We start from the raw sequence: 186,035 nt of genomic DNA, 5'->3' as shown, positions 1-186,035 counted from the left end.
CAGCAGGATCTGCTCGGTGGCCAGGGTCGGATCGGGATCGACCCCGATCGCGCGGGCGAAGACGTTGGTGGATCCGCCGGGCACGATGGCCAGCTGCGGGGGCGGGGGGGGGGCCCCCCCCCCCCCCCCCCCCCCGGGCCCCCCCGCGGGGGGGGGGGGGGGGGGGGGGGGGGGGGCGGGGGGGGGGGGGGCCGGCCCCCCCCCCCCCCCCCCCCCCCCCCCCCCCCCCCCCCCCCCCCCCCCCCCACGACCACGCCGACGACGACGACCGCCACCTCGACGACCACGTCGAGCAGCACGCCCTCCAGCATCAGCACGAGCAGCACGCCGACCACGACCTCGACCACCCCGAGCCCGGCGCCGACCTCGGGCGGCAGTTCGCTGTGGTGGCTCTGGCTGGTGCTGGCCCTGGTGGTGCTGGCCGCGCTGATCACCGGCATCCTGCTGTACCGGCGCCGGCAGCAGGAGGAGGCCCGGCGGCAGCAGCAGGCCACCCTGGCCGCCCAGGCCGAGCAGCAGCGTCAGGACCAGCAGCGCCGCGCCGGGCCGGGCCTGCCGCCGGTGCCCCCGGTGCCGCCCGCCCCGCGGTCGACCTGGCCGGAGCAGCAGTCCTGGTCGCCGCCGCAGCAGGACCCCTACGGACTGCTGGCCGGCGACCCGGACGCACCCACCCGGCAGGTCGGCGGGCCGGACGCCCCCACCCGATGGACCCCGCCGCACGACCAGCAGGACCCGCGTACCCGGCTCATCCCGCCGGCCGGGTCCCCGCAGCGGCCCGGTCCCGGCCGTCCCGCACCCGACCAGCCCACCCAGCAGTGGTCGGATCCGTCGCTGCCGCCGGCCGGTCGCGGACCCGGATCACCCGAGACGCAGCGTTGGACTCCCGACTTCACCCAGAGCGGTCAGGACGAGCCGGAGCCGGAGCCGGACCAGGACCCACGCACGCAGCAGTGGCGGCCCGACTTCGACGACCCGGACGAACAGGAACCGCCGCGGCGCCGGTGACGCGGGGCGCGGTCAGCCGACGTGGTCGGCTAGGAGACCGAGCGCAGGGCGGGCGCGGTGCGGACGCGCTCCCGCACGGCGTCGGCGGCCGCGGTGGCCAGGTCGGCCGACAGGCCGGAACGCCACCGGACGACCAGCGGGACCGGCCGGGGCGTCGGCAGCGATGGCTGCGGCACCAAACCGTCCGGGGCGGGACCGACGTCGGCCAGCATGGCCACCCCCAGGCCGGCCCGCGCCGCGGCCAGCACACCACCCAGATTGGTCGCCTCGCAAGCCATCTCGGCGCGGGTGCCGTGCTCCGCGAGCGTCTCCAGGGCGCGGTTGCGGATGGCGCACGGATCGTCGAACGCGACCAGCGGCAGCCCCGCGCCAGGGGTCGGCGGTCGCCAGCCCGGGGCGGCGAACCAGCCGAGCGGCAGCATGCCGGCCTCGACGGTCCGTTCCCGGTCGGCCGCGCCGATGAGCAGGGCCAGGTCGACGTCGCCACGGTCGATCGCTGAGCGCAACGGGGTCCCGCGGTCGATGCGGAAACGGACCCGGCCGGCGTCGGGATCGGCGGCCAGGGCCGCGGCCAGCTGCGGGATGAGATGGTCGGCGCCGTGCTCGGTGGCGCCCACGACCAGGTCGGGATCGGCCTGCAGCGCCACCCGGCGGAGCATCTCGTCGTGCGCGGCCAGCATCCGGCGGGCCTCGGTGAGCAGCAACTCGCCGACCTCGGTGAGCCGGGTGGTGCGGCCGTCCCGTTCGGTCAGCGACTGACCGACCACCGCCTCCAGTCGGCGGATGTGCTGACTGATCGTCGACTGGCTCAGGTGCAGGGCCCGGGCCGCCCGGTGGTGACCGCCGCAGTCGGCCACGGCCACGAAGCTGCGCAGCGGGACGACGTCCAGCACCTTGCTCGTCCCGGGGTTGCCCACGGGGGTCAACGCTACTCGATCGATCGCGTCCGATGATCGGTCCGACCGGGAATCCTCACCGATGCGCTGCTGATCAGGTTGGACAGCCCGTTCCGGGCGCTGCCACAATGGGGGACATGCTGGCGGCGAGCGGGACGATGACCGACGGGGTACGCCCGTCGTCGGATCCGCACGCCGTCCCCGCGTCCGGCCGCCCCGCGCGCCTGACCCAGCGACGCACCATCGACCTGGCGCTGGTCTGCAGCGCAGGGTGTTGTCGAATGTGCAGCTGCTGAACGCAGCTCCTGCGCTCGGACGGCACTGACGCGCGTCCGCCCCGGATCCCTCGGTCGACCGAGCCGGACGGGGTGGTGCGTCGGCACCGAGCGGCCCGGGTCCGCCCCGGAGGAGCTCCGTCCGGCCCACGGCCCCGTCCGCGTGACCTCCGCGCGCTGCCGTCCGACCACCCGCAGCGCCGCTCGATCCAGAAGGAACCAGCCACCATGCCCCGATCGCAGTCCGCGAACCGCCAGATCAAGCTGGGTGCCGTGCTGTTCGGTGTCGGCGGGCCCGGCGACCACGACAGCTGGCGGAACCCGGAGATCCCCGGCGATGCCAGCGTCGACATCGACTGGTACATCGCCCGGGCCCGGCAGGCCGAGGCGGCCAAGTTCGACCTGGTGTTCATCGTCGACAGCCAGTTCATCACCCCGGACTCGCCGCCCCACTACCTGAACCGGCTCGAGCCGCTGACCCTGATGTCGGCGCTCGCGGTGTCCACCACCAACATCGGGCTGGTCGGCACGCTCACCACCTCGTACAACACCCCGTTCAACCTGGCCCGGCGCCTGGCGTCGGTCGACCTGATCAGCCGTGGCCGGGCCGGCTGGAACGTCGTGGCCACCGGGGACGGCGGCACCGCGGCGAACTACAGCCGGGACGAGCACTACGACTACGAGTCGCGGTACGCCCGGGCGCTGGAGTGCGTGCGGGTCGTCCAGGGCCTGTGGGACAGCTACGAGGACGACGCCTTCCCGCGGGACCGGGAGACCGGCCAGTTCGTGGACCCGTCCCGGCAGCACAAGCTGAACCACAAGGGCCGGTTCTTCCAGGTGCAGGGCCCGCTGAACATCGTGCGGTCCCGGCAGGGGCAGCCGGTGATCTTCCAGGCCGGTGACTCGGACGAGGGCCGCGATCTCGGCGCGGCCATCGGCGAGGGCATCTTCACCCACGCCCCGACCCTGGAGGCCGGCGTCGCCTTCGCCCGTGACATCAAGGCGCGGGCCGCGGCCAAGGGGCGCAACCCCGACCACGTGCTCATCCAGCCGGGCGTGCGGCCGTGGATCGCCGACACCGACGCCGAGGCGATCGAGGCCGAGCGCTACGAGCGGCTGCACAAGGACTTCGGCAAGACGCTGGCCCAGTTCGGCCGGCCGTTCGGCTGGCACGACTTCAGCCAGTACGACCTGGACGCGCCGTTCCCGGAGCTGGGTGACCTCGGCAACGACAGCTTCAAGACCCAGGCCGACCGGATCAAGGCGGTGGCCAAGGAGCGGAACCTGACGCTGCGGCAGGCCGTCACCTTCTTCTCCGAGCAGCACCGCTCGCCGTTCGTCGGTTCGCCGCTGACCGTGGCCAACACCATCGAGGAGTGGTTCCGGGCCGGTGCCTTCGACGGCCTGAACATCACCGTGACCATCCCCAGCGAGTTCGCCAAGTTCACCGACCAGGTGCTGCCGATCCTGCGCGAGCGCGGCCTGGTCCGGGCGGAGTACGAGTCGGACACCCTGCGCGGCAACCTCGGCCTCCCGGTCCCGGAGAACCGCTGGACCCAGGCCCGGCGGGCCACCGACGAGGCCGTGCGCGACACCCTCGTCGAGGCCTGACGACCGCTATCCCGAGCCGGTGCGCCACCTGCGCGCCGACCGGATCCTTCCCCCTGCGCGGCGTCGCCCGGCGCCGTCGACCGCGGCCGCGTGCGCCGCGCCCACGAGAACCTGGAGTAGCTCGACCATGAAGCGACTTGCCCGGAGCCGGACCCTCGCGGTCGGCGCGGTGTTGACACTGGTGTCGACCATTGGGCTGGCCGGATGTTCCTCCGACAGCGGCAGCGGCGGCGGATCCGGTGGTGAGGGCGGCACTTCGACGCTGCGCTGGGCGTTCAGCCTGCCGACCTCCTGGGACCCGGTCACCTCCAGCACCGGCAACGACATCAACACCCTGAGCCTGGTGTACGCCTCGCTGACCCAACTGGACGAGCAGGGCACGGCCGGCCCCGGCCTGGCCGAGTCCTGGGAGTACAACGCCGACGGCACCGAGGTCACCTTCACCCTGCGGCCCAACCTGAAGTTCAGCGACGGCACCGCCCTGGACGCCGAGGCGGTCCGCACCAGCCTGCTGCGCGGCAAGACGCAGGACAACTCGCTGCTCAAGGACCAGCTCTCCACCATCAAGGACGTCCAGGCCCCGGACGCCACCACGGTGGTCGTCCAGCTGCAGGCCCCCGACTACCAGGTGCCGCTGCTGCTGGCCGGCAAGACCGGGGCGATCGTCAGCCCCAAGGCGATCGAGGAGAACGTCAGCGGGCTGCCCACCGCGCCGGTCGGGGCCGGGCCGTTCAAGTTCGAGAGCTTCATCCCGGAGTCGCAGGCCATCATGGTGGCCAATCCGGAGTACTGGGACGCCGCGGACATCAGCATCGACCGGCTCGAGCTGACCGTGGCCCCGGATCCGGCCACCATCGTCACCGCCGTGCAGTCAGGGGCCATCGACGTGGCCACCCTGCAGCCCCGGCTCATCGACCAGGCCAAGTCGGCCGGCCTCGGCGTCGACATCAGCCCCACGCTGACCGTCAACCAGGTCGACGTGAACAGCACGCTGCCCGGCGTCGACGACCCCACCGTGGTCGAGGCGCTGAAGTACGCGGTGGACCGCCAGCAGCTGGTCGACGTCATCACCGCCGGTCAGGGCAAGGTCACCTACCAGCCGTTCCCGCCGGACTACATCGCCTACGACCCGGAGCTGGACGACCGGTTCGCCTACGACCCGGAGAAGGCCAGGGCGCTGCTGGCCGAGGCCGGCCACGGCCCGGACGACCCGCTGGACCTGACCATCACCGCCGCCGCGTACAACCAGCAGCAGGCCGAGCTGGTGCAGGCCCAGTTGCAGGTCGTGGGCGTGAACTCGACGATCAAGATCGTGCCGCCGGGGTCCTCGACCTGGCAGCAGGAGGTCTACCTGGGCCGCAACGCCCAGTTCGCGCTGGACGGCACCGTGGGGCGTGAGTCCCCGGTGCAGAACCTGACCGTGGTCTACGGCGCGCAGGGTCTGATGAACACCAGCAAGGTGGCCACGCCCGAGTTCCTGGCCGCCCTGGACAAGGTGCGCCAGACCCCGCTGGACGACCCGAACTACCAGACGGTGCTGCACGAGGCCGTCGCGCTGGGCGTCGAACAGAACCCGAGCTTCTCGACCTTCAACACGCCGCGGGTCACCGTCCGCAGCGAGAAGGTCTCGGAGCTGCCGCCGTTCATCTCGCAGTACCGCTGGGAAGGCGTCACGGTCCAGCCGTGATCCACCAGCAGCCCACCCCCCGTGTGTCCGATCGCCCGGAGGCCGCCCCGTCGGCACCCGGGCGGTCGGGCATCGGCTGTTCCGGACCCGGACGGCCGGCACCAGGACGGAAGGCCCAGCCATGGTGACCGTGCTCGGCGGCCAGACCACCGACGTCGCTCCCGGGGTTCCCGCGGTCGGCGACGGCCCGACCTCGCCCGGGACCGGCGGGTCGGGTCCCGGCCGCACCCGCGCCCTGCACGGGGTCACCGGACTGCTGCGCTGGGTGGTCCGCACCCTGCTGGTGGTCGTCCCGGTCTTCCTGTTCGCCACCTTCGTGACGTTCGTGCTCGGCGCGGTCAGCGACCTGTCCCCGGCCGGCGTGGTGCTGGGGGACGCGGCCACGCCCGAGCAGGTGGCCGAGGTCGAGGCGCGGTTCGGGCTGGACAAGCCCGTGGTGGTGCAGTACCTCGACTGGCTCGGCGGGCTGCTGCACGGCGACCTCGGTCAGTCCTGGTTCAACGGCATCTCGGTCAGCGAGCAGATCGGGCAGCGGCTCGAGGTCAGCGGCTCGGTCGCCGGCCTGGCCCTGATCATCGGCGTCGTCGGCGGCGTGACCCTCGGGCTGCTCGCCGCGCTCACCCGTGGGTCCTGGATCGACCGGTCCATCACCGTGGTCTGCACCTTCATCGCCACGATCCCGCCGTTCGTCATGGCGATGGCGCTCATCGTGGTGTTCTGCGTGGCCATCCCGCTGCTGCCGTCGGCCGGGTACGTCTCACCGACCGTCGACGTCGGCCGCTGGCTGGCCTGCATCATCCTGCCGGCCCTGGCCCTGAGCGCCGACGTGGTGGCCGACATCGCCCGTCAGTTGCGCACCGGTCTGGTCTCGGCTTACCAGGAGAACTACGTGACCGGCGCCCTGGTGCGCGGCCTGAGCCCCCGCCGCATCCTGTTCAAGCACGTGCTGCGCAACGGCTCCGGACCGGCCATCACCACCTTGGGGCTGCGCATCCCGGCGCTCATCGGCGGCGCCGTGGTCACCGAGAGCATCTTCGCCATGCCCGGGTACGGGCGGTTCGCAGCCGAGGGAGCGCTGCGCGGCGACGTCCCGGTCGTCCAGGGTGCCCTGGTCGTGGCCATCGTCCTGGTGCTGGCGTTCAACCTGGTCATCAACGCGATGCTGGTGCGGCTGCGCCCGGTGGCCGGACGGGGGATCTGATGATCCGTGCGGTGTGGCAGTTGCGGCTCGGCCGCATCTGCATCGTGGTCCTGACCCTGATCGCCCTGCTGGGCATCCTCGGCCCGATGCTGGCGCCCTACGGTCCCAACGACCAGGACGTGGCGGTGATGCTGCAGGGCCCGTCGGCCGCCCACTGGCTGGGCACCGACGACCTGGGCCGGGACGTGCTGAGCCGACTGCTGGCCGGTTCCACCCTGTCGCTGGTGGCCGCGCTCGAGGCGGTCGGCATCGGGCTGGTGCTGGGCGTGCTGCCCGGGTTGCTGTCCATGGTGTTCGGCCGGATCTTCGAGTGGGTCAGCCTGCGGGTCATGGACGCCCTCATCACCCTGCCGTTCATGGTGTTCGCGGTGGCCATGACCGCGCTGCTGGGCAACGGCCTGCACCAGGCCATGTTCGCCGTCGGTCTGCTGGTGGCACCGGCGTTCTACCGGATCACCCGAGCGGCGGCGATGACCGTGATCGGCTCGTCGTTCGTGGAGGCGGCCCGGCTCACCGGCCTGTCCGAGCTGGCCGTCATCCGCCGGCACGTGTGGCCCAAGGTGGCCCCGGCCATCGCGGTGACCACGGCCTCGATGCTCGGCACCGGCCTGGTCGTGGTGTCCTCGCTGACGTTCCTGGGCATCGGCATCGTCCCGCCCGAGCCCACCTGGGGCGGCATGATGGCCACCGACCTGAACTTCCTGTACCAGAAGCCGTGGGGCCCGCTGGTGCCCGCCGCGCTCATCATCATCACGGTGGCCGCGCTCAGCGGGCTGGCCGACGCCCTGCGCGACGCCACCGGCCAGTCGGGCCGGTCGCTGATCAGCGCCCGCCGCGCCAAGCAGGCCCGGGCCAAGGCGGCCCGGAACGCCGGTGGTCCGGTCGCCCCGGCCGGGCGGCCCGACGATCGGAGCACCGTCGATGCCTGAGACCACCACCCTGTCCGGCGCCGCGCTGCCGACCGCGGCCGGAGCGCCGGCCGGCCACACCGTCGTCGAGCCGGCCGTGCCGCTGCTGTCCGTCGACCACCTGACCGTGACCGCGTTCTCGCCCGACCACGACGGCGAGGTCACCCTCGTCGACGACGTGTCGTTCCACCTCGGTCGGGGCGAGACCTTCGGCATCGTGGGCGAGTCCGGCAGCGGCAAGTCGATGACCTGCCGGTCGGTGCTCGGCATCCTGCCCGCCGGGGTGCACACCGCACCCGGTTCGGCCGTGTCCTTCGACGGCACCGACCTGCTCGGCCTGTCGGACAAGCAGTGGATGTCGTTGCGCGGCACCCGGATCGCCGCGGTCTTCCAGGACCCTGGCTCCTACCTGAACCCGTCGATGACGGTCGGCGCGCAACTCGTCGAGGTGCTGCGGATCAAGGGCGGGCTGAAGCGCCGCCAGGCGCGCGAGCGGGCGCTCGAGCTGTTCGGTGACATCGGGCTGCGCAACCCGACCGCGGTGTTCCGGCAGTACCCGTTCGAGCTGTCCGGCGGCATGTTGCAGCGCGTGCTCATCGCCATCGCCATCTCCGGTGACCCGGACCTGCTCATCGCCGACGAGGCCACCACCGCGCTGGACGTGACCGTCCAGGCCGAGGTGCTCGACCTGCTGGCGGAGCTGCAGGAGCGGACCGGGCTGGCCCTGGTCGTCGTCTCGCACGACCTGGCCGTGGTCGCGCAGGTGTGCGAGCGGGTCATGGTGATGCAGTCCGGCGTCGTGGTCGAGTCCGGCCCGACCAAGGAGGTGCTGCACGACCCGCAGCACTCCTACACCCGTGAGCTGATGCGCGCTCACGCGGAGTACGGGTTGGAACGATGGGACGAGGAGCGGCCATGAGCCAGCCGAACGGTGCCCGGCCGGACGCCCCGGCGGCCGGCGCGGAGCTGCCCGACGAGGTGCTGACCGTGCGCGACCTGGTCGTCTCGCTCGGCCGCGGCCGGGCCCGCCGCGAGGTGCTGCACGGTGCGTCGCTGACGGTGCGGCGCGGCCGGATCGTCGCCCTCATCGGTGAGACCGGGTCCGGCAAGACCACCCTGGCTCGCACCGTGCTCGGCCTGGTGTCGCCCGACTCCGGGGAGATCCGGGTGGACGGCCGGCTGGTCAGCGGGCTGAGCGGCGCGGAGCTGCGCACGTTCCGCCGCTCCGGGCAGGTCCAGTACGTCTTCCAGGACCCGCTGCAGAGCCTCGACCCGGACCTGAGCGTGGGCGATTCCATCGCCGAGGGCCTGCTGGCCCGGGGCGAGGGCAACGCCGCCGCCCGGACCGACGCGGTGGCCGACGCGCTGCGCCTGGTCGGCCTGCCGGTCGAGCTGGCCAGCCGGCTGCCCGGCGAGATCTCCGGCGGTCAGCGGCAGCGGGTCACCATCGCCCGGGCCATGGTGCTCGGCCCCGAACTGGTGCTGCTCGACGAGCCGGTGAGCGCCCTCGACGCGGCCAACCGGGTGCAGATCCTCGACCTGCTGCAACGGCTGCGCGCCGAGCGCAACGTCGGGATGCTGTTCATCTCGCACGATCTCGGCTCGGTCGCCGGCATCAGCGACGAGGTCGCGGTGCTCTACCGCGGCGAGATCGTCGAGGTCGGCACCACCCGGCAGGTGCTCACCGATCCCCAGCACCCCTACACGCAGCTGCTGGTCGGCTCGGCCCCCACCCTGCACGGGGAGGGCCTGTCCCGCAGCGAGCGCGAACGGCTCCGGGCCTTGTTGCCCGCCTGATCCCGGCGCCACCCGCCGGGATCCGCCCGGATCCCGGCGTCCCCCAGTCCAGCGTTGTCCAGTCCCAGCGTTGTCCTCTCCAGAAGGGAAGTCGTCGACATGTCCGTCGTCACCTCAGCTCCGGCCGACCGCCTGACCTGGTCGCCGCCCGAGGGTGTTGCCGTGCGCGGCACCGTCCTGGTGGTGCCCGGCCGCGGCGAGACCGACACCGTGTACACCCGGTTCGGCACCCGGCTGTCGGTGGACGGGTACCGGGTCCGCACCCTCGACCCCACCCAGCCGGCCGACGCCGCCGTGGCCGAGCTCACCGAGCTCGCGGCGGCCGAGCAGCACCCGCTGGTCCTGGTCGGCTCCGACACCGGCGCCGACGCCGCCCTCCGGCTGGCCGCCGCGGCCGGCTCCGCCGTCGACGCGGTGGTCGCCGCCGGCGTCACCACCGGCGCCACCGACCCGGTCGAGATCGCCGACTGGGACGACGAACTCGACGCCCGCTCCGCCTGCCCGGTGCACCGCGGCCGGCTGGAGGGCGACACCGGCTTCGTCCGCGGCGCCTACGCCGGCGCCCCGGCCGAGACCGCGACCGAGGTCCCGGTGGTCGCCGCGCCGGTGCTGCTGGTGCACGGTGCCGACGACCGGATCGCTCCCGTCGCCGGCGCCCGCGCCGTCCGTGACGCCCTGCCGCAGGCCCGGCTCGTGGTCGCCGCCGCCGGCCGCCACGACGTGCTCAACGACGTCGCCCACCGCAGCGTGGCCGCCGAGATCGTCCAGTTCCTCGAGGCGCTGCGGCTCGATCCCGCCGCCGCCCCGGTGCTGCAGGACGACGCCCGATGACCGACACGGACCACGCAGCGCACACCCACCCGCACGACGAGCACGAGCACGAGCACCAGGACGCCAACGGGGTCTGGCACCGCGACCTGCGGGTGGTCCGGTCGCAGGACCTGACCGGCGAGACCAGCCAGACGATGGGCATGACCCGGTACGAGGCGATCTCGGGCAAGACGGTCGGCAGCGAGAAGCTGTGGACCGGCGAGACGCACGTCGGCCCGGCCACCAACTCCGGTGACCACCACCACGGCGAGGCCGAGACCTCGATCTACGTGGTGTCCGGCCACCCGGTGTTCGTCTTCGCCAAGGGCCAGGAGGAGATCCGGGTCGAGACCAACCCGGGCGACTACATCTTCGTCCCGCCGTACCTGCCGCACCGCGAGGAGAACCCGACGGACGAGCCCGCCGTGGTGGTCATCTCGCGGACCAGCCAGGAGGGCATCGTGGTGAACCTGCCCAGCCTCTGGGCGCCGGTGGAGCGGCCCGAGCAGGACTGACCCCAGGGTGCCCTGACGAACGAGGCCTCCGGAGCCGTGGTGGTTCCGGAGGTCTCGTCGTCGGCGCGACTGGTGAGATGGTCGGAGCCCGCGCTCGCTCGTCCCTCGCTCGCGCGACTCCTCCTAGATCACGGGTGGGTCATGGAGAGCACGTCCAGGGCGGCGTCCAGCTGCTCCTGGGTGACCTTGCCGTTCTCCAGGTGGCCGCGCTCGACGACGACCTGACGGATGGTCTTGCCCTCCTTGAGGGCCTGCTTGGCCACCGCGGCGGCCTCCTCGTACCCGATGTACTTGTTCAGCGGGGTCACGATCGACGGCGAGGACTCGGCGTAGGCCAGGCAGCGCTCGACGTCTGCCTCGATGCCGGCGATGCACCGGTCGGCCAGCACGCGGGAGACGTTGGCCAGCAGGCGGATCGACTCCAGCAGGTTGCGGGCGATGACCGGGAACATGACGTTCAGCTCGAAGTTGCCCTGCGAGCCGGCGAACGCGACGGTCGCGTCGTTGCCGATGACCTGGGCGCACACCTGCAGGGTGGCCTCGGGCAGCACCGGGTTGACCTTGCCCGGCATGATCGAGCTGCCGGGCTGCAGGTCGGGCAGCCGGATCTCGGACAGACCGGCGCGCGGGCCGGAGCCCATCCAGCGGATGTCGTTGCAGATCTTGGTCAGGCCGACCGCGATGGTGCGCAGCTGACCGGAGGCCTCGACCAGGCCGTCCCGGGCGCCCTGCGCCTCGAAGTGGTTGCGCGCCTCGGTGAACGGGAGGCCGGTCGCGTTCGACAGCTCGGTGATGACCGCGGCGGCGAAGCCGGGCGGGGTGTTGATGCCGGTGCCGACGGCGGTGCCGCCCAGCGGCAGCTCGGCCAGCCGGGGCAGACTGGCCTGCAACCGCTCGATGCCGTACCGGACCTGCGCGGCGTACCCGCCGAACTCCTGGCCCAGGGTGACCGGGGTGGCGTCCATCAGGTGGGTGCGACCGGACTTCACCACGCCGGCCCACTCGGCCGCCTTGGCCTCGAGCGCCTCGGCCAGGTGCTGCAGACCGGGGATCAGGTCGGTGACCACGGCCTCGGTGGCGGCCACGTGGATGGAGGTCGGGAAGACGTCGTTGGACGACTGCGAGGCGTTGACGTGGTCGTTCGGGTGGATCTGCACCGTGCCGGCCTGGTTGGCCAGGGTGGCGACGACCTCGTTGGTGTTCATGTTCGAGCTGGTGCCCGAACCCGTCTGGAACACGTCGATCGGGAAGTGGCCGTCGTAGGAGCCGGACGCGACCTGGTTCGCGGCGTCGGCGATGGCCGTCGCGCGCTCGGTGGAGATGACCCCCAGCTGCCCGTTCACGGTGGCCGCAGCCGCCTTGATGAGTGCCAGCGCCCGGATCTGGGACCGCTCCAGCCCGCGGAAGGAGATGGGGAAGTTCTCCACGGCCCGCTGGGTCTGCGCCTGGTACAGCGCGTCCTTGGGGACCCGGACCTCACCCATCGTGTCGTGCTCGATGCGGTACTCGACCTCGCCGTCGTGTTCAGCCATGGGCCAGAGGCTAACGGGGCTCGGAGGCCGGATGAGCCCCGGCGGAGCTGATCTGGGTCACACCCACCCAGGAGGGCGGCCGGCGCCCCGTCGATCGCGACCCGGGCCGGTCCCGGCGTGGGACCATGGCCGGGTGGCGAGACGACGGACCAGCACCGGACGCGACATGACCCTGTCGATGGGGCTGCTGGTGATCGTCGTGCTGCTCGCCGCCTGGCTGGCCGGCACGGTGGACTTCGCCCCGGGCGGTCCCAAGGACGGCCCCGCGCCCACGGCCGACGTGGTCGGCGGGCTGGCCCGCGCGGACGCCTCCACCGGGTTCGACGTGGTCACACCGGACGGTGTGCCGGGGGACTGGCAGCCCAGCGCCTTCTCGGTGATCGAGGCCGGCTCGGTCGAACCGCCGGCCGCACGCGCCGCGTGGATCACCCCGGCCGGCAGTTTCATCACGCTCATCCAGGCCCAGGGGGACACCGCCCGGGTGCTGGCCGCGGAGCTGGACGACGACCCGTCGGACGCGCGGAGCCGCACCGCGTCCGGCGTGCGGGCCGTGGACGGTCGGGACTGGACGGTCACCACCGGCCGGCGGGGCGAGGCCGCGTGGTACCTGACCACGCCCGCCACCGACTCGGCCGACCAGGTGGTCCTGCTCATCACCGGCAGCGCCACCCCGGACGACTTCACCGCGCTGGCCGCCGCGACCGGCCGGGCGATCGGCGTCCCGACCTCCTGACGCCGAGCTGGTCGCCGGACCGACGGCAGCCCCGGGTGGCCGGCGTCGCGGTCCTAGTCCTCGTCGGCGGCCTCGGCCCGGGCCAGCACGTCCTCGACCCGGCTGCGCGCCCCGGCGAGCAGCCGGGTGCACACCGCGGCCAGGTGCTCGCCGCGCTCCCACAGGGTCAGGGACTCCTCCAGGGAGAGGCCACCGGCCTCCAGTCGGCCCACCACGTCGGCGAGCTCGTCCCGGGCCGCCTCGTAGCTGACCGGGTCGCCCTGCTGGGCGGGGGCCTCGGCGGGCTCAGTGGGGGGCGTCGCGCGCGGTGCGGAGCGGCTCATCGGGATGTCTCCTGCTCGGGGGCGGCGCTCGGGCCGCCGGTCGCGTGCTCGGCGGGCGTTGCCGGGGTGCGGGTCTCGGCCGGCCGCGGCGGGCCAACCGTGCGGGCCAGCACCGAGCCGTCGGCCACCCGGATCCGCAGCGGGGTGCCGTCCGGGGCCTGGTCGACGGACCGGAGCACCGGGCCGCCCGGGTGCTCCGGGTCGAGCTGGACGACGGCGTAGCCGCGGGCCAGGGTGGCCGCCGGGCCGAGGACGGCCAGTTGCGCGCGGCGGTGGGCCAGGTCGCGGTCCTGCCGGTCCAGGGCGTGCAGCAGCGCGGTCCGGGCCCGGGTCTGCAGCCCGGTGACCTGGTCGGCACGCTGCTGCAGCGGCGCCAGCGGTTCGGTGATCGCCCACGACGTGGTCAACCGGTGCAGGCGCACCTGTTCGGTGGTGACCCAGCCGAGCAGCGCCCGCCGGGCGCGCTCCCGCCACTGCTGCACCCCGCGCAGCTCTGCGGCCACGTCGGGCACCACCCGCTTGCCGGCGTCGGTGGGGGTGGAGCACCGCACGTCGGCGACGTCGTCGACGATCGGATGATCGGGTTCGTGCCCGATGGCGGCCACGACCGGGGTGCGGCAGGCGGCCACCGCCCGGCACAGCGTCTCGTCGGAGAACGGCAGCAGGTCCTCGACGCTGCCGCCGCCTCGGGCCAGCACGATGACCTCGACGTCCGGGTCTGCGTCGAGCCGGGTCAGCGCCTCGATCAGGGTCGGCACCGCGTTCACGCCCTGCACGGTGGCGTGCTCGATCCGGAACTCGACCGCGGGCCAGCGGGCGCGGGCATTGGCCAGCACATCGGACTCGGCCGCGCTCGCCCGGGCGGTGACCAGCCCGACCGTCCTGGGCAGGAACGGCAGGCGGCGCTTGCGGGCCGGGGCGGTGAGGCCCTCGGCGGCCAGCAAGCGGCGCAGCCGTTCCAGCCGGGCCAGCAGCTCACCCAGGCCGATCGGGTGCAGCTCGTCGACCCGCAGCGACAGCGATCCGCGCGCCGGGTAGAACTCGAACTTGCCGTGCACGACGACCCGGGAGCCCTCGACCGGCGGCGCGTCCAGGGCCATGAGCACCGACCGGGAGCAGGTCAGCTGCAGCGACATCGGCACGGCCGGGTCGCGCAGGGTGAGGTACCCCACCGAGCTGTTCGGTCGCAGCGAGATCTGCGCGATCTGTCCCTCCACCCAGGCGGCGGGAGCCCGGGCGATGTACTCGGTCATCCGCTGGGTGAGTGCCCGCACCGGCCACGGGTACTCGCGGCTGGTCTCGGCGGCCGTGGCGGGCGGTCGGGACGGGGCACCGGGGGTTGACGCCCCGGGGGTCGACGCCCTGGGGGTTGAGGCGGCCGTCACCGGTCGGTGGTGCCCAGCGTGGTCAGCCGGTTGGTCAGCAGCGTCAGGAACGGCGCCCGCGCCTCGTGCTGCTGTTCGAACTCGAGCAGGTCCCGCACCTGGCTGGCGGACATCTCGCCCAGCCGGCCCTTGAGCTGGGCGAGCGTCAGGCTGGGGTAGTCCGGGACGGCATCCATCCGGGCGGTGCCGGACGCCAGCCCGGCCGGTGGTGCGGCGGGATCGATGACGGGGGGGTCGGCGACGACCGCGCCCTCGGCGGGCTCGGTGACGATCGCACCGGGTGCGGCACCGGTGGGAGCGGTCGGGGCGGCGGCGCGAGCGGTCCGGCGACCGCCGGTGCGGTGGGGGACCGGGGCGCCGTCGTCCGAGGGCGTTCCCGGCGCGACGGGGGTCGGTCCGGCGTCCTCGGTCGCCCCGGCGGGTGCGGTCGAGGCCGGCGTGGCCGGGACCGGTTCCCCGGCGACGGTGGTCGCTGCGTCGGCCGGGTCCATGGCGCCGGCAGCGTCGGCGGCATCGTCGGCGGCAGCGTCGGCGGCATCGTCCTCGTCGTCGTCGAAGCGGGCCCAGGCGGGGCTGTCCTCCTCCCGCCCGGTCAGGTCGGCGAGGAACTGCTCGCCCCGACCGGCGAGCGCGGCCAGCTCCTGCTGCACCTTCATCGACCAGCGCACGGCGCTGCCGGCCACGGTCACCGGCAGGGTCGGCAGTTCCTCGGGCAGTCGGCGGACCCGGTCGATCCCGGTGGCGAGCAGTCCGGCGGCGACGTAGACGGGCGTCGGCAGCGTGATGGCCATGGCCCCAGCCTGCCACCACGGCTGATCGATCGGGACGGCTGTTGCGCGCGTCCGACGGGTGGGAGGGCGCTCAGGATCCAGGAGTGCCGAGTCGGGCGGCGAGCGCGACCAGGTCGCGGGCCGGTCCGGCCGGCGGGTGGGCGCCGGAACGCCACACCGCGTGCAGTCGTCGGTGCAGGTCGAGGCCGGTCACCGGCACCCGGACGAGCCGGCCCAGGGCCAGGTCGTCAGCCACGGCCAGCACGCTCAGCACGCCCGGAGCGGTGCCGGCGACGATCGCGGCCCGGACGCCGGCGGTGCTGCTGGCCTCCAGCGCCGGGGCGACCGGGTGGTCCGGGTCGCGGAACGGGGCGAGCGCGGTGTCGAGCGCCTCCCGGGTACCGGAGCCCGCCTCCCGGCTGATGAGTGCGGTGGCCGCGAGCCGGGCCGGCGGGATCGAGCCGCCGGCCCACCGGTGCCCGGGCGGGACGACCAGCACCAGCTCGTCGATGGCCACGACCCGTGCGGGGAGGTCGACCGGTGGTTGCGCCGACTCGATGAACCCGAGGTCGACCTCGGCGTCGCGGACCCGCCGCACCACGGTCTCGCTGTTGACTGCGGCCAGCTCGATGCTGGTCGGTGCATGGCCGAGCGCGAGCTGATCGTCCCGCAGCGCCAGCAGCCATCGCGGCATCAGGTGCTCGGCCACGGTGAGGCTGGCCGCGACCCGCAGGTGGGCGTCCCGCTCCCCCCGCAGCGAGGTGATCCCGGTGTCCAGCTCGGTCGCGGCCCGGATCACCGCGTCCGCCCACTGCGCCAGCAGCCCGCCGGCGTCGGTGAGCCGGGAGCCGCGCCGGGTGCGGACCAGGACCGGGAAGCCGACGCGGCGCTCCAGCGCCCGGATCCGCGCGGACGCGGCCTGCTGGCTGATGCCCAGGGCGACGCCGGCCGCCCCCAGGCTGCCCGCGCGCTGGACGGCCAGCAGCAGCTGCAGGTCGGCCAGATCGGGCACCCGGGCGCTCAGCACACGGTCATGCAACCACACCAGTCACAACCAACGGTTGGGACATCACCATGATCCACCGGCTACCGGCGGACCGCGGCGCGGCCGAGGGTGGAGGCATGTCGATCACCGAGGGAACCCGCGTCCGGCCGGCCGCGGTCACCGCCGCCGCGGCCGGCCCGGTCGCGTCCGGGCTGGCCGGTCTGGTCCGTGGGGGGACGGCGCTGGCCCAGCTCACGCCGAACTGGTTCGCGGCGGTGATGGGCACCGGCATCGTGGCCAACGCGGCCGCCGTGCTGCCGGTCGGCGCCGGGATACACGACGTGATCCGTCCGGTCGCCATCGCCGTCTGGCTGCTGGCCACGGCGTTGCTCATCACGTTGGCCGCTGCGACGGCCGGACACTGGCGCTGGCACCGGGCCGCCGCCCGGGCCGCGATCGACCACCCGGTGATGGGCCAGTTCACCGGCGCGGCGCCGATGGCCGTGCTGACCGTCGGCGCCGGCACGGTGGCCTTCGGGTCGCCGCTGCTCGGCAGCACCGCGGCCGTGGCCGTCGGGGGCGCGCTGTGGCTCATCGGGACGCTGGCTGGACTGGCCACCTGCGTGCTGGTGCCGCTGCGCACGATGCTCCGGCCTGACGAGTCCCGCGGCACCCCGGTGCCGGCCTGGTTGATGCCGGTGGTGCCGCCCATGGTGTCGGCCAGCACCGCGGCCGCCCTGGTGCCCCACCTGCCCGCCGGACAGCTCCGGCTGACGCTGCTGCTGACCGGCTACGCCCTCTTCGGCATGACGCTGGTCGTCGGCCTGCTCACCGTGGGCCTGGTCTACGCCCGGTTGATGGGCCGTGGGGTGCTCGGCACGGTGGGCGCGGCGGCGGCGGTGCCGACCGTCTGGATCACGCTCGGGATGATCGGCCAGTCGGCCACCGCGGCGGTCCTGCTCGGCGCGCGGGCCGACGGGGTGCTGCCGAACGGGATGGCCGCCGGCGCCCATGCGTTCGGCCTGCTGTACGGGCTGGTCATCCTGGGGTTCGGCGCGTTCGTCTTCGCCCTCGCCGTCGGCGTGACGGTGCACACCGCCCGGACCGCGTTGCCGTTCTCGATGACCTGGTGGGCGTTCACCTTCCCGGTCGGTACCTGTGTCACCGGGGCGGCGGCGCTGGCCGGCACCACCGGGGCGACCGCGCTGGCCGCGCTGGCCGACGCGCTGTACGTCGGCCTGGTCGGGGCCTTGCTGCTGGTGGTGGCCCGGACGGCGCACGGCGTGGCGACCGGCCGGCTGCTGGGCGCGGTGTGACCGGTTCCGGTCGTCGCCGGACCGGTCTGCGGCCCGTCCGTCTCTACCATGGAGGCATGTCTTCCGACGGCCGTCGTGTCCTGCTCGCCCGTCCCCGTGGTTACTGCGCCGGGGTCGACCGTGCCGTGGTGACCGTGGAGCAGGCGCTGGACCGCTTCGGGGCGCCGGTGTACGTGCGCAAGCAGATCGTGCACAACAAGCACGTGGTGGCGAACCTGGAGGCGCGCGGCGCGATCTTCGTCGACGAGACGGACGAGGTCCCCGAGGGCGCACTCGTCGTCTTCTCCGCCCACGGGGTGTCCCCGGCGGTGCACCAGCAGGCCGCGGACCGGTCGCTGCGGGTGATCGACGCAACCTGCCCGCTGGTCACCAAGGTGCACAAGGAGGCCAAGCGCTACGCGGCCGAGGGCTACGACATCCTGCTCATCGGGCACACCGGCCACGAGGAGGTCGAGGGCACCCACGGTGAGGCGCCCGAGGCCATCCAGGTCATCAACGACGCCTCGGACGTCGACCGGGTGCAGGTCGCCGATCCGGACAAGGTGGTCTGGCTGTCCCAGACGACGCTGTCGGTCGACGAGACGCTGGACACGGTGGGCCTGCTCAAGCGCCGGTTCCCGCTGCTGACCCAGCCGCCCAGCGACGACATCTGCTACGCCACGCAGAACCGCCAGGAAGTGGTCAAGCAGATCGCCCCGGACTGCGACCTCGTCATCGTGGTGGGGTCGACGAACTCGTCGAACTCGGTGCGGCTGGTCGAGGTGGCGCTGGATGCGGGAGCCCGGTCGTCGTACCTGGTGGACGACGCCGGCGAGATCGACCCGGCCTGGCTGGACGGGGTGCGGACGGTGGGCGTGACCAGCGGGGCGTCGGTGCCGGACGACCTCGTCACCGGCGTCCTGGACTGGTTGGCCGAGCGCGGCTTCGGCGACGTCGAGGAGTTCACCGCGGCCACCGAGACGCTGACCTTCTCGCTGCCGCGCGAACTGCGCACGGTCGGCGCCCGCGCCTGAGGAACGGACCGCGCAGGGTGCGGTCCGGGGCCCGGTCGGTCAGGCCGGGTCGCGCGGCGCGAGGCGTCGCGAGGACGATCGGTTCGGCTGCGCCACGATCCGGATGACGCCGATGACCACGGCGGCGGCCGTCCCGACCAGCATGGTGGGGAAGCCGGCGACCACCCGCAGGGCGGTCGCGTACAGGCCGGTCTCGGCGAACACCGTGCTGCCCACCAGGATGGCCACGACCAGGACCAACGGCGGCTGCACCATCGCGGTGAACAACGAGTCCCGCCGGATGAGCAGGGCGGCCACCACGACGCCCGCGACGAAGCCGATCTGCAGTCCCCAGCCCAACGCACCGCTGGCCATGCCATCGACCGCGGCGCCCAGCAGCGAAGCGACCAGCGCGACGAGCACCGCGACCCACCAGTGGATGCCCGGCCGGGTGGTGACCGCGGAGGCGGCGGCCGCGACGGGCCGGGCGGTCGGCGGGTGAACACTCATCCCTCCACGGTAATGCCTGGTCCCCGCGACGGAGCCGTGTCGCCGACGGCGGTGTCCGGTGGCGCGGGGTCCGGCCACGGGTCGCCGAGCCCGGCGTCCCGGCCGGCCCGGTCGTGCGGGGGCCGGGGCCGGCGCGGCACCACGGTGAGCGGGACGACCTCCGGCAGCGGGGGCCCGGCCACCCCCAGGTCGGTGAACCGGCGGGCGGTGACCAGCACCCGGCTCTCGGTGGAGCCGACCAGGTCGTTGTAGGACTCGACGGCGCGGTGCAGTCCGGTGCCCATCCGGGTCAGGTGGCCGGTCAGCGTGCTCAGCCGGCGGTGGAGGTCGCGACCCAGCTCGTGGATCTGCGCCGCCGAGGCGGACAGGCGTTCCTGCCGCCAGGTGAAGGCGACCGTCCGCAGCAGCGCCATCAACGAGGTGGGCGTCGCGATCACCACCGATCGCTCGAACGCGTACTCCGCCAGCCCGGGGTCCCGGGTCATCGCCGCGTCCAGCAACGGCTCGCCCGGCACGAACATGACCACGAACTCCGGTGCCGCCTCGAAGCGTTCCCAGTACGCCTTGCCCGCCAGGGCGTCGACGTGGGCCCGCATCGCGCGGGCGTGCGCGGTCAGCAACGCCGCCTGGCGGGGCGGGTCGTCGGTGTCCAGGGCTTCCAGCCACGCGGCGAACGGCACCTTGGCGTCCACCGGGATGCAGCGGCCGCCGGACAGCCGGATGACCATGTCGGGCCGGACCCCGCGCCGCTCGTCGGCCGACCGCCCGCCGCCGGGTCGGTGCACCTGGGTGTCGAAGTCGCAGTGCTCGACCATCCCGGCCAGTTCGACGATGCGTTGCAACTGCACCTCGCCCCAGCGCCCGCGGACGGCCGGCGCCCGCAACGCCCCGGCCAGCGACCGGGTCTGCTGGCCCAGCTCGGTGGAGGTGCGCAGCAGCGCGGCGACCTGCTCACGCAGCCCGGCGTAGGCGCCGGCGCGGTCCCGCTCCACCTCGCGCAGGCGTTCCTCCACTCGGGCCAGCGCCTGCCCGGCGGGCGCGAGGACGGCGGCGACCTGGGTGACCGGGTCCGGCCGGTCGTCGCCGCGACCGGCCGTCCGGGACCGCCCCAGCAGGAGACCCAGCACCGTGCCGACCACCAGTCCGGCCAGCAGCAGCAGCGCCCCGACGAGCAGCGGCGAGGTCCCGGGGTCCGTCGTGGGCAGGCCCGGTTCGGCCAACCCGCCGGACAGCGCCGGCGGGGCGGGGGTCGTTCCGTCGATGAGTCGCACCAGGTCCACGCCGCGGAGCATGCCGGGGACCACCGACAAGTCCGGCCGTCCGCCCCGCCCCCGGCGCATCACCGCTGATCACCGGGGCGAGCTCACCGGCCCGGCGGCGGCCCGTCTGTATGCTCCGGGCGGGTCGGCCGGGTCGTCCCGTCAGGTCCGTCGCTCACCGGACCCGCGCCCGTCGAGTCCGCCGATCAGTGCCGCCGCCCACCCCGTCCGGTTCCGCCTCGTGGTCTGCGTTCCAGTCGCCTGCGCGCGCCGTGCCCGCGCCGGCTGGCCCCGGACCGACGGCGTCCTGCCCGCAAGGATCTCCTCGTGTCGAGTGATTTCATCGCGTCGGTCGACGACCCCACCGTCCTGCCCGGCGCGCTGCCCGGCCCGCCCGGTGGTCCGGGGCCGGGCGGCACCGAGACCCCGGCGGCGGGGCTGCACCACCGTCGTCCCGACGCCGGGCGCGGCCAGGGTCAGTGGGCGCTGGGCCATCGCGAGCCGCTGAACCCCAACGAGCGGGCCAAGCGGGACGACGACGGCCTGCACTGCCGGGCTCGGATCGAGTCGACGTACCGGCACACCGGCTTCGACGGCATCGATCCCACCGACCTGCGCAGCCGGTTCCGCTGGTGGGGGCTGTACACCCAGCGCGCTCCCGGCATCGACGGCGGCCGCACCGCGGTGCTGGCCCCCGAGGAGCTCGAGGACCGGTACTTCATGCTGCGGATCCGGGTGGACGGTGGCCTGCTGACGACCGAGCAGCTGCGCACCATCGGCACCGTGTCCTCCCGGTACGCCCGCGACTCCGCCGACCTGACCGACCGGCAGAACGTGCAGCTGCACTGGGTGCGGATCGAGGACGTCCCGGACATCTGGGCGGCCGTCGAAGGCGTCGGCCTGACCACCGCCGAGGCCTGCGGGGACACCCCGCGGGTCATCCTCGGCTCGCCGGTGGCCGGCATCGCCGCGGACGAGATCATCGACGGCACCCCCGCGATCCGGGAGATCGTGCGCCGGTTCGTGGGCACCGAGGAGTTCTCCAACCTGCCGCGCAAGTTCAAGACGGCGATCTCCGGGTCGCCCCGGCAGGACGTCGCGCACGAGATCCACGACGTGGCCTTCGTCGGCGTGGTGCACCCCGAGCACGGCCCGGGCTTCGATCTGTGGGTCGGCGGCGGACTGTCCACCAATCCGATGCTCGCGCAGCGGCTGGGAGCCTGGGTGCCGCTCAGCGAGGTGCCGGACGTGTGGGCCGGCGTCGTGTCGATCTTCCGGGACTTCGGCTACCGGCGGCTGCGCAACCGGGCCCGGCTGAAGTTCCTGGTCGCGGACTGGGGCGTGCGGCGGTTCCGGGAGGTGCTGGAGCAGGAGTACCTGCACCGGCCGTTGCTGGACGGGCCGGCCCCGGTCCCGGCCACCGGAGCCCGCGACCACGTCGGTGTCCACCCGCAGCGCGACGGGCGGTGGTACGTCGGCGTCAACCCCACGGTGGGCCGGGTTTCCGGGACCGTGCTGACCCGGCTGGCCGACCTGGCCGAGGCGCACGGCTCGGGACGGCTCCGCCTGACCAGCGACCAGGGACTGGTGCTGCTGGACATCGCCGCCGACAAGCTCGACTCGCTCACCGCCGGGCTGGCCGAGCTGGGGCTGTCCACCACGCCGTCGACGTTCCGGCGGAACATGATGGCCTGCACCGGGCTGGAGTTCTGCAAGCTGGCCATCGTCGAGACCAAGGCCCGGGGCATCGCGCTGGTCGACGAGCTGGAGTCCCGGCTCGGCGACCTGGACGTGCCGCTGACCATCAACCTCAACGGCTGCCCGAACGCCTGCGCCCGGACCCAGATCGCCGACATCGGGCTCAAGGGCATGATCGTCACCACGCCGGCGGGGGAGCAGGTCGAGGGCTTCCAGGTCCACCTCGGCGGCGGTCTCGGGCTGGACGCAGGGTTCGGGCGCAAGCTGCGCGGCCAGAAGCTGGCCGGCGACGACGTCGCCGACTACGTCGAGCGGGTGGTGCGGTCGTTCCAGGCGGAGCGGGAGCCGGGGGAGCGGTTCGCCCAGTGGGTGCAGCGCGCCGACGAGACGGCCCTGCGATGACCGAGCGATGACCGGGCGGCCGCGGTGACTGAGAACCGGGCTCCGGCCCAGTACTGCCCGTACTGCGGCGAGACCGACCTGTGGCCGCACGAGGCGTCGCACGGCGCGTGGCGGTGCCGCAGTTGCGGACGGGTGTTCGCGGTCCGGTTCATCGGGTTGGCTGGGGGTGGCGAGCCCGGTGCCGGCGCCCGACCCGCGGACGACGGGATCAGCTCGCCTGCTCCAGACGCCGGAGCAACCGGCTGACGTCCCCGCGCGAACACGGCTTGGGCAGGGTCTCGTCGGCAGCCGGGTGATCCTCCGGGTCGAGCATCGAGCAGATGACGATCCGGGTCCCGGCGTGCTGGGTGCGCAGCAACGGAATGAGTTGCCAACCGTCCAGCAGGCCACCGAGGATCAGGTCGACCACCGCGAGATCGACGATCACGCCGGAGGTCCGGGCCAGCGCCTCATCGGCGGACAGCGCAGCGATGACGGTGCGGTGCTCCCCACGGAACCAGATGCTCAGCAGTTCCAGCAGATCCGGGTCGTCCTCGACGATCAGCACCACCTCGTCGGGACCGCCATCGCACGCCGGCTCGCGGGGAGCACGCAGCGGGAACGACACGGGGACTCCAGTTCCGACCGGCTCACAGCGCCGAGCCCGACGACCGGACGCGCGCGATGGGCTGGGAGAGGCGGACCGCTGGTTGGGCCGATCCGGGGGCGTTGACTGCCCGCGCCGGGTCGGTCCAGTGTGCCGGGCCGCGGCGCTCCCCGGCCATCCCCGGACCGGGTGTCGCAGCAGCGCCGTCGACCCTTGCGTGGTCACTCCGCGTCACCTCGACGCGGGACGGGCGGTCCGCAGTGGACCGACCGGACCCGGTCCGGTTGCGCTGACCGAGGGTGCGCTCAGACCGGATCGGACAGGAAGGCCACGGCCGCGGCGGTGAGCCGGGCCGGGTCCTGCGCCCCGCACAGCTCCCGGACCGAGTGCATCGACAGCACCGGGATGCCGACGTCGACCGTGCGGATGCCCAGCCGGGTGGCCAGGATCGGCCCCACCGTCGACCCGCACGGCACCGTGTTGCGGGAGACGAACACCTGACTGGGCACGCCGGCCCGGGCGCACGCCCGGGTCCACGCGGCCGCCCCGGGGGCGTCGGTGGCGTACCGCTGCACCGCGTTGACCTTGAGCGCCGGACCGCCGTTGGGCAGGCACAGGTGCTCGGGCTCGTAGCGGTCCAGGTAGCCGGGGTGCACGGCGTGCGTGACGTCGACGGACAGGCACCGGGACTCGGCGAAGACCCCGGCGCGGACACCCGGAGCCTGGTCGCCGCCGGCCAACAGGGTGAGTACCGATCCCAGCAGCGGCCCGCCGGCGCCGGTGGCCGTGTCGCTGCCCACCTCCTCGTGGTCGAACGCGGCCAGCACCGAGATGGGGGCGTCCGGCTGCGGATCGGCCGCCCGCAGCTGCAGCAGCGCGTCGAGGCCGGCGTGCACGGACACCAGGTTGTCCAGCCGGCCGGCGGCGAACAGCTCCCGGTCGCGGCCGAGCAGCGCCGGCGGGCTCAGCTCCACGGTGATGAGGTCGTGCGCCGCGATGTCACCGGCGGCGACGCCCAGCTCGGCGGCCAGGAACTCGAGCAGGTCACCCGCGGCCACCCGGCCCAGACCCCACACCGGCGTCAGCTGCCGCTGCGGGTCCAGGGTCAGGCCCTGGTTGACGCTGCGGTCCAGGTGGATGGCCAACTGCGGCACCCGCAGCAGCGGTCGGTCCACGAACACCGGCAGCACCGTGCCGTCCCGCAGCACCACCCGGCCGGCCAGCCCCAGGTCCCGGTCCAGCCAGGAGTTCCAGAGCGCGCCGCCGTAGACCTCGACGCCGAGCTGTCGCCACCCCGCGACGCCGGTGTCCGGGTGCGGCTTGATGCGCAGTGCGGGAGAGTCGGTGTGCGCGGCGAAGATCCGCAGCGGCGCGCCCGCGGTGGCGCCCGCGGGCACCACCCAGGCGATGAGGGCCCCGTCGCGGACCAGCCAGTGACCGCCGGGTCGCAGCGGGTCGTCGCCCGGCGCGCCCGGTCGGGGCCAGCGGTGTTCGGTGAAGCCCTCGGCCCGCAGCCGGGTCGCCGCTTCGGCGACCGCGTGGAACGGCCCGGGCGAGGCCCGCAGGAAGGCGGCCAGGTCGGCCAGACCGGCGCGCTCGAGGTCGTCCTGGCCGGCGGCGGGGGCGGTCGTCATGCGGCGATCCTGGCAGAGCGGTCGGACGCGACCGCGACCTCGGGCGGTCCGGGAGCCGGCGACCGGGGACACTGGGGCGATGACGCAGCGTTCGGAGGTCACCGGGGCCGCGGGCCCGACCCGGTGGGACACCACCATGACCGGGCCGTCCTGGCAGGCCTACGTGGACCGGTTCGGCCGGGCCTTCGAACGGGGCGACGATCTGGAGGGCGAGGCCCGCTTCGTCGATGCGCTGGCGCCGCGGGGCGCGGCCGTGCTGGACGCCGGCTGCGGCACCGGCCGGATCGCCGCCGCGCTGCACCGGGCCGGCCACCGGGCCCTGGGCATCGACCGGGACGCCGGGCAACTGGCGGTGGGACGGGGGCGGTACCCGGGCGTCCCGCTGCTCGAGCTCGACCTGCTCGACGTGACCCCCGCCGCGTTGCGCGCGGCGGGGCCCCCGAGGCCTTCGACGTGATCGCGCTGCCCGGCAACGTGCTGGTCTTCCAGGCTCCCGGCACCGAGCGGGCCGTGCTGGCCCGGCTGACCGCGGTGCTCGCCGCGGGCGGTCGGCTCGTCGCCGGCTTCGCGACCGACCGGGAGTACCGCCTGGACGACTTCGACCGGGACGCCGCGGCGGCCGGCCTGACGCTGGAGCACCGGTTCGCCACCTGGCACCTGGATCCGTGGCCGGACGACCCCGGCCCGATCCCGGGCTGGGCGGTGAGCGTGCTGCGACGCACCCCGCCGGCCGACGTGCAGGACGGCACCGGACCCGGGACCGACGGCGCGGCGGTGACCGCATGACCGGGCCGGGATCGCCGCTGCCGCCGGTCCGGGTCGGTCTGGTCGGCGCGGGGCCGTGGGCCCAGCAGTTCTGGGCGCCGACGCTGGCCACCGGGCCGCGGACCCGGCTGACCGCCGTGTGGGCCCGCCGCTCGGAGGCGGCGACAGCGCTGGCCGACCGGTACCAGGCCAAGGCGTGCGCCTCGCTGGACGAACTGTTCGGCCGGTGCGAGGCGGTCGCCTTCGCGGTGCCGCCGGACGTGCAACCCGACCTGGCCGTGCGTGCGGCCGCCGCCGGGCGACACCTGTTGCTGGACAAGCCGTTGGGGCTGACCCTGGAGCAGGCCGATCGGGTCGCCGATGCCGTCAGGGTCGCCGGCGTGATCAGCGTGCTGAACCTGACCAACCGGTTCTCCCCGCTGGTGCGGGATTTCCTGGCCCGGGTCGCGCCGGCCGGTCCGGTGGCCGGGCAGGCCGTCTTCATCTCGTCGGCGGCCCGGGAGGGCGGGATGTTCGCGACGCCGTGGCGGCAGCAGCACGGGGCGCTGCCCGATCTGGCGCCGCACGTGCTCGACCTGCTGGACGCCGGGGTGGGGCGGATCGAACAGGTCCGCCGGGCCCCGACCCCACAGGTCGAACGGAAGCACGGCGGTGGCCGGACCGACTGGGTGGTGCTGGACGTGACCCACCGGGGCGGCGCGGTCAGCCAGGCCATCCTGTCCATCACCGCGCCGGTCGAGGGCATGACGTTCCGCACCTCGGTGCTGACCGCCGGCGGCGAGGTCACCCTCACCGACCCGGTGGCCGGCGACGACCCGGCCGCCCGTCGGGCGCTGACCGCGGAGTTCGCGGCGGCGGTGCGCACCGGCCGGCCGCATCCGCTGGACGCGGAACGGGGCCGGTACCTGGCCCGATTGACCGAGCAGGCCGTCACCGGCACCTAGACTCAAGGCCCGTGACGCTCACCCTCGGCATCGTCGGCCTGCCCAACGTCGGCAAGTCGACCCTGTTCAACGCCCTGACCAAGGCCGACGTGCTGGCCGCGAACTATCCGTTCGCCACCATCGAGCCCAACGTCGGCGTGGTGCCGCTGCCGGATCCGCGGCTGGACCGGTTGGCCCAGCTGTTCTCATCGGTCAAGACGGTGCCGGCCACGGTGTCCTTCGTGGACATCGCCGGCATCGTCAAGGGCGCGTCCGAGGGGGCCGGGTTGGGCAACAAGTTCCTGGCCAACATCCGCGAGGCGGACGCCATCTGCCAGGTCGTCCGGGTCTTCGCCGACGACGACGTGGTGCACGTCGACGGCAAGGTCGACCCGCTGGCCGACGTCGAGACGATCAACACCGAGCTGATCCTGGCCGACCTGCAGACGCTGGAGAAGGCGGTGCCGCGGCTGGAGAAGGAGGCCCGCAACGCCAAGGACCGCAAGCCGGTGCTGGACGCGGCCAAGGCCGCGCAGGTGCTGCTGGACTCCGGCCGGACGCTGTTCTCCGCGCCGAAGACCGGGTCGGACGCGATCGATCTCGGCCTGCTGCGCGAACTGTCGCTGATGACGACCAAGCCATTCCTGTACGTCTTCAACGCCGACGAGAGCGTGCTGACCGACGACGACAAGCGGGCCGAGCTGACCGCTGCCGTGGCCCCGGCCGACGCGGTGTTCCTGGACGCCAAGGTCGAGTTCGAGCTGCTGGAGCTGGACGAGGAGTCGGCGCTGGAGCTGCTGGAGTCGGTCGGCCAGGCCGAGCCGGGCCTGCATGCGCTGGCCCGCGCCGGCTTCCACACCCTGGGGCTGCAGACGTACCTGACCGCCGGCCCCAAGGAGGCGCGGGCCTGGACGATCAAGCAGGGCGCCACCGCCCCGCAGGCCGCCGGCGTCATCCACACCGACTTCGAGCGCGGCTTCATCAAGGCCGAGATCGTCGGCTACGAGGACCTTCTCGAGGCCGGATCGGTCGCCGCCGCCCGGGCCGCCGGCAAGGTGCGCATGGAGGGCAAGGACTACGTCATGCAGGACGGCGACGTGGTGGAGTTCCGCTTCAACGTCTGATCCACGGCTGGGCTCGCACGGTGCCGCGTGCGGTCATCCGGCGCGGCGCACCATCTCAGCGATCCACACGGGCGCGTAGGGCGAGGTGCAGTTCGGCGCAGTCGGGTAGTCCTTGAGGACCTCGAGTCGCTCACCGATGTCGATCGCCCGAGCCCGGTGCCGGGCGTGCGAGATGCCGATCTGGGCCAGGCAGTGGTTCATCGCCCACTGCAGTCGGTCCGGGGCGTCCTTCATCTCGGCCTCGATGACGTCGAGCAGCTCCGTGACATCGAGGCCCTCGGGTCGCCTGGCCACCCGTTCCGTGGTCATCGCCCACCCTGCGCTCGCGACCCCCGCGTCCGGATCCGTCAGCCAGGCCAGCCGCAGTGCTTCGGCGTGCGGACTCTTCCTGACCACGGAGCCCACCAGCCAGTCGTGCACTTTGGGCGTACGCGCGGCGCGGAGCATGCCGTCCAGTTCGTCTCGATCGAACTGTTTCGGCCGGCAGACCAGGACGGCCAGGAGCTTGGCTGCGCTGTCGTCGGTCGCCCACAACTCGCGAGCCAGGTCAGGTTGCGTCTTCAGGCGCTTGGCCACGGCCCGCAGGTGGCCCAGATTCACCGCGTGGTCGTCGCCGTGCCTGGCGTTCACCTCGCGGATCCTCGGGTCTTCCAGGGTGGCCAACTCGGCCAGCACCTCGTCGATGGGCGTTCCAGCGGTCGTCGTTCCGGCCACATCAGCTCCCAGTCGGTCCCGTGTGCCCGCAGCGTAGGTCAGGCCCGTTCCGGCGGTCGGTCGGGTGGCGTCACAGCCCGTTCGCCGCGGCCGCCCGAGCAATCCCGGCAGCACCGCCTCTTCGTTGCGCCGCCCGCAGCGGCGGCCATCGGCAGGAAGTGGCCCAGCAGCGGCGAGGTCGTGGCCAGGATCCTCAGCGGGTGCCCCCCGGGCGGACCCGGCCCTGGGCGGGAACCCGGGCAGGCCCGTCGAGCAGCACCCTGGCCAGCTCGGGTGGGCGCGGCGACGCGGTGCAGTCCCGGACGGCTCAGGCCGGGTCCGCCGCCGTCACTCGGCGCGCCCGGGCGCGCATCCCCACCTGGTGGATGAGCAGCGCGATCAGCAGTGCGGCGCATCCGACGGCCCCGATGGCCAGGGCCGTGTCGATCCCGGTGCCGGACGGGTGCAGGTCGGGGGCCATGTTGGCGGCCAGCACCGCGCCGGAGATCGCGCTGCCGAAGGATCCGCCGACCGTGCGCAGCACCTGGTTGAAACTGACGGCGCTCCCGAGTTCCTCGCTGGCCACGCTGCGGGCGATCAGCCCGGGCATGGCGGCGTACGTGCTGCCGAGGCCGATACCCAGCAACAGCGTGGCGATCAGGATCTCCGCGAGTGTGTCGTGGGCGAACAGCAGGAGCACGGTCGAGACGGTGACCAGCGCGGCACCGGTGGGCAGCAGGGTGGTGGGGTGGATCCGCCCGGCGAACCGGTGCACCAGTCGGTTGGCGCCGAAACTGCCGACGGACAGCGGGAACATCACGAAGCCGGCCCAGAGCACCGGCAGGGCGATGCCGTAGCCGGTCTCGCTCGGCGCCTGGGCGATCAGGCTGCCGATCGACAGACCCATGTACATCACGGTGCCCAGGCCGATGGCGGTGGCGTTGGCCAGTAGTGCGTCGCCGTGCCGCAGCACCCGCAGGTTGACCAGCGGGTGCCGCACCCGCAGCTCCACCAGCACCCACGCGGTCAGCAGGAGACCGACGGCCACCGTGGTGCCGATGATGGCGGGGGAATCCCAGCCCCAGTTGGGTCCCTCGCTGACCGCGACCAGCAGGCCGCCGAGCCCGAGGGCGAGCAGCGTCGCGCCGGTGCCGTCGAACGACGTGCGCGGCGCTCGCTCGTCGGGCCCGGCCGGCACGGCGCGGAGCACCACCGCGATGGCCGACGTCACGAAGAGTGCGGCGAACCAGAACGCCATCCGGTAGTCGAGCAGCCCGGCGATGATGCCGGTGAGCGGGTAGCCGATGCCGATCCCGGTGGCGACCGTCACCGACAGGCTCGAGATGCCGGACGCCGCCGTCGCCTCGGGCAGGTAGCGCCGCGCGAGGGCGATCGTCACCGGCACGATGCCGTACGTCAGCCCCTGCAGCGCGCGACCGATCAGGAACACGGTGAAGTTCGGCGCCAGGGCTGCGGTGACGGATCCGACCAGGATGATCGACAGGGAGACCACGAGGAGCCGCTTCTTGTGCGGCCCGTCGCTCAGTCGCCCCATGACCGGAGTGGCGACCGCACCCACCAGCAGGTTGACCGTGAGCATCCACTGGGCGGCGCTCACCGGGACGTCGAGCTCCTGGGAGATGGTCGGCACCAGCAGCATGCCGAGCGAACTGACCACTGCGGTGGACAGGGCGGCCCAGACCAGGACGGGCAGCAAACGGGCGCTCGCGGTGCGGTCGATCAGCCGATCAGTCATCCGATCGCTCCGCGGTGATGGTCTCGAGCACCGCGGAAGCTTACCGCGGCTAATGAAGTTGGGCGAGCGTCTGGGCAGTGACGAGCGCGACCGACCCGGTGTCGGACCGGCGTGCGACGATCTCCGGCGTTCATCGACGAACCGACACGCACGTAGGTGGGAGCGGACATGCAGGCGTTGCTGGAGCAGGCGCGGGTACTGGGCGAGCGGCTCAAGGAGCGGGGCGAGACGATCGCCATCGCCGAGACGTCCTCGGGCGGGCTCATCTCGGCGACGCTGCTGGCCGTGCCCGGGGCCTCCGCCTACTACCTGGGCGGCGGCGTGCTCTACACGATGCCGGCCCGCGCCACCCTGTTGGGCATCTCCAACTTCTCGGTCAAGCACACCCGCTCGTCCAGCGAGCCGTACGCGCAGATCCTGGCGGCCACGGTCAGAGAGCGGCTGGGCGCCACCTGGGGCCTGTCGGAGACCGGGGCGGCCGGTCCGGTCGGCAACCCGTACGGCGACGCCGCCGGCCACACCTGCGTGGCGCTGGCCGGTCCGGTCGAGGCGGTCACCACGCTGGAGACCGGCGAGCAGGACCGGTGGGCGAACATGCAGGCCTTCGCCGCGGCCGCGTTCCGGCTGCTCGACGAGGCCACCGCGGGCTGAGCCGGGGCGATCCGCGGAAGGTTCCGGCGGTTCGAGCGGCGGCGCGCGTCACCCTCCCCGATCGTTGAGTCTGAGCCGGACGGCTCTGTAACATTCGGTAGTCGACGCTCGACAGAGGGTAGTGCGGGCTGACGTCGCTCGAGGGGTGCGTCGTCACCGCCGCACGGCTGGGAGCATCGGGTCGGCCGGGACCGCCGCGGTCCCGGCTGGCCCCCGCCGCGGTCGTCCGCGCGCCTCGACCTGGGACCGTCCGTCGGACGGTCACGCAGCGAGTCGGAGGAACGGGTGGACCAGCAGGCGGTTCCGGGGCCGTCGCACGAGCCGCACGACCCCGGGCTGGGCAGCCGGCTGAACTGGCTCCGGGCCGGTGTGCTCGGCGCCAACGACGGCATCGTGTCCACCGCCGCGATCATCCTGGGCTTCTCCGGCGCCACCGACGACCGCGCCGCCGTGCTCACCGCGGGGTGCGTCGGCCTGCTGGCCGGCGCGATGTCCATGGCCGTCGGTGAGTACGTGTCCGTGTCGACGCAGCGGGACGCCGAGAAGGCCGCCCTGGCGATGGAGCGGCGGGAACTGGCCGAGGACCCGCAGGGCGAGCTCGCCGAGCTGGCCGGGTTCTACCGGGCCAAGGGGCTGGACCCCGACCTCGCGCACCGGGTCGCCGAGCAGCTCAGCGAGCGGGACGCGCTGGCCGCCCACGCCGAGATGGAGTTCGGCGTCGACCCCGACGAGCTGACCGATCCGTACCAGGCCGCCGGGGCCAGCTTCCTGTCGTTCGTGGTCGGGGCGCTGGTGCCGCTGCTGGCCGTGGTGCTCTCGCCGGCGCACTGGATGACCGCGGTGGCCGTGGCCGTCGCGCTCGCCGTCACCGGCACCGTCAGTGCCCGGCTGGGCCGGGCCCCGGTGGCGCGCGCGGTGATCCGCAACGTGCTGGGCGGCGTGGTCGCCATGGCCGTCACCTATCTGCTCGGTGGCCTCGTCGGCACCGTGACCGGCTGACCCCGCCCGTAGGATCGCGGACCGTGACGGAAGCGGGACGGCGGTCGGAGCGCCGCGGCGCGGCTCGACTGCTGGACCGGTTCCTGGGGTCCCCGGGCCCCTGGGTGCTGCTGGCCGCGACGCTGGTGCTGCACGTGGTGGCCACCGTGGCCGGGGCCGACCCGTTCGCGATGGTGGACCTGGAGGTCTACGTCGAGGGCAGCCGGCACCTGGGCGACGGGCTGTACGACTTCGTGACGCTGCCGCTGGAGCTGCCGTTCACCTACCCGCCGTTCTCGGCCATGCTCTTCCTGCCGCTGGGCTGGCTGCCGTGGACCGTGACCCGGGTGCTCTGGCAGGTGGCGTCGTTCGCCGCGCTGGCCGCCATCGTCTTCCTCAGTCTCAAGCTGCTCGGCCGGGCCGGACGCGGGGCGACCCGACCGGTGCCGCACGTCCGGGGCGTGGTGGTCACCGGCACCGCGGTGGGCCTGTGGCTGGAACCGGTGCGGACGACCTTCAACTACGGGCAGATCAACCTGTTCCTGGTCGCCCTGCTGCTGGCCGGCGCGGCCGCCGTCGGGCCTCGCCGCGAGCTGTGGGCCGGGTTCACGGTCGGCCTGGCCGCCGGCATCAAGCTGACCCCGGCGATCACCGGGCTGTTCTACCTGGTCCAGCGGCGGTGGTCGGCCGTGCTGTGGTCCGTGGCCGCCTTCGCGGTCACGGTTCTGATCGCCGTGGCCGTGCTGCCCAGCCAGACCTGGCGGTACTGGACCGAGCTCATCTTCGATCCCGGCCGCACCGGGCCGGTGTGGTCGGCCATCAACCAGTCGCTGCGCGGGGCGCTGGCCCGGCTGGCCGGGCACGACGTGTCCACGGCCTGGTACCTGGCCGTCCTGCTGGCCGTCGCGCTCGGCGTCACCGCGACCGTGCTGACCGCCCGGGCGGGTGACCGGGCGGCGGCGCTGCTGGCCGTGCAACTGACCGGCCTGCTGGTGTCACCGATCTCCTGGAGCCACCACTGGGTGTGGGTGGTGCCGCTGCTGCTGTGGTGCCTGCTCGGGCCGTCCTCGCGGCTGCCCGCGGTCCGGGTGCTGGCCGGGCTGTGGCTGGCCGGCACGCTCAGCTATGTGGTCAGCCTGCTCATCGCCCGTCAGGACCCGGACCAGCCGGCCACCCGGCCCGGATGGGAGTCCTGGCTGGGAACCGTCTATCCGGTGCTCGGCCTGCTCACCCTGGCACTGCTGCTCGTCCTGGGGTTGCGCGCCGGCCGCGCCGCCACCGCGGTGCCCGGTCCGGCCGGAGCGAGACGGTGAGGCGGCCCGGCTGGGACGTGCAGGAGGCCGTCACCCTGACGATGGACGCCCCGCCCGGCGCGATCCGCCGCACGCTGTGGTCCGGCGAGGTGTGGGTGCGCGCGGCCCGGGTGATGGACGGCCGGCTGGAGATCGCCGGGCTGGGCGCCGAGCCGCGCCGGACCATCCGGCCGCCGGACCTGATGCGGGTCCGGCGTGCGGGTGCGTTGGCCGGCCTGCTGCCGGGCCGCTCACTGCTGCTGCGGGTGTCCCGCGACGACCGGCCGGACGGCGGACTGCCCCGGCTGGAGCAGGTGACGACACCGGGTCGGGCGCTGACGGTCTCGTTCGACGTCGACGACACCGGCGACGAGGTCGGCTCAGCGGCGTCGACCGCGGTCACCGTGCGGTTCGCCGCCCGGGTGACCGATCCGGTCGCGGCCCGGCGGCTGCGGCCCCGGCTGCGCCGGGTCGGCGAGATCCTGCTCGGGGTGACCGCGCTGGTGGCGCGGCAGCCGGTCGTGGTGGTGGCCGGAGCCGTCCTGGACGGCGGCGGGCGGGTGCTGGCCGCGCGGCGCTGCTACCCGGCCGGCGCCGCGGGACGCTGGGAACTGCCCGGCGGCAAGGTCGAGCCGGGGGAGACCGAACCGCGTGCCCTGGCCCGCGAGCTGCAGGAGGAGCTGGGCGCCACCGTGGTGGTCGGTGACCGGCTCGGACCGGAGGTGCCGCTGCCCGACGGGGTGGTGCTGCGCTGTTGGCTGGCCGCGGTCGAGCACGGCGACCCGCAGCCGCACGAGCACGCCGAACTGCGCTGGCTCGACGCCACCTCGCTCGAGTCGGTGGCCTGGCTGGACAGCGACCGCGCCCTGCTGCCGGCGCTGCGGGACCTGCTGAGCTGAGCGGGGCCGGTTCGGCCCCGGCGAACCCGGCGACCGCGGACCCGCGCTCACACTCCGATCTCGCGGCGTCGCGGACGGTGCGCGATCCGGTTCTGCCGTGTCGATCGGCCGAGGATGGAAACCAGCACGAGGAAACCTGCTCGTCATCGACCGCATGGCAGGATGCCATGGCTTCGTCACCACGAGGCAACCCAGGTCGCCCGCGAAGACGTTGACACGCGCGTCGCCGGTGGCGGTCCCGGGAACCCGTCCGACCAGTACGACCGTGACCCGGGAGTTGATCGTGACCATCCGTAGCACCGTTCGCCGCCCCGCCCGCACCCTGCTGGTGCCCGCGGCCGCTGCCGTCCTGCTGCTGTCCGCCTGTGGCGGCTCCGACGACGCCGGCTCGTCCGCCTCCTCGACGCCGGCCAGTTCGTCCTCAGCGGCGTCCTCGACGTCCTCGTCGTCCGCCGGATCTTCGACCGCGGGCAGCTCGGCGTCCGGTTCCGACGCCGCGACCGGCGTCACCCAGGCCGACATCGACGCGGCCAAGGAGACGCTCATCGCCGACGGGGTGCTGACCACCTGCACGCACCTGCCGTACGCGCCGTTCCAGTCGCCGGACGACGACGGCAACATCGTCGGCTTCGACGTCGACATGCTCGACCTGGTCGCCGAGCAGCTCGGGGTCGAGCAGACCATCGTGGACACCCCGTTCGAGGGCATCAAGAGCGGCCAGGACCTGTCCACCGGCAAGTGCGACATCGCCGCCGCGGCCATGAGCATCACCCCGGAGCGCGAGCAGGTCATCCTGTTCTCCGAGGGCTACTTCGACGCCAACCAGGCGCTGCTGGTGCGCACCGGCGACAGCTACACCACGCTGGCCGACCTGTCCGGCAAGCGGCTCGGGGCCCAGGCGGCCACCACCGGGCTGGAGTACGCGCAGGAGAACGCGGACGCCAGCGGGTACGAGATCGTCGAGTTCGAGGACCTGGCCGCCGAGCAGCAGGCCCTGGTCACCGGTCAGGTGGACGCGGCGATCAACGACCTCCCGGTGTGGAGCGAGTTCGTCAAGGAGCAGCCGGGTCGCGCCGAGATCACCGGCCAGTTCGACACCGGCGACCGCTACGGCTTCGGCATGAAGCTGGGCAACGACGCCCTCAAGCGCGTGGTCGACGGCACCCTCGAGGCCGCTCGCGAGGACGGCCGGTACGACGACATCTACGCCCAGTGGATCGGGACCACCCCCGGCAGCTGACCACTGGCCGCGTCGGCGGCACCGGTCATCCGTGGCGCGCCGCCCCACGGGTGACCGGCCCCGGCCGGGATCCCGCCCGCCGGCCCGGCAGCAGCCCCGGCAGCGTCACCGCCGGCAGCACCGTCCTCGCTGTCCCGCCCACCCCGGGGAGCCATCATGGCCACCACGTCCGGCACCACGCATCCGACTGGCCCGACCGGCGAGGCCGATGACCCGCCCAAGCCACGGATGACGCGCCGGCAACGGGCCCGGCTCAGTCGCGGCATCCAGTACGCAGTGCTGGTGATCGTGGTCGCGGTGATCGCCTTCCGCGCCGACTGGGGCAACCTGCAGCAGGCGTTCTTCAACACCGAGGTCATCGGGCGGATGTTCCCCCGCGTCCTGATCGTCGCCCTGGTCAACACCCTGCTGTACACCGCACTGGCGTTCGTCTTCGGCCTGCTGCTGGGCATCGTCATCGCGTTGATGCGGCTGTCGTCGGTCGGGCCGTACCGCTGGCTGGCCAGTGCCTACGTCGAGCTGTTCCGCGGACTGCCCGCGCTGCTCGTGCTGTTCTTCGTCGCCTACGGCATCCCGAACGCGTTCCCCGGCTTCACCCTGCCGTTCCTGGTCATGGTGACCGTGGGCCTGGGCCTGACCGCGGCGGCGTACATGTCCGAGACCATCCGGGCCGGCATCCAGGCGGTGCCGCGCGGCCAGGTCGAGGCGGCCCGGACGCTGGGCATGTCCCCGGCCCGGACCATGGTGACGATCGTGCTGCCGCAGGCGTTCCGCATCGTCATCCCGCCGCTGACCAACGAGATCATCCTGCTGACCAAGGACTCCTCGCTGGTCTACGTGCTGGGCGTGACCGCGGGACAGGTCGAGCTGACCAAGTTCAGCCGGGACATGCTGAACACCACCGTGAACAGCACCCCACTGCTCATCGGTGGGCTGCTGTACCTGTGCATCACGCTGCCGCTGTCGCAGCTGGTGCGCCGGCTCGAGATCCGTCACGCGAAGGCCAGGTGACTACCAGCATGACCGGGACCGACACCAGGAGCGCCGCGCCGGCGATCTCGATCCGTGGGTTGCACAAGTCGTTCGGACCGGTGGAGGTGCTCAAGGGCATCGACCTCGACGTGCCCGGCGAGGTCGTGTGCGTGATCGGGCCGTCCGGCTCGGGCAAGTCCACCCTGCTGCGCTGCGTGAACCTGCTGGAGACGCCCACCTCCGGGAAGGTCTTCGTCGGCCGGGACGAGATGACCGATCCCGACTGCGATCTGGACCGGGTGCGGCGCCGCATCGGCATGGTGTTCCAGTCGTTCAACCTCTTCGCGCACCTGAACGTGCTGCGCAACCTGACCATCGCCCAGATCAAAGTGCTCCGCCGTTCCCGCACCGAGGCCGAGGCGATCGCCCGCCGAACCCTGGACCGGGTCGGGCTGGCCGGCCGCGAGACCGCCTTCCCGGCGCAGCTGTCCGGCGGTCAGCAGCAGCGGGTGGCCATCGCCCGGTCGCTGGCCATGTCCCCGGAGCTGATGCTGTTCGACGAACCCACCTCCGCGCTGGACCCCGAGCTGGTCGGCGAGGTGCTGGCCGTGATGCGCGGGCTGGCCGCGGAAGGCATGACGATGATGGTCGTCACGCACGAGATGGCGTTCGCGCGGGACGTCGCCGACCGGGTGGTGTTCATGGACGGCGGCGTCGTCGTCGAGCAGGGCCCGCCGGAGCAGGTCATCGGTGACCCGCAGCAGGAACGCACCCGCGCCTTCCTGTCCCGGGTGCTCAACCCGACCGCGGTGGATCCGGCCGAGGAGGTGTCGGCCACGCCCGCCGGCGCCCAGATCGGCAGCCTGCACGTCGAGCCCGGCGCCGTCCCGGGCCACTGACGCCCCGGTCCCGTGCGCTCGCAAGGAGTGCCAGGATGAGGCCATGAGCGAGTCCGGACAGTCCGCCCAGCAGCAGTACACCGTCGACGACCCCCCGGACCTGCCGCTGCAGGTCCTGGAGGAGGACGAGACGGTGCCGCCGCGGCCGGAGGAGGAGCTGGCTGACGTCGAGCGCAGCGAGCCGCAGCGGTAGGGAGCGCCGGCGATCGGACGGGCGGCGCGGCGAGCACCGAACTCCGCGCGGACCGGTCCGATGCCGGCCAGGTTGGAGCCCAGAGCCATCCACAGGTCGCACACCGCCAGCCAGATCACGTTCAGCAGCGCGCGCACGACGGCCACGGCGCCGTACCGAGGTGGGCGGCGCACCGGAAGCCCGGGTGCTGACCGGTAGCATGGAGCGGCTGCGCTGTTCAGGTCAGGGGAACCGGGCGGGTGGCCACCACGAACGTCCGGCAGCGAGCGATGCGGCGCGCCCGGGCAGAAGAACCCGGAAGATCCCCACGAAGGAGCTCTGCCAGCGTGTCCGCCACCACTTCGGATGCCACCACTTCGGATGCCACCACGACCGGCGCCCGGACCACTCGCGACGACCTGCGCAACCTGGCCATCGTCGCGCACGTCGACCACGGCAAGACGACCCTGGTCGACGCCATGCTGTGGCAGTCCGGCGCCTTCCGCGAGGGATCCACCCAGAACGACCGGGTGATGGACTCCAACGACCTGGAGCGCGAGAAGGGCATCACCATCCTGGCCAAGAACACCGCGATCAAACGCAGTGGTGACGATGGCAATGAGATGGTCATCAACATCGTCGACACCCCCGGTCACGCCGACTTCGGCGGCGAGGTCGAGCGTGCGCTGTCGATGGTGGACGGCGTGGTGCTGCTCGTCGACGCCTCCGAGGGCCCGCTGCCGCAGACCCGGTTCGTGCTGCGCAAGGCGTTGTCCGCGCGGCTGCCGGTGGTGCTGGTCATTAACAAGACCGACCGCCCGGACGCCCGGATCGACGAGGTCATCGACGAGACCTACGCGCTGTTCCTCGACCTGGACGCGGACGACGACCAGATCGAGTTCCCGATCGTCTACTGCTCGGGTCGCGCCGGCCGGGCCAGCCTGACCAAGCCGGGCAACGGCGAGCTGCCCGACCAGGAGAACCTGGACGTGCTGTTCGACGTGCTGCTGGAGACCATCCCGGCGCCCGCGTACACCCCGGGCGCCCCGCTGCAGGCCCAGGTCACCAACATCGATGCGAGCCCCTTCCTCGGCCGGATCGGCATGTGCCGCGTCATCGAGGGCACCATCACCAAGGGTCAGCAGGTCGCCTGGATCAGGGCCGACGGCACCACCAGTCGCACCAAGATCACCGAGCTGCTGATCACCGAGGCGCTCACCCGGGTGCCGGTCGAGTCGGCCTCGGCCGGTGATCTGATCGCCGTGGCCGGCATCGCCGACATCACCATCGGCGAGACCCTGGCCGACGCGGAGAACCCGGTCGCGTTGCCGCCCATCACGGTGGACGAGCCGGCCATCTCGATGACCGTCGGCATCAACACCTCGCCGCTGGCCGGCAAGGACGGCGGCACCAAGCTGACCGCGCGTCAGGTGAAGAACCGGCTGGACACCGAGCTCATCGGCAACGTCTCCATCCGGGTGCTGGAGACCGAGCGTCCGGACACCTGGGAGGTGCAGGGCCGCGGTGAGCTGGCGCTGGCCATCCTGGTCGAGACCATGCGCCGCGAGGGCTTCGAGCTGACCATCGGCAAGCCGCAGGTGGTCACCCGCATCGTCGACGGCAAGAAGCACGAGCCGTTCGAGCGCCTCACCATCGACGCGCCCGAGGAGTACCTGGGGGCCATCACCCAGCTCATGGCCGTCCGCAAGGGCCGCATGGAGACGATGAGCAATCACGGCACCGGCTGGGTGCGCCTGGAGTTCCACGTGCCGTCGCGCGGCCTCATCGGTTTCCGGACCGCGTTCCTGACCGAGACCCGCGGCACCGGCATCGCCAGCGCCATCTTCGACGGCTACGGGCCGTGGGCCGGCGACCTGCGGGCCCGCCCCACCGGCTCGTTGGTGGCCGACCGGGCCGGCAAGGCAACCCCCTTCGCGATGTTCTCGCTGCAGGAGCGAGGCACCATGTTCGTCCCGCCGACCACCGAGGTCTACGAGGGCATGGTCGTGGGGGAGAACTCCCGCGCCGACGACATGGACGTCAACATCACCAAGGAGAAGAAGCTCACCAACATGCGGTCCTCGACCGGGGACGAGTTGGTGCACCTGGTGCCGGCGCGACTGCTGAACCTCGAGGAGGCCCTCGAGTTCTGTGCCGACGACGAGTGCGTCGAGGTCACCCCGACCAACGCCCGCATCCGCAAGGTCATCCTGAACGCCGGCGAGCGGGCCCGGTCCCGTACCCGCAACAAGACCAGCTGACCCGCGCCCGGACGGGACCCACCCGGTCCCGTCCGGCGCGCGGTGTCCGGTCAGCGGCGCGTGACCCGTTCGGCGGCGCGCCGCACCAGTTCCTGTTCCCGCTTCGTGGTCTCCCGCAGCCGGGTCTCGGCCTCCCGGCGCATCCGCACCGCGGCCCGGACCTCCGGGTCCTTGTGCACGGCCCGCACCTGCTGGTCCGAGAGCTCCTGCGTCACGGCGGATTCCGGCTGTCCTTCCGCGGATGCGCTCGCCGGGTCGGCCGGGGTGGCGCCGCCCCGCGCGGCCACCAGCTGCTCGACGCCGTCGAGCACCCGGTCGATGCTGAACCGGTACTCGGCGTCCATCACCGGACCCTCGAACGCCATCTGGGTCTCGTCCGGCGTGTACTCGCCGGCCCGCACGATCGGCGCCAGCGCGGGGAACCGGTCGTCGGTGACCAGCGTGCTGAGCGCGCCCACGGTGAGCCGCGGTTCGGTACCGTTCTCTCGCGCGGAGAGCAGTTCGGCCTCGTAGCCGCCGAGCACCCGGGCCAGCCCGGTCAGCGCGAGCAGCGTGGCCAGCTTCTCCTCGGTGTCCAGCGGCAACCCAGCCATCGCGCCGAGCGCGTAGTCGACCAGGTAGAGGTTGTTCGGCGTCATCGGCACCCCGCGGATGGGCAGCCGCGCGGCCCAGGGATGGGCCCGGATCCCGGTCATGCATGCGTCGACCAGCGCCCGCATCGCGGGCCGCCACGGTGTGCCCGGCTCCGGCCGGCTCAGCGGCACCGCATAGACCGCGTCCTCCATGAGCAGCAGCAGGTCGTCCTTGCTGGTCACGTACCGGTACAGCGACATGGTGGTGTAGCCGAGCGCGGCGGCCACGCGGGCCATGGACACCGCACCCAGTCCCTCGGCGTCGGCCATCTCGATCGCCGCGTCGACGATCTTCTCGATGCTCAGCTCCCGCCGCGGGCCGCGCTGCGGCTGCTCGGCGATGCCCCACGTCAGCGCCAGGGCGTGCGGCAGCACCGGCTCCTCGGACGGCGCCGCGCCGTTCCTCGACTCCATGTCCACGCATCGACCTCCGCCCGTCCGCTGATCCGCCGGACTGCGTACCACCTGCACAGCGGTCTATGACATACACAGTGGATGCCATACACTGAAGCGGCCGGTGCGGAGCGCGCCGATGCGGCCCAGCGACGAGGAGCCCAGCCATGGAGACCGCCACCGTCAGTGCCACCACCGCGGGAGCACCGACCGGTCCGACCGGTGCTCCGGCGGTCGAGATCCGCGGGCTGGTCAAGACTTTCGGTCAGCAGCCGGTGCTGCAGGGCGTCGACCTGACGGTGCGGCGCGGCCAGATCGTCGCGCTGCTGGGTCGCAACGGCGCCGGCAAGACCACGCTCATCTCCGTCCTGGCCACGCTGCTGCGGGCGGACGGCGGCACGGCCCGGGTGGACGGGCACGACGTGCGGACGGACCCGGACGCCGTGCGTCGGGTCATCGCGCTGACCGGCCAGTTCGCGGCGGTGGACGACCGGCTCACCGGGCGCGAGAACCTGCAGATGATCGCGGAGCTGGTCGGTTGGTCCCGACGGGACGCCCGGGCGACGGCGCTGGCCGCTCTGGAGCGGTTCGGCCTGTCCGGCGCCGCCCACCGCCGGGCGGCCACCTACTCGGGTGGCATGCGCCGCCGGCTCGACCTGGCCGCGGGGCTGATGTCGGAGCCCGCGGTGCTCATGCTCGACGAGCCGACCACCGGCCTGGACACGGTGAGCCGTCGCGTGGTCTGGCAGCACGTGCGCGAGCTGGCGGCCGCCGGCACCACGGTCTTCCTGACCACCCAGTACCTGGAGGAGGCCGACCAGCTGGCCGACCGGATCGCGGTGCTCGAGGGCGGCCGCATCGTGGCCGAGGGCACGGCGTCCCAGCTCAAGGCCCAGGTCGGGACGGACGTCGTCGAGCTGCGCGACGGGGACGACCGGCTGGTCCGGGAACTGGCCAGCGACGGCACCGCTGCTGACGTCCGTGCCCTGCTCGAGGCCGCCGCGAGCGACGGCCTGACCGACGTCCGGGTCAGCATCCGGCGCCCGTCCCTGGACGACGTCTTCCTCCGGCTGTCCGGCCAGGCGCCGGAGTCCCGCGGCGCGGAGCTCCCGGACCCGCGCTGACCCGCTGACCCGCGCTGACCCGCGCTGACCCGCTCCCTCTTCCCGACCACCCGGAAGGATCCCCATGTCCGTCATCGTCGATCGCGACACCGCGGGCCCGGCTCCGGCGGCCGCCGGGCCACCGGCCGCCCGCCGGGCGCCGCGGGTCGGACCCGTACGCAGCGGCTGGGTCTTCACCCGCCGCAGCGTCCTGCACTCCCGCCGCGACGTGGAGTCGCTGCTGATGGCGTTGATGCTGCCGGTGACGTTGATGCTGTTGTTCACCTACGTGTTCGGCGGCGCCTTCGACTTCACCGACGCCACCGGCCCGGTTCCGGCCGACCTGTCGGCCCGGGAGGTCTACGCGACCTTCGTGACGCCCGGCATCATCCTGCTCTGTGCGGGGTTCGGTGCCGCCGGGACCGCGGTGGCCGTGGCCGACGACATGCGCACCGGCATCGTGGACCGGTTCCGCAGCATGCCGATCCACAGCGTCGGAGTGCTGACCGGGGCCGTCGTGGCCAGCCTGGTCCGCAACCTGGTCGCCACGGCGCTGGTGCTGGGCGTCGGCCTGCTCGTCGGGTTCCGGCCCGACGCCGGTCCAGGGCTGTGGCTGGCCGCGATCGGGCTGGTCTCGCTGTTCATCGTGGCCATCACCTGGCTGTACGCGGCGATCGGGTTGGCCGCCGCGGGGCCCCAGGCGGCCAGCGGGTACGGCTTCGTCCTGCTCTTCCTGCCCTACCTGTCCAGCGCGTTCGTGCCGACCGAGACCATGCCCGCGGGCCTCCGGTGGTTCGCCGACCACCAGCCGATCACCCCGTTGGTCGACACGCTCCGCTCGCTGCTCATCGGGTTGCCGGCCCCAACCGGGTCGGCCTGGCTGGCGGTTGGGTGGTGCCTGGTCATCATGGTCGGCGCAATGGTGTGGGCCCGATGGATGTTCCCCCGCCGGGCGGTCCGCCGGTGACGATCTCGCCCGAGGTGGCGGGCTGACGGGCCGTCCGGCCCCGCCCGCTCCCTAGGGTGGGTCGGGTGCGGACCAGCCGGAGACCACCACGTCGGGTGGTCCGGTCGTCCCGCAGGGCGGCGGCGACCGGGATGCTGGCCCTCCTCCTGACCGCATGCACCCCGCCCGGGCTGCCGGCGCCCATCCCGCCCAGCGGGGAGGCCGCGCCGACGGCCGTGGCGCCGGTGCCGGGCTCGGTGGTGGTGGGGCTGGAGAGCACCCTGCCCGGGTTCAACCCGCACCTGATCGCCGACTGGTCCCCGGCCACCCAGGCGGTGGCCCAGCTGGTACTGCCCTGGCCGATGGTCACCGCCGCGGACGGCACCGTCGCGCCCGACCCGGAGGTCCTGGACGCGGTGGTGGTCACGCCCGAGGGCTCGGTGCCGCCGTCGGCGACGACGGACGGCGCCGGGACCGGGTCGGACGACCCGGACGCGGACAGCACCGACGAGGACGCCGGCCCGGACCGGCCTTTCACCGTCACCTACCGGCTCGACCCGGATGCCGCCTGGTCCGACGGCACGCCGATCACGGCCGAGGACTTCTCCTACCTGTGGACCGAGATGACCAGTGCCGCCGGCGCAGTCGCCCCGGCCGGGTACCGACTGATCACCGAGGTGCGCTCGCTGGACGCGGGCAAGACGGTCGAGGTGGCGTTCGCCGAGCCGTTCGACGACTGGCGGACGCTGTTCTCGCCGTTGCTGCCCAGTCATCTGGTCCGGGACGCCCCGGGCGGGTTCGCCGAGGCGCTGGCGGCGGGGGTTCCGGTCTCCGGCAACCGCTACAAGCTCACCGACGTCAACCTCGTCGCGGGCCAGCTGACCCTCACCCGCAACGACAAGTACTGGGCGGCGCAGCCCGGACCGGCCTCGGTGACGCTGCGGCTGGGCCGGCCGGCCGAACTGCTGGAGGCCTACCGCCGCGGCGAGCTGCAGGCCCTGCTGGTCGGCCCGGATCCGTCGGTCGCCGGGCTCTTCACCGTGGCGGTACCGGCCGACCGCCGGGTCCTGGTGCCACAGCCGGCCACCGTCCAGCTGGTCTTCGACGCCACCGCCGGTCCGGCCGCCGAGCCGGCGCTGCGCCGGGTGGTGGCCACCGCGCTGTCCGGGCGGGGCCTGGCCGACGCGATGGCCGGCAGCAGCGGCGCGGCCGCCCTGGTGCCGGCGGTGACCTCGCAGGTCAGCCTGCCGGCCGAGCCCGGGGGAACCGCCGCCGGGGAGCCGGCCACGTCGACGCCGGACGCCGGCGTCGACACTCCCGCCGGCCGCCTGCTGGCCGGTGACCTGGCGGCTGCCCGGGCCGGGCTGGCCGAGCTCGGCTGGTCGACCGACGGTCTGGTGGCCATCCGGGACGGCGAGGTGCTGCGGCTGCGTCTCGGGGTCCCCGCCGGCGACCCGCGGCTGACCGCCGCTGCGGCGGCCGTGCAGCAGCAGCTCGGCCAGGTCGGCATCGAGGTGGTGCTGCGCACTGACGACCCCACCACGTTGATCGACACCGCGCTGCCGGAGCACCAGGTCGACCTGGCGCTGCTGTCCGTGCCGCGCGGCGCGTCCGACGCGGTGACGGCGGCGTCGGCGTACACCTGTACCCCGCAGACCGGGCCGGACGACGGGTCCGCGGACACCGCGTCGGTCCCCTCCGGCGGCGACCGTGGCGAGTCCCGATCGGGCCACGCCGCTCCGACCGACGACCCCGATGAGGACGTGCTCGCCGCCGTCCGCGGGGCGAACCTGTCCGGCTTCTGCGATCCCGGCGTCGACGCGCTGACCGAGCAGGCCCTGACCATGCCCGACGGCACCCGACGCGCCGCCGCGCTGGCCGGGGTGGACCGGGCTGTCTGGCAGCAGCTCCCCGTCCTGCCGTTGACCCGACCGGGTGCCGTCTTCGCGGTCGTCGACCCGCTCACCGACCTGCTCAGCCGGCCGCACGACGGGTGGGACTGGACCGGGCCGTGGCCCACCGTGCCGGATTGGCTGAGCTGATCCCGCGATCGATTCGCGCTGGGTCACGGCGCAGTCACGATTGGGCCGCCGGCCCACAGGGGACTATCGTCTTGATCTCGGAACGCTCTCACGCAACATCCGCGGCCGACCGACGGAACCGCCACAAGTTCTTCCGTTGATCGTCCGCTCAGCGGAAGAGGATCCGAAGATCGCCCGGACTTGCGCACGCAGCGGCGGACTCGTCGCATCGTGGCCCCCGCCTGCCGGCGGACGTATGGTCGGTCGATGGTGGCCGCGGAAGCGGGCCGCGCATCGATCGGCTGGTCCGGGTGCACAGGTGCAGCGCGGCTGCGGCGTCCCGGCCGAGATCCGGTCGGACGGCGGCGCAGCCGAACGACGGAGGAGGACCGTTGAAGAGAACATCCAGGGGAGCGGGGCCGATCGCGCTGGCGCTCTCGACCGCAGCGCTGGTCGTGGTGGCGGGATGCACCACCTCGGGCGGGGGTGACACCACCACCACCTCGTCGTCGACGTCCGGGAGTGCGAGCGGGACCACCTCCGACTCTTCCGGCAGCGGCGGTGGCTCGGCGGACACCACCATCACCTACGCGGCGGAGCAGGACTTCTACGCGTACAACACCTTCACGGTCGACGGGAACGCCACCGCGAACCAGACCGTGCTCAACCAGGTGCTGCGTGGGTTCTCCTACGTGGACAACGAGGGTGCCGTCCAGATGGACACCGAGTTCGGCACCATCGAGAAGACCTCGGACGATCCGCTGACCGTGCAGTACACCTTCGCGGACGACGCCCGCTGGTCGGACGGTGAGCCGATCGGCTGCGCCGACTTCCTGCTCACCTGGGCGGCCGGCTCGGGCTACTACAACAAGGACGGCTCAGCCAACACCGGCGGCCGCACCGCCGAGTCGGAGAACCTGTTCGACTCCGCGTCGACCACCGGCCTGGACCAGACCGAGAAGCCGACCTGCGCCGACGGCGACAAGACCGTCACGCTGACGTACAAGGTCCCCTACGTCGACTGGAACGTCGCGATCGGCACGTCGGCTGGTGGCTCGTTCATGCCGGCTCACGTGGCCGCCGAGCAGGCCGGCACCGACACCGCCGGGCTGGTCGCCGCCTTCGAGAGCGACGACGCCGCGGTGCTCACCCCCGTGGCCGAGTTCTGGAACACCGGCTGGTCGTTGAACCCCGACCAGGGCCTGCCGGACGCGTCGCTCATCCCGTCCTCCGGCCCGTTCCTGATCTCGGCCTGGGACCCGGGCCAGTCGATCACCCTGACCGCGAACCCGGAGTGGTGGGGCACCCCGCCGGCCAGCAACACCGTGGTCATGCGCTTCATCGACCAGAGCCAGCAGGTCTCGGCGCTGCAGTCCGGTGAGGTCGACGTCATCGAGCCGCAGGCCAACCCGGACAGCCTGGCCGCGCTGGACGCCCTGGGTGCCGCGGTCGACGTGCAGACCGGTCCGCTGTTCACCTACGAGCACCTGGACCTGAACGTCAACACCGGCATGGCCAACGAGCAGCTGCGTGAGGCGTTCTTCAACTGCGTCCCGCGGCAGCAGATCGTGGACAACCTGATCAAGCCGTCGCAGCCGGACGCCGAGGTGCTGCAGTCGCTGATGCTGCAGCCGACCCAACCGGGCTACGACGAGCTGGCCGCCGGGGCCGGGTTCGAGAACTACAACGAGGTGGACCTGGACGCGGCCCGCGCCGCGTTCGCCGCGTCCGGCGCCGCGCAGGGCACCACCGTCCGGATCATCCACATCGATCCGAACCCGCGCCGCACCAACCAGGTGGCGTTGATCAAGGCGTCCTGCGACCAGGTCGGCTTCAACATCCAGGACACCCCGTTGGCCAGCGACGCCTTCGGTGCCGCCCGGGCCTCCGGAGACTACGACGTGGCCCTGTTCGCCTGGGCCGGTTCCGGTCTGTACGGGTCGATCTCGGCGCAGTACGCCTCCGCCGGCGCCGGTGGCGAGCAGAACACCGCCGGCTGGAGCGATCCGGCCGTCGACGCGGCGTTCGCGGCGGTCAACTCCTCGACCGACACCTCCGGCGTCGTCGATCAGCTGCTCATCGTGGACAAGGCGCTGGCCGACAACTTCTGGTCGATCCCGCTGTTCGCGTTCCCCGGCCTGGTGGCCAGCAACGCCGACGTCTCGGGCGTGCAGCTGAACGCCGGCCAGACCCAGGCCACCTGGAACATGCAGGAGTGGGCCAGGAACTGAGGTCACGCCCGCGGGTCCGGGAACCACCCCTCCCGGGCCCGCGGGCGTCGTCCCCTCACCGCCTCCGGTCTGACCACGACCGCCCGGCCCGTCTCGCCGCACACGGGTAGGAGCCCTGCATGGCCACGTTCATCCTGCGACGCCTGGTCGTCTCGTTCTTCGTCCTGCTGGCCGCCACCTTCGTCGTCTACGTCCTGGTGGCCAATGCCGGTGACCCGCGCACCGCTCTGCTGGAGTCCACCGACCCCAGCCGCGACGCGAAGATCGCGGCGCTCACCGAGAACCTCGACCTCGACACTCCGGTCGTCCCGCGCTACTTCGGGTGGCTCGGCGGGGTGGCCCAGTGTTTCGTCGGCCAGTGCGATCTGGGCACCAACATCAACGGCGCGCCGGTCACCGGCCTGCTGTCGGTGGCCCTGGGCTCGACGCTGCGCCTGGTGCTGTTCGCCACCGTGATGGCGATCCTGTTCGGCGTCATCGTCGGGATCGTCACCGCGCTGCGGCAGTACTCCGGCCTCGACTACTCGACGACCTTCCTGGCCTTCCTGTTCTTCTCGCTACCGGCCTTCTGGATCGCGGTGCTGCTCAAGCAGTTCCTGGCGATCAAGTTCAACTCCTGGCTCAGCGACCCGGTCATCCCGCTGTGGCTGACCATCGTGCTGGCCGCGCTCGGTGGGCTGCTGGCCATGGCCCTGATCGGCGGTGACCGGCGCCAGCGGATGATCTCCCTGGTCGGCGGGGCCGCCGTGGTCGCCGCGGTGTGCGTCTACCTGGACGTCAGCAAGTGGTTCGCGCAGCCGGGGATCGGCCCGGTGGTGATGATCGTCGGGTCGCTGGCGGCGGCCGTCGGAGCCACCGCGCTGCTGTCCGGCTTCCGCTACCGCCGGGTCCTCATCGCCACGCTCATCACCGCGGTGGTCGGGATCATCTGCTCCTTCTCGCTGGGCTGGCTGCTCGACATCTCGACCGCCGGGACGATCATCATCCTGGCGATCGTGACGCTGGCCGTGTCCGGCGCGATCGGGGCCCTGGTCGGCGGGGTGCTCCGCTCGCAGGCGGTGAAGGCGTGCATGATCACCGGGTTCCTGTCCGGGGCACTCATCTTCGCCGACCGGCTGCTGCAGGCGGTGACGGGCTACTCCGACAAGGTCCGCGGCATCCTCATCGCCACCATCGGGTCGAACACCCCCAACTTCTCCGGCGACTTCTGGGAGACCACGCTCGACCAGCTCGGCCACCTGCTGCTGCCGTCGATCGTCATCGTCCTGATCTCCTTCGCGACGTACACCCGCTACACCCGCTCGTCGATGCTCGAGACGATGAACCAGGACTACGTGCGCACCGCGCGGGCCAAGGGCCTGACCGAGCGGACCGTGGTGGTCCGGCACGCGTTCCGCAACGCGATGATCCCGGTGACCACCCTGATGGCCATCGACTTCGGGGCGGTCATCGGCGGCGCGGTGATCACCGAGACGGTGTTCGGCTGGCAGGGCATGGGCCGGTTGTTCACCGACGCGCTGCGCATCCCCGATCCGAACCCGGTGATGGGCTTCTTCCTGGTCACCGGGACCGCCGTGGTCGTCTTCAACATGATCGTGGACATCCTGTACGGGGTGCTCGACCCGCGGATCCGGACCGCGTGATGCGGACCGATCGCGCAGAGGGGGTCTCATGACCACCGAGAAGGACCAGATCAGCGGGAAGCCCGCCGGACCGGTCGGTTCCGCGCCGGCGGGGACGCCGGCGCCGGGTGGCCGGCCGTCCGAGGCCGCCCAGGGCATGGCCGTGGTCGCCCGCAGCCAGGGCCAGCTGGTGCGCCGCCGGTTCCTGCGGCACCGCGCGGCCATGGCCTCCATCGCGGTGCTGTTCATCGTGGTGGTGCTGGCGTTCTCCTCCATCGGCTTCCTGGGCATCCCCGGCTGGTGGAAGTACTCCTACGACGCGGCCGGCACGGTGGTGAACCGCGGGGCGCCGACCCTGTCGGTGGTGCCCACCTGGCTCGGTGGCAACGGCTTCTCGATCGGCGAGCACCCGTTCGGCCAGGATGATCTCGGCCGCGACTACTTCGCCCTCACCATGCGCGGCACGCAGATCTCGCTGCTCATCGCGCTGGTCGTCGGTGTGGTCTCGACCGTGGTCGGCACGGTGATCGGCGCGCTGTCCGGGTACTACCGCGGCATGGTCGAGACCGTGCTGATGCGGTTCACCGACGTCATCATCACCATCCCGGTGCTGGTCATCGCGGCGGTGCTGGGCCAGAAGTACGGCAACGGCGGTCCGTTCGTGCTGGCGCTGGTGGTGGCCGCGGTGACCTGGACGTCGCTGGCCCGGCTGGTCCGGGGCGAGTTCCTCTCCCAGCGGGAGAAGGAGTTCGTGGAGGCGGCCCGGGCGCTGGGGGCCAAGCCGCGTCGGATCATCTTCCGGCACATCCTGCCGAACACGGTCGGCGTCATCACCGTGGCCGCAACGCTGTCGGTGGCCACCGCCATCCTGCTCGAGACCGCGCTGTCCTACCTCGGTTTCGGCGTGCGGGCACCGGACACCTCGCTGGGCCTGCTGGTCTCGACCTACCAGAACGCGTTCACCACCCGACCCTGGCTCTTCTGGTGGCCGGGCCTGTTCATCGTGGCGATCGCGTTGTGCGTCAACTTCATCGGCGACGGGTTGCGCGACGCGTTCGACCCGCGCCAGAACCGGGTGCGTGCCTGATGTCCACTCCTCCCACCCAACCGCCGTCCGACTGGAACGCCGAGACGGCCGGCGATCAGGGGACGCTGTACGGCCACGACGGGCCGACGCCGACCGTGCTGGAGCGCGACCCGGAACCATCGGTGGGTGTCCACGTCGGCCACCTGACGGCCGGGTCGGCCGGGTCGGCCGAGGTGCTGTCCGTCGAGGGGCTGACCGTGTCGTTCCCGACCGAGGACGGCCTGGTGCAGGCCGTGCGCGGGGTGTCCTACACGCTGCACGAGCGCGAGGTGCTCGGCATCGTCGGCGAGTCCGGCTCGGGCAAGTCCGTCTCGTCCATGGCCGTGATGGGACTGCTGCCCCGCTCGGCCCGGGTCAGCGGCACCATCCGCTACCGCGGGCAGGACGTGCTGGGGATGAGCCGCAAGCAGCAGCGCGCGCTGCGCGGCCGCAAGATCGCGATGATCTTCCAGGATCCGATGACGGCGATGAACCCGGTCTACACGGTCGGGTTCCAGCTGGCCGAGGCGGTGCTGTCGCACGAGCTGATGCCGCGCAAGGCGGCCATGGCCCGGGCCGAGGAGATGCTGGCGCTGGTCGGCATCCCGCAGCCGAAGGCACGGCTGGACAGCTACCCGCACGAGTTCTCCGGCGGCATGCGGCAACGCGCGATGATCGCCATGGCGGTGATCAACAACCCGGACGTGATCATCGCAGACGAGCCGACCACGGCCCTCGACGTCACGGTCCAGGCGCAGATCCTGGAGAAGCTCATCGAGGTCAAGGACGCGGTGAACGCGGCGATCGTGCTCATCACCCACGACCTCGGCGTGGTGGCCGGCATGGCCCACCGCACCCTGGTCATGTACGCCGGCCGGCCGGTCGAGGTGGGCGGCACCGACGACGTCTTCTACCGGCCGCGGATGCCGTACACCGCCGGGTTACTCGGATCGATCCCGTCGGCCGGCGACACCGGGCGGCTGCGACCGATCGGCGGCGCACCGCCGTCGCTCATCGCGCTGCCCACCGGCTGCCCGTTCTCGCCGCGCTGTCCGCTGGTCACCGACGTCTGCCGGCAGACCGAACCGCCGCTGGCCCCGACCGACGCCGCCGACCACCTGGCCGCGTGCCACCACTGGGACCGGCTGGCCGCGGCCGACGATCCGACGGCGTTCTTCCGGCCCGAGCTGACCGGGCTGGCGTCCGGAGCGGGGGAGATCCGATGAGCAGCCCGGCGAGCGCGGCCACCGGCGTCCGGTCCGACGAGGGATCTGAGCACCTGCTCGACGTCCGCGACCTGGTCATGGAGTTCCCGGTCAAGGGCAAGGGCTTCTTCCGCCGCACGGTCGGCCGGGTGCAGGCGGTGTCCGGGGTGTCGCTGCACCTGGACGCGGGGGAGACCCTCGGCGTGGTCGGCGAGTCCGGCTGCGGCAAGTCGACGACCGGGCGGGCCATCCTGCAGCTGCACAAGCCCACGTCCGGCTCGGTGCGGCTGCGCGGGCGGGAGCTCACCACGATGAGCGCTCAGGACCTGCGCGCCGTGCGGCGGAACCTGCAGATCGTCTTCCAGGACCCGTTCGCCTCGTTGAACCCCAAGATGCCGGTGAACGACATCATCGGCGAGGCACTGCGCATCCACGGGCTCTGGAAGGCGGGCCAGGGCGGCACGAACGGCTCCGCCGGCACGAAGGGCGGCACCGAGCGGGTCGGGCAACTGCTGTCGCTGGTCGGGTTGTCGCCCGAGCACGGCAACCGGTACCCGCACGAGTTCTCCGGCGGGCAGCGGCAGCGCATCGGCATTGCCCGCGCCCTGGCCCTGGAGCCCGAGGTGCTGATCCTGGACGAACCGGTCTCGGCGCTGGACGTCTCGGTACAGGCCGGGGTGGTCAACCTGCTCGAGGACCTGCAGGACCGGTTGGGCCTGGCCTACTTCTTCATCGCCCACGACCTGTCGATCGTCCGGCACATCTCGGACCGGATCGCGGTGATGTACCTGGGCAAGATCGTCGAGACCGGGCCGCGGGACGACGTCTACGACCACCCGATGCACCCGTACACGGTGGCGCTGCTGTCGGCCGCGCCGGAGGCCGATCCCGAGGCCGAGCGGACCCGGGAACGGATCATCCTGACCGGCGACGTGCCCAGCCCGCTGAACCCGCCGTCCGGGTGCCGGTTCCGCACCCGGTGCTGGAAGGCGCAGGACGTCTGCGCCACCCAGGAGCCGCCGCCGATCGACCACGGCAACGGGCACCTGGTCGCCTGCCACTTCCCGGTCACCGACGTGGAGCGGGAACTGCGGGAAGCGCAGCAGCACCTGCAGGGCGGCCGGACCGCGGTCCCGGACCCACGCTCGGTGGGCGCGCCGGTGGGCCCGGTCGGTGGCCACGGCGCCGCCGGGGTGGGACGCGAGGCGGTCGCCGATCCGCGCAGTCCGGAGGCCGGATCGGCGTCCTGAGGCCGTACCCGCTGCTGGGGATGGCGCCAGGCCGGTGACGTAGCGTGCCAGGCATGTCCGACCGCCCCGCGATGCGGCTGCTCGCCGTGCACGCCCATCCCGACGACGAGTCGCTCACCATGGCCGCCACGCTGGCCTCCGCGGCGGCGTCGGGCGTGGGCGTCACCCTGGTCACCTGCACGTTGGGGGAGCAGGGCGAGGTCATCGGCGACGAGCTGGCCGGGCTGGCCGCCGAGCACGCCGACCAGCTGGGCGGGTACCGCTACACCGAACTCCGCGAGGCGTGCCGGGTGCTCCGCGTCCGGGACCACCGGATGCTCGCTGGCGCCGGTAGCTTCCGCGACTCCGGGATGGCCGGCACCCCGTCGGCCGATCATCCCCGGGCGTTCGTCCGGGCGGCGGACGGTGGCCCGGACACCGAGCGGGCGGTGGCGGCGCTGGCCGCGGTGGTGCGCGAGGTCGATCCCCAGGTGGTGCTCACCTATGACGCGGACGGTGGGTACGGGCACCCGGACCACATCGCCGCCCACCAGATCACCGTGGCCGCCGTGCGCCGGACGCCACGCGCCGACGGGCAGCCGCGGCGGCTGTTCGCGGTGGTCAAGCCGGCCACGGCGGTGCAGGTGGCGGTGGACCGGTACGAGACACCGCCCGGGTACCACCGGTCCCGTCCCGAGGACCTCGGATTCCGGGTGGCCGACCATTCGGTGGACGCCGCGGTGCCGGTCGGACCGTGGGCCCCGGTGCGCCGGGAGGCGTTGGCCGCCCACGCCACCCAGGTCGAGCTGCTGGCCGGCGGTTTCGCGCTGTCGAACCGGGTGGCGCAGCCCGATCCGCTGTACGAGTGCTACCGGCTGCTGGACGGACCGGCGCTGCCCGGGGCGACCGACCCCGGCTCCCCCGCGGTCCCGGGCCGGTCCGGCCCGACGCCGTTGACCGGGGCGGCGGACCTGTTCGCCGGGCTGCGGTGACCGCGCTCCCGCCGGAGGTCCCGGACCCGGCCACGCCGGGCGGTCCGGCCGTGCTCGAGGCCGAGCCGGACGAGGTGGCCCGTCGTCCGAGCGCCGCGGACTGGGTGCTCGTCGTCTGGATGTGGCTGCTGGCCGCGGCGGCCGCGGTGGTGTCGGTGTTCTTCCTGCCGCAGTACCTGGGCCCGGTGCCCTTCCCGGTGAGCGTGGTGATCGCGGTCCTGACGGTGGCCGGGCTGCCCCGCCTGGTGGCCGCCCTGGTGCCGCCGTTCTGGCCGGTGGCGGTCACGGTGGCCTGCTGGTTCGTGCCCGCGGTGTGGTTGTCGCTGTCGCCGAACTCCCTGTACGGCCGGCCGGTGGGGGTGACCGACGGGCAGTGGCGCACCGCGTTGCTGCTCGGCCTGGGCTGCCTGACGGCGGCCGCCACCCTGGTCCTGTTGCGGGCCGCGCGACTGCCCGCGGCGCGGCCGGCCGACCCGGACACCATGGGTGAGCGTCCTCACGGGCACTGATCGGCACTGATCGGCTCGGTGCGTCCGAGTGGTCCGGACCCGCGGGGGATACTGGAGCGGCTGGTGCCGGTCCGCGCCGCTGACCTCGACGCCGCTCGTGGGTCCGGCGTCCGGGACCGCCCCGACTAAGGTGTGCGCCGGCAGCGCGCCGCGATCGACGCGGCATGAGATGGCCTGGAGACCGCTGTGACGTATGTGATCGCCGAACCGTGCGTGGACGTGCTCGATCGCGCCTGCGTCGAGGAGTGCCCCGTCGACTGCATCTACGAGGGCAACCGGATGCTGTACATCCACCCCGACGAGTGCGTCGACTGCGGTGCCTGCGAACCGGTCTGCCCGGTGGAGGCGATCTTCTACGAGGACGACGTGCCGGACGCCTGGGCCCCGTACACCAAGGCCAACGTCGACTTCTTCGACGATCTCGGCTCGCCCGGGGGCGCGTCCAAGGTGGGCAAGGTCGACAAGGACGACCCGTTCGTGGCCGGACTGCCGCCCATGGGTGGGGAGCACTGACGATGGCGGGTCGCGGCCTGGGAACGGCCACCGACGAGGACCGGGACTCGGCCGGCGACACCCCGGCCGGCGAGCTCGCGCCCGGGTTGAACCTGCCGGACTTCCCCTGGGACAGCCTGCTCCCGGCGCGTCGGGAGGCCACCGCGCACCCCGACGGTCTGGTCGACCTGTCCGTCGGCACGCCGGTCGACCGGGTGCCGGTCCCGGTCCGGTCCGCGCTGTCCGGTGCCTCCGAGGCCCCCGGCTACCCGACCGTGCACGGCACCCATGCGCTGCGGTCCGCGTACGTCGGCTGGCTGGCCCGGGCCCACGGTGTCCCGGACATCGACCCGGAACACGTGCTGCCCACCATCGGGTCCAAGGAACTGGTGGCCTCGCTGCCCACCCAGCTCGGTCTGGGCCGCGGCGACGTGGTGGTCATCCCGGAGATCTCCTACCCGACCTACGAGATCGGCGCGCTGATGTCGCGCTCGACCGTGGTGCGCGCGGACGGGCTGACCAAGCTGGGCCCGGAACGGGTCTCCCTGGTCTGGCTCAACACACCGTCCAACCCGACCGGCAAGGTGCTGCCGCCCGAGCACCTGGCCAAGGTGGTCGCCTGGGCCCGCCGGCAGGGCGCCGTGGTCGCCTCGGACGAGTGCTACATCGACCTCGGCTGGGACGTCTCTCCGGTGTCGATCCTGGATCCCGAGGTGTGCGGCGGCGACCACACCGGTCTGCTCGCGGTGCACTCGCTGTCCAAGCGGTCGAACATGGCCGGCTACCGCGCCGGGTTCGTCAGTGGTGACCCGACGCTGATCGCCGAGCTGACCTCCGTGCGCAAGCACCTCGGCGCGATGATGCCGGCGCCGGTCCAGGCCGCCGCCGCGGCCGCGCTCGACGACGACAGCCACGTGCTCGCGCAGCGCAGCCGGTACGAGCGGCGCCGCGCGGTGCTGCTCGAGGCGTTCGAGGCGGCCGGGTTCCGCGTCGGCGACGACGGCACCTCGGCGGCCGGGCTGTACCTGTGGTGCACCCGGGGCGAGCCGGCGATGGACTCGGTGGCGTGGCTGGCCGAGCGCGGCATCCTGGTCGCCCCCGGATCGATGTACGGCCCGGGCGGCGCCCGGCACGTCCGGGTCGCGCTCACCGCCTCCGACGAACGGGTGGCCGCGGCCGCCGACCGGCTCGCGGGCTGACACCGCCGGGCCGGCGCCGCACCCCCGGGTCAGCCGGCAGGGCGCCGTGGACGTCGAGCACGCGCCCGGACTCGGAGGACGCGTCGTGCGGGACGAAACACGCTGCGGCGCCGGTGATGTCGTCCGAGCACCGGATCAGCGGCACCTCGGGCCACCCGGGGCGCTCCCGCCCCGCCCCGGCCCGGGGCGGGAGCGGACGGTCCGATCAGCCGAACGCGACCGCGGCGGCGGCCTTGACCTGCTGCCAGGCGTCCGGGTAGGCGGCCCGCGCGCGGCGTCGGGTCTCGATGCACTGCTGCACCACGCGCCCGGCGGCGATGGCCGCGCCGGCGTCCCCGGTCTGCTCGACCAGCTGGCGCAGTCGCGCCTCCAGCACGGAGGCGTCCTGGTGGTCGCCCAGCACCTCCTGGAAGTCGGCGAGGGCCCGCAGGAAGTCCTGGATCTCCGGCTGGGTCGGCAGCAGCTCGGAGGCGTACCGGGCCCGCTTGCCGTAGATGCGCAGCTCGTGCAGGTCGTCGTCCGGCGGGTGCTCGCCGTGGGTGCGGTGCAGGTGGGTCCGGGCCTTGCGCAGCCGCCGCCACTCGGCCGACGCCAGCTCGGTGAGGTCCGCCCACGGATCGCTGACCGCCGGCGACTGCCCGGCCTGATCGAGCTCGGCCAGCAGGTCCTGGTAGGCGGGCTGGTCGAGCTCGGTGACCAGGTCCTTGCGGGCCGTGCGGCGCTCGTCGTCCAGCACGCCGATCAGCCGCTCCAGTGCTGCCGTGTCCGGGTCGCCGAGCACCACCGCCTCGCGGTGCATCCGGTCGATCATCACGTCGAGATCGCGCAGCACACCGAGGGTTCCGGCCAGTGCGGACAGGTCGGCGCGGAGCCGGTCGGCCGACTCGCGCTCCAGCACCGGGCGGGCCGCCTTGAGGTACGCGCGGATCCGCCGGGTGGCGACCCGCATCTTGTGCACGTCCTCGATGTCCCCGCCGGTGCGGGAACCCTGCTCGTGTTTGCGGATGTCCCCGGTGGCCTTGATCAGCACCGCGCCGAGCGCGTCGGCGATGTCGGTGGGGATCAGGCCGGGCCGGCGGGGCGCCGGTCGCGGCGGCATCAACGTGTCGTCGGTGGTCTCGGCGACGTCGGCGTCCGGGTCCGGCACCACCGGGTCGGCCGCCGGGGCGGCGGCCCGCGATGCGGCCGGGATCGGGGCGGCCCGCCGGCGCGGGGTCCGGGTGGGCGTGCTGTCGGACGCGGCCGAGGTCGCCCGAGCGGCGGTGGTCGCGCGCCGGCGGGGGGTGCGGGGTGCACCGTCGACGGCGGTGGCCGCCGTGCGGCGGCGGGTGGGCCGGGAGGCGGCGTCGGTGTCGACGACCGGACCGTCGGGCGTGGTCGACGTGCCGCGCCCCTCGGCCGCGGCCGCCGCGCCGGTCCGGCTGCGGGCCGGGGACTTCCGGACGGGCTTCCTACCCGCGGGCGAGGTCGGGTGCTCGGGGCCGGTGGCCTCCGCCGCGCTGCGGGCGCGGCGGGTCTTGGCGGGCCTGGTCGCGGCGGTGCCGGCCTGAGTCGCGCCGGCCTGAGTGGCGCCGGACTGAGCGGTGCCGGACTCAGCAGGTCCGGTCACCATCGTCGGGGCGTCCGTGGTGCGGTCCGAGGCCCCGGTGGCCCCGGTGGCTCGGCGTCGGGTCGGCCGGGGAGCGGTCACGGCGGCCCTGGTGGACCCGCTCGCCGCGGCGCCGGCCCGGGTCGTGCCGGCTCGCGCCGGGGCGGAGTCGTTCGAACCGGTTCGACGCTGGGCCATCGGGAACGTTCGCCTCGTCTCTCGTGGAAGGTCTGGGGATCTGGATCAGCTGGTGGTGTGCAGGGCGGCGTTGAGGCCGCCCCAGCTGCCCGAGCGGGGCAGTGCCTCGACCCCACCGGTCAGCGAGTTGCGCCGGAAGAGCAGGCCGGACGTCCCGGACAGGGTGCGGGCGGCGACCTCGGTGGTGGTGCCGTCGGCGATCAGCGTCAGCTTGGTGCCGGCGGTCAGGTAGAGGCCCGCCTCGACGACGCAGTCGTCGCCGAGGGAGATGCCGACGCCGGAGTTGGCGCCGAGCAGGCACCGGCGGCCGAGGGTGATCTGCTCCTTGCCGCCGCCGGACAGGGTGCCCATGATCGAGGCGCCGCCGCCGACATCGGTGCCGTCGCCGATCACTACGCCCTGCGAGATGCGGCCTTCCACCATCGATTCGCCCAGGGTGCCGGCGTTGAAGTTGCAGAAGCCCTCGTGCATGACGGTGGTGCCGGCGGCCAGGTGCGCGCCGAGCCGGACCCGGTCGGCGTCGGCGATCCGGACCCCGGCCGGGACGACGTAGTCGGTCATCCGCGGGAACTTGTCCACTCCGTGCACGGCGAGCCGATGGCCCTCGACGGCCGCGGCCAGCCGCACCCGCTCGACGTCGGCCGGCGGGACCGGTCCCAGCGAGGTCCACGCGTTGTTCGGCAGCAGACCGAAGATGCCGTCCAGGTTGATCGACCTGGGCTCGACCAGTCGGGCGGACAGCAGGTGCAGCCGCAGGTAGACGTCAGCGGTGTCGACCGGGGCGTCGCCCAGCGACTCGATGACCGTCTGGACGACCACCTGGCGGGTGTGCCGGATCTCGTCGCTGCGTTCGGCGGCCGCCAGGTCCGGCTGGGACGTCGCCTCGGCCGGGCCCGTCGGGGACGAGCCGGTGAGGGCAGGCGCCGGGTACCAGACGTCCAGGACGGTGCCGTCCTCGGTGATCGTGGCCAGGCCGGTCGCGGCCGCTCCGGCGGTCACCGGGGCGGGGCTGACGGGTGCGTCGGCGGCCGGTACCGGGGTGGCCGGTGTGGTGTCGGTCGACGCGGCGTCCTGGCCGGGCGCCGTCGGAGTTGCTGGCGAACTGCCCGAGGTCATGGGTCAGCAGCCTAGACGCTGACCGGCGGCGGACCGGCGGCCCCGGGGCGCGCCGCCCGGTCGTCGAGCGTCCCCGGGGGTGACGCGGCGCCGCGGGTAGGGTCCGGCGGGTGAGCGGAACCGTCACCGGGCTGACCCTGGACCTGACTCGTGACCCCGCCGACCTCACGGCCGACCTGGTCGACGTGCCGTCGGTGTCCGGGACCGAGGGCCCGCTGGCCGACGCGGTCGAGGCGGCGGTGCGCGCGGTGGGTCGCTTCGAGATGCTGCGGACCGGCAACACCGTGCTGGCTCGGACGCACCTGGGCCGCAGGTCCCGCGTCCTGCTGGCCGGTCACCTGGACACGGTCCCGATCGCGGACAACGTGCCCAGCACCCGGGACGGGGACCGGCTGGCCGGCTGCGGCACCACCGACATGAAGTCGGGCGACGCCATGCTGTTGCACCTGGCCGCCACGGTGTGGGCGGACGGCCGCGAGCCGTCGCACGACCTGACCTTCGTGTTCTACGACTGCGAGGAGGTCGAGTTCGCCCGCAACGGCCTGACGCGGGTGCAGGCCGAGCACGCCGACTGGCTCGCTGCCGACCTGGCCGTGCTGGCCGAGCCGACCGGCGGCCAGGTCGAGGCGGGGTGTCAGGGCACCGTCTCGGTCGCGGTGACCGTCCCCGGCCGCCGGGCCCACGCGGCCCGGGCCTGGATGGGCCGCAACGCGATCCACCGGGCCGCTGTCGTGCTCGACCGACTGGCCGCGCATCGTCCGCGGTCGGTGGACATCGACGGCTGCGTGTACCGGGAGGGGCTGAACGCCACCGCGATCACCGCGGGCGTGGCCAGCAACGTGCTGCCCGACGACTGTGTGATCCGGGTCAACCACCGGTTCGCGCCGGACCGTTCGGTCGAGCAGGCGGTGACCGCCCTCACCGAGGTGCTGCTGCCGGCCGGGCAGCCCGGCGACCCGTCCGACGAGGACGACGCCGAGGCGCCGATCACGGTGACGGTGCTGGACAGCGCGGCCGGCGCGCTGCCCGGGTTGACCGCCCCGGCCGCCGCCCGGTTCGTCGCCGCGGTGCGCGCCGCCGGCGGGCAGGTGCAGGCGAAGTACGGCTGGACCGACGTGTCCCGGTTCGCGGCGCTGGGCATCCCGGCGGTCAACTACGGACCGGGGGATCCGTCCCTGGCCCACACCCGCGACGAGTGGGTGTCCCGCGAGCAGATCCGGACCATGACCGAGGTGCTCCGTTCCTTCCTGATGGGGTGATCCGGCCCTCATGGGGTGATCCGCCGCTCGACCGTGTGCCCGCTCAGCGGTGTCCGGTCGGGTGCGCGTCACCGGTCGTTCACCCGGATGCTGCGTGCGGCTCCGCCGGCAGGTCGGCGCAGGTCCCTACTGTGGACGGGTGACCGAATTCGACGACGACGCCCAGCGCAACGGCGCCGGGCCCGCGGAGCGCTTCCGCGGCCCGGTGGTGCTGCGCGGCGAGCAACGCCTGCAGAGCACCACCACCGACCAGCGCCTGCTCGATTCCCGTGGCCCGAGTGACTGGGTGCACACCGACCCCTGGCGAGTGTTCCGCATCCAGGCGGAGTTCGTCGAGGGCTTCGGGGCCCTGGCCAGCCTGCCGCGGTCGGTGGCGGTCTTCGGCAGCGCCCGGACCAAGCCGGACAACCCGTACTACGAGGCCGCCGTGCAGATCGGCAGTGCCCTCGCCCGGGAGGGGTTCGCGGTCATCACCGGCGGCGGTCCGGGCGTGATGGAGGCGGCCAACAAAGGTGCCAAGCAGGCCGGTGGGTTGTCCGTCGGGCTGGGCATCGAGCTGCCGTTCGAGCAGGGCCTCAACCAGTACGTCGACCTGGGCATCAACTTCCGGTACTTCTTCACCCGCAAGACCATGTTCGTGAAGTACTCGCAGGCGTTCGTCTGCCTGCCCGGCGGGTTCGGCACTCTGGACGAGCTGTTCGAGGCGCTCACCCTGGTCCAGACCAAGAAGGTGACCAAGTTCCCGGTCGTGCTGTTCGGGTCGGAGTACTGGGGCGGTCTGGTCGACTGGATCCACCAGCGGGTGGCCGAGTCCGGCAACATCTCCGACCCCGACCTCAAGCTCGTCCACCTGACCGACGACGTGGACGACGTGATCCGGGTGGTGCACGACGCCTACGCGGCCTGGGAGGCCACTCACTGATCCCCACTCACTGATCCCCACGCACTGACCCCGGGGTGCTGACCGGGTGGGTGTGGTGATCGGCTCGTAGGCTCGCCGCGTGGGGCACCCCGTCCGGTACCGCGACGACGACCCGCTGCTGGGTCGGTTGCGGACGATCGCGCTCGCGTACCCGGGAGCCGAGGAGCACGTCTCGCACGGCCGCCCGATGTTCAAGGCCGGCAAGTTGTTCGCCTGCTGGACCGGGATGAGCAAGGATCCGCACGGCGGGCCGATGATCCAGCACCCGCAGGCGGTGCTGGTCAAGGTCGACGAATCCGACCGGCAGGCGCTGGAACAGGACGAGCGCACCTTCCTGCCCGCCTACTTCGGGGCGATGGGCTGGCTCGGACTCGACCTCACGACCGGCCCGGCCGACTGGGACGAGATCGCCGAGCTGGTGGACAGCTCGTACCGGCTGATCGCCCGTCCGACGTTGCTGCGACGGTTGGAGGCCGAGGGGCCGACCGTCAGGCGCGGCTGAGTCCGGGCGACCGGCGCCGGCGGAACGGCGGTGTCGGTGCGTGAGCCGGCGACTCCGCCGGACGTGGGAGGATGGTCGCCGTGTTGCGTTGGATCACTGCTGGGGAATCGCACGGGCCTGCCCTGGTCGCCGTCCTGGAGGGACTGCCCGCCGGGATCCCGGTGACCTCCGAGGCGATCGCCGAACAGCTCGCCCGCCGCCGCCTGGGCTACGGCCGGGGCGCGCGCATGAAATTCGAGCGGGACGCGGTCACCCTGCTCGGTGGGGTGCGGCACGGCATCTCGCTCGGCGGTCCGGTGGCGGTGGAGATCGGCAACACCGAGTGGCCGAAGTGGCAGCAGATCATGTCGCCCGACCCGCTGCCCGAGGCCGATGCCGAGGCGCTGTCCGCGCTCGGCCGCAATGCGCCGCTGACCCGGCCGCGCCCGGGTCACGCCGATCTGGCCGGCATGCAGAAGTACGGCTTCGACGACGCCCGGCCGGTGCTGGAGCGCGCGTCCGCGCGGGAGACCGCGTCGCGGGTGGCGTTGGGCACGGTGGCGCAGAGCCTGCTCCGCGAGGTGCTGGGCGCCGAGGTCGTGTCCCACGTCGTCTCGATCGGCGAGGCCGACGCGGTGTCCGGTCGGCTGCCGGAGCCGTCCGATCGGGCCGCCATCGACGACTCACCGGTGCGCGCGCTGGACCCGGCGTCCACCGAGGCGATGGTCGCGGAGATCGAGGCGGCCAAGGCCGACGGCGACACCCTGGGCGGCGTGGTCGAGGTGCTGGTGCACGGTCTGCCGCCGGGTCTGGGCAGCTTCGTGCACAGCGACCGCCGGCTGGACGCCCGGCTGGCCGCCGCCCTGATGGGGATCCAGGCGATGAAGGGCGTGGAGGTCGGTGACGGCTTCGCCACCGCGCGGCGCCGCGGGTCGGCCGCGCACGACGAGATCAGCCCCGTGGCCGGGCCTGACGGGCGCGGCATCAGCCGGGCGTCAAACCGGGCCGGCGGGCTCGAGGGCGGCATGACCAACGGCGAGATCCTGCGGGTGCGGGTGGCCATGAAGCCGATCTCGACGGTGCCGCGTGCGCTGGCCACGGTCGACGTGACCAGCGGCGAGGAGGCGGTGGCCATCCACCAGCGCAGCGACGTGTGCGCCGTCCCGGCCGCCGGCGTGGTCGCCGAGGCGATGGTCGCGCTGGTCGTGGCCGACGCGGTGCTGGAGAAGTTCGGCGGCGACTCGCTCGCCGAGGTGCGGCGCAACGCGCAGGCCTACCTGGCCACGCTCGGCACCGTGGACGGGTTGCCCGCGGTGACCGCGCGCCCGGCCGGCTGACGTGACCGGGATGCACACCGGCGACGGCGCCGAGGGTTCGGGTGCGGCGGGCGTCCGTCCGAAGGCGGTGCTGGTGGGACCGCCCGGCTCCGGGAAGACGTCGGTCGGGGCGGCGCTGGCCGCGCTGACCGGTCTGGCCGTGCGGGACACGGACGCCGACGTCGAGGCCACGGTGGGCATGACCATCGCCGAGCTGTTCGCCACCCGCGGCGAACCGGCGTTCCGTGAGCTGGAGGAGCAGGCCGTCGCGGCCGGCCTGGCCGAGCACGCCGGGGTGCTGTCCCTGGGCGGTGGTGCGGTCCTGTCGGACCGCACCCGGGCGGCGCTGCGCGGTCACGCGGTCGTCTTCCTGGCCACCAGCGCATCGGTCGGCATGAAGCGGGTCGGGTTGACCTCGCACCGGCCGCTGCTGGCCGGGATCAACCCGCGGGCGACCTACCGGTCGCTGCTGGCCCAGCGGCTGCCGCTGTACCAGGAGGTCGCCGCGGTCGAGATCGACACCGACGGGCTCACCGTCGGCCAGGTGGCGGCAGCGATCGCCGAGCGGTTGGGATTGGGATCGGCATGAGCGACATCGTCGAGCAGACTGCGGCTTCCGGATCGGGCGACGAGCCGGTGACCGTGCACGTGGCCACGGCCGCCCCGTACGACGTCGTCATCGGTCGCGGGCTGCTGGACGAGCTGATCGCCGCGGTGACCGGCGATCCGGCCAAGGGTGCGCCGCCCACGGTGGCGGCACTGCTGCATCCCGAGACGCTGACGATGACCGCCGAGGCGATCCGCGACGCGCTGCAGGACGCCGGTGTGACCACCCACCTGCTGGTGCTGCCGGACGCCGAGGACGCCAAGAAGCTCGAGGTCCTCGGGTTCTGCTGGGACGTGCTCGGTCAGGTCGGGATGGACCGCACCGGTGTCGTCATCGGACTGGGCGGCGGGTCGGTCACCGACGTGGCCGGGTTCGTGGCCGCGACCTGGATGCGCGGCGTGCGGGCGGTGCAGGTGCCGACCACGCTGCTCGGCATGGTCGACGCCGCGGTCGGCGGCAAGACCGGTATCAACACCGGCGCGGGCAAGAACCTGGTCGGGGCGTTCCACGAGCCGTCCGCGGTGATCGCCGACCTGGCCACCCTGGATTCCCTGCCGGCCAACGAGCTCATCGCCGGCATGGCCGAGGTGGTCAAGACCGGCTTCATCGCCGACCCGGTGATCCTGGACCTCCTCGAGGGCGAGCTGCCCGAGGATCCGCACGACTGGCCGCTGGCTGAACTGGTGCGCCGGTCGGTGGCGGTCAAGGGCGAGGTGGTGGCGGCCGACCTCAAGGAGTCGTCGCTGCGCGAGATCCTCAACTACGGGCACACCCTCGGCCACGCCATCGAGCAGCGCGAGCGGTACAAGTGGCGTCACGGTGCGGCCGTGTCGGTGGGCATGGTGTTCGCCGCCGAGCTGGCCCGCGCAGCCGGCCGGCTGGACGACGCCACCGCCGACCGGCACCTCACCGTCCTGCACCAGCTGGGTCTGCCCACCACCTACGACCCGGACGCGCTGAACGACCTGGTACCGATCATGGGCGGCGACAAGAAGTCCCGCGGCGGCACCCTGCGGTTCGTGGTGCTGGACGGCCTGGCCAAGCCCGGCCGGCTGGTCGGCCCGGACCCGTCGCTGCTGGCGGCGGCGTACTCGGTGGTGGCCGGGCGCAAGCGTCCGCCGGGGATCATCCAGCTCTGACATCCGTTGCGGTGGCCGGTCAGTCGAGGTGGAAGACCTCGCGCAGCACCTGCATCGACCGGTCCGGTGCGCGGCCACCGGTGTCCATGAACTCGGCCATCTCGGCCTGCCAGCGCCCGTTCACCGCGGTGGCGTCCATGGCCCGCTGAGCGGCGGCCAGGTCGTCGGCCTCGACGACACCGACGAGCAGGCCGTCCTCGCGCAGCCAGAGCGAGTAGTTCCGCCAGCCGGCCGCCCGGAGCGCGTCCAGCATCTCCGGCCAGACCGCGGCGTGCCGCCGGGTGTACTCGTCCAACCGGTTGGTCTTGACCTGCAGGGTGAAACACCACCGCACGGCGATCTCCTCGGTCGAGCAGCGGTCAACGGGGGGCGGGAACGCCGGCAGGCCGGTAGGTGCGCAGCGGCACCGCCCGGCGCAGTTCGCGGCGCAACGCCCAGCGGTCGCCGCTGAGCGCGCCGTGGGTGCGTGCCTGCACCAGCAGGTTGCCCAGGGCGGTCGCCTCGACCGGACCGGCCACCACGGGACGGCCGGAGGTGTCCGCGGTGAGCTGGCACAACAGCGCGTTCTGCGAGCCACCACCGACCAGGTGCACCACCGACACGGCGCGCCCGGACAGCCGTTCCGCCTCGGCCAGGGTGGCGGCGAATGCGGTGGCCAGGCTGTCCAGCACGCAGCGGACCAGGGCCTCCGGACTGTCCGGTACCGGCTGGTCGCGCGCCGCGCAGGCCCGTCGGATCCGCTCCGGCATGTCGCCGGGTGGGGCGAACACCGGGTCGTCCGGGTCGATGCGCGGCCCGCCGGCCGGCAGCGCGGCGGCCCGCTCGATCAGCTCGGCCAGGTCGACGGTCGTCCCGGACCGCTGCCAGGTGCGCACGGACTCCGACAGCAGCCACAGACCCATGACGTTGCGCAGGTACCGCACGGTGCCGTCGACGCCGCGCTCGTTGGTGAAGTTGGCGTCCCGGCTGCCGTCGGTGAGTACCGGCGCGTCCAGCTCGACCCCGACCAGACCCCAGGTGCCGCAGGAGATGTAGCCGAAGTCAGGGGTGTCGGCGGGCACGCCCAGCACCGCCGAGGCGGTGTCGTGCGAGCCCACCGTGGTCAACGGCAGCGGGCGGGACAGGCTCAGATCGGTGGCCACCTCCGGGGTGAGCGGGCCGATCTCCTCACCCGGCGGGAGCAGCGGCGCCAGCAGGTCGTCGGGGAACCCGAGCCGGCGGATCAGCTCGTCGTCCCAGGCGCCCGTGCGCGCGTCGAGCAGGCCGGTGGTGGAGGCGTTGGTCTGCTCGGTGATCTGCCGTCCGGTCAGCCAGTACCCGAGCAGGTCCGGCACCAGCAGCGCGGTGCGGCCGGGTACGGACACGGCCGGGTCGGCGGCGAACTGGTACAGCGTGTTGAACGGCAGGTGCTGCAGCCCGGTGCGCCGGTAGAGCTCCGCGGCGTCCACGGTCGCGTGCACCCGGTCGATCACCGCCGCGGTCCGCGCGTCCCGGTAGTGCCGAGGGTTGCCGACCAGTGCGCCGTCCGGGTCGACGAGACCATAGTCCACCGCCCAGGAGTCGATCGCCGCGCCGGCCAGCCCGGGTGCCTGGCGGACCGCGCGGCCCAGGCCGACGAGGACGTCCTGGTAGAGCCCCAGCACGTCCCAGTACAGCCCGTCCGGCAGCCGCACCGGGCCGTTGCGGAACCGGTGCAACTCGGTGAGTTCCAGCCGTCCCGAGCCGATGCGGCCGAGCATGACGCGGCCGCTGGAGGCGCCCAGGTCGACCGCGGCCAGCTCGACCGTGCCTGGATCGATCACCCTCGGGCCGGTCATCGCAGGAAGGCGGCGGCCACGCCGGAGTCGACCGGGATGTGCAACCCGGTGGTCCGGGTCAGGTCGCCGGCGGTCAGGGCGAACACCGCGTCGGCCACGTGGTCGGGCAGCACCTCGCGGCCGAGCAGGGTGCGCTTGGCGTAGAACGCGCCGAGGTCCTCCTCCTTGACCCCGTAGACCGCGGCTCGTGAGGCGCCCCAGCCGGAGGCGAAGATGCCCGAGCCGCGCACGACGCCGTCGGGGTTGATGCCGTTCACCCGGACCCCGTGCGGGCCGAGTTCGGCGGCCAGCAACCGGACCTGGTGCGCCTGGTCGGCCTTGGTGGCGGAGTAGGCGATGTTGTTCGGCCCGGCGACGACGCTGTTCTTGCTGGAGATGTAGATGATGTCGCCGCCCATGCCCTGCTCGATGAGCACCCGCGCCGCCTCCCGGGACACCAGGAACGAGCCCTTGGCCATGACATCGTGCTGCAGATCCCAGTCACGCACGGTGGTCTCCAGCAGCGGCTTGGACAGCGACAGCCCGGCGTTGTTCACCACCAGGTCGATGCCGCCGAAGGCGAGCACCCCGGCGGCGACCATGGCGGCCACGCCGTCCTCGTCGGAGACGTCGGCCTGCACGGCCACCGCGACGTCGGGACCGCCGAGTTCCCCGGCCACCGTGGTCGCGGTGTCCAGGTTCAGGTCGGCCACCACCACGCAGCCGCCCTCAGCGGCGACCCGCTGGGCGATGGCCCGACCGATGCCGGAGCCGGCCCCGGTGACCAGCGCGATCCGGGTGGCCAAGGGCTTCGGCGCCGGCATCCGTTGCAGCTTGGCCTCCTCCAGGGCCCAGTACTCGATGGCGAACTTCTCGGCCTCGCTGATCGGCGCGTACCGGGACACCGACTCGGCGCCACGCATCACGTTGATCGCGTTGACGTAGAACTCGCCGGCCACCCGCGCCGTCTGCTTGTCCTTGCCGAAGCTGAACATGCCGACCCCGGGGACCAGCACGATGGCGGGATCGGCACCCCGGATGGCAGGACTGGCCGGACCGGCGTTGCGGTCGTAGTAGGCCTGATAGTCGGCCCGGTAGGCCTGGTGCAGCTCCCGCAGCCGGTCGAGGACCTGGTCGACCGGCGCGTCGGCGGGCAGATCCAGCACCATCGGCTTCACCTTGGTGCGCAGGAAGTGGTCCGGGCAGGAGGTGCCCAGTTCAGCCAGCGCGGCGAGCTTCTCGCGGGCCAGGAACTCGAGCACCTCCGGGCTGTCGGTGAAGTGCCCGACCTGGGGTCGGTCGGTGGAGGCCAGGCCGCGGACGGTGGGGAACAGCGCGGCGGCCCGGGCGCGGCGCCGGTCCTCGGGCAGCGGCTCGCGCCCGGGGACCACCGCCCCGAACGGTTCGGCCACGCCGTGCCCGGCCAGGAACGTCTCGGCGGTCCGGATGATCTCCAGCGAGTGGGCCTCCGCCTCGGCCGAGGTCGCGCCCCAGGCGGTGATGCCGTGACCGCCGAGGATGCAGCCGACGGCCTGGGGGTTGGCGGCCCTGATGGCGGCGATGTCCAACCCGAGCTGGAAGCCCGGCCGACGCCAGGGGACCCACACCACCCGGTCGCCGAAGCACTGCTCGGTCAGCTGCTCGCCGTCGGCCGCGGTGGCCAGCGCGATGCCGGAGTCCGGGTGCAGGTGGTCGACGTGCGGGGCGTCGACCAGGGCGTGCATGGCGGTGTCGATGGACGGCGCGGCGCCGCCCTTGCCGTGCAGGCAGTAGTCGAAGGCGGCGACCATCTCGTCCTCGCGGTCGGCGCCGGGGTAGACGTCGACCAGGGCGCGGACCCGGTCCAGCCGCAGCACGGCCAGGTTCCGCTCGGTCAGCGTGCCCAGGTCGCCGCCGGAGCCCTTGACCCAGACGAGCTCGACGTCGCGGCCCGTCACCGGGTCGACCGCCGTGCCCTTGGCCGAGGTGTTGCCGCCGGCGTAGTTGGTGTTGCGAGGGTCGGCGCCGAGCCGGTTGGACCGCTCGACGAGCTGCCGGACGGGATCTGCGGGGGACGCGGTCGGGTCGCTCACGCTGGGAACTCCTTGGTCGAAGCGCGGAAGGGATCGGGCGCGGGGCCCGGTGGCACGGAAGCGGTCAGGCGCCCCAGCCGGCCTGGGTGCCGCCCACTCGCTCGGCGGCCACCCGGGCCGCGTAGCCCGACTCGGCGAAGGCGCGCAGCGGGTCCCGCGGCAGGCCGGCCGCCTCGCGACGGTCGGCCAGCAGACCGCGCACGTCGGTCTCGTAGGCGTCCATGAGCACACCGTGCGCACCGAGCACGTCGCCCGCCTGTTGCGCGGCGAGCAGGGCCTCGCGGTCGACCAGCAGCGCCTTGGCCGTGGCCTGCTGCACGTTGAGCACGGAGCGGATCTGACCCGGGATCTTCTCCTCGATGTTGTGGCACTGGTCGAGCATGAAGTTGACCCCGGACTCGGGCAGATGGGCCTGCTGCGAGACGATCTCGTGCATGATCCGGAACAGCTGGAACGGGTCGGCCGAGCCGACGATGAGGTCGTCGTCGCCGTAGTTGCGGGAGTTGAAGTCGAACGCGCCGAGCCGGCCGGCGCGCAGCAGCTGCATGACGATGAACTCGATGTTGGTGGTCGGGGCGTGGTGCCCGGTGTCCAGGATGACCTTGGCCCGCTCGCCCAGGGCCAGGCAGTGCAGCAGTGACGTGCCCCAGTCCGGGACGTCCATCGAGTAGAAGTACGGCTCGAAGATCTTGTACTCCAGCAGCAGTCGCTCGTCCTCGGCGGTCGCGTCGTAGATCTCCCGCAGCGACTCGGCCAGCCGTTCCTGCCGGTCGCGCAGCGAGTCCTGGCCGGGGTAGTTGGTGCCGTCGGGCAGCCAGATCTTGAGGTCCTTGGACCCGGTCGCCCGCATCACCTCCAGGCACTGCCGGTGGTGGGCGACGGCCTTGGCCCGGATGCCCGGGTCCGGATTGGTCAGCGAGCCCAGTCGGTAGTCGTCGTCCTGGAACAGGTTCGAGTTCACCGACCCGATCGACACGCCCAGATCCCGTGCGTACGAGGCGAGCTCAACGAAGTCGTCGACGGCGTCCCAGGGGATGTGGATGGACACCCGCGGCGCCAGCCCGGTGAACGCGTGCACCTGCCCCGCGTCGGCGATCTTCTCCCACGGGTCGCGCGGGGTGCCCTGAGTGGTGAACACCTTGAACCGGGTGCCCGAGTTGCCGTACGCCCAGCTGGGCACCTCGATGCTGAACGTGTCCAGGTCGGCCAGGGGGTCGGTGTGCGATGGGGTGGACGAGGTCATCGAGCGCTTCCTCCAGCAGGAGCGGTGGCGGGGGAGGTCATCGGGCGCCGGTGAACCGGCGGTTGGTCAGCCCGTTCAGCAGTGCGGCGAACACCAGCACCACGCCCAGTGCGAGCAGTTGGTACTGCGAGCCCTCGTTCCCGACGAAGGCGAGCAGGATGCCCGCGTTCAGCCAGACGATGAGCAGGGTGGCCAGCACCACGCCGGACACCCGGCCGATGCCGCCGGTGATGGCGACGCCGCCCAGTACGGCGATGGTGATGGCCGGCAGGGCCATCCCGCTGCCGGAGACGCCGGCGTCGGGCCGGGCCGAGGCGAACTGCGCGACGGTGACCACGGCGACGAGCCCGGAGATGGCGCCGGCGTACAGGTACGCCTTGAACCGGGTGTCGCGGACCGGCAGTCCGGCCCACCGGGCGGCGACGTCGTTGGTGCCGATGGCGAAGAGTCGCCGGCCGTAGGTGGTGCGGGCCAGCACCAGCCAGACCACGATCACGGTGGGCAGCAGCAAGGTGAAGATGCCCAGCGGGATGTTCGGCAGCTCCCGCCCGATCACCGGCAGCTCCACCGAGCGGCTGATCGAGAACAGGTCCTGGATGGGCGGTGTGCTGATCGGCCGCTGCGAGTTGATCACGATGGCCAGCGACTTGAACGCGTAGAAGGTGGCCAGCGTGGCGATGAGCGCGGGGAACCCGATGTACGACACCAGGAATCCGTTCAGCGCGCCGCACAGGGCACCGAACGCGGTGGTCGCGATGATGGCGATCCACAGTGGCCAGCCCCACTCGCCGTACATGAAGCCGAACACCATGCCGGCCAGCGAGACGATGGCGCCGACCGACAGGTCGATGCCGCCGCGGCCGGAAAGGATCACCAGCAGCTCGGCCAGTCCGAGCATGGCCAGCGGGACGGCGTTGATGAGCGCGGCGGCCAGGTAGTCCGGGTCGTAGGGCGCGGTCAGGTAGTCGCCGGCGTCCATGACCATGAAGGTGACCAGCACGACGACGATGAGGATGGCCAGCAGCACGATCCGCTGGGTCAGCACCGCGCGCAGCAGGCGGCTGCCGAGGGGGCCTTCGGTCCGGCTGGGCCGGGGGGACGGAGTGGCCGGCTCGCTGACGGTCGGCGTGGTCGTGCTCATCGTGCCCTCCTGGCCCGCTCGCGCAGCAGGTCGGCCCCGACCGCGATGATGATGAAGACGCCGACGAACAGGTCGGACAGGTTCGAGTTCCAACCCAGCTGGGTCACCCCGGAGCTGACCGTCTGGACGAGCAGCGCTCCGAGCAGGGTGCCCAGCACGGAGCCGCGGCCGCCCATGATCGAGGTGCCACCGATGACCACCGCGGCGATGACGGCGAGTTCCTTGCCGCTGCCCACGGACTGGTCGAGGGTCGAGGTGCCCTGCGCGATGGTGAAGCAGGCGCCCAGACCGACCAGGACCCCGGTGATCACGTAGGCGAGCAGGACCCGCCGCTGCACCCGGATGCCGGCCAGCCGGGCCGCGTTCGCGTCGCCGCCGATGGCGTAGAAGTGGCGACCTCCGGCCGTGTGCCGCAGGTACCACCAGGCGAGGGCGGCGATCACGACGGTGATGAGGAAGGCGTGCGGGACGCCGAACGTCCGACCGGCGACGCCGCGGCCGAAGACGTCGAAGGTCTGCGGGATCCCGTTCACCGTCTTGGACGCGAAGATCTGCAGCCCCAGCCACTGGAACAGGTTGGCGGTGCCGAAGGTGATGATGATGGCGTGTACCCGGCCGTAGGCGATGAGCACACCGTTGACCAGGCCCAGCACCGCCCCGACGGCCATGGACACCAGCACCGCCGGCAACAGTGAGAGCCCCGCATCGACCAGAAGTTTCGCGGTCAGCACGGCGCAGACCATGATGGCCGCGCCGACCGAGACATCGATGCCGCCGGTGATGATGACGATGGTCATGCCGATGCCGACCAGAGCGATCGGGGCGGTCGCGACCAGCAGCGGCTGGATGGATCCGGCGGTGAAGAAGGCCGGCGTGGCGAAGGCCAGCACGATCCAGAGCACCACGATGACCCCGAGCAGCACCAGTTCCTGACCGGAGACCGGGGAGGGCAGCACCCGGCGTCGTGGTGTGGGTCTCGCCGCCGGTGGCTCGCCGGCCGGCAGTCCCGGATCGGGGCGTTCGTCGGTGTGCACGCTCATGCCGCGTGTCCTTCCTCGTCGACCGCACCGGCGGCGGCGGCCAGCACGTCCACCTGCGTCGCGTCCGGTCCGAACTCCACGGTGGTCGTGCCGCCGCGGACCACCTGCAGGCGGTCGGCGATGCGCAGCGCCTCGGGCAGGTCGGAGGTGACGACCAGGACGGCCGAACCCTGCTCGGCGAGTTCGGTGATGATGCGGTGGATCTCCTCCTTCGCGCCGACGTCGACGCCCTGCGTCGGTTCGGCCAGCACCAGCACCTGCGGACGCTCGACGAGTTGCCGCGCCAGCACGACCTTCTGGGCGTTTCCACCGGACATGGCGCCGATGGCCTGCCGCTCGCTCGGCGTCTTGACGGCCAGCCGCGTGATCAGGTCCCGGGCCACGGAGCGTTCCCTGGCCCGGTCCATCCACAGTCCGAAGCGCGACAGCAACGTGAGGTGCCCGGACGAGACGTTGAAGGCGATGGACTGGAACGAGAACATGCCCTCGACCTTGCGGTTGGCCGGCAGCAGCGCGATCCCGAGCCGCTGGGCCTGCTGCGGGGTGCGCGGCGCGATCGCTCGCCCGTCCAGCCGGACCGAACCGGCGGTGGCCTGGTCCATGCCGTAGATGCAGGCGGCGATCTCGGAGACGCCGGAGCCGACGAGTCCGTACAGCGCGACGATCTCACCGCGCCGGACCTGGACGTCGACGTCGTGGAAGCGGCCGGTGCGGGTCAGTCCGTCGAGCACCAGCACCGGGTCGCCGTCCGGCACGGTCCGTTCGCCGCGGGCGGCGGACAGGATGCCGCCGACCATGAGCTCGGCGATGCTGCGCACCGTCAGCTCCTCGATCGGGTGGGTGCCGATGGTGCGGCCGTCGCGCATCACGGTGACCCGCTGGGCGATGCGGAACAGCTCGTCCAGCCGGTGCGAGATGTAGATGACCGAGACGCCGGAGGCGGTCAGCCGGCGCACCACCGTGAACAGCACCTCGATCTCGGCGTCGGTCAGGATGGCCGATGGCTCGTCCAGGATGAGCACCCGGGCGTCCCCGGCCAGCGCCTTGGCGATCGAGACCTGTTGCTGCTCGGCGATCGACAGCGTGCCCACCGGCACGGTGGCGTACCGCTCGGGCAGGCCGAGCAGCTGCAGCAGTTCGACCACCCGGGAGTTCTGGCCGGACCAGTCGACCCGGCCGCCGGTGCGCAGTTCCCGGCCGATGAAGATGTTCTCGGCCACGGTCAGCTCCGGGAACAGTTGCGGCTCCTGGTACACCGTGGCGATGCCGAGCGCCATCGCGTCGGTGGTGGAGCCGATCGAGACCTCGGCACCCTCGAACTCGATGCGGCCGGTGTCCGCGGCGACGGCGCCGGAGATGATCTTGATCATCGTCGACTTGCCGGCGCCGTTCTCACCCACCAGGGCGTGCACCTCACCGGCGTGCACGGTCAGGTCCGCCTCGCGGATGGCCCGGACGGCGCCGAACCGCTTGGTGATGCCGGTCATCGCGAGGCGGACGACGCCTGGCGCATCGGGCGCCGGATCGTCGGCCGGCGAGGGGTCCTCGGGAGTCACCGGGTGCTCCTTCCGTGCTGGACGCACCGCGGCGCGAGCCGCAGGCGATGGGGGGCGCGGGTCCGGGGAGGTGGTCGCCCCCCGGACCCGCGAGCCGGTCAGTAGGAGAACTGGTCGACGTTCTCGGCGGTGATGGCCAGGGCCGGCCCCAGGAGCAGGGTCTTGGTCGCGTCGTCGTACTCGACGGCGTCCAGGGTGTCGCTGACGTCGTTGGTCGCCTCGAACGACTGGTCCTGGGCGAGCTGGGCCCCGGCCCAGGCGGTCAGGTAGCCGAGGTTCTCGACGTCCCAAAGGATCGACGCGGAGGACGATCCGTCGGCCAGGTACGGCTTCATCGACTGGGGCGTGCCGAGGCCGACGGTGAAGACCTGGCCGATCCGGCCGGCGTCCCGCACCGCCTGGGCGACACCCGGTGCGGACGAAGTGCACTCGCCGACCAGCCCGGTGAGATCCGGGTGCGCGTTCATCAGGTCGGTCGCCTGCTGGGTGGCCCGAGCCTGGTCCTCGCCGGCGTAGACGATGTCGACGATCTCAGCGTCGGGGTACTGCTCGGCGGTGTACGCCTTCTGCACCTCGATCCAGGAGTTGAGGTTCTCGGCGGTCTGGCCGCAGGAGACGATGGCGTACTTGCCGGAGCCACCCATCGCGTCCAGCAGCGCATCGGTGAGGCCCTCACCGATGCCCTGGGCCGAAGCCTGGTTGACGAACACCTCGCGCACCGAGGTCGGCGCGTCGGTGTCGGAGGTGGCGACGTGGATGCCGGCGTCCTTGGCCTGCTGCAGCAGCGGGGCCATGGAGTCGGGGTCGTTGGGGGCGACGATGAGGGTGTCGACCTGCTGCTGGATGAACGACCGGACGATGTCGGCCTGGGCGGCGGCGTCGGCCTGGGTTGGCCCCTGGTAGAGCCATTCCACGTTGCCGAGGGCTGCCGCGGCCTCCTGGCCGCCGGTGTTCATCGCCTCGAAGTAGGGGACGCCCTGCAGCTTGGGCACGAATGCCACCTTGACCTTCTCGGACGACGAGCCGCCGCCGCTGGTGGCCGCCGAGCTGGCCGCCGAACTGGCCGCCGAGGTCGCGCCACCGCCGGCCGCGTCCTCGTTCTTCTTGCTGCACCCGGTCAGCACGAGCGCCGCGGCGACACCGACGGCGACCATCGCCGTGACCTTCGAGGAACCACGCATGAGCACTCCAACGGGCTGGCGGCCGGCGATCGGCCGCGAACGGTGGGTCCTGCTCCGGGTCGGGGCAGGAGGACTGCGGAACCGCCACCGGTCCTGCGGAACCGGTGCGGGGTGGACGACCGTCCCGGGGTGGGCTGGGACGGCAGGACGCTCGGGGGTCCGGGATCCGGGTGCGGGGTCGGGCGATCCGCGACGGTGCGCGGCACGGTGGTGCCGGACCGGATGCGACCGGACCCGGCGGTGGTGCGGTCAGCCCGGGGGGCGGATGAGCGCCCGCCGGCTGCCGGCGGTGGTGGAGCGGCCGGTGGTCATCCGACCTCCCCGGTCAATGGGAACGGCGTGACCAGGGTGTGGTCGACCCGCACGGTGGTCACCGGGACGCCGACGGCGGCCCAGGTGGCCGTGACCGCCGGATCGAGTCCCTCGTCGGTCCAGAGCCCGGTGATCTGCCCCGGCCCGGCGAAGGTGTGCAGGCCGAACCCGTCGGCCTTGGACGAGTCGAACACGCCGTGGACCTCGTCGCAGGCGTTGACCAGGTGCTGCTTGGTCTGCGCCTCGCCCGCCGAGATGTCCAGCAGCCCACGGCTGGTCGACAGACCGACGACCCCGAAGAAGCCGAGCCGGATCCGGCCCCGCCCGGTCAGCACGTCGCCGACCGGGGCGATGAGCGAGCCGGACGACCGGCGGAGGATCCCGCCGGGCATCATCACGGTGGCGTCGGACTTGGCCATGAGCAGCGTGGCCGCCCGCAGGCCGTTGGTGACCACCACCAGATCGCGACGGTGCAGCAGCTCGCGGGCCAGGTGGTAGCACGTGGTCGAGGCGTCCATGGCGATCACGTCGCCGTCCCGCACCAGCCGGGCCGCTGCGCGGGCGATCGCGGCCTTGGCGGCCACGGCCTGGCGCAGCCGGCCGTCGAAGGACCCCTCGTCGGTGGCCCCGACGCTCACCGCGCCACCCCGCACGCGGCGGAGCAACTGCCGGCGGGCGAGGGCGTCGAGGTCCTTGCGGACGGTCACCGCCGAGACCCCGAACTTCCCGGCCAGCTCCTGGATGCTGACCCGCCCGGACGACCGCAGCGCCGCGAGGACGGCCTGCTCGCGGGCCAGCTCGTCCAACGACGCCACCGTGAGCCACCTCCTCGTGGAACTGCGAGAACTGGTCCGTGGCGGCATCTGTCGCATCGCCGCCGGGTTCGATGCGACTCACCTCACACCCGCACCGATCCGTATGTCAACTGATCGACGAAAAACGAAACCCGAGCCCTTTGCGTGCATTGACGTTGCGCTGTCGTTCGCTGTGCGCAGGGTGGTCCGCAGCTGGTGCAGACCGTGGCGCGGCGTGGTGATCGGGGCATCCGGCGCCGGTGTCCACACCGCCGGAGTTGTCCACATCCGCGCCGGGTCGGTGGGCACCGACGGCGGCCGTGCCTAGCGTCCGGGGCTCTCGACCTGACGGAGGGCGACGTGCGTGGACACGGATGGACGGCAGCAGTGCGATCGATGGTGCTCGCCGGGGGCCTGACCCTGGTGGTCGGTGGCGGCGTGGTCGGGTGCGGGGCGGAGGCCGGCGGACCGCTGCCGATGCCGGCCATCGACGCGCCGACCGGCTCCCTCCTGTCGACGGTCGACGTGCCGGCGACCGTGCCGGTGCCCGTCTCGCAAGTGGACGAGACGGTCCCGCTGTGCCGGGACCGGCCCGGTCCCGCGGCGGCGGACGACGATCCGGGGCTGCGGGTCGGCGGCTGTGCCCGCGCGCTCGGCTGCCTGACCCTGTTGGGCGACGCCGTCGTCGCGACGATCGGCGGTGTGCCCCAGGACGACCTGCGCTGCACGCTGCCCGGTGAGCCGGGGCGTTCGGACGCGGGTCAGCGATGACCACGACGGAGTGCCGGCCCGCGCGCGGAGTCTCGGTGGGCTCCCGGTGACCGACACCGAGTACGGCGCAGTCGATCCCGACTCCCGGCCCGACATGGGCATCGATGCCGTGGTGGCCTCCGTCCGTGAGCTGCTGACCGGATTGCGTGACGACGACGGATGGGTCGGAGTGGCCGAGTCGGTGGTCCTGGAGCGTGCCCGGTCGTTGGAGGACCTGGCCCGGTTGGTCGACGCGACGCGGATCGTCGCAGCCGGGGTGATCCATCGGCACGGCCTGGCCGAGCGGTTCGGGGCGTCCTCCACGGCCGGGTTGCTGCGGGAGATGCTGCGGATCCGTCCCGGCGAGGCGCATGCGCGGGTCCGCGCCGCCACGGTGGTGCTCGAGGAGCCGCAGGTGTCCGGACACCGGTTCCCGCCCCGGCTGCCGGAGCTGGCTGCCTCGATGTGGGACGGCGTGGTCAATGCCCACCACGTCGAGGTCATCGAGTCGACCATGCGGTCGCTGCCGCCGCGGGTCCCGGCGAACGTCCGAGGCACCGTGGAACGCGCGTTGGTGGAGCAGGCCGGGCTGACCGACCCGACGCACCTGGCCGACATCGCCCGGACGATCGCCATCCTGGCCGATCCGGACGGGGACCTGCCTCCGGAGCAGGATCCGCGCAAGCACCCCTCGCTGTCGCTCGGTCGGCGCGACCCGTTCACCGGCCTGACCCGGATCACCGGTCATCTGGACGACGAGGGCGTCGAGACGCTGCGTCAGGCCACCGATCCGCTCATGGCGCCGCCCGCGCCCGAACGCGCCGCCACGGTGACCGACCCCGACGGCCATCTGCCGGTGGCGAGGTCGGTCGCCACCCGCCGGGCGCACGCGCTCACCGAGGCGCTCCACCGGGCCCTGGGGGCCGCGGTGGTCGGCGAGCACGGCGGCGTCCGCCCGCACCTCACCGTGACCGTCGGGCTCGACCAGCTCCGCGCCGGTCGTGGTCTCGCCCTGCTCGACCATGGGGGTCCGGTCCGCGCCGGCGAGATCCGCCAGCTGGCCTGCGACGCCGGCATCGTGCCCGCCGTCCTCGGCGGCGCCTCCGAGGTGCTGGATGTCGGCCGGGAGCACCGCCTGGTCCCGCTCGGGTTGCGCCGCGCCCTCGCCGTCCGCGATCGCGGCTGTGCGTTCCCGGGGTGCGACCGGCCACCCGGCTGGTGCGACGCGCATCATGTCCGGCACTGGGCCGACGGCGGACCCACCAGCCTGGAGAACACCGTCCTGTACTGCCGGCACCACCACACCGTCCTGCACGCCGGCCACTGGGTCGTGCGTCTGGGCGCCGACGGGCACCCCGAGCACATCCCGCCGGTGTGGGTGGACCCCCACCAACACCCTCGCCGCAACCGGCTGCACCACCACGAACCGTGGCGGGACAGGGCCGAGGATCCGGAGGGCGGGCGGTGATGGCGACCGACCCGGGCCACGCGTGCTCGTGGCGTCCCGCGGCCCGGCACCACCCGGCGCCTACCATCGCCGCGTGCCCGCCTTCCCGTACGCCGCCCGTCGTGCCGCCGTCGCCGCCACGCTCGCCGACCGTGGTCTGGAGGGGTTGCTGGTCACCGATCTGATCAACGTCCGGTACCTGACCGGGTTCACCGGCTCGAACGCGGCGCTGATGCTGCTGGCCGAGGACCCGGCATCGATCGACCCGGACGCGCCGGTGGGGGAGCGGCTGACCGGCAGCACGTTCTGCACGGACGGCCGGTACGTCACCCAATCCGCCGCCCAGGTCCCCGATCTGCCCCGGCTGATCGACCGGCCGAGCGACCGGGCATTGCTGCGGCGGGCCCAGCTCCGCCGCGTCGGGTTCGAGGCCGACGCGGTGTCGGTCGCCGCCCACGATGCGCTGCAGCAGGTGGCGTCCAGGTCGACCGAGGCCGGTCCCGACCGTGCCGTTGCCGTGGAGCTGGTCGCCACCACCAGGGTGGTCGAGGGCTTCCGTGCCGTCAAGGACGAGGCCGAGATCGAGACCCTGCGCCGGGCCTGTGCGGTGGCCGACCAGGCCTTCGCCGGGCTGCTCGACTCAGGCGTCGTCCGCCCGGGTGTGACCGAGCGGACCATCGGGCTGGACCTGGACCAGCGGATGCGGACCCTCGGGGCGGAGGACCCGTCCTTCGAGACCATCGTGGCGGCGGGCGCCAACAGCGCCATCCCGCACCACCGGCCGACCGCGGCGGTGCTGGCAGCGGGCGACTTCGTCAAGTTCGACTTCGGGGCGACCGTCGACGGCTACCACTCCGACATGACGCGGACCATCGTGCTGGGAAGGCCGGCCGACTGGCAGCGGGAGGTCTTCGACCTGGTGCTGGCTGCGCAACAGGCCGGGCGGGACGCGGTCGCGCCCGGGCGCAGCGGTGGCGCGATCGACGCGGCCTCCCGTGCGGTCATCGCGGACGCCGGGTACGGCGACCGGTTCCTGCACGGACTGGGCCACGGGGTGGGACTGCAGGTCCACGAGGCACCGAGCCTGGCGGCCTCCGCCACCGGTACCATGGTCGCCGGTATGTGCGTCACCGTCGAGCCAGGGGTCTACCTGGAGGGACGCGGCGGTGTCCGCATCGAGGACAGCGGCGTGGTCCGTCCCGGAGGCTTCGAGGTCCTGACGTCGACCGGTCGTGGACTCCGTCAGGTGTGACTCGACCCGCGGCACACCACGGGTGAGCAGACCCGCACCGCTGAAAGCACGCAGCTCCGAAAGGCAGAACCGGACCACCATGGCCTCCACCAGCGATTTCAAGAACGGCCTCGTGCTCAATCTCGAGGGTCAGCTCTGGACGATCACCGAGTTCCAGCACGTCAAGCCGGGCAAGGGGCCGGCGTTCGTCCGCACCACCCTGAAGAACGTGATGTCGGGCAAGGTCGTCGACAAGACCTTCAACGCCGGCATCAAGGTCGACACCGCCACCGTGGACAAGCGGGACATGACGTTCCTCTACAAGGACGGCACCGACTTCGTCTTCATGGACGGCGACACCTTCGACCAGATCAACGTCCCGGCCAAGACGGTCGGCGGCACGGCCGACTATCTGCTGGAGAACCAGGAGGCGATGGTCGCCACCCACGACGGTGAGGTGCTGTTCGTGGAGCTGCCGGCCTCGGTCGAGCTGGTCGTGCAGCACACCGACCCGGGTCTGCAGGGCGACCGCAGCACCGGCGGCACCAAGCCGGCCACCCTGGAGACCGGCGCGGAGATCCAGGTCCCGCTGTTCCTGAACACCGGGGACAAGATCAAGGTCGACACCCGCGACGGTCGGTACCTCGGCCGCGTCACCAGCTGACCTGCGTGTCCGCCCGTTCGAAGTCGCGCAAGCGCGCGCTGGACATCCTCTTCGCCGCCGACGCGCGCGGGGTGGATCCCCTCGAGGTGCTCTCCGAGCGTCTGGAACTCACGCGCAACCCGTCGCTGGGCGGGTCACCGGCCCAGGTGACGCCGCTGGGTGACTACGCGGAGGAGCTGGTCCGCGGGGTCGCCCAGCACCGGGACCGACTCGACGAGGTCATCGCGGGGCACGCCCGCGGGTGGAGTCTGGACCGGATGCCGGCGGTGGACCGCGTGGTGTTGCGGATGGCGGCCTTCGAGCTGCTGTACGTCCCGGACGTCCCGCCGGCCGTGGCCATCGACGAGGCGGTCGAGCTGGCCAAGACGTTGTCCACGGACGACTCACCGCGGTTCGTGAACGGTGTCCTGGGCCAGCTGGTCCCGGACGTCGGGCAGCTGCGCGCACAGAACTCCGCCTGATCCCAGCCGGGGCGCCCGCGTCCCGGTTCCGGTCGGTGCTGCCCCGGGGACGCCCGTGGCCGGGTCACTGCTCCGGGCGCTCCCAGGCGAAGTCGGCGCGGTGCGCCGCCAGCCACTGCCGCAAGGACGTCGGCTCCGACCCGGTCAGCCGGCGGTAGGTGTCCGTGACGATGTCCGCCCCGCCCCGCCGCCAGGCGCGGAAGTGGGAGATGACGCCGATCTCGGCGTCCTGCTCCGACAGGCCCTGCGAGAGCAGGATCTGGCGGAACTTCTCCAGCGGCAGGTCCTGGTAGGTCACCGACCGGCCCAGCACGTCGCTCATCACCGCAGCCACCTGGGTCATCGTCAGGGCCTCGGGGCCGGTGATGACGAAGTCGGTGCCGGGCTCGAGCGGACGTTCGTCGGTGAGCACCGCGGCGGCGGCCCGCCCCACGTCGTCGGCGGCGACCAGGCCGACCCGGCCCTGGTCGGCGCACCCCCACATCGACCCGGTCCCGGCGATCGCGCCGGCTTGACCGAACAGGCTCGTCTCCATCACCGAGTTGGGCGAGACCGTGACCCAGTCCAGACCCGACGCCCGCAGCGCGGCGATGGAGCGCTGGTGCAGCTGCTCCAGCTCGTCCCCGTCGTGCCGGACGGCGCCGTGCACCTTGACCACCCGGCGCACGCCGGCCCGTTCTGACTTGGCGATCACGGCCAGTTCCCGGTCGGCGATCCGGGTGTCCATCGGCGTCACCAGGAACACGGTGTCGGCGCCGCGGACAGCCGGGTCCACCGTGTCGGGCCGATCAAGATCGCCCACCACCAGCTCCGGCCCGGAGCCGAGCTCCGTCCGCGCTCGGGCCTCGTCGCGGACCAGCGCCCGGACCGGGACGCCGTGCGCCACCAGCTGCGCCGTGACCCGGCTGCCGAACATCCCCGTCGCACCGATGACCAGCACGACCATGACGCCCTCCTGAGGACCGATCCAGCTGGGCGTGACCGCTGGGCCCGGCGCGTCACCGGCGGCGAACGGTCACCTGACGGAAGATCGTGCCACGGTGACGGGCGGGCCGCCGACGAGCGAGACTCACACCGCACCGATCCGCGCCGATCCGAACCGACCCGCACTGATCCGCACCGAGCCGGGAAGGGACCCCGAGCGCCGTGACCGCTGCAGGCTCCACGACGACCAGCCAGGCCGAGCCCGCCGTCGGGCATCCGCTCGACCCGCTCACCGAGGACGAGTTCCGGTCGGTCACCGGAGTGCTGGCCGAACGTCGCGGTGTCGGGCCGAGCTTCCGCTATGCCTCCGTCACGCTGCTGGAGCCGCCCAAGGCCGAGCTCCTGGCCTGGGAGGCGGCCGGGCGCCCCGACCCGCGGCCGGACCGCCGGGCCCAGGCGGTGGTGTGGGACCGCAGCGACAACCGGGTCTTCGAGGCGGTCGTCCGGCTGGACGGTCCCGGCCGCACCGGTACCGCCGAGCCGGTGGTCGAGGCGTTCACCCACGTCCCCGGCGTCACGCCCAACTTCACCCCGGACGAGTGGCACGAGTGTGAGCACGCCATGAAGGCCGACCCGCGCGTCGTCGCCGCGCTGGCGCGTCGCGGCATCACCGACCTGGCCCTGGTGCTCATCGACGTCTGGACGTACGGGCTGGCGCTCATGCCCGAGCAGTACCGCGACCGCCGGCTGGGTTGGGCCGACATCTGGCGCCGCGAGTCGCCCGACGCGAACCCGTACGCGCACCTGGTGTCCGGCATCAAGCTCATCGTCGACATGAACACCATGACGCTGCTGGAGATCGACGAGCTGCCCGCTGACCGGGTGGCGCCCCCGGCGCCGGTGATGGGGGAGTACCTCCCGGAGCTGGTGCCCGGCCAGCAGGTGCGGACCGATCTGCGGCCGCTGGACATCGTGCAGCCTCAGGGGACGTCGTTCATCCTGGACGGCACCGAGCTGCGGTGGCAGCGATGGACCCTCCGGCTCGGCTTCACCGCCCGCGAGGGTCTGGTGCTCCACCAGCTGCGCTACACGGACGCCGGCCCCGGTGGCGGATCGGAACGCCCGATCGCGCATCGGCTCTCGTTCGCCGAGATGATCGTGCCGTACCGGGACTCCGGCTTCGATCACGTGCGACGCACCGCCTACGACATCGGCGAGTGGGGGTTGGGGGCGATGACCACCTCGCTGGAGCTCGGGTGCGACTGCCTGGGCGAGATCCGGTACGTGGACGCGGTGCTGGCCGACAGTCGCGGCGAGCCGTACCGGATCACCAACGCCATCTGCCTGCACGAGGAGGACGACGCCGTGCTGTGGAAGCACGTCGACGGCCGCACCGGGGCGCAGGTCCGCCGGCGCCGTCGGATGGTCATCTCGTTCCACGCCACGGTGGCCAACTACGAGTACCTGGTCTACTGGCGGCTGTACCAGGACGGCACCATCGAGTGCGAGGTGCGGGCCACCGGGATCATGGTCACCACGCCGCTGCCCGAGGGTGCCCCGACGCCGGCCACCGGAACCCTGGTCGACCACCGCACCTACGCCCCGATCCACCAGCACTTCCTGGTCGCGCGGTTGGACCTGGACATCGACGGCACCAGCAACGAGGTGCACGAGATCGACTCGGTGGCCGCGCCGATCGGGCCGGACAACCCGTACGGGTTGGACGTCACCACCCGGGCCACGCCCATCACCGATGAGTCGATGGCCGGCCGGGACCACGACTGGTCCACCCAGCGCAGCTGGAAGGTGCTGAACCCCGGACGGCGCAATGCGTTCGGCGATCCGGTGGCCTACAAGCTGGTCCCCACCGCCAGTTTTCCGGCGCTGATGGACTCCGGCAGCCCGCAGTTCCGGCGCGCCCCGGTCATCGGGCACCAGCTCTGGGTGACCCGCCGGCACGACGACGAGCGCTACCCGTGCGGTGAGTACCCGACCCAGAGCGCCGAGGACACCGGGATGAGCCGGTGGGTCGCCGACGCTGAGGACCTGCGCGACCAGGACCTGGTGCTGTGGCACGTCTTCGGGATCCACCACGTGCCCCGCGTCGAGGACTGGCCGGTGATGCCGGTCGACACGGTGTCGTTCCGGCTGACCCCGTTCGGGTTCTTCGACCGCAACCCCGCGCTGGACGTGGCGCCCGCGCCGGGACACGGTGGCCAGGACGGCGACGGCCCGGCCTGTCCCGCGCACCCGGTGGCCCCGCGCGCAGCCGACTGATCCGGCGCCCGACCGGGTCAGGGCTCGAACCGGTAGCCCAGCCCCGGTTCGGTGATCAGGTACCTCGGGTGGCTCGGGTCCGGCTCCAACTTCCGCCGCAGCTGAGCGAGATACACCCGCAGGTAGTGGATCTCGGTGGAGTACGCCGGCCCCCAGACCTCGCGCAGCAGGTCGGCCTGCGGGACCAGCGCGCCGGGGCGGCGGACCAGCATCTCGAGCATGCCCCACTCGGTGGGGGTGAGCCGGACCGGGACGCCGTCTCGTAGCACGCGTTTGGCGGCCAGGTCGACGGTGAACGCGTCCGTGGTGATGACCTCCGCCGCCGGGCCCGCGGGGACGACGGTCTGCGCCCGCCGGACGGCCGCCCGCAGCCGGGCCAGCAGCTCGTCCATCCCGAACGGCTTGGTCACGTAGTCGTCCGCGCCGGCGTCCAGCGCACCCACCTTGTCGGCCGACTCGGCCCGCGCGGACAGCACGATGACGGGCACCGAGCTGGTCAACCGGATGGCTTCCAGCACCTCGGTGCCGTCGAGATCGGGCAGGCCCAGGTCGAGCACGACCACCTCGGGGTCGGTCTCCCGGACCGCGGCGAGCGCGGTGTGCCCGTCCGCAGCCGTGGTGACCCGTAACCCCCGGGCCGACAGATGGATCCGCATGGTGCGCAGCAGTTGTGGCTCGTCGTCGACGACCAGGACGCGGGTCACGACACGCTCGGTTCCGGCGCAGCGCTCATCGACGCGGCCCGGTCCGTCTGGTCCGCGCGGGCGAGGGCGGCGGGCAGCTCGATGATCATCGTCAGGCCGCCGCCGGGGGTGTCCTCCGCGGTCACCGTGCCGCCCATCGCCTCCGTGAAGCCCCGGGCCACCGTCAGTCCCAGGCCGACGCCCACCCCGCCCGGGTGGTCACCGAGCCGCTGGAAGGGCTGGAACAGGGCGTCCGGCGGAACGTCCGGTGGTAGTCCGCGGCCGGTGTCGGACACCCGCACGGTGACCCGGGCCCCGCGCTGGGCCGCGGTCACCCGGATCTCCGCGTCCGGTCCGGCGTGCTGCACACCGTTGGCGAAGAGATTGGCCAGCACCCGTTCCAGCAGACCCGCGTCGGCCAGCACGGTCGGCGTGAGTTCCGCGTCGGTGATGATCCGCTGGCGGGCCTCGGCCGGCAGGCTCAGCACCGCGCGCTGCACCACCTCCTCGCACGAACACGGCGTGCTGGTGGGATGGACGGCTCCGGCGGCCAGCCGGGACGAATCCAGCAGGTTGTCGACCAGGGCCGACAGCTGGTCGGCGGACTCCTCGACACCGGCCAGCATCTCCGCCGTGTCCTCGGCCGAGAGCTGCACATCGGCGCTGCGCAGCCCGGACACCCCCGCCTTGACGGCCGCCAGCGGGGTGCGCAGGTCGTGGCTCACCGCGGACAGCAGCGCCCGGCGCAGCCGGTCGCCCTCGGCCACCGCGGCCGCCGCGTCGGCCTGGGCGGTGAGCTGGGACTGCCGCAGCAGGCTCACCGCCTGGTGGGCCACCGCCCGCAGCACCCGCCGTTCCCGGGCGCCCAGTTCCGGCCCGCGCAGCGCCAGCACGTACTCGCGGCCGTCCTCACCACCGACGATCTCGGTCACGGTGTCGGCCTCGGCGATCGACCGCGGCGGCTGCACGTCGGCGCCCGCGGACACCTGGGCGGCGACGGTGAACGCGGCCCGGTCGTCCCGGCCGACCTGCCCGGGACGACGGAGCAGCAGGCTCACCGCCCGCTGACCGTACGTCTCCAGCAGTCTGGTCAGCAGCGCCGGCAGGTCCGCGCCGCGGAGCACCGACGACGCGAACAGCGCCAGCAGTTCCGCTTCCCGGGTGGCCGCGGCCGCCTCCCGCCGGCGCCGTGCGGCCGCGTCGACGAGCAGCGCCACGGCCACCGCCACGATCATCAGCACCACCAGGGTGACCAGGTTGTCCGGGTCCGCGACCGTGAACGTGTACTGCGGCGTGGTGAAGAAGTAGTTGAGCAGCAGCCCGGACAGGGCGGCGGCCAGCACGGCCTGAGGAACACCGCCCAGCAGGCCGACGCCGAGCACGACCAGGAAGTAGAAGACGCCCTGGCTGGCGAAGTCGAACACGCGACCGAGGGCGATGAGCACCCCGGTGAGGGCAGCCGGCAGACTGACGGCTGCCAGCCAGCCCAGCACTTGCCGCCAGGTCGGGCGGATGATGCTGTGCAGCAGTGCCTGTCGGCGCTGGTGCCCGCCGCCGGCCTGCTCATGGGTGACCAGGTGCACGTCGATCGACCCGGAGTTGCGCACGATGACCGCGCTCACGCCTTCGTCCAGGATGTGCGCCCACCGGGAGCGGCGGGAGGTGCCGACCACGATCTGGGTGGCGTTCACGCCCCGGGCGAACTGCAACACGGTCTCCGGTACGTCGTCGCCGGTGACCGTGTGCAGCGTGCCGCCGACCGCGTCGGTGAGCCGGCGGATGCGGCCGAGTGCGGTGGCCGACAGGCCGGTCAGCCCGTCGCCGCGCAGGATGTGCAGCACGATCAACTGGGCGCCGGCCCGGGAGGCGATGCGGGTGCCGCGGCGGATCAGGGTCTCGGACTCCGGTCCGCCGGTGACCGACACGACCACTCGTTCCCGGGCCTCCCAGGTGGCGGTGATGCGGTGCTCGCCGCGGTACCGCGTCAGGGCGGTGTCCACCTGGTCGGCCACCCACAGCAGGGCCAGTTCGCGCAGCGCGGTGAGGTTGCCGGCGCGGAAGTAGTTGGCCAGGGCCGCGTCGACCTGCTCGGGTCGGTAGATGTTGCCGTGGGACAACCGCCGCCGCAGCGCCTCCGGGGTGATGTCGACCAGTTCGACCTGCTCGGCCTTGCGGACCACCTCGTCCGGCACGGTCTCGTGCTGCACCACGCCGGTGATCTGCTCGACCACGTCGTTCAGGCTCTCGAGGTGCTGGACATTCACCGTGGACAGCACGTCGATGCCCGCGTCCAGCAGTTCCTGCACGTCCTGCCACCGCTTGGGGTTGCGCGAGCCGGGGGCGTTGGTGTGGGCGAGTTCGTCGACCACGGCGACCTGCGGGCGGCGGGCCAGCACCGCGTCCAGGTCCATCTCCTGCAGGGCGACGCCGCGGTGCTCGGACTCCCGGCGCGGGACCACCTCGAGGCCCCCGACCGCCTCGGCCGTCTTGACCCGTCCGTGCGTCTCCACGTACCCGACCACCACGTCGGCACCGCGTTCGGCGCGGCGGTGCGCTTCGTTCAGGACGGCGTAGGTCTTGCCCACACCGGGGGCAGCACCCAGGTGGATGCGCAGTTCACCGCGGGCCATGACGCCATCCTGCCCCGATCGGTGATCGGGCTGAGGATGCCCCGTCGGATCCGATCGGGGCAGGACGGGGCGGCCGTCACGACGCGACACGGCTCACCCGGCCGGCGTGCGGCAGCCCGGGGCGGTCAGGCCCAGGGCGACGTTGAGGGCGGGGACGTCCACCCGCGGCTCGCCGAGGAAGCCCCACTGCCGGCCCTCGGTGTGCTCGGCCACGAGGTGCCGCACCGCGTCCGCGGACAGGCCGCTCTCCCGGGCCACCCGCGGGACCTGCAGCTCGGCGTAGGCCGGGCTGATCGCCGGGTCGACGCTGGAGCCGGACCCGGTGACGGCGTCGGGCGGGACCTGGCCCGGGTCGACGCCCTCCCGGGCGGCGATCACCTCGCGCCGGATCTGCACGAACTCCAGCAGGGTCTCGTTGTTGGGGCCGGCGTCGTTGGCGTCGGCGGCGGCCGGGTCACCCGGGGTCATGGCGCCCGCCACCGGGTCGTCCGCGGTCGGGTCACCGTCCAGCCGGAGGTGGAAGAACGGGTCCGGGTCGCCCGCGGCGACCTGGGGGTCGACGCCGATCAGGTCGCTGCCGACGACGCACCCGGCCGAGTCCTGCAGCGGGGAGCCTTCGGCCGAGGCGGTGCCGATCCGACTGACGCTCCAGATGGCGAGTGGATAGACCAGGCCGCAGACGACGGTGAACAGCAGCAGCACGCGGATGGCGCCGCCGAGCGGACGGAGCAGGGAACGCATCTCAGTCACCCGATCCCGGGAACAAGACGGACGAGCAGGTCGATGAGCCAGATGCCGACGAACGGCACGATCACGCCGCCGACACCGGAGAGCAGCAGGTTGCGGCTCAGCAGTCTCGAGGCGGTGGTGGCGCGGTAGCGGACGCCGCGCAGGGCCAACGGCACCAGCGCGATGATCACCAGCGCGTTGAAGATGACCGCCGAGAGGATGGCGGACGCCGGACTGGCCAGCCGCATGACGTTCAGCGCGTCCAGCTGTGGGTAGATGCCGGAGAACAGCGCCGGCAGGATCGCGAAGTACTTGGCCAGGTCGTTGGCGAGCGAGAAGGTGGTCAGCGCACCGCGGGTGATGAGCAGCTGCTTGCCGATCCGCACCACGTCGATCAGCTTGGTCGGGTCCGAGTCGAGGTCGACCATGTTGCCGGCCTCCTTGGCCGCGGCCGTCCCGGTGTTCATCGCCACGCCCACGTCGGCCTGGGCCAGCGCCGGCGCGTCGTTGGTGCCGTCGCCGGTCATGGCGACCAGCCGGCCGCCCTGCTGTTCGCGCCGGATGAGCGCCAGCTTGTCCTCCGGGGTGGCCTCGGCCAGGACGTCGTCGACGCCGGCCTCCCGGGCGATCGCCGCGGCGGTGCGCGGATTGTCACCGGTGACCATGACGGTGCGGATGCCCATCTCGCGCAGCTCGGCGAACCGCTGGGCGATGCCGGGCTTGACCACGTCGGACAGCTCGATGACGCCGAGGATGCGGGCCTGCCCGGTCGACGTCCGCAGGTCGGCCACGACCAGCGGGGTGCCGCCCCGCGCCCCGATCGCGTCGGCCAGATCGGTGGCCTGCGTGGCGATCGCGGCGGCGTCCGCACGCTGCGAGCCGCCGTGCTCCTGCACCCAGGCCAGCACGGAACCCGAGGCGCCCTTGCGGATCCGGGTGCCGTCGACGTCCACGCCGCTCATCCGGGTCTGCGCGGTGAAGGGGATCAGCTCGGCGCGCCGTTCGGCCGGGGAGGCCTGGGCGGCCAGGTGGAACCGCTCGGTGACCATCTCGACGATGCTGCGGCCCTCTGGGGTCTCGTCGGCCAGGCTGGACAGCCGGGCCGCCGCGGCCAGCTCCTCGGCGCTCACCGCGCCGACCGCGTGCAGCTCGGTGGCGCGCCGGTTGCCGTAGGTGATGGTGCCGGTCTTGTCCATGAGCAGCACGTCGATGTCGCCGGCCGCCTCGACCGCCCGGCCGGACATGGCCAGCACGTTGTGCTGGACCAGCCGGTCCATGCCGGCGATGCCGATGGCCGAGAGCAGCGCGCCGATGGTGGTCGGGATGAGGCAGACCAGCAGGGCGATCAACCGGATCGGGTCCTGCAGCTGACCGGCCGCCGCGCCCATCGGGCCGATGGCCACGACGGCGAGCAGGAAGATGATGGTCAGCGCGGCCAGCAGGATGTTCAGCGCGATCTCGTTCGGGGTCTTCTGCCGCGCCGCCCCTTCGACCAGCGCGATCATCCGGTCCACGAACGACTCGCCGGGCTCGGCCGTGATCCGGACGACGATGCGGTCGCTCAGCGCGGTGGTGCCGCCGGTGACCGCGCTGCGGTCGCCGCCGGACTCGCGGACCACGGGCGCCGATTCCCCGGTGATGGCGGACTCGTCGACCGTGGCGATGCCCTCGACGATGTCGCCGTCACCGGGGATGACCTGACCAGCCTCCACGACGACGAGATCGCCGACGGTCAATGCACTCCCGGGCACCTCCTCGATGCCGGTCGGTGTCTGCCGGTGGGCGACGGTGTCCTGCTTGGCCTTGCGCAGCGTCGCTGCCTGCGCCTTGCCACGGCCCTCGGCCACCGACTCGGCCAGGTTGGCGAACAGCACGGTGAACCAGAGCCAGACCGCCACCGCCCAGGCGAAGGCGCTCGGCTGCAGCACGGCGAGCACGGTGGTGACGACGGATCCGACCAGCACCACGAACATGACCGGATTGCGGGCCTGGTGGCGGGGGTCGAGCTTGTGGACCGCGCCGGGCAGCGCCTCCAGCAGTTGCCGGGGCCGGAAGACGCCCGCGGGCGTGCGTTCCGGCGTGGGCCCGGCGGCAATGCCGGAGTCCGGGGTCGGTTCCGGACGCTCGGTGGTCAGGGTCGGTCCCGCGCCGGTGGACGGGGTCATACGAGTGCCTCCGCGATGGGTCCCAGCGCCAGGGCCGGGAAGAAGGTGAGGGCGGCGACCAGGATGACGACACCGACCAGCAGTACGCCGAACTGCACACCGCGGGTCGGCAGGGTGCCGGTGGACGCGGGCGTCGGCGTCTGCTCGGCCAGCGATCCGGCCAGCGCGAGGATGAAGACGATGGGCAGCAGCCGGCCGAGGAGCATGGCCAGGCCCAGGGCGATCTGGAAGAAGTCGTTGGTGACGGTGATGCCGGCGAAGGCGCTGCCGTTGTTGTTGGCCGCCGACGCGAACGCGTAGAGCACCTCCGAGAAGCCGTGGATGGCACCGGGTGTGCCCGGGTCGCCGCTGTTGCCCAGGGCGCCGGACGTGCTCGGCAGCACGACCGCCACCGCGGTGCAGATGAGCACCAGCGCCGGCATGACCAGGATGGACAGCGCGGCCATGGTGATCTCGCGTCGGCCGATCTTCTTGCCGAGGTACTCCGGCGTCCGGCCGACCAGCAGGCCACCGACGAACACCGCGATCACGGCGAGCACCAGGATCCCGAACAGGCCGGAACCGACACCACCAGGGGCGATCTCGCCGAACAGCATGTTCAGCAGCAGGCCGCCACCGCCGAGACCGGTGTAGCTGTCGTGCATGGAGTTCACCGCACCGGTGGAGGTCCCGGTGGTGCTCACCGCGAACAGCACCGACGAGGGGATGCCGAACCGGACCTCCTTGCCCTCCAGCATGGCGCCGGCCGCCTGCGCCGCCACCCCGTGCGGGGACGACTCGGCCCACAGGCCGACGGCCAGTTGGGCGGCCCACAGGGCACCCATCACCGCGAGCAGCACGGTGCCCTGGCGCCGGTCCCGGACCATGGTGCCGAAGGTCCGGGTCAGGCAGACCGGGATGAGCAGCAGCGCGATGACCTCCACGACATTGCTGAGCGGCGTGGGGTTTTCGAACGGATGGGCGGAGTTGGTGTTCAGCACGCCACCGCCGTTGGTGCCGAGCTCCTTGATCGCCTCCTGTGAGGCGACCGGGGCCAGGGCGTAGGCCGATGTGCTGCCGTCCAGTCCGGTCGCGGTGAACGACGTGTGCAGCGACATGATCACGCCCTGGGTGAGCAGGATGATCGCGACGATGATCGACAGCGGCAGCAGGATCCGCACCACGCCGCGGGTCAGGTCGACCCAGAAGTTGCCCAGCCCGCCACCGCGGACGGCGACGATGCCGCGGATCAACGCCACCGCGACCGCCATGCCGACCGAGGCGGACAGGAAGTTCTGCACCGTCAGCCCGATCATCTGGGTCAGATGACCCATGGTGGTCTCGGGCACGTACGACTGCCAGTTGGTGTTGGTGGCGAACGAGATGGCCGTGTTGAACGCCACCGAGGGGCTCACCCCGGCCAGCCCGTTGGACAGCGGCAGCACCCCTTGGACCCGTTGCAGCAGGTACAGCCCCAGGATGCTGACCAGCGTGAACGCCAGCACGCTGGCCGCGTACGCCTTCCAGCTCTGGTCGGCGTCCGGGTCGACCCGGACCATCCGGTACCCGATCCGCTCCACCCGCAGGTGTGTGCGGGAGGTGTAGGTACGGGCCATGTGGTCGCCGAGCGGGACGTACAGCACGGCCAGCACGGCGACGACCAGGGCCAGCTGCAGGGCGGCCGCGAGTGCCGGGCTCATCAGAACCGCTCCGGGCGCACCAGCGCCACCACCAGGTACACCAGCAGGGCGGCCGCGATGAGCAGCAGGACCACCGTCACGGCCGGGCTGGTCAGGATGCCGGTCACCGGCCGACCATCCGCAGGGTGAGCAGGCAGGCCAGCCAGCCGATCACGACGATCAGCACGAACACGACGTCAGCCACGGACGTCCTCACTTCCGACGCGGCGCGGTGCGCCGGCCGGCGCACCGATCGCAGCGTGCTCGCGAGATCGACGGCGGGAAGGCGTTCTGACGGGTCCTTGATGCCGGCGGGCCCGATCTTGATGCGATCCTGACGCGCGGGCGACGGTCCGGACGGGAGCCGCCCGGTTGGTACCGTGCGCGGCGTGAGCGCACTGGACGAGGTCGGCGAGCGCGACGGATGGCGGTGCTGGATCTGCGACGAACCGGTCGATCCCGACCGGTCGGTGAACGACGATCGCGGGCCCAGCGTCGACCAGTGGTTCAGCGCCCAGAAGCCGGCCAAGGGTGCGCAGCGGGGAACGGACCGACTGGCCCATCGGGCCTGCAACACCCGCAAGGGCGCCGTCACCCCGGTGATCCGCTGGCCCGACGAGCTGATCGTCGTCGATCCCGCCGTGCTGTTGACCACGGTGGAGCGGTTGGGCCGCAAGGGCGGTCGCGAGGTCGTCGGTCGGTGTCCTGGTCCGACCGACGCCGAGCAGGGTGCCGAGTGGTTGCGGGTCCGGCTTCCGCGCCTGGCGCCGACCCTGGCGCTGGAGGTGACCGTGGAACGCGGCGGCGGGCAGCACCTTCTGGTGCTCAGCACCCGACGCTGATCACGCCCGGCCGGGTCCGCGTTGACGGCGCACCCCGGTGGGTACTGGTCGACATGACCGACCAGCGCATCGACCAGTACACCCGGCAGGACCCGACCACGCTCTACGCCGACCGGAAGCCGGACGAGCAGTACCTCGAGGGCGCGGGCACCGACGCCGAGATGGCCCAGAACGTGCCCGCCGACCACGGCGAGGACTCCTACCGGGGCTCCGGACGACTGGAGGGCCGCAAGGCGCTCATCACCGGCGGCGACTCCGGGATCGGGGCCGCGGTCGCCATCGCGTTCGCCCGCGAGGGTGCCGATGTCGCGATCTCCTACCTGCCGGAGGAGGAGCAGGACGCGCGGCGCATCGTCGGTCTCATCGAGGCCGCCGGGCGGACGGCCGTGGTCCTGCCCGGCGACATCACCTCCCAGCCGTGGTGCGAGGAGCTGGTGGCCAAGGCCGTCGAGGGGCTGGGCGGGCTCGACATCCTGGTGAACAATGCCGGCAAGCAGCAGAACGTCGACGCCATCACCGATCTCGAGGACGACGAGTTCGACGCCACCTTCAGGACCAACGTCTACGCCACGTTCTGGATCACCAAGGCTGCCGTCCCACACCTGGTGCCGGGCTCGGCCATCATCAACACCACGTCCATCCAGGCCTACGCGCCGTCGCCGAACCTGGTGCACTACGCGGCCACCAAGGCGACGGTGAACAACCTGGCCAAGGGGCTGGCGGCCCAGCTCGCGCCCAAGGGCATCCGTGTCAATGCCGTTGCGCCCGGCTCGATCTGGACGCCGCTGCAGCCGGCCGGTGGGCAGAAGCCCGAGGATCTGCCGACCACGGGGGAGCAGACGTACCTGGGCCGCTGGGGGCAGCCGGCCGAACTCGCGCCGGCCTACGTGTTCCTGGCCAGCGGCGAGTCGTCGTACGTGGTGGGCGCGACCATCCACGTCGACGGGGGTGTGCTCACGCCCTGACGGGTGGCCCGGGACGCGCACGGGGACGGTGCCGGTCGGCACCGTCCCCCGGTCGTCACCGGGACCGGCGCCGCCAGAACACGAACACCGCGGCCAGCACGGCCAGCACGCCGACGGGTGCCACCAGTCGCTTGGCCACCGCGGACCCGGCCGAGTCGAGCAGGTTGATCGGTTCGACCTCCCGGGGCGGGACCGTGCGCGGGCCGGTCGTCGCGGCGGGCCGCGCGGGCGGGGCGTGCTCGTGATCGATCCCGACCTCGGCGCCCGACGGCACGGAGCCGGCCGATGGATCGGCCGTGGTCAGGGCCGTGATGGCGTCGTCCGCGGTCGGACCGGTCTCGGCAGCCGAGGCGGCGGACGAGGCGGCGGACGGGGCAGCGCTGCCGACCGAGCCGCTGGCGATCTGGTCGGCCAGCGAGGCGGCGAACTGGCCGATGAGCTTGTTGCCGACATCGACCATCACGCCTCGGCCGAACTGCGCGGGCTTGCCGGTGACGTCCAGGTCGGTCGACACCGTCACCTTGGTGTGATCGCCCTCCTGGGCCAGCGCCGCCGTCACCGTGGCGTTGGCGGTGCCGTTGCCGCGCGCGTCCCGGCCGCGGCCCTCGATGACGGCGCGGTGGGCCGCGGCGTCCTTCTCGACGAAGCGCGCCTTGACCTTGTACGTCATCGCGATCGGACCGAGCTTGACCTTGACCGTCGCCGTGAAGTCGTCGCCGTCGACCGAGTCCACCGTCGCCCCGGGCATGCACGGTGCGATCTGTTCGATGTCGAGCAGCACATCCCACGCCTCATCCACGCCGACGGGGACCGTGAAGGAATGCTCCAGTTGCATCTGCGCACGATATCCCGTGCCGATCACCGGCTCGCGGGCGCCACTCCTTTCCGGCGCGGAAGCAACGATCCGGACGCGGCGGCCGACGGACTCAGACCGTCGCCTCGGCGTGGTGGTGGATCGGCCCGGAGACGGCCCGGAGCTGGGCTCCGGTGCCACCCCAGCGGACCTGGGTGATCTCGGCGGCGACCGACACCGCGGTCTCCTCCGGGGTGCGGGCACCGACGTCCAGCCCGATCGGCGCGTGCAGGCGCTGCAGCTCCTCCTCGGTCAGTCCGAGTTCGCGGAGCCGGTCCAGCCGGTCGTCGTTGGTCCGGCGCGAGCCCATCGCCCCGAGGTAGCCGAGCGGCAGGCGCAGGGCCAGTTCGAGCAACGGCACGTCGAACTTGGGGTCGTGGGTCAGCACGCAGACGACCGTGCGCGCGTCGACCCGGCCGGCCTCGTGCTCGGCCTGCAGGTAGCGGTGCGGCCACTGGACCACCACCTGGTCCGCCTCCGGGAACCGCTTCGCCGTGGTGAACGTCGGCCGCGCATCGCACACCGTCACGTGGTAGCCGAGGAAGGACCCGATGCGGGCCACGGCGGCGGCGAAGTCGATCGCTCCGAACACGATCATCCGCGGGCGCGGCGCGTAGGCCGCGACGAAGACCGCGATGTCGTCTCCGCGGCGTTCTCCGTCCGGGCCGTAGTGGACGATTCCGGTGCGGCCCTGCTCGAGCATGCCGACGAGGTCGTCACGGACGGCGTCGTCCAGCCGCTCGCTGCCGAGCGACCCGGAGGTGCCGCCGTCGCGCAGCACCAGCCGTCGCCCGGTGCGGGTCCCGCCCTCGACGTCACTGATGAGGGTGGCGACGGCGACCGGGCGTCCCTCGCGGATGTCCTGGGCGATGTCGCCCAGCTCGGGGAAGGACTGCTGGTCGATCCGCTCGACGAAGATGTCGATGATCCCGCCGCAGGTCAGGCCGACGGCGAAGGCGTCGTCGTCGCTGACGCCGTAGCGCTGCAGCACCGGCGCGCCGTCGTCCCGGGCCGCGACGGCGAGCTCGAAGACCGCGCCCTCCACGCAGCCGCCCGAGACGCTGCCGACCACGCTGTCGTCGGGGCCGACGACCATGGCCGCGCCCGGTTGTCGGGGCGAGGAGCTCCAGGTGCCGACCACCGATCCCACGGCGACCGGAACCCCGGCTCGCCACCAGGTCTCGAGTTCGGCGATGACGTCACGCACGGGCGATCACCTCAGCAACATGGGTCAGCGCGGCGACACTGTGTCCCGCCACGAGATCGTCGATGGACGGCAACGCCGCCACCATGCCCGCGGTGGCCGGTGCGAACCCGGCCTTGCCGCGGTGCGGATTGATCCACACCACCCGGTGCGCCAGCCGGGCCAGCCGGGCCATCTGCTCGCCCAGCAGCGCTGCGTCGCCGCGTTCCCAGCCGTCGGAGGCGATCACGACCACGGCCCGCCGGGCGAGCCCGCGCTGCCCCCACCGGTCCAGGAACGCCCGCAGCGTCTCACCGAGCCGGGTGCCGCCGCTCCAGTCGGGGATGGCCGCGCCGGCCGCGCTGAGCGCGTGGTCCGGATCTCGGAGCCGGAGCTGGCGGGTGACCCGGGTCAGGTGGGTGCCGAGGGTGAAGACCTCGGTCGCCGGGGAGACCCGGGCCGCGGCGTGCGCGAACCGCAGCACCACGTCGGCGTACGGCGCCATCGACCCGCTGACGTCGATGAGTAGCACCAGCCGGCGCGGCTTGTCCCGCCGGTGGTCGCGGACCAGCCGGACCGGTTCACCGCCGGTGCCCAACATGGCCCGCACGGTCCGGCCCACGTCGAGCCGCTCCCGGCCGCCCCGCGCGCGCCGCAGGGTGCGTCGTCGGCCCACCCGCGGGGCGAGCAGCGCGATCATCCGGTTGATCTCATCACGCTCGGCGTCCGCCAGCAGCGCGACGTCGCGATGGCGGAGCACCTCCACGTCGGCCGCCTCGGTGGCCGACGACGGATCCTCCTCGACCACCTCCTGGCGATCGCCGGGCGCGCCGGGCGGCCGCCGCGCGGCCAGTCGGTCGATCGGGGCATCGCCGGCGGACGCCGGCTCGGGGTCCTCCGGGTCGGCCTCGAGGAACCACCGACCGAACACGGCATCGAACCGGGCCTGGTCGTCGGGTTCCGAGCAGAACGAGACCCGGCAGGTCCAGTAGACGGCCTCCGGGTCGACCGGGTCGACGTGCTCCAGGGCGGTCAGACAGGTGGTCAACCGCTCGCGCCCGGCGTTGACCCCGGCCGCGCGCAACGCCCAGGCGAAGCCGGTCATCGTCTCGACGACGTCCGGCTGCTCCTCCGGCCCGTCGTCCCGCCGGTCGATGACGGCTCCGTCGGCCGCGTTCACCGGACCACGTTCACAGGATCACGTTCACAGGACCAGCGCCCCGTCCAGTTGCGGCAGCACCTCACGCTCGACCCGGACCTGGTCCTCGCGGTACTTGATCGCCGCCCCCAGCGTCGCCGTCGCGTTCGTCCGGTCCAGCCGGGTGGCGCCCAGCACCTGAAGGGCCCGGGTCCAGTCGATCGACTCGGCCACCCCGGGCGGCTTGAGCAGGTCCATGGTGCGCAGGGTCCCCATCAGTCCGGCGACGTCGCGGGCGAGCCGGTCGGGGACGTCGGCCAGGTGGCCCCGGACGATCTGGACCTCCCGCTCGAAGTCCGGATGGGCAACCCACAGGTAGAAGCAGCGGCGTTTGAGGGCGTCGTGCACCTCCCGCGTGCGGTTGGAGGTGAGGACGACGATCGGCGGGGTCACCGCGCGGATGGTGCCGAGTTCGGGGATGGTCACCGCGTTGTCGGCCAGCACCTCCAGCAGGAACGCCTCGAACTCGTCGTCAGCGCGGTCGATCTCGTCGATCAGCAGGACGGCCGGCGTGCCCTCCAGGGCCTGCAGGATCGGGCGGTCCAGCAGGAACCGCCGGTCGTACAGCGAGGCCTCGGCCCGGGCCGGGTCGTACCCCTCGGGTCGGTCCGGCCCGTCCGCCATGGCCCGCAGGTGCAGGATCTGTCGGGGGAAGTCCCAGTCGTAGAGGGCCTGGCTGGCGTCGATGCCCTCGTAGCACTGCAACCGGACCAACCGGGCGTCGGTGATGTCCGCCAGTGCCTGGGCCAGCGCGGTCTTGCCCACCCCGGGATCACCCTCGAGGAACAGTGGCCGCCCGGTGCGCAGCGCGAGGTGGGCGGCGGTGGCCACACCGGCGTCGGCCAGGTACCCCACCCGCTCGAGCGCCGCCGCGACGGCGGCCGGGTCCGCGAAGGTCCGGGACTGGATCATCCGAGCATCGTCTCCCTTGCCGCTGCGGTGGTCGGTCGCCCTCGACGTTCCGGCGATCGGGTGGCCGCAGGAGAGATCTTGGGCCCTGCGGTCGACGGACACGATTCCGCTAACTAACGTTCGTACCACGCGCCCATGACGGTCGCGCACGCTCCCGCAGCGTCCCGCCGCCGAATCTCCGCCGATCCGAGATTCGGTCGTCGATGAAGGGAAGACCGGCTGATGCGTTCCTCGGCCCCCCAGACAGGGATCCGCACATGACCGCGACCATGCCCGCCCCGGGCAGTATCCTCGGCACCCGGGTCCAGCGCCTGGAGGATCCGGAGTTCCTGACCACCGGTGCCGTCTACACCGAGGACCTGGTCGACGAACGGCTGACCGATGCCCTGCGCATCACCTTCGTCCGCTCACCGATCGCCCACGCGCGCATCGCGTCGATCGACAGCTCGGCCGCGCTGGACGTCCCGGGCTGCGTCGCGGTGTTCACCGCCGACGATCTGGACGGCATCCCGCAGCAGACGGCCATGATGCCGATGTTCCAGGACGCCATGTTCCAGTCGCTGCTGGCCAGCGGCTCGGTCCGCTTCGTCGGCGAGCCGGTGGCCGTCGTCGTCACCGACTCCCGGTACGCCGGGGAGGACGCGGCCGAGCTGGTCGAGGTCGACTACGACCCGCTGCCGGCCGTGGTCGACCCGAAGGACGCGCTGCAGGGCGACACGCTGCTCTTCCCGGACGCCGGCACCAACGTGGTCTGCGGCAGCGCCGATCAGGAGTTCGACGAGGACATCTTCGCCGGGTGCGAGGTCGTGGTCACCCACGAGATCCTCAACCAGCGGGTGGCGGTCGCGCCGTTGGAGGTGCGCGCCGGTGCCGCTGTGTGGGGCGAGGACGGCCGGCTGACGGCGTGGGTCCCGAACCAGGGCGCGCAGGGCACCCAGGGGTCGATGGCCCGGATGCTCGGCCTGCCGTTGGAGCAGGTCCGGATCATCACCCCGGCGGTGGGTGGGGCGTTCGGCGCCAAGTTCGGCGCCGACCCGGAGCACGCGGTCGTGGCGTGGGTGGCGCGACGGCTCGGCCGGCCGACCACCTGGGTGGAGACCCGCTCGGAGAACATGGTCGCGATGACGCACGGCCGCGCCCAGGTCCAGACCATCACCATCGGCGGGACCCGTGACGGCAACGTCACCGCCTACAAGCTCCACGTCCTGCAGGACAGCGGCGCCTATCCGCGGTTCGGGGCGATGCTGCCGACGCTGACGCTGCTGATGGCTCCCGGCGTCTACGACATCGAGAAGATGCAGACCTCGTACGTCAGCGTCGTCACCAACACCACGCCCGTCGGCGCCTACCGGGGCGCCGGTCGGCCCGAGGCGACCGCGGTCGTCGAGCGGGCCATGGACCTGTTCGCCGCCGAGATCGGCATGGACCCGGCCGAGGTGCGCCGCCGGAACCTGCTGCCGGCGTTCACCGAGCCGCTGCAGAGCAAGGGTGGCGCCGTCTACGACTCCGGTGACTACCCGATGGCGCTGGAGACCGTGCTCGAGGCGGCCGACTACACGGGACTGCGGGCCGAGCAGGCCCGTCGTCGCGAGCGCGGCGACGCCCGCCAGCTGGGCATCGGGCTGAGCGTCTATGTCGAGATCACCGGCGGCGGTGGTGAGGCCGGGGCGTCCAAGGAGAACGCCACCGTGGAGGTGCATCCCGACGGCAGCGTCACCATCCTGACCGGCACCTCGCCGCACGGCCAGGGTCACTCCACGGTCTGGGCCATGCTGGCCAGCGTCGAGCTCGGCATCCCGCTCGAGAGGATCACCGTGAAGTGGGGTGACACCGACCTGGTGCCCGAGGGCGGCGGCACCGGCGGATCGCGCAGTCTGCAGCAGGGTGGCGCCGCGGTGAAGCAGGCCGCCATCGAGCTGGTCGAAGTGGCCAAGGCGCGCGCCGCGGACGAACTCGAGGTGTCGCCCGAGGATCTCGTGGTCGACCACGCCAACGCCGGTCTGGCCGTGCGCGGCGTGCCGACCAGCACCGTCAGCTTCGCGGCGCTGGCCGCCAAGGAGCCGCTCAAGGTGCGCAGCATCTTCAGCGCGGCCGGGGCGACGTATCCCTTCGGGGCCCACGTGGCGGTGGTCGAGGTCGACACCGAGACGGGCAAGGCGGTGCTGCAGCGGCTCATCGCCCTGGACGACGCCGGCGTCATCATCAACCCGCTGATCGCGGAGGGACAGCGACACGGGGGACTGGCCCAGGGCGCGGCGCAGGCGCTGCTCGAGGAGGTCCTCTACGACGAGGACGGCAATCCGACGACGACGACGTTCGCCGACTACCCGATCGTCACCGCCACCGAGATGCCCAGCTTCGAGCTGGTCACCACCGAGACACCCACCAGCTACAACCCGCTCGGCGCCAAGGGGATCGGCGAGGCGGGCACCATCGGCGCGACGCCGGCCGTGCAGAACGCCGTCGTCGACGCCGTCGCCCACCTGGGTGTGCGTCACATCGACATGCCGACGAGCCCGATGCGGGTCTGGTCCGCCATCAACGCCGCGAAGGGGAACAGCTGATGCAGGTCACGATCACGGTCAACGGAGTGGAGCGGACCGACGAGGTCCAGCCACGGATGTTGCTGGCCCACTACCTGCGGGACGTCTGTGGGTTGACCGCCACCAACATCGGCTGCGACACGACGTCCTGCGGTGCCTGCACCGTGCACCTGGACGGCGAGTCGGTGAAGTCCTGCACGGTGCTCGCCGCGCAGGCGTCCGGGTCGTCGGTCACCACCCTGGAGGGCCTGGCCGACGGCGACACCCTGCACCCGGTGCAGGCCGCGTTCCGGCGCGAGCACGGTCTGCAGTGCGGGTTCTGCACCCCGGGGATGGTGATGGCTGCCGCCTCGCTGCTCAGCCAGAACCCGCACCCGGACGAGCGTGAGGTCCGAGAAGAGCTCGAGGGCAACATCTGTCGGTGCACCGGCTACCACAACATCGTCCGCGCCGTGCTGTCCGCCGCAGACGAGATGTCCGGCGACCGGGTCGACGCAGCGGTGCAGACCCGATGATCCCCGCATCCTTCGACTACGTCCGGGCCGGCTCGATCGACGAGGCGGTCTCGCTGCTGGGCGAGCACGGAGACGACGCCAAACTGCTGGCTGGCGGGCACTCGCTGCTGCCGATGATGAAGTTGCGGCTGGCCGTCCCGGAGACGCTGATCGACATCCGGCACCTGCGCGAGGCGTCCTACATCCGCGTCGATGGCGACGAGGTGGCCATCGGTGGGCTGACCCGGCACCGCGACCTGGTGACGTCCGAGGTGCTGCGGGCCGAGGCGCCGTTGATCGGGCTGGTGGCCGGTCACGTCGGCGATCCGCAGATCCGCCACCGGGGCACCATCGGCGGGTCGCTGGCGCACGCCGATCCGGCTGCCGATCTGCCGGCCGCCGTGCTGGCGTCCGGCGCGACGTTGGTCGCGCAGGGCGCGGCCGGGCGACGCACCATCGCAGTGGACGACTTCTTCCTCGGCTTCTTCGAGACCGCCCTCGAGCCGGACGAGGTGCTGGTCGAGATCCGGGTGCTGCGCACCGGCCCCACCGGGGCGCACTACGAGAAGTTCACCCGGCGGGCCAACGACTGGGCCATCGTGGCGGTGGCGACGGTCGCCGGTCGGGTGGCGCTGGCCAACATGGGCGGACGCCCGACGCGGGCGACGGCGACCGAGCAGGCCCTCGCGGAGGGGGCGTCGATCGAGGACGCGGCGGCCCTGGCCGCCGACGGCACCGAGCCGGTGCAGGACATGCATGCCGACCCCGACTACCGCCGTCATCTGGCGCGGGTGCTGACCCGGCGGTCGCTGGCCGCCGCCGCGGCCTGAGAACCACCCGCGACGCCGATCGGCCCGTCACCATCAACGGTGACGGGCCGATCGGGTGCTGCCGCGAGTGCGATCGGGCCGGAGACCGGCGCTCTGGGCGCCCGGTCAGCGGGTGGAGGTCAGTCGAGCTCGGTGCCGGCCGGCAGCACACCCCAGCGGACGAGTTGCTCGGTCAGGTCCTCGGGGCTCATGTCGTAGATGACGGCGAGCGACCGCAGGTCCTCGGCGCGGATGGTGAGGACCTTGCCGTTGTAGTCACCGCGCTGCGACTGGATCGCCGCCGCGTACCGGGCCAGTGGGCCGGCCTGGTGGGTGGGGAGCTCGCCGAGCCGCTGCAGGTCGATGACCAGTCGGGGACTCGGGGCGCCCCGGCGGGTGGCCCGGGCGTCGGGCAGCAGCTCGGCCACCGGCACGCCGTAGAACTCGGCCAGTTCGGCCAGCTTGGCCACGGTGACGGCCCGGTCGCCACGCTCGTAGGAGCCGACGACGACCGCCTTCCAGCGTCCGTCCGACTTCTCCTCGACGCCGTGCAGGCTCAATCCCTGCTGCGCGCGGATCGCCCGCAGCCGAGCACCCAGCGCGTGCGCGTAGTCCTGAGACATGGCCAACTCCCTATCGCGGTCGCCCACTGAGCCGCTCGGCGATGGCGGTCGCAGCGGTCAGTCGCTTTGATACGCAGAGTAGTCGAACCGGGGCCGGATTGGACAACACTCCGACGATCACGATCGGGCGAAACGCGTCCGAATGGACGCGGGGCGTGTCCGGTCGGCGTGTTGCGTCCGGCCGACCCGGGCGCGCGGTCCGCGACCCGCGGATCGGCGTCCTCCGGGGAGATCGGCCGCGACGCCACCCACCCCGGCGGCCGGGCCGCCGGGCACCGCCCGGACCGGCTGGCTCCGCCCGCGGTCGTGGTGCGGGGACGGTCGGCCGGCCCGGTAGGGTGGACAGCCGAAGACATCCTTTAAGGACCGTCCAGAGAGGCGGGGAAGGAGTCGTGATGGCTCTCGCGCGCCCGCGTCCGGCCGACCCGACGACGGGTCCGCCCGGCGCCGATGCCGACCGGCGGACCCCGACCGGTCCGGCCACCACCGTCCTGTCCGCGGCCGCACTGGCCCGGACGATCGACCGGATGGCCCACCAGATCCTGGAACGACACGGCGACGACCCGGTCGTGCTGCTGGGCATCCCGACCCGCGGCGTCGACCTCGCCCGGCGGCTCGGTGATCGGATGCGCGCCTTCGCCGACGATCACCGCGACCCGTCCGGCCGGGTGGCCGACGCCGGCGTGTCCGGCTCGGGTGGTCCCGCGGTCGGCGCCCTGGACATCACGCTCTACCGCGACGACCTGCGGCGACGTCCGCCGCGGGCGCTCGAGGAGACGTCGATCCCCGGTGACGGTGTCGACGACGCGGTGGTGATCCTGGTCGATGACGTGCTGTTCTCCGGCCGCACCGTGCGGGCGGCGCTGGACGCCTTGCGCGACCACGGCCGTCCGGCCGTCGTGCAACTGGCCGTGCTGGTCGACCGGGGCCACCGGCAGTTGCCGATCCGAGCCGACTACGTCGGCAAGAACATCCCCACCGCGCTGGGTGACGACGTGTCGGTCCGGGTCGCCTCGGTCGACGGCGTCGACGAGGTGGTGCTCACCCGGGCCGCCGGGACCGCCGCCGGGCCGGCCGGTCCGGACGCCGCGGGCGCCGGCGTCGGCCCGTCCGCCAGGCCCGGGGCCGCAGCGCCCGATGACCAGGTGCCGCAGGAGAGGTTGACCCGATGACCATCCGGACCGGGACCGAGCGGGCCGGACACCGCACCGCTGGTGCGCCGTTCCCGCCCGCCGAGGCGCCGACCACGGAACCGGGCGCGCCGGCTGCGCACGTCACTCGTTCGGGCGGACCTCGGCGGACCGACCCGACCGAGGGTGACGGGGAGCCGAACGTGATCATGTCGTCCCTGTCGTCGCAGTCCGTGGCGGAGGCCGGCGCTCCGACGACGCCGGGTGCGTCCGGAGCGGTCGGTCCCGCCCGGATGTCCGAATCGGCCGACGGCCCGTCCTTCGCTGGGTCGACCACCGGATCACCCGCCGGGTCCGACCAGCTGCCGGCACCGCGGATGCCGCGGCACCTGCTCTCGGCCGGCGACCTGGACCGGGCCACCGCCCTGCACGTGCTGGACACGGCGAGCCGGCTCGAGCAGGTCCTGGGCGGACGTGAGGTGCGCAAGCTGCCGACGCTGCGCGGCCGGACCGTGGTGAACCTGTTCTACGAGGACTCCACCCGCACCCGCATGTCGTTCGAGCTGGCCGCCAAGCGGTTGTCGGCGGACGTCATCAACTTCTCGGCCAAGGGGTCGTCGGTGTCCAAGGGCGAGTCGCTCAAGGACACCGCCTGGACGCTGCAGGCGATGGGCGCCGACGCGGTGGTCTGCCGCCACTCCTCGTCGGGTGCGCCGGAACGGCTCTCCGGCTGGGTCGATGGGCATGTGGTGAACGCCGGGGACGGCACCCACGAGCATCCGACCCAGGCGCTGCTGGACGCCTACACGCTGCGCCGGCACCTCGGCGACCTGGACGGTCGCCGCATCGTGGTGGTCGGTGACGTGCTGCACTCACGCGTCGCCCGGTCCAACGTGCTGATGCTGTCCACGCTCGGTGCCGAGGTGACCCTGGTGGCGCCGCCGACCCTGCTGCCGGTCGGCGTGGCCGGCTGGCCCGCGACCGTCGAGTACGACCTGGACGCGGCCCTGCCCGGTGCCGACGCGGTGATGATGCTGCGGGTGCAGCGGGAGCGGATGGGTGGCGCGTTCTTCCCGACCGCGCGGGAGTACAGCCGCCGCTACGGACTGGATCGTCGCCGCCACTCGCTGCTGGCCGACCACGGCGTGGTGCTGCACCCCGGTCCGATGAACCGCGGCATGGAGATCGCCTCCGAGGTGGCGGACGGTCCCGACTCGCTGATCGTCGAGCAGGTCGGCAACGGTGTCACCGTCCGGATGGCCGTGCTCTACCTGCTGCTGTCCGGCGAGGTGGCGGCGTGACCGCTGCGCCGACCCCGCCCGGAACCGCGGGCACCCGTTCCCGTCCCGGACCCACCGCGTCGTTCCCCGATCCCGAGAGGCCTCTGCCCGTGACCGACCGACCGGTGCCCGTGCTGCTGCGCCACGCCGCCCCCTACGGCGAGGAGCCGACGGACGTGCTGCTGGCCGACGGGGTGATCGTGGCTCTCGGCGCGGACGCGGCTGCGCACCCGGCGGCGGCCGGGGCCCAGGAGATCGACGCCACCGGGCGGGTCCTGCTGCCCGGTCTGGTCGACCTGCACACCCATCTGCGCGAACCCGGCCGGGAGGACGCCGAGACGGTCGGGACCGGTTCGGCGGCGGCGGCGCTCGGTGGCTACACCGCGGTCTTCGCCATGCCCAACACCGACCCCGTGGCGGACACCGCCGGCGTGGTCGAGCAGGTGTTCCGGCTCGGCCAGGACATCGGCCTGGTCGACGTGCTGCCCATCGGCGCCGTCACCGTCGGGCGCAAGGGGGAGCGGCTGGCCGAGCTCGGGGCCATGGCCACCTCCGTCGCGGCGGTCCGGGTCTTCTCCGACGACGGCGACTGCGTGTCCGACCCGATGCTGATGCGGCGGGCGCTGGAGTACGTCAAGGCGTTCGACGGGGTGGTCGCCCAGCACGCGCAGGAGCCGCGGCTGACCGTCGGCGCCCAGATGCACGAGGGCGCGGTGTCGGCCCGGCTCGGCCTGACCGGCTGGCCTGCGGTGGCCGAGGAAGCGATCATCGCGCGCGACTGCCTGCTCACCGACCACGTCGACTCGCGGCTGCACGTCTGCCACCTGTCCACCGCGGGCTCCGTCGACGTGGTGGCGGCGGCCAAGGCGCGCGGCACCGCGGTGACCGCCGAGGTCACCCCGCACCACCTGGTGCTCACCGACGAGCTGGCGGTCGGCTACGACCCGGTGTTCAAGGTCAACCCGCCGCTGCGCACCGACGCCGACGTGGCCGCGGTCCGCGCCGGCCTGGCCGACGGCACCATCGACATCGTCGCCACCGATCACGCGCCGCACGCCCAGCAGGACAAGGAGTGCGAGTGGGACCAGGCCTCGCCGGGCATGCTGGGTCTGCAGACGGCGTTGTCGGTGGTGCTGGAGACGATGGTCCGGACCGGCCTGCTCGACTGGCGCGGCGTGGCCCGGGTGATGTCGGAGAATCCTGCCCGGATCGGGCGGCTGGCCGGCCACGGGCGACCCGTCGCCGTCGGTGAACCGGCCAACCTGACCCTGGTCGACCCGGACGCCACCTGGGTGGTGCGCGGGTCGGAACTGGCCAGCCGGTCGGCCAACACGCCGTTCGAGGGGCGCGAGCTGCCCGGACGCGTGGTGGCCACCTTCCTGCGCGGTCGGCCGACCGTGCTGGACGGGCAGCTGGTCGGCGCGGACGTCGGTGCCGGGCTCGGCACCCGAGGGGAGTGACCTGATGGAACGCGTGTTGTGGACCCTGGCCATGGTCGCGGTGATCGGCCTGGCCGCGCTCGCCCTGTGGTGGGGCTGGCGCAACCGGGCGCGCCGTCAGGCCGACATCCCCGCCCCGGCCGCGCTGCCCGCGGACGTGGGCACGGACACCGAGCATGGCGGCATCGTCGCGCCGCTGGCGGGCGTCTACGTCTCGACCACCCGCTCCGGGGCCTGGCAGGACCGGGTCGTCGTGCACGGCCTGGGCCGCCGAGCCAAGGGTGACCTGGTGCTGCGCCCGGACGGCGTGCTCGTCGACCGGGTCGGCGAGCCACCGCTGTTCCTGCCGCGCGCCGACCTGCGCACGGTCACCGTCTCGCCGGGCATCGCCGGCAAGGTGATGGGCCTGCCCGAGGGCATCGTGCTGCTCACCTGGCAGACCGGGGACGTGCTGCTGGACAGCGGGTTCCGGTCCGACGACCCCGAGGAGCAGCGCGCCTGGGTGGACGCCGCGCAGGCCGCCCTGGCCGAGCCGCCCCCGGCCGGCGATGACCCGGCGACCGATCCAGTCATCGATGCCACGGTCGTCCATCCCCACACCGATCCCCACACCGGAACCCCCCAGGAAGGCCGCGCATGACCGGCAGCACCCCCGCCGTACTGGTGCTCGAGGACGGCCGCGTGCACCGCGGCGAGCAGTTCGGCGCCACCGGCACCGCCTTCGGCGAGGCCGTCTTCACCACCGGGATGACGGGCTACCAGGAGACCCTCACCGACCCGTCGTACCGACGCCAGGTCGTGGTGGCCACCGCCCCGCAGATCGGCAACACCGGCTGGGTGACTCGGACCGGCTCCGGTGCCGAGGGCACCGACGAGGCCGTGTTCCCCGCCTCCGACGACGAGTCGACCCGGATCTGGGCGGCCGGCCTGGTCATCCGCGACCTGTCGCCCCGCCCGTCGAACTGGCGCGCGGACGGCAGCCTGGAGGACGAACTGGCTCGGCAGGGCATCGTCGGGATCGCCGGGGTGGACACCCGGTCGCTGACCCGGCACCTGCGCAGCGCGGGTGCCATGCGGTGCGGGATCTTCACCGGCGCGGACGCCGACCGGCCGATGGACGAGCTGGTCGAGCAGGTCCGGGCCACGCCGGCCATGGCCGGTGCCGACCTGATGGGCGAGGTGACCACCGCCGAGCCGTACACCGTGTCGGCCAGTGCGGCCGGTGCCGGCGCCCAGCCCGACCAGGTGCCCCGCTACCGGGTGGCCGCCCTGGACCTGGGCATCAAGACGAACACCCCGCGGATGATGAGTGAGCGCGGCATCGAGGTGCACGTGCTGCCCGCCGACGCGGACATCGCCCAGATCGAGGAGTTCGGTCCGGACGGGGTCTTCCTGTCCAACGGACCGGGCGATCCGGCCACCGCCGACGTGGCCGTCGAGCTGACCCGTGAGGTGCTGCGCCGCGGGATCCCGTTCTTCGGCATCTGCTTCGGCAACCAGATCCTGGGCCGCGCCCTGGGTCTGGAGACCTACAAGCTCAAGTTCGGGCACCGCGGCATCAACCAGCCGGTCCGTGACCACCGCACCGGCCGGGTGCTGGTCACCTCGCAGAACCACGGTTTCGCCGTGCAGGCGCCGGCCGACGAGGTCATCGACACCGAGTTCGGCCGGGCCCAGGTCGCCTTCTCCTCGCTGAACGACGGCGTCGTCGAGGGCCTGGAATGCCTGGACCTGCCGGCGTTCTCCGTGCAGTTCCACCCCGAGGCGGCAGCCGGCCCGCACGACGCCCGCTACCTGTTCGACCGGTTCTGCGAACTCATGGATGCCGGTCCAGCCGGCCGTTCCGACGGCGGATCGAGCACGGTCGGCCCCGAGGTCCCGGATCCCAGCGAGGGTGTCGTCGACGGCACCAGGAAGGGCGACGCCTGATGCCCCGCCGCCAAGACCTCAAGCATGTCCTGGTCATCGGTTCCGGTCCGATCGTCATCGGCCAGGCCTGCGAGTTCGACTACTCCGGCACCCAGGCGTGCCGCGTGCTCCGCGAGGAGGGGCTGCGCGTCTCGCTCATCAACTCCAACCCGGCCACGATCATGACCGATCCGGAGTTCGCCGACGCCACCTACATCGAGCCGATCACGGCCGAGTTCGTCGAGAAGGTCCTCGCCGACCAGGCCGATCAGGGCCACCCGGTCGACGCGCTGCTGGCCACCCTGGGCGGGCAGACGGCGCTGAACACCGCCATCGCGCTGGACGAGCGCGGCGTGCTGGCCAAGTTCGACGTCGAGCTGATCGGCGCCGACATCCCGGCCATCCAGCGGGGTGAGGACCGGCAGATCTTCAAGGACGTGGTCCGCTCCGTCGGGGGCGACGTGCCGCGCTCCCGGGTGTGCCACACGATGGAGGAGGTCCGCGACACCGTCGCCGAGGTCGGCCTGCCCGTCGTCGTCCGCCCCTCGTTCACCATGGGTGGGCTCGGCTCCGGGATGGCGTACGACCACGACGATCTCGAGCGGATCGCGGGCAACGGTCTGGACGCGTCCCCGGTGCACGAGGTGCTCATCGAGGAGTCCGTGCTCGGCTGGAAGGAGTACGAGCTGGAGCTGATGCGCGACAGCAAGGACAACGCCGTCGTCGTCTGCTCGATCGAGAACCTCGACCCGATGGGCGTGCACACCGGTGACTCGATCACCGTCGCGCCGGCCATGACGTTGACCGACCGCGAGTACCAGCGGATGCGCAACCTCGGCCTGGACATCCTGCGTGCCGTCGGGGTGGCCACCGGCGGCTGCAACATCCAGTTCGCGATCAACCCGGACACCGGGCGCATGATCGTCATCGAGATGAACCCCCGGGTGTCCCGGTCGTCGGCCCTGGCCTCCAAGGCCACCGGCTTCCCGATCGCCAAGATCGCGGCCAAGCTGGCCATCGGCTACACCCTGGACGAGATCGCCAACGACATCACCAAGGCCACGCCTGCGGCGTTCGAGCCGACGCTGGACTACGTCGTGGTGAAGATCCCGCGGTTCGCCTTCGAGAAGTTCCCCGGGGCCGACCCGACGCTGACCACCACCATGAAGTCGGTGGGCGAGGCCATGTCGATCGGCCGGTCGTTCGCCGAGGCCCTGGGCAAGGCGATGCGGTCCATGGAGACCAAGGCGATCGGGTTCCGCACCCAGCCGGACCCGGAGGGTGAGAGCCTCGAGACGTTGCTGCAGCAGGTCGCGATGCCGACCGACGGTCGCATCTACGGCGTCGAGCGGGCGCTGCGCCTGGGCGCCACCGTCGAGCAGCTGCACGATGCCACCGGCATCGACCCCTGGTTCATCGACCAGATCGATCTCATCCGCCGGGTGAGCGACGAGGTCGCCGCGGCGGCCGAGCTGACGCCGGAGCTGGTCCGCCGGGCCAAGCGGTACGGCCTGTCCGACCTGCAGATCGCCGTGCTGCGCGCCGATCTCACCGACGACGCAGCCGGCGAGGGAGCGGTGCGTGGGTACCGGTGGGAGCACGGGATCCGGCCGGTGTTCAAGACGGTCGACACCTGCGCGGCCGAGTTCGAGGCCACCACGCCGTACCACTACTCGGCCTACGAGATCGACCCGGCCGCGGAGTCGGAGGTCGCCCTGCAGCCGGACCGCCCGAAGGTGATCATCCTGGGCTCCGGCCCGAACCGCATCGGGCAGGGCATCGAGTTCGACTACTCCTGCGTGCACGCGGCCCTGTCGCTGCGCGAGGCCGGGTACGAGACCGTCATGGTCAACTGCAATCCCGAGACGGTGTCCACCGACTACGACACCAGCGACCGGCTGTACTTCGAGCCGCTCACCCTGGAGGACGTGCTTGAGGTCATCGAGGCGGAGCAGGCGTCGGGCACCGTCGCCGGCGTGGTGGTCACCCTCGGCGGGCAGACCCCGCTGAAGCTGGCCGGCCCGCTGCAGGACGCCGGCGTGACCGTGCTGGGCACCCAGCCGGACGCCATCGACCTGGCCGAGGACCGCGGCCGGTTCGGCGACCTGCTCACCGGCGCCGGCCTGCCGGCCCCGGCGTTCGGCACCGCCGTGTCGTTCGACCAGGCCCAGGCCGTGGCCGAGCGGATCGGCTACCCGGTGCTGGTCCGGCCGTCCTACGTGCTGGGCGGCCGCGGCATGGAGATCGTCTACGACGAGCCGTCGCTGTCGGACTACATCTCGCGCGCCACCGAGATCAGCGCCGACCGGCCGGTGCTGGTCGACAAGTTCCTCGACGACGCCATCGAGATCGACGTCGACGCGCTGTGCGACGGCACCGAGGTCTACCTGGGCGGCGTCATGGAGCACATCGAGGAGGCCGGCATCCACTCCGGCGACTCGGCGTGCGTGCTGCCGCCGATCACGCTGGGCCGCAGCGACATCGAGACCGTGCGCTCGCACACCGAGGCCATCGCGCTGAACGGTGGGGTCCGCGGACTGCTGAACGTGCAGTACGCGCTCAAGGACCAGGTGCTGTACGTGCTGGAGGCGAACCCGCGCGCGTCCCGCACCGTGCCGTTCTCGTCCAAGGCCACGGCGGTGCCACTGGCCAAGGCGGCGGCCCGGATCATGCTCGGCGCCACCATCGCCGAGCTGCGGGCCGAGGGCCTGCTGCCGGCCACCGGCGACGGCAGCACGCTGCCGCAGGACGCGCCGGTCGCCGTCAAGGAGGCGGTGCTGCCGTTCCACCGGTTCCGGCGGCCGGACGGCGAGGGCGTCGACTCGCTGCTCGGCCCTGAGATGCGGTCCACGGGTGAGGTGATGGGCATCGACACCTCGTTCGGTCCGGCGTTCGCCAAGTCGCAGACCGCCGGGTACGGGTCACTGCCGACCAAGGGCACGGTGTTCGTGTCGGTGGCCAACGCCGACAAGCGCGCCATGGTGTTCCCGGTGAAGCGGCTGGCCGACCTCGGGTTCCGCGTGGTGGCCACCGAGGGTACGGCGGAGATGCTGCGCCGCAACGGGATTCAGGTCGAGGTGGTCCGCAAGTACTTCGAGAACTCCGGCGAGACCGTGGTCGACCTGATCAAGGCGGGGGAGATCGACCTGATCATCAACACCCCGTACGGGCAGTCCGGGCCGCGGATCGACGGGTACGAGATCCGGACCGCCGCGGTGGCCGGCAACATCCCGTGCATCACCACCGTGGCCGGGGCCGCCGCCGCCATCCAGGGCATCGAGTCGGTGCTGCGCGCGGAGGTCCGGGTGGCGCCGCTGCAGGTGTTGCAGGAGCGGCTGCGGGCCGCCGGCGCGCCCGCCGGCGTCTGAGCGGGGTGGAGCGCGGCGTGAGCACAGCGGGCCTGTACGAGAAGGCGCTGCGGCCGGTGCTGTTCCGGATGGGCGGCGGTGACGCCGAGACCGCCCACCACCGGACGCTCACCGCGCTGACCGCCGTCGGTCGCACCGCGGCCGGCCGGCGCGCCCTGCGCGTGCTGGCCGCCGCACCGGCCACCCCGGTGCAGGCCTTCGGCCTGAGCTTCCCCGGGGTGGTCGGGTTGGCCGCCGGCATGGACAAGAACGGCACCGCGGTGCGGGCCTGGCCGGCCCTCGGCTTCGGCCACGTCGAGGTCGGCACGGTGACGGCCCAGCCGCAGCCGGGCAACGACCGGCCCCGGCTGTTCCGGCTGCCCGAGTCCCGCGCCCTGATCAACCGGATGGGCTTCAACAACGCCGGGGCCGCGGCGCTGGCCCGCACGCTCCGGGCGGCCGGGCCGACCGGCGTCCCCATCGGGGTGTCGCTGGGCAAGTCGAAAGTGACCCCGCTCGAGGACGCGGTGGGGGACTACCTGTCGTCGTTGCGTGCGGTGGTCGACGTCGCCGACTACGTGGCGGTGAACGTGTCCTCGCCGAACACGCCGGGCCTGCGCGCGCTGCAGGACCGCGGACCGCTCGACGAACTGCTCGACGCGCTCACCGTCGAGGCCCGCCGGCTGAGCGAGGGCACCGGCCGGGCGCCGGTCCCGGTGCTGGTCAAGATCGCCCCCGACCTGACCGACGAGGCGGTGGCCCAGCTGCTCGAGGTGTGCCAGGACCGAGGCGTCTCCGGCGTCATCGCCACCAACACCACGCTGTCCCGGGACGGCGTGGCCGGACCCGAGCAGCCGCTGGCCGCGGCGCAGGCGGGCGGGCTGTCCGGCCGGCCGCTGGCCGCCCGGGCGGCCGAGGTGGTGGCGTTCGTGACCCGGCACACCGACCTGCCGGTCATCGGGGTCGGCGGCATCGGCGAGCCCGACGACGCGCTGGCCATGCTGGACGCCGGCGCCACGCTGCTGCAGGTCTACACCGGCTTCATCTACGCCGGCCCGGCGCTCGTCGGCCGGATCAACCGGGCTGTCGCCGACCGGGCCGGTCAGCACATCGATCCGCGCACCGACGGGAGTCCCCGATGACGCCGCCCAGCACGTCCCCCGCCCGCGCCCCGTTCGGCGCCCGGCTGGCCGCGGCGGTGAAGGCCCGCGGACCGCTGTGCGTGGGCATCGACCCGCACCCGGCCCTGCTGCGCGCCTGGGACCTGCCGGTCACCGCGGACGGGCTGGCCCGGTTCACCGCCGTCTGCCTGGACGCGCTGGCCCCCACGGTCGCGGTACTGAAGCCGCAGTCCGCCTTCTACGAGCAGTTCGGCTCGGCCGGCATCGCCGTGCTGGAACGACTGCTCGTCGGCGCCCGGCAGGCCGGGGCGCTGGTGCTGCTGGACGCCAAGCGCGGCGACATCGGCTCGACCATGCAGGCCTACGCCGCGGCGTACCTGGCCGACGGCTCGCCGTTGGCCGCCGACGCGGTCACTGTCTCGCCCTACCTGGGCTTCGGGTCGCTGCAGCCGGCCGTGGACACCGCGCTGGCCACCGGCCGCGGGGTGTTCGTGCTGGCGCTGACCTCGAACCCGGAGGGGCCGACGGTGCAGCACGCCCGAGCCGCCGGCGGCCGGATGGTGGCCCAGCAGATCGCCGACGAAGCCGCCGCGCGGAACGCCGGCGTCCGCCCGCTCGGATCGGTCGGGTTGGTGGTCGGGGCGACCGTGGGCCGTACCGGGGTCGACCTGAGCCAGGTCAACGGCCCGCTGCTGGCGCCCGGGCTGGGCGCCCAGGGCGCCACCGCCGACGACCTGCGCGACGTCTTCGGCGACGCCCTGACCGCCGGCCCCGGGTCGGTGCTGCCCACCACCAGCCGGGAGGTGCTCGGCGCCGGACCGTCGCCGCTGGCGATGCGGGACGCCGCGCTGCGGCAGGTGGACGCGATCCGCGCCGTCATGGCCTGAGGTGAGCCTGACCGCCCGCCCGGCCGGGACGCGCCGGCCGGCGGATACGGTGATCGGCGTGGCCGACTCCCCGAAGTCCCTGGACCTGCGACCCGACGAGCACCTCGCCGACCACCCGGCCGACCACCTGACCGACCAGCTCGACCGTGACGCCCGGCTGGCCGCGGAGCTGGTCCGTGACGCTGGACAGCTGGCCCTGCGCATGATGGCCGCCGGGCTCACCGTGTCGACCAAGACCGATGTCAGCGACCTGGTCTCGGACGCGGACAAGGCGGCCGAGGCGATGGTGGTCGAGCGTCTCGGTGCCGAGCGGCCCGCCGACGGCATCATCGGCGAGGAGGGCGCGGCGGCGCCGGGGGAGCGCACCTGGGTGATCGACCCGGTGGACGGCACCTACAACTTCGTCTCCGGCCTGCCGGCCTGGTGTTCGGCGCTCGCCCTGACCGGCACGTCCGGCCGGCCGGCGGACGTCGATCCGGCCACGGCCGATCGGATGATGGACGAGGCGTTGCTGCTCGGCGCCGTGTACCAGGCCACCACCGACGAGCTGTGGCTCGGCGGGCCGGAGCGCGGCACCACCTGCAACGGCCTCCCCGTCGCCCCCATCCCGGACGCCCCGCTGGAGGCGCTGTCGGTCGTCACCTGGCTGCATCCCGGCCGGCTCTCCGACGCCACCCTGCGTGAGCCGATCCTGGGTGCGGTGGCCGGGGCGGCCTCGCTGCGGGTGCTCGGATCCGGCTCGGTCGAGCTGGCCGGGGTGGCGGCCGGCCGGCTCGGCGTGTGGCTGCATGCGGACACCCTGATCTGGGACTGGCTGCCGGGGGCGGCGCTGGTCCGCGGGGCGGGCGGCGTCACCGACGTCGTCGAGCACCTGGGGCACCGGTTCTTCATCGCGGGTCCGCCGACCGCCGTCGCGCAGGTGCGGGACGCGGTGCTGGCCGTGCGGGTCTGAGCCCGTCCCAGCTGGTCACCACCGGGCGCCCGAGCCGCCGGGCGGTCGCTATCCTGGACGCCGACATGCACGTCCCGGGGGGTCCGGGGCGTCCGGTGCAGGGCCCGCGCGAGCGTGTGCCGCGTCCGACGACGCGGTCCGGCCCGAGTCCGGCCCCCGTGCGTCACCCCGTCGCCACCGCCGGCCGGTCCGAGCCGATCCGAAACGGTCCGAGCCGGTTGACGGGGTTCGTGACGCCCACCGATCCCGGAGGATCCGCATGGCCAGCCCAGACACCCAGGTCGCGCCCGCGCTGACCGTCGACCGCGTCGGCGACCTGGACTTCAAGGTCGCCGACCTGTCCCTGGCCGACTTCGGCCGCAAGGAGATCACCCTCGCCGAGCACGAGATGCCCGGGCTGATGGCGCTGCGTCGCGAGTACGCCGGCGTCCGCCCGCTGGCCGGGGCGCGCATCTCCGGCTCGCTGCACATGACCGTGCAGACGGCGGTGCTCATCGAGACGCTGGTGGAGCTCGGTGCTGCCGTCCGCTGGGCGTCCTGCAACATCTTCTCCACCCAGGACCACGCGGCCGCGGCCATCGTCGTCGGCCCGTACGGCACTCCCGAGGCGCCGGCCGGCGTGCCCGTCTTCGCCTGGAAGGGGGAGACGCTGCCGGAGTACTGGTGGTGCACCGACCGGATGCTGCGCTGGCCCGACGGCGCCGGCCCGAACATGATCCTGGACGACGGCGGCGACGCCACCCTGCTGGTGCACAAGGGTGTGCAGTACGAGCAGGCCGGGATCGTGCCGCCGGTGCAGGACGACGACTCCGAGGAGTGGGGCGTCATCCTCGAACTGCTGCGTGGTTCGCTGGCCGACGACGCGACCTACTGGACGCGGACCACGCCGGCCATCGTGGGCGTGACCGAGGAGACCACCACCGGCGTCAACCGGCTCTACCAGCTGGCCGCGGCCGGCGAGCTGCTGTTCCCGGCCATCAACGTCAACGACGCGGTGACCAAGAGCAAGTTCGACAACCGGTACGGCATCCGGCACTCCCTGATCGACGGCATCAACCGCGGTGTCGACGTGCTGCTCGGCGGCAAGGTGGCGCTGGTCGCCGGCTACGGCGACGTGGGCAAGGGCGCGGCGGAGTCGCTGCGCGGCCAGGGCGCCCGGGTGATCGTGGCCGAGGTCGACCCGATCTGCGCGCTGCAGGCCCTGATGGACGGCTACCAGGTCGGCACCGTCGAGAATCTGGTCGCGCAGGCCGATCTCGTGATCACCACGACCGGCAACCGGGACATCATCACCATCGACCACATGCGCCGGATGAAGCACCAGGCGATCCTGGGCAACATCGGTCACTTCGACAACGAGATCGACATGGCCGGTCTCGCCCGGTCGGAGGCGGTGCGCACGCAGATCAAGCCGCAGGTCGACGCGTGGAAGTTCCCCGACGGGCACGTCGTGCTGGTGCTGTCCGAGGGTCGGCTGCTGAACCTGGGCAACGCCACCGGGCACCCGTCGTTCGTGATGAGCACGTCGTTCTCGAACCAGGTCATCGCCCAGGTCGAGCTGTTCACCAAGCCGGCCGAATGGGACCGGGAGGTCTACCGCCTGCCCAAGCACCTGGACGAGAAGGTGGCCCGCATCCACGTCGAGGCGCTCGGCGGTGAGCTCACCAAGCTCAGCAAGGACCAGGCCGAGTACATCGGGGTCGACGTCGAGGGCCCGTTCAAGCCGGATCACTACCGGTACTGAGCCCCGCCGGGGCCGGTGGGCGTCAGTCGCGCACCGGCCACCCTGGGCATCGGTCCGGGCCCACTCGCAGGGCTCAGTCGCAGGGCTCAGTCGCGGGACGGGGCCACCCGCCGTCGCTGCACGGCGGCGTCAACGGCGATGAGGGCGGTGACGACCGCGATGCCGCCGAGGAACAGCAGCAGCACCGTGGACAGGTCGCCGGACGGTGGCTGCAGTGCCCCGGAGTCGGTCTGCCACGGCCACAACGCCCGCAGCGACCCGGCCATCAGGCCGGTCATGATGGCCAGCGTCATCCGCCGCCGGTGCCGCAGCAGCCACTGCAGTCCGGAGATGAACAGGCTCAGCCCGATCACGGCCCCGAGCGCGAAGGCACCCAGGTAGGCCAGGTTCCGCTCGTTCACCGCGTCCAGCGTGGGCGCGTACATGCCCACGGTCAGCAGTAGGAACGAGCCGGAGACGCCGGGTAGCACCAGGGCGCAGATGGCGAAGGCGGCGGCCAGGGCGACCAGGATGAGGGAGGGTTCAGCGTCACCCGCCGTCGGCAGGCTGGTCAGCGCCACGGCGGCGGCTGCGGCACCCAGGGCTGCGACCACCTCATGCGGTCGCCAGCGGCCGCCGACCATCCGGGCCGGCACGATCAACGAGGCCAGGATCAGCCCGGCGAAGACGGCGCGGGCCTGGACCGGGTGGTCCTCGATGACCGGCGCCAGCAGGGCCGACGCGACCAGCACCGCGGCGATCATCCCGACCAGCAGCGGCACCATCACGGTCCACCGGACCTGGGCGAGATGGGACCTGGCCGCGGCCGTGCCCCGGCCGCGGAGGGGATCGAGCACTCCCCGGACCACCCCGCGGACGAGATGGCCCGCGGACTCGAGCGCCGTCTCGTAGACCCCGACGATGAGGGCCACGGTGCCGCCGCTCACCCCGGGGATGATCTCCGCGGTGCCGATCAGCACGCCGCGGCCGGCGTCGGTGAGCAGTTGGGCCGGTCTCACGGGTGAGGTCCTCCTCCGTCGGGTCGTCCGGAGGACCGTCGGCCGGCGGTGTCCCGGCGCGCGAGGCGCGCGGTGACCGCGACCGGCGTCACCGTCCGACCATCAGTTGCACAGGTCAGGGCAACGGACGACGGGCGGGAGGAAGTTCCGCCGGGCGGGCCGCGACGGTCGCCGGGCCCGCCCCCGGGGGTCGGATCAGCCCGCGGTCATCCCACGTCCAGCAGGTCGATCACGAAGATCAGCGTCTTGCCGGAAAGCCGGTGCCCGGCGCCGGCCGGACCGTAGGCCAGCTGCGGCGGGATGGTCAGCTGCCGGCGGCCGCCGACCTTCATGCCCGGGATGCCGTCCTGCCAGCCCTGGATCAGGCCGCGGAGCGGGAACTCGATGGACTCGCCACGGTTCCACGACGAATCGAACTCGTCGCCGGTGTCGTACTCGACGCCGACGTAGTGCACCTCGACCTTGTCGCCGGGCTTGGCCTCCGTGCCCTCGCCGACGGTGATGTCCGTGATGACCAGTTCGGCCGGGGCCGGGCCCTCCGGGAACTCGATGACTGGCTTGCTGGCAGATGTCATGGCGTCCACTCAACACCACCCCGGGCGGTGGGACGCCCGCCGCCCGCGCCGGAGGCGTCGCCCGGGAAGTGCAACAGTCAGGTTGCAAGAGGCGAGATCGTCTGCAATCGTGGCGTTGCACATACCGCGCACATACCGCGCACATACCGCCGACGTCAGGGAGATCGCCGTGGATACCGTCGAGACCGTGGACCGGATCGAGCAGTCGATCGAGATCGCCGCACCGCCGGAGCGAGTGTTCGCCCTGATCAGTGAGCCCGGGTGGTTCATCAACGACGAGCGCCTGGTCGATCACCGCATCGAGCAGATCAGCGACACCGTCCATGTGGTGCACGACCCGGCCCACGGCTCGTTCGCGTTCGCGACGGTCGCGCTCGACCCGCCGCGTGCGGCCACCTTCCGCTGGATCCAGTCGCTCGAGCACGCCGCCGATCCCTCGGCGCCCTCGACACTCATCGAGTTCACCGTCGCCGACCTCGACGACGGCCGCGTGCGCCTGACTGTGGTGGAGAGCGGCTTCGCGTCGCTGCCGGGCGACGCGGCGGAGGCGCGGCAGCGGATCGAGGGCAACACCAAGGGCTGGATCATCGAGCTCGCTCTGGCCCGGGACGCCCTGCAGGGCGGCAGCGGTGACCACCAGCGCGCCTGAGCTGGTCCGGGTGCTGGGCGCGCTGGCCGACGACACCCGCTGGCAGATCCTGGACCGTCTGGGCACCTCCGCCGCCTCGGCGTCGGCGCTGGCCCAGGAGCTCCCGGTGACCCGGCAGGCCATCGCCCGGCACCTGACCCAGCTGCAGGACGTCGGCCTGGTCACCCCGGTGCGGGCGGGGCGGGAGATCCGGTGGACGGCGACCGCCGACCGGCTGGTGGAGGTCGGCGATCAGCTCAGGGCGGTGGCCGACGGCTGGACCCGCCGGCTGCAGACGGTCAAGCGGCTGGCCGAGGCCGCTGACTCGGATCCTGACCCCGATCGATCGGGGTGATCAGCGCACGCCGCTCATCAGCCGGCCGATCGGCTTGGCGAAGACGAAGGTGAGGATGCCGACCACCACGGCCGCGCCGCCGGTGAGCGACCAGTAGCCGACCTGGTCCTCGACCGAGTAGAACTCGGCCAGCACCCCGGACAGCGAGGTACCCAGCGCGATGGACAGGAAGTAGAGCGCCACCGACTGGGTGCGGAACGCGGTCGGAGCCAACCGGGTGGTCACCGCCATGCCGGTCGGCGAGATGGTCAGCTCGGCCAGCGTGAACACCAGGATGATGCCGGCGACGCCGAGCAGCGGCGCGCTGTTCGGCACAGAGCTGGCCATGGTCAGGAACAGCAGGAAGGCCACGCCCATGAGCAGCGTGCCGGCGGCGAACTTGTGCGGGGTGGTGGGTTGCCGGTCGCCCAGCTTGGTCCACAGCACCGCGAACAGCGGCGACAGCAGGATGATGAACACCGGGTTGATCGATTGCACCCAGGAGACCGGGAAGTCCCAGCCGAACAGGTCGCGGTTCAGCTGCTCGTCCGAGTAGATGGTCAGCACGGTGAACTGCTGCTGGTAGAGCGACCAGAACGCGGCGTTGACGATGAACAGCGGGATGAACGCGAGCATCCGGCGGCGTTCCACGGCGGTCAGCGCGCTGCGCAGGATGATCATGAACAGGAACACCGCCGCGACGATGATCACGATGGTCACCACGTCGTCCAGCCGACCCAGCGGGATGATCCCGGTGGCCACCAGCACGATGGCCAGGACCGCCACCACGGTGCCGACCAGCAGGTTGATCCGCAGCCGCCCCGCCGGCAGCGGGTCGGGGATCTCGTGGGCCTTGGCCGGCAGGTTGCGGCGACCGAACGAGTAGACGACCAGGCCGACGGCCATGCCCACCGCCGCGGCGGCGAAGCCCCAGTGGAAGCCCCACGTCGTCTGCAGCCACCCGGTGAGCAGCGAGCCGGCCAGTGCGCCGAAATTGATCCCCAGGTAGTAGATGGAGAAGCCGGCATCCCGTCGCGAGTCGTCGGTGCCGTAGAGGATGCCGACCAGCGAGGTGGCGTTGGCCTTGACCCCGCCGCTGCCGGCGGCCACGCAGACCAGACCGACCGACACGCCGGTCAGGCCGGGCAGCGCGGACAGGGCGACGTGCCCGACCATCACCAGCACGGCCGACCAGAACAGCGTCCGCTCCGCGCCGATCACCCGGTCGGCCAGCCAGGCTCCCACGATCGTCGACAGGTAGACGGCCCCGCCGTAGGCGCCGACGACGCCCGCGGCGATGCCCTGGTCGATGCCCAGGCCACCCTCGTCGGCCGAGTAGTACAGGTAGATGAGCAGGATGCCCTGCATCCCGTAGAACGAGAAGCGTTCCCAGGACTCGACCGAGAACATGGTCCACAGCTGCCGCGGCTGCCCGAACAGCGTGTGTTCGACCGGCACCGTGCCGGTGCGTGCCGACAGCCCGGGATCCGGCGCAGTAGGTCCCGACATGTCCGTGCCCCCGTGTGTCATCCCCTGTGGCCGGGGTGGCCTCGGGACAGCATCACACGCTGATCATGGTCGGACCACACTGCGTGGCCGGGGCGGAACCGTAGGGTGCGTCCGTGATCCCGACGACGAACCTCGAGCACGACCGCTGGCCGCACGCGTGACCGGACGACTGGTCGTCCTCGAGGGGCTGGACGGCGCGGGCAAGCAGACGCTGACCCGGCACCTGGTGCGGCGGGCCGAGCAGGCCGGCACCCGGATCGCCACGCTGGCGTTCCCCCGGTACGGAGTCGACGTGCACGCCGACCTGGTGCGCGAGGCGCTGTACGGCCGGCTCGGTGACCTGTCCGACTCGGTCTACGCCCCCGCGGTGCTGTTCGCGCTGGACCGCCGCGCCGCGGCGGGGGAGATCCGGACCTTGTTGGCGGCGCACGACCTGGTGCTACTGGACCGGTACGTCGCGTCCAACGCCGCGTACGGCGCGGCCCGGCTGGGCGCGCCGGACGACGAGGCGGCGGCCGAGGCGTTCCCGGCCTGGGTGCGGGAGTGGGAGATCGACCGGTTCGACTGCCCGGTGCCCGACCACCAGCTGCTGCTCGCCCCGCCCGCCGCGGTCGCGGCCGACCAGGCCCGGTCGCGGGCCGAGCAGACCGACGACCGGGTGCTCGACCGGTTCGAGGCCGACGGCGGCCTGCAGCGGCGGACCGGCCGGATGTACGCCCGGCTGGCCGCCGCGTCGTGGCTGTCGCCGTGGACCGTGCTGGAACCCGCGCCGGATCGGACCCGCGGGACGGTGGACGACGCTGCGGCCGGACCGACGGAGGCCGGTCTGGACGCGCTGCTCACCGCCCTGCCGACCTGGTGGCCGAGCCGCTGACAGCGGTTGACGAGCGCGCCCGGCTGGGCGGTCAGCCCTTGGTGAACCGCAGCCGGGACGCCTCGGCCTGCAGCGCCGGGGCCAGCTGCTCCTTGCGGATCCGCAGGTCCACGTACAGCACCGCCAACACGCAGGCGCCCCAGGCGCCGGTCACCGCGCCGACGATCGCCGAGGCGATGTCGATGACCACCTGGGTGGCCAGGTCGCCGAGCCCGCCCACCAGCGGGCCGATCAGGACGCCGAGGGCCAGCGACACCCCGACCAGCACGAGGGCCATCAGGACGACGACCCCCAAGATGCGGCCGCGGTGGCCGGCGGTCAGCGTCGCCGACCGCTTGAAGGCGGTGCCCAGGTCGGCGCGTTCCATGGCCATCACCGCGGGCGCGGCGAGGAAGGCCAGGTAGGCGAGGATGCCGGGCACGATGAACAGCGCGAGACCGGCCAGGTAGAGCATCGCGGTGGCCAGCGCCAACAGCAGCAGCGCGCCCCAACGTCCTGTCCAGCGCCGGCCCACCTCGCCGGCGTACGGGGCGCCGATCGCGCCCTGCGCGACCAGCGGAGCGGCCATGCCGGCCAGCAGCACCTGACCGCCGAACGCGATCAACGATGAGACACCCAGCGCCAGCAGCAGTCCGCCGGCCTGATCGGGCAGCCGCCCGGTGGAGGCGGCGTCGGTCCAGATGGTCGGGTCCAGGTAGGCGTCCGTCGAGCCGGTCAGGGCGAGCACGCCGAGCTGGACGGCGCTCGCCAACAGGCTTGTGAGCAGGGCGACCGGACCGAGCACGACCAGGTTGCGCCGGGCGACCTGCCAAGCCGCGCCGAGGATCTCCCCGGCGCCCAGGGGCCGGAGTGGGAACAGGCCCGGTTGCGGCCGCCCCCAGCCGGGCGGCGGCGGGAAGGCGCCGGGCGGGTGGGGGCCTGAAGGCGGGGTGGGGCCGGTGCCGGGGGTGCTCACAGCTGTCGATGATTCCAGTTCGACGGACGGAGTTCGCCATCCCGGAGGGCCGATCCGCGGCCGCGGGCGAGCCGTTCTCGTCTCCTCCAGCGGCGGGACCGGCCAGGATGACACCATGGAGGCATGAGAGCGCGTGTGTTGGTCGTCGACGACGATCCCGCCCTGGCCGAGATGCTGACCATCGTGCTGCGCGGCGAGGGGTTCGAACCGACGGTGGTCCAGGACGGCTCGCTGGCGCTCGAGGCGTTCCGGGAGGCGTTGCCGGACCTGGTGCTGCTCGATCTCATGTTGCCCGGCACCTCGGGTCTGGACGTCTGCAAGGAGATCCGCGCCGAGTCGGGCGTGCCGATCATCATGCTCACGGCCAAGACCGACACGGTCGACGTGGTGCTGGGCCTGGAGTCCGGGGCCGACGACTACGTCATCAAGCCGTTCAAGCCCAAGGAGCTGACCGCCCGGATCCGCGCCCGGCTGCGGCGCGCCGATCAGGGCACCTCCGAGCGGCTGCGGGTCGCCGACGTCGAGATCGATGTGCCCGGTCATCAGGTCACCCGCAACGGCGAGGCCATCCCGCTCACCCCGCTGGAGTTCGACCTGCTGGTCGCGCTGGCCCGCAAGCCGCGGCAGGTCTTCACCCGGGAGGTGCTGCTCGAGCAGGTGTGGGGCTACCGGCACGCCGCCGACACCCGGCTGGTCAACGTGCACGTGCAGCGGCTGCGCAGCAAGATCGAGAAGGATCCCGAGCATCCCGAGGTCGTGGTCACGGTCCGCGGCGTGGGCTACCGGGCCGGGGTGGCGTGAGGTCGGTTGACTCCGCCGCACACCCACGACGAGCACGAACCGGACGCCGGTTCAGGGCCGGTCGCGTTCGCTGAGGACCCGCCCGCCGAGCCCGGCCGGCTCTCCCGTCGGTTCGACGAGATCGCGGCCCGGTGGCGGGCGGCGATCGCCTTCTTCGGCCGGTCACTGCTGGTCCGCGTGGTCGCCCTGACCCTGTCGTTCTCCGTGCTGGTCATGGTCGGCCTGGGCATGGTGCTGCAGCAGGAGATCATGAACGGGCTGCTGCAGTCGAAGATCGACGCGGCGGTCGCCGAGGTCAACAACGCCCGCAACGCGGCGGTCAGCAGTCTGGCCGGAGCCGACGCCGATCCGACGACGTTGCGCGACCAGCTCAACCGCACCCTCACCGAGCTGGGCCGACCACGCAACGACGGCGGCGCCCAGGGCTCGACCGCCGGCGTCTTCGAACCGGTGATCGTCCCGACCCGGGGCGGCGCCGAGTCGGAGCTGGCCGTCGGGCCGATCGGCGAGGTGCCCGAGGAACTGCGGGAACGGGTGCGCGAGGGCTGGGTGTCCCGGCAGTACACGACGGTCGTCCGCGAGGGGCAGGCCATCCCGGCCCTCGTCGTGGGGGGTCCGGCGATCACCGCGACCGACTCGTTCCAGGTCTACTTGATCTTCCTGCTGGCCGGCGAGCAGAAGACCGTCGGGGTGGTGCAGCGGACGCTGCTGGTCGGCGGGGCCGTGCTCTCCCTGGCGCTGACCATGATCGCGGCGCTGGTCGCCTTCCAGGTGAGCCGACCGGTGCGCAAGGCGGCCGGGGTGGCGCGGCGGCTGGCCGCCGGCGACCTCGGTGAACGCATGCCGGTCAAGGGGCCGACCGAGATCACCACGTTGGCCCGTTCGTTCAACGGCATGGCCGAGGCGATCCGCGCCCAGATCCGCCAGTTGGAGGAGTTCGGCCGGTTGCAGCGGCAGTTCACCTCCGACGTCTCGCACGAGTTGCGCACGCCGCTGACCACGGTGCGGATGGCCGCGGACATGCTCTACGCCGAACGGGAGGACTTCCCGCCGCACCTGTCCCGCTCGACCGAGCTGCTGGTCAACGAGCTCGACCGGTTCGAGGCGCTGCTGGCCGACCTCCTCGAGATCAGCCGCTACGACGCCGGCATGGCCGAGCTGCAGGCCGAGCGGATGGACGTGCGGTCCTGCGTGATCAGTTGCGTGGCCGCGGCCGGGGGACTGGCCCGCAGCAGTGGCGTCCAGCTGGTCACCGACCTGCCGGAGGCGCCGGTGGTGGCCGAGATCGACGCCCGCCGGGTCGACCGGATCCTGCGCAACCTGCTCAACAATGCGGTCGACCACGCCGAGGGCGGCGACGTCCGCATCGAGCTGGCGGCGGACGCCGACGCGATCGCCATCGCGGTCACCGACTCCGGCGTCGGCCTGCGGCCCGGCGAGGCGTCGCTGGTGTTCAACCGGTTCTGGCGGGCCGATCCGTCCCGGCAGCGGCGCACCGGCGGGACCGGGCTCGGCCTGGCCATCTCGCTGGAGGACGCACACCTGCACGGCGGCTGGCTGCAGGCCTCCGGCGCGCCCGGCGAGGGCGCCCGCTTCCGGCTCACCCTGCCGCGGCGGGCCCACGAGCTGCTGCAGGGCTCACCGCTGCCGCTCTGGCCGGGCGAGGACGACGACGACCTCGGCACCGAGGGCCCCACCGGCGGTGACCGGACCACCATCACCGGGTTGACCACCGGCCCGCACGAACTCATCGCCGGCCCGGCCGACGGGGACGCCCCGTCGGGCGCGGACGCGGAGCCGCCGTCCCGGGCGGCCGAGAACCGGCTGGCCGGGCGGCTCGGGGGACCGTGGTGATGCGGGTCCGACGGCGGTCCCGGCCGGCGCCGCGGGGCTGGGTCGCGCTGCTGGCGGTGGCCACCGCCGTGCTCACCGTGCTGGCCGGCTGCTCGGCGGTGCCGGGCTCCGGCGCGGCCCGGGACATCCGGCAGGTCGCCGACCAGCTGGACGAACAGGCTCCCGCGGCACCCCGGTCCGGGCTGCAGCCGGACCAGATCGTCCGCGGCTTCATCGCGGCCAGCGCCCGGCCGGACACGGTGGCGGGCGCTTCCAACGCCTTCGCCTCGGCCCGGCAGTTCCTGGCTGCCGACGCCCAGTCCGACTGGGAAGGGCCCGCCGGGCCGGTCGTGGTGCTGCCCGACACCTACCGCACCGAGTCCTCGACCGACGACGAGTCCGACGACGAGTCCCAGGTGACGGTGACCGCGGTGCCGGACGGCCAGCTCGACGAGCAGCGTGCCTTCGTGCCCTCCAGCGGCGCCGACGAACCCGCCTTCTCGTACACGATGCGGCTGGTCCGCGAGGACGGCCAGTGGCGGATCAGCAATCCGCCGAACCAGCTGATCATCGTTTCCGGCGACTTCCCCACCGCCTTCCAACCGCGGGTCGTCTACTTCCTGGACGCCTCGGCCACCGTCGTCGTGCCGGACCTGCGCTACCCGCTCATCGGGGGGACCGAGGTGGCCCGGGCCGACCGGCTCATGCAGCTGCTGCTGCGGGGGCCCAGCAGCCTGCTGCGGGGCGCGGCCTTCACCGAGCTGGGCGCCCGCGCCGAGTTGCGGTCCAACCTGTCCCTGGACACCGAGGGCGTCCTCACCGTCGACCTGACCGGGGTGGACACGTCGACGCCGGCCATCCGGCGGGCGTTGGCCGCCCAGATCGTCTGGACGCTGGCCGCCACCTCGCCGCGGATCCGGATCACCGTCGACGGCATCCCGCTGGACTCCGCCCAGCCGGTGTACACGCAGACCACCATGTCGTCCTTCGACCCGGACCGGGTGGCCGGCACCGGGCAGGTGGCGTCCGACCCCTACTTCGTCGACACCGACGGCGTCGTGGTCAACCTGGAGAACCGGCAGACGTTGTTCGACGGCAGCGACGCCGGGACCGGGCCGATCCGGGCGGTCGCCATGTCGGCAGCCACCGGTGCCGTCGCCGCGGTGGCCGATTCCGGCAGCGGCGCCGCCGCGGCCGACCGGCAGTCCCTGGTCATCGGCCGACCGCTGCAGGACGACCGGCTGGCCGTCACCCTGCGGGCCGGCACGCTCACCGCGCCGGCGTTCACCCGCACCGGGGACGAGGTCTGGGTGGTGCAGAACGGCGCGACGGAACCCGAGGTGGTGCAGGTGGCGGCGGCCGGTCAGGCCAGCCGGGCCCGGGTCGACGCCACCGCGCTGGCCGGGCTCGGTCCGGTCACCGCCCTGGCCCTGTCACCGGACGGGGTGCGGGTGGCCGTGGTGGCCGGCGGGCGCCTGTACCTGGGGGGCATCGCCCCGGTCACCGGCGACACGGTGACGGCCACGGCCACCGAGCCCGTCGTCCCCGGCGTTCCCGTGCCGACCACCGAGCCGGCGGCACCGGTCACCGACGTGCCGGCCGCGTCTCTGGCCATCGTCAACCTGACCCTGCTGCGGTCTGATCTGTCCGATGCGTCGGCCGTGGCGTTCCCCAGCTCCAAGGGCATCACCGCGGCGGCCAAGGACGGGTCGGGGTACCGGACGCTGTGGAGCGTCTCGATCGACGGCAAGGTGGCGACGCAGTACACGACCGCGGGCCAGTTCGACGACATCGCGGCGTTCGCGGTGGCCACCGCTGAGCAGCCGCTCATCGCCTTCGGCGGCCGCATCTGGCGGCTGGAGGGCAGCCCGGCCGGCGGACAGTGGGTCTCCCCGGCACCCGAGGCCGCCGCGGTGAACGGGTCCGCGCCCTTCTACCCGGGCTGACGCCGTCGCTCCCTCGGGCTGATGCCGGGTCGGCGTCCTGCGGTGCACGCATCCCCATGCCCGGGTTGTCCACAGGGCCCGGCCGCCGGCCGTACGGCCGCCACCGGTCCGGTCCAGGCTGGGGCGCATGACGGAACTGCGACCGGACATCGGCACCCCGCGTGCCGCACGGCTGCGGCGCGAGCTGCGCGCCTGGCGGGGGGAGCTGGCCGACCTCGCGCTGCCGCGGGCGTGCCCGGGCTGCGGTGGACCGGAGCCGTGGTGCGCCGGGTGTGACCGGACGCTGCGGGGACGGCCCCGGACGGTCCGCTTCTCCGACACCGTGCTCGACGCCGCGGCGGGCGTGCCCCTGCCGGTCGGCTACGCCCTCACCGCCTACGCCGGCCCGGCCCGGCAGGCCGTGCTGGCCGCCAAGGAACGGAACCGGCGGGACTTGGCGGCGCCGCTCGGGCGGGCGCTGGCCGAGGCGGTGCGCCACCTGCTGGCGGTCGCGGTGGTGCCGAACGGTGCGGCTGGAGACCCGGCCGGGGACGCCGCCGGGGACTCGGGCGGGTTGTGGCTCGTGCCGGCCCCGGGCCGAGCGGTCGCGGCCCGGCGTCGCGGCGGTGATCCGGTCACCGCCATGACCCGGGTCACCGCACGCCGGTTGGCCGCCACCGGCCGCCCCTGTGGCGTGGCCCGGTGTCTGGTCACCGCGGCGGGTGCGGCGGACTCCGTCGGACTGGGGGCGGCTGATCGACTGGCCAACCTGACCGGGAGGGTCCGGGTGCGGGCGGCCGGTCGTCCGCCTCCGGGCGAGACCGTGGTCGTGATCGACGACGTGCTGACCACCGGAGCCACCGTGCTGGCCGCCCAGCGCGCGATGCTGGCCGCGGATCGCACGATCACGGTGTGGCTCACGGTCACCGCGGCGTCCGCCGCCCTGCACCCGGTGCGGTGACGGATGACGCCCGGTACCGGGCTCTGTGCGCCACGGGTTCGCGGACCGCGATCACCGATGCCGCCATCCGGTCACCCATCGAGATCATCGGATCGCGATGGGTCAACTGGACTTGGTGGCCGACCCCGATCCCGGGGTACGTTCGATGACACGTTCTCGCGGCCGTCCCGCGGAACCGCCCCGATCTGATCCGCCGGCTGTGCCGACGCAGTCGGCCCGGCCACCTCGGATCGAGGTGTTCCGGGCCGAGCTGCCGCACCTGCCGCGATCAGAGGAGGACATGTGGAGATCGTCGTCACCGGGCGCAATGTCGAGGTCCCGGACCACTTCCGCACCCACGTCGAGGAGAAGCTGACCCGGGTCGAGAAGTACGACTCGAAGATCATCCGGGTCGAGGTCGAGCTCTCCCACGAGACGAACCGACGGCAGTCCAAGAACTGTCAACGGGTGCAGTTGACGATGGTCGGTCGTGGACCGGTGATGCGCGCAGAGGCGAGCACCGAGTCGTTCCAGGCCGCGGTCGATCTCGCGGTCGACAAGCTCGACGCGCAGCTGCGCCGGGCGCACGACCGCCGTCGTCGTTCCAGTGACCGCACCCCGCTCGTCGCGGTGGCCGGTCCGGGCGGCGTGGGGGAGGTCGAGGCGCTGGCCGCCGGGGGCGCGTCCGGTGGTGTGGCCACCCTGGCCCCGGAGATCGTCGACCCCGACCCGGCTGGCGAGACGGCCGAGGAGCTCAGTCCCGAGGACGAGTTGTCGCACCGGTACGGCGCCGACGGCGATTCCGGTCGGATCGTGCGGATCAAGGACCACCCGGGCGACCCGATCACCGTCGACCAGGCCCTGTTCCAGATGGAGCTGGTCGGGCACGACTTCTACCTGTTCAAGGACGTCGACACCGGCATGTGCTCGGTGGTGTACCGCCGGAAGGGTTTCGACTACGGCCTGCTGCGGCTGAACGGCTCGCAGTCGACCGACGAGTGACGGTCCGGCCGGCCGGCCCGGCGCCCTGCGGGTGAGCGCGGCCGACCGGCGGTGACCGCCCAGGCGTGCGGCCCTCGGGACTCAGGTCCCGGGGGCCGCGGCGCGTCGGTGATCGCCGACCGACCGGGCTCCCACCCACCCGGCCGAGCGCGGGCAACAGGGACCCGACTTGCGCTGCGCCTACCATGGGCACCGCCGTGCCTGCTGGCGCGGCGAACCGGGCGTCGCGGCGCCCGGACCCGCTCGCCGGGACCCGCGACGGGCACCGGCGGACCGATCGACGTGGCAAGGGTGAACGCTGGTGGTTCTGGGACGACTGCTCCGGGCCGGTGAGACGAAGACGCTCAAGCGTCTGCGGGCCATCGCCGACCACATCAACACCATCGAGCAGGACTACGCCAAGACGTCCGACGACGAGTTGCGCGGGCACACCGTGAAGTTCCGCGAACGGCTGGCCGCCGGCGAGACGACCGACGACCTGCTGCCCGAGGCCTTCGCCGTGGTGCGTGAGGCGGCGACGCGGACGCTGGGTCAGCGCCATTTCGACGTCCAGCTCATGGGCGGGGCGGCCCTGCACCTGGGCAACATCGCCGAGATGAAGACCGGCGAGGGCAAGACCCTGGTCTCGACCCTGCCGGTCTACCTCAACGCACTCGAGGGCAAGGGCGTCCACGTCGTCACCACGAACGACTACCTGGCCCAGCGCGACAGTGAGTGGATGGGGCGGGTCCACCGCTTCCTCGGGCTCGAGGTCGGCGTGATCCTGAGCCAGCAGACCCCCGACGTCCGGCGTGCGGCCTACGCCGCCGACATCACCTACGGCACCAACAACGAGTTCGGCTTCGACTACCTGCGCGACAACATGGCGTGGTCGAAGAACGACCTGGTCCAGCGCGGTCACCACTTCGCCGTGGTCGACGAGGTCGACTCGATCCTGATCGACGAGGCCCGGACGCCGTTGATCATCTCCGGCCCGGCTGACACCTCCTCCAAGTGGTACTCGGAATTCGCCCGGCTGGTGCCGCGGCTGCACCGGGACGACGACTACGAGGTCGACGAGTCCAAGCGCACGGTCGGCGTCACCGAGGAGGGCGTCAGCAAGGTCGAACGCGCCCTGGGCATCAGCAACCTGTACGAGTCGGTGAACACCCCGCTGGTCGGCTTCCTGAACAACGCGCTCAAGGCCAAGGAGCTCTACAAGAAGGACCGCGACTACATCGTGGTCAACGGCGAGGTCCTCATCGTCGACGAGTTCACCGGGCGTGTGCTGCACGGTCGCCGCTACAACGAGGGCATGCACCAGGCCATCGAGGCCAAGGAGGGGGTGGAGATCAAGGCCGAGAACCAGACCCTGGCCACCATCACCCTGCAGAACTATTTCCGGCTGTACGGGAAGTTGTCCGGGATGACCGGTACCGCCCAGACCGAGGCGGCCGAGCTGCACCAGACGTACAAGCTGGGCGTGGTGCCGATCCCGACCAACCGGGACATCCAGCGTGCCGACGACTCGGACATGATCTACAAGACCGAGGCGGCCAAGTTCGAGGCCGTGGTGGCCGACATCGCCGAGCGCCACGAGCAGGGCCAGCCGGTGCTGGTCGGCACCGCCTCGGTGGAGAAGTCCGAGGTGCTCAGCCGGCTGCTGCTGCGCGAGGGCATCCCGCACGAGGTGCTGAACGCCAAGAACCACGCCCGGGAGGCGGCGATCATCGCCCAGGCCGGGCGGTCCGGCGCCGTCACGGTGGCCACCAACATGGCCGGCCGCGGCACCGACATCATCCTGGGCGGCAACGCCGACTTCACCGCCGACCTCGATCTGCGGCAGCGGGGGCTGACCCCGACCGAGACGCCGGAGGAGTACGAGGCGGCCTGGCCCGAGGCGCTCGAGCAGGCCAAGGAGTCCGGCAAGCGCGAGGCCGAGAAGGTGCGCGGGGCGGGTGGCCTGTACGTGCTCGGCACCGAGCGGCACGAGTCGCGCCGCATCGACAACCAGCTGCGCGGCCGCTCCGGGCGCCAGGGTGATCCGGGCGAGTCGCGGTTCTACCTGTCACTCGGCGACGACCTGATGCGCCGGGTCGGTGGCGGCACCGTGGAGATGCTGATGACCCGGCTGCGGATGCCGGACGATGTGCCGATCGAGCACGGGTTCGTCTCCAAGGCGATCAAGAGCGCGCAGACGCAGGTCGAGCAGCAGAACTTCGAGATCCGCAAGAACGTCCTCAAGTACGACGAGGTGATGAACCAGCAGCGCACCGTCATCTACGACGAGCGCCGCCGGGTCCTGGACGGCGAGGACCTGCACGTCCAGGTGCAGAACATGATCACCGACGTCGTCACCGCGTACGTCGACGGCGCCACCGCCACCGGGTACGCCGAGGACTGGGACACCGACACGCTGTGGACGGCGCTCAAGACGCTGTACCCGATCTCGGTGACGCCCGAGTCCATCGCCGAGGAGCACGGTTCGCTGACCCGGGAGACGCTCAAGGAGGCCGTGCTGGCCGACGCCCGCGCCGCCTGGGCCAAGCGCGAAGAGGCGCTGACCCCGCCGATCACCCGTGAGCTGGAGCGGCGCGTGGTGCTGTCCGTGCTCGACCGGAAGTGGCGCGAGCACCTCTACGAGATGGACTACCTCAAAGAGGGGATCGGGTTGCGGGCGATGGCCCAGCGGGACCCGCTCGTCGAGTACCAGCGCGAGGGCTACGACATGTTCAGCGCGATGCTCGACTCCCTCAAGGAGGAGTCCGTCGGGTACCTGTACAACCTGCAGGTCCAGGTGGTCCAGGCACCACAGGCGACCAGTCCGGCGGCCGCGGTCGGGGTCGACCCGGCGCCGGCGGCGAGCGTGGCACCCGGTGTCACCGGTGCGCCCGCCGCCGCGGCTCCGCCCGCGGCGGGCCAGCCGACGACGGTCGGCACTTCGCCGTCGGCCGCCGGCAACGGGACCCCCGCCGCGCCGGCCGCCGCACCCGCGGCGCAGCCGGCCGCGACGGCCGGCCAGCGCGCCTCCGCGAGCGCGCCGGGCCAGGCCCCGCGGACCACCAAGCGGGTCCGGCCTCGTGAGGCGCTCCCGAGCGAGCAGGTGATCAAGGCTCCGGCCGGCACCGAAGGTGCGGCCGCGTTCCGCTCGGCCGGACTGGACGCCGGACCGCGCCGGTCCGGCAGCCTGAACTACTCGGGACCGGAGGAGCCGGGCACCTCGACGGAGGGCGACGGTGGCTCGACCACCGGCCGGTCCGGCGGCGGCAACCGGGCGTCCCGCCGGTCGGCCGGCAAGGGCAAGCGACCGGGCGGTCGCTGACCCTCTCCGATCCACTGTCGGCCGGTGCCGGACCCGGACTGCGGGCTCACCCGAACTGCAGAGCGGTGATCCGCCACCGGCCGTCCGCTGCCTCCAACCGGAAGGCCAGCATCCGGACCCGCTGGGCGCGCCGGTAGACGGCGCACACCTCGGCGACGCCGTCGGACGGTTCACCGGTGTGCACCGACATCAGGTGCGGCAGTGCCGGTGTCATGGTCACCGGACGACGCGGGCCGGCCGGGGAACGGGTGCTGGTGCCCGGACCGGTCGGCAGCACCGGGCCACCGCTGCGGACCGCGCGCGGGTGGGCCATGGCGCGGGCGTCGACCTGCGCCTCGGGCTGGGCCATCGGGTGATCGCACAGCGCGGCGAAGACCGTGGGTGCGCAGTGCACCCGCAACTGCGTGGCCGGACGGCGTCCGGACACCACCTCGACGACGGCCCGGGCGAAGACCGCCGCGGACCGGCCCGCCGGCGTCGGCCGCAGCCCGGTGGTGGCCGACGGACGGAGCGGCGCCCGCGGACCGGACTCCACCGGAGCCGCGGCGATCGCCGTCGGCGGCGGCGGCGTGCCGGGCCCGCCCGCGCCGCGCAGCGCCGAGACCCGCAGCGTGGCGATCCGTTCGTCGTCGAACGGCGGCGCCGACTCGGGGGCCGGCCGCAGGACCGGCCGCCGCCGAGCGTCCACCGCGGTGGCGGTCCGCGCCGATGCCAGCAGACCGGTCACGGTGGGGCAGCACTCGATCGCGGCGCTCATCGCTGATCTCCCTGCGGCGCCGAGAGCTGCACCGGGACCGGCAGTTCCAGGATCAGTCGCTGTCCCGGACGGATGAGGTCCGGGTCGTCGCCGATCGTCGCCCGGTTCGCCTGGTACCACCCGTGCCAGAGCCGGTCGACCTCGGACGCCGGGACATCGGCCGGCAGCTGGCTGCGCGCCAGCTCCCAGAGCGAGTCGCCGGGCTGGACGGTGACGACCATGATGGTCTGGACCGGTGGCGCACCCGCCTCGTCCGCGGCAGCGGTGGCCGGTGTGGGTGCCGGGTCGGCGACCGGGGCCGGCGGCTCGGACTCACGTGCCGGTCCCGGTGCGGCTGCGTGTGTCGCGCCCGGGGCCGGGTTCGGGGTGGTCGGCCAGTCCAGCGCGGTCACCGGCAGCGGTCCGCCGGGTGCCCCGTCCCGGGACGCCGGCGCACCCGTCCAGGACAGGGCCTGGCGGTGTTCCGTCGGTCCGGCGTCAGGCGCGCCTCCCTCGCCCTGCTCGGCGGGGGTGGCGGGTGCGCCCGCGGGCGCCGGCACCGACGGATCCGCTCGCGCGTCCATGACACCGACCGCGGTGGTCGGCGACGTCCCGGCCTGGGTGAGCGGCGCAGCGGACGCGGGACCATCCGCGCAGCCGGTGACCACCGAGGTCAGCAGGCCGGCTCCGATCACCGCGCCCACCGATCGCCGGACCACGGCCGGGGCGATCCGGGCGGCCAGCGCCCGTGCTCCCGCACCGAGCGCACCGGGGAGCCGGCCCAGCACCGCCAGCACCAGCACCACGGCCGACCAGAGCAGCAACGCCCAGATCAGCCAGGCGCACGCGGCCACCAGCAGGTCGTCGATCCGTCCGGTGACCGGTCGCTGGGCCGGACCGCTCGAGATGGCGGCGGTCGCCGCCCAGGGCGTGGGCAGCACCAGCGCGGTGACGGCCGGCAGTGCCAAGGCGGCCCACCCGACCACGTCCGCGACGGAGACCGGCGCGCGGCGCGACCGGCCGTGAAGTGGCGCCTCAACGAACCGTGACCGCACAGCGCTGCGTTTGATGCCGTTTGACATGGTTGAGAGTCAATGATGTCCGAGTGTTGCTGTCAACGTGCGCCCGAGACGCGGTGGACAACCGCTCCGCTCGCGGGCACAGTGACCCGATGCGCTGGGAGCAGCTGTTCGCCGACCTCGAGTCGCAGTTCGAGCGGCTGGCTGACGCGGACGTTGACGCGGAGATCGCGCCGCGGGCCCGGGCCGCGTTCGCCGACGTCGAGCTGACCGCGCGACTGGTGCCCGCCATCGGGACGCCGTTGCGCGTCCGCACCCTCGGGCCGGTGCTGACCGGGGTGCTCGATGCCGTCGGTCCGGACTGGCTGACGCTGACCGAGTCGGGGCGACGGGACCGACTGGTCGCACTCGGCGCCATCACCTCGATCGCCGGCGTCGGCCGGTCGACGGCGCCGCCCATGGGAGTCGTGGCGCGTCGCTGGACGCTCCGGATGGTGCTGCGCGGGCTGGCCCGCGATCGGTCGCCCGTGGCCCTCGCGCTGGCCGGCGCGGACCCGGCCAGAGTCGACGACGCCGCCCAGGTCGGTGGCACCATCGACCGGGTGGGCGCCGACTTCCTCGAGCTGGCAACCCATCCCGAATGGGAACCGCGACGGGCCGGGTCGGTGCGGGGGACGGTGCTGGTGCCACTGGCGGCGCTGGTCGCGGTCCAGATCAGCCCCTGGGGTTGACCATCACGACCGTCGGGTCGATCGTCGCGAGGACCACGCGATGATCACCGTCGGGGTCACGAGCGCAGCTCGGACGGCATCTCGGCGGGCAGGTCGTTGATCGCTTGGGCGGCGCGCCGATAGGCCGCTTCGATGTAGTCCTCCAGCTTGGACCGCTCCACCCGCCACTGGTTGCGGCCACCGATCTGGATACCCATCAGTTCGCCGCTGCGCACCAGGGCGTAGGTCTGCGACATGGAGATGTTCAGGATCTCCGCGACGTCGGTGAGGGTCAGGAATCGCTCGTTGGTCATCGCTGGTCGGTCCCCTCGGAGCGTCGGTGGGCGGGCGTCACGGTGTCCTCCTGATGGGTCCCGCCCGGCCGCGGACGAGGCATCGCAGGACCGCCGACCCCGTCGGGCCGAATGGTGCTGGCACACGAAAGGGTATCAGTTGGCCCTCGTCGGACCAGGAACCGGTGAATTGGGGTAATTTGCCGCGAACACAGTCTGGCATGTCGGATGGGCCGACGTCGGGTTGTCCACACCTCGCGCGGACCGGACCGGGCCTCGCACCGCCGCGTCCCGCCCGGGAGCCGGTGTCGGCGCGCCCGGTGCGGTTGGGACGAGAAGGACCCTGAGGAGGGACCAGTGGCTCGGAACCGTCGACCCGACGGCCCCGGTGATGTGGCGTCGGCACCGGAGCCGATCGCGTCGCCGGACTCGCCACGACCGCGCCGCCTGTCCCGACCCCGGTGGTTGAACGCCCGCGTGATCGTCGGCCTGGTGCTGGTGGTGACGGCCGTGGTCGTGGGGGCACAGGTGATCGGGGCCAGCAATCGCACGGTGGCGGTGTGGTCGATCGACCGCGACCTGGCCGAGGGCACGGTGTTGCAGGCCGACGACCTCGTCCAGGTCGACGTGAACCTGGGGAGCGTGGGTCCGCGGTACCTGACCGCGGCCACGGCACCGCCGGTGGGACGACCGGTGTCCCGTCCGCTGCGCGCGGGTGAGCTGCTGGCTGCGGCGGACCTGGGCCGCGCTCCAGAGGGCAGGGTGGTGGTCGTCGCGGTGAGCCCCGACCGGATGCCCCCCGGTGTCACCCACGGGTCGGTGGTCGATCTGTACCTGACCCGTGGCGGCCAGACGCCGGGCGACCCGGCCGAGACCGAACTGGTGCAGTCGGCGGTGTCGGTGCAGTCGGTGTCGGCCCCGTCCGCCGGTGGTCTGTCCGCGGCCACGTCGAACCGGTACCAGGTCGCCGTGCTGCTGCCGCCGGACCCGGCCGACGCACTCATCCGCACGCTGCCGGGTGGCGAGCCCATCCTGGCCCTGGTGCAGGACGCCGCGTGACTGCCGGCCTGGCCACGGCCGGCTCCGGGCAATCGTGGGAGAGCGCCCTGGTCGGTGCGCTCGACCGGGGCGCCACCCCGCTGACGGTGGTGCGTCGGTGCGTCGATGTGGCCGACCTGCTGGCTGTGGCCAGCACCGGTCAGATCGCGGTCGCGGCGGTCGCCGCAGACCTGCGGCGACTGGATTCCGAAGTGGTGGACGAGCTGCACCGGCTCGGGGTCGCCGTGGTCGCGGTCCGGTCCGCGGCCGACGACCGCATCGCCGTTCGGCTGCAGCGTATCGGGATCGCCGCAGTGGTCCCGGACGACCAGGACGGCGCCGACCTGGTGACCATCCTGCTGCGCGAACGCGACCGACAACGGTTGGCGGCCCGGGGCGAGCAGCCGGGTACGGGCGGGGCGCAGGTGTCGGACCGGATGCTCGACCCCGCGACGGGCGGGGCGTCGACCGTCGGGTCCGACGCCGGGTCGGCGGACGGGGCAGCCGGTCCGACTCCGCGGTCCGGGCGGGTGGTTGCGGTGTGGGGACCGGCGGGCGCCCCGGGCCGGAGCACGGTGGCATCCGGCCTGGCGGGAGCCGCGGCCGAGGCCGGCGCGCGCACCGTGCTGGTCGATGCCGATGTGTACGGCGGCGTGCAGGCCAGTGCCTTCGGCCTGCTCGACGAGTCGCCCGGGTTGGCCGGCGCCTGCCGGCTGGCCGCCAACGGCCGCCTCGACCTGGCCGGCCTGGTCGGCCTGTGCTGGCAGCTGACGCCGGAACTCCGCCTGTTGACCGGCATCTCGCGGGCCGACCGATGGCCCGAGCTGCGGCCGTCGACCATGCCGGTGGTGCTCGACGGGTGTCGTCAGCTCGCCGATCTGACGGTCCTCGACTGCGGGTTCTGCCTCGAGGACGACCCGGAACTGAGCTTCGACACGCTTGCGCCCCGTCGGAACGGGGCGACGCTGGCCGCGCTCACGGCCGCCGACGAGATCGTCGTGGTGGGGTCGGCCGACCCGGCCGGGATGGAGCGTCTGGTCCGCGGTCTGGCCGAACTGCGGGAGGCGGTGCCCGGCGGTTCGCTGCGGGTGGTGCTGAACCGGTGCCGTCCGACAGCGGCGCGCACCGACGACGCGGTCGAGGCCCTGCACCGGTTCGCCGGCGTCCGGGTCGCGGCTCGGCTGCCCGAGGACCGGGACGCCACCGACCGGGCCTGGCGGGCGGGGATCGGGCTGGTGGAGGCCGCGCCGTCGTCGCCGCTTCGGCGGTCGCTGACCGAGTTGGCCGCGTCGATGCTCGGCGGGGCGGTGCGCGGCGACGGTGGCCGATCCCGACGACGGCCCGTCCCCCGGGGTCGCGCGGCCGGCTGAACCGGCGGCGGGGCCGGGGCCGGCGCGTGTGCCACGATGACGGCCATGACCGACCGGCTGTCCGTGCTGGACACGGCGTCACTGTTCAGTGCCGATGCCGGGTCGCCCACCCTGGTCGGCGGGATGGTCGTGCTGGAGCCACCGGCGGCCGGGTTCGACTACGCCGCGATGGTCGACCTCATCGGATCGCGGCTCGCGCTGGTGCCGCGGTTCCGGCAGCGGGTGCAGACGGTGCCGGGACGGCTGGCCCGACCGGTCTGGGTCGACGACGCCGGGTTCGACCTGTCGTACCACGTGCGCCGCTCTGCCCTGCCGCCGCCGGGCAGCCGGGCGCAGCTCGACGACCTGATCGGTCGTCTGATCTCCCGGCCGCTGGACCCGCACCGGCCGCTCTGGGAGATCTACGTCGTCGAGGGGCTGAGCGGCGGCCGGGTCGCGCTGGTCAACAAGACCCACCCGGTACTGGTCGATCAGCTGGGCGCCGTCGACCTGGCCGCGGCCATCCTGGACACCGCGCGGACGCCGCGACCGGTGGCCGACCAGCCGTGGATCCCCACGCCGCCGCCCAGCGCCGTCGACCTGGTCGTCGACGCCGTCGTCGACCTGGCCGCCCAACCGACCGCGGCGGTCGACATGGCCCGGTTCGCCGCGGCCGACGCTCGGGCCGCGGCGGCCCGGCTGGCCGGGGTGGCCGCCGACGCGGTCCGGCTGGCGAGCCGGGTGGTCACGCCGGTGCCGCGGTCGGTGCTGACCCGCACTCGCAGCGGGCAGCGCCGGTTCGCCACCGTGCGCACCGATCTGGACGACTTCAAGGCCATCCGGCGAGCGCACGGGGTGTCGGTGAACGACGTCGTGCTGGCCGTGGTCACCGGAGCGGTGCGCACCTACCTGCTGTCCCGCAACGAGCCGGTGGTCCCGTCGACGGTGTTGCGGGCGACCGTCCCGGTGTCGGTGCGGGAGTCCACCGCTCGGCCCGGCGTCGCCGCGACGCCGAGCGGTCGGGTCGGGGTGTCCGGTCCGACCGGGACGGCGGCAACGGGCGCCACGGTGCGCTCGGCACTGGTCGACCTGCCGGTGGCGGAGCCGAACGCGGTCATCCGGCTGCACCAGGTGGCCTGGGCGATGGGTGCCCAGCTCAGCGGCGGGCAGCGGGTGGGCGCCGACACCCTTGTCGAGCTCGGTCGCTTCGCGCCGCCGACGCTGCATGCGCTGGGCGCCCGGGTGGCCCGTGAGCTGTCCCGCCGGCTGTCCAACGTGCTCATCACCAATGTGCCCGGCCCGCAGGTCCCGCTCTACGCGGGAGGACTGCCGGTCACGGCGATGTTCCCGGTGGCGCCGCTGGTGAACGGTCAGACGCTGGCCGTGTCCTGCACCTCGTACCACGGCGGGGTGTACTTCGGTCTGACCGCCGACCGCGACGCCATCCCCGACCTGGCGGACATCGGCGAGGCACTCACCGAGTCGCTCGTCGAGCTCCTGGTCGCCGGTCAGGACGCCAACGACGGCCCGGAGTCCGGCACCGCTGCGGCGCAGCCGGCACCGGTCGCGCCGTCCGATCCGCAGGAGACCCGATGACCAGGATGTACGTGCCGACGTCGGTGCCCCGACTGCGCGACATCCTCGCCGGCCGCACCGTCCCGGTCGGCGCCGCGCTGGCCGTGGACGACGCGCGGCGACGCGAACTGCCGGACTGGTCCGAGGAGGACCTGGAGTACCTCGTGCTGCAGGACGCCGCCCTGCGTGCGGTCCACCTGCTGGCCGCCGACACCGGCGCCGGCGACGACAGTGCGCCGGGGACGGACGCCGGACCGGTGCCGGTCCGCGCGGTGATCGCGGTGGACGTGTCCGACCGGACCGCCGACGACAGCGTGCCGTGGTCGGCGGTGGCCGCGATCCACCTGGACGCGGCGGAGGCCGGGCCCGCGGTAGCGGCGGCCGTGCAGGCCGTCCGCAGCGGCCGACCCGCGACCGACGAGCTCGATGCACTGCTGGACATCGACCTGGCCTGGTTCACGCCGGGTGAGATCGCCTTCGCGCTGGACGATCTCGACGCCGGTCGGGAGCCCGGCGAGCGCTGACGGTGGGCCGCCCGGGCCTGCGGTCGGCGGGTCACACCGCGATACGGTGCTGTCGGGACTCGTGCGCCACCACGATGAGCGAGACCAGGCACAACACCGAGACCACGGTCAGCGAGCCGGCGTATGGAACCACGGGCAGCAGGGCCGCCAGCACGGTGGGCAACAGGAACCCGGTGTAGGTCACCGAGTAGTAGACGCCGGTCAAGCCGGCCAGATCCTGTGGGGTGGCGATGGCCTGCACGTGGATGAGGCCGGCCACCACGCAGACGCCGTACGCGGCACCCAGCGCCACGGCCACGACCAGGGCCAGCACCGGGTCGCGCACCAGGGCGGCCACCACGGCCAGCACCATTCCGGCGGCCATCATGGCCAGTCCGAGCACCAGGCTGCGGCCGCGGGTGAGCCGGTCCAGGCGGGGCACGAAGTTCTGCACCAGGGCGCCGGTCCCGAGGGTGAGGACGCTCAGCACGGTGGCGTACATCGTCGACCAGCTCCCCAACCGGTCCTGCACCACCGACGGCATGATCGCGTACGCGACCCCGGCGGCGGCGAAGACCCATGGGGCCGCCGGCAGCACCAGCCGGACGAACCGGCGATGGCCGGCCGACGGGATGGCCAGGTCCCGCCACCAGCTCCGCGTGGTCCGGCGCTGCGCCGGCAGCGACTCCGGGGCGGTCAGCAGCACGACCAGTGCGGCTGTGGTCAGCGCGCCGTGCAGCAGGTACGGGGTCACCGTCGGCGCCGGTCCCCACTGGGCCAGGGAACCGGTCACGGCGGCACCGAGGCCGAAGCCGAGGGTCAGGGTCAGAGACGGCCGACGGGCGCCCGCGGTGGGACCGGCCCCGGGGTCGAACGGTGACGAGGACAGTTCCTTCATCCAGCTGGTGCCGACCGACATGGCCACGCCGACGCCGACTCCCGCCAGCGCCCGGCCCACGCACAGCAACCAGAACACCGAGAAACCGCTGGCCAGCAGCACACTGCCGGCGATGGCCAGCACGGTGCCGGCCAGCAGCACCGGCCGGCGACCGTGCTGGTCCGAGAGGGCGGACGCCACCACCAGTCCCGGGATGAGGCCGGCGACGTACATGCCGAGCAGGAGGTTCGCCTGCCAGATCGCGTAGTGGCCGACCTGCTCGTACAGGTGCAGCAGGGGGGTGAAGTGGTTGCCGCCCCACGCCAGCACGAAGATGGCGGGTGCCGGCCGGAGCCAGGTCCGGGCCGGACGCGTCGGTCCGCTCACGCCGGTCCGGCGCCCGGGAAGTGACCCGCGGCGATGTGCCGACGGACCAGCTCGGCGAACCCGACGGCGTCGCCGCTGCCCGCCCGTTCGGCCAACTCCTCGTGCTCGGCCAGCAGGGTGGCCAGGCGGTCGGGGCGCTCCAGCACCACCTCGTGGGTCAACCGGGCCAGACGGGGACCGAGCGTGTCCAGCAGGCGGCCCACCACCGCATTGCCACCCGAGGCGATGATCCGGGCGTGGAAGGCGTAGTCGCCGCCGGCGAAGCCGACCAGGTCGCCGCGCTCGAGGGCGGTGCGCTGACGGCGGAGGCTGTCGTCGATGTCGGCCGCCAATGCGGCCAGATCGGCATCACCGCGGGCGATGACCGCGACCGCCTCGATCTCGAACATGGCCCGCGCTGCGAGCAGATCGCGCCGTTCCTCGACCGTGACCGCGGTGACCACCGCGCCCTTCTTGGGCGCCAGCCGCACCAGGCCCCACGCCTCGAGCTGCAGCATGGCCTCCCGGGCAGGCGTCCGGCTGGCGCCGGTGGCCACCGCGAGATCAGCTTCAGTGAGCAGCATCCCGGCCGGGTACCGCCGTTCGACCACGGCGCGTGCCGCGTCGGCGGCCATCCGGGCGGCCAGCGGTCCCCGGTCGTCGGCCCGCTCCCAGGGCAGCGTCGGTCGGGAGTGCACGGTGCGACGCTAGCACTGAGATGCATTCATAGATACATCCGGAGGGCCGGATGGACCCGTGCGGTGGTTGGTCGGGCCGGTCCGTCCATGCGATGAGCTCGGGACGAATCGTCGGATCAGACGGTGTCCTTGACGAACTCGAGCTCCAGGTCGATCTCGACCTTGTCGGCGACCACGCTGTTGCCGGCGCCGAACGCGGCACTGAAGCTGACGCCGTAGTCCTTGCGGGAGATCGAGGTCTTCGCCGAGAACCCGAGGCGCTCGGCGCCGTACGCGTCGACCGTCACGCCCAGGTACTCGACCTCGAGCTCGACGGGCTTGGTGGTGCCGCGGATGGTCAGCTCGCCGTCCAGGACGAACTCATCACCGTCGGCCTCGCGCACGCCGGTGGAGACGAAGTCGATCGTCGCGAAGTTCGCGGCGTCCAGGAAGTCGGGGGACAGCACGTGCTGGTCGCGCTGCTCGTTGTTGGTGTCGACGCTGGTGGCGTCGATGGCCGCGGTCACGGTGCCGGTGGCCAGGTCCTCGCCGGTGAAGGCGAGCGTGCCGCCGACCAGCGTGAACGCGCCACGGGCCTTGCCGACCGCCATGTGGCGGACCTTGAACGAGACGTCGGAGTGGACCGGATCGGCGGTCCAGGTGCCGGTCAGCGTGGGGGCGGTGGTGGGGGTGCTCATGACTGGCTCCACGGGATGGTCGGAAATGACTGACAGGTCAACGAACTGGACGGTACGACGGGATGGATGATGCGTCAACAACGGGTCTGATCGTCCGACAGTGGAGTCGGTCACATGGCCTCGACCGCCGTCACGTCCGTCGCGGTCACCCCGATGGTCGGTCCGGTCGTGCCGGTGGCATCGGGCCGGCGCTCGACCGCGGGACGGAGCAGCTGGACCGGGACCGGGTCGGGACCGGGCCCAGCGTTTCCCTCGGCGACACCGCCCAGGAGCAGCCCGGCGCCGGGCCGGCGGACGGCGCGGCGCGCGACGTCACGGATGCCGAAGAGGCCGGCCGAAGTGGGATCCGGTTGCAGCAGGACGCCCCGCCTGGCCGCGGCGAGCTCGGCCGCCAGGCCGCCGCGGGCCCACCCGCCGAGACGGTGCCCTGCGGCCAGCCACTGGCCCGGACCGGCCACCCGTGCGAACCGGCGCAGCAGCTCGACCTGTCGTGGATCGGTCGGGGAGCCGGCCGGGTCGGGCCCGGACACCAGCAGGATGGGGCCGCTGTGCCGAGCGAGCAGGTCGGCCAGATCGTCGGCGGCGACCGCGGCGGTGTCGTCCGTCGCCGGGCCTGCCCCGCTGGGACCGACGACCACCACGTGGAGGCCGGTCGTGGCCGCCTGCCCCGCCAGGGTGCGCAGGGCGCTGCGGACCCCGCTTCCGGTGGGTCCCGCGACGACGATGGCACCACCCGAACCGGCCAGATCGAAGCCGACCGGCCGTCCGGCGTCCCCGCCGAGTCCGACCCACACGTGGTCGCGGGTCGGCGCGGGCAGGTCGTCGGCGTCGACGGACATGGCGAGCCGGCGGATCACGGGGCCCGGCGCGGCCGGACGGCGGCGGGGTGGTGGGTCGTCGGGTCCGGTCAGCACGATCTGGACGTCGGCGTCCAGCGATCGCCCTCGCCCCGGGACGGGGCGGCCGGGTCGCCGCGCCGCGGGCCGGCCGGCGACTGCCGTGGGTGGACCGAGCGTCAGGTGCTGCGCGAACGACTCGGCGTGCCGGTGGTGCGTGAGTCGGGTCGCCCCGCAGGCGACGACGACGACACCGCGGCCGGCGCCGTGCGCGGCCAGGTGGGCCAGCGCCGTGCTGGCGACGCCGAAGTCACCGGCGTCCAGCGCCGTGGTGACCGTCTCCCAGCCGTCGACGAGCACGGTGATCGCTGGTCCGGACCCGCCGTCGACGTCCGGCCCGGTGGGCGGGCTGCGACGGTGCAGCTCGTCGGTGAGGCGCTGTACGGCCCGGCCGAACAGGTCGGCGTCCGCAGCGCCGAGGTGGGTGCTCACCGCGGGCCACGACCGCAGGTCCGCCAGGCCTCCGGTGCCGTCGAGGACCACCAGGGCGCCGCCCGAGGACGCGGCGACCTGCCCGACGCGGCGCAGGGTGCTGCTGCGGCCCGAGCCGGGTGTTCCGACGACCAGCAGCGACGTCGCGCCGGGCCGCCACAGACGCCGTCGGTGGCGCTCGGGCTCGTCCACCAGGCCCAGGACTCCCGAGTCGGTGGCCGCTCCAAGCGCAGCGAGGTCGGCCACCCGCACCACGTCCGGGAGCGGGGGCAACCAGGGCTGCGCGGCGCGGCGGCCACCGGCCGCGGCGACCAGGGCGGCCGTCACGCGGTCCCAGTCCGGTCCGGGGTCGGGGTCCGGCGCGGCCATCGTCACCCGGTCCAGCGGCGTCCACCGGATCGGGCGGTCGTCCCGTCGACACACCGCAGGAGTGATCGGCGCCGTCGGGCCGGCTCGGACCTGCGCCGTCTGCAGCAGCACCGGCGCGGTGCTGCCCACCCGGAGGATGGCGCGTCCGGCCAGGTCGGGCGGGATCCAGGCGGCATCGGGAACGTCCAGCACCTCCCGGGAGTCGGCCACGTCGGCGGTCCGCAGGCTGATGCGCGTGGTGACGTTGGCCCGGAGATCCGGGGGCACGGCCCCGCCCGGACGCTGGGTGGCCAGCACCAGGTGCACGCCCAGGGACCGCCCGCGGCGGGCCACGTCGACCAGTCCGGGCAGGAAGTCGGGCACTTCGGCGACGAGCGTGGCGAACTCGTCGATCAGCACGACCAGCCGGGGCGGGACCGCGGCGGTCTCGTCCCCCCGAGCGGCCGCCCGCCACCGGCGCAGGTCGGCGTGCCCGACGCGTGCCAGCACCCGCTCGCGGCGGTGCAGCTCCGCGCGCAGGCCGGTGAGCGCCCGGAGGGCGGCACGCTCGTCCAGATCGGTGAGCACCGAGGCGGTGTGCGGCAGGCCCGCAAGCGGGCCGAACGTCGCCCCGCCCTTGTAGTCGATCAGCACCAGCGAGGTCTCCCAGGGCGGCGCGGCCGTGGCCAGCCCGACGACCAGGGTCTGCAACAGCTCCGACTTGCCCGATCCGGTCGTCCCGGCGATCAGCAGGTGTGGTCCGTGCCGGTCGAGATCGATGGTCACGACCCCGTCCCGCGCCGATCCGAGGACCGCACTCGCGCTCGACACCCGCGCCGGCCCGCGCGGCCGGGGCGCGTCCGCGCCGGGCAGTCCGGTGAGCGACGCCAGCGCGACCGACCGGGGAAGACCGTCGTCACCGTCGCCGTCCCGCAACGGCGCCAGCGCCGCGACGAAGCGATGCCAGGTCGGAGCGTCGATGCCGGTGACCGTCGCGGTCGTCGCCGACCGCCGGGTCCGGATCCGGACGGTGCCGTCCTCGCCGACGACCCCCACCGTCCGGCACTCGGCGGGCAGACGGTGCGGATCGCCGCAGGTCGCCAGCACGCCCACGCCGCGCCAGGCGGGGTCGTCGCCCGCGACGCCGGTGAGCAGGGCGGCCACCGCCGGCACCGTCCGCCAGTGGTCCGCGTCGTCCAGGAGCACCAGGAGCGCCGGTGGTCCGCCGCCGCGCCCGGGCCGCACCCGGTCCAGGGCGGCCGCCGCGTCATCGCCGTCGGCCACGACCGTCGCCGGCCCGCCGCTGCGCGGCCGACAGTGCGGCAGGTCGGCGGCGGCGGCGAGATCGGCGGCCCGGCTGACGACGAGGACGGCCAGGTCGGCCGGCGAGTGGGTGGCGGCGAGCTGGGCCATGACCCACCGCAGCAGCGGCCGACGTCGGCCGGCGAGGCCGACCACCCGTTCGCTCAGGACGTCGAGCACGATCGGCACCTCGGACACCGTGCCCGGCGCCGGGCCGGCCGGGTCGCCGTCCGCACCGTGGACCACCTCCGTGGGGTCGTCGACCGCCCCGTCCGGGAGCCGGGCGGCCCGCCGGCCGGTCCCGACGGCCGCGTGCCCGAAGTCCAGCGAGTCGGTCCGGCGCTCCCACACCCGGACGTCGACCGTGCGCACCCGGGTCAGCAGCTCAGCCGGGTCGGGGTGCCGGTCCCAGGTGTCGACACGGTCCTGCTCCAGGGCGAGGCGTACCGCGGCCCGGTGCCGGCGGACGCCATGGCCGTGGTCGACGAGCGCCCGACGGGTGCTGCGCCGGCCGGACCACCGGTCGCCGAGCGCGGTGGCGAGCATGCTGATCGGTCCGATGGCTGCGAACAGCAGGTACCACCACATCCCGGTGATCACCGCCAGGGTCGCGCCGAGCAGACCACCCACCACCGCCGCCAGCAGGGGTAGCGGCCGATGGGACCGCTCCGGCGGTGGACCCGGCCGCGGGGGCAGGCTCGCGGTCCACGGGGGACGGGCGCGGGGCGGCCTGATCACCCGGAGCCGGCCGGCGCCGTCGGGGTGGCCGTGGGCCGCGCTGGTCGGCGCTCCGGCGCGGACCTGCAGCAGGCTGGCTCCGACCCGGACGAGCGTGCCCACCTCGAGGCGCTGACCCGCCCCGTCGGACTGCGGCCCGCGATCGGCGCGGTCGAGACGGTCGGGACGGCCGGTCCGGCGCCTCACCCGGCGGGTCCGCCACCGGGCCACCCGGCCCTCGGATCGACGGGAGGGACCCGAGGACGCGTCGTCCACGTCGGCCGGCGCGATCACCACAACACCCGGTCCGCCCGGGTCAGCGGCACCCAGGTCGGTCAGCCGCCAGCCGTCGCCGATCGGATCGACCCGGAGGTGACGCGGTCGCAGCCGCGGGTCGTCGACGACGAGGTCGACGTCCGGCCCGCGCCCCACCAGCACCGATGCCGCGGCCGACCCCGGCTCCGGCAGCTGCACCGATCCTCCGGCCCGAGGCCCGCCGATGCACACCAGCAGGGACCCGGTTGCGGGCGGCTCGTCCCACGGGCGGTCGCGCAGCACGGTGCCGGCGAGCAACGGTGGCAGTCCCACCGGCGCGTCCGGGTGCACCGGAGCGCGCCCGCAGTACAGCGGGAGGCCCTCCGGGATCCCGGCCTCGCGCAGCAGCGCGCCCCGGACGGACCCCCAGGGACGCGGCGCCGGGAGCCGGAGCAGCAGCTCCTGGCGGTGGTCAGCCGTCTCGATGACCAGGGGCAGCTCGAATCCAGGCACGGGCGACATGCTCGACGACCGGTCGGTCCGCGGTCACCCGGGCGATCGCCCGATGTGGACAACCGGCGGGGTGTGCACAACTCCGGCGACACCCCACCGGCCGGGACGGTCAGTCGGTGCCGGCGCGGGACGCGAGCAGGCGGCGGAACGACGCCAATCGGGCCGCGGTGGCCTGACCGGTGGCCACCCAGTCGTCCAGCGCGCAGCCCACCTCGGGGCCGGTGTGGTCACAGCCGGGCGGGCAGTCGACGGTGCCGGGCAGCAGGTCGTCGAAGGTCTCCAGCAGGTCGTCCGCCGTCACGTGGGCCAGACCGAACGAGCGCACCCCCGGGGTGTCGATCACCCAGCCGCCGTCCGGTAACGGCAGCGCCACCGCGGACGTCGACGTGTGTCGGCCCTTGCCGACCCCCGTGACCGAGCCGGTCGCCCGGTCGGCGTCCGGCACCAGGGCGTTGACCAGCGTGGACTTGCCGACGCCGGAGTGCCCGATCATCACCGACACGCGGTCCCGCACCGTGGTGGTGAACGTTGCCAGCCCGTCGGAGTCCAGGACCGTGGCGCCTTCGTCGGCGGTCCCGGCCGTGGACCTGCGCGAGACGAGCACCGGCAGTTCCAGATCGGCGTAGCGAGCCAGCAGTGGCGCGGGGTCGGCGAGGTCCGCCTTGGTCAACATCAGCACAGGTTGCAGGTGCCCGGTGTAGGCGGCGACCAGGCACCGGTCGATGAATCCGGTCCGTGGCTCCGGATCGGCCACGGCGGTCACGATCACCAGCTGGTCGGCATTGGCCACCACGACCTTCTCGGACCCGAGCGTGGCCTGGCCGGTGTCCGGATCGACCTGGTCGTCGGTGGACCGGCGCAGCTCGCTGACCCGCGGCTCGATGCGCACGATGCGGGCCAGGGCGTCCGGTTCGCCGCTGGTGTCGCCGACCAACGCGACCCGGTCGCCGACCGCGACCGCCCGGCGCCCCAGTTCGCGGGCCCGCATGGCCTGCACCGTCCGCCCGAAGGCCGGCGGGGTGCCGTCGGTCGGCATGCCGTCCGCGGGGACGAGGCAGGTGTAGCGGCCCCGGTCCACCGCGGTGACGAAGCCGGCCACCGCGTCCTCGTGCCGCGGCCGGGTCTTGGTCCGTGGCCGCGACCGCCGGCCCGGGCGGACGCGGACGTCCTCGTTCTCCCAGCGATCGGCGGCGCTCAGCGGGTCACCGGTCCGGGGGCGGCGGCAGTCACCGCGTCATCGTGCCCCGCCGCCGACCAGGTCCGCCCACAACGGCGCGAACCCGGGCAGGGTCTTGGCCGTGGTGTCGATGTCGTCGACCTGCACACCCGGGACCAACAGGCCGACGATGGCGCCGGCCGTCGCCATGCGGTGGTCGGCATGAGCGCGCCAGCCGCCCCCGTGCAGCCGATGTGGGCGCACGGTCAGCGCGTCGGCGTGCTCGGTGACGCTGCCGCCCAGCGCGATGATGTTGCCGGCCAGCGCGGCCAGCCGGTCCGTCTCGTGACCGCGCAGGTGGCCGATGCCGCGCAGCTTGCTCGGCCGGTCGGCGAACAGGGTGAGCGCCGCGATCGTCGGAGTCAGTTCACCGACGTCGCGCAGGTCCAGGTCGACGCCCTGCAGGCGGTCCGGGCCGGTGACGGTCAGGCCGTCGTCGTCCAGCGCCACCTCGGCGCCCATCTGCGTCAGGACGTCGCGGATCGCGTCGCCGGCCTGGGTGGTGCTGGACGGCCAGTCCGGGACGGTGACCTGACCGCCGGTGAGGGCAGCGGCGGCCAGGAACGGGGTCGCGTTCGACAGGTCGGGCTCGATCACGTGGGTCCAGGGGGCGACCGGCCCGGGCAGCACGTGCCAGGTGTCGGGCGACGGCTGCTCGACCTGGACGCCGACCGAGCGCAGGGCCGCGACCGTCATGTCCAGGTGCGGCTGCGACGGGATCGGCGGGCCCTGGTGCACGACGGTGACGCCGTCGCGGTAGGACGCCCCCGACAGGAGCAGCCCGGACACGAACTGGGACGAGGCGCTGGCGTCAAGGTGCACGGTGCCCCCGGCGACCTCGCCCGCGCCGTCGACGGCGAACGGCAGCCGGTCGCCGGTGACGGTGACGCCCAGGGCGCGCAGTGCGTCGAGCACGGTGGCCATGGGCCGGCGCCGGGCGGCCTCGTCGCCGTCGAAGGTGACGGCGCCGGTGGCCGTGGCGGCCAGCGGGGGCAGGAAGCGCATCACCGTGCCGGCCAGCCCGCAGTCGAGGTGCGCCGGTCCGGCCAGCGGCGCCGGGGTCACCGTCCATGCAGCGGCGCGACCGGCTCCCGGCTCGGCACCGAAGTCGACGCCCACCCCCAGCATGCGCAGCGCCGCGGCCATCAGGTCGGTGTCCCGGCTGCGCAGGCCGCCGGTGATCCGTGACGGCCCGGTGGCCTGGGCGGCGAGCACCAGCGCGCGATTCGTCAGCGACTTCGACCCCGGCACCCGCACGGTGCCGCGCACCGGTTCGGTGCTGACCGGTGCCGGCCAGGGCGTCCCCGACCGGGACGGATGGGAGGCAGGAGCGGAGGGCGCATCGGAGGTGGCACCCGGGGCTGGGGTGTGGGTTGCAGCGAGCACCGAGCCATCGTTCCCTATGTTTGACGCGAACGTGGCTGGGTATCGGCAGGAAATCGGCGGATGAGTGACGATTTACCACCCGTTCGACGGACACCGGCACGCCCGTGCCGCAGTGATCGTCACAGCTGCGACGGTGGGCGCGGGACGGGCCCCGGCTGCCACCATGGTCGTCATGTGCGGTCGCTACGCGTTGACGGTCGAGCCGGACTCGCTGTTCGGGGTCTTCCAGGCGGTGCCGGACGAGCGTTCCGGCGGCGCCCAGGGCCTGTACGGCGGCGACCCGGTGCGGCCGCGGTACAACATCGGCCCGACGGTCACCGTGCCGGTGGTGCGGCTGCGGGTCGACCGCGCCTCCGACGGTGCCGATCGTGCTGATGGCGGCGAGAGCGGGCAGTCCCGTCCGGTCCGCGAGCTGGAACCGATGCGCTGGGGACTGGTGCCGTCGTGGGCCAAGGACGTCTCGGTGGGCAACCGCATGTTCAACGCCCGGGCCGAATCGCTGGCGGACAAGCCGGCGTTCCGGACGGCCCTGCACCGGCGGCGCTGCCTGATCCCGGCCACCGGCTACTACGAGTGGCAGAAGCTGCCGCAAGCCGACGGTGGCGCCACGCGAACCGGCGCGGCCGAGGGACGGAAGGCGCCGGCCAAGCAGCCCTACTACCTGACGCCGCAGGACGGATCCACCATGGCCTTCGCCGGCCTGTGGGAGTACTGGCGCTCGCCCGAGGGCGAACCGCTGGTGTCGATGACGATCATCACCACCGAGGCGGTCGGTGCGCTCCGGGAGATCCACGACCGGATGCCGCTGATCCTGCCTGCCTCGGAGTGGGACGCCTGGCTCGACTCCGAGGTCGATCCGGCCACCCTGCTGAGCCCGCCGGACGCCGCGCTCGTCGATGCGCTGGAGATCCGGCCGGTCGGCCCGGCGGTGGGCAACGTGCGCAACGACGACCCCGCTCTGGTGGAGCGCGACCCGCATCCGGCCGTGGCCGGGCCGGGCGGCGACCGGGGGACGGTGGTCGGGACGGGTGCGGCCGACACCGCGCCGCCGGCGCTGTTCGACAACCCCGCCTGAGCCGCCGTCGGTCCCGGGACCGACGTTCGACCGCGGGAGGTGCGCCGGCTCAGCCGATGGCGATCGGTGCCAGGAGCGCACCGGCGACCCGGAGCAGGTCATTCGGCGCCAGTTCCACCTGCAGCCCGCGCCGGCCGGCGCTGACCCACACCGTCGGGAACTCGACCGCCGAGGCATCGATGACGGTCGGCACTGGCTTGCGGTGACCGAGCGGGCTGATCCCGCCGGCGACGTAGCCGGACGACCGCTCGGCCTCGGCCACCGGCGCCATGACGGCGCGTTTGCCGCCGACCGCGGCCGCGAGCGCCTTGAGGTCGAGTTGCCGGGACACCGGCACGATCCCCACCACCAGCGACCGGTCGTCGACCTTGGCCACCAGCGTCTTGAAGACGCGCGTCGGATCGAGGTCGAGCGCGGCCACCACCTCGTCGCCGAAGGTGGTGGTGGTCGGGTCGTGGTCGTAGGGGTGCACCGTGAAGTCGACGCCGGCGGCGGTGAGCGCCACCAACGCCGGCGTGGCGGCGGACCGCCCTGCATGGTTCGAGCGTTCGGTGCGGCGGGCCATGACCAGGGACGGTAACGGCCCGCCGCAGCTCATCCGATCAGCTGCCCAGACCCTGCTCGTCGACCCAGGTGGTCGCGACCTCGGCCGAGTCCTGCTGGTCCACCGTGACCTGGGTGAGCAGGTCGATGAGGACCTCGGTGGTCAGCTTCTCGGACACGCCGTTGAGCGCCTCCTCGATCGCCGGGGTCACCTTGGACTCGGTGATCAGCGGCAGCACGTTCTGCGCCGCGAACAGGAACTCCGGGTCCTCCAGCGAGACCAGGTCGTTGGTCTTGATGGCCGGATCGGTGGTGAACAGGTTGGCCGCCTGCACCTGGTCGCTGATCAGCGCGTTCAGGGTGAGTGGACCGGCGGTGTCCAGGGCGCGGAACTCACCGAAGACGACCCCGTACTTCGACTCCAGGCCGGGCACGCCGGTCGGGCGGGTCTGGAACTCCGGCGGCCCGCCGAGCACCAGCTGACCCGCCACGGGGGCCAGGTCGGCGATCGTCGTGAGGTCGTACTGCTCGGCGGTCGCCCGAGTCACGGTGATCGAGTCCTTGTCCTCGGCCGCCGACTGCTCCAGCACGGTCAGAGTGTCCGGCAGGGCCCCTTCGAGCGCGGTGTAGACGTCCTCCGAGCTGACCGCGGTGGCGGCCTGGTCGAAGTACTGCAGCAGGGTGCCCGAGTACTCCGGGATCAGGTCGATGGAGCCGTCCTGCAGCGCCCGGATGTACACCTCCCGGTTGCCGATGTTCAGGTTGGTGGTCACCTCGACGCCCTTGGCCCGCAGGGCCTCGGCGTAGATGTTGGCGATCAGCGCGCTCTCGGGGAAGTTGGCCGAACCGATGACGACGGAGCCGGTCGACTCGTCGGTGGACCCGGCGGTGGAGCCGGCGGTCGAGCTGCTCGGCGTGGACGAGGACGTCGAGGCGAGCGGATCTTCGGAGCTGCCGCAGGCGGTCAGCGCCAGCGCGGTGGCCAGGCCGGCGGCGAGCAGCGCGCCCAGGCGGGCAGGACGACGTGTGGTCAACGGAACTCCTCGGTGCAGCGGGACGATGCGGACGGAACGGTGGTTGCGGAGGGGAGTGAGGGGTCAGGTCGGTGGCACCGCGGCGAACCCGGCCTCGGCCTCCTGGGCCTTCTCCCGGACGCGGCGGCCGGACAGCCCGGGCGACACCAGGAACCGGCCGACCAGGGCGATGAGCCGATCGCCGATCACGGCCATCAGTGCGACCAGCAGCGCACCGGCGACCATCTTCCCGTACAGCTGCTGGGCCAGGCCGTCGACCACGTACCGGCCGAACCCTCCGAGGCCGACCACTGCGGCGATGGTGGCGGTGGCGACCACCTGCAGGTAGGCCGAACGCACTCCCGAGAGCACCAGCGGCATGGCCACCGGCAGCTCGACCCGCAGGAGCACCTGCGAGCCGGTCATGCCCATCCCGCGGGCGGCGTCCCGGGCGGCCGGGTCCACTGCGGCGATCCCCGCGTAGGTGTTCGACAGGATCGGGGGGACGGCCAGCACCACCAGCACGACGATGGACGGTCCCAGCCGCGCGAGCTGGCCGGTGAGCAGGCCGAACGACCACAGGGTGAGCACGGTCAACAGACCCAGGGTGGGCAGCGCCCGCAGGGCGTTGGCCACCCCGGCGATCGCCGCGACGCCGCGGCCGGTGTGGCCGATGACGGCACCCAGCGGCAACGCGACCAGTGCGGCGATGACGACGGACAGCAGTGTGTAGAACAGGTGCTCGGTGAAGCGGGTCCAGATGCCGTCGGTGCCGGACCAGTTGGCGGCGGTGGTCAGGAAGTCCCAGGCGGCGGTCATCGGCTCGGCACCGCCCGGGCCCACGGCGTGCTGAGCCGGGTGGCCAGCACGATCACCACGTCGAACAGCACCGCCAGCAGCAGGCTCAGCAGGATGCCGGCCGCGATGGGTGTGAAGAAGTTGAGCTGGAAGCCCTCGGTGAACAGGCTGCCCAGTTGTTCCACGCCCAGCAGCGCGGCCACCGACACCAGGCTGACGTTCGACACCGCGGCCACCCGCAGTCCGGCACCGATGACCGGGACGGCCAGCGGGAACTGCACGGTGACCAGCGAGCGGACCGGCCGGTACCCCATGGCGGTGGCGCTCTGCCGGACCGCCTCCGGGACCGAGGCGAGCGCGTCGGCCACCACCCGGACCAGCAACGCCACCGTGTAGACGGTGAGGGCGATGACCACGTTGACCGGATCCAGGATGCGGGTGCCCAGGATGCCGGGCAGCACCACGAACAGGGCCAACGACGGGATCGTGTAGAGCAGGCCGGCCAGTGTGGTCAGCGGCGGGTAGGTCCAGCGGTACCGGAACGCCACGGCGCCCAACGGCAGCGCCACCACCAGGCCGACCAACGTCGCGGCGGCCGCCAGCCAGGCGTGCTGGACGAACAGGTCGACGATCCGGTCGCTGTTGCGGCCCAGCCAGTCCCAGTTCACCGGGGCACCCCTCGGTCGCCGGCCGGGACCGTGCGCTCCGCGCCCTTGGCGAGGACGGGCGGCGACCATGCTCCGGCGTCGTCGCCCGCGGGATCGGCCAGCGCAGTCCGGTCGGTCGCCTCGATGGCGGCCACGACGTCGGCCAGCGTGATGGTGCCGATGGCCACGCCCGCATCGTCGACCGCGACGCCCCGGCCGGACGGGGAGGACAGCGCTGCGTCCAGGGCGGTGCGCAGCGAGTACCCCGGGGCGGCCAGGGAGCCGCCGAGCCGCAGGTGCTGCAGGCCGATCGGGTCGCCGGGCGACAGGGCATCGCGGTCCAGCCAGCCCCGCGGCCGTCCGTCGTCGTCCACGACCAGCGCCCAGCGGTGCTCACCGCCGCCCGGCCCCTGCGGAGCGGCCGCTCCCATCCGCACCGTGGGTTCCCGCTGCACCGGCAGGCCGGTGGCGCCGGCGAAGGACAGCGCTCGGTACCCGCGGTCTCGGCCGACGAATCCGGCGACGAAGTCGTCGGCCGGCCGGCGCAGCACGTCGGCCGGCACGGCGTACTGCGCCAGGTGGCCGCCGGTGGCGAAGACGGCGATGCGGTCACCGAGCCGGACGGCCTCGTCGATGTCGTGGGTGACGAAGACGATGGTCTTGCCGAGCTCCTCCTGCAGGCGCAGGAACTCGGTCTGCAGTTGTTCGCGCACGACCGGGTCCACCGCGGAGAACGGCTCGTCCATCAACATGACCGGTGGATCGGCGGCCAGCGCCCGGGCGACCCCGACCCGTTGCTGTTGACCGCCGGAGAGCTGGGCGGGGTAGCGCCGGGCCATCGACGTGGGCAGGCCGACCCGCTCGAGCAGTTCGGTGGCCCGGCGCCGGGCCTCCCGGCGGGTGACGCCCTGCAGCACCGGGACGGTGGCGATGTTGTCGGCCACGGTGCGGTGCGGGAACAGCCCGGCGTTCTGGATGACGTAGCCGATGCCGCGGCGCAACTGCGGTGCGTCGATCTGTCGGGTGTCCGTGCCGTCGATGGTGATGACCCCGGACGTCGGCTCGATCATCCGGTTGATCATCCGCAGCGACGTCGTCTTGCCGCAGCCGGACGGTCCGACGAAGACCGTGATGCGCCCGGCCGGGATCTCCAGGCTCAGGTCGTGCACCGCGGTGGTGCCGTCCGGGTACACCTTGGACACCGCGCTGAAGCTGATCATCGATCGTCATCCCCTCGGCGGGCGGTGGCTGCTGGGTGGCTGCTGGGTGGCTGCATCGGCTGCTCCGGTCGAGCGGAACGGACGGCCGCGGGTCGGTCGACCGGGAAGTACCGGCGCTCCGCCGCTGCCCGATCACCGTGCGGGAACGATCACGGGGCCGGCGTGGTGCGGCGCTGCCCAGTGCACACCACACCCCCGACAGTGCCGCCTGCATGTCGACCGGAAACCCTACGGATCGGCCCGCCCGGCAGTCGACACCGCCCAACACGCACCGGTCGGAGACGGTTCCCAGCAGGACGGGGGAGCAAACACGGCCGGCCGGATCCGGGACCGCCACCACGCTGCCACCTGACGGCGGATCCGGCCCTGGAACAGACCGGGCGCGGACGGTGTTCGGACCCGGTGGAGAACTTCACCGGGTCCGCGCGAGCAGGAGGAGGCGCCGATGGCGATCACGGCGGTGGATCCGACAGCGGCGACCGGCCCGTCCGTCGCGGCGCAGTCGGCGGCCCGGGCCGCCCGCACCGGCCCCGCCGTCGGTCCAGGACCGGTGCCCGGTGGACCGTCGCGCCGGCCGGGCGGAACGGGCTCCCGTGGCCCGCGGGTACGCTCGACCGACCGGGCGGAGCGGCTGGGAGCCGGAGCCGGAGGCCGTTCCGACGGTGGGGACGACGACAGCGCGGGTCGCGGCGGCGTCGACATCGCGCAGCGCCGGACCGACGACCTGCCTCCCGCCACGGCGACGAGCGAGGGGCACGGGGTGAGCCAGCAGGACACGAGCACGGCACCGGCGGTCGACGGGACGCAGGCCCGGGACGAGACCGACCCGGCCGCGTCCGAGATGCAGCCGTTGAGTGCGGACGAGTTGGCCGAGCGGTTCACCGACCAGGCGATGCCGCTGCTGGACCAGCTCTATGCGGCTGCGTTGCGGATGACGCGCAACCCGGCGGACGCCGAGGACCTGGTCCAGGAGACCTTCCTCAAGGCGTTCGCGGCGTTCGGCAGCTTCAAGCAGGGCACGAACCTGCGCGCCTGGCTGTACCGCATCCTGACCAACACCTACATCAACGGTTACCGCAAACGGCAGCGGCAGCCCTCGGTCACGCCGACCGACGACATCACCGACTGGCAGCTGGCTGCGGCGGAGTCGCACACCTCGACGGGGCTGCGGTCGGCCGAGATGGACGCGCTGGACCGGCTGCCGGACACCGACGTCAAGCACGCGTTGCAGGAGCTGCCCGAGGATTTCCGGTTGGCCGTCTACCTGGCCGATGTCGAGGGCTTCGCCTACAAGGAGATCGCCGAGATCATGGGCACCCCGTTGGGCACGGTCATGTCCCGGCTGCACCGGGGGCGCCGCCAGCTGCGGGAGCTGCTGGCCGAGTACGCCAAGGAGCGCGGGTTCCTGCGCCCCGCCGCGGCGTCCACCACGGCAGCAGCGGCCAGCACCACCGGCGCCGGGACTTCGGCCGGCCGCGGACAGGAGGGTTGATCATGTCCGACGCGATGGATCCGGCGGTGCCGTCGGTGCTGTCCGCCTGCACCAGCGGCGAGCCGGCCGATGCCTGCGCGACCGTGCTGCGCGACGTCTGGCTGTTCCTGGACGACGAGCTCGATCCGGCCAACCGGCGGGCGGTGCAACAGCACCTGGACGACTGCTCGCCGTGTCTGGAGCAGGCCGGGCTGGATCACAAACTCAAGCTGTTGCTGCACAACAAGTGCAGTGGTGAGCGGGCTCCCGAGGAGCTGCGCAGCCGGCTGGTGGCCAAGCTGCGGACGCTGACGGTCGACGCATCCGTGGGAGGGACCCGGATGACGGTGACCGAGACGTCGGTGGAGATCACCGGCGAGAGGTCGGACCTGACGCTGCAGCAGATCGTCGACGACCGCCTGGCCGCCCGGGACGTGCCGACCGACTGATCGACGACCGTGCCACCCGGTCGACCGCTCGGGAAGAGCGGCGGACGGATGGACGGATCCGGGACGGGACCGCCGGGCGGTCCCGTCCCTGACCGACTCAGGAGTTGGGGCGCTTGCCGTGGTTGGCGCCGCTGCCCTTCCTGGCCTTCTTCTTCCGTGCGCGCTTGCCCATCGGGCTCACCCGCCTTTCTGTCGTCCGCCGGTTCCTCCGATCGGACCCGTCACGGGACGGGCCACGACCGGGGCGGCGACCGAAGCACGGGGAGCGCGTCGTCCGCCGCCGGGCGTCCATGCTGCCAGATCCGACCGGCGCTCCCGGACCGTCCGAGGTCGGGGCCCGCGGAGCGCCGGGTCCGGCGACCGGACGCGTCCGCGCTGCGTGGTTCACTGACCCGGGGTGGCGGCCGTCCGGGCCGGCCACCGCACGAGCCCAGACCCCAGGGACCAGCCGCGGCGGAGCCGCGACGGCCCTGACCCGCGAGGAAGCAGCTGACCGCGCATGTCCACCCTGTCCGACCTGTTGGCCGATTTCACCAACCTGCCGGGGGAGGCCGTCGCCCACCTGCAGACCCTGGTGTCGGAGTGGCAGCTGCTGGCCGACCTGGCCTTCTCGGACCTGCTCTTGTGGGTCCCCACCGAGGTGGACGGGGACGGGCTGATCTGTGTCGCCCAGGCCCGGCCGAACACCGGTGCGACCGCGCACCTGGACGACCGGGTGAACGACCGGCGCTCCCTGGCCGAGCACCCGCTGCTGCTGCGCGCCGCCGAGACCGGGCAGATCGTCGTCGAGGACCCGCCGGCCGACATCCAGGGTTCTTGGCTGCGCCGGGCGGTCGTGCCGGTCCGGCACGAGGGCGTGATCATCGCCTTCATCCGCCGGGACACCAGCAGCCTGATCGGCCGGGAGGCCAGCCAGCTCGAGACCGCGTACGTCGACGCCGGAGACGACCTGTTCCAGATGGTGTGCGACGGCACCTTCCCGACCCCGGCGCAGCCGGCCGAGGTCATCACCGGTCCGCGTGCCGGTGACGGGCTGCTGCGGTTGGACGCCGACGGACGCGTCGTCTACGGCAGCCCGAACGCGGTGTCCGCCTACCACCGGCTCACCTTCACCGGGGAGCTCATCGGGGCGGACCTGGCCGCGTTGACCCGCCCCCTGATCAAGGACCCGTTCGACGCGGCGGAGCTGGAGGCGCGCATCCGCGGAGCGGTCGACGGCACCTCGCAGCTGCGCATGGAGGTCGAGGCGCGGGGGGCGACCGTGCTGTTCCGGTGTCTCACCCTCATCCCGCACGGGCGACCGCACGGCGCCCTGGTGCTGGTCCGGGACGTGACCGAGGTCCGTCGCCGCGACCGGGCGCTGATCAGCAAGGACGCGACCATCCGGGAGATCCACCACCGGGTGAAGAACAACCTGCAGACGGTGGCCGCCCTGCTCCGGCTGCAGTCGCGCCGCTCGCAGGACCCCTCGGTGCGGCAGGCGCTCAGCGAATCGGTGCGCCGGGTGGCCTCCATCGCGCTGGTCCACGAGACGCTCTCCACGTCACCGGACGACCGCGTGGACCTGGATCAGATCGTCGACCGGCTGGTGCCCATGATCTCGGACGTGTCCGCTGCCGAGAGCTCGGCCCGGGTCACCCGGATCGGCAGCTTCGGCGTGGTGAACGCCGAACTGGCCACCCCGATGGTCATGGTGCTGGCCGAGGTGGTGCAGAACGCCCTGCAGCACGCGTTCACCGCCGAGGGGCCGGCCGGGCAGGTCACCATCGCGGTGTTCCGATCGGCGCGGTCGATGGACATCACCGTCACCGACGACGGCATGGGTGTGCCCGAGGACTTCGACCTGCAGAAGGCCAAGGGGCTGGGCCTGCAGATCGTCCGCACGCTGGTCGCGGCGGAACTGCGCGGCACGATCGAGCTGGCCCGCCGGACCGACGCCACCGGGACGCGGGCCCGGATCAGCGTGCCGCTGCGCGGCCAGAAGTGAGCGGGCCGGCAGTGATCACGCGCTGACGCGACCGGGACCCCCGGAACGCCGCAGGGGCCGCGACCGACCCGAGTCGATCACGGCCCCTGCGGGGTCACGCAGTGGTCAGTGGTTGCTGCGCGCGCGGGCCCGAGCACGACGACGCTTGAGCGCGCGCCGCTCGTCCTCGCTCATGCCGCCCCAGACGCCGGCGTCCTGGCCGGTGTCCAGCGCCCACGTCAGGCACTCGCTGGTCACCGGACAGCGCTGGCACACCGCCTTGGCGTCGGCGATCTGCGACAGGGCCGGACCGGAGTTCCCCACGGGGAAGAACAGTTCGGGGTCCTCGTCGCGGCAAATAGCGCGGTGGCGCCAATCCATGGGTGCTGACTCCTTGATCAAACCGAGCAGAGCTGGTGGGTTCCAGCGGAGAACGCGCCGGGCGAACGGCGCAATCGATGCTGTCACGCGTGAGCGCGATGTCAAGGGAACGTGTCGCCCAGGTTACGAACGTCACGCACCGGTCCGGTCCCGCGGACAGCACCGCCCATGATGCCTGGTGGGCTCGATTCAGACCACCCTCGGTCGGGTGCGGCATTGATCACCGAGCGCACCGGGTGTCGATCACACGACGACCGTCACTGCCTGAGGTACGTGCGTGAACAACACGTCCGTCCATTCGCCGAGGTAATCACCGTCGGCCTGCACGGCGACGGGACGATCGGCGGTGACCCGGACGGCGGCCACGTCGTCGTGATGCAGGAGGGCTCGGTGGTTCGATGATCCGACCGGTCGGATCATCCGGCGGGCGATGCCCAGCACGACCGGCATGGACATCCGGGTCACGGCGAAGAGCCCCAGACCTGCCTCGGGGCGGGTCGATGCGTTGGTGACGATCTCCCGGTTGCCGTAGTACGTCCACGGCGAGACGTTCGACACGAACACGAGGAACGCGGGTTCTGCCGACTCCGTCGGGGTCCCCGGAGGCCCCCCGGCGAGCGTCTCGAGCATGCCGTCGGACCCACCCTCGACCGCGGCGCCGGAGCTCGCGTCGGGATCGACCGGTCCGGCTGCGTTCGGTCGCCAGCGCACCGACAGCCGCGGCCGCCGCCGGTCGCTGCGGACGACCTGGCGGACGGTCGCGCGCAGGTGCATCGCGTTGGAGATGCTCCGGCCGGTGCCGCGCTCCTCCTCGACCGCCCGCACCACCTCGGCGTCGATGCCCATGCCCGAGTTGAAGGTGAAGTAGCGCTCACCCACCCGACCGAGGGACACCGTCCGGGTGCTGCCGGAGGCCAGCGCCAGCAGGATCTGCTCGGTGGCCAGGGTCGGATCGGGATCGACCCCGATCGCGCGGGCGAAGACGTTGGTGGATCCGCCGGGCACGATGGCCAGCTGCGGGCGCGGGGCGTCGACGCCCCGCGCCAGCATCCCGTTGACCACCTCGTTCACGGTGCCGTCCCCGGCGTGCACCACGATCAGGTCGGTGCCGGCGTCGGCCGCCGCGGCGGCCAGATCCGCCGCGTGCCCCCGGGCGCGGGTGTGAGCGACCCGCAGCGACAGCTCCCCGGCAAGCGCGTGGGTCAGCAGGTCGCGCCGACTGGCCGTGGTCGCGGTGGCGGCCGGATTGACGATCAGCAACGCACGCATCGGGCGCAGCCTACGACCCGGTGGTGCCCGGACGGCGCTGCGCCCCAGCTCGGCTGGCTACGCTCGGAACGTGACGTCCGAGCACTCCACCCCTCCCGCCGATCCGCCGCCGCTGTCCATCCCCGCGCCCCGCGCGGTCCGGATCGCCGCGGTGCTGGTCGTCCTGCAGGGGGTCGGGCTGCTCGGCCTGGCGGTCGGCACGCTGTTCGCCGGAGCGGGGGACAGCGTGCCGACCGGTCGGCTGCTCGCGCAGGTCGGCTACTACGCCGTGCTGGCCGTCGCCGTCGGCGCCTGCGGTCAGGCGCTGCTGCGCGGGCGGCGGTGGGGACGGACGCCGAGTGTGGTGATCCAGGTCGTGGTCGCGGCCGTCGGCGTCTGGATGATCACGCCCAGCGACCGGACGCTGCTGGGCATCGCGATGATCACCTGGGGACTGCTGGTGGGGGCGCTGCTGCTCAGCCGGCCGGCGAACGCGTGGATCGAGCGCTTCCCGTTGCCGTTCGCCGCAGGGCCGGACCGCTGAGTCGGAACGTCGTCCAGCCGTCCATCGGCTCGGCGCCCAGCGAGCGGTAGAAGGCGATGGACGGCGCGTTCCAGTCCAGCACCGACCACTCCACCCGGGCGTGACCCCGGTCGTGCGCGATGGCGGCGAGCCGGGTGAGCAGGTCACGACCCAGCCCCCGGCCGCGCGCGGCCGGGCGGACGTACAGGTCCTCCAGGTGGATGCCGTGCACTCCCTCCCAGGTCGAGTAGTTCAGGAACCACAGGGCGTACCCGACCGGGCCGGTCCCGTCCGGGTCGGCGACCAGGCCGAACACGGCGGGCCGGGTCGCGAACAGGCTCGCCCGCAGCTGCGCCTCGGTCAGGTGGCACTCCTGTGGCAGCCGTTCGTACTCGGCCAGCTCGTGGACCATGGCCACCACGGCGGGCACGTCACGCGGCTCGATCGGCCGGACCGCGCCCATCCCGTCGTCCTGCCCGTCGTCCGGCACCGCGTCGACCACGGCCTCAGGCACCGACGGGCCGCAGCGGCACGACGTTGGCGTGATCGATCATCCGCACGCCCCGGTCCAGCTTGAGCACGGTGACGGCGGCCGCGTCCATGGCCAGGACCGAGCCCGCGGCGATCGGCAGTCCGGCCCAGCGCACGGCCAGCGCCCGGCCGAGGTGGCCGTGGCTGAACAGCAGCACGTCCCCGCCCACCGCCGCGGCCTGCCAGGCGTGTTCCAGCGCCCGGTCGGCCCGGGCGGCCACGTCCTCCGGGCTCTCGCCGTCGGGCGCGCCGTCGTGGAAGATCTCCCACCCGGGCCGCTCGCGGTGGATGTCGGCGGTGGTGCGGCCCTCGTACTGGCCGTAGTTCCACTCGACCAGGTCGTCGACCAGCTCGTCGACGGTGAACCCGGCCAGCGTCGCGGTGCGCAGCGCCCGCATCCGCGGGCTGCTCAGCACGGTCCGCGGCCGGATGCCCAGCCCGGCCAGCAGCTCGGTCAGCTGCTCGGCCTCACGCTCGCCCGCCTCGGTCAGGTCCAGGTCGGTGACGGAGGTGTGCTGACCGGACAGGCTCCACTCGGTCTGCCCGTGCCGGACCAGGGCCAGGCGTCCCGGCCGGGTGCCACCGGTGCTCGTCGCGCCCGTGCTCACGCCTCAGCCCCGATCGGCGGCCGCGGCCGCGTTGGCCAGCTGGGCCACGTACCCCCGGCAGGCGTCCCAGGTCGGCAGCAGACCGTCGGCCTCGGCCTGGGCCAGCGTCGGCGCCGCCGTGTCCTTGTCGGACAGGACGAAGTCGATCCCTTCCGGCAGCGCCAGTCCCAGCGCCGGGTCGAGCGGGTTGATGCCGTGCTCGCGCCCGGGGGAGTAGCCGGTGGAGCACAGGTAGGTGAGCGTCGAGCCGTCCTCCAGGGCGACGAAGGCGTGCCCCAGTCCTTCGGACAGGTACACGGCGCGGCGGTCGACCGAGTCGAGCCGGACCACGTCCGTGACGCCGAACGTGGGGGAGCCGACCCGGATGTCGACGATGTAGTCGAGCACGGCACCGGCCGGGCAGGTGACGTACTTGGCCTGGCCCGGCGGCACGTCGGCGAAGTGCACGCCGCGCAGGGTGCCGGCCCGCGACACCGACAGGTTGGCCTGGGCCAGGGTCAGTGGATGTCCGGTGGCGGTCTGCAGCGCGTCCACCTTGAACCACTCGAGGAACAGTCCACGGTCGTCACCGTGCTGCTTGGGGGTGAACTCGAAGGCGCCGGGCACGGCCAGTTCTCGAACCTGCATGGTCGCCGATGGTAGTCAGCCGGTCCGCAGGAGGAGTCGGCGGAGCGAGGAACGAGCGGAGACGAGCTCCGACCATCGGGTCAGGAGGAGTCGGCGGAGCGAGGAACGAGCGGAGACGAGCTCCGGCCCATCGATCCGCCCCGCTCGGCGGCGCACCTTGACGCGCGCGGCCGGTGCCGGGACCGTCGGGGCATGACGGCGGACGACGGCGGCGCCCCGGCAGGCGCCCATCGGGTGTTGCAGATCCTCGACGGCGCGCTGCGGGCGCGGTTCCGGGCGCCGTCGTTCCTGGCGGCGATGGCGCTGGTGCAGGAGGTGGGGGAACACGCGGAGCGGGTCGACCATCACCCCGACATGGACGTGCGCTGGCGGGAGGTCGAGTTCGCGCTGGCCAGTCACGACGTCGGGGCGATCACCGACCGGGACACCGCCCTGGCCGCGGTGATCGCGGACCTCGCCCAGCGGCACGGCGCCGAGCCCGTCCCGGTCCGGCACGCCCGCGTCGAACTGGGCATCGACACCGCCGACGCCGGCGCGCTGCGGCCGTTCTGGCTGGCCGTCACCGGCGGGACGGAGGTCGATACCGAGTTCGGACCTCGCATCGAGCACCCCTCCGGCCTGCGCCTGTGGTTCCAGGAGTCCGAGCCCCGCCCGGGTCGCAACCGGCTGCACCTCGACTGCTACCCGGCGCCCGGCACCCTGCCCGCGGTGCTGGACGCGGCCGTCGTCGCGGGCGGCCGACTGGTCACCGACGAGTTCGCCCCGCACTGGTGGGTGCTGGCCGATCCGGACGGCAACGAGGTCTGCCTGTGCCAGGAGGAGCCGGGGACGACCGGCCCGGCGTGACGATCAGCTCGTCGCCGCCCGGGGGGGGGGGGGGGCGGTCATGTGCCGGTCCGGGTCGGTCGGTCTGCCAGAATGGGACCCGCGCGTTCCTGCCGGCCCGTTGACCCGCGTGGCTCCGGCACCCGCCCGGACCCTCGGGCGGAGACCCGTTGTCGATCCCGATGGCGACCGTGGCCCGGCCCGACCGGTCCGATGGTCATCGCTCGACCCGACCGCGCAGACCAGCGTTCCGTTCCCGGCGGCAGTGCCGACCGGGCACGCCCCGGCCCGCGCCCCGGCAGGCCGGCCCCGAGACCGGTGAGTGAAGATGACCGACCACACCCCCGCCCAGCCGTCCGGACAGCTCCCCGGTGCCGCCGCCGTCACCGAGGCCGAGGTGCTCGCCGCGCACGAGGGTGGCAAGCTCTCCGTGGGGCTCCGCGGCGAGCTGGAGACCGTGCGTGACCTGTCGCTGGTGTACACCCCGGGTGTGGCGCAGGTGTCCCGGCTCATCGCCGATCGCCCCGCCGCCGCCCGCGAGTACACCTGGGCGAGTCGGTCCGTCGCGGTGATCTCCGACGGGACCGCCGTGCTGGGCCTGGGTGACATCGGCCCCAAGGCGTCCCTGCCGGTCATGGAGGGCAAGTCCGCGCTGTTCAAGCGGTTCGCCGGGCTCGACTCGTTCCCGATCGTGCTGGACACCAAGGACCCGGACGAGATCGTCGCGGTGGTCCGGGCCATCGCGCCGTCGTTCGGTGCGGTGAACCTGGAGGACATCTCCGCCCCGCGCTGCTTCGAGATCGAGCAGCGGCTGATCGACGAGCTGACCATCCCGGTCATGCACGACGACCAGCACGGCACCGCCGTGGTCGTGCTCGCCGCGCTGATGAACGCGGCCACCGTCGTCGATCGGCCGATGGCCGGCCTGCGGGTGGTCGTGGTCGGCGCCGGCGCCGCCGGGGTCGCCTGCACCCGCATCCTGCTCGCCGCCGGCGTCAAGCACGTGGTGATGGTCGACTCGCGCGGGGTGCTGCACCCGAGTCGCGCCGATCTGACGCCGATCAAGACTGAGATGGCCGCGGTGACCAACCCGGACGGCATCACCGGTGGGCTGGCCGAGGCCATGCAGGGCGCCGACGTGTTCCTCGGCCTGTCCGGCGGGCGGATCGACCCGAACCTGATCGGCACGATGAACGCCGACCCGATCATCTTCGCGCTGGCCAACCCCACTCCCGAGGTGGATCCGGCCGCAGCACACCGATGGGCGTCGGTGGTGGCCACCGGCCGCAGCGACTACCCGAACCAGATCAACAACGTGCTGGCCTTCCCGGGCATCTTCCTGGGCGCGCTGGACGTCGGGGCGACCCGGATCACCGAGGCGATGAAGGTGGCCGCGGCCGGCGCCATCTGTGCCGCGGTGCCGGAGCCGACCGCCGATCGCATCGTGCCCGACCCGTTCGAGCCCGAACTCGCCCAGCGGGTGGCCCGAGCCGTCGGCCTGGCCGCGCAGGTCGACGGCGTGGCCGGGCCGGCGCCGGAGGACGCGACCGACTGACCCGCGGTCGTCCCGACCGGCCTCACGTCCGGTGGTGACCCGGTGCGGATCCGGTGCCGGCTGGCCTACCGTGGACGGTCGGCGCCGCACCGGCGCCGGGACCCGCATCGGTCGGCTGCCCGTCGTTCCCGGGCGTCGGCGCGGCCCGGGTCGATCGCCGCAGTACCGGCCGACCCGGGGGCACCTGTGCGTCATTCCCAACCGCCCGCGGTGCAACTGCGCCGGTTCGTGGCCATGTGGTCGGACCTGGCCGGGATCGGCCGTGACCCGTTGCGCGGCGGGTACGTCCGGCGTTCCTTCACCGAGCCCGACCACCAGCTGCGGGAGTGGTTCACCGAGCAGGCGCTGCGGCGCGGGCTCGACGTGGAGTCCGACCGCAACGGCAACCTGTGGGCCTGGTGGCTCCCCGCCCCGCCGGGCGGTGCGCCGACCCGCGAACAGGACCAGCAGGCCGTCGTCACCGGATCGCACCTGGACTCGGTGACCGGCGGGGGCGCCTTCGACGGGCTGCTGGGCGTGGTCAGCGCCCTGCTGGCGGTGGACGAGTTGCGCAGCCGGGGTCTGCGGCCGCGACGCCCGGTGGCGCTGGTGTGCTTCGCCGAGGCCGACGGCAGCCGGTTCGGGGTGCCGTGCCTCGGCTCCCGCCTGCTGACCGGGGCGCTCGACGCCGACACCGCCCGGCGGTTGCACGACGGGGACGGCGTCTCGCTGGCCGACGCGGCCGGACGGGCCGGCGTCGATCCGAAGGGGATGGGGCCCGACCCGGACCGTCTGGCCCGGGTCGGCACCTTCGTCGAACTGCACATCGAGCAGGGCCGGTTGCTGGCCGCCGCGGACCCGGCGGCGCCGGTCGGGCTGGCGTCGGAGGTCGCGGCGCACGGCCGGTGGCACATCACCGTCTCCGGCCAGCACAACCACGCCGGGACCACCGCGGCTGCCGACCGGCACGATCCGATGCTGCCGGCCGCGGCCGCGGTGCTGGCCGCGCGCCGCGCCATGGAGACCCGGTCGGGGTCCTTCGCCACCGTGGGGCGGATGCGGCCCGTCCCGGACGCCAGCACCGCGATCGCCGCCGCCGTCGGTCTCACCGTCGACGTCCGCGCCGAGGACGCCGCCGGCGCGGCCGGGCTGATCGACGAGATCACCCACGTGCTGCGGGTCGAGGCTGAGCTGGAAGGCTGCGCGGTGACGGTGCACCGCGACTGGCTGGCCGAACGGGTGCTGTTCGACACTGCGCTCGGGCTGGAGCTGGGCGGGCTGCTCGACGCGCCGGTGGTGGCGTGCTCCGGGGCGCACGACGCGGCGGTGCTGGCCGACCGGGTGCCGGCCGCGATGCTGTTCGTGCGCAACGCCAGCGGCGTCTGCCACGCCCCGGAGGAACACGCCGAGCCGGCCGACTGCGTCGCCGGCGTGCAGGCCCTGGCCGACTGCCTGGAACGGCTGGCGGGCTGATCCCGGAACGCCGTCGGTCGGGACGACCGGAGTCGTCCCGCCCGACGGGAAGCGCGGTGCCGCCACGCTCCGGTGGCGGCGGTGCGGTCAGCGGTCGAACGCCGCCGCGATGACCGCGGCCTGCTCCACCTCGTGCACCTTGGCCGAACCGGCCGACGGCGCCGCCATCGACCGGCGCGACACGCGCTTGAGACCGGCCGGCAGCAGCTCCGGCATGAGCTCCTGGAACGCCAGGGCCAGGAACGTCCAGGCCCCCTGGTTGGCCGGCTCCTCCTGCACCCAGCGGACATCGGTGGTGTGCGCGGTGTACGGCTCCAGCACGCTGGTCAGCTTGCGCTTGGGCAGCGGGTACAGCTGCTCGACGCGCAGGATGGCCACGTCGTCGCGCTCGTGCTTGCGCCGGTGCGCGAGCAGCTCCCAGTAGAGCTTGCCCGAGGTGAGCAGAACGGTCTTCGCCTGCTCCGGGCCGACCTCCGGGTCGCCGTAGACCGACTCGAACTTGCCGGTGGTGAAGTCGGCGACCTCCGAGACGGCCTGCTTGTTGCGCAGCATCGACTTGGGCGTGAACACCACCATCGGGCGGTGCACACCGTCCAGGACGTGCCGACGCAGCAGGTGGAAGTAGTTCGCCGGCGTGGACGGCACGGCCACGGTCATCGAACCCTCGGCGCACAGCTGCAGGAACCGCTCGATGCGACCCGAGGTGTGGTCCGGGCCCTGGCCCTCGTGCGCGTGCGGCAGCAGCAGCACCACGCCCGACTGCTGGCCCCACTTGGCCTCACCGGAGGACAGGTACTCGTCGATGATCGACTGGGCGCCGTTGACGAAGTCGCCGAACTGCGCCTCCCACAGCACCAGGGCGTCCCGGTTGGCCACCGAGTAGCCGTACTCGAAGCCCAGACCCGCGTACTCGGTGAGCGCCGAGTCGTAGATCAGCACTCGGCCCTGCTCGGGCGAGAGGTGCTGCAGGTACAGGTACTCGGCGCCGGTGTTCTTGTCGATCAGGGCCGCGTGCCGCTGCACGAAGGTGCCGCGCCGGGTGTCCTGGCCGGCCATGCGGACCAGCCGGCCGTCCATGGCCACCGTGCCCAGGGCCAGCAGTTCGGCGAAGGCCCAGTCGATGCCACCGGAACGCGACATCTCGACCCGGCGCTCCAGCACCTGCCTCACGCGCGGGTGGGCGGTGAAACCCTCCGGCACGGCCATCGCCGTGTCGGCGATGTGCTGGATGGTCTGCTCGCTGACGCTGGTCTCGACCTTGGCCGGGATGGTCTGCTCGGACTCGACCGACGGCGACGCCGTCGGGGTGGCCTTCTCCAGCTCCTTGACCTCGTTGAACACCCGTTCCAGCTGGGTGTGGTAGTCGCGCAGCGCCTCCTCGGCCTGTTCCGGGGACAGATCGCCCCGGCCCACCAGCGCCTCGGTGTAGATGCGCCGCACCGACCGCTTGCCGTCGATGATCTGGTACATCAGCGGGTTGGTCATCGACGGGTCGTCGCCCTCGTTGTGACCCCGGCGTCGGTAGCAGACCAGGTCGATGACGACGTCCTTGCCGAACTCCTGGCGGTAGTCGACGGCCAGCTTGGCCACCCACACGGCGGCCTCGGGGTCGTCACCGTTCACGTGGAAGATCGGCGCCTGGATCATCTTGGCCACGTCGGTGGAGTACTCGCTGGACCGCGAGTGCTCCGGGGCGGTGGTGAAGCCGACCTGGTTGTTGATGATCACGTGCACGGTGCCGCCGGTGCGGTACCCGCGCAGCAGCGACAGGTTCAGCGTCTCGGCGACCACGCCCTGGCCGGCGAACGCCGCGTCACCGTGGATGGCCAGCGGCATGACGGTGAAACCGTCCTCGCCCGCGTCGATCAGGTCCTGCTTGGCCCGGACCACGCCCTCCAGCACCGGGTCGACGACCTCGAGGTGCGAGGGGTTGGCGCACAGGCTCACGTCGACCTGCCCGTCGCCGAAGGGCCGCACGTACTTGCCCTCGGCACCCAGGTGGTACTTCACGTCGCCGGAGCCGTGCGCCTGGCCCGGATCGAGGTTGCCCTCGAACTCACGGAAGATCTGCGAGTACGGCTTGCCCACGATGTTGGCCAGCACGTTCAGCCGGCCGCGGTGGGCCATGCCGATGACGACCTCGTCCATCTCGAACTCGGCCGCCTTGTTCAGCGCCGCGTCCAGCAGCGGGATGACGGTCTCCCCGCCCTCCAGCGAGAACCGTTTCTGCCCGATGTACTTCGTCTGCAGGAACGTCTCGAACGCCTCGGCCGCGTTCAGCCGGTTGAGGATGTACTTCTGCTCCTCCACCGTCGGGTGCGCGTGCGGCGCCTCCACCCGGTCCTGGATCCACTTGCGCTGCACCGGATCCATGATGTGCATGTACTCGATGCCCACGGTGCGGCAGTACGAGTCGCGCAGCACGCCCAGCACGTCGCGCAGCTTCATGAACTGCTTGCCGTTGAACCCGCCCACCGGGAACGAGCGGTCCAGGTCCCACAACGTCAGGTCGTGCGAGAGCACGTCCAGGTCGGGGTGCCGGCGCTGCCGGTAGTTCAGCGGATCGGTGTCGGCCATCAGGTGACCGCGGGTGCGGTACGCGTCGATGATCTCCAGCACCCGCGCGGTGCGGTCCGCACTGCTGCCGTGGTCCGCGGCCAGGTCGCGGGCCCAGCGCACCGGCTCGTACGGCAGCCGGAGCGAGGCGAAGATGTCGTCGTAGAAGTTGTCCTCGCCCAGCAGCAGCTGATGCACCCGACGCAGGAACTCGCCGGACTCGGCGCCCTGGATCACCCGGTGGTCGTAGGTGGACGTCAGCGTCATCACCTTGGACACGCCCAGGTCGGAGAGCCGCTGCTCGTTCGCGCCCTGGAACTCGGCCGGGTACTCCATGGCGCCGACGCCGATGATCGTGCCCTGCTGCTGCATCAGCCGCGGCACCGAGTGCACGGTGCCGATGCCGCCCGGGTTGGTCAGCGAGATGGTCGCGCCGGCGTAGTCCTCGGCGGTCAGCTGACCGGCGCGGGCCTTGCGCACGATCGACTCGTAGGCGTTCCAGAACTGCGTGAAGGTCATGCCCTCGGCCTGCTTGATCGGCACGACGACCAGCGAGCGCTGGCCGTTCTTGCCGGGCAGGTCGATGGCCAGGCCGAGGTTCACGTGCGCCGGGGTGACCAGCTGCGGCTTGCCGTCGGCCACCGCGAAGTGCCGGTTCATGTTCGGGTAGTCCGACAGGGCCCGGACGATCGCGAAGCCGATGAGGTGCGTGAACGAGATCTTCCCGCCGCGGTTGCGGCCGAGGAAGTTGTTGATCACGATGCGGTTGTCGGCCATCAGCTTGGCGGGGACCGCGCGCACCGAGGTGGCGGTGGGGATCTCCAGCGAGCTGGTCATGTTCCGCACGACCGCGGCGGCGGCCCCGCGCAGCGGCGCGGTGGTGTCCGCATCGGCGGCGGCGGGCTGCTTGGCGGCCGCGGCGGCCTTCAGGTCGTCCGGAGTGGCGGTGGTCGCCGGCTTGACGCTGCGGGCTCCGTTGGCCGGGGCGGCGGGCTTGGCCGGGGCCGGCTTGGCGGCGGCCGGGGCCGGGGTGCCGTTCGCGGCACCGGCACGGACCGGCGGGGGGGGCGGCGGCGGGGCACTCGCCGGTCGGGCGGCCGGCGCGGCGGGGGACGAGGTGGCGACCGGTTGGGCGGACAGTCCTGCGGACGGCGGTTCGTTGGCGGCGCTGCCGGCGACCTGGGGTCGGCTGCCGGCGCTGGAGCCTGCGAAGAAGTCCCGCCAGATCGCGTCCACACTGTCCGGATCGGTCAGGAACTGCTGGTACTTCTCCTCGACGAACCAATCGTTGGGACCGAACTCCGGTGCTGTGGTTGACGACACTGTCGCTCTCCACCTGTTTCTACGACTCGGGAATATGGTCGATTGCCCAGGTTAGACCTGATGGCCCATCGGTGGGGGACCCGGCCCGACTAGTGGGTCACATTCGGCGTCCCCCGTACGACCGACCGCGGCCCGACCGCCCGCGCCCGGGTGGCGACCGCGGTCAGGCGATTGCGCCTGGAGCGGTCCGGTGGGCGGTGGCGTCGCGACCGGCGGCGACCGGGTCCGCAGCGGTGGTCCGTCGGGCCGGGCGCCCCGCGGGTCAGTGGTCGGCCTGGCGGGTGAGTCGCCGGTACGGCCCGTCGATCGCGAGCAGTTCGTCGTGCCGCCCGTCCTGGACGATCCGGCCCTGCTCCAGCACCAGGATGCGGTCGGCGCGGGCGGCCGTGACCAGTCGATGCGCCACCACCACCGTCGTGCGTGATCGGCGCAGCCGCTCGGTGGCGGTGAGCACTGCGGCCTCGGCGGCCGGGTCCAGCGCCGCGGTCGCCTCGTCCAGCAGCAGGATGTCGGGCTGGACCAGTTCGGCCCGCGCGAGCGAGATGAGTTGCCGCTGACCGGCACTCAGGTTCCGGCCACGCTCGTCGACGGCGTGCCGGAAGCCACCCGAGAGACCGGCGACCATGCCCAGCGCGCCGACCGACCGGGCCGCCGCCTCGACCTCGGCGTCGGTCGCCTCCGGTCGCCCGTAGGCGATGTTGTCCCGGACGGTGCCCGCGAACAGGTGCGGCTCCTGCGGCACCACCCCGAGCCGACGTCGGTAGGCACTCAGGTCGAACCGCCGGATGTCGGTCCCGTCCGCCAGCACGGCGCCGCTGCTGACGTCGTAGAAGCGGGCGAGCAGCTTGACGAAGGTCGACTTGCCGGCACCGGTGGCCCCGACGACGGCCACCGTCTCACCGCGACGGAGGGTCACGTCGAGGTCGTGCAGGGCCATCCGGTCGCGGTCCGATCCGGTGTCGGCCGGGCCCTCGGCCAGCCGGGTGGGGAGTCCGGCTGTGCCGTCGGGGTCGCCGTCGGGGTCGCCGTCGGGGTCGCCGTCGGGGTCGCCGTCGGGGTCGCCGTCGACGGTCCGGTCCGGGTCCGGGGCGGTCGCGTACCGGAACCCGACCGACTGGGCGGTCAGGGCGCCGGACAGGCGCTCGACGGGCAGCGGATCGACGGCCGCGGGCGTGGTGGTCGGCGTCCGCAGCAGGTCGCCGATCCGGCGCAGGCCGACCTCAGCCTGCTGGTAGCCGTCGAACACCTGCGACAACTGCTGGATCGGCTGGAAGAAGGTGTCCAGGTAGAGGACGAAGGCGATGAGGGTGCCGGCCGTCAGGGTGCCGGCCACCACCCGGTCGACGCCCACCAGCAGCACCACGGCCGCGGCCAGCTCCGACAGCAGCGCCACGAACGGGAAGTAGACGGAGATCGCCGTCTGGGCCCGCATCCGTGATCGCCGGTAGTCGTCGCTGCGGGCGGCGAACCGGTGCGCGTTCCGGTGCTGCCGGCCCAGCGCCTGGGTGATCCGCAGGCCGGTGACGTTCTCCTGGAAGTCGGCGTTGACCACGCTGACCTTCTCGCGGGCCTCGCTGTACGCCCGGTTGGCGAACCGGCGGAACAGCACGGTGGCCAGCACCACCACCGGGAGCACCAGGGCGACGAGCAGCCAGAGCTTCACGTCCATCATGGCCAGCACCACGGTGAGTCCGACGAACTGGGCGAGCGAGACCACCGCGGTGGTCAGCCCGGTCTGCAGGAACGTCGACAGCGCGTCGACGTCGGTGGTCATCCGGGTCATGATCCGGCCGGCGCGTTCCTGCTCGTAGTAGTCCAGGCCGAGCCGCTGCAGGTGCGCGAACTCGCGCAGCCGCAGCCGGAACAGGACCGTCTCGCCGGCCCGCCCGGCGGCCACCGTCTGCCATCGTTGGATCAGGTAGTCGGCCAGCACCACGCCGAGCGCGGCCACCGACACGAGCCAGATCACCGACACCGAGCCGGCCGAGACACCGCGGTCGACGCCCACCCGGATCAGCGCCGGCAGCGCCAGCCCGGCCGCCGCGTCCAGCGCCACCAGCACCACGGCCACGGTCAGCAGCCCCCGCACCGGTCGCAGCGCCTGGCGCAGCGAGAACCGGGTGCAGGACTCCGGCTGGTAGGACCCCGGCTGCTCGCGCGCCGGCGGCAGTGCGGCGACCCGGTCCAGCAGCTCCGGGGTGGCCGGGCCGGAGCCCAGGAACCCGCCGGGGCCACCGCCGGCCGCCCCGCCCCGGCCGCCTCGGCCCGCGGGCGGGGCGGGCTCGGCGCCGCCGACCGCCCGGTCCCGGGCCGGCCCGTCGGTGGCCGCTGGTTCCGGCCAGAGCTCCGCCGTGATCGCGTCCCCGACAGCACCGCCCGGCGTCGGGCCGTCGGTCGGATCCGGGTCGGACGTGTCGGACCGGGGCGGCTCCGCGCCGGGCTGGACCAGCTCGCCGAGCAGCTCGCGGTACCGCTCGCAGCGGGCGGTCAGCTCGTCGTGGGTGCCCGAGTCGAGCACCCGGCCCCGCTCCAGGACGACCACGTGGTCGGCCAGGGCCAGGGTGGACCGGCGGTGGGCGATCAGGATGGTGGTGCGCTCGGCGGTGACCCGGCGGAGCGTGTCGTGGATGGCGGCCTCGGTGACCGGGTCCACCGCGCTGGTCGCGTCGTCCAGCACGAGCAGACGCGGTTCGGTGATGAGCGCCCGGGCCAGCGCAAGTCGCTGCCGTTGGCCCCCGGAGAGCGTCAACCCGCGCTCGCCGATCACCGTGTCGTACCCGTCGGGCATCCGCCCGATGAACTCGTCGGCCTCCGCGGCCCGGGCGGCCGCGCGGATCTGCTCGTCGGTGGCCTCCGGTCGGCCGTAGGCGATGTTGGCGGCGATCGAGTCGGAGAACAGGAAGGCCTCCTCGAACACCACCCCGACGGCTGCCCGCAGCTCGTCCAGCGACCGCTCCCGGACGTCGGCGCCGGCGACGCGGACGGTGCCGGCGGTCGGGTCGTAGAACCGCGGCACCAGCAGGGAGACCGTGGACTTGCCCGAACCGGACGAGCCGACCAGCGCGACAGTGCCGCCGGCCGGGACCGCGAAGCTGCAGTCCCGCAGCACGGGATGGTCCGGGTCGTAGCCAAAGGTGACGCCGTCGAAGGTGACGGACGGCGGTCCGGCCGGCAGCGGGACCGGGAGCGGTGGGTCGACGATCTCCGGGCGAGCGTCGATCACCTCGAGCACGCGCTCCACCGAGGCCCGGGCCTGCTGACCACTGATCAGCAGCATGGTCAGCATGCGGGTCGGCCCGACCAGTTGGGCCAGGTAGAGCGAGAAGGCCAGGAAGGTGCCCAGCGAGATGGTGCCCTGGTAGGCCAGCCAGCCGCCCAGCGCCAGCACGCCGACCTGACCGAGCGCGGTGAGCCCCTGCAGGGCAGGGGAGATCATCGCGGTGAGCCGCACGGCGCGCAGCCGGTCGGCGTACAGCCGGGCCGCGCCGCCGCGGAGCCGCTCGACCTCACGGTCCTCCTGCCCGAAACCCTTGACCACGCGGACGCCGGTGACGTCCTCCTCCACGATCTCGGCCACGTCGGCGGCGGACTGCTGGGCGGCCCAGGTGGCCGGGAACAGCACCGTGCGGGTCAACCGGGTGAGCAGCACCGCGGCCGGCACCACGAGCAGGGCCATGGCCGTCAACGGCAGCGACAGGGTGGCCATCAGCACGAGGGAGACCACGAACAGCACCAGCTGACCGGCGGCGAAGGGCGTCATGGCCAGCAGCCCCTGCACCAGCTGCAGATCCGCCGACGCCCGGGACACCACCTGGCCGGTGCGCAACCGGTCCTGCCCGGGGCCGTCCAGTCGCTGCAGCGAGTGGAACAGGTCCTGCCGCATGTCGTGCTGGACATCGAGGGAGAGCCGGCCGCCCGCCCACCGGCGGACGAAGGACGCGCCGAACCGGATGACGGCCAGACCGATCAGGGCGGTGACGATCCAGCCGAGCCCGGTGGTGGTGCGGGCTTCGGCGTCGTCGACGGCCGCGCCGACCAGCAGCGGGGTGACCGCGCCCAGACCGATGCCGCCGAGCGCGGCCGCCGCGGACAGCAGGGTCACCGTGCGGTGCCGCCAGCAGTACCCCCACGTTCGGCGGATCCAGCCGCGCCGGGCGCCGGGCCCGGCGCTCGACGACCGGTCCGGGCCCGGGTCGCCAGGCCCGCCCGCCCCGGGCGTGGACGACCCACCGGCCGGCCGGGCCGGCGACGAGGTCGGTGGGTGGGCAGCTGGGTGGGTCGTGGTGCTGCCGGGTTCGGGCGGGGGTGGCACGGGCGCCACGGTAACCGCGATCACCGACAGGCGGCCTCGACGCGGGGCCCGGGTCGAGGGCGAGACCGCCGCCCGTGCATCGGATCCGCAGCTCAGGGGGCGCGAAGCGCGAGGTCGGCGACGACGGCCCGGTGGTCGCTGTCGCTGACCCGCACCGTGTGCGTGCCGAGCACCAGGAAGGTGTTCCCGTCGACCAGGACGTGGTCGATCGGGGAGGCCAGCAGCACCGGTCGGCTCGACGGCCAGGTGCCCTCCGCGCCCCGGCCGGCGGCGCTGGCGGCGTCCACCACACCGTCCGGCAGGTCGCGCATGGGGGCGTGGTCCACGGTCGCGTTGAAGTCGCCCACCACGACCGTCCCGGTGCCGTCGACGGTGGGAGCGGCCTGGGCGACGGCGGTGGCCACCGACGCCGCCCAGCGGTCCCAGCCGGTGGCGCGGACCGGCGATCCGGCGTGCACGGCGACCAGCACCGGGCCGTCGTGTCCGACGGGCCGGGCCCGCACCGTGCCCAGCACGGTGTCCGGGGCGTCCGTCTGCTCGTACGGGCCGACGTCCTCGGCCACCAGCAGGCTGGTCTCCGAGGTCGGGCGGCGCGACTCGCGGGTGGAGAAGACCTGGAACCCCCGGTCCTGCTCGGCGAGCCGGGCGGCCACCTGATCGGCCACCTCGCGCGGGGTCTCGGGCAGCGACACCACGTCGGCGCCGGTGTCGGTGACCAGGGCGACGAGTTCGTCGACCGAGGTCGCGTCCCGCTCGGCGCCGATCTGCGTGTTGAACCCGACCACGACCAGGTCGGGTTCGCCGGCGACCGGTCCGGTCGCCCACCCCCGGCCGGCCACCACGGCGGCGTTGCCCACGCCCACGGCGAGCAGGCTGGTCACCACGATGGTCTGCCACCAGCGCCGTGCCCCGGTCGCGGTGCGGCGCCACGGCCGCAGCACCAGCAGGGCGAGCAGACCCGCGGCGACACCGCCGACCGCGATGAAGCTGCGGAAGGACAGCGCGTGCAGCACACCCGGCACGGTGGACAGGCCGAACCAGACGGGCCAGATCGCGGCGGCGGCCAGCAGCGCGCCGGCCACGGCCAGCAGGACCAGCCCGGCCACCCGGGCCGGGCTGCGGCGCGTCGGGCGCGGGGCGTCGCCGGCCGGGCCGGACGTCCGGGAGGTCGACGGAGCGCTCACCGGCGCCTGCTCGACCCGGAGGGACCGACGACCGAGCGGGCGGGTCGGGTCGGGGGGCAGCCGGGCCGGTCACCCGATCGGGAACGCCTCATGAGCCCAGGATGCTCATCGGGCGCACCGGGTGCCTCGCCGAGCTCCGGATGAGGCGCAGCTCACGCCGGCCGATCACCGCCGGGGTCGTTCTCCGGACGGGACGGGGTCGCTGCCGGGCGGTGCGGGACCGGTCGTGTGTACTGCCCCGGGTGTGGGCCGGGCGACGGGGGGAGCAGTCGATGGGCACGGATCCGACGGGGACGGCGGCGGACCGGGAGTTCCTGCACCAGGCGGTGCGGGCGGCGCAGCAGGGCCGGGCCGAGGGCGGCATCCCGATCGGCGCGGCGCTGGTGGTCGACGGGGCCGTGCTGGCCACCGGGTGGAACAAGCGGGTGCAACTGGGCAGCGCCATCCGGCACGGGGAGACCGACGCCCTGGAGAACGCGGGCCGGCTGCCGGCGACCGTGTACGCCCGGGCCACCATGGTCACCACGCTGTCGCCCTGCGACATGTGCACCGGGGCGATCCTGCTGTACGGCATCCCGCGGGTGGTGATCGGCGAGCACCGCACGTTCCTGGGCGGCGAGGACCTGCTGCGCAGCCGCGGGGTGGACGTGGTGGTGCTGGACGATCCGACCTGCGTGCAGATGATGACGGACTTCATCGCCGCCGAGCCGTCGCTGTGGAACGAGGACATCGGCGTCGAGGACTGACCGACGGCAGGCGGCTCATCCGGTCGCCGACGTCGGTGCGGCAGTGCCGGTCTCGCCGACCAGGGTCAGCAGCCGCTGCACGGCCCGGACGGCGTCGTCCAGTTCGGCGACGAGTCGGTCGTCGAGGTCGGGTTCCGCGGCCCCGGTGCTCCCCGTGGCGGCCGCGCTGCGGCGCTGACCGCCGCTGAGTGATTGCGCCAGGCAGGTCGACGTCGATCGCATGGTGGCGGTCGACGCGGTGGGCGAGGTCTGCAGGACCGCGACCCACCAATCGCCGGTCCATCCGGCCGAGTGCAGGTTGTAGGGCGTCCACTCCGGGTCGCTCCAGCCCTGCTTGGATCCGTGATCGCCGGCGACCGCGTTCAATCCGAAGCGCTGGTCGAAGGTGTCGGCGCCCTCGGGCTCGGTGCGCGACATCCAGTCCATCAGCCAGGGCCCGACCTCGGGATCCGCGGCGGCGGCGGCCAGGAACTGGGCCAGGTCCTGCGCACTGACCCGGTCCGATCCCCAGCTGTTCGGACCGCTGGACGGACCGTTGGTGCTGTCGGATAAGCCGTACCGGTCCACCACCGTCTCGATGATGTCGGGCTGCCACAGGTCGATCTGCACCTGGCTGTCCGACATGGTGATGAGGGCCTCGAGCTGGGCGAGCAGGTCGGCGTCCGGTCTCCCGCCGGCCTGCGCCAGGTAGTAGGCCGCGGTGTACAGCTTGACCATCGATTCGGCGTTGACCAAGCGGTGCGCCCCGGACGACGCGATCAGGTGCCCGTCGTCCCGGTCGAGCACGGCGACCGACTGCACCACGTCCATCGCGGCCGCCGCGGTGACCGACGCGTCCACCAGTTGCTGCACGGTCGCGTCCGACACCCGGGTCCGGTCCTGGATGGGGGTCAGCGTGCAGGTCGCGTCGACCGGTGCGGCGGCCGTCGTCGAGGCCGCCACCGGCGACACCGCGACCAGCAGCCCGCCGAGCACCCCGGCCACCGTGGCGGCCGCCCCGGACGCGGGACGGCGCAGCACGTCCCGCTGTCGCGCTCGGCGCGGACGGACGCGGTGGGGCAGGGACGACCGTGGCATGCGCAGACCTCCGGGGCGCCGACGAACGGTCGGCACTGACCAGAAGGATGCTCCGCAGCATGCCCGGCGAACCTGTGGAAATGCCCAGTGACTCCGATGATCTCGGACGTGGCCGCCGTCATGGCGGAACGCCGCAGGTCATCGCGGCGTCGAGATCTCGCACGGGGGAGGCGTTCCGGCTGGCCCGGGGGTCAGATCGCCTCGTGCCGATCACGATCGGACGGTGTGCGGGGCGGTCCGGCCGCTTCCTGACGGCGCCGGTAGCGCCGCCACCGCATGCCCATGATCGCCAGCACGGTGACCAGCAGCGCGCCGGGGATGAGCCACCAGGGCCATGGCGCCCCGAAGCTGAGCACCAGACCGAGCGAGATGAGCAGCGCCATCTCGGCCACCAGGGCGACGACGGTGCTGCGGGCCAGCGGGGTGCCGCTGGTCGGTCCCAGGGCGGGGTCGGAACCCGCCGGCAGCGCCGGCGTCGGGCCGGTCGGCGGACCGGTGGAAGCGGCGGAGGAACCGGGCGGGGACGCCGGACCGGCGGCGGGATCGGTCACGCCTCCAGCCTGCCACGGCGGGCCGGGGGCGTCCGCCCGGTTCGGTTAGGCTGGCCGACGGCTGTGTTACCTGGCGGTAACTTCCCGGCGAGAGCAGGAGTCCGGAATGAGCGATCCGCTGCACGTGGTCGTGCTGGTCAAGCAGGTGCCCGACACCTACTCGGAGCGACGGCTCCGGGAGGAGGACTGGACCCTGGACCGGGACGCGACGGACCCGGTCATCGACGAGATCGACACCCGTGGCGTGGAGGCCGGTCTCCAGCTGGTCGAGGAGCACGGCGGCGAGGTCACGGTGCTGACCATGGGCCCCGAGCGGGCGACCGAGGCGCTGCGCAAGGCATTGGCCATGGGCGCGGCCAGGGCGGTGCACGTGCAGGACGACCGCCTGGCCGGGGCCTGCGCCCTGCAGACCTCGGTGGCCCTGGCCGCGGCGCTGCGGACGCTCGCGCCAGACCTGGTCATCACCGGCAACGAGTCGACCGACGGCCGCACCGGCAGCCTGCCGTCGATGCTCGCCGAACGGCTGGGCGTGCCGCAGATCACTTCGGCCAAGGCGCTGCGGCTGGATGCGGCGACCCGCTCGCTGAGCGCCGAACGCGTCCACGACAGCGGCGTCACCGAGGTCACTGCGACGCTGCCCGCCGTGGTGTCGGTGAACGAGAAGACGAACGAGCCGCGTTATCCCAACTTCAAGGGGATCATGTCGGCCAAGAAGAAGCCGGTCAGCGTCCTGGGCCTGGACGACCTCGAGGTGGATCCCGCCCGGTTCGGGACCGGTGCGACGTCCACCACCGTGCTGGCCGGCGCACCGCGTCCGGCCCGAGCGGCGGGGGAGACGCTCACCGACGACGGTCAGGGGAACTCGGTCGCCACCGTGGTCGAGCACCTGGTCGCCGGCCGTCTGCTCTGAGCCCCTCCCGTCCGTCACCGCTCGACCCGTCACCGCTCGACCCGAACGCCAGAGTGAGAGGAACGCCCCGATGTCCCAGCCCGTCCTGGTCCTGGTCGACCATGCCGGCGGCGCACTGCGTCCCATCACCGCCGAACTGCTGACCGCCGCGGCCCGGCTGGGGGACCCGACCGCGGTCGTGGTCGGGACGCCGGGGACCGCCCAGCAGTTGGCGGCGGAGCTGGGCCGGCACGGTGCGAGCCGGGTGTTCGCCGCCGAGGGCCCGGACGCCGAGGCGTACCTGATCACCCCGGCCGTGGCCGCGCTGGCCGCCGCCGCCGCACAGACGCAGCCGGTGGCCGTCCTGCTGCCGTCGACCATCGACGGCCGGGAGGTGGCCGGACGGTTGTCCGCCCGCCTGGAGTCCGGCCTGTTGGCCGATGCCGTCGACGTCCGGCTGGCCGAGGACGGCACCGTGGTGGCGGAGCAGTCGGTGTTCGGTGGTGAGTACACGGTGCACGCCCGCGTCACCGTGGGGACGCCGATCATCTCGCTGCGGACCAGCGCCATCGAGGCGCAGGAGACCGCGGGCACGGCCGAGGTCGTGCCGGTCGAGCTGGTCGTCGACCCGGCTGTGTCGGCCCGGGTGGTGGCCGAGCACCCGGAGCCGGCGGGCGACCGGCCCGAGCTGACCGCCGCGGACGTCGTCGTCTCCGGCGGCCGCGGCGTCGGCTCCGCCGAGAACTTCGCCCTGGTCGAGGCGCTGGCCGACGTGTTCGGCGGTGCCGTCGGCGCCTCGCGCGCCGCGGTCGACTCCGGGTACTACCCGTCGCAGTTCCAGGTGGGCCAGACCGGCACCACCGTCTCCCCGCAGCTGTACATCGCTCTGGGGGTGTCCGGCGCCATCCAGCACCGGGCGGGGATGCAGACGTCGAAGACGATCGTCGCGGTGAACAAGGACCCGGACGCGCCGATCTTCGAGCTCGCGGACGTCGGCGTCGTCGGCGACCTGTTCACCATCGCCCCGGCGCTGACCGAGGCCGTCCGGGAACGCAAGGGCTGAGCCGCTCCGCCGGGAGCGGGCCGTCGAGTCGCCTCCCGGGCGGCCTCGTGCGCCGTGCCCCGCCGGGAACGGCCTACCCTGGACGCCGATGACCTACCTCGACCACGCCGCCACCACCCCGGTCCTGCCGGCGGTGATCGAGGCCGTCGCCGCCGCCTCCGCGACCACCGGCAACGCCTCGTCGCTGCACGCCAGTGGGCGGGCGGCGCGCCGTCGGCTGGAGGAGGCGCGCGAGAGCATCGCCGCCGACCTCGGCGCCCGGCCCAGTGAGGTGGTGTTCACCTCCGGCGGCACCGAGAGCGACAACCTGGCCCTGACCGGCATCCTGCGGGCGCGTCGTCAGGCCGATCCGCGTCGCCGGCGGGTGCTGGTGCCCGCCATCGAACACCACGCCGTGCTGGACACCGCGGAGCACCTGGCCGCTCGGGACGGGGTCGAGCTCGGCTGGCTGGAGGTCGACGACTACGGCCGCGTGCACGCCGACACCCTGGCCGCGGCGATCAACGAAGCGCCCGACGAGGTGGCGCTGGTCTCGGTGATGTGGGCCAACAACGAGGTCGGCACGGTGAACCCGGTGCGCGAGCTGGCCGGTGTCGCCCACGCCCGGGGCATCCCGCTGCACACCGACGCCGTCCAGGCGGTCGGCCAGCTGCCGGTCGACTTCGCCGCCGTGGGCGTCGACGCGCTCTCGGTCAGCGGCCACAAGCTGGGGGCGACCACCGGGGTCGGAGCGCTGCTGGTGACCCGGCAGACGCCGGTCGAGCCGCTGCTCTACGGCGGCGGGCAGGAGCGCGGCATCCGGTCCGGGACCCTCGACGTCCCGGCCGCCGTCGGGCTGGCCGTCGCCGTGCACGACGCGGTGCAGCAGCGGGCCGAGCGGGCCGCCGCGCTGGCCGCCCTGCGCGACGAGTTGGTGTCCGGGATCCGCGCCCTCCTGCCCGATGTCGAGCTGACCGGCGATCCGGGCCAGTCGATCATCGACGGTGGCCCGTCCCGGCTCCCGGGCAGCGCGCACCTGCGGTTCCCCGGTTGCGAGGGCGACGCGCTGCTCATGCTGCTGGACGCCCGCGGCATCGAGTGCTCCACCGGTTCGGCCTGCACCGCGGGGGTCCCCCGCCCGTCCCACGTGCTGCTGGCCATGGGTATGGACGAGCGCACCGCCCGCGGTGCGTTGCGGTTCTCCTTCGGCCACACCTCGTCGCCGGGCGACGTGCGGGCGGTGCTCGACGTGATCGCCCCGGTGGTCGAGCGGGCCCGGGCCGCCGCACTGGCCGGCAGCCGCCGGCGATGAGCGTGCCGACCGGATCGACCACGCCGACCACGCCGGCCACACCGGCAGCGTCGGGGAGCCGGGCATGAGGGTGGTCGCCGCGATGAGCGGCGGCGTGGACTCCGCGGTGGCGGCCGCGCTGGCGATCGACGCCGGGCACGAGGTCACCGGCGTGCACATGGCGCTGTCCCGCACGCCGGGCACCCTGCGCACCGGCTCCCGCGGGTGCTGCACCATCGAGGACGCGATGGACGCCCGGCGGGTCTGTGACCGGCTCGGCATCCCGTACTACGTGTGGGACTTCAGCGAGGAGTTCGCCGAGACGGTGGTGGCGGACTTCCTGGCCGAGTACGAGGCCGGGCGGACCCCGAACCCGTGCCTGCGCTGCAACGAGAAGATCAAGTTCGCCGCCCTGCTCGACCGGGCCGTGGCGCTGGGCTTCGACGCGGTGGCCACCGGTCACCACGTGCGGATGGTGGACGGCGTGCTGCACCGGTCGCTGGACGCGGCCAAGGACCAGTCGTACGTGCTGGCCGTGCTCACCGAGGACCAGTTGTCCCACAGCCTGTTCCCGCTCGCGGGCATGACCAAGGAGCAGGTGCGTCGCGAGGCTGCCGCCCGCGGGTTCGCGGTGGCGGCGAAGCCGGACTCCTACGACATCTGCTTCATCCCCGACGGTGACACCCGCGGGTACCTGGCCGAGCGGCTGGGCGACCGCCCCGGCCCGCTGGTCGATGCGACCACCGGCGCGGTGCTGGGTGAGCACCGCGGGACGCACGGGTACACGATCGGTCAGCGCAAGGGGCTGGGTCTGTCCCGGCCGGCGCCCGACGGGCGACCCCGGTTCGTGCTGGGCATCGAGCCGGTCTCCGGCACGGTGACCGTCGGCCCCGTCACCGGGTTGGACGTCCACGAGGTCACCGCCGAGCGGGTGGTGTTCCCCAGCGGCCGGCCGTCGGACTTCCCGCTGCGCTGCACCGTGCAACTGCGTGCCCACGGCGGCACGGTGGCCGGGACGGCGGACCTGCGACCCGGACCACAGCGAACGGAGCAGCTGCGGGTGGCGCTGGACCAGCCGGTCCGCGGGGTGGCGCCAGGACAGACCGCCGTGGTCTACGACCCGGGCGACGACTTCGTCATCGCCGCCGGCACCGTCGTCAGCACCGTCGTCGGCACCGTCGTCGGCACCGGCGTCAACACGGCCGCCGCGGCGGAGGTCGCCACCGGGACGGGGACCCCGCGGTGACCGGACTGTTCGTCCCCGGATCGGACGACGCCGGCCTGAGCGACGCCGAGCGCACCGCGCTCGGGCTGGGCGACCCGAGCACCCCGACGGCCGTGCCGTGGTGGACGGCGGCGGCCACCGGCGTGGGGTCGATGCCCGGCACCGATCCGATGGAGGCCGCGCGCATCGTGGCCGGCGAACTGCCCGAGTTGCCGCACCTGGTCGAGCTGCCGGCCCGCGGGGTGGGCGCGGACCTGATCGGCCGAGCGGTCGGTGTCATGGTCGACATCCCGGCCGAGGTGGTGCCGTCCGGCTGGCGGCTGAGCCGACGACCGGGCATCGACACCCGGCGGGCGGTGGACATGCTGGCCTGGGACCTGGACGCCGCCGAGGCCGCCTTCGCCGGGGCGCCGGGGCTCAAGGTGCAGGTCTGCGGACCGTGGTCGCTGGCCGCGTCGCTGGAACTGCCGTCCGGCAACCGGGCCGTGACCGATGACGGTGCGGTGGACGACCTGGCCGCGTCGCTCACCGAGGGGCTGCGGCTGCACGTGGCCGAGCTGCGCCGTCGGCTCGGCGACCTGCCGATCGTGGTGCAGTTCGACGAACCGTCGCTGCCGGCGGTGCTCGGCGGCCGGCTGCCCACGGCCAGCGGCTTCGGTACCCACCGCCCGGTCGAGCCACAGCGGGTCAGCGAGGTGCTCGCCGCGGTGCTGGCGCCGCTGGCCGGGCACCCGACGGTGGCCCACTGCTGCGCCCGGGACGTGCCGATCACGCTGTTGCGGGAGGCCGGTTTCGAGGCGATCTCACTGGACGTGACCGCGCTGCGTACCGGGGCGGCCGCGCTGGACCCGCTGGGCGAGGCGATCGAGGCGGGCACCGTGCTGCTGGCCGGCCTGGTGCCGTCGGTGCGCCCGGCGCCCGCCTCGCTCTCGGCCCCGCGCGGCCCGGGCGCGTCCTCGGACGCGGTCCGCCCGGGGGATGGCGGGACCGCTGACGGGGACGCCGACGGGGCGGCCCCCGTCCCGTTGCGCCCGTTGGCCGCGCCGTTGCTGGCGATCTGGGACCGGCTCGGCTTCCGCCGGCAGGACCTGGCCCAGCGGGTGGTGCCCACCCCGACCTGCGGGCTGGCCGGGGCGTCACCGGCCTGGGCCCGGACCGCGCTGGGCCGCGTCCGTGAGCTGGCCCGGGCCCTCCAGGAGCTGCCCGAGTCCTGGTGATCCGGGCGATCCGCCGGATCAGCCGGGCACCGAGCCCAGCACCCGGTCGACCTCGATGACCACCACCACCCGAGTCGGGTTCTCCCGCGGCACCCGGTACCGGCCGGCGTACCGCCGCACCGCCTCCTGCACGTCCGCCGGCTCGCGGCTGATCCGCACGGTCCCCTCCAGAGTGAGCCAGCGGCGGCCGTCGACCTGACTGACCGCGGCGCGGTTCGGCCGACCGGGACGACCGGGCCGCTCGGCGTTGCGGACCTTGACCGACCCGTCGTTGGTGATCACCCGGACCAGCCCCGCGTCGGCGTCCCAGGTGAACCCGACCGCGACGACGTGCGGCGAACCGTCCGCTCGCAGTGTGGTCAGGGTGGCCAGGTGCCGCTCGGTGAGGAAGGCCAGCGTCGCGTCGCTCAGCGGCGCGAGGTCGGGTCGGGCGGGCGCAGCGGGGGAGCTCATCCGCCCATCGTGCCGGTCGCGCCGCCGGCGTCCCAGCGGTGTCGGGGGTCCGTCCTAGGCTGGCGGCCGTGACTGAGAGTGCTGAACACGCGGTGGCGACGACCGGGACGCCCGCGGCGGAGGTGCCGCCGGACGCCGCCCGAGAGCACCGCGAGCTCAGCCAGCAGATCACCGACGCGCAGTTCCAGTACTACGGGCGCGATGCCCCGACGATGACCGACGGCGAGTTCGACGCGCTGGTGCGCCGGCTGCAGGAGCTGGAGGAGCAGCACCCGGCCCTGGTCAGCCCCGACTCGCCGACGCAGCGGGTCGGCGGCACCGCGGCCCAGAACACCGGGTTCGAACCGGTGGAGCACCTGGAGCGGATGCTCAGCCTGGACAACGTGTTCTCGGCGGACGAGCTGGCCGCCTGGGTGGAGCGGACCGAGCGCGACGCCCACGGGCCGGTCAGCTGGCTCACCGAGCTGAAGATCGACGGCCTGGCCGTCGACCTGGTCTACCGCCACGGTCGGCTGGAACGGGCGGCGACCCGGGGTGACGGTCGCGTCGGTGAGGACGTCACCCTCAACGTCCGGACCATCGCCGCGATCCCGGAACGATTGCGCGACGACGGGGAGCACCCGGTCCCCGAACTGGTGGAGATCCGGGGCGAGGTGTTCTTCCCGGTGGCCGGGTTCGAGCAGCTCAACGCGGACCTGGTCGCGGCGGGCAGGGCGCCGTTCGCGAACCCGCGGAACTCCGCGGCCGGGTCGCTGCGGCAGAAGGATCCGCGGGTGACCGCGTCCCGGCCGCTGACCATGCTCTGCCACGGGCTGGGCGCGCGGACCGGCTTCACCATCAGCCGCCAGTCCGAGGCCTACGAGTGGTTGCGCGCGTGGGGCCTGCCCGTGTCCGAGCACAACCGGGTGGTGCACAGCGCCGCCGAGATCGCCGACCGGGTCGCGTACTGGCACGAGCACCGGCACGACGTCGAGCACGAGATCGACGGTCTGGTCGTGAAGGTCGACGAAGTGGCGTCGCAGCGCCGGCTGGGGTCGACCTCGCGGGCGCCCCGCTGGGCGATCGCCTACAAGTACCCGCCGGAGGAGGCCACCACCGACCTGCTCGACATCCGGGTCAATGTCGGCCGCACCGGCCGGGTCACACCGTTCGCCTTCCTGGAGCCGGTGCTGGTGGCCGGGTCGACCGTCGGCCTGGCCACCCTGCACAACGCGCAGGAGGTCAAGCGCAAGGGCGTGCTCATCGGCGACCGGGTGGTCATCCGCAAGGCGGGCGACGTCATTCCCGAGGTGCTCGGTCCGGTGGTGGAGCTGCGCGAGGGCCGCGAGGTCCGCGAGTTCGAGATGCCCACCCACTGCCCGGAGTGCGGCACCGAGCTGCGGCACATGCGCGAGGGCGACATCGACATCCGGTGCCCGAACGCCCGCAGCTGTCCCGCGCAACTCCGGGAGCGGGTGTTCCACATCGCGGGCCGCGGGGCGTTCGACATCGAGGGGCTGGGCTACGAGGCCGCGACCGCGCTGCTCACCGCGGGTGCGATCACCGACGAAGGCGACCTGTTCCCCGGCACCGACCCGCAGTCGGGCGAGTCGTACGGGCTGGACGAGGCGACGCTGCTGACCGTCCCGCTGTTCACCACCAAGGCCGGCGCCCTGTCGGCCAACGGGCGGCGGCTGCTGACCAACCTCGAGTCCCGCAAGCAGCAGCCGCTGTGGCGGGTGCTGGTCGCGCTGTCCATCCGGCACGTCGGACCGACGGCGGCGCGCGCCCTGGCCCAGCACTTCGGGGACCTGGACGCCATCCGCGCCGCCTCGGTGGAGGAGCTGGCCGCCGTCGAGGGGGTGGGGCCGACCATCGCCGAGTCCGTCCTCGAGTGGTTCACCGTCGACTGGCACGGCCGGATCGTCGACCGCTGGGCGGCGGCCGGGGTGCGGATGGCCGATGACCGCGCCGGCCGGCCGGAGCAGACACTGGTCGGACTCTCCGTGGTCGTCACCGGGGCACTGGAGGGCTTCTCCCGGGACGAGGCCAAGACGGTGCTGCTGGAGCGCGGGGCCAAGGCGGCCGGATCGGTCTCGTCCAAGACGGCGTTCGTGGTCGTGGGGGAGAACCCAGGCAGCAAGTACGACAAGGCCGTGCAGCTCAGCGTCCCGATCCTGGACGAGGCCGGGTTCCGGCTGCTGCTGGACCAGGGTCCGGACGCGGCTCGTGCCGTCGCGCAGATCGGCGCGGCGGACGGCGGCCGGGACGGCGGTCAGGACAGCGGTCAGGACAGCGGTCAGGACAGCGGTCAGGACAGCGGTCAGGACAGCACGGCGGACGGAGCGCAGCCGGACGCGGCGACCGGCGGCAGCGACGACGGATCCTGACCGCGTCGGGCGCCGCTCACCACGGCAGGCGCCCGGGACCCCCGCGGCGGGACCGGCGGTCCCAGCATCCGCCGTGCCAGTGCCGGCGGTCGGCGACTCCGCTGCCCCGCCCGTCGTGGTGCGGCCACACCACGACGTGGGCGACGCCGACGGCGATCTCCTGCAGGCAGCCCGGGCAGCGGTAGACCTTGCCCGCAGCGGCGCCGGGCACCGACCGGACCAGGAAATCGCCCTCGGCCGTGCTCACCAGCTGCTGCCAGCCGCGTGGCCCCGCGGGGCGGTCGCCGTCGTCCGGTCCGGCGCCTGCGCCGGGGCGGCCGCCGCCGCGCCGGCGGGCGGGACCGCGGCCGGCGTCCGGGCGGGGCGACCTGCGCGGCATGCCGACGACGGTAGCCGCCGAGTCCGGACGTCCTGACCCGTCAACATCTCGGCGGCTGCCGAGCGTGTTCGACTGGTCGCGAAGTGTGATCTAGCCGACACCGACCGTCTCGGGTGCGGGACGCGCCGTCGCCGCGCCCGGGACCCGGTCGGTCCGACTTGCCCGCGCCTGCCGACGCTGCTGTCATCCTCCGATGGACACCGGCACCGCCGTGCGCAGCGCCCTGCGTCAGTTCGACCACCGCGTGGCGGTCGTGCATCCGTCGCAGTGGTCGTCGGCCACCCCGGCGGGTACCTGGTCGGTGCGCGATCTGATCATCCACGCCACCGACCAGCTGCGGTGGGCGACCGCGGCGCTGCCCTCGCCGGCCCGGATCGCGGCGGCCGGCGCAGCGCCGACCGGCGGTGGCGGCGGAGCCGGGACCGGGGTCGGGACCGATCCGACCGCGGACTGGACGGCGGCGCTGGCGCAGGCCCGGGACGTGTGGTCGGTGCCGGACTTCGCCGACGCCACGGTCCGCGCCGCCGATGGCCGGGACGTCGACCCGGTCGGGGTGAGTTGGTGGCTCGCCGAGGAGATGACCGTGCACACCTGGGATCTCGCCCGCGCCGTCGGGGATCACGACGAGCTGCCCAACGACCTGGTCGCGGCCGTCCTCGACGAGGTGCGCCTGCGGCAGGCCGCGGGTCGGTCGGTCCCCGAGCTGGGTGGCCACCCGGCGCCCGGCGCCGACCCCCGGTACGCGCCGTCCATCAGCGTGCCGGGCTGCAGCGACGACCTCACCGAACTGCTGGCCCGGCTGGGGCGGCACCGGTGGTGGCGGGCGGCCGGGCTGCCCAGCCCCACCGGCCCGGTGGCCTGACTCGTCGCCCAGCCGTCGCCCACCCTCGTCGCTCCGGTTCCGGGCCCACGTCGCGCCCCCAGGCCGCCGTCGGCCGGCACACCGGCCTGGCCGGCAGCTCCCGTCCGGCCCCGTATCGTCGGCCGGGCGGATCTCCGCGCAGCGGTCGGCAGGGTCATGGGAGTGGGCAGTTGAGCAGAAGGTCGGGCTGGCGGGTCGAACTGCCGGTGGCGGGGCGACCGGTGTTGGTCGTCGGCGGCGGCCCGGAGGCGCTGGGCCGGGTGGCGTCGCTGCGGGCCGAGGACGCCGCCGTCACCGTGGTGGCATCGGAACTGTCCGCCGCGCTCGCCGATCTGGCCGCC

Annotated in this window: 162 protein-coding genes and 1 pseudogene (1 of these 163 only partly in view); 95 read left to right on the top strand and 68 right to left on the bottom strand. The window is 73.2% G+C overall.

Going from position 1 to position 186,035, the window contains the following annotated elements; all coding sequences use genetic code 11:
- A partial coding sequence (locus tag JL106_RS13665; RefSeq protein WP_236007660.1) for an acylglycerol kinase family protein occupies positions 1 to 93 on the bottom strand: 93 nt, incomplete at its 3' end.
- A gap of 306 nt (positions 94 to 399) precedes the next feature.
- Between JL106_RS13665 and JL106_RS13660 the strand changes: the two genes are divergently transcribed.
- Entirely contained in the window at positions 400 to 1,005 is a 606-nt protein-coding gene (locus tag JL106_RS13660; RefSeq protein ID WP_205261256.1) for a hypothetical protein, read from the top strand.
- A 29-nt stretch (positions 1,006 to 1,034) separates the two neighbouring features.
- Here JL106_RS13660 and JL106_RS13655 read toward each other — a convergent pair whose 3' ends face one another.
- The gene (locus JL106_RS13655) at positions 1,035 to 1,922 is read right to left on the bottom strand and encodes a LysR family transcriptional regulator (RefSeq protein ID WP_205261255.1); all 888 of its coding nucleotides are present in this window, start codon (positions 1,920 to 1,922) and stop codon (positions 1,035 to 1,037) included.
- Positions 1,923 to 2,404: 482 nt separating this feature from the next.
- Here JL106_RS13655 and JL106_RS13650 point away from each other — a divergent pair, with 482 nt between their 5' ends.
- The 8 genes from JL106_RS13650 (at position 2,405) to JL106_RS13615 (ending at position 10,705) form a co-directional block, all read left to right on the top strand.
- Entirely contained in the window at positions 2,405 to 3,787 is a 1,383-nt protein-coding gene (locus JL106_RS13650) for an NtaA/DmoA family FMN-dependent monooxygenase (RefSeq protein WP_205261254.1), read from the top strand.
- Between the two features lie 127 nt (positions 3,788 to 3,914).
- Entirely contained in the window at positions 3,915 to 5,474 is a 1,560-nt protein-coding gene (locus tag JL106_RS13645; RefSeq protein WP_205261253.1) for an ABC transporter substrate-binding protein, read from the top strand.
- 121 nt (positions 5,475 to 5,595) lie between these two features.
- On the top strand, positions 5,596 to 6,675 hold the full coding sequence (locus JL106_RS13640; protein ID WP_205261252.1) for an ABC transporter permease: 1,080 nt from the start codon (positions 5,596 to 5,598) through the stop codon (positions 6,673 to 6,675).
- Positions 6,675 to 7,604: an ABC transporter permease gene (locus JL106_RS13635; protein WP_205261251.1), complete on the top strand. Its 930-nt coding sequence runs from the start codon at positions 6,675 to 6,677 to the stop codon at positions 7,602 to 7,604. Before JL106_RS13640 ends, JL106_RS13635 begins: the two co-directional genes overlap by 1 nt.
- A complete protein-coding gene (locus tag JL106_RS13630; RefSeq protein ID WP_205261250.1) occupies positions 7,597 to 8,502 on the top strand; it encodes an ABC transporter ATP-binding protein in 906 nt (301 codons plus the stop codon). The genes JL106_RS13635 and JL106_RS13630 overlap by 8 nt, the downstream gene beginning before the upstream one ends.
- A complete protein-coding gene (locus JL106_RS13625) occupies positions 8,499 to 9,380 on the top strand; it encodes an ABC transporter ATP-binding protein (RefSeq protein WP_236007573.1) in 882 nt (293 codons plus the stop codon). The genes JL106_RS13630 and JL106_RS13625 overlap by 4 nt, the downstream gene beginning before the upstream one ends.
- 99 nt (positions 9,381 to 9,479) lie before the next feature.
- Complete coding sequence (locus JL106_RS13620) at positions 9,480 to 10,211, top strand: alpha/beta hydrolase (protein WP_205261249.1); 732 nt, start codon at positions 9,480 to 9,482, stop codon at positions 10,209 to 10,211.
- Positions 10,208 to 10,705: a cupin domain-containing protein gene (locus tag JL106_RS13615; RefSeq protein WP_205261248.1), complete on the top strand. Its 498-nt coding sequence runs from the start codon at positions 10,208 to 10,210 to the stop codon at positions 10,703 to 10,705. The genes JL106_RS13620 and JL106_RS13615 overlap by 4 nt, the downstream gene beginning before the upstream one ends.
- A gap of 128 nt (positions 10,706 to 10,833) precedes the next feature.
- Here JL106_RS13615 and JL106_RS13610 read toward each other — a convergent pair whose 3' ends face one another.
- Positions 10,834 to 12,237 carry a class II fumarate hydratase gene (locus JL106_RS13610; protein WP_205261247.1) on the bottom strand — a complete coding sequence of 468 codons (1,404 nt, stop codon included), beginning with the start codon at positions 12,235 to 12,237 and terminating at the stop codon, positions 10,834 to 10,836.
- Between the two features lie 133 nt (positions 12,238 to 12,370).
- Between JL106_RS13610 and JL106_RS13605 the strand changes: the two genes are divergently transcribed.
- Complete coding sequence (locus JL106_RS13605; RefSeq protein WP_205261246.1) at positions 12,371 to 12,970, top strand: DUF4245 domain-containing protein; 600 nt, start codon at positions 12,371 to 12,373, stop codon at positions 12,968 to 12,970.
- A gap of 53 nt (positions 12,971 to 13,023) precedes the next feature.
- On the opposite strand, the gene JL106_RS13600 is transcribed toward JL106_RS13605, so the two are convergent.
- From JL106_RS13600 to JL106_RS13585, 4 genes are all read right to left on the bottom strand, one after another.
- The gene (locus tag JL106_RS13600) at positions 13,024 to 13,293 is read right to left on the bottom strand and encodes an exodeoxyribonuclease VII small subunit (RefSeq protein ID WP_205261245.1); all 270 of its coding nucleotides are present in this window, start codon (positions 13,291 to 13,293) and stop codon (positions 13,024 to 13,026) included.
- Positions 13,290 to 14,567, bottom strand: a complete 1,278-nt coding sequence (gene xseA / locus JL106_RS13595; RefSeq protein WP_328842350.1) for an exodeoxyribonuclease VII large subunit — start codon at positions 14,565 to 14,567, stop codon at positions 13,290 to 13,292. The genes JL106_RS13600 and xseA overlap by 4 nt, the downstream gene beginning before the upstream one ends.
- 107 nt (positions 14,568 to 14,674) lie before the next feature.
- Positions 14,675 to 15,469 carry a lipid droplet-associated protein gene (locus tag JL106_RS13590; RefSeq protein ID WP_205261243.1) on the bottom strand — a complete coding sequence of 265 codons (795 nt, stop codon included), beginning with the start codon at positions 15,467 to 15,469 and terminating at the stop codon, positions 14,675 to 14,677.
- Positions 15,470 to 15,539: 70 nt separating this feature from the next.
- Positions 15,540 to 16,475: a LysR family transcriptional regulator gene (locus JL106_RS13585; RefSeq protein WP_205261242.1), complete on the bottom strand. Its 936-nt coding sequence runs from the start codon at positions 16,473 to 16,475 to the stop codon at positions 15,540 to 15,542.
- 95 nt (positions 16,476 to 16,570) lie between these two features.
- On the opposite strand from JL106_RS13585, the gene JL106_RS13580 reads away from it, so the two are divergent.
- Together JL106_RS13580 and JL106_RS13575 are read left to right on the top strand one after the other, a co-directional pair.
- Positions 16,571 to 17,749 (top strand): SLAC1 family transporter, encoded by a 1,179-nt coding sequence (locus JL106_RS13580; RefSeq protein ID WP_205261241.1) that lies wholly within the window; start codon positions 16,571 to 16,573, stop codon positions 17,747 to 17,749.
- A gap of 56 nt (positions 17,750 to 17,805) precedes the next feature.
- On the top strand, positions 17,806 to 18,762 hold the full coding sequence (locus JL106_RS13575) for a 4-hydroxy-3-methylbut-2-enyl diphosphate reductase (RefSeq protein WP_205261240.1): 957 nt from the start codon (positions 17,806 to 17,808) through the stop codon (positions 18,760 to 18,762).
- Between the two features lie 39 nt (positions 18,763 to 18,801).
- Here JL106_RS13575 and JL106_RS13570 read toward each other — a convergent pair whose 3' ends face one another.
- Together JL106_RS13570 and JL106_RS13565 are read right to left on the bottom strand one after the other, a co-directional pair.
- A complete protein-coding gene (locus JL106_RS13570; RefSeq protein WP_205261239.1) occupies positions 18,802 to 19,251 on the bottom strand; it encodes a DUF6542 domain-containing protein in 450 nt (149 codons plus the stop codon).
- On the bottom strand, positions 19,248 to 20,531 hold the full coding sequence (locus JL106_RS13565; RefSeq protein WP_328842346.1) for a DNA recombination protein RmuC: 1,284 nt from the start codon (positions 20,529 to 20,531) through the stop codon (positions 19,248 to 19,250). The genes JL106_RS13570 and JL106_RS13565 overlap by 4 nt, the downstream gene beginning before the upstream one ends.
- A 417-nt stretch (positions 20,532 to 20,948) precedes the next feature.
- On the opposite strand from JL106_RS13565, the gene JL106_RS13560 reads away from it, so the two are divergent.
- Entirely contained in the window at positions 20,949 to 22,610 is a 1,662-nt protein-coding gene (locus JL106_RS13560; RefSeq protein ID WP_205261287.1) for a nitrite/sulfite reductase, read from the top strand.
- Between the two features lie 208 nt (positions 22,611 to 22,818).
- Here JL106_RS13560 and JL106_RS13555 read toward each other — a convergent pair whose 3' ends face one another.
- The gene (locus tag JL106_RS13555; RefSeq protein WP_205261238.1) at positions 22,819 to 23,217 is read right to left on the bottom strand and encodes a response regulator; all 399 of its coding nucleotides are present in this window, start codon (positions 23,215 to 23,217) and stop codon (positions 22,819 to 22,821) included.
- 284 nt (positions 23,218 to 23,501) lie between these two features.
- A complete protein-coding gene (locus JL106_RS13550) occupies positions 23,502 to 24,830 on the bottom strand; it encodes a M18 family aminopeptidase (RefSeq protein ID WP_205261237.1) in 1,329 nt (442 codons plus the stop codon).
- A 79-nt stretch (positions 24,831 to 24,909) separates the two neighbouring features.
- On the opposite strand from JL106_RS13550, the pseudogene JL106_RS22560 reads away from it, so the two are divergent.
- The 3 genes and pseudogenes from JL106_RS22560 (at position 24,910) to ychF (ending at position 27,642) form a co-directional block, all read left to right on the top strand.
- Positions 24,910 to 25,616: pseudogene (locus tag JL106_RS22560) on the top strand (class I SAM-dependent methyltransferase).
- On the top strand, positions 25,613 to 26,539 hold the full coding sequence (locus tag JL106_RS13535; protein ID WP_205261234.1) for a Gfo/Idh/MocA family protein: 927 nt from the start codon (positions 25,613 to 25,615) through the stop codon (positions 26,537 to 26,539). Before JL106_RS22560 ends, JL106_RS13535 begins: the two are co-directional and overlap by 4 nt.
- Before the next feature lie 11 nt (positions 26,540 to 26,550).
- Complete coding sequence (gene ychF, locus JL106_RS13530) at positions 26,551 to 27,642, top strand: redox-regulated ATPase YchF (RefSeq protein WP_205261233.1); 1,092 nt, start codon at positions 26,551 to 26,553, stop codon at positions 27,640 to 27,642.
- A 33-nt stretch (positions 27,643 to 27,675) separates the two neighbouring features.
- Here ychF and JL106_RS13525 read toward each other — a convergent pair whose 3' ends face one another.
- Both JL106_RS13525 and JL106_RS13520 read right to left on the bottom strand, forming a co-directional pair.
- Positions 27,676 to 28,356: a DNA alkylation repair protein gene (locus tag JL106_RS13525; RefSeq protein ID WP_205261232.1), complete on the bottom strand. Its 681-nt coding sequence runs from the start codon at positions 28,354 to 28,356 to the stop codon at positions 27,676 to 27,678.
- A gap of 307 nt (positions 28,357 to 28,663) precedes the next feature.
- Complete coding sequence (locus JL106_RS13520) at positions 28,664 to 30,091, bottom strand: MFS transporter (protein ID WP_205261231.1); 1,428 nt, start codon at positions 30,089 to 30,091, stop codon at positions 28,664 to 28,666.
- 168 nt (positions 30,092 to 30,259) lie between these two features.
- Here JL106_RS13520 and JL106_RS13515 point away from each other — a divergent pair, with 168 nt between their 5' ends.
- The 9 genes from JL106_RS13515 to typA all read left to right on the top strand — a co-directional run bounded on the left by JL106_RS13515 (position 30,260) and on the right by typA (position 39,455).
- Positions 30,260 to 30,742: a CinA family protein gene (locus JL106_RS13515; protein ID WP_205261230.1), complete on the top strand. Its 483-nt coding sequence runs from the start codon at positions 30,260 to 30,262 to the stop codon at positions 30,740 to 30,742.
- A gap of 285 nt (positions 30,743 to 31,027) precedes the next feature.
- On the top strand, positions 31,028 to 31,741 hold the full coding sequence (locus JL106_RS13510) for a VIT1/CCC1 transporter family protein (protein ID WP_205261229.1): 714 nt from the start codon (positions 31,028 to 31,030) through the stop codon (positions 31,739 to 31,741).
- 23 nt (positions 31,742 to 31,764) lie between these two features.
- Positions 31,765 to 33,033 carry a mannosyltransferase gene (locus JL106_RS13505; protein WP_205261228.1) on the top strand — a complete coding sequence of 423 codons (1,269 nt, stop codon included), beginning with the start codon at positions 31,765 to 31,767 and terminating at the stop codon, positions 33,031 to 33,033.
- Positions 33,030 to 33,911, top strand: a complete 882-nt coding sequence (locus JL106_RS13500) for a (deoxy)nucleoside triphosphate pyrophosphohydrolase (protein ID WP_328842338.1) — start codon at positions 33,030 to 33,032, stop codon at positions 33,909 to 33,911. Before JL106_RS13505 ends, JL106_RS13500 begins: the two co-directional genes overlap by 4 nt.
- Positions 33,912 to 34,194: 283 nt before the next feature.
- A complete protein-coding gene (locus JL106_RS13495; protein ID WP_205261227.1) occupies positions 34,195 to 35,151 on the top strand; it encodes an ABC transporter substrate-binding protein in 957 nt (318 codons plus the stop codon).
- Positions 35,152 to 35,379: 228 nt separating this feature from the next.
- Entirely contained in the window at positions 35,380 to 36,162 is a 783-nt protein-coding gene (locus JL106_RS13490; protein WP_407940165.1) for an amino acid ABC transporter permease, read from the top strand.
- 8 nt (positions 36,163 to 36,170) lie between these two features.
- Positions 36,171 to 37,022: an amino acid ABC transporter ATP-binding protein gene (locus tag JL106_RS13485; protein WP_205261225.1), complete on the top strand. Its 852-nt coding sequence runs from the start codon at positions 36,171 to 36,173 to the stop codon at positions 37,020 to 37,022.
- A gap of 43 nt (positions 37,023 to 37,065) precedes the next feature.
- Positions 37,066 to 37,215, top strand: coding sequence for a hypothetical protein (locus JL106_RS13480; protein WP_205261224.1), 150 nt, complete (start codon positions 37,066 to 37,068; stop codon positions 37,213 to 37,215).
- A gap of 269 nt (positions 37,216 to 37,484) precedes the next feature.
- The gene (typA, locus tag JL106_RS13475; RefSeq protein ID WP_205261285.1) at positions 37,485 to 39,455 is read left to right on the top strand and encodes a translational GTPase TypA; all 1,971 of its coding nucleotides are present in this window, start codon (positions 37,485 to 37,487) and stop codon (positions 39,453 to 39,455) included.
- 50 nt (positions 39,456 to 39,505) lie between these two features.
- On the opposite strand, the gene JL106_RS13470 is transcribed toward typA, so the two are convergent.
- Complete coding sequence (locus JL106_RS13470) at positions 39,506 to 40,501, bottom strand: TetR/AcrR family transcriptional regulator (protein WP_236007649.1); 996 nt, start codon at positions 40,499 to 40,501, stop codon at positions 39,506 to 39,508.
- 146 nt (positions 40,502 to 40,647) lie between these two features.
- On the opposite strand from JL106_RS13470, the gene JL106_RS13465 reads away from it, so the two are divergent.
- The 12 genes from JL106_RS13465 (at position 40,648) to dapC (ending at position 55,095) form a co-directional block, all read left to right on the top strand.
- Positions 40,648 to 41,604, top strand: coding sequence for an ABC transporter ATP-binding protein (locus JL106_RS13465; protein WP_205261222.1), 957 nt, complete (start codon positions 40,648 to 40,650; stop codon positions 41,602 to 41,604).
- Between the two features lie 64 nt (positions 41,605 to 41,668).
- A complete protein-coding gene (locus JL106_RS13460; protein WP_205261221.1) occupies positions 41,669 to 42,550 on the top strand; it encodes an ABC transporter permease in 882 nt (293 codons plus the stop codon).
- Between the two features lie 131 nt (positions 42,551 to 42,681).
- Positions 42,682 to 44,571: an ABC transporter family substrate-binding protein gene (locus JL106_RS13455; protein ID WP_205261220.1), complete on the top strand. Its 1,890-nt coding sequence runs from the start codon at positions 42,682 to 42,684 to the stop codon at positions 44,569 to 44,571.
- A 371-nt stretch (positions 44,572 to 44,942) separates the two neighbouring features.
- A complete protein-coding gene (locus JL106_RS13450) occupies positions 44,943 to 46,781 on the top strand; it encodes an ABC transporter family substrate-binding protein (RefSeq protein WP_205261219.1) in 1,839 nt (612 codons plus the stop codon).
- Between the two features lie 119 nt (positions 46,782 to 46,900).
- Positions 46,901 to 48,424, top strand: coding sequence for an ABC transporter permease (locus JL106_RS13445; protein ID WP_205261218.1), 1,524 nt, complete (start codon positions 46,901 to 46,903; stop codon positions 48,422 to 48,424).
- A 136-nt stretch (positions 48,425 to 48,560) separates the two neighbouring features.
- The gene (locus JL106_RS13440) at positions 48,561 to 49,490 is read left to right on the top strand and encodes an ABC transporter permease (RefSeq protein WP_407940164.1); all 930 of its coding nucleotides are present in this window, start codon (positions 48,561 to 48,563) and stop codon (positions 49,488 to 49,490) included.
- Positions 49,490 to 50,695 carry an ABC transporter ATP-binding protein gene (locus JL106_RS13435; protein ID WP_205261216.1) on the top strand — a complete coding sequence of 402 codons (1,206 nt, stop codon included), beginning with the start codon at positions 49,490 to 49,492 and terminating at the stop codon, positions 50,693 to 50,695. The genes JL106_RS13440 and JL106_RS13435 overlap by 1 nt, the downstream gene beginning before the upstream one ends.
- Positions 50,692 to 51,924 carry an ABC transporter ATP-binding protein gene (locus tag JL106_RS13430; RefSeq protein ID WP_205261215.1) on the top strand — a complete coding sequence of 411 codons (1,233 nt, stop codon included), beginning with the start codon at positions 50,692 to 50,694 and terminating at the stop codon, positions 51,922 to 51,924. The genes JL106_RS13435 and JL106_RS13430 overlap by 4 nt, the downstream gene beginning before the upstream one ends.
- 53 nt (positions 51,925 to 51,977) lie before the next feature.
- The gene (gene mshB / locus JL106_RS13425) at positions 51,978 to 52,895 is read left to right on the top strand and encodes an N-acetyl-1-D-myo-inositol-2-amino-2-deoxy-alpha-D-glucopyranoside deacetylase (protein ID WP_205261214.1); all 918 of its coding nucleotides are present in this window, start codon (positions 51,978 to 51,980) and stop codon (positions 52,893 to 52,895) included.
- On the top strand, positions 52,892 to 53,404 hold the full coding sequence (locus tag JL106_RS13420; protein ID WP_205261213.1) for a hypothetical protein: 513 nt from the start codon (positions 52,892 to 52,894) through the stop codon (positions 53,402 to 53,404). Before mshB ends, JL106_RS13420 begins: the two co-directional genes overlap by 4 nt.
- Positions 53,405 to 53,590: 186 nt before the next feature.
- A complete protein-coding gene (gene fdxA / locus JL106_RS13415; protein ID WP_205261212.1) occupies positions 53,591 to 53,917 on the top strand; it encodes a ferredoxin in 327 nt (108 codons plus the stop codon).
- Between the two features lie 2 nt (positions 53,918 to 53,919).
- Entirely contained in the window at positions 53,920 to 55,095 is a 1,176-nt protein-coding gene (gene dapC, locus JL106_RS13410) for a succinyldiaminopimelate transaminase (RefSeq protein WP_205261211.1), read from the top strand.
- Positions 55,096 to 55,300: 205 nt separating this feature from the next.
- Here the strand turns inward: dapC and JL106_RS22115 are convergent, their stop codons facing one another.
- Both JL106_RS22115 and dapD read right to left on the bottom strand, forming a co-directional pair.
- Positions 55,301 to 56,785, bottom strand: coding sequence for a CHAD domain-containing protein (locus tag JL106_RS22115; RefSeq protein ID WP_205261210.1), 1,485 nt, complete (start codon positions 56,783 to 56,785; stop codon positions 55,301 to 55,303).
- 141 nt (positions 56,786 to 56,926) lie between these two features.
- Positions 56,927 to 57,997, bottom strand: coding sequence for a 2,3,4,5-tetrahydropyridine-2,6-dicarboxylate N-succinyltransferase (gene dapD, locus JL106_RS13400; protein WP_205261209.1), 1,071 nt, complete (start codon positions 57,995 to 57,997; stop codon positions 56,927 to 56,929).
- 131 nt (positions 57,998 to 58,128) lie between these two features.
- Here dapD and dapE point away from each other — a divergent pair, with 131 nt between their 5' ends.
- The 6 genes from dapE (at position 58,129) to aroB (ending at position 63,721) form a co-directional block, all read left to right on the top strand.
- Positions 58,129 to 59,256 (top strand): succinyl-diaminopimelate desuccinylase, encoded by a 1,128-nt coding sequence (gene dapE, locus JL106_RS13395; RefSeq protein ID WP_205261284.1) that lies wholly within the window; start codon positions 58,129 to 58,131, stop codon positions 59,254 to 59,256.
- 139 nt (positions 59,257 to 59,395) lie between these two features.
- Positions 59,396 to 60,178 (top strand): LOG family protein, encoded by a 783-nt coding sequence (locus JL106_RS13390; RefSeq protein WP_205261208.1) that lies wholly within the window; start codon positions 59,396 to 59,398, stop codon positions 60,176 to 60,178.
- A gap of 79 nt (positions 60,179 to 60,257) precedes the next feature.
- Positions 60,258 to 60,680 carry an MmcQ/YjbR family DNA-binding protein gene (locus tag JL106_RS13385; protein ID WP_205261207.1) on the top strand — a complete coding sequence of 141 codons (423 nt, stop codon included), beginning with the start codon at positions 60,258 to 60,260 and terminating at the stop codon, positions 60,678 to 60,680.
- 80 nt (positions 60,681 to 60,760) lie between these two features.
- On the top strand, positions 60,761 to 61,996 hold the full coding sequence (gene aroC / locus JL106_RS13380) for a chorismate synthase (RefSeq protein WP_328842325.1): 1,236 nt from the start codon (positions 60,761 to 60,763) through the stop codon (positions 61,994 to 61,996).
- A 10-nt stretch (positions 61,997 to 62,006) separates the two neighbouring features.
- Positions 62,007 to 62,564: a shikimate kinase gene (locus JL106_RS13375; protein WP_205261205.1), complete on the top strand. Its 558-nt coding sequence runs from the start codon at positions 62,007 to 62,009 to the stop codon at positions 62,562 to 62,564.
- Positions 62,561 to 63,721 carry a 3-dehydroquinate synthase gene (gene aroB, locus JL106_RS13370; RefSeq protein ID WP_205261204.1) on the top strand — a complete coding sequence of 387 codons (1,161 nt, stop codon included), beginning with the start codon at positions 62,561 to 62,563 and terminating at the stop codon, positions 63,719 to 63,721. The genes JL106_RS13375 and aroB overlap by 4 nt, the downstream gene beginning before the upstream one ends.
- 19 nt (positions 63,722 to 63,740) lie before the next feature.
- Here aroB and JL106_RS13365 read toward each other — a convergent pair whose 3' ends face one another.
- From JL106_RS13365 to JL106_RS13325, 9 genes are all read right to left on the bottom strand, one after another.
- A complete protein-coding gene (locus tag JL106_RS13365) occupies positions 63,741 to 64,055 on the bottom strand; it encodes an L-rhamnose mutarotase (RefSeq protein WP_205261203.1) in 315 nt (104 codons plus the stop codon).
- 25 nt (positions 64,056 to 64,080) lie between these two features.
- Positions 64,081 to 65,538, bottom strand: a complete 1,458-nt coding sequence (locus JL106_RS13360) for a rhamnulokinase (protein ID WP_205261202.1) — start codon at positions 65,536 to 65,538, stop codon at positions 64,081 to 64,083.
- A complete protein-coding gene (locus JL106_RS13355; RefSeq protein WP_205261201.1) occupies positions 65,535 to 67,589 on the bottom strand; it encodes a bifunctional aldolase/short-chain dehydrogenase in 2,055 nt (684 codons plus the stop codon). The genes JL106_RS13360 and JL106_RS13355 overlap by 4 nt, the downstream gene beginning before the upstream one ends.
- Before the next feature lie 64 nt (positions 67,590 to 67,653).
- Positions 67,654 to 68,832 carry an L-rhamnose isomerase gene (rhaI, locus tag JL106_RS13350; RefSeq protein WP_205261200.1) on the bottom strand — a complete coding sequence of 393 codons (1,179 nt, stop codon included), beginning with the start codon at positions 68,830 to 68,832 and terminating at the stop codon, positions 67,654 to 67,656.
- A 37-nt stretch (positions 68,833 to 68,869) separates the two neighbouring features.
- The gene (locus JL106_RS13345; protein ID WP_205261199.1) at positions 68,870 to 69,973 is read right to left on the bottom strand and encodes an ABC transporter permease; all 1,104 of its coding nucleotides are present in this window, start codon (positions 69,971 to 69,973) and stop codon (positions 68,870 to 68,872) included.
- Positions 69,970 to 71,013 (bottom strand): ABC transporter permease, encoded by a 1,044-nt coding sequence (locus JL106_RS13340; protein ID WP_205261198.1) that lies wholly within the window; start codon positions 71,011 to 71,013, stop codon positions 69,970 to 69,972. Before JL106_RS13340 ends, JL106_RS13345 begins: the two co-directional genes overlap by 4 nt.
- Positions 71,010 to 72,569: a sugar ABC transporter ATP-binding protein gene (locus tag JL106_RS13335; RefSeq protein ID WP_205261197.1), complete on the bottom strand. Its 1,560-nt coding sequence runs from the start codon at positions 72,567 to 72,569 to the stop codon at positions 71,010 to 71,012. The genes JL106_RS13340 and JL106_RS13335 overlap by 4 nt, the downstream gene beginning before the upstream one ends.
- Positions 72,570 to 72,667: 98 nt before the next feature.
- Entirely contained in the window at positions 72,668 to 73,750 is a 1,083-nt protein-coding gene (locus tag JL106_RS13330) for an autoinducer 2 ABC transporter substrate-binding protein (protein ID WP_236007571.1), read from the bottom strand.
- A 308-nt stretch (positions 73,751 to 74,058) separates the two neighbouring features.
- Complete coding sequence (locus tag JL106_RS13325; protein WP_205261196.1) at positions 74,059 to 74,877, bottom strand: DeoR/GlpR family DNA-binding transcription regulator; 819 nt, start codon at positions 74,875 to 74,877, stop codon at positions 74,059 to 74,061.
- 375 nt (positions 74,878 to 75,252) lie between these two features.
- Between JL106_RS13325 and JL106_RS13320 the strand changes: the two genes are divergently transcribed.
- From JL106_RS13320 to nusB, 5 genes are all read left to right on the top strand, one after another.
- Positions 75,253 to 75,627 carry a hypothetical protein gene (locus tag JL106_RS13320; RefSeq protein ID WP_205261195.1) on the top strand — a complete coding sequence of 125 codons (375 nt, stop codon included), beginning with the start codon at positions 75,253 to 75,255 and terminating at the stop codon, positions 75,625 to 75,627.
- A 46-nt stretch (positions 75,628 to 75,673) separates the two neighbouring features.
- Complete coding sequence (locus JL106_RS13315) at positions 75,674 to 77,074, top strand: HNH endonuclease signature motif containing protein (RefSeq protein WP_205261194.1); 1,401 nt, start codon at positions 75,674 to 75,676, stop codon at positions 77,072 to 77,074.
- Positions 77,075 to 77,147: 73 nt separating this feature from the next.
- On the top strand, positions 77,148 to 78,305 hold the full coding sequence (locus JL106_RS22110) for an aminopeptidase P family protein (protein WP_205261193.1): 1,158 nt from the start codon (positions 77,148 to 77,150) through the stop codon (positions 78,303 to 78,305).
- Positions 78,306 to 78,384: 79 nt separating this feature from the next.
- The gene (gene efp / locus JL106_RS13305; protein WP_205261192.1) at positions 78,385 to 78,948 is read left to right on the top strand and encodes an elongation factor P; all 564 of its coding nucleotides are present in this window, start codon (positions 78,385 to 78,387) and stop codon (positions 78,946 to 78,948) included.
- A gap of 5 nt (positions 78,949 to 78,953) precedes the next feature.
- Positions 78,954 to 79,409 carry a transcription antitermination factor NusB gene (gene nusB, locus JL106_RS13300; protein WP_205261191.1) on the top strand — a complete coding sequence of 152 codons (456 nt, stop codon included), beginning with the start codon at positions 78,954 to 78,956 and terminating at the stop codon, positions 79,407 to 79,409.
- A gap of 64 nt (positions 79,410 to 79,473) precedes the next feature.
- Here the strand turns inward: nusB and JL106_RS13295 are convergent, their stop codons facing one another.
- Complete coding sequence (locus JL106_RS13295) at positions 79,474 to 80,355, bottom strand: NmrA family NAD(P)-binding protein (protein WP_205261190.1); 882 nt, start codon at positions 80,353 to 80,355, stop codon at positions 79,474 to 79,476.
- 200 nt (positions 80,356 to 80,555) lie between these two features.
- Between JL106_RS13295 and JL106_RS13290 the strand changes: the two genes are divergently transcribed.
- On the top strand, positions 80,556 to 82,610 hold the full coding sequence (locus JL106_RS13290; RefSeq protein ID WP_205261189.1) for a primary-amine oxidase: 2,055 nt from the start codon (positions 80,556 to 80,558) through the stop codon (positions 82,608 to 82,610).
- Between the two features lie 17 nt (positions 82,611 to 82,627).
- Here the strand turns inward: JL106_RS13290 and JL106_RS13285 are convergent, their stop codons facing one another.
- The 6 genes from JL106_RS13285 to kdpF all read right to left on the bottom strand — a co-directional run bounded on the left by JL106_RS13285 (position 82,628) and on the right by kdpF (position 90,603).
- A complete protein-coding gene (locus tag JL106_RS13285; RefSeq protein WP_205261188.1) occupies positions 82,628 to 83,314 on the bottom strand; it encodes a response regulator in 687 nt (228 codons plus the stop codon).
- Positions 83,311 to 85,923, bottom strand: coding sequence for a sensor histidine kinase (locus tag JL106_RS13280; RefSeq protein ID WP_205261187.1), 2,613 nt, complete (start codon positions 85,921 to 85,923; stop codon positions 83,311 to 83,313). Before JL106_RS13280 ends, JL106_RS13285 begins: the two co-directional genes overlap by 4 nt.
- Before the next feature lie 93 nt (positions 85,924 to 86,016).
- Positions 86,017 to 86,664 carry a potassium-transporting ATPase subunit C gene (locus tag JL106_RS13275; protein ID WP_205261186.1) on the bottom strand — a complete coding sequence of 216 codons (648 nt, stop codon included), beginning with the start codon at positions 86,662 to 86,664 and terminating at the stop codon, positions 86,017 to 86,019.
- A 5-nt stretch (positions 86,665 to 86,669) separates the two neighbouring features.
- On the bottom strand, positions 86,670 to 88,817 hold the full coding sequence (gene kdpB, locus JL106_RS13270) for a potassium-transporting ATPase subunit KdpB (RefSeq protein WP_205261185.1): 2,148 nt from the start codon (positions 88,815 to 88,817) through the stop codon (positions 86,670 to 86,672).
- Positions 88,814 to 90,496 (bottom strand): potassium-transporting ATPase subunit KdpA, encoded by a 1,683-nt coding sequence (kdpA, locus tag JL106_RS13265; protein WP_205261184.1) that lies wholly within the window; start codon positions 90,494 to 90,496, stop codon positions 88,814 to 88,816. The genes kdpB and kdpA overlap by 4 nt, the downstream gene beginning before the upstream one ends.
- On the bottom strand, positions 90,496 to 90,603 hold the full coding sequence (gene kdpF / locus JL106_RS22105; RefSeq protein ID WP_205261183.1) for a K(+)-transporting ATPase subunit F: 108 nt from the start codon (positions 90,601 to 90,603) through the stop codon (positions 90,496 to 90,498). The genes kdpA and kdpF overlap by 1 nt, the downstream gene beginning before the upstream one ends.
- A gap of 261 nt (positions 90,604 to 90,864) precedes the next feature.
- On the opposite strand from kdpF, the gene JL106_RS13255 reads away from it, so the two are divergent.
- Positions 90,865 to 91,317 (top strand): hypothetical protein, encoded by a 453-nt coding sequence (locus JL106_RS13255; protein WP_205261182.1) that lies wholly within the window; start codon positions 90,865 to 90,867, stop codon positions 91,315 to 91,317.
- Between the two features lie 53 nt (positions 91,318 to 91,370).
- Positions 91,371 to 92,282 carry a glucose 1-dehydrogenase gene (locus JL106_RS13250; protein WP_205261181.1) on the top strand — a complete coding sequence of 304 codons (912 nt, stop codon included), beginning with the start codon at positions 91,371 to 91,373 and terminating at the stop codon, positions 92,280 to 92,282.
- 55 nt (positions 92,283 to 92,337) lie between these two features.
- Here JL106_RS13250 and JL106_RS13245 read toward each other — a convergent pair whose 3' ends face one another.
- From JL106_RS13245 to JL106_RS13230, 4 genes are all read right to left on the bottom strand, one after another.
- The gene (locus JL106_RS13245) at positions 92,338 to 93,117 is read right to left on the bottom strand and encodes an SRPBCC family protein (protein ID WP_205261180.1); all 780 of its coding nucleotides are present in this window, start codon (positions 93,115 to 93,117) and stop codon (positions 92,338 to 92,340) included.
- Positions 93,118 to 93,208: 91 nt separating this feature from the next.
- Positions 93,209 to 94,342: an XdhC family protein gene (locus JL106_RS22100; protein WP_205261179.1), complete on the bottom strand. Its 1,134-nt coding sequence runs from the start codon at positions 94,340 to 94,342 to the stop codon at positions 93,209 to 93,211.
- Positions 94,335 to 95,498, bottom strand: coding sequence for a vWA domain-containing protein (locus JL106_RS22095; RefSeq protein WP_205261178.1), 1,164 nt, complete (start codon positions 95,496 to 95,498; stop codon positions 94,335 to 94,337). Before JL106_RS22095 ends, JL106_RS22100 begins: the two co-directional genes overlap by 8 nt.
- Positions 95,499 to 95,522: 24 nt before the next feature.
- Positions 95,523 to 96,428: an AAA family ATPase gene (locus JL106_RS13230; RefSeq protein ID WP_205261177.1), complete on the bottom strand. Its 906-nt coding sequence runs from the start codon at positions 96,426 to 96,428 to the stop codon at positions 95,523 to 95,525.
- Between the two features lie 257 nt (positions 96,429 to 96,685).
- On the opposite strand from JL106_RS13230, the gene JL106_RS13225 reads away from it, so the two are divergent.
- The 3 genes from JL106_RS13225 to JL106_RS13215 are packed head-to-tail and all read left to right on the top strand — an operon-like array spanning position 96,686 to position 100,295.
- Positions 96,686 to 98,992 (top strand): xanthine dehydrogenase family protein molybdopterin-binding subunit, encoded by a 2,307-nt coding sequence (locus tag JL106_RS13225; RefSeq protein WP_236007570.1) that lies wholly within the window; start codon positions 96,686 to 96,688, stop codon positions 98,990 to 98,992.
- Positions 98,992 to 99,486, top strand: a complete 495-nt coding sequence (locus tag JL106_RS13220; protein ID WP_205261176.1) for a (2Fe-2S)-binding protein — start codon at positions 98,992 to 98,994, stop codon at positions 99,484 to 99,486. The genes JL106_RS13225 and JL106_RS13220 overlap by 1 nt, the downstream gene beginning before the upstream one ends.
- A complete protein-coding gene (locus JL106_RS13215; protein ID WP_205261175.1) occupies positions 99,483 to 100,295 on the top strand; it encodes an FAD binding domain-containing protein in 813 nt (270 codons plus the stop codon). The genes JL106_RS13220 and JL106_RS13215 overlap by 4 nt, the downstream gene beginning before the upstream one ends.
- A gap of 119 nt (positions 100,296 to 100,414) precedes the next feature.
- Here JL106_RS13215 and bldD read toward each other — a convergent pair whose 3' ends face one another.
- A complete protein-coding gene (gene bldD, locus JL106_RS13210; protein ID WP_205257078.1) occupies positions 100,415 to 100,897 on the bottom strand; it encodes a transcriptional regulator BldD in 483 nt (160 codons plus the stop codon).
- A 395-nt stretch (positions 100,898 to 101,292) separates the two neighbouring features.
- Here bldD and pyrR point away from each other — a divergent pair, with 395 nt between their 5' ends.
- The 10 genes from pyrR to ahcY all read left to right on the top strand — a co-directional run bounded on the left by pyrR (position 101,293) and on the right by ahcY (position 114,705).
- Positions 101,293 to 102,069, top strand: coding sequence for a bifunctional pyr operon transcriptional regulator/uracil phosphoribosyltransferase PyrR (pyrR, locus tag JL106_RS21065; protein WP_205261174.1), 777 nt, complete (start codon positions 101,293 to 101,295; stop codon positions 102,067 to 102,069).
- Between the two features lie 335 nt (positions 102,070 to 102,404).
- Positions 102,405 to 103,328, top strand: coding sequence for an aspartate carbamoyltransferase catalytic subunit (locus tag JL106_RS13200; RefSeq protein WP_205261281.1), 924 nt, complete (start codon positions 102,405 to 102,407; stop codon positions 103,326 to 103,328).
- An 89-nt stretch (positions 103,329 to 103,417) separates the two neighbouring features.
- Positions 103,418 to 104,767: a dihydroorotase gene (locus tag JL106_RS13195; RefSeq protein ID WP_205261173.1), complete on the top strand. Its 1,350-nt coding sequence runs from the start codon at positions 103,418 to 103,420 to the stop codon at positions 104,765 to 104,767.
- A gap of 4 nt (positions 104,768 to 104,771) precedes the next feature.
- Positions 104,772 to 105,386: a PH-like domain-containing protein gene (locus JL106_RS13190; RefSeq protein WP_205261172.1), complete on the top strand. Its 615-nt coding sequence runs from the start codon at positions 104,772 to 104,774 to the stop codon at positions 105,384 to 105,386.
- Positions 105,383 to 106,675, top strand: coding sequence for a glutamine-hydrolyzing carbamoyl-phosphate synthase small subunit (carA, locus tag JL106_RS13185; RefSeq protein ID WP_205261171.1), 1,293 nt, complete (start codon positions 105,383 to 105,385; stop codon positions 106,673 to 106,675). Before JL106_RS13190 ends, carA begins: the two co-directional genes overlap by 4 nt.
- A complete protein-coding gene (carB, locus tag JL106_RS13180) occupies positions 106,675 to 110,022 on the top strand; it encodes a carbamoyl-phosphate synthase large subunit (protein ID WP_205261170.1) in 3,348 nt (1,115 codons plus the stop codon). Before carA ends, carB begins: the two co-directional genes overlap by 1 nt.
- 17 nt (positions 110,023 to 110,039) lie before the next feature.
- Positions 110,040 to 111,143 carry a quinone-dependent dihydroorotate dehydrogenase gene (locus JL106_RS13175; RefSeq protein WP_205261169.1) on the top strand — a complete coding sequence of 368 codons (1,104 nt, stop codon included), beginning with the start codon at positions 110,040 to 110,042 and terminating at the stop codon, positions 111,141 to 111,143.
- On the top strand, positions 111,140 to 112,009 hold the full coding sequence (pyrF, locus tag JL106_RS13170) for an orotidine-5'-phosphate decarboxylase (protein ID WP_205261168.1): 870 nt from the start codon (positions 111,140 to 111,142) through the stop codon (positions 112,007 to 112,009). The genes JL106_RS13175 and pyrF overlap by 4 nt, the downstream gene beginning before the upstream one ends.
- Positions 112,010 to 112,067: 58 nt before the next feature.
- Positions 112,068 to 112,961, top strand: coding sequence for an inositol monophosphatase family protein (locus tag JL106_RS13165; RefSeq protein WP_328842308.1), 894 nt, complete (start codon positions 112,068 to 112,070; stop codon positions 112,959 to 112,961).
- Positions 112,962 to 113,220: 259 nt separating this feature from the next.
- Positions 113,221 to 114,705, top strand: a complete 1,485-nt coding sequence (ahcY, locus tag JL106_RS13160) for an adenosylhomocysteinase (RefSeq protein WP_205261167.1) — start codon at positions 113,221 to 113,223, stop codon at positions 114,703 to 114,705.
- 86 nt (positions 114,706 to 114,791) lie between these two features.
- On the opposite strand, the gene JL106_RS13155 is transcribed toward ahcY, so the two are convergent.
- Both JL106_RS13155 and JL106_RS13150 read right to left on the bottom strand, forming a co-directional pair.
- Entirely contained in the window at positions 114,792 to 115,703 is a 912-nt protein-coding gene (locus JL106_RS13155; RefSeq protein ID WP_205261166.1) for a DUF368 domain-containing protein, read from the bottom strand.
- Between the two features lie 206 nt (positions 115,704 to 115,909).
- Complete coding sequence (locus JL106_RS13150) at positions 115,910 to 116,278, bottom strand: FKBP-type peptidyl-prolyl cis-trans isomerase (protein WP_205261165.1); 369 nt, start codon at positions 116,276 to 116,278, stop codon at positions 115,910 to 115,912.
- A 169-nt stretch (positions 116,279 to 116,447) separates the two neighbouring features.
- On the opposite strand from JL106_RS13150, the gene JL106_RS13145 reads away from it, so the two are divergent.
- Together JL106_RS13145 and JL106_RS13140 are read left to right on the top strand one after the other, a co-directional pair.
- Positions 116,448 to 116,927, top strand: coding sequence for an SRPBCC family protein (locus JL106_RS13145; RefSeq protein ID WP_205261164.1), 480 nt, complete (start codon positions 116,448 to 116,450; stop codon positions 116,925 to 116,927).
- Positions 116,908 to 117,261: an ArsR/SmtB family transcription factor gene (locus JL106_RS13140; RefSeq protein WP_205261163.1), complete on the top strand. Its 354-nt coding sequence runs from the start codon at positions 116,908 to 116,910 to the stop codon at positions 117,259 to 117,261. Before JL106_RS13145 ends, JL106_RS13140 begins: the two co-directional genes overlap by 20 nt.
- Here the strand turns inward: JL106_RS13140 and JL106_RS13135 are convergent, their stop codons facing one another.
- Positions 117,262 to 118,749, bottom strand: coding sequence for a peptide MFS transporter (locus tag JL106_RS13135; protein WP_205261162.1), 1,488 nt, complete (start codon positions 118,747 to 118,749; stop codon positions 117,262 to 117,264).
- Positions 118,750 to 118,906: 157 nt separating this feature from the next.
- Here JL106_RS13135 and JL106_RS13130 point away from each other — a divergent pair, with 157 nt between their 5' ends.
- Positions 118,907 to 119,623 carry a dTMP kinase gene (locus JL106_RS13130; RefSeq protein ID WP_328842302.1) on the top strand — a complete coding sequence of 239 codons (717 nt, stop codon included), beginning with the start codon at positions 118,907 to 118,909 and terminating at the stop codon, positions 119,621 to 119,623.
- 31 nt (positions 119,624 to 119,654) lie between these two features.
- On the opposite strand, the gene JL106_RS13125 is transcribed toward JL106_RS13130, so the two are convergent.
- A complete protein-coding gene (locus JL106_RS13125; RefSeq protein WP_205261160.1) occupies positions 119,655 to 120,578 on the bottom strand; it encodes a hypothetical protein in 924 nt (307 codons plus the stop codon).
- 123 nt (positions 120,579 to 120,701) lie between these two features.
- On the opposite strand from JL106_RS13125, the gene mtrA reads away from it, so the two are divergent.
- From mtrA to secA, 6 genes are all read left to right on the top strand, one after another.
- Positions 120,702 to 121,379 (top strand): MtrAB system response regulator MtrA, encoded by a 678-nt coding sequence (gene mtrA / locus JL106_RS13120; RefSeq protein ID WP_205261159.1) that lies wholly within the window; start codon positions 120,702 to 120,704, stop codon positions 121,377 to 121,379.
- Between the two features lie 6 nt (positions 121,380 to 121,385).
- Entirely contained in the window at positions 121,386 to 123,233 is a 1,848-nt protein-coding gene (gene mtrB / locus JL106_RS13115; RefSeq protein WP_236007568.1) for an MtrAB system histidine kinase MtrB, read from the top strand.
- Entirely contained in the window at positions 123,233 to 125,158 is a 1,926-nt protein-coding gene (locus JL106_RS13110) for an LpqB family beta-propeller domain-containing protein (RefSeq protein ID WP_205261158.1), read from the top strand. The genes mtrB and JL106_RS13110 overlap by 1 nt, the downstream gene beginning before the upstream one ends.
- A 127-nt stretch (positions 125,159 to 125,285) precedes the next feature.
- A complete protein-coding gene (locus JL106_RS13105) occupies positions 125,286 to 126,098 on the top strand; it encodes a ComF family protein (RefSeq protein WP_205261157.1) in 813 nt (270 codons plus the stop codon).
- Positions 126,099 to 126,380: 282 nt separating this feature from the next.
- Positions 126,381 to 127,079 carry a ribosome hibernation-promoting factor, HPF/YfiA family gene (gene hpf, locus JL106_RS22090; RefSeq protein ID WP_205261156.1) on the top strand — a complete coding sequence of 233 codons (699 nt, stop codon included), beginning with the start codon at positions 126,381 to 126,383 and terminating at the stop codon, positions 127,077 to 127,079.
- A gap of 301 nt (positions 127,080 to 127,380) precedes the next feature.
- Positions 127,381 to 130,380 (top strand): preprotein translocase subunit SecA, encoded by a 3,000-nt coding sequence (gene secA, locus JL106_RS13095; RefSeq protein WP_328842299.1) that lies wholly within the window; start codon positions 127,381 to 127,383, stop codon positions 130,378 to 130,380.
- A 46-nt stretch (positions 130,381 to 130,426) separates the two neighbouring features.
- On the opposite strand, the gene JL106_RS13090 is transcribed toward secA, so the two are convergent.
- Both JL106_RS13090 and JL106_RS13085 read right to left on the bottom strand, forming a co-directional pair.
- Positions 130,427 to 131,137: an Rv3235 family protein gene (locus JL106_RS13090; protein WP_205261155.1), complete on the bottom strand. Its 711-nt coding sequence runs from the start codon at positions 131,135 to 131,137 to the stop codon at positions 130,427 to 130,429.
- Positions 131,134 to 132,084: a LysM peptidoglycan-binding domain-containing protein gene (locus JL106_RS13085; protein ID WP_205261154.1), complete on the bottom strand. Its 951-nt coding sequence runs from the start codon at positions 132,082 to 132,084 to the stop codon at positions 131,134 to 131,136. Before JL106_RS13085 ends, JL106_RS13090 begins: the two co-directional genes overlap by 4 nt.
- A gap of 203 nt (positions 132,085 to 132,287) precedes the next feature.
- Here JL106_RS13085 and JL106_RS13080 point away from each other — a divergent pair, with 203 nt between their 5' ends.
- Positions 132,288 to 132,866, top strand: coding sequence for a hypothetical protein (locus JL106_RS13080; protein ID WP_205261153.1), 579 nt, complete (start codon positions 132,288 to 132,290; stop codon positions 132,864 to 132,866).
- A 56-nt stretch (positions 132,867 to 132,922) separates the two neighbouring features.
- Here the strand turns inward: JL106_RS13080 and JL106_RS13075 are convergent, their stop codons facing one another.
- Positions 132,923 to 133,159 carry a helix-turn-helix domain-containing protein gene (locus JL106_RS13075; protein ID WP_205261152.1) on the bottom strand — a complete coding sequence of 79 codons (237 nt, stop codon included), beginning with the start codon at positions 133,157 to 133,159 and terminating at the stop codon, positions 132,923 to 132,925.
- A 456-nt stretch (positions 133,160 to 133,615) separates the two neighbouring features.
- Between JL106_RS13075 and JL106_RS13070 the strand changes: the two genes are divergently transcribed.
- From JL106_RS13070 to JL106_RS13055, 4 genes are read left to right on the top strand one after another with little or no spacing between them, the layout of a single operon-like run.
- Positions 133,616 to 134,197, top strand: a complete 582-nt coding sequence (locus JL106_RS13070) for an SAF domain-containing protein (protein WP_205261151.1) — start codon at positions 133,616 to 133,618, stop codon at positions 134,195 to 134,197.
- Positions 134,194 to 135,546 carry an AAA family ATPase gene (locus tag JL106_RS13065; protein WP_205261150.1) on the top strand — a complete coding sequence of 451 codons (1,353 nt, stop codon included), beginning with the start codon at positions 134,194 to 134,196 and terminating at the stop codon, positions 135,544 to 135,546. Before JL106_RS13070 ends, JL106_RS13065 begins: the two co-directional genes overlap by 4 nt.
- A 45-nt stretch (positions 135,547 to 135,591) precedes the next feature.
- Positions 135,592 to 137,121, top strand: coding sequence for a wax ester/triacylglycerol synthase family O-acyltransferase (locus tag JL106_RS13060; RefSeq protein WP_205261149.1), 1,530 nt, complete (start codon positions 135,592 to 135,594; stop codon positions 137,119 to 137,121).
- Complete coding sequence (locus tag JL106_RS13055) at positions 137,118 to 137,624, top strand: DUF6912 family protein (protein WP_205261148.1); 507 nt, start codon at positions 137,118 to 137,120, stop codon at positions 137,622 to 137,624. The genes JL106_RS13060 and JL106_RS13055 overlap by 4 nt, the downstream gene beginning before the upstream one ends.
- 31 nt (positions 137,625 to 137,655) lie before the next feature.
- On the opposite strand, the gene JL106_RS13050 is transcribed toward JL106_RS13055, so the two are convergent.
- The 6 genes from JL106_RS13050 to aroA all read right to left on the bottom strand — a co-directional run bounded on the left by JL106_RS13050 (position 137,656) and on the right by aroA (position 147,169).
- Positions 137,656 to 138,867: an MFS transporter gene (locus JL106_RS13050; RefSeq protein WP_205261147.1), complete on the bottom strand. Its 1,212-nt coding sequence runs from the start codon at positions 138,865 to 138,867 to the stop codon at positions 137,656 to 137,658.
- Positions 138,864 to 139,544: a GntR family transcriptional regulator gene (locus tag JL106_RS13045; RefSeq protein WP_205261146.1), complete on the bottom strand. Its 681-nt coding sequence runs from the start codon at positions 139,542 to 139,544 to the stop codon at positions 138,864 to 138,866. The genes JL106_RS13050 and JL106_RS13045 overlap by 4 nt, the downstream gene beginning before the upstream one ends.
- A 116-nt stretch (positions 139,545 to 139,660) precedes the next feature.
- Positions 139,661 to 140,221, bottom strand: a complete 561-nt coding sequence (locus JL106_RS13040; protein ID WP_205261145.1) for a YceI family protein — start codon at positions 140,219 to 140,221, stop codon at positions 139,661 to 139,663.
- 110 nt (positions 140,222 to 140,331) lie between these two features.
- The gene (locus tag JL106_RS13035; protein WP_205261144.1) at positions 140,332 to 144,684 is read right to left on the bottom strand and encodes an FtsK/SpoIIIE domain-containing protein; all 4,353 of its coding nucleotides are present in this window, start codon (positions 144,682 to 144,684) and stop codon (positions 140,332 to 140,334) included.
- Between the two features lie 109 nt (positions 144,685 to 144,793).
- Positions 144,794 to 145,882: a ribosome small subunit-dependent GTPase A gene (gene rsgA / locus JL106_RS13030; protein WP_205261279.1), complete on the bottom strand. Its 1,089-nt coding sequence runs from the start codon at positions 145,880 to 145,882 to the stop codon at positions 144,794 to 144,796.
- Positions 145,883 to 145,918: 36 nt separating this feature from the next.
- Positions 145,919 to 147,169, bottom strand: coding sequence for a 3-phosphoshikimate 1-carboxyvinyltransferase (aroA, locus tag JL106_RS13025; RefSeq protein WP_328842292.1), 1,251 nt, complete (start codon positions 147,167 to 147,169; stop codon positions 145,919 to 145,921).
- Positions 147,170 to 147,458: 289 nt separating this feature from the next.
- Here aroA and JL106_RS13020 point away from each other — a divergent pair, with 289 nt between their 5' ends.
- Positions 147,459 to 148,361, top strand: coding sequence for an SOS response-associated peptidase (locus JL106_RS13020; protein WP_205261142.1), 903 nt, complete (start codon positions 147,459 to 147,461; stop codon positions 148,359 to 148,361).
- Positions 148,362 to 148,410: 49 nt separating this feature from the next.
- Here JL106_RS13020 and ybaK read toward each other — a convergent pair whose 3' ends face one another.
- From ybaK to JL106_RS12995, 5 genes are all read right to left on the bottom strand, one after another.
- Positions 148,411 to 148,926, bottom strand: a complete 516-nt coding sequence (gene ybaK, locus JL106_RS13015) for a Cys-tRNA(Pro) deacylase (protein WP_205261141.1) — start codon at positions 148,924 to 148,926, stop codon at positions 148,411 to 148,413.
- 37 nt (positions 148,927 to 148,963) lie between these two features.
- Complete coding sequence (locus JL106_RS13010) at positions 148,964 to 149,938, bottom strand: ABC transporter substrate-binding protein (protein ID WP_205261140.1); 975 nt, start codon at positions 149,936 to 149,938, stop codon at positions 148,964 to 148,966.
- Between the two features lie 63 nt (positions 149,939 to 150,001).
- Complete coding sequence (locus JL106_RS13005) at positions 150,002 to 150,736, bottom strand: ABC transporter permease (protein ID WP_205261139.1); 735 nt, start codon at positions 150,734 to 150,736, stop codon at positions 150,002 to 150,004.
- Positions 150,733 to 151,383, bottom strand: coding sequence for an ABC transporter permease (locus tag JL106_RS13000; RefSeq protein WP_205261138.1), 651 nt, complete (start codon positions 151,381 to 151,383; stop codon positions 150,733 to 150,735). The genes JL106_RS13005 and JL106_RS13000 overlap by 4 nt, the downstream gene beginning before the upstream one ends.
- Positions 151,380 to 152,582 (bottom strand): ABC transporter ATP-binding protein, encoded by a 1,203-nt coding sequence (locus JL106_RS12995; RefSeq protein ID WP_205261137.1) that lies wholly within the window; start codon positions 152,580 to 152,582, stop codon positions 151,380 to 151,382. The genes JL106_RS13000 and JL106_RS12995 overlap by 4 nt, the downstream gene beginning before the upstream one ends.
- Before the next feature lie 841 nt (positions 152,583 to 153,423).
- Here JL106_RS12995 and JL106_RS12990 point away from each other — a divergent pair.
- Positions 153,424 to 154,074: a sigma-70 family RNA polymerase sigma factor gene (locus JL106_RS12990; protein ID WP_205261278.1), complete on the top strand. Its 651-nt coding sequence runs from the start codon at positions 153,424 to 153,426 to the stop codon at positions 154,072 to 154,074.
- Between the two features lie 2 nt (positions 154,075 to 154,076).
- Positions 154,077 to 154,502: a mycothiol system anti-sigma-R factor gene (gene rsrA / locus JL106_RS12985; RefSeq protein WP_236007566.1), complete on the top strand. Its 426-nt coding sequence runs from the start codon at positions 154,077 to 154,079 to the stop codon at positions 154,500 to 154,502.
- A gap of 97 nt (positions 154,503 to 154,599) precedes the next feature.
- Here the strand turns inward: rsrA and JL106_RS22555 are convergent, their stop codons facing one another.
- A complete protein-coding gene (locus JL106_RS22555) occupies positions 154,600 to 154,674 on the bottom strand; it encodes a 50S ribosomal protein bL37 (RefSeq protein WP_407666785.1) in 75 nt (24 codons plus the stop codon).
- Positions 154,675 to 155,001: 327 nt separating this feature from the next.
- On the opposite strand from JL106_RS22555, the gene JL106_RS12980 reads away from it, so the two are divergent.
- Entirely contained in the window at positions 155,002 to 156,489 is a 1,488-nt protein-coding gene (locus JL106_RS12980; protein WP_205261136.1) for a sensor histidine kinase, read from the top strand.
- Positions 156,490 to 156,594: 105 nt separating this feature from the next.
- Here JL106_RS12980 and JL106_RS12975 read toward each other — a convergent pair whose 3' ends face one another.
- Positions 156,595 to 156,849: a WhiB family transcriptional regulator gene (locus JL106_RS12975; RefSeq protein ID WP_205261135.1), complete on the bottom strand. Its 255-nt coding sequence runs from the start codon at positions 156,847 to 156,849 to the stop codon at positions 156,595 to 156,597.
- 243 nt (positions 156,850 to 157,092) lie between these two features.
- A complete protein-coding gene (locus JL106_RS12970) occupies positions 157,093 to 158,118 on the bottom strand; it encodes a diacylglycerol/lipid kinase family protein (protein ID WP_205261134.1) in 1,026 nt (341 codons plus the stop codon).
- 70 nt (positions 158,119 to 158,188) lie between these two features.
- On the opposite strand from JL106_RS12970, the gene JL106_RS12965 reads away from it, so the two are divergent.
- Positions 158,189 to 158,641: a hypothetical protein gene (locus JL106_RS12965; protein WP_205261133.1), complete on the top strand. Its 453-nt coding sequence runs from the start codon at positions 158,189 to 158,191 to the stop codon at positions 158,639 to 158,641.
- Here JL106_RS12965 and JL106_RS12960 read toward each other — a convergent pair.
- The 3 genes from JL106_RS12960 to JL106_RS12950 are packed head-to-tail and all read right to left on the bottom strand — an operon-like array spanning position 158,574 to position 160,386.
- Complete coding sequence (locus JL106_RS12960) at positions 158,574 to 159,083, bottom strand: GNAT family N-acetyltransferase (protein WP_205261276.1); 510 nt, start codon at positions 159,081 to 159,083, stop codon at positions 158,574 to 158,576. The genes JL106_RS12965 and JL106_RS12960 overlap by 68 nt on opposite strands.
- Positions 159,084 to 159,126: 43 nt before the next feature.
- On the bottom strand, positions 159,127 to 159,759 hold the full coding sequence (locus JL106_RS12955; protein WP_205261132.1) for a histidine phosphatase family protein: 633 nt from the start codon (positions 159,757 to 159,759) through the stop codon (positions 159,127 to 159,129).
- A gap of 3 nt (positions 159,760 to 159,762) precedes the next feature.
- Complete coding sequence (locus JL106_RS12950) at positions 159,763 to 160,386, bottom strand: dTDP-4-dehydrorhamnose 3,5-epimerase family protein (protein WP_205261131.1); 624 nt, start codon at positions 160,384 to 160,386, stop codon at positions 159,763 to 159,765.
- Positions 160,387 to 160,578: 192 nt separating this feature from the next.
- Here JL106_RS12950 and JL106_RS12945 point away from each other — a divergent pair, with 192 nt between their 5' ends.
- The 3 genes from JL106_RS12945 to JL106_RS12935 all read left to right on the top strand — a co-directional run bounded on the left by JL106_RS12945 (position 160,579) and on the right by JL106_RS12935 (position 164,218).
- The gene (locus tag JL106_RS12945; RefSeq protein WP_205261130.1) at positions 160,579 to 161,232 is read left to right on the top strand and encodes a VOC family protein; all 654 of its coding nucleotides are present in this window, start codon (positions 160,579 to 160,581) and stop codon (positions 161,230 to 161,232) included.
- Between the two features lie 307 nt (positions 161,233 to 161,539).
- Complete coding sequence (locus JL106_RS12940; RefSeq protein WP_205261129.1) at positions 161,540 to 162,766, top strand: NAD(P)-dependent malic enzyme; 1,227 nt, start codon at positions 161,540 to 161,542, stop codon at positions 162,764 to 162,766.
- Between the two features lie 234 nt (positions 162,767 to 163,000).
- Positions 163,001 to 164,218, top strand: coding sequence for an allantoate amidohydrolase (locus JL106_RS12935; protein ID WP_205261275.1), 1,218 nt, complete (start codon positions 163,001 to 163,003; stop codon positions 164,216 to 164,218).
- Between the two features lie 87 nt (positions 164,219 to 164,305).
- Here JL106_RS12935 and JL106_RS12930 read toward each other — a convergent pair whose 3' ends face one another.
- The 3 genes from JL106_RS12930 to JL106_RS22085 all read right to left on the bottom strand — a co-directional run bounded on the left by JL106_RS12930 (position 164,306) and on the right by JL106_RS22085 (position 173,593).
- Positions 164,306 to 168,097: a multifunctional oxoglutarate decarboxylase/oxoglutarate dehydrogenase thiamine pyrophosphate-binding subunit/dihydrolipoyllysine-residue succinyltransferase subunit gene (locus tag JL106_RS12930; protein ID WP_205261128.1), complete on the bottom strand. Its 3,792-nt coding sequence runs from the start codon at positions 168,095 to 168,097 to the stop codon at positions 164,306 to 164,308.
- 262 nt (positions 168,098 to 168,359) lie between these two features.
- On the bottom strand, positions 168,360 to 172,199 hold the full coding sequence (locus JL106_RS12920) for an ABC transporter ATP-binding protein (RefSeq protein WP_328842282.1): 3,840 nt from the start codon (positions 172,197 to 172,199) through the stop codon (positions 168,360 to 168,362).
- Between the two features lie 302 nt (positions 172,200 to 172,501).
- Positions 172,502 to 173,593 (bottom strand): endonuclease/exonuclease/phosphatase family protein, encoded by a 1,092-nt coding sequence (locus JL106_RS22085; RefSeq protein WP_205261127.1) that lies wholly within the window; start codon positions 173,591 to 173,593, stop codon positions 172,502 to 172,504.
- A gap of 272 nt (positions 173,594 to 173,865) precedes the next feature.
- On the opposite strand from JL106_RS22085, the gene JL106_RS12910 reads away from it, so the two are divergent.
- Positions 173,866 to 174,339, top strand: a complete 474-nt coding sequence (locus JL106_RS12910) for a nucleoside deaminase (protein ID WP_205261126.1) — start codon at positions 173,866 to 173,868, stop codon at positions 174,337 to 174,339.
- A 15-nt stretch (positions 174,340 to 174,354) separates the two neighbouring features.
- Here JL106_RS12910 and JL106_RS12905 read toward each other — a convergent pair whose 3' ends face one another.
- Both JL106_RS12905 and JL106_RS12900 read right to left on the bottom strand, forming a co-directional pair.
- On the bottom strand, positions 174,355 to 175,416 hold the full coding sequence (locus JL106_RS12905) for a hypothetical protein (RefSeq protein ID WP_205261125.1): 1,062 nt from the start codon (positions 175,414 to 175,416) through the stop codon (positions 174,355 to 174,357).
- Positions 175,417 to 175,607: 191 nt separating this feature from the next.
- Positions 175,608 to 175,967, bottom strand: a complete 360-nt coding sequence (locus tag JL106_RS12900; protein ID WP_205261124.1) for a hypothetical protein — start codon at positions 175,965 to 175,967, stop codon at positions 175,608 to 175,610.
- 106 nt (positions 175,968 to 176,073) lie between these two features.
- Between JL106_RS12900 and JL106_RS12895 the strand changes: the two genes are divergently transcribed.
- The 5 genes from JL106_RS12895 (at position 176,074) to JL106_RS12875 (ending at position 181,631) form a co-directional block, all read left to right on the top strand.
- Positions 176,074 to 176,877 (top strand): electron transfer flavoprotein subunit beta/FixA family protein, encoded by an 804-nt coding sequence (locus JL106_RS12895; protein WP_205261123.1) that lies wholly within the window; start codon positions 176,074 to 176,076, stop codon positions 176,875 to 176,877.
- A gap of 70 nt (positions 176,878 to 176,947) precedes the next feature.
- On the top strand, positions 176,948 to 177,919 hold the full coding sequence (locus JL106_RS12890) for an electron transfer flavoprotein subunit alpha/FixB family protein (RefSeq protein ID WP_205261122.1): 972 nt from the start codon (positions 176,948 to 176,950) through the stop codon (positions 177,917 to 177,919).
- Between the two features lie 88 nt (positions 177,920 to 178,007).
- A complete protein-coding gene (locus JL106_RS12885) occupies positions 178,008 to 179,210 on the top strand; it encodes a cysteine desulfurase family protein (protein WP_205261121.1) in 1,203 nt (400 codons plus the stop codon).
- A gap of 64 nt (positions 179,211 to 179,274) precedes the next feature.
- Positions 179,275 to 180,435, top strand: a complete 1,161-nt coding sequence (mnmA, locus tag JL106_RS12880; RefSeq protein ID WP_205261120.1) for a tRNA 2-thiouridine(34) synthase MnmA — start codon at positions 179,275 to 179,277, stop codon at positions 180,433 to 180,435.
- Between the two features lie 131 nt (positions 180,436 to 180,566).
- Entirely contained in the window at positions 180,567 to 181,631 is a 1,065-nt protein-coding gene (locus JL106_RS12875; protein ID WP_205261273.1) for a uroporphyrinogen decarboxylase/cobalamine-independent methonine synthase family protein, read from the top strand.
- Between the two features lie 18 nt (positions 181,632 to 181,649).
- Here JL106_RS12875 and JL106_RS12870 read toward each other — a convergent pair whose 3' ends face one another.
- Positions 181,650 to 182,084 carry a pyridoxamine 5'-phosphate oxidase family protein gene (locus JL106_RS12870; RefSeq protein ID WP_205261119.1) on the bottom strand — a complete coding sequence of 145 codons (435 nt, stop codon included), beginning with the start codon at positions 182,082 to 182,084 and terminating at the stop codon, positions 181,650 to 181,652.
- A gap of 92 nt (positions 182,085 to 182,176) precedes the next feature.
- On the opposite strand from JL106_RS12870, the gene ligA reads away from it, so the two are divergent.
- A complete protein-coding gene (gene ligA / locus JL106_RS12865; RefSeq protein WP_407940162.1) occupies positions 182,177 to 184,453 on the top strand; it encodes an NAD-dependent DNA ligase LigA in 2,277 nt (758 codons plus the stop codon).
- A 16-nt stretch (positions 184,454 to 184,469) separates the two neighbouring features.
- On the opposite strand, the gene JL106_RS12860 is transcribed toward ligA, so the two are convergent.
- A complete protein-coding gene (locus tag JL106_RS12860) occupies positions 184,470 to 184,832 on the bottom strand; it encodes a hypothetical protein (RefSeq protein ID WP_205261117.1) in 363 nt (120 codons plus the stop codon).
- A gap of 193 nt (positions 184,833 to 185,025) precedes the next feature.
- Between JL106_RS12860 and JL106_RS12855 the strand changes: the two genes are divergently transcribed.
- Complete coding sequence (locus JL106_RS12855; RefSeq protein WP_205261116.1) at positions 185,026 to 185,694, top strand: maleylpyruvate isomerase family mycothiol-dependent enzyme; 669 nt, start codon at positions 185,026 to 185,028, stop codon at positions 185,692 to 185,694.
- A gap of 170 nt (positions 185,695 to 185,864) precedes the next feature.
- Positions 185,865 to 186,035, top strand: the 5' portion of a protein-coding gene (gene cobA / locus JL106_RS12850) for a uroporphyrinogen-III C-methyltransferase (RefSeq protein WP_205261115.1). It continues 954 nt past the right edge of the window; the window shows 171 of its 1,125 coding nt (coding positions 1-171); the start codon lies at positions 185,865 to 185,867; its stop codon lies beyond the right edge, outside the window.

The sequence above is a fragment of the Nakamurella leprariae genome, assembly GCF_016918035.1.
GTDB classification, from domain to species: Bacteria; Actinomycetota; Actinomycetes; order Mycobacteriales; family Nakamurellaceae; genus Nakamurella; species Nakamurella leprariae.
The sequence above is the reverse complement of the archived record's forward strand: the minus strand, read 5'-3'. Positions and strand labels throughout refer to the sequence as shown.

Excerpts from the sequence above, each read along its gene's own strand:
- kdpB (WP_205261185.1), bottom strand. The coding sequence starts at position 88,817 with ATGACCCCGTCCACCGGCGCGGGACCGACCCTGACCACCGAGCGTCCG.
- JL106_RS13280 (WP_205261187.1), bottom strand. The coding sequence starts at position 85,923 with ATGGCCCGCGGTGAACTGCGCATCCACCTGGGTGCTGCCCCCGGTGTG.
- ybaK (WP_205261141.1), bottom strand. The coding sequence starts at position 148,926 with ATGGCCCGCCGCACCGAACGCTCGAACCATGCAGGGCGGTCCGCCGCC.
- bldD (WP_205257078.1), bottom strand. The coding sequence starts at position 100,897 with ATGTCTCAGGACTACGCGCACGCGCTGGGTGCTCGGCTGCGGGCGATC.
- JL106_RS12980 (WP_205261136.1), top strand. The coding sequence starts at position 155,002 with ATGTCCACCCTGTCCGACCTGTTGGCCGATTTCACCAACCTGCCGGGG.
- JL106_RS13490 (WP_407940165.1), top strand. The coding sequence starts at position 35,380 with ATGACGCGCCGGCAACGGGCCCGGCTCAGTCGCGGCATCCAGTACGCA.
- JL106_RS13515 (WP_205261230.1), top strand. The coding sequence starts at position 30,260 with ATGCAGGCGTTGCTGGAGCAGGCGCGGGTACTGGGCGAGCGGCTCAAG.
- JL106_RS13615 (WP_205261248.1), top strand. The coding sequence starts at position 10,208 with ATGACCGACACGGACCACGCAGCGCACACCCACCCGCACGACGAGCAC.
- JL106_RS13625 (WP_236007573.1), top strand. The coding sequence starts at position 8,499 with ATGAGCCAGCCGAACGGTGCCCGGCCGGACGCCCCGGCGGCCGGCGCG.
- JL106_RS13590 (WP_205261243.1), bottom strand. The coding sequence starts at position 15,469 with ATGGCCATCACGCTGCCGACGCCCGTCTACGTCGCCGCCGGACTGCTC.
- JL106_RS12940 (WP_205261129.1), top strand. The coding sequence starts at position 161,540 with ATGACCGACCACACCCCCGCCCAGCCGTCCGGACAGCTCCCCGGTGCC.
- JL106_RS13190 (WP_205261172.1), top strand. The coding sequence starts at position 104,772 with ATGGAACGCGTGTTGTGGACCCTGGCCATGGTCGCGGTGATCGGCCTG.
- JL106_RS12855 (WP_205261116.1), top strand. The coding sequence starts at position 185,026 with ATGGACACCGGCACCGCCGTGCGCAGCGCCCTGCGTCAGTTCGACCAC.
- JL106_RS13040 (WP_205261145.1), bottom strand. The coding sequence starts at position 140,221 with ATGAGCACCCCCACCACCGCCCCCACGCTGACCGGCACCTGGACCGCC.
- ahcY (WP_205261167.1), top strand. The coding sequence starts at position 113,221 with ATGGCCAGCCCAGACACCCAGGTCGCGCCCGCGCTGACCGTCGACCGC.
- JL106_RS12935 (WP_205261275.1), top strand. The coding sequence starts at position 163,001 with ATGTGGTCGGACCTGGCCGGGATCGGCCGTGACCCGTTGCGCGGCGGG.
- carA (WP_205261171.1), top strand. The coding sequence starts at position 105,383 with ATGACCGGCAGCACCCCCGCCGTACTGGTGCTCGAGGACGGCCGCGTG.
- JL106_RS12990 (WP_205261278.1), top strand. The coding sequence starts at position 153,424 with ATGCAGCCGTTGAGTGCGGACGAGTTGGCCGAGCGGTTCACCGACCAG.
- rsrA (WP_236007566.1), top strand. The coding sequence starts at position 154,077 with ATGTCCGACGCGATGGATCCGGCGGTGCCGTCGGTGCTGTCCGCCTGC.
- JL106_RS12960 (WP_205261276.1), bottom strand. The coding sequence starts at position 159,083 with ATGGGCGCGGTCCGGCCGATCGAGCCGCGTGACGTGCCCGCCGTGGTG.
- JL106_RS13480 (WP_205261224.1), top strand. The coding sequence starts at position 37,066 with ATGAGCGAGTCCGGACAGTCCGCCCAGCAGCAGTACACCGTCGACGAC.
- JL106_RS13275 (WP_205261186.1), bottom strand. The coding sequence starts at position 86,664 with ATGCGTTCCCTGCTCCGTCCGCTCGGCGGCGCCATCCGCGTGCTGCTG.
- dapC (WP_205261211.1), top strand. The coding sequence starts at position 53,920 with ATGGCGGGTCGCGGCCTGGGAACGGCCACCGACGAGGACCGGGACTCG.
- mnmA (WP_205261120.1), top strand. The coding sequence starts at position 179,275 with ATGAGGGTGGTCGCCGCGATGAGCGGCGGCGTGGACTCCGCGGTGGCG.
- JL106_RS13295 (WP_205261190.1), bottom strand. The coding sequence starts at position 80,355 with ATGGTCGTGCTGGTCATCGGTGCGACGGGGATGTTCGGCAGCCGGGTC.
- pyrR (WP_205261174.1), top strand. The coding sequence starts at position 101,293 with ATGGCTCTCGCGCGCCCGCGTCCGGCCGACCCGACGACGGGTCCGCCC.
- JL106_RS13460 (WP_205261221.1), top strand. The coding sequence starts at position 41,669 with ATGTCCGTCATCGTCGATCGCGACACCGCGGGCCCGGCTCCGGCGGCC.
- JL106_RS13055 (WP_205261148.1), top strand. The coding sequence starts at position 137,118 with ATGACCAGGATGTACGTGCCGACGTCGGTGCCCCGACTGCGCGACATC.
- JL106_RS12875 (WP_205261273.1), top strand. The coding sequence starts at position 180,567 with ATGCCCGGCACCGATCCGATGGAGGCCGCGCGCATCGTGGCCGGCGAA.
- JL106_RS12885 (WP_205261121.1), top strand. The coding sequence starts at position 178,008 with ATGACCTACCTCGACCACGCCGCCACCACCCCGGTCCTGCCGGCGGTG.
- JL106_RS13090 (WP_205261155.1), bottom strand. The coding sequence starts at position 131,137 with ATGAGCGCCGCGATCGAGTGCTGCCCCACCGTGACCGGTCTGCTGGCA.
- JL106_RS13440 (WP_407940164.1), top strand. The coding sequence starts at position 48,561 with ATGGCCGTGGTCGCCCGCAGCCAGGGCCAGCTGGTGCGCCGCCGGTTC.
- JL106_RS13110 (WP_205261158.1), top strand. The coding sequence starts at position 123,233 with ATGCGGGTCCGACGGCGGTCCCGGCCGGCGCCGCGGGGCTGGGTCGCG.
- JL106_RS12905 (WP_205261125.1), bottom strand. The coding sequence starts at position 175,416 with ATGCCACGGTCGTCCCTGCCCCACCGCGTCCGTCCGCGCCGAGCGCGA.
- JL106_RS13245 (WP_205261180.1), bottom strand. The coding sequence starts at position 93,117 with ATGCAACTGGAGCATTCCTTCACGGTCCCCGTCGGCGTGGATGAGGCG.
- JL106_RS13650 (WP_205261254.1), top strand. The coding sequence starts at position 2,405 with ATGCCCCGATCGCAGTCCGCGAACCGCCAGATCAAGCTGGGTGCCGTG.
- JL106_RS13570 (WP_205261239.1), bottom strand. The coding sequence starts at position 19,251 with ATGAGTGTTCACCCGCCGACCGCCCGGCCCGTCGCGGCCGCCGCCTCC.
- mtrA (WP_205261159.1), top strand. The coding sequence starts at position 120,702 with ATGAGAGCGCGTGTGTTGGTCGTCGACGACGATCCCGCCCTGGCCGAG.
- JL106_RS13535 (WP_205261234.1), top strand. The coding sequence starts at position 25,613 with ATGACCGGGCCGGGATCGCCGCTGCCGCCGGTCCGGGTCGGTCTGGTC.
- JL106_RS13230 (WP_205261177.1), bottom strand. The coding sequence starts at position 96,428 with ATGATCCAGTCCCGGACCTTCGCGGACCCGGCCGCCGTCGCGGCGGCG.
- JL106_RS12870 (WP_205261119.1), bottom strand. The coding sequence starts at position 182,084 with ATGAGCTCCCCCGCTGCGCCCGCCCGACCCGACCTCGCGCCGCTGAGC.
- pyrF (WP_205261168.1), top strand. The coding sequence starts at position 111,140 with ATGACGCCGCCCAGCACGTCCCCCGCCCGCGCCCCGTTCGGCGCCCGG.
- JL106_RS13640 (WP_205261252.1), top strand. The coding sequence starts at position 5,596 with ATGGTGACCGTGCTCGGCGGCCAGACCACCGACGTCGCTCCCGGGGTT.
- JL106_RS12860 (WP_205261117.1), bottom strand. The coding sequence starts at position 184,832 with ATGCCGCGCAGGTCGCCCCGCCCGGACGCCGGCCGCGGTCCCGCCCGC.
- JL106_RS13080 (WP_205261153.1), top strand. The coding sequence starts at position 132,288 with ATGCGCTGGGAGCAGCTGTTCGCCGACCTCGAGTCGCAGTTCGAGCGG.
- JL106_RS13630 (WP_205261250.1), top strand. The coding sequence starts at position 7,597 with ATGCCTGAGACCACCACCCTGTCCGGCGCCGCGCTGCCGACCGCGGCC.
- JL106_RS13445 (WP_205261218.1), top strand. The coding sequence starts at position 46,901 with ATGGCCACGTTCATCCTGCGACGCCTGGTCGTCTCGTTCTTCGTCCTG.
- JL106_RS13430 (WP_205261215.1), top strand. The coding sequence starts at position 50,692 with ATGAGCAGCCCGGCGAGCGCGGCCACCGGCGTCCGGTCCGACGAGGGA.
- JL106_RS13375 (WP_205261205.1), top strand. The coding sequence starts at position 62,007 with ATGCACACCGGCGACGGCGCCGAGGGTTCGGGTGCGGCGGGCGTCCGT.
- JL106_RS13225 (WP_236007570.1), top strand. The coding sequence starts at position 96,686 with ATGACCGCGACCATGCCCGCCCCGGGCAGTATCCTCGGCACCCGGGTC.
- JL106_RS13470 (WP_236007649.1), bottom strand. The coding sequence starts at position 40,501 with ATGGAGTCGAGGAACGGCGCGGCGCCGTCCGAGGAGCCGGTGCTGCCG.
- JL106_RS12995 (WP_205261137.1), bottom strand. The coding sequence starts at position 152,582 with ATGATCAGCTTCAGCGCGGTGTCCAAGGTGTACCCGGACGGCACCACC.
- JL106_RS13075 (WP_205261152.1), bottom strand. The coding sequence starts at position 133,159 with ATGACCAACGAGCGATTCCTGACCCTCACCGACGTCGCGGAGATCCTG.
- JL106_RS13465 (WP_205261222.1), top strand. The coding sequence starts at position 40,648 with ATGGAGACCGCCACCGTCAGTGCCACCACCGCGGGAGCACCGACCGGT.
- mshB (WP_205261214.1), top strand. The coding sequence starts at position 51,978 with ATGTCCGACCGCCCCGCGATGCGGCTGCTCGCCGTGCACGCCCATCCC.
- JL106_RS13645 (WP_205261253.1), top strand. The coding sequence starts at position 3,915 with ATGAAGCGACTTGCCCGGAGCCGGACCCTCGCGGTCGGCGCGGTGTTG.
- JL106_RS13485 (WP_205261225.1), top strand. The coding sequence starts at position 36,171 with ATGACCGGGACCGACACCAGGAGCGCCGCGCCGGCGATCTCGATCCGT.
- JL106_RS12970 (WP_205261134.1), bottom strand. The coding sequence starts at position 158,118 with ATGCGTGCGTTGCTGATCGTCAATCCGGCCGCCACCGCGACCACGGCC.
- JL106_RS13600 (WP_205261245.1), bottom strand. The coding sequence starts at position 13,293 with ATGAGCCGCTCCGCACCGCGCGCGACGCCCCCCACTGAGCCCGCCGAG.
- JL106_RS13620 (WP_205261249.1), top strand. The coding sequence starts at position 9,480 with ATGTCCGTCGTCACCTCAGCTCCGGCCGACCGCCTGACCTGGTCGCCG.
- JL106_RS13135 (WP_205261162.1), bottom strand. The coding sequence starts at position 118,749 with ATGTCGGGACCTACTGCGCCGGATCCCGGGCTGTCGGCACGCACCGGC.
- JL106_RS13550 (WP_205261237.1), bottom strand. The coding sequence starts at position 24,830 with ATGACGACCGCCCCCGCCGCCGGCCAGGACGACCTCGAGCGCGCCGGT.
- aroB (WP_205261204.1), top strand. The coding sequence starts at position 62,561 with ATGAGCGACATCGTCGAGCAGACTGCGGCTTCCGGATCGGGCGACGAG.
- JL106_RS12975 (WP_205261135.1), bottom strand. The coding sequence starts at position 156,849 with ATGGATTGGCGCCACCGCGCTATTTGCCGCGACGAGGACCCCGAACTG.
- JL106_RS13330 (WP_236007571.1), bottom strand. The coding sequence starts at position 73,750 with ATGCGTGGTTCCTCGAAGGTCACGGCGATGGTCGCCGTCGGTGTCGCC.
- typA (WP_205261285.1), top strand. The coding sequence starts at position 37,485 with ATGCGGCGCGCCCGGGCAGAAGAACCCGGAAGATCCCCACGAAGGAGC.
- JL106_RS13435 (WP_205261216.1), top strand. The coding sequence starts at position 49,490 with ATGTCCACTCCTCCCACCCAACCGCCGTCCGACTGGAACGCCGAGACG.
- JL106_RS13220 (WP_205261176.1), top strand. The coding sequence starts at position 98,992 with ATGCAGGTCACGATCACGGTCAACGGAGTGGAGCGGACCGACGAGGTC.
- kdpA (WP_205261184.1), bottom strand. The coding sequence starts at position 90,496 with ATGAGCCCGGCACTCGCGGCCGCCCTGCAGCTGGCCCTGGTCGTCGCC.
- JL106_RS13060 (WP_205261149.1), top strand. The coding sequence starts at position 135,592 with ATGACCGACCGGCTGTCCGTGCTGGACACGGCGTCACTGTTCAGTGCC.
- rhaI (WP_205261200.1), bottom strand. The coding sequence starts at position 68,832 with ATGACCTCGTCCACCCCATCGCACACCGACCCCCTGGCCGACCTGGAC.
- JL106_RS13635 (WP_205261251.1), top strand. The coding sequence starts at position 6,675 with ATGATCCGTGCGGTGTGGCAGTTGCGGCTCGGCCGCATCTGCATCGTG.
- JL106_RS13580 (WP_205261241.1), top strand. The coding sequence starts at position 16,571 with ATGTCGATCACCGAGGGAACCCGCGTCCGGCCGGCCGCGGTCACCGCC.
- JL106_RS13455 (WP_205261220.1), top strand. The coding sequence starts at position 42,682 with ATGCTGGCCCTCCTCCTGACCGCATGCACCCCGCCCGGGCTGCCGGCG.
- JL106_RS13320 (WP_205261195.1), top strand. The coding sequence starts at position 75,253 with ATGGTGCTCGCCGGGGGCCTGACCCTGGTGGTCGGTGGCGGCGTGGTC.
- JL106_RS13005 (WP_205261139.1), bottom strand. The coding sequence starts at position 150,736 with ATGACCGCCGCCTGGGACTTCCTGACCACCGCCGCCAACTGGTCCGGC.
- JL106_RS12950 (WP_205261131.1), bottom strand. The coding sequence starts at position 160,386 with ATGCAGGTTCGAGAACTGGCCGTGCCCGGCGCCTTCGAGTTCACCCCC.
- JL106_RS13150 (WP_205261165.1), bottom strand. The coding sequence starts at position 116,278 with ATGACATCTGCCAGCAAGCCAGTCATCGAGTTCCCGGAGGGCCCGGCC.
- JL106_RS13575 (WP_205261240.1), top strand. The coding sequence starts at position 17,806 with ATGTCTTCCGACGGCCGTCGTGTCCTGCTCGCCCGTCCCCGTGGTTAC.
- efp (WP_205261192.1), top strand. The coding sequence starts at position 78,385 with ATGGCCTCCACCAGCGATTTCAAGAACGGCCTCGTGCTCAATCTCGAG.
- JL106_RS13360 (WP_205261202.1), bottom strand. The coding sequence starts at position 65,538 with ATGACCGGCCCGAGGGTGATCGATCCAGGCACGGTCGAGCTGGCCGCG.
- JL106_RS13215 (WP_205261175.1), top strand. The coding sequence starts at position 99,483 with ATGATCCCCGCATCCTTCGACTACGTCCGGGCCGGCTCGATCGACGAG.
- JL106_RS12945 (WP_205261130.1), top strand. The coding sequence starts at position 160,579 with ATGACGGCGGACGACGGCGGCGCCCCGGCAGGCGCCCATCGGGTGTTG.
- carB (WP_205261170.1), top strand. The coding sequence starts at position 106,675 with ATGCCCCGCCGCCAAGACCTCAAGCATGTCCTGGTCATCGGTTCCGGT.
- JL106_RS13200 (WP_205261281.1), top strand. The coding sequence starts at position 102,405 with ATGCCGCGGCACCTGCTCTCGGCCGGCGACCTGGACCGGGCCACCGCC.
- dapD (WP_205261209.1), bottom strand. The coding sequence starts at position 57,997 with ATGACCTCGGGCAGTTCGCCAGCAACTCCGACGGCGCCCGGCCAGGAC.
- JL106_RS13020 (WP_205261142.1), top strand. The coding sequence starts at position 147,459 with ATGTGCGGTCGCTACGCGTTGACGGTCGAGCCGGACTCGCTGTTCGGG.
- JL106_RS13340 (WP_205261198.1), bottom strand. The coding sequence starts at position 71,013 with ATGAGCGTGCACACCGACGAACGCCCCGATCCGGGACTGCCGGCCGGC.
- JL106_RS13105 (WP_205261157.1), top strand. The coding sequence starts at position 125,286 with ATGACGGAACTGCGACCGGACATCGGCACCCCGCGTGCCGCACGGCTG.
- JL106_RS12890 (WP_205261122.1), top strand. The coding sequence starts at position 176,948 with ATGTCCCAGCCCGTCCTGGTCCTGGTCGACCATGCCGGCGGCGCACTG.
- JL106_RS13250 (WP_205261181.1), top strand. The coding sequence starts at position 91,371 with ATGACCGACCAGCGCATCGACCAGTACACCCGGCAGGACCCGACCACG.
- JL106_RS13520 (WP_205261231.1), bottom strand. The coding sequence starts at position 30,091 with ATGACTGATCGGCTGATCGACCGCACCGCGAGCGCCCGTTTGCTGCCC.
- JL106_RS13610 (WP_205261247.1), bottom strand. The coding sequence starts at position 12,237 with ATGGCTGAACACGACGGCGAGGTCGAGTACCGCATCGAGCACGACACG.
- JL106_RS12895 (WP_205261123.1), top strand. The coding sequence starts at position 176,074 with ATGAGCGATCCGCTGCACGTGGTCGTGCTGGTCAAGCAGGTGCCCGAC.
- JL106_RS12910 (WP_205261126.1), top strand. The coding sequence starts at position 173,866 with ATGGGCACGGATCCGACGGGGACGGCGGCGGACCGGGAGTTCCTGCAC.
- JL106_RS13345 (WP_205261199.1), bottom strand. The coding sequence starts at position 69,973 with ATGAGCACGACCACGCCGACCGTCAGCGAGCCGGCCACTCCGTCCCCC.